The organism is Paraglaciecola sp. L3A3 (genome assembly GCF_009796765.1).
Classification (GTDB): Bacteria; Pseudomonadota; Gammaproteobacteria; order Enterobacterales; family Alteromonadaceae; genus Paraglaciecola.
The window spans coordinates 4,591,074-4,821,759 of record NZ_CP047023.1 but is presented as its reverse complement, the minus strand read 5'-3'; the positions used below and the strand labels follow the sequence as shown (position 1 = coordinate 4,821,759).

The window sequence follows — 230,686 nt, the reverse complement described above, 5'->3', positions numbered from 1 at the left end:
TGGCAGAATCAATCCGTATGCATCCTGAACAAGAAGTGCTTAAAGGGATGATGGAAGCGGTTGGTTTCGAACAAACAACCTATACCAATTTAACGGGTGGTATAGTGGCGTTACATCGTGGTTTTAAATTCTAATATGCCTTTCCCGCAATTAGTGACATCAGGTCTAGAACTGGCAATGAATAAATTGCTCAAGCTAGATCCCGATAGCCAAGCACGGTTACAAAAATTAGCTGGGCGATCTTTACAGGTCACTATTGATGAACTTCCGTGGCCATTATTGTTCCGTTTTTCAGAGCAAATTGACTTAGGTGTAGTCATGCCTAAGTCTGCAGACGAGCCGCAAGCATCAGCGCCAGATTGTTTAATTGAATTAAATTTAGAAACTCTGCCTAAGTTGCAAGATACCAGTCAACTAACCCAATTGATTCAGCAAAAAAAATTGAACCTAATAGGCGATATTTATGTGGCACAAACCTTCAGCAGCTTGATAAAAGACTTAGATATAGATTGGGAAGAACAACTATCCAAATATACTGGAGATGTAGTTGCTCACCAAACCTTTGCTAGTTTTAAAAGTGTGTTTGAAAAGGCCAAAATCAATCTTAATCAAAGTGCTGAAAAAATGACAGCCAGATTAACCAAAGATGATTCAATTGCGGTTAGTCAAAATGAGGTCATTTTATTCAGTGATGAAGTGAGTGAATTACGTAGTAGCACTGAACGATTAGCCGCAAAAATTGCCCTCTTAGAACGGGCGAGTGCCGAACGGGAAAATGCCGAGCAAGCTGCGGCAAAAAAATCTAACTCTAATCCAAATAAGGAAAATCCAAACCTGTGAGAGTTTTTCGCCTATATCATATTAATAAAGTGATGCTAGAACATGGCTTAGATGAAATGGTCCCTAATAAATGGCTACCTTGGTATGCAAAATTAGGTAGAGGGTTATTTTTTTGGCTGGCGAATAAACACAAGGATAAATCTGAAGGTGCCCGTATTCGCTTAGCGTTGCAGACCTTAGGCCCAGTATTTATAAAGTTTGGTCAAATGTTGTCGACACGCAAAGATTTGTTGCCTGCAGATATCGCTAAAGAGTTAAGTATTTTACAAGATCAAGTGGAGCCCTTTGACAGCGAACAAGCACAGCAAATTATTCGTCATGCATTAGGCCTAGAATCAATTGAGCAATTATTCAGTGAGTTTGACACTAAACCTTTGGCTTCAGCATCTATAGCGCAAGTACATTCGGCCAAATTAAAAAGTAATAATGCAGATGTGGTGGTTAAGGTTATTCGACCTAACATCAAACAAACCATTCAATCTGATATTGAACTGATGCGCACTTTAGCCAGTGTGTTACAAAAGGTATTACCTGACGGTAAACGTCTGCGACCAGTGGAAGTTGTGGAAGAATACGAACGCACCATAATCGATGAGTTAGATTTAACGCATGAAGCGGCCAATGGTATTCAGTTCAAACAAAACTTTGAAAATTCTCCGGCCTTATACGTGCCTAAAATCTATAGCGATTATTGCCATAAGAACGTTATGGTGATGGAACGTATTTATGGCACACCTATATCAGACATAGAGCAACTTACAGCGCGCAATACCAATTTAAAAAGATTAGCTGAGCGTGGTGTAGAAGTTTTTTTCACCCAAGTGTTCCGTGATAGTTTTTTTCACGCGGATATGCACCCTGGTAATATTTTTGTCGCGTACGAAAACCCACAAGATCCTCAATACATCACTATAGATTTTGGCATAGTAGGTACTTTAACTCGTGAAGATAAGCGGTATTTAGCTGAAAACTTTATTGCCTTTTTTAATAGTAATTACCGCAAAGTAGCAGAGTTACACGTGGATTCTGGATGGGTACCTTCAGACACAGACATAGATGATTTTGAAGCGTCTATTCGTAAGGTGTGTGAGCCCATATTTAAAAAACCTCTGGCAGAAATTGAATTTAGTAATGTGTTATTACAACTGTTTAATACCGCTAGACGATTCAATATGGTGATCCAACCACAGCTAGTGTTATTGCAAAAAACCTTACTATATATTGAGGGCTTGGGCCGCCAGTTGTACCCACAACTTGATTTATGGCAAACGGCTAAGCCTTTTTTAGAAAATTGGTTAAAAGAACAAATTGGTTTTAAAGCCATGTATAACAAGGTTTCAGCAAACTTACCTTATTGGTCTGAAAAACTACCCGAGATCCCAGATTTAATTTATGACTCTTTAAAACAGGTGAAAACCTTACCTGAACAACAAAGATTGCAGTTTGAGAAACAACAACTACAACTTAAACAACAACACAGAAGTAGCCAATTGGTGATGGTAGGCTGCAGTTTAATTATAGTAGCCAGTATTTTACCTATCTATCAAAATTTATGGTGGCCGAGTATGACCTGTGCAGGTGTTGGGATTTTGAGTTGGCTTGTGGCATGGAATATAAAGAAAATTTAGCTTGTAAAATAAGGTTAGGCTTTATTTCTTGCTAAAGTGGCCTTCGAGTCTTAGCCCTATACCATATGATGCTGAAAACCCTTCATCTCTTCGCCACATTACGAAGGGTTCTAATTCATAAAATAACCATTCTCGAAGGGCGTTTTTACGCCAACGTACACTTACTAAGTATTCATCTAGGCGAAAGTTGGGTTGGCTGGTTCCTTCAAAATATATCCCAGAAATTAATGCGTTCTTGTGATCAATTTGATTCAAGTGCTGAAAGCTATGTTGCCACAACCAGTCATTTTCTTTATCACGATAATAGTAGTGATTATTTTGTCTAATGATTGACTTGTCATTTTGTTGATAACTGAAACGCCACGATAGGTCTGTACCCAAACCATCTCGAGAATAATAGTAAGCAGATGTTTCCCAGCTTAATGTGGTTTTTGTGGACAAAAAGTGCGCATGGCGGTAGCGGCTTTTGACAAATGGCTGTAATCTTCGGCCTATACCAATGCGCTGGGAAAAACCACTATCGGGTTTACTTTTCCAACGTAGAGCGAGACTAAAACGGTTGCGCTCTGGAGTTTCTTGGTTACCTAATGTACTTAATGGATTCTCGTTGTCTTGATCATCTTCATCTGAAAAAATAAGGTCTGCTCTGTTTTTTAAGTTAGGTAATTTAAAACTCACTTTAAAGCGGGTTTTAAATTTAGTTAAATCTCTACTTCTTGGTTCCCATGCCAGTAAAATACGGGCTTCACCATCTGCTTTTTGCATAGAATTAAAGCCTTTTAAAGCAAAAAAATCATCAAACCATAATGCTGTTGAATTAACCGAATTAGCGACACTTCCATGCATTTCGTCTAACCAAGGGTAGTCTGGTAAGGGTTCTTCTGCTTGTACTGAACAAGCACTAAGTAGGCACAAGCTTAAAAAAATATTTTTCTGCAAACAGCCTCCTCTTAAATCTTGCCCTTTGCTCGATAAGCTGAGCAAAAATGTGATATAAAATGCTTTTTTATCCAGTATAAATCAAGCAAGTTGAAAAGATACAATATCAGCTTTCTAGCAAACTATATTTTCATTCTGGATATAAGCGGTTTTTCTATTTGATTTTTGCTAGTTAAGTCATCAAACTCAGTGACCTTTCGGTGAAGAACCGTATAATGACATCAATTATGTATTTTGGAGTATTTTATGTTTGGCATTAGTCCTATGCAGCTTTTAATTATATTAGCGATTGTGGTGTTGTTGTTTGGCACTAAAAAATTACGTGGCATTGGTGGGGACTTAGGTGGCGCTTTGAAAGGTTTCAAAAAAGCCATGAGTGAAGAAGATAAAGATGCTGATTTTAAAAAAACTGATGAAAAAGTTGAAGATAAGTCATCTGAAGCTGCTGAAAATAAAATTAAAGAAACTAAGAGCGAACAGAAAGAGTCTAATTAATGTTTGATATTGGCTTTTTTGAACTGCTGATTATAGCAGGGTTAGCATTAGTGGTATTAGGGCCTGAAAGATTGCCTGGTGCTGTGCGTTCTACGATGAAAACTATCCGCAATATTAAAGGTATGGCGAATGGTTTTAAGCAAGAAGTCGAGCAGCAATTTAAAATTCATGAATTGCACGAAAACTTAAAAAAAGCAGAACAACAAAATTTAGAAAATTTGTCTCCTGAATTACAAGAATCTGTTGATGAACTTCGTAATGCAGCTAAATCCGTACAAAAACCCTATTCTAAAGAGTAATCAAGGATGGCTGAAGCAAATAGCTTAGTTGCACATTTAATTGAGCTTAGAAGTCGCGTAATCAAAGCATTTTTAAGTGTCTTAGTTGTTTTTATCTGTTTGGCTTATTTTGCCCAAGATCTGTATCACTGGTTGGCAACACCATTATTAGATACTCTTCCTGAACATGCAGAAATGATAGCAACTGATGTTGCTTCACCTTTTTTTGCACCATTTAAATTAACTATGGTGCTATCATTTTTTATTGCTATCCCTATGGTTTTTTATCAAATTTGGGGGTTTGTGGCTCCTGGGTTATACAAAAATGAAAAACGCCTAGTCGCTCCATTGTTATTTTCTAGTACCCTATTATTTTATTTAGGGATGGCTTTTGCCTATTATGTGGTTTTTCCTCTAGCCTTTGCTTTTTTTACTAGTGTCGCCCCCGAAGGAGTGGTGATTAATACTGATATCAGTAGTTACCTTAATTTTGTATTAAAAATATTTTTTGCCTTTGGGTTATCATTTGAAATTCCTGTCGCCATAGTACTGATGTGTTGGACTGGCATGACAACTCCAGCAGCGTTAAGAGCTAAGCGTCCCTATGTGATTGTTGGTGTATTTGTGGTGGGCATGTTGTTAACGCCTCCAGATATTATCTCGCAAACCTTACTTGCTATACCTATGTGGATTTTGTACGAGTTTGGTATTGTGGTTGGTGGAATTTATTCTCGTAAAAAAGTTGAAATTGATGAGCAGGAAGAAAATTCATAGTTGAGTGTATGTTCATGCAACTCTGTATTTACTGATAGTTAAGGCCTTCATGAAGGGAAGTTAAGTGATGTATTGGTGTGATATTGGTGTCAACTTTACAGATAATAGACTTGCAGTTGAACCTGTATTGGCTAGAGCTGTTGATGCCAAGGTTCAGCAAATCATAATCACAGGTACTTCGGAAGCATTAAGTTGTGAAGCATTAGATCTCACTCGGTCTCATCCCACTCATTTATTTGCTACTGCCGGTGTTCATCCCCATCATAGTAAAGAATTCAACAGCAAAACCTTAGATACCTTACGCCAACTAGCTAGTTCGCCACAAGTGGTGGCAATTGGCGAATGTGGCTTAGATTTTAATCGCAATTTTTCATCTCCAGAACAACAACTACATGCTTTTGAACAGCAACTAAAATTAGCCTGTGAACTTCAGTTACCAGTCTTTTTACATGAAAGAGACGCTTTCGAACAACAAATTAAATTACTCGAAAAATACCAAACTGAGTTAGTAGGAGGCGTAGCTCACTGCTTTACCGGTAATCGTCAGCAAATGTCTAAATACCTCGATTTGGGATTCTATATAGGTATAACCGGTTGGGTATGTGATCCCAAAAGAGGTGAGTCATTAAGGCATGCAATACAAGAGTTGCCCATTCAGCGTTTGTTATTAGAAACAGACGCCCCTTATCTACGTCCCAAAGGGTTAGCAAATAATAGGAAACTAGATAAAGGCAATAATGAACCTGCCTATTTACCTTACGTTGCTGAACAAGTGGCGACAATAATGAACGTTGACATCAATACCCTTAATCAAGCTTGCATAACTAATACTCAGTCACTTTTTGGCTTGCCGAAAGTAGAGAGCCAAGATGACTACTGAGTTTTTTAAGTTCGGCTTTAATAGACAATCTGTAATTGCAGTCAGCTGTAGTGGCATATTTTTATTGGTATTTTTTAGCATATTAGGTACTCAAGAAGCAGATTTTGTATTGGGATTATTATTTGGTTTATTGAGCGCGATGGGTTTACTCAATTTTTTTGTCTATTTATATAGTCAATTATACCGGTTTATTATTTACAGCTTGTTAGTGTTAACTTGGGGCTTAGCGCTAGCTATTTTTTATGGTATTGATGAACGATTTATTTGGCCAGATAACTTATGGCTACAGCAGCATGGATTAAATATTTTTGTCAACTTGAGCCTTTTTTTCTCGGTTATTTTTAGTTATTTTTTCTTAAACTTTTCGTTTCATAATAAAGTGGTCAGCTTGATCATTAAAGCTGTTGTTAGTTTGTTGTTATTGAACTTTGTAATAGGTTTTTTCCTGTCTCAGCAGCAGTTACTTATTGATTTAACTATTTGTCTATCTGTTAGTACCTTGTTAATTCTGAGCATAGGAACTTGGTTGTGGAAGAAAAATATTTTCATGGCTAAAAGTTACACCTTAGCTTGGAGTGTATTTCTAATTTGTGCCGGGTTGTCTACTTTAGATTATTTGCAAATAATGTCAGTTCCTCAATATACCTTATTGCTTGGTGCTGTGATTAAAACCTGCTGGTTAACCTTGACTATGGTTTTAGGGCATTACCAGCATAAACAAGAATTGCTGAATAAAAAGATCGTTTCTTTAGAAAATGATAGTGAATTTTTTCAAACTGAAATTGAGTCTTTAAATGCTAAAGAGCAGTCGACTGAAAATCTAGAATATTCCATGCAAGAACGAACCTTAGAGCTAGAGGTGGCATTACGTGAGTTATCAGAAAAAAATCGTGAATTAGAGGAAAAAAATACTCTAGATGCATTAACCGGTATTCGTAACCGCAGTTTCTTTGATAAAAAATATCAAGCTGAAGTTCGGCGTAGTCGCCGAGAACAGACACAGTTATCTATTGTGATGATAGATATCGATCACTTTAAAAAAGTAAACGATAACTATGGGCATTTAGTGGGCGATGAATGTATTAAAATAGTTGCCAATACTATTCAATCATCGTTAAAAAGGCCAAGCGATGATGTCTGCCGTTATGGTGGTGAAGAGTTTTCACTTATTTTACCTAATACTGAATTGTCAGGCGCCGTCGCTTTAGTTGAGAAAATCCGTGTTAAAATTGAGGAAACAGTTATTCAGTTAGATAAGGTTTCGGTCAAAATTACAGTCAGTGCTGGAATAGGCAGCGGGATCGCAGATCTCTCACAAGCAGAAGAATCCATTTTAGCGCTAGCAGATCAGCAATTATATAAAGCCAAACACGCAGGTAGAAACCAAGTGATGGCGAGTAATACACTAGAACAAGTTTCACAGGAATAATAATGCACGAACAATTTCCCCTAAGTCGTATGCGCAGATTGCGTAAACAAGATTTCACTCGTCGATTAATGGCTGAAAACTCATTGTCAGTAAATGATTTAATTTACCCTATGTTTGTTCTTGAAGGTGACAATCAAAAAGAACTTGTACCTTCTATGCCTGGTGTAGAGCGACTGTCTATCGACTTATTAGTCAAAGAGGCCCATGAGTTAGCTGAGTTAGGGATCCCTGCGATTGCAATTTTCCCTGTTACCCCAGCTGATGTTAAATCGTTATGTGCTAGTGAAGCTTTCAATCCTCAAGGCTTAGCTCAACGAGCCGTTCGGGCCATAAAAGCCGCTGTACCTCAGTTAGGCGTGATAACCGATGTTGCCCTAGACCCTTTTACCTCTCATGGTCAAGATGGCCTAATTGACGAGTCTGGTTACGTATTAAATGATGAAACGATTGAGGTGTTAATTAAACAAGCCTTGTCTCATGCAGAAGCCGGGGCTGATATTGTTGCGCCCTCCGATATGATGGATGGCCGAATTGGTGCCATACGTCAAGCATTGGAAGAAAATGGTTATATAAATACTTGTATCATGGCTTATTCGGCTAAATATGCATCAAGTTATTATGGACCTTTTAGAGATGCGGTCGGCTCTTCTGGTAACATTAAAGGCGGTGATAAGAAGAGTTATCAAATGGATCCTGCCAACTCAGATGAAGCACTTCGAGAGATTGCTCTAGATCTACAAGAAGGGGCTGATATGGTGATGGTAAAACCCGGTATGCCATATTTAGATATTGTTAGACGTTGTAAAGACGAATTCAAAGTGCCCACTTTTGCTTATCAAGTGAGTGGTGAATACGCTATGCATAAGGCCGCTTTTATCAACGGCTGGTTAAACGAAGAGCAAGTTATTTTAGAATCCTTGTTAGCTTTCAAACGGGCTGGTGCAGATGGTATTTTGACTTATTTTGCTAAACAAGCTGCTCAGTTATTAGCCGATTAGTTATAATCGCTATAACCAATCACAATAAAAGAGAGTGTAAAAATGCTTTCACAGGCATCGGCTTGTGAAAGTAATATCCTTGGTAGGCATTAAACCCTTGAGTTGCTAAATAATCGAATTCAGTTTGAGTTTCTACGCCTTCAGCAATACATTCCAGTTGTGAGTAGCGACATATTTCTTGCACTGCATGAATTATAACTTGATGGTATTCAGAACTATCAATATTACTGACAAAACTGCGGTCAATTTTGATGGTTTTTAAAGGCAGTTTATTCAAATAAGATAAGGATGAATAACCACTACCAAAATCATCTAACATACATTCAATACCAAACTCTCTAAGTGCTCGGATTTTATGTATAGCAAGTTCGATATTATCCATCGCTACACCTTCAGTGATTTCAATTCTGATGTGCTGACCTTGAATATTAAATTTTTCTAATATATTGATTACATCTTGTACAAAACTAGCTTGATTAAATTGCCTTGGACTGACATTAACACTGATATATTTGAATTTAGTGTCTGGGTTTTCGGCATGTAATTGATTGTGTAGTTTGCATGCTTCTACCAATACCCATTTACCAATTTCGATAATTAAACCAGACTCTTCTGCAACTGGAATGAATTGTACTGGACTGACTTGGCCGAGTATTTTGTTATTCCACCTTAATAAAGCTTCTGCGCCAAATATTTGGCCGGTTTTGTCTACTAATGGTTGGTAATTAACTTCAAGTTCGTGACGTTCAATGGCCAATTTTAGGTGTTTCTCTACTTGAGTGTGTTGTTCAGAAAGAGATTGCAGGTTTTTATTGAAAAAATTAAAGCCATTACGATTTGCGTGCTTAATGCTATACATGGCTATATCAGCATTACGTATAATTAAGTTTACTTGCTGCTCAATGGATTGTACCTGCGGATTTTCTAAGGGGATAAGGCTTATTCCTGTACTTATTGACACGCTAAGAGTGTTTTCACCAATATAAATAGGTTTGGCTATTTGTGTTGATAGTTTTTCAGCTATGGCCGTAGCCTTAGCTTTAGCAATATCTTTGTCATTAGATAAATTGTTAGCGAGCAGCACAAATTCATCCCCACCCATTCTTGCTATGGTGTTGTTGTCATCAGCAAACTTTAAGAATCGCTGGCCGACAAACTTTAAAACTTGATCACCAATATTATGTCCTAAGCTGTCATTGATCACTTTAAAGCGGTCTAAATCAATAAAAAAAACTGCACCAAATTTTCCATTGTTTAATGTATTAGTAATGGTTTCGGTGAGTTTTATAATAAACATTTTTCTATTTGCTAAGCCCGTCAGTGGATCTAACAAAGATTGCTGAATAAGTTGTTGTTCAGCTTGTTTTCTGGCTTCAATTTCTGTTTTTAAATTTTGGTGTTCAATACAGGCTTGGCAACTGATCGACAATTTAGTGAGTAGGGGCTGTAAGGCATGCAAAATCATCAGATCTATAGCTTGGTGTTTACGCTCTAATACCAACACCCCAAACTCAGGAATAATAAAAAAATAGTAATAGTATGAATCTGTTTTTATTTCAGTAAAGTTTGTTGGATGTTGTTCAAAGAGCGTCTGAGCCTTTGTTAACAACCAATTTTTTTGCACATTTTTTTTATTTGGAAACGATAGATATGCTGAACTGTGATTTGCTGACTTGTCTAGGTCGTAAATGACATTAATTGAATAAAGACTTAATCTTCGTTGAGCTCTTTGCATAAAATGGTCGAGCATTTTATCTAACTGTAAGCCTAAGCCAATATTCATAGATAATTCATGCTGAATGGAAATGACCTGTAAAGTACGGTTTATCGTATTCATTTATTGGTCATCTTTAGTCATAGCAATAACCGCAGTTTTATTATGAAAATGTATGCCGCCACATTGCCCTGAAGCAATTTCGCCTAATACTAAGGCACCAAAAAGTTTATTTTTACTATTAAGTGAAGAAGTGATTTGTTCAAGTTCAGAGTCAAACTCATCAGCTAAGAATAATTTTCGGCCAGCGCAATCAAATAACATAGCTTGGGAAATAGTTGATTTTTTAGCATGTATTTCTACCGCGTTAGCTGCAGCATTAATCAGTTGTTGTGGTTGCCCACCTAAAATATATAACATGACATTTTCAGGTACTCTACCTACACAAACTAGGCTAGTTTCTTCAAATGTAAGGGACTCCCGTACTAGCAAATCGTCATCTAATCGTTCAATCCCAAATGGGTAAGTTTTGGCTAAGTCGAAAAATTCGTGGTCGCTGAACTTCTTCCCACTATGTTCTTCTACTACTTGTTGGTATACCTCTAGTGCAGGTTGAAAATTAAGCTGCACAATATGGTTGTCGTCTACTTGATTGGCTAAATAGGGGCCAGCTAAAGGTTGCCAACCATGACCGATGGCTAAACTCACTTTCAGCTGCATAGCAACCATTACAATTGTATTATCAAACACGCCCTGATTAGTAAAGATACAAGGTTTTTGTTGAAAGCTTAAAGATCCAGCTCCACCACCAAATACCGCAATATCGGAGTCGGTTTGTAGAAAAATTTGATTTAAAGCATCTTCGATATTACGAGAAAGCCCGTCGACTAAGACTATTAGTGATTGGTATTCTGCTAGGTTAAAAGAAAGTTCAAAGGCCTTAGCTTGGTCTAAGTCGTGAAAAACTCTGATATCTAAAGGCATGTGCATAGCCACAAAAATAATGCCTTGTTCTTGTGCTTGTTGATCATACAAAACCGAAGGAAAAGCACCGCCAAATACTGGAATAGGTATCGACTGTAAAAATGACTCAAAAGAATTTAACTGATTTAGACTTTGCTCACAACATAAAATAAATAACCCTGTAGGCTTTTGTGATAAAGCTTTTTCAAGCATGGCCTGTAAGGTATATTCATTTACCTCGGATGAATATTTCACGGAACCAAAGAGTTGATTCATATTATTTAAAGATTCTCGAAAAGAATGAGATATTTTGGCTCGTCAAAAATATAACCTTAACTAAATAACCTGAGCTCGGGATAAGCCGAACCTCTCAATAACGCTTTTTTTGCGCCCAGCCCCGTTGGATCTTCTAACAATAACCTGTTATTGCGTACGAAAATCCACCTTGCTTTCTACCATACTCAACTGTCTAATAAATGTCCATTTTGTCTGTGTTATTCAACTAAATGATTCTTTACCGGGGGTAATGCCTAAATACACTCTAATTTCCACCCGACTTTATGTTGCTGCCATTTTTCATTAGCTAGTTCAGCATCAATTAAAGGATGAGATTTCAACCAATTTTCAGGGAATTGCAATAGCCATTTTTCGTTTTCGATAATGAAACTAAACTCAGCGAGTAGATGATCTTTACGACGGATAGATAAGATACAAGCCAAGCGTATGATGCGTGTTAATATTTGTAAGGCATTTCGCACATCAGGATGAAATGACTCAAACAAATCAAGCTGAATGTCTTGTCTATGACTTTGCACTAAGGTTTTAATGCCCATGCGTTGTTGCTCTGTATAACCGACCATAGGCAAGTACTTTAAAATGTATGCGCCATGCATATGATGTTGTTTATACTCTATGTGCATGCCTAATTCACATAACATAGCGCCTGCAATTAACATGGGTTCACAATCCACCTTGCCCAAATCTACTTGCTTCTGAACCAGTTTAAATAAACTTAAAGATAAGTTTTTTACTCTATTAGCGTGAGTTGACTCAATATGAAACCTTTCAATGGTTTGTTCTAACGTTTGGGTACGTCTATCATTTTGCTGCATGTTATCTAACATGCCATAGATTAAACCTTCTCGCAGCGCGCCACCTGAAATCTGCATTTCTTGAATGTTTAATTGTTCAAATAAGGCAATTAAGATCGCCAAACCACTGGGGAATATTATTTTTCTGGCTTCAGTTAAACCATCAATTTGTAATGAATCTAAAGTGCCACAGTCTATACATTGCTGTTTTAAATTATGTAAATAGTCTAAACGAATAGAGTCACTTATTCCTTGCGTGACCAAAATTTCGGTTATGGCTTGAGGAGTACCCGATGCGCCTAAACATTGTTGCCAATTAAAGCTTAAGAAGTCATCTATTACTGGTTCTAGTAATATCTTTGCTTGCTCTATGGCTTGATTAAATGCCGCTTGTGAAATTGTACCATCGGTAAAAAATCGCTCTTTGTAGGTGACACAGCCCATATTTAGACTAACCAAATGAATGGGGGTCATGTCGTTACCGACTATCACCTCAGTACTGGCTCCACCTATGTCGATAACTAAGGAGTTACCTTGATTGGCAGAAGTGTAAGCTACGCCTAGATATATCTGTCGGGCTTCTTCTAAACCATCAATTACGTTTAGTTTGTGATGTAAAATCTCTTCCGCACGTTTGATAAATACATCAGCATTTGTGGCTAAGCGTAAGGTGGCAGTGCCAACAATTTTAATATTAGATAAAGGAATATCTTGTAAGCGTTCGGCAAACACTTTTAAACAGTCCCAGCCACGTTCAAGGCTATCTTGGTCAAGGTACATATTTTCATCTAACCCAGCGGCTAAACGAACTTTTTGTTTTACTTTACCAATTATTTGTACACTACCCGCAGAGACCCTAACAACTACCATATGGAAGCTATTAGAGCCTAAATCTACTGCGGCATATAACTGCTCAGGTTGAGCAAAAGAAGAAACAGTTGGGATATTATTCATTTTCTATGTGGACGGGGTCCTGTATGACGTCTTTGTTGACTTTTGCCATTGGGTACACGTTTTTTAAATCTAGGCTTAGGTGGTTCAACATCTCTGATTAAATCAGCTGGATTATATTCTGAAACAGGGATGGAGTGTTGCACATATTCTTCAATGGCAGGTAAATTAAGTGAATATTTTTCACAGGCAAAACTAATAGAGCTGCCACTTTGTCCAGCCCGGCCTGTTCTACCTATACGGTGAACATAATCTTCAGCATCGTCAGGTAAATCATAATTGAATACATGGCTAACTGAAGCGATATGTAATCCGCGTGCTGCGACATCAGTGGCTACTAGTATATCAACATTACCAGAAGTGAAGTCTTCGAGAATTTTTAAACGTTTATTTTGCGGTACATCACCACTCAACAAACCTACTCTATGATTATCTGCTTGCAACCAATCGGTCACCCTTTCACAGCTGTGCTTAGTGTTGGCAAAAACAATGGCTTTTTCAGGCCACTCTTCTTCCATCAAAGTTAATAGTAAATAAGGCTTATCTTCGTCAGACGGATAGAATAACTCTTCTTTCACGCGCTCAGCGGTTTTACGCTCGGGTTCTATTTGCACATGGGTAGGATTATCCATATGTTCGTATGCTAATTCTTGCACGCGATAAGATAATGTAGCCGAGAATAACATGCTCAAACGTTCAGTTGGTTTGGGCATTCTGCGGAATAAATAGCGTATATCTTTAATGAAGCCTAAATCAAACATTCTGTCGGCTTCATCCAACACAGCTACTTGTATACCCTCTAATGAAAATATGTTTTGTTTGTAGTAGTCGATAATACGACCTGTGGTGCCGATAATAATATCTACACCTTCTTGTAACTTTTCACGTTGACTTTGGTAACCTTCGCCCCCATAAATCAAGCCAAGGGATAAACCCGTATGTTTACTAAGCAATTCTGCATCGTTAAAAATTTGCACTGCTAGTTCACGAGTCGGAGCCATAATAATAGCCCTAGGTTGACGTTTTGAGTCTTGTGGGTTAGACAACAAATAGTGGAAAGTCGCAACTAAAAAAGCGATAGTTTTGCCTGTTCCTGTTTGTGCCTGGCCCGCGATGTCATTACCTTCCAGTAATGGCGGTAAACTCAAAGCCTGAATAGGGGTGCAGTGATTAAAGTTGGCGGCAGACAATGCCTCAATAACCTGCTTATTTATGGCTAAATCTGAAAAATGTGTATCGGTTAAGTGTGTAGTTTGCATAGCTTATAGCTTATCATTGCTTGCATTAAAAACCAGTTTCTATATAACAATCATAACCGCGCTGAAATATTTACAGCAACAGAAAAAATTACGGAGAAAAAAATGAGCGACAAAATTATCACCTTGTCTGACGATAGTTTCGAGGCCGATGTTATCAATGCTGCTGGTCCTGTGTTAGTTGACTTTTGGGCCGAATGGTGTGGCCCCTGTAAAATGATCGCGCCAATTTTGCATGAAATTGCTGACGAATTTGAAGGCAAGTTAACAGTTGGCAAGCTGAATGTCGACGAAAATAACGAAACACCACCAAAGTATGGCATCAGAGGTATCCCCACTTTGTTATTATTCAAAGATGGAAATGTTGCTGCAACTAAAGTGGGCGCATTATCTAAAGCGCAATTAGTTGAGTTCTTGAACGAAAATATTTAGTTCCAGTATAGTGCTTGAATAATAAAAAACTCAGTTACAACTTGAAACTGAGTTTTTTATTTTTATCTAAATTTATAGCAATAAGCCTGTAATTAGTTGTATTAAGATACAAAAAATTAACTGAGTTGATTACATAGCAAACAATTTTCTAGACTAAGTTGATTTTTGATGCTAAGTTTTATCATGTTCTTACCTGAACAGACCTTGTATTTTAGTTTTGCTCAACTCAAAAATAGTAAATAAGTAAATACCATTGAATCATTCAATCAAACTTGGCTGTAAAGCCAAGCTTTTAGCAAAAAAGACCCACCAATTATGAACCTAACGGAACTCAAGAATAAACCGATCAGCGAACTCGTAAGTCTAGCCGAAGAAATGAAGCTAGAAAATATGGCTCGTGCACGTAAACAAGACATCATCTTTTCCATTTTAAAATCTCACGCCAAAAGCGGTGAAGATATATTTGGCAACGGTGTATTGGAAATTCTTCAAGACGGCTTTGGCTTCTTGCGTTCCAATGATTCATCTTATTTAGCTGGGCCTGATGATATCTATGTATCGCCAAGTCAAATTAGACGTTTTAACTTACGTACTGGCGACACCATAGCTGGGAAAATTCGCCCACCAAAAGACAGCGAACGTTACTTTGCCCTGTTAAAAATAGCCGAAGTAAACTACGACCGCCCAGAAAATTCTCGTAATAAAATTTTATTCGAAAACTTAACTCCCTTACATGCCAACGAACGTTTAACTATGGAACGTGGCAATGGTAGTAGTGAAGATATCACCGCACGAGTTTTAGATTTAGCTTCTCCTATTGGCCGTGGCCAACGTGGTTTGATAGTGGCACCGCCAAAAGCGGGTAAAACTTTATTATTACAAAATATTGCTCAATCAATAGCGGCCAACCATCCAGAATGTTTGTTAATGGTATTATTAATTGACGAACGTCCAGAAGAAGTAACTGAAATGCAACGCCTTGTTCGCGGCGAAGTCATTGCCTCTACTTTTGATGAGCCAGCTAGTCGCCATGTGCAAGTAGCTGAAATGGTAATCGAAAAAGCCAAGCGTTTAGTTGAACATAAAAAAGACGTGGTGATTTTATTAGACTCAATCACCCGTTTAGCTAGAGCATATAACACTGTTATTCCTTCATCAGGTAAAGTGCTAACAGGTGGTGTTGATGCCAATGCATTACACAAACCCAAGCGTTTCTTTGGCGCTGCTCGTAATATTGAAGAAGGTGGTAGTTTAACCATTATCGCTACTGCACTGATAGATACAGGTTCTAAAATGGACGAAGTTATCTACGAAGAATTTAAAGGTACAGGTAATATGGAATTACACCTGAATCGTAAAATTGCAGAAAAACGTGTATTCCCAGCTATTGATTACAATCGCTCAGGTACTCGTCGTGAAGAATTACTGACTACCCAAGATGAATTACAGAAAATGTGGATTTTACGTAAAATCGTACATGAAATGTCTGAAATTGATGCAATGGAATTTTTGATTGGTAAATTGTCAATGACAAAAACCAATGATGAGTTTTTCACTGCCATGCGTAGACAAAAAAGTTAAACATATTTAACGTTTACAATCCGCCCGCGGGAAACCTTGGGCGGATTTTTTATTTTAAAGCGACTGCTATTTATAAAGCTTGTAAGACCATTCGTATTTTACAGACCCACTGGTTTTGTTAATTGTCACGATACGGCTTAAGGTTTCTTAGCGAATAGCAATGGGCTACAATAGCCAGCTTCAAATTTTAGGGACATAGCAGATTTTATAAATCTATGTCCACTCAACTTAGAATTAATTTAAGCGAGAAAAGTTATGCCTAAAGTGGCAATAGTGATGGGTTCAAAATCAGATTGGCCAACCATGCAGCAAGCTGCTCTTATGTTAGAAAAGCTTGGCGTTGATTACGAAGCCAAAGTTGTTTCAGCTCACCGTACACCTCAGCTTTTAACCGAGTTCGCTGAACAAGCCGCTGATTTAGGCTTTCAAGTGATCATTGGTGGTGCGGGTGGTGCCGCACATTTACCTGGCATGATAGCTGCTCATACCCATTTGCCTGTATTTGGTGTGCCAGTGCGTTCAAGTCAACTTAATGGTATTGATTCTTTGTTATCTATTGTGCAGATGCCAAAAGGCGTGGCAGTTGGGACCTTAGCTATAGGTGAAGCGGGTGCGGCGAATGCTGGTTTATTAGCTGCACAAATTATAGCTTTGCAAGACACTAAAGTATCAGCAGCCATTAAGACATTCCGAGCTGAACAAACCGCCACAGTTTTAGCCCAACCCGCTTTAGAATTGCCGTGAGTCGTGTGATATGAGTATTTTAGTATTAGGTTCTGGACAACTAGCAAGAATGATGGCTTTAGCGGGTCATCCTCTGGGGTTAACAGTACAGGCTGTGGATGTCGCTGATAATAAAATAGTTGATCCTATCAGTAAAAATGTTGTCAATTGTTCTTTAGATACAGCTATAGAAGAAGCGAATGTTGTCACAGTTGAATTTGAACATATACCTGAAGCGTTACTTGAAACAGTACACGCTAGCAATAAATTAAAACCTAGTGCCGAAGCCATATTAACTGGTGCTGATAGAGTACGTGAAAAAAAGTTATTGGAAAAACTAGGTATCGCTAATTGTCCCTTTTCTATTGTCACTGAAGTAGATCAACTTGATGCAGCAATTGATAAGTTGGGTGAAAAACTCATTATCAAAGCCAGTCGTGATGGTTATGATGGTTATGGCCAATGGCGCTTAAAAGACAAGTCACAGTTGCCTGATTTAAAAAGACATTTGGCAAAATTAGATCTAAATGAAGTGCCCTTAATTGTAGAAAAAATGCTGTCTTTTGAACGGGAAGTCTCGTTAGTTGCTGTGCGTAATCAAGCTGGCGATATCGCATTTTACCCTTTAGCGGAAAACCTACATTACGAAGGCCAATTGCATGTCTCTATCGCCCCAGCAACTAATATCGATGAAGATCTAAATCTGCAAGCCCAAGAAATTTTCACTAAGTTAGCCGAATCTCTAGATTACGTGGGTGTATTGGCGGTTGAATTTTTCCAAATGGGTCAGCAGTTGTTGGTGAATGAAATCGCCCCTAGGGTGCATAATTCTGGGCATTGGACCATGCAAGGTGCAGAGACCTGTCAATTCGAAAACCATTTACGTGCGGTCAGAGGACTACCTTTAGGTTCGACTAAAGTCACACGTACTACAGCGATGATTAATATTATTGGCTGTAAAGACTTCAACAGAGATATGTTGAGTATCCCTGGTTGCCACCTTCATTGGTATGGTAAAACGCCAAGAGTTAAGCGTAAGATGGGGCATTTCAATCTTTGCGCAGATAACTACAAAGAGTTATCGAAAAGCATACAAGCATTGGTTGAATATTTGCCTGAAGAATTTTTCCCCATGCTCAAAGACGAAGCCGCAAGATTGGCGCAGTTTTAAGCAGTTGAAAACTAATTGCGTTATTTGTTTGACAAAATTTTATTTGTGAATAGAATAGCGCTCGCTTTCGGGGCTAACCGCCTAATAAGGTAGTTTACCAACAACCTGAAAGTAGCGTCACTTGAAGTAAAAAACAGTGCCGACTTAGCTCAGTTGGTAGAGCAACTGACTTGTAATCAGTAGGTCACCAGTTCGACTCCGGTAGTCGGCACCATTTTTTCTTCAGATCATCTCAAACTGACTTGTAATCAGTAGCTAAGCCTCATAGCAGTTCGACTCCGGTAGTCGGCACCATTTTTATTTTTAAAAGCATTCGCTTTGCTCACAAAGATTATTCACTTCGTTCACTTATGTGCTTTGCACACTATACGCTTCGCGAACTAAGCATGCGCTGCGCTTACTATACGCTTCGCGTACGGCATCCATGCCTTTTTTCAAGCCGCATCCCTGCGACCCGATTTACTTCTTTTCAACAGCAAAAAGAAGTAATACCAATCACGATAATTAATTTCCCACCTGTGCCCAATTTCTGGCGCACAATTTGATAACCTTTTCTTTATCGCTGATAAAGTTATTCCATGCCCGACTGCATTGTATGACAATATCCTCATAGCTATCAAAGCATTGATTGGCCAACTCATTTTGCCTAAGCCATTGCCATACCTGCTCGATTGGGTTTAGCTCTGGAGAATAGGGCGGAAGCTTGATGATACTCACCTTATACCATTTTCACTAAGTTTGTGATCTAATTGAGTTATGTATTCTTATCTTAATTCTTCTCATGCATAGCTTAAAAAATATCGATTTTTCGACACTCATAGCGAAGGAAAAAAATGCTCGGATGCGAGTCAGATTAATGGCCCTTTCACATATTCAACAAGGCGTTAATCGCACGCAAGCGGCTCGGTATCTGCACGTCAGCCGTAGAATGGTGAATGAGTGGGTGAAGCGCTTCAACCAAGATGGTTTGGACGGATTAAAGGAAAAGCCGCGCTCTGGTCGGCCTTGTGCTTTATCAGCTGAGCAACTGCAGACGTTGAAAATTTACATTGAGTCTCATGCCATAAAACCTGATGGTGGAAGGCTCAAAGGCACACTCATCATTGACTATGTGAAGCAAGAATTTGATATTACCTATGGCCTGACTAACATATATCGTCTACTGCATCAGCTAGGGTTTTCTTGGATAACCAGTCGCTCTAAGCACCCTAAGCAGTCCCAAGAAGCTCAAGACGAGTTTAAAAAAACTGCAGATTGAAACGATCAAATTGATCCCAGGCCATGTCACACTGGATAAAGTCGATATTTGGTTTCAAGATGAGGCTAGAATAGGTCAACAGAACACCACTACACGTTTATGGGCGAACAAAGGTAGTCGCCCTAGAGCGGTCAAGCAACAACAGTTTGAGTATGCGCATTTATTTGGGGCTGTATGCCCAGCGACAGGTGAAACAGAAGCCTTGATAACCCCTGTGGTGAACAAAGACATTATGAGACAACATTTACAATTAATATCAAATCGCACACAACTGGATCGCTATGCAGTAGTGATTATGGATGGTGCGGGTTGGCATACAGACGATATTGCGCATGACCTAGATAACGTGAGTATCATCAAGCTTCCGCCCTATTCTCCAGAGCTAAACCCAATCGAGCAGGTATGGCAATGGCTTAGGCAAAATGAGTTGGCCAATCAATGCTTTGATAGCTATGAGGATATTGTCATACAATGCAGTCGGGCATGGAATAACTTTATCAGCGATAAAGAAAAGGTTATCAAATTGTGCGCCAGAAATTGGGCACAGGTGGGAAATTAATTATCGTGATTGGTATTATCTAGGTCATGCGCAATATCGTCTGTATGCCAACCCGCACCGTCCATTATCACCAGTGCATGGCGGCCAGGCTGAGTACGCTTGGATATCAACTCTAAATGCTGTCTCATAATGTCTTTGTTCACCACAGGGGTTATCAAGGCTTCCGTTTCACCTGTCGCTGGGCATACAGCCCCAAATAAATGCGCATACTCAAACTGTTGTTGCTTGACCGCTCTAGGGCGACTACCTTTGTTCGCCCATAAACGTGTAGTGGTGTTCTGTTGACCTATTCTAGCCTCATCTTGAAACCAAATATCGACTTTATCCAGTGTGACATGGCCTGGGATCAATTTGATCGTTTCAATCTGCAGTTTTTTTAAACTCGTCTTGAGCTTCTTGGGACTGCTTAGGGTGCTTAGAGCGACTGGTTATCCAAGAAAACCCTAGCTGATGCAGTAGACGATATATGTTAGTCAGGCCATAGGTAATACCAAATTCTTGCTTCACATAGTCAATGATGAGTGTGCCTTTGAGCCTTCCACCATCAGGTTTTATGGCATGAGACTCAATGTAAATTTTCAACGTCTGCAGTTGCTCAGCTGATAAAGCACAAGGCCGACCAGAGCGCGGCTTTTCCTTTAATCCGTCCAAACCATCTTGGTTGAAGCGCTTCACCCACTCATTCACCATTCTACGGCTGACGTGCAGATACCGAGCCGCTTGCGTGCGATTAACGCCTTGTTGAATATGTGAAAGGGCCATTAATCTGACTCGCATCCGAGCATTTTTTTCCTTCGCTATGAGTGTCGAAAAATCGATATTTTTTAAGCTATGCATGAGAAGAATTAAGATAAGAATACATAACTCAATTAGATCACAAACTTAGTGAAAATGGTATAAACAAGAAATGCCGGCCTCCAAACAAATTTACTTCGGGCTATCCATGCCCCTACGTGAACCAGCTAAAGCTGTTCAAAAGTTTTCCAGAAACTTTTGTCTAATCCATAAAATACTTGGCTTTAATGTCGAAACGGCAATAAGTCGCGTCCTGCTATAAAAGATTGCCTTGCCCGAATGTCCCTATTCGGGCATTCGACAAGCCAATCATTTGATGGGGAATTTGTAGGCGCGGGTAAAGCAACAGCATCGGCTTCGCCGACAAAGATAAAAACAGCATTCACTTCGTTCTCAAAGCATGCGCAGCGCTTACCGCAATCCATTGCGGGTTTGATACGGCATCCCTGCCGCACCAGTTACTCTTTTTATGAAATACATCCGTGTATTTCACCCTTCGGGCCGCACTAAAGTGCGTTCAAAATTTATCCGGTAAATTTAGACAACAGCAAAAAAGAGTAACCAGAAAATGCCGGCCTCCACCAATTTTTAATCCATATTGAAAATAGACTTCAATGCCAGAGCGGCGAAAGGTAACATCCATGTAAAGCAATTCGCCTTGCTCAGACGTCCCTGTCTGAACATCTGGCAAGTCTATTTGAAATATGGAGTCGCGACAAAATCAAAAGCATCGGCTTCGCCGACAGCTAATCTGAGGCAGGGGGGACTGCCTACACAAAACATGGCGTGCCACTTAAAAATATAGAACATGCTTCGCCGTTAAACACAATGAAACACTCAAAGTGCCGTCATTCCTGCATGCTTTTAGCAGGAATCCATTTTGTTGTAATAACTACATAGACTTCAGTTGAAATACACTAAATCGCTTCCGTCTTATCAGACTCTAATTCTTAATAAAAAGCTGTAATTTAAATTCGTGCAAGTATATGGTTTTTGTCTTACTCTTTTCGGCGAAGCCGCATCAGTTATTCGCTGTGCTACTCAGTGACACGCTTTAATCTTTATGGTTTGTCACTAGTTAGTAAACTAGTGCATTCAAGCCTTTATGAGCTACCAAGTCTAATAGTTTTAAAGAAGTGCCTCGTGGCTTTTTAACGCCTTGTTCCCATTGCCTAACAGTCGATGCGCTAGTATTTAAATAGGCTGCAAAAACACGCTGGCTTACTTTAGCTTCTTCTCTTATCGCCTTTATATGGGATGCTTCATATTGTTCAATTTCAGGTAAACATAATGCGTCAAAATCACGCATAGTTTGTACATCCATGACACCTGAATTATGAAGGTCTTTTGCTGTTTCGTGAACGGCATTTAGAATACTTTCGTTCATATTATTTCACCTTTTTTATTGCGCTAGTTTTAATTGCATCTAGTAATTTCTTATCGCTATAACCAAGCAATTCTTTTGCTAATTTTTTCAATGCTTTTAGTTCGCTAGCATTGATGTTGCCACGATCATTTTTCGAGAACCCATACATAAAAAATGCTTTATTCTTAACTTTAAAAGCAAGTAACGTCCTAAGTCCGCTACTTTTTCCTTTTCCCTCTATTGGAACTCGCTTTTTATAAACACTACCACCTAGATCCGCGTCGATTAGCCCGTCTTCCATTTCTTCGATAGCGTTTATTAAGGCTTTATCTGTCAGCCCTTCCTTACTCGCCCATTTATCGAATAGCTTTGTTTTGAATAGATGCATTTATGCCTCTTAGTATAGTGAATGGTATCACTAAGTGTGATACATATAAACCAATCCTAAATCATATGGGCAGTTATTATAGTTACTAGTCACTGTTTTTACTGTTTTACTTTGCTCCATTCTACTCACTCTGCTTTTATGTTTTCCTCTGTGTAGCGCAGCCTCTGTGGTAATGGTTTTTGTCTTGGTCTTTTCGGCGAAGCCGCATTTGTTATTCTCTGTGCTACTATGTGATACGCTTTAATCTTTAGGTTTTATTCTTGAATGGATTCCAGCTAACAATATGGGGGAGAAATGACGAACGTTATGATCTGATCTAGCCCGAAAAAACTATTTACTAGCTCCTATTCACTAACCACTGCTTTCACTGCTTCACTCTGCTTAGTCTGTTTCATGCTGCTGTATCCTTCGCTCAGGATGCGCACCACTATTTTTGAAAGTCCGGTATTTGTTCTAGGAAATGATACTTTTCATATAATTTTCGAAGTTCATCATTTTGTATCAATTTATCTATGCCATTATCATAAATATCTTTTAAACGTTGCCCACGGGCATTATCGGTAAAAATCATATACAGATCTAATTGGCTAATGTCTTCCATTTGAAAGTCATAGTTCTTCATTGTTTCTGAGGGGCTCGTTGCTTTTTTTTCTAACCAAGCTAAATGTAAAGCCTTGGTATCTAGAAAATAATCTGCTCGGCCAGAAACCAATAATTTATAAGCGGTTTCGCGGTCTTGAACTGAAAACCCATTAAAAAGAGCTTTGTTCAAGCCAAAGAAAAATTCATTTTTATAAGGGCTGGGCCAGACACCGTTATAGTTAGTTAACGACGTTATATCTTTATAACTGATTTTATTGCTATTAAGCAAAACACTGATGGGGGCAGCTAAGATAGGATGTTGGGAGGTAATATAACCGCTGACAAAGCTCGTAGCTCCAGTTATATCGGCAGTGCCATTCTTGACTTCAAGGAGTGTTCTTTTCCAAGGCATATAAGTGACTTCAAGCTGATGATCAGCAAAAACGCTACGTAAAATGTCATTGTATAAGCCGCTACCGTCTTTATTCGTATAATTTTGCCATGATTCAGTCACCCAACGAATTGTCTCAGCATTAGCGATGCTGGTACTTAGCATCAGCAAAGTTATATATACAGCGAGCAGATAGGGCTTCATCAAATCATTACCATTATTATTATAATTATAATTTTAGATTACCCTTTATTGTGTGATTTTCAATAGTGAATCACGGTCTAAATAATCCTGATTTATTTACAGTTATCAATAGAATGCTCCTATCATTTTCTATCTATATGGCTATTACTGTATTCAAGCATAACTTTACTAGCTTATTTTTTATATGAGTGTTGCAATACACGCTAATAAATACTCATTAGTAGCAGTAAACTCCTATCGATCTTATAAATTCAATCCATCATCTATTCTGGCAAGCACCCTGGGCGCAATCTCTGGGCTTAGTGGCGTTAATCATTGGTGTGAGTGCCTTTTTTCAAAAAGACGATCAACACCTTAGATATTATCTTACTGTGTTTACCTTATGTATGGCAGTGCATTTCTTTATGCTAGAGCAATATACTAGTACTTGTTTAGCACTACTTGGCAGTGTAAGAAATTTCGTATCGAGTCGAACTAAAAATGTTTGGGCTATGAGCCTATTTATATTTATAGCGGTATCCATTTCAATTTCCAATATCGATTCGCTAGTCCATATCTTGCCATCTGTTGCTATTATTGCTGGCTCTTGGGGGTTATTCCGCGAGAAAGGAATAGCAATGCGAGTCTACATGTCTTGCGGTACAGTATGTTGGTTAAGTCATAATCTGATTGTAGGCTCGATGGGGGGGATCCTAATTGAAAGCATATTTTTAATCGCTAATTTTAAAACTATGTACTCTCTCTATCGTGAAAGCCATGTGTAATTTCAAACTATTTTTTCTTCTTAAAATCGTCTTCTGAGGCCCCTGACCACACTTTACTCAACAAGTGCATAGCCGTAGCTACGCGGTTGATGGGTTTGATTAAATCTGTGGTATCTGATTGTTGTAAATCGAGTTTTATGGCTTCTAGAGATTGAGCCATTTGACCTAGTTGTTGTACCGCTTGAGTGGTGGGATCGCCTTCTACTTTTAGGCTTTGCTTGCTACTAAAGGCACTGCATATATGTTCCCAACGTGCCGTTTTTTCTTCATCCATGACCCCTCGTAATATGGCTAATTTGAGTAAGTTTTCTTCAGCGCCAGATGTCAGAGTTTGTGCTTCACCTGTGTAGTGATCGCCAATCAGTTGCATAAGTTCATCATGGTTCATCACGGCTGAAATTTTTTCGGCCATTTTGTTCATGTTGCGGTAACTGCCTTGTAGTTTAAATGGCGGCTCTTGGCGATAATCTTCGGCGCTAGCCGCAGATTTTATATATTCTAAGTTGACCTTGAGGATGACTTCTTGGATTGCGCTCAGGTGTTTTAATACACTGATAATTTCGTTAACTTCAGCACCACTATATTGATGGCTTAGGTCGCTGCTGCTAGCTTGACCAGTTTGTGCCATAGCGATCAGTTTATACACATCTTGCATATCTCTTAATGCTAAGGGGGCGAGTACTGGATTGGAGGTTAGGGCGTTTTCGATATAGCTCAGGGCAAATTGTTGCTCTTTGCCGCCCAGTACATCACCTAAGTTATAAATGTCAGCACGGTTAGCCAACATGTCAGGTACCTTAAACACATCACCAGACTCAGTGTAGGGGTTTCCAGCCATCACCACGCAGAACTTTTTGCCACGCATGTCGTAGGTTTTAGCTTGGCCTTTCCAGACACCCTCGATTCGCCTTGTGCCATCACACAATGAAATGAATTTTTGTAAAAATTCTGGATGGGTATGTTGAATGTCATCTAGATAAAGCATGACATTACTACCCATTTCTAGACCTAAATTGAGTTTTTCTAGTTCTTGGCGGGCAGTGGCATTAGGCGCATTCTCTGGATCGATAGAGGTCACATCATGTCCAAGTGACGGACAGTTTATTTTCATAAACACTAAACCAAGGCGGTCTGCTACATATTCCATCAAGGTGGTTTTACCATAGCCGGGTGGTGAAATAAGTAATAATAAGCCCATTAGGTCGGTACGTTTGTTGTCACCAACTGTACCCATTTGTTTCGCTAGGTTGTCACCAATAATAGGCAGATAAACCTCATTGATTAAGCGGTTACGTACAAATGAACTTAATGGTTTGGCTTTATACGCGTCAAGTTGTAGTTCACGTTTACTATTGTGCATCTCTTGTTGACGTAACTGATGGTAGCGATGAAAGTTGGTTACGTGTTGATTATGATAGTTATTCAGTCGTTCGCTGTATTCATCTAAAGAAAGAATCAGCTGACTTTCAACAATATTTTTATGGTCGCTGAGTAAGTCGTTAACTGTCACGTTTAAATCCACTTTACTGGCACGTAAACTGATTTTTCCTTGGCAAATAATTAAGGCTGCGGCTTCAGTTAAATAGTGACTTAATTGTGTCCTATCTTTGTCAGCTAAGGTTGCTGTTAACCAAGCGTTGATAAGAGTCCATTGTTCTTCTAATCCGCCTACTTGAGGCTGTTTATGTTCAGCTTGTTCAATCATTTGATTAAACTGTGCCATAGCTGCTTGAAATTCGTGGGCATGGCCAAGAGTATCGAGTTGTTTGTTAAAACCTTCGGCTAACAGTTTGGCTGGCCGGCTACTGATAAATGCCAATTTGGGCAAAGCTAACTCGGCAGTTAAATATTCGGTACTTTGCTGAATGATATTATCGTCAAACTGCAGAGCAAAGCGCTGGCAAAACTGGCAGATTTTTTCAAATAATGTGTCTTGTAGTTGCACAAAACCATTGCGGCTATTAAATGATTTTGCCAATAGTTCGGCGCTAAATGCATGGCTTTGCCAGATTTTTTGCTGATTTTTCTCGCGATGCGAAAACGTCCAAAATAACATGGCTAAGGCCCGTGATGTTGGCGCATAACGTAATAAGTCGGCTTTTTCATGTACAGGTAAAATGGCTAGTAACAGTTTGACTGTATCGGCGTCATGTACACCTTTTTGGTAACCCTCTTGATAACGATCAGCCATATATTGTCGCACTAAAACTAGCAGTGCTTTTGGGTCATTCACTAATTGGTATAAAGCGTGAATAGAATGACCATTTTGCTGTAACTCTGCATCACGAATAATTAGTGAGGCTAAATATTCGATTCGGCTGACATCTTTGTTTTCAGATACTAAGGCTTGTTGCCAGTATGGTTTAAGATCATTTAGTTGTTGATTATCTAATTGCTCAAAATAGTCAGTACCCACTAAGTGACGATATAAACCATCCTCACGGGGCAATAAGGTTAAATCAAGATTTTGTGAATTAACGCTAAATTTATGTCGGCCCAATTTAATAATAGCGCCGCCATCTTCAAAAATATCCTGTTTATCTCGTAGACTGCGAATACCTTGTTCTTTAGCCGCTTTTAATTGCGCTTCTAAGTCATCGGCTTTAACTGGGTCGTTTAACTCTCGTAACTGTGCAACTAAATCAGCTATCTTCATCACCATAGGATCAGAAGCAAAATAGGTATTCAGTTGGTCGGCATCGTTAAAAGAATTAGCTCGCCTGCTGACTCCTTTTAAAATTCTCTCTGCGGCAGAAAATAAATTTTGTGAACGGCGTTGTTGGTCTTCAAGCAAGCTTTGTTTGCGGCTTTCAAATACGCTGTGTAATTCTTCCCGCTTATCCATGATATCGCTAAGGAACTGGTCATATTCACTAAATTTTGACTCTAGTTCTTCTAATTGAATCATCAGCCTCGATAGCTGTTCATCAGCTTTATCGGGCGTATCGACCATAGCAATTGCACTATTTATACTTTGCGAAAATAATCTAAATTGAGCGGCAAATTCAGCAGAAGATTCTCCTGAGCCTAACTCTTTACGGCGCTTTTTACCTTGCGCTTTAACTTGGTTGAGTTTGCCGTAAATTTCTGAAATATCGTCAAGTATTTTAGTTCTGACGGTAGCGTCATCAACCTTCAAACCATTGAGTATTTCAGTTAATAAATCTAAACCTAACGACAGTCCATCTAATTCTTCAATTAATGGTTTGATGTCGACCACTAAAGTCACTTGCGCCAAGCCATTTTCTAAAGTGATAATTTTGTCATGATAAGGTTGTAAGGCTTGGTCTGCCGCTAAAAAATTAACAGTGGCGCTACTAACTATTTCAAACTGTTCGGTTACTTGATGATCTAACTCGGCAATACGTTCTTTGTTGATATAACGCTGATCTTTAAGGGTGATCAAGTGCCCTCTTTGTTGGCGCAAGGCTGTTAAACATTGAACAAATTGTTCTGGTGATTGCCAATCGCTTATTTTAACTGTGGCTAATACGTCCGTTTGTTTTTGCTCTGCTTGGGCTAAAGCTTTATCTGCTTGTAAGCGAATTTGTTCAACTTTAATAAATTCATCGATTACCAACTCAGAAGTAGCAGTGATTTGTTTAACGACGTCTCCTAGACCGTCGACCTCTGGCTCGCCCAACCAATAATAACTATCGAACATAGTACGACAGGTTTTAATCAGATCTTCGTATAAATTACGACTCGGATTAGGATTGCTGACACTGCGATTAATGGCAATCAGGTCAGAAATGCCACGGACCAGTTCTTTATTGCCTATACGACTAAAAAAACTGTCGGAGCTTGGTTGTTTAGCTGCATGCTCTGAACTGAAATAGGGCGTTTCCCACACTTGCATAGGATGTACACGGGTGGCTTCGTCCTCGGCTACAAACACCACCATAGTGCCATCTTCAAACACACTATAACCATGTGCATAAATAGGATTTTGTAATTCTTTACGAATTAAATTATAGGAATATAAACCAACCAAACCTGATTCTGGTTCATAAAAAACATACAATACGTCTTCGCCATTGGGTGAACGAATACTGCGCTTAAACCTAAGGCCTTCGATTTCATCCGGAAAAGATTTTGTGTCACCGTTTTGTAGATAATATCCGCCGGGGAAGATGATCCCATGATCTTCAGGCAAAGACACACAAGCTAAACCAATAGCATCAATACGATTGACTTGGGTAGTACGAGTGTTGAACACTAAAAAGCGATACTGTTTCTCTCGGTATGGTTGGATTTTAAGTAGTATCAAGGTGCCAATTTGTGCATATTGAATGTCTGCATCAGCTAAGCTTTGAGTTTGATCTTCTACTGGTTCGTTATAAATACCTAAACCGTCTTCGGTATTATTTTCGACCTTGATAGTAAGCTTGCCACCTATGGTTTCGACGAATACTTGATCGAGAATATTTATATGAGGATGTTGACCGGTTTCGTGTTGTTCTCTGCCGGCTTTTTGCCATTCAAAGTCGTGTGAAGGTACGTTTTTAAGTGCGCGTTCACCTCGGTTATCAATGTAAGTTGGGTCGCCATCTTTATTGATACGCCATTGAAAAACTCGAGTGTCTTCTATTTTTCGGCCAATTTGGAATACCGCAAAAAGTGTCTGAGCTTGAACTTTAAGCTGAATTAAACGGGCTTCTTTGTAATAAACATATAATTCGTTAAATTCTTTGGTGAAGTTGGCGTCAGCTAAAAAACTGTCGGCTAAGTCTTGAGGTTCAAGTTCGTAGACACTGTTATTTTGTTTTAGCTTGAATAAGCCAAATACATCGCTAACTGAGGTTTCTTTTTTCAGACCAATAAAGACATTGTAACCAAATAAAATATTGTCCCCTACAGGTACAATATCTCGGGCCACACAGTTGTTTTCAGTGCGTACCCGAACACGGCTTAATACTTCTAATTTGGCTTGACCAAACTCTGCAATACGGGCTTGGTTAAGTTTATCGACTTTTTGTTTCAGGTGAGAGGCTTGTTCGGTTAAACGTGCGCGAATAACTTCATAAGCTCCGCCCTCGGCGACCGCTTGATCGACCTGATTTTGCCCCGTATTGGTGTGCTCGGTCGTAGTGTGATCTGTCATAGCAATTGCTCCCAGCTAATTAAAACGGGTAGTGGTTCACTACCCACGGAGTATTTATTAGCTTGCAGTGCTGTTGTTCTTTTTACTTAGAGCATTGGCAACCATTTCCATTACTTGCGGGTTGTCCCCGCCTTCCTTAAGAAATTTAGCCACTAACGCCGTAATGGCTGTATCTTTTGCATTACCACTAGCGCCACCAAAGCCAGCAATCAGTTCTTTGGCGTCTTCGACAAAACTGGCGTCGCCATTAAAGTGATCGGCGAAAGCAGTTTGTAAGGTTTCACTTTTGCCAATCGTGCCGTCTATGGCTTTACCTACCGAAAGGGATTTCACAAAACTATCAAGGTAACTAGTATCACCACCCACAATATCAATATTTGCTTCTTTAAGTGCTTCGGATAACACTAGAGCCTGTTGCTTGGCAATCTCAACATTGGTGGTGATTGATTCCATATTTTGCTCATGATGTTTGTCTAAGCGCATTCTAAATTCTTCATGTGAACGTTGTTGTTCAGACATAGTGGCCATGGCTTCAAATTTCTTAGTCATGCCTTCTGCTTCAGCCGCGGCTTTTTTCGCCATCACTTCAGCTTCAGCTACACCGGTTTTTTCAACTGCGTCAGCCATAGCTTCTTGTACTCGCACATCCGCCATGCCTTCTTGTTCTTTAGCAATAGCTTTCGCTTCCATCACTTTAGCCTCTGCAAGACCTGTAGCGGCAGCTAACGCTTCATTACCTTCTGCTTCTTTACGTTGTGATAAGGCTAATTTTTCTGCTACTTCTAAATCGGCAGCAGCAATAGTGATTTTCTCTTTGGCAATATATTCACTTGATTTCTCTGCTGCTTCTGCGGCTTTGATATCTTTAACTAATGCCTCTTCTGCATCAGCTTCCGCAGCTATTACTTTAGATTTTCTTAAACGTTCTGCTTCTGATATTACTCGTACGTCGTTGATTTCTTCTTCTTTTTCAGCAACGGTTTTATCTACTTCTACACGGCTGCGAATAACATCTGCAATTTCACGCTTTTCGTGTTCAAGTAACTTTTCGTTGGCAATACGTTGCAATGATGCTTCTTTTTCTCGCTCAATTTGTTCTAGTTCACGGGCCTTAATGACTCGTTCTTCTTCAATCGCTACAGCACGTAATCTGTTGTTTTCGGCAACTTCAACTTCTCGTTGTTTATTTTGCTCTTGGACTTCAATTTCTTGTGCTGCTTGCACCCTTGCTTGTTCTGATTTGAGTTTTTCTTCATGTTGAACTCGCTCTGTTTCGGCGGTTTCTCTGGCAATAACCGTTTCAACTTCGCGTTTTTGCTTGGCTTCAGCATCCGCTTGTTGACGTTCAAGTTCTAAAATAGCTTCGCGAGTTTCGACGTCTTTACGTTTAATTTTCATCTCTTCATCACGCTGAAAGACATTGGTTTGAATATGTTGTTCTGCGGTTAGTTGAGTAATTTTACGAATACCTTGCGAGTCCAAAATATTATTAGGATCTAACTTTTCAAGAGGAGTTTGTTCAAGATAATCAATGGCCACATCTTCTAATACATAACCGTTAAGGTCGGTACCAATATTATCGATAATCATGTCGCGGAACTTGTCACGCTTAGCATATAGGTCTTCGAATTCCAGTGACTTACCTACGGTTTTTAACGCTTCAGAGAATTTAGCACTAAATAAATCTTCTAAAGTAGCAATGTTGGAAGCGCGTTCACAGCCTATCGCTTGGGCGACTTTCATTACGTCATCACGGTTTTTATTTACTTTTACAAAAAATCCTACCTTGATGTCAGCGCGAATATTGTCATTACAAATCAAGCCATCAGAGCCACTTCTATCTACTTCAATGGTTTTTAGCGATATATCCATTATTTCCATTTTATGAAAAACAGGCAGTACAACACCTCCAGTAAAAGTCACTGTGGGTTCGTTACCCATTTTGTTGATGATCATGGCGCGACCTTGCTCAACTTTTTTGTACAGACGAGCTAACATTAAAATCATGCCAATTACTAAAACAAATATCCCAACAGCTAGGGAAATCCAGAAAATCACATCACTTTGGGTATTCATTTATTTACTCCATTAACTATCATTGAATTGGCAATAAGGGGGTTAAATACTAGTAGATGACATAGCCATCACGTCAGCTTCACTGGCAACAGAATAGGTATCTGTTTTTTGGCAAAACTCTAATAAAACTATTCGACTTCCTTTACACAGGTCATTCGGAATTTGCGCTCTTACACTGTAAATCATGCCATCATCTGCGGTCGCTTGACCAAAAGTGTCGGTCACGGTTTGTGTTGTCACAGTGCAAATGATCCCATTTAAGTCTCTTTTTGATATGGCTTGATGTGTGTGAAAAAACTTGCGTAAAGGTTTACAACAAAGTGCCGCAAGAGGAATGGCGATCACTATGGCAAAAATAGCTACAATAAAACCGATGGCTGTGGCGGTTAACACCCCATCTAATAAAGGCATTAAATATTTACGCGCTAAATAAGTAAAAGCAAAAGCATAGATATCGACTAGGGTTAAAGCTACGGTAAGAGGGACGCCACTTAAGCCTAAGCTTTGTAACCACCCCCCGCCAGATACTTCGGCATCAGAATCTGTATCAATATCAAATATTTCGATATCAACCAAACCTGCAAATGCTAATAGCCAAAAAAGCATTAGAATAATCAGAGGTATAGTGAATATTATGGTAGGGAAGCTAAATATTCCATTTAGAAAAAGTTCCATTTCTAACTGCTCCGTTACAACGATTAAAAATCAGGTTAACTAAAAAACGCGGTCATCAAATTACTGTGAGTAAGCAGCATTGTCAAATATTAACGGGAGAGAATAATGACCATTAATAGCTTTTTGCTGTGTAATAAATATGCACTGCACTCGCTAAACTTTGAGTTTCAATCTGCAATGGCCTGTAAAAGTTACAGCTAATACCAATTGCAGAGTCTTCTACCTAACCTTAATTACTTTTGGATCTTGTGCATAATACCATTTTCGCTGAACGATCAATTATTTAGCTAGATTGGTGTAAATTAAGACATCTGTTTTTTTGGGGTAGAATTTATCAGCTTGTTGAATGTAGTTTAATTTATTTTCTAGCCATTTTTGTTGGACATTTTTACTGTAGTTCAAATATAGTTTACCTTCATATATATCCCAAGCATCAGCATCTATTCGAACTGTATTACCTTCATCAGCCATGGCGTAGGCGCACCAACCGCCGTACTGTGGTGCGTATTTTTCTGGATTTGCTTTGAATAACTCTAAATTGTTTTCGCTGGAAAACCGCCAATTGGCATTTCGCCAATTAAACGTAAATTTTTTATTACCTTCTACAGGTTTAGATTCAGTGAAATAAGCCACAGTGTCGTAACCATCGATAGCTGTATCGTTAAAAAAACCTGTATTGACTGCATCGTCCAAGGCAAAAGCGGGAAGGGTAAAAATAGTAAAGGTTAACGCCCAAGCATATTTGATGAAATTCGACATTGGTAAATTCTTTTAGAGATTCGATGTATCTATATAACCGTGCTTAGCCTTTAAAAATTTCTTTTAATTATTGTTTGTGAGTAATTTTCTGATATTCAATATTGTGAAAATATTATTTGGCCCATAAAAAAAGGCCACCGAAGTGACCTTTCTTGAATCATTTAATGTCTATGACAATTAAAGGATTTTAGCTACAACGCCAGCACCAACAGTACGGCCACGTGATTTCGGGCATCCTGCCCTCCACCCCTTCGGGGCCATGCTTCGCATGTTCTATTTTGTTCCAGACAAAATAGTCACGGAGTATCCGCTTGGCGGCGTACTGTTTATGCTGACGTAATAAAAAGGCTACCCTAAGGCAGCCTTTCAATGACACGAAATGAGTGTCTTATAGGATTTTAGCTACTACGCCAGCACCAACAGTACGGCCACCTTCACGGATTGCGAAGCGTAAACCTTCGTCCATCGCGATTGGGTTGATTAGTTCAACTTTAAATTTCAAGTTGTCACCAGGCATCACCATTTCTACGCCTTCAGGAAGCTCTACAGCACCTGTTACGTCAGTTGTACGGAAGTAGAACTGTGGACGGTAACCTTTGAAGAATGGAGTATGACGGCCACCTTCATCTTTAGACAATACATAAACTTCTGCTTCGAAGCTTGTGTGTGGGTTGATAGAACCAGGCTTAGCTAGTACTTGACCACGTTCTACGTCTTCACGCTTAGTACCACGTAAAAGTGCACCAACGTTCTCACCAGCACGACCTTCGTCTAGAAGCTTACGGAACATTTCAACACCAGTACAAGTAGATTTAGTTGTATCTTTGATACCAACGATTTCTACTTCATCACCTGTGCGTAAAATACCACGCTCAACACGACCCGTTACAACCGTACCACGACCAGAGATTGAGAAAACATCTTCAATAGGAAGTAGGAAAGGCTTATCAACATCACGCTCTGGCTCTGGGATATATGTATCTAGCGCTTCAGCTAGTTCAATGATTTTCGCTTCCCATTCTGCTTCGCCTTCAAGAGCTTTAAGAGCAGAACCTTGGATAACAGGAAGGTCGTCACCAGGGAATTCGTATTCAGAAAGTAATTCACGTACTTCCATTTCTACCAATTCTAGTAATTCTTCGTCGTCAACCATGTCACATTTGTTCATGAAAACAACCATGTAGGGAACGCCAACCTGACGACCTAACAAGATGTGCTCACGAGTTTGTGGCATAGGACCATCTGTAGCAGCAACAACCAAAATCGCGCCATCCATTTGAGCAGCACCAGTGATCATGTTTTTAACATAATCGGCGTGACCAGGACAATCTACGTGTGCGTAGTGACGAGTAGGGGTGTCATATTCAACGTGAGACGTTGAAATAGTAATACCACGCTCGCGTTCTTCAGGAGCATTATCGATTTGATCGAAAGCTGATGCATCACCACCGTAAGTTTTTGCCAATACAGTTGTGATAGCTGCTGTTAATGTTGTTTTACCGTGGTCAACGTGGCCGATAGTACCGACGTTTACATGCGGTTTAGTACGTTCAAATTTTGCTTTTGCCATTGTCTATTCCCCAGCAAAGTACATTAAAAAAAAGTTTTTATATTGAGATGGGGAGAGAAATGTGTGGTGCTGATAGGCAGATTCGAACTGCCGACCTCACCCTTACCAAGGGTGCGCTCTACCAACTGAGCCATATCAGCATTTCACAAAAATGGAGCGGACGGCGAGAATCGAACTCGCAGCATTAGCTTGGAAGGCTAAGGTATTACCACTATACGACGTCCGCACTATTGCTCTCATACCATATCAAGCAAAAAGTGGTGGAGGGGGCTGGATTCGAACCAGCGAAGGCGGAGCCGTCAGATTTACAGTCTGATCCCTTTAGCCACTCGGGAACCCCTCCAAGATTGATGGTGCCGACTACCGGAGTCGAACTGGTGACCTACTGATTACAAGTCAGTTGCTCTACCAACTGAGCTAAGTCGGCACGTCATCAAGTGGGTGCGGATATTAGAGTAAGAATTGGGGTGGCGCAAGTAGGAATTTAAAAAAAATTCAATTTTTTATACTGACTGGCTAAAATTGCAGCAAACTGGTTGGTTTTATAACAAATTTTTCTATATTGTTATGATCCTTAGCTTATAAATGATGGTTGTCGAGTATATTTATAAATGCGTTAATAAATTTAATTTCTGATATTTTTTGCAAAAAAGTGAAATTATTTTTTAAGTAGTATCTTTTTTGAACAAAACAATGTGAATGATAATGTTACTTACCATTCAAAATTTTCATATGGGAGGATTTGATGGGGCAAAATATCGATGAAAAAACATACTTAATTGAAAAAACAGCAAGAGAAAGTGCTGAAAAAATACTTGCAGAAAAATCTCTAGAGCTAAATTTAAAGAATATAGAATTAGAATCATTAAAGAATAATTTTGAAAACTTAGTCGAACTTAAAACTAAAGAAGCAGTAAAGGCTTCTGAGTTAGCTAATCAAGCGAATCAAGCTAAGTCTCAATTTTTGGCAAATATGAGCCACGAAATAAGAACACCACTCACCGCTATTATTGGTTATGCCGAAATACTTCGTCGTGAAAACCCAGAACAAGTATTAATGGATAAGTATTTAGACACTATTATTAATAATGGTTGTCACCTTACCGATTTACTTGGGGAGATATTAGATCTTTCTAAAATCGAAACACAAAACCTTAGACTAGAAAAAAAGAGATTTAATCTAGTTAATTTAATTACAGAATTAAAAGACATTCATAGTGTGACCGCACAATCTAAATCACTCACTCTCTCCTTTGATATAGATGAAGGCATACCTGAATGGATAGTGACAGATCCAACTAGGCTTAAGCAGGTGCTACATAACTTATTGTCTAATGCCATTAAATTTACAGCTAAAGGTAAAGTTAGCTTTAAGGCTTCTACTAACTGGAAGGATAATACTTTAGTATTTATCGTTACCGATACAGGTGAAGGGATATCACTTGAACAACAGCAACATATTTTTGACAGCTTTAAACAAGCTGATGCCAGTATTACTCGAAAATATGGCGGCACTGGGTTAGGCCTAAGTATTGCTAAATCGATAGTGGGTTTAATGGGAGGACAGTTAAGCGTTGAATCTGAAGTGAATAAAGGCAGTCAATTCACAGCAAGTATAAAAAGTGAAGGAATTGCCGGAAAAACAACAGTGTTGCCTGCATCACATTCACAGATGTCTACCTCTGAACCACTTTTTGTCCCACAATTACAAGGTAATGTTTTATTAGTAGAAGACATTTTTATTAATCAACAATTAATCACTCATCACCTAGAACTTGCGGGTGCGACTGTGACTATTGCTGAAAATGGTATGCAAGCTATTGAAAAAGCGATGGCAGAAGAGTTCTGTTTAGTACTAATGGATATTCAAATGCCAGTATTAGACGGTAAAGAAGCACTTAAAGGTCTATTACAATTAGGTTATAGCAAACCTGTTTATTCTCTTACCGCTAATATGATGCATGATGACATCGAAGAATATAAACGTTTAGGATTTACCGGCACATTGGCTAAACCCTTAGAAGTAGCCAAATTATATGAGGTGCTTAGCAAGTATTTAAAATCCGTGGCAAAAAAAGAAATGCCAGAAGATATGTTAACTGTAGATTCAAGTAATACAATTAATGATATTATCAAGCCTAAATTTTTACTTGCTTTAGCAGGACAATATGAGCAACTAAATGATTTTTATGAACAAAATGAATATGCAAAAATCGGTAACATTTTACATATTATAAAAGGCAGCGCCGGTAGCTTTGGCTATAACAGGTTAACAGAAGTGGCTAATCAAGTATTAGTGTTAATCAGAACTGATAAAATAAGTGAAGCTTCTAAACAAATGAAAAACGTTATGATCCAAATTGAGAAAATACTATTTAGTGAGAAAAAGCGTGGCTGAAGGCATAAATATATTACTGGTTGATGATGTTGATTACAGCCGAGAGTTATTACGTAGTGCAATCATATCTTGTATAGATGACAATAAACTGCCGTTAGCACCCAAGTTTTTTCAAACAGGTGATGGTAAATTAGTATTAGAAATTATCCAACATAGAAATATTAATCTTATCTATCTCGATATTAATCTAGCTGAGCCTAGCGGCTTAGCAGGCTCTTGCGGTTTAGAAATTTTGCAAGAAATTAGAAAAATTTATAAAGAGTTAACTGTTGTCATGTGCTCCAGCGAGAGTTCATCCAAGAATGTTATGAAAGCGATTGAAAACAAAGCGAATGGTTTTATTGTTAAACCTTTTAACTCTGCTCGCATAAGTGAAACATTAAAAAAGTATCTGAGTAAAAGTTAAGTCTCTTTTATTTCGCTGTAAGCCAACATCCCTACTAGTACTAGGTTGTCAAACAACTCATTTTTTCCATGCATATATTGACTAAGTAGGTGGCGGTTACCGCCACCAATAAATATTCTGTAGTCTACAAACTCTGTCTGCATGTATTTTTCGATTGAAAGTAAAAAGCCCTGCATCGAGGCTAAAAGCCCCATATTGATACATATTTCGGTATCTTGACCTAAAGACAATTCAGTGGATAAACTTTGTTCAACAGTTAAGTTTTGAGTCTGTTGTAATAAAGCAACTTGCATTGTATTGAAGCCAGGAGCGATCCAGCCACCAAGATGTTGACCATTAATATTTACCACATCACAGGTCATGGCAGTGCCAAAATCCAATACAGCAAAGTTTCCATTGAATTTTTTTCGACAAGCTAACATGGCTAGCCATCTGTCTACACCTAGGCGATTTGGATTTTTGTAAGCGCATGTCAGACCATCAAATTTAGCTCTAGTTTTTATTTGGTAGACGTCTATCTGTCTGTTTTCTAATAAACTCTGAATTGTCTCGACTTTGTTTTTTTGTCCAACAGCGGATATATAACAAGTATGTACTTGAGTGATTAAAGGTAGTAAGTCTTGAACTTGAGCGATGGAGCCAGATGTATTAATGACAGCGTTTGTACTTAAAGCATATTTAATACAAGTATTACCCACATCGAGTAATAAGGTGTTATTTAGCACGGACACTGATTTCTCCACCATGAAAAGTTTGTAAGCCAGAAGAGGTTTCTAATATTAAAGCTCCAGTGTCATCAATACCTCGGCCTATGCCTTCAATTATCTTCTTGCCAATAATTAACTTTATCGCTTGATTGGCGAAGACATCGAGTTCTTTCCAAGTCTGCACAAAAGGTTTTAATCCTTCTTGTTCAAAAACTAATAATGATGCGTGTAATTCATTAATCAAAATAGCAGCGAGTTGATTACGGTTGATGGGATGACTACTAATCTGGGCCAAATCAATCCAGGGTTGATCAATCTCTTTTACATTGTCTGGTAAAGCAGCATTAAGCCCTATACCGATCACACAATCACAGCCAGAACCAATTTGTCCTTCCACTTCGATTAATACACCAGCTAATTTCTTGCCTTGGGCATAAATATCATTAGGCCATTTTAATTTGGTGTCATTTATTCCACATAGTTTCAGGGTATTGGCTACTGCTACCCCAATAGCTAAACTTAAACCGGCTAAAACAGCATAACCACCAGAAAAATGCCAATGCATTGACAGATACAGACTAGCTCCATAAGGAGAAACCCACTGCCTACCGTGACGACCTCGGCCTGCTGTTTGCGCTTCAGCCAGACAAACATAGCCGTTATTTAAGACTATGGTTTTATCTTTAATATATTGGTTAGTTGAATCGATAACGTTAAGTACTTCAACATTTCTCATATCGGTATTTTGCAGGTATTGGCTTATCTCTTGTGTATTTAACATGGTTAATGGCTGAGCTAAACGATAACCTTTACCTGTGACACTATAGATATCTAGGCCTAGCTCAGATAATGTTTTAACATGATTAGAAATAGCAGCGCGGCTGATACCTAAATATTCACCTAAAGCTTCCCCTGAGTGAAATTTTCCATCAGCTAGTGTCGCCAATAAAGAGGTGCGAATTTGTCCTAGATTATTTTTCATAGAGTGCTCTTTCATAAAAGAATCGCGCCATTTTTATCTATTAATCTCACTTCATTTTCTAAAGTAATAGAAAACACCTGTTGCACCTTAGTACGGATCTCTCTGGCCAGTAACAATAATTCTTGCCCAGTACCGGAGCCATCATTGGTTAATACTAAAGGCTGGCTATGATGACAAGTAATACCACCCACTTTTTTACCTTTAAAACCTAAACTATCAATTAACCAAGCCGCAGGCACTTTCACCTGACTTGTATCAACAGGATAACTAGGTATGGCAGGCCAATTTTGTTGTAACTTTGCAAACAAGCCTGTGGAAATAATTGGATTTTTGAAAAAACTACCTGCATTACCAAGTTTTTGAGGATCGGGAAGTTTGTTTTTTCGTACTTCAACTACTTTATCGAATATATCCTTAGCCGTTGGTTGCACTAATGTTTTGAGTTCACCATAGTGGGCAACACTCTGCCAATCTTTAGCTAGTTTCAGAGTGACTTGGGTGATCACTGCTGAGTGTAGTAATTGGTTTTTAAAAATACTCTCACGGTAGGCAAATTGACAGGCTTGTCGCGATAAATTTTTAAGTTGGCCAGTAGGCAAATCAAAATATTCAACCTGATGAATAAAACGTTCTAACTCCACTCCATAAGCCCCAATATTTTGGATCGGAGCGGCACCTACCGTACCAGGAATTAGCGCCAAGTTTTCTAATCCGTATATTTGCTTTTGTAAACACCAGAGTACCAGTTGATGCCAGTTTTCACCTGCCTGAGCGGTCACATAAAAATCATTTTCGCTTTGTTCGAATGTTATACCTTTGCTCGATATTTTCAGAACGGTTCCTTGATAATCCTCCAAAAATACCGTATTACTTCCTTCGCCCAATATTATGTAAGGAGATGATTTTAAATTAGCGAGAGTTGATACTAATTCACTGCTAGAAACGACTTCAATGAGGGCGTTGGCAGAAGAATTTAAGCTGAAGGTATGAAAGGGAACAAGTGTTTGCAAAGCAGAAACCTAAAGGAACTTTTCGCTATTTTAATAAAGATCGTCATGAATACTAGTGCAAACCCTAGTTAATTGTTCATCTTGTCACTAATTACTATGATTTTTGCTGAGATGAGTAGTGTATGAATGACAATAAAACCAACAGTTAAACGCCCCACTTTGTGAGGCTTAACTTATATTTACAGACCTAAACTATAGTGGGTCTTTAAATCTCAGGCATAACATTCTTGCATGGGTTTAAAACTTTCACTGATAGGGTCATAACAAATAACTTCACCAGTTTCTATGTTGTACACCCAGCCATGAATTTTTACCTCTTTATTAGCTAAACGTCCGGTAATACTAGGGTGGGTTTTAAGGTGTTGAATTTGTAGTAATACATTCTCTTTGGTGACTTCTTCTAAATGTTCACTACCGACAGAACCATGTTTATGTCTAACCACCTCAGTGGCTCCTCGACAATGACCTAGCCATTCTTTTACGTGAGGTAGTTCATTTAGGGCTTCTGGATCAAGTGCGCCTTTCATCGCACCACAATCTGTATGCCCACAAATAACAATATCTGAAATACCCAAAGCGGCAACCGCGAATTCGATGGATGCTGTCATACCACCAGTTTGATTGCTGTGAGGTGGCACAACGTTACCCGCGTTACGACAGATAAATAAGTCTCCGGGTCCTGTTTGAGTAACTAAATTGGGATCAATCCGTGAATCTGCGCAAGTGATAAATAATACTTCTGGATTTTGACGGGTAGCTAGTTTTTGAAATATTTCTTTGTTTTTTGGAAAAACATCACGTTGAAATTTTGCCACACCTGAGATCACATGATCCATTACATACTCCTAAAATACAAAACGAGAAACTAAACTAATATTTTTAAGCCTGCTAGGCACACTTTGACTAAGACTTATTGGCTTAAAGATAGTTTAGTAAGGTTATTTGACGGTTAGGTGGATGGTACAATGTTGTTTGCTTAGGATCGAGAATTACTGCATTGATAATATTTTAGCTTTTAAGGGCTTTATAATTATATCTATATTTAGCACACTAGCTGAAAAGAAAATGTAAATTTAACAGTATGATCAAGGTCTAGTGACATATCTGAATAAAACTCATAAAATATTGGAATTAAACTATGCAATATAGTGTGTTAGGTAGTAGTGGTGAGTCTGTGTCTAGAGTCTGTTTAGGCAGTATGACTTGGGGCTTACAAAATAATCAACAAGATGCCGATCAACAAATAGATTATGGACTTGCGCAAGGAGTTAACTTTATTGATACCGCAGAAATGTATGCGGTGCCGCCCTCTGCAGAAACCTATGGTGCCACTGAAACTATTATTGGTGATTGGTTAAGTCGTCACCAGCAACAAAGAAAAGACATTATCTTAGCCAGCAAAATTGCTGGTGGTGGTTTGCCTTATATTCGTGGTGGTAGTCCCATTACGGGCGAATCTATTATTCAAGCTGTGGATGATTCATTGAAGCGTCTACAAACCGATTATCTCGACTTATATCAATTACATTGGCCGAATCGCACCTCGCCACATTTTGCTAAACATTGGCCAAATCAGATTGCTTTCACTGCAGCCGATGGTCAAGCAGAAGAACAAAGCATGTTAGAAATTTTGCAGGCATTAGATACGTGCGTGAAAGCGGGAAAAATTCGCTATTGTGGTTTGTCTGATGACACCCCTTGGGGCATAAATACTTACTTAAAGCTCAGTGAAAAGTACGCCTTACCTAAAATGACATCCATTCAAAATGAGTTTAGTTTATTGCACGCAAAAGACTGGCCTTATTTGATTGAAAATTGTGTGCACGAGAATGTGGCTTATCTGCCTTGGTCACCATTGGCGACAGGCTTACTCAGTGGAAAGTATGCAGGGGGGAAAAGGCCCGCAGGTAGTCGCTGGACATTAGTACAAAGAAACGGTTTGTTTAGAGATACGCCAGCCGCACATGCTGCAACGGCAAAGTATGCAGAGATAGCCATGGCGTGGGGTATCTCTCCTTCTCAATTGGCCTTAGCTTGGTGTAACCAAGTAGATGGAGTGACTTCAACTATTATTGGTGCCACCAATATGGAGCAACTAAAAGAGAATATAGATGCTTTTGAACTTAATTTAAGTGAGCAAGCATTAGCTGATATTACGACGGTATTTAAACAGTATCCTATGGTTTTTTAACGTATTGGTTACAAATTGATGCAGTGCTGAGGAACTAAACATTATAAACTGCTGTCCGTTAATACCATTACCCATTTTCTTTTGCTCTGCTTGTGCAGACCCCAACCTAGATAGATAAAATTTATGCTTAAACTTAATAAAACAACTAAAATTACCAGTGCGTTAATATTGATGGCCAGTGCCTTTTTCTCCCAAGCGACTGTGGTGGAAGTGCGTACCTCATTGGGTAATATACAAATAAACTTATTTGATGAAACTACGCCTAAGACAGTGGAAAACTTTCTACTTTATGTGAGCTCTGGGGCTTATGAGAATACTGTGGTACATCGTTCGATTCCTGGTTTTATTGTTCAAACAGGAAGCTCTACTTACACAGGACCTATAAATGCCGACAATCGATTAGATAGTATTCCCACCGGCACTCCTGCTGAAAATGAACCTAAGTTTTCTAATTTACGTGGTACTGTTGCAATGGCTAAATTAGAAAATCTACCAAATAGTGCTACTTCTGGCTGGTTTTTTAATTTAGCCAATAACAGTGCTAATTTAGACGTTCAAAATGGTGGTTTTTCCGTTTTTGGCCAAGTAATAGGTGATGGCATGGATATTGTTGATGCTATTGCTGCTTTACCTCGTGAAGGTGAATATCCTCTTCTCAAAGCTATTGAGGACGATGTAGATATCACCGATGAACACTTGGTAGTTATTTCGGATATAGTCGTAATTGACCCAGCTGTAGTCACCAATCCAGATCTTACTCCTACAGAAAACACATTAATCAATGCTCCTACTACGGGTGGCGGTTCGACCGACTCTGGTTCTGGTGGCGGATCATTTGGTTGGATGTTGCTAATTGCTACTTTTGGTTTAACCCGCTACTTCAAGGCGTCAAAATAAAGTTAATTGAAAATGTGATACTTCTGTGAGGATTTAATCACATTATGCACGCATACTCATTCTGAATAGGTTGTTTATTAGGAATATTTGTATGCGTGCGAATTTAATAATTAAAGTTATAACTATGGCTTTGTTTGTCACTCTGACAGGATGTGGCGGCGGAGGTACAGAAGCCCTCACTACTGTGACATCACCGGAGACACAAACGCCAACCCCAAATCCTACACCGACTCCAACTCCAACCCCTGAAGTGTTAACCGGTACTTTTGTTGATTCTGCTGTTGCAGGTCTTAAGTTTGAAACTGCGACCCAAATGGGCACCACAGATGCGCGTGGCTATTTCTCTTATGTAGCAGGAGAAGATGTGACATTTTCTATTGGTGGCATTACATTTCCGGCAGTACCTGCCAAAGAAACATTGTCGCCCCTTGATATCTTCGGCACCACAGAGACTAGTGATGTACGGGTGATAAATATGGCAAGGCTTTTACAAACCTTAGATCAAGATGGTATGCCTGGCAACGGCATTACTATTACAGATAATGCCCATAATCAAGCGACAGGTGTGACTGTGGATTTTTCTGCGGCTAACTTTGCTGAGCAGGTGCAAGACGTTATCGCTAATTCAGGTGCTGTGATCACTACCTTGATTAATAGTACTGACGCGATTAATCACCTGAACATAACTTTGGGTAATATGGAGGCCATGTCTAGTAGCTGCAGTGAGAACAATTTAAAAGCGGGGTACACTGGTACTTTTAGCACTTTAGCCTATGAAGTGGCGGGTAAAGTGACAGTGCTTGATAACTGCACCCTAGAAATCACTATGTTCAATTATGTAGATGGCGGGGCTCCGGCAGTACAAATATATGCAGGTGTAGCGGGTGTGTTTACTGGAGCTGATGCTTTTGGTTTTGGACCACGATTTGAAGGGCGCACTCTAAGAAATGAAACCTTAATTATCAATTTACCGGCTGGCAAAACGGTCGCTGATTTTGATAGCTTAAGCGTGTGGTGTTTTGACTTTGATGCTGATTTTGGCAGTCTGAGACTTGAAGCGCCTTAATCTTAGATGTGTTAGTTGACTTTCAGTGACGAATTTAAGCCAATAAAAAACCGCTAGAGGTTGTCCTCTAGCGGCTTTTTTATTAAGTTAAAACTTATTTAATTTCTAATAATTCAACTTCAAATACTAGTGTTGCATCAGGACCAATTTTAGGGGCGCTGCCTCTTTTACCGTAAGCAAGCTCAGAAGGGATTGTTAGTTCGAATTTATCGCCAACATTCATGAGTTGTAATGCTTCTGTCCAGCCTTTAATTACACCTGTTAATGGGAATTCAGCTGGTTGTCCGCGCTCGTAAGAACTATCAAATACTGTGCCGTCGATTAATGAACCTTTGTAATGAACTTTTACCGTTGCGTCTTCAGTTGGTTTTTCACCGTCACCGGCAACAAGTTCTTTGTATTGTAGGCCACTTTCAGTAACGGTTACGCCGTCTTTTTTAGCGTTTGCTTCAAGGTAAGCAGTACCTTCAGCAACATTTTTAGCGCTAGCTTCAGCCTGAGCTTCTTGTTGTTTAGCTTGGGCTTGTTGTTGCATAGTTTGAATCGCAGTTTGAATTTCTTCAGGACTTAATCGAGATGCAGTGTCTGTTTTAATATCTTCAATTGCCATAGTGAATGCATTGATATCAAGAGCAATCCCATCTCTTTTAAATTGTCCGGCTAAGTTTGTACCAACAATATAACTTAATTTTTGCTCTAAAGACGCAAGTGCTGGATCAGCTGTGCTGTCTGCTGCAGCTGCAGTAGTCTCGGCTGTTTTGTCTGCACTAGTTTCAGTTGTATTAGATTTGTCGCTACCACAAGCAGCAATAAATAAAGTAGATGCCGTCAATAAGGCAATGGATTTTAATTTCATTGAATTTCCTAAAATTTTTGAGGAAGGTTTAGTAGGTATATCTAAATTGGCCATGTTTTAAGGTTGATAAAGATAAGATTAAATAACATTAGGTACACAATGTGGTTACATGCTTCATTATTCAAGTGTTGAAACCAGATTAGATCAAAAAAGCCCTATTAATTTTCATTAATAGGGCTTTTTATAAAACCTAAGCGTTAACTAAAAGGTTTATTTTTTAGCTGCATTACGTTCTTTGGTTTCTGCAATTACTTTCTCAGACACATTTTGTGGACAAGGACTGTAATGAGAGAATTCCATAGAGAACTGACCACGACCAGAAGTCATAGTACGTAAGCTTCCAATATAACCGAACATTTCAGAAAGAGGAATGTCAGCTTTAACTCGAACACCAGTTGCACTAGGCTCTTGATCTTTGATCATGCCACGACGACGGTTTAAGTCACCAATAACGTCACCAACGTGATCGTCAGGCGTAAACACGTCAACTTTCATGATAGGTTCAATTAACTGAGGTCCAGCCTTAGGAATTGATTGACGGAATGCACCTTTAGCAGCAATTTCAAACGCAACTGCTGATGAATCAACTGCGTGGAATCCACCGTCGAATAATTCAACTTCAACGTCTAGCACTGGGAAGCCAGCTAGAACACCAGTATCCATCATGCCTTTAAAGCCTTTCTCGATAGCTGGGAAGAATTCTTTAGGAACGTTACCGCCCACAACTACAGATTTAAATGTGAAACCTGAGTTAGGTTCACCTGGTTTGATACGATAATCGATCTTACCGAATTGACCAGAACCACCTGATTGTTTCTTATGGGTATAAGAATCTTCAATTTCTTGAGTGATAGTTTCACGGTAAGCAACCTGAGGTTCACCTACTGTTAATTCAACACCATATGTACGCTTAAGAATATCTACTTTGATATCTAAGTGAAGCTCACCCATACCAGATAGGATTGTTTCACCTGAATCTTGGTCGGTTTCAACACGGAAAGTAGGATCTTCTGCAACCATTTTACCGATAGCAATACCCATTTTCTCAGTTGACCCTTTATCTTTTGGTGTAACAGAGATAGAGATTACTGGCTCAGGGAATACCATTGCTTCTAGGATGATAGGGTGTTTAGGATCACATAATGTGTGACCAGTTTGTACGTTACCTTTCATACCAACAATCGCGATGATATCACCGGCTTGAGCAGAACTAAGCTCTTTACGGTCATCGGCTTGCATTTCACACATACGACCTACACGCTCAGTTTTACCTGTAGCAGCGTTCATTATGGTGTCACCTTTATTAAGAACACCAGAATAGATACGCACGAAAGTCAATGAACCAAAACGGTCATCAGTAATTTTGAAAGCTAATGCTTTAAATGTTTCTTTTGCATCAACAATTGCGTATTCGCCATTCGGCTCGCCTTCTTCATCTGTAAGAGGCTGAGGATCAACTTCAGTTGGGCTAGGTAAATAGTCAACTACGGCATCAAGGATTAATTGCATACCTTTGTTTTTGAAAGCAGAACCACAATAAGTAGGGAAGAAGTCCATAGTACGTGTACCTTTACGGATACAACGTTTAATGTCTTCAATAGAAGGCTCTTCACCTTCCATATAAGCCATCATTAGGTCATCGTCTTGCTCTACAGCACTTTCGATTAACATTTCACGGTATTCTTCAACTTTATCAACCATGTCCGCAGGAACATCTTTGATTTCGTAGTTTTCTGGAAGACCAGTGTCATCCCAAACGTATGCTTTACGAGTTAAAAGGTCAACCACACCAATAAAGTCATCTTCGATACCAATAGGTAAAACCATGATTAATGGATTAGCAGCCAGTACTTTTTTAGTCTGATCGACTACTCGGTAAAAATCAGCGCCCATACGGTCTAATTTATTGACGAAGATTATACGTGCTACTTCTGAGTCATTCGCATAACGCCAGTTAGTTTCTGACTGAGGTTCAACCCCGCCAGAACCACAGAAAACACCGATACCGCCGTCTAATACTTTAAGTGAACGATATACTTCAACTGTGAAGTCAACGTGCCCAGGAGTATCGATAACGTTGAAACGGTGATCTTTCCAGAAACAGCTTACTGCTGCAGATTGGATAGTAATACCGCGCTCAGCTTCTTGTTCCATGAAATCGGTAGTCGATTCGCCGTCATGCACTTCCCCAGTCTTATGGATTTGACCAGTAAGTTTAAGGATTCTTTCTGTGGTGGTTGTTTTACCCGCGTCAACGTGGGCAAAAATACCGATATTTCTGTACTTTGCTAAATCTGTCATTATATCAACTTCAGTGTGAGTAAAAATTGCGCGGGATTATACAAGAAAAATTAATGAAAAGAACCCTATTTCTATTGCGACATTGGCATAACTCGGTTTCTGCCCAATCGCTTTGCCTCATAAAGCTGTTTATCTGCCGCTTCTATTAGGGCGAGTGGGCTCATAACTGCCTGTAACTCGGCGACGCCAAAAGATGCAGATATATCTCCTAACACTTCTCCAGAACGTTTGTCCTTTACGCCTATTTTTTCAATTCCATTGCGCATGGACTCGGCAATACTCCGTGCTTTAGAAAAATTAGAGTTAGGGACTATGATGGCAAATTCTTCACCGCCAAATCTGAATGCCTGAGCGCCGTCTCTACAAGTAGCCTGTAATTTTTTGGCTGTGGCTTTTAACACTAAGTCTCCCATCACATGGCCATAGTTGTCGTTAATTTTTTTGAAATGGTCGAGGTCGACTAATATTAAGCAAAGATTAGGCTGTAAAGATAGGCTGGCCAGTTCTTCATCAAAGTAACGTCTATTACATAAACCTGTAAGTGCATCATATAGAGCCTCCTTTTGACTTTGTTCTAATTGTCCTCGAAGTGTTTGTATTTCTCGTTGAGCGTCGGTTAAGGCTGAATTAAAACTTATAGTTCTTCGACGAATATTTTGTGTTTCTTTCACTAAGTTACGTACTAGTGCCATGACTTCTTCAATAGATAACCCTTCTTTTTCGACTTTAGCCAAGTCATCAACACATAAATCCATCGTTTGTTTAAATTGGGTCGTTTCTGCGCGAGTATCTTTTAGCGATTGTGTCAATTCGATCAACATTGCTTCAACAGTTTGACGTAATCCCCATGCAGTCACTTCTTCTTTTTCAGCGATAAAACTACGATACAATTCTTTCGTTTTCACCTCTGATAATTGGACTTTGTTTTCTAATGCATAATTAATATTGGCGTTCAACTCAGCTGATTCGTTGCTGACATAGGTATACCAAAGCGCATAGTTTGTGGGCACCGCAGGTATTTTATGTTTTAGCATTAGAGGAATAGTTTGCTTTAAGGTGGCAAACGACTTTTCTAATTTATTGTTGGACATAAAATTTCCCTCTATATGTTGAGTTTGTCAGTGTATATGACTGAATCTAGGTTTGTGCATTTTATTCCTATGGGTAGATATAATATTACCTCATCTCTAATTGAATAATCATTTATTCTTGTTTGGATTTTTTGTGTCTATGGATTGATGTAATATCTTCATAATATTCAATGACAATCTGACGGCGATAAAAGACAAAATGGGCAAAAGAACAAAAATGTTACGCAGTGTTTGGTTATTAATTTTCTGTTTCTTTATGAGTAGTGTTATTGCAGATGAAAAAGTTGCGGTAGATAAAATGGAAACTTTAGCCCCTTTGCCCACTCATTGGCAACAATCCCACATGAAAGAACCCATTTTTGGGGGCTTAGTACATGTAATTGAAACCGGAAATCGCCATAAACAAACAATTATTTTAGTCCATGGCTTAGGTTACAGCGGTTTAAGAGATTGGCTTGATGTAATCCCAAGTCTGGAATCTGAATATCATATTGTTGCCTTAGATTTGCCCGGTTTTGGCGAGTCTGATAGTACTTCATTACAGCTAGCACCGCAGCGTTATGCAGAGTTACTAAAATGGTTGATCCCGCAGTTTTCAAAGCAAAAAGTAATCATTATTGGCCATTCTATGGGCGGCGCTATTAGTTTGCGTTTTACTTCTTCTTTTCCTGAGATGGTAGACAAGCTGATTATGGTGGATACAGCAGGGGTGTTACATCGTACAGCGTTTGTCAGGCACATGACACAAATGCCTGATCGCTATGCATTTTTAGCAAAATACCAAGAGCATTTTAATTTTGTCGATTCGGCGGTGAACAAATTTAATCGTTTTGTTAATCGAGTAAGTGGTTCAGTGCTAAGGAAACTAGATAAAATGCCTGATCCAACTTTGGTATTAATGAACAATCCATTAGCACAAAAGTATGCTTATAAAGACAGGCCTACTTTAAATGCCGCCATTGGCTTAATTAATGAAGACTTTTCAACCGCGCTTCACCAATTTTTGACCCCAACACATATTATCTGGGGGGAATATGATCGAGTTGCGCCGCTGAGGACTGGAGAATTATTACAATATCATTTAGACAATGCTCAACTTCATGTAGTTAAAAATGCTGGACATGTACCAATGAAAGATAAAACCGAAGATTTTTTACAAAAGTTAAGCATTGCACTGCGACATACACCGAAAAAAGCAAAAAAATATGTAACTGAATATAACGGTCAAACTGCTGATTTACATTGTAATAAACAAGAGGATATCGTTTATAGTGGGGTATATAGCAGTGTTTATATCAATAACTGTCGATACGTAACTTTAAATAAACTATCGGCTCGAAACTTGATTATTGAAAATTCGGAGGTAACTTTGGATGAAGTGAATATCACTTCAGATGTGGTGGCAATGGATATTAAAAATTCGTTTGTCACTATGACTAATGTTAGTTTAAGTGGCACTACAGCCTTGCGAGTAGAGGCTAGTACTGTAGATATAGCGGGAGCTAAGTTAGTGAGTTCTAACGATACAATTGAAGCGAAAGCCGATTCAATTATTTATCTGTCAGTCAGTGAAAAAGTACAAAATGGTTATCAACAATTTTTGCATGGTATATCTAAAGGTAATCATTTTTATTTACAGTGATGATTTGTATTTTTCACATAGTAGTGAGAGCTTGCTTTTGGGCAAACTGCACAATACTATTCTGTTGTGCAAGTAGCTGTAAGAAACTAATTTGAGTGTTTGCACTTTACGGCCTATTTATATTTAATATCAAAAAGGATTACAAATGAAAAAGATTGCAGCTGCTGCTTTAAGTAGTGTTTTATTATTATCGGCATTCTCTGCGAGTGCTGCCCCCGCAAAATCTGAGAAACAAGCAGCTCAAGCTGTGGAGTTTCGTCAGTCAATTTTTACTTTAATTAAGAGTAACGTTGGTGCATTAGGGGCAATGAATAAAGGGGCAATACCTTTTGATGCCGAAACCTTAAAAACCAATGGTATGCGACTCGAGCAGTTATCGCTAATGATTGAAGATTATTTAGAAACTGATACTTCAAACTTCAAAGTTAAAACTCATGCTGTAGATAAAATTTGGCAAAATAAAGCTGATTTTAGTAGCAAAATTAGTGATTTAACTGAAGCAGCGGTAAACCTTCAAGCGGTCGCTAAAAGTGGTGACGAAAGCCAGTATAAAAGTGCTATCGGTGGCGTATTCAAAACCTGTAAAGGTTGCCATGATAAGTATAAAGAAGATTAGTTTTTATTCTTGATTTAAAAAAGGCAGCTTATAAGCTGCCTTTTTTGTTTAAGCTGATTGGGTTAGTAGTAGTAATCCATTTCAGGAATGGGTGGATTGATTTCAACTAACCAATAGACAAACACAGCCACAACTATCATCACAATGATCGCTTTAAGTAATTGTGAATTAGCAATAGCTTGCTGCTCAGTGACCATTTTTTTGCCATGTAACATGGGACGAATTAAGTCATGTTTCAGAGCAAATTTATACCAACAAATTACTAATATATGTACCGCAATAAAGATCCACAAAAAGCTGAAAGTTTGGTGATGTAACCATTGCATAATACTTTGCAGCGAATCACTGACCGTTCCATAATAGGGACCTGAGTGGACAACGTCATCGGAAGTAAATAAGCCAGTAGTAGCTTGTATTCCAACTAATAACAAGACCAAAGGTAACATTAAGCCGCCAACAGGATTATGGCCAATAGTGGACGTGTCTTGTTTATTCATTAACGCTTTAATATAAGCAAACATGGCTTTGGGGCCAGCAATAAAACTACTAAATTTGGCGTATTTGGTACCAATAAACCCCCAGATTAATCTAAATATTATTAATCCTAAAATGAAATAACCTAGATAAAAATGGAAATCCATCGCATCCTCAATCACTTCAGCTGTGAACCACTGAGTGACTAAACATATAGCTAATATCCAATGGAATAAACGTACGGGTAAATCCCAGACAAGTCGTTTTTGCATGATTTTGTTGACCTATATAAATGTTATCTTATAAAGCAGTTTTATTATGCCATGATTGAGTGGCAGTTATATTACGCGGAACCGCTAATAATTTGTACCTGTGGAATGTCAGTATCGCCTTTTAAAACTTTTAATATGCCATCTTGGGTTAGGGTACGCATACCATCATTCATTGCTTGCGCTTTCATCGCGTGTACGGAAGCTTCTTTATATACAAGAGTTCTTAATTCTCCGGTCATAGACAATAACTCGTGAACACCTGTTCTGCCTCTATAACCGGTATCACCACATTCTTCACATCCTTTGCCTCTAAATAACATTATTTGTTCAGGTAAATTAAGCTCCGGTAGATATTCTTCACCATATTGACGTTTGATAAAGGCAACTTCTGCATCTGTAGCAGGATATTTTTCTTTGCAATTAGAGCAGATGGTTCGAATCAGGCGTTGAGCTAATATACCCACACAAGCATCGGAAAAGTTAACAGGATCTAATCCTAGGTCTAATAAACGGGTGATGGTTTCTGGGGCCGAGTTAGTATGTAAAGTAGAAAATACTAAGTGACCGGTTAGAGAGGCTTCAATACCTGCATGTGCGGTTTCTTTATCGCGCATTTCTCCGATCAAAATAATATCGGGATCAGCTCGTAAAAACGCCCGTAAGGCATTAGCAAAAGTAAAACCAATCTTAGGGCTAACTTGTACTTGCTGTAATCCTGGTTGGGTGATTTCAACTGGATCTTCAGCAGTCCAAATCTTTTTCTCGGGAGTGTTAATATGACCTAGTACGGCATGTAGGGTAGTGGTTTTACCTGAACCTGTTGGCCCAACGACTAACATAATGCCGTGGGGTTTTTGCACCAATTCTAGGATCTTGTCATGGTTTCTTGGTGATAAATTTAGTTTACTCATTGGCATGGCACCGCCCGCAGCCAAAATCCGCATGACTACGCCTTCACCGGCAACAGTGGGAATAGTGGCGACCCGCACTTCAATTAGTTGTCCTGACATGCGAAACGATAACTTACCATCTTGTGGTACTCGTTTTTCAGCAATGTTCAAATTGGACATAATTTTAATCCGTGCAATCACAGCATTATGGTGGGAAGCAGGTACTTGCGTGATATCTCGGCAAACTCCATCGATGCGCATTCTAACCCTTGTCGGTGCATTCTTTTCAGGATCGACATGAATGTCAGACGCATTCAAACGTTTAGCATCATGTAATACGCGGCTGACAAGTCTGACAACCGCCGGAGCGTCATCAGACATTTCATCACTAAGTTCGTCGGTTTCTTCGGCACTGGTGCCTATTTCGTCAAGGATTTCATCCATTGCGCCTGGGCCAGCTCCACCGCCAGCTGCTTCGCCCAAATATTGCAATACTATATTAGGCAGAGAGACGTAGATTTCGTAACTATCTATGCCTAAGGCGCTTTCAATCTCCATTAATAACGTCGCATTGTTCGGTTCAGCCATTAAGACAATGGGGTTTTCTGCGACGTCAGCGATGACTGCGACTAAGTTACGTTTTAAATAAGATAAATTTAACTTACTTTCACTTTGATATAAGTGATATTTGTCAGGTAAGTAGGATAAATAGGGCACCTGATAGTGCACAGATAAGGCCATACCTAAGTCATCGTCAGGCACTCGGTATTCAGAGGCTAAACGTTGTACGAGTTGTTTGTTGTCGTTGCTAGATTGTTTTATCTTGCTGAGTTGACTGTCTGTGATTAAATTTCTATGTACTAAATAATCAAAAGGTTCACTAGTGCCACCTAACTCATACCGGAATTTTTTACCTATTATTTCGGATACTTTATTGGCTAGGTCTAAGTCTGAATTGCTAAATGCTCCCTGTTTTTTATTGATAACCTGCATTACTCCCATTAATACCCCTGCATCCAAAATTGGGATACAAATGATATTACGGGTAATAAAGGTAGAGCTTTTATCAAATTTATCAGCAAAATTAAGCCGCTTATGAATATTGGCTAACTCTTCTTTATCATAAGGGTCATTAATTAATAGAGGTAGTTGGCTAAGCGCGACATATCCAGCAATCGACATTGGGCTGATAGGTACTTTAATTTCTTTGGTTTCTTTACCCGTTTTAAAGCGGGCGACAAGATCTTGATGTTGACGACGACGCATAAAAATACTCATGCGTTCAGCACCAAACCACTCGAGAACATAAGGTTCTAATTTATGATAAGCATCCAGCAGAGATGGATAAGTGGTTAACAGTTGATTGATATGATCAAACTTGTTTTGATGTGCGTCAGTATCTGTCATTTATTTTATTTAAGTTGCGTTATTTTTATTTGTTTTGCAAACCTTACTATACCCGACACAGACCAGACAGCAAATAGCTTAATTTGAATAGTGTTTTGCCGAGCACAGACAATAGAAAGTTGCTTTGTAAATGAATAAGATTGAATACCTAACACAGTTTTTTAAATAAAGACTTGTCAGGGGGTGGATTATCTGTATAATTCGCCGCCTCATTGTCTTAGCGGATAATGTAATTGGTCAGGGCTAAAGTATAACTTTGCTTGCAAAGCACGTTAGTTCACAAAATACCAATAGAAAAAAACAGGGCCCCAATTGTGGGCTAATAGTTTACACGCATCCTCCTATCAATATTAATTTGATGGTGTGGATGATTTTTTTTGTTCTTTCGATTGGAGCTAAATCGATGCCAAATCAAAGAATTCGCATTCGTTTGAAAGCGTTTGATCATAAGTTGATCGATCAGTCTACGGCTGAAATCGTTGAAACTGCGAAGCGTACAGGTGCTCAGGTTAGCGGTCCTATTCCACTACCTACACGTAAAGAGCGCTATACAATTCTTACTTCACCGCATGTTAATAAAGATGCACGTGACCAGTATGAGATTCGTACACATAAGCGTTTGGTAGATATCATTGAGCCTACTGATAAAACAGTAGACGCGTTAATGAGATTGGACTTGGCTGCTGGTGTTGATGTTCAAATCAGCCTGGGCTAACAAGAGAGGGTTTTAACATGGCGATTGGTCTTATCGGTCGTAAAGTAGGAATGACACGTATCTTCACTGAAGATGGTGTTTCAATTCCTGTGACTGTTATTGAAGCCACCCCGAACCGTGTTACTCAGTTACGTACTGAAGAAACCGACGGGTATAAGGCGCTTCAAGTAACCGCTGGCGACAAAAAAGCAAACCGCGTTAATAAAGCTGCAGCAGGTCATTTTGCTAAAGCTGGCGTGGAAGCTGGTCGCGGATTATGGGAGTTCCGCTTGGACGACAACGAAGGTGAAGGCATAGAAGTAGGCAGTGAAATTACTGTTGAAATTTTTGCTGACACTAAAATGGTTGACGTTGCAGGTACTTCTAAAGGTAAAGGTTTCCAAGGTGCTATTAAGCGCTGGAACTTTAGCCACCAACGTAACACACATGGTAACTCATTGTCGCATCGTGCCCCTGGTTCGATTGGTCAAAACCAATCACCTGGTAAAGTTTTCAAAGGTAAGAAAATGGCCGGTCAGATGGGTAACAAGCGTGCAACAGTGCAGTCTTTAGATGTAGTACGAGTTGATGCAGAGAACAATCTTTTATTAGTAAAAGGTACAGTTCCTGGAGCAACTGGTGGCGATGTCATTATCAAAGCTGCAGTTAAAGCGTAACGTCTGGGGAGTTAAGTGATGGAATTAGTATTGAAAGATGCGCAAAGCGCTCTTGAAGTATCCGAAGCAACCTTTGGACGTGATTTTAACGAAGCACTAGTACATCAAGTAGTAGTTGCATTCGGTGCAGGAGCTCGTCAGGGTTCTAAAGCACAAAAAACACGCTCTGAAGTACGCGGTGGTGGTGCCAAACCTTGGCGTCAAAAAGGAACAGGTCGTGCCCGTGCTGGTACAATCCGTAGTCCTATCTGGCGTTCTGGTGGTGTAACATTCGCAGCGAAGCCTCAGGATCACAGCCAAAAGGTTAACAAAAAGATGTACCGTGGTGCGATTCAAAGCATCCTTTCAGAATTGGTACGTCAAGAACGTTTAATCGTGGTTGAAAAATTTGAAGTTGAAGGCCCTAAGACTAAAGCATTACAGTCTAAATTAGCGGCTCTTGAACTTAAAGATGTGCTTATTGTTACATCAGAAGTTGATGAGAACTTGTTCTTGTCTGCACGCAACTTGTATAAAGTTGATGTGCGTGATGTACAGGGTATTGACCCAGTAAGTCTTATTGCATTCGAAAAAGTATTGATGACTGCTGATGCAGTTAAGCAATTAGAGGAGTCGCTAGCATGATAAATGAAGAGCGTCTACTTAAGGTGTTATTAGCACCACATGTTTCTGAAAAAGCAACGCTATCTGCTGAAAAAAACAACACTGTTGTTTTGAAAGTAGTCAAAGATGCGAACAAAGAAGAAATCAAAGCTGCAGTTGAAAAATTGTTTGAAGTTGAAGTTAATTCTGTTCGTACCCTAAACGTTAAGGGTAAAACCAAACGTCACGGTGCATCTTTCGGCAAGCGTAAAGACTGGAAAAAAGCTTACGTTGTGCTTAAAGAAGGTCAAGACATCGACTTTGCTGGCAGCGAAGGCTAAGAAGGGGATTAGATATGCCATTATTGAAAGCTAAGCCGACTTCTGCTGGTCGTCGTCACGTAGTTCAGGTTATTAACCCTGATCTACACAAAGGCGCACCTTATGCTCCTTTGCTTGAAAAAAACAGCAAATCTGGTGGTCGTAACAACAATGGACGCATTACCGTGCGTCACATTGGTGGTGGCCATAAGCATCATTATCGTGTAATCGATTTTAAACGTAACAAAGATGGCATTCCTGCTAAAATTGAACGTTTAGAATATGATCCTAACCGATCTGCAAACATCTGTTTGGTGTTATATGCAGATGGTGAACGTCGTTATATTTTAGCTCCTAAAGGCGCTAAAGCTGGTGATGCGATCCAATCAGGTTCTGATGCACCAATTAAAGCTGGTAATACTTTACCAATGCGTAACATTCCAGTAGGTACTACGGTACACGCTATTGAAATGAAGCCTGGTAAAGGTGCTCAAATTGCTCGTTCCGCAGGTGCTTACGCACAGATCCTAGCTCGTGCCGAAGGTTATGTAACTCTTCGTTTACGTTCTGGTGAAGTTCGTCGAGTATTGGCAGATTGTCGTGCCACCATTGGTGAAATCGGCAATGCAGAACACATGCTACGTTCACTTGGTAAAGCCGGTGCGAACAGATGGCGCGGTATCCGCCCAACTGTACGTGGTGTTGCCATGAACCCTGTAGATCACCCACACGGTGGTGGTGAAGGTCGTACTTCTGGTGGCCGTCATCCGGTATCACCATGGGGCGTACCTACTAAGGGTAAGAAAACACGTAGTAACAAGCGTACTGATAAATTAATCGTACGTCGTCGTAATAAGTAACAGCGAGGATTCACCATGCCACGTTCTCTCAAGAAGGGTCCATTTATAGACCTACACTTGCTGAAGAAGGTCGAGGCTGCAGTGGAGAAAGGCGAGAAAAAACCAATCAAGACTTGGTCTCGCCGCTCTATGATCATCCCAGATATGATTGGGTTGACCATTGCAGTCCATAACGGTCGCCAACACGTTCCTGTATTTGTCAGTGACGAAATGGTCGGCCACAAATTGGGCGAATTTGCTCCAACGCGTACTTACCGTGGCCATGTCGCGGATAAGAAAGCCAAGAGATAGGAAATAGATTATGGAAGCTTTTGCTAAACATCGTCATGCTCGTACCTCTGCTCAAAAGGCACGCTTGGTAGCAGATCAAATTCGTGGTTTACACGTTGAAAAAGCACTTGAAGTTTTGGCTTATAGCCCGAAGAAAGGTGCGGATCTAGTTAAGAAAGTACTAGAATCAGCGATTGCGAACGCCGAACACAACGAAGGTGCAGATATTGACGAATTGACAGTATCTCAAATCTTTGTTGACGAAGGTCCAACTATGAAGCGTATCAAGACTCGAGCGAAAGGTCGTGCTGATCGTATATTTAAGCGTAGCAGTCACATCACTGTTGTTGTGTCTGATAACTAGGAGAAGATAATGGGACAGAAGGTACATCCTACGGGCATACGCCTGGGTATCAGCAAACCATGGACATCTACCTGGTACGCTAATACTGCAGATTATGCGAATAACCTGTTTAATGACCATCAGGTACGTCAGTATCTGACTAAGGCACTTAAAAGTGCTTCACTTTCGAAATTGATTATCGAACGTCCAGCGAAGAGCATACGTGTAACTATACACACTGCTCGTCCGGGTGTTGTTATCGGTAAAAAAGGTGAAGACGTTGAGAAGCTACGTAAGCATGTATCTAAGCTAGCCGGTGTGCCAGCTCAGATCAACATTGCTGAAGTACGCAAGCCAGAGTTAGATGGTCAACTAGTTGCGGATAGCATTGCTAGCCAACTAGAACGTCGTGTTATGTTCCGTCGTGCTATGAAGCGTGCGGTACAAAACGCAATGAGAATTGGTGCTAAGGGTATCAAAGTTGAAGTTAGTGGTCGTTTAGGCGGCGCTGAAATTGCTCGTTCAGAGTGGTATCGTGAAGGTCGTGTTCCATTACACACATTCCGCGCAGATATCGACTATGCAACATCTGAAGCAGCAACTCAATACGGTATCATTGGCGTAAAAGTATGGATCTTCAAAGGTGAAGTATTAGGTGGTTTACCACTTACTCACGAGCAGCCAGCTGCCGCACCTAAGAAGAAAGGCCGTGCTCCTAAGCGTGAGGGCTAATTATGTTACAACCTAAACGTATGAAGTTCCGTAAAATGCACAAAGGTCGTAACCGTGGCTTTGCCGCTGGTAGCGACGTTAGTTTTGGTACTTACGGGTTGAAAGCGGTTGGACGTGGTCGTATGACTGCTCGCCAAATCGAAGCAGCTCGTCGTGCAATGACTCGTGCAGTTAAACGTCAAGGCAAAATTTGGATTAGGGTTTTCCCTGATAAGCCGATTACTGAGAAGCCTCTAGAAGTGCGTCAAGGTAAAGGTAAAGGTAACGTTGAATATTGGGTTTGCCAAATTCAGCCAGGTCGTGTGCTATATGAAATGGAAGGTGTTCCAGAAGAATTAGCTCGCGAAGCCTTTGAATTGGCAGCATCTAAATTGCCATTTAAAACCACTTTTGTAACTCGGACGGTGATGTAATGAATGCCACAGAACTGAAAGAAAAAAGCGTAGAAGAATTGAACGCAGAGCTATTAAACTTGCTTCGTGAACAATTTAACTTGCGTATGCAAGCGAGCACAGGTCAGCTTGAAAAAACTGACGGTCTTCGTAAAGTGCGTCGCAGTATCGCGCGTGTTAAAACCATTCTGACTGAAAAGGCTGCTGCGCCTTCTGTAGGAGCATAATATGACTGAACAAACAGTTCGTACAGTACAAGGTCGTGTGGTTAGCAACAAAATGGAGAAATCTATTACTGTTGCAGTAGAACGTAAAGTGAAACACCCTATTTATGGTAAGTTCATTAAGCGCACTACTAAGCTACATGCACATGACGAAACTAACCAGTGTAACGAAGGCGACGTAGTAACAATACGTGAATGTCGTCCTTTGTCTAAGTCAAAAAACTGGACTTTAGTAGACGTTATTACTAAAGCTTAATTGCTGAAGTAAAAGTAATATAAAAGGCGCTTATCGTAAGGTAAGCGCCTTTTTTGTTTGTATTAGCTTGCGAAATAGCATTTATCAATCTGACACGGTAGAATTAGGCAAATAATAAGAACATAAAATTTAAGTGTATTGTTTTTTACACTTTTAGTGATTTTCAGGAATACCTAACGTAAATGGAATCGACTTTTTACCACATCCATTCTGCAGAAATACATTTTGTCGGTGAGCAACATACATCCCAGAAATGGGCTGCTATGGTCGCTAATTATATGCAATTATTTACTCACCATACTGGCAAAAGCTGGTTGTTATATGAGCCAGATAGTTATGTTTTCTCAGCGTTATTTTACGCACTGCTTGCCTCTGGTAAATCAATTGTTCTGCCGCAAAATGCGCAACCAGAACATATAAAACAGGTCAAAACATCGGTCGATGCAAGTGTCGGAGACAGCAGTATCGAACCTACTATTGAATCTAGTCTTGATTGTCAGTTTCATTCACATATTAGTTTATCTATTCCACAAAATGCCGACATTTTCTTTTACACATCAGGTTCAACTGGTGTACCTAAAATAGTGAAAAAGCAATATAAGTTGTTACAACTAGAAGTCGATGTTTTAGAGAAAGAATTTGCAGCTAGAGTCACTGGTAGTACTTTTTTATCTACCGTACCTCATCAACATATTTATGGTTTATTGTTCAAGATGTTATGGCCTATCACTAAAGGCCATGCTCTTGTGTGTCAAGCCTTTGAATACCCAGAGCAACTTGCGAATAAAGTATTAGCTGAAGATATATCCCAGGTGACTATTGTTTCTAGCCCTGCTCAGTTACATAGGATGGCTTTAGATAACCCATTGCTACCCATAAGCGATAAAGTGAAAAGCATATTCTCTTCAGGCGGGCCTTTGGATGCCAATAAAAACTTAATTCTACAACAAACTTTAACCTGCGATATCGTAGAGGTATTTGGCAGCACCGAAACCGGTGGTATTGGTTGGCGTAAAAAAAATACACTGCATGACAATGATTGGCTGGCATTTAACAACATTAAGCTAGCCTATCAACCGAATAGTGACTTGTTGGCTATTTCTTCGCCCTATATTCAGCAAGATGAGTATTATGCTGATGATAGAGTTGAGATCCTTCAGGCTGGCCGCTTCCGTGTTTTAGGACGTGCCGACAGCGTGGTTAAAATTGAAGAAAAAAGAGTATCACTTGATGAAGTGCAAGAAAGACTGAAACAGCATGAATATATTGATGATGTATTTGTGGTGGTAATAGGTTCACCCCGCCGAAAGTTGGCTGCATTAATTGTACTCAATAGTGTAGGTTTAAAAGCCACTGAAAAATTGAAGAAAATCGAGCTAAATCGGCTATTCAAAGACTATTTATCTAATTGGTACGAAGCCATTTTGCTACCAAAAAAATATAGATATCCAACTGAATTACCCTATAATGCCAGAGGAAAATTGAGTAGGCTGGAAGCGGAGTCGTATTTTGACTAAAGATGTTTATCATGGGAATGTTTTAGCAACGAATGTTGCAGAGAATAGTGTGACTATTCAGCTCGAAATTCCTGAAAATCTCTATTATTTTGCTGGGCATTTTCCTGCAGCCCCTGTGTTACCCGGAGTGGTAATGACTCATTGGGTAATGGAATATTTAACCGAATATTATGCTGTCGACGCATCTAACTTTATTGGTTTAAGTGCCCTTAAATTCCAGATTATTATCCGCCCTAAATATCAATTAACTCTAGTGTTAAAAAAACTCAATGATAAAAAATACTCGTTTAGTTATAGCTCGGACCACGGGCAGCATGCATCGGGTAAGGTTTTGTTTGAGTGACTTCGCAGTATTGTTTCGTTATACCTAATTATAACCATGCCGATGTGATTGAAAGTACTATAACTAGCCTTCAATCCTTTCAAATGCAGATTATCCTGGTGGATGATGGTAGTAATTTAGCCACTCAAACTGTTTTGTCTGCAATTGATCGTGAGTTCGATAATGTGGTGTTAATACGCAGAGAACAAAATGGTGGCAAAGGTGCTGCAGTCGACACCGGCTTAAAAAAAGCCCATGAGTTAGGTATGACTCATGCTTTGCAAGTTGATGCTGATGGTCAACATGATTTATCTGATGTTGAAACCTTATTGGCTGAATCTCGTGCTTTTCCTAATTGTTTGATCAGCGGTAGACCCATTTATGATGACAGTATTTCAAAAGGGCGATATTACGGTCGTTTTATCACACATTTTTGGGTGTGGGTTGAAACATTATCATTGCAGATTAAAGATTCAATGTGTGGATTTAGGGTGTATCCCTTAGATGCCTATGCTCAATTGGCTGATAAGGTTAGTTTGGGCAAACGAATGGATTACGACATAGAAGTCATGGTCAGATTATATTGGCAAGGTCTAAATGTCAGGTTTATTGCTACTAAGGTGCATTATCCTGAAGGTGGAATTTCACACTTCAATGCTTGGAATGACAATTGGTTAATTTCCAAAATGCATAGCAAGCTATTTTTTGGCATGTTACTACGCAGTCCAAGCTTATTATTACGACATTTTAATAGGTAATCATGCAACAAAATCAACATTGGTCCAGTCTTAAAGAGCGTGGCAATATATTCGGTATTCAATGCCTAGTTTTTGTCTATAAAGTATTTGGAAAATGGCTTTTTCAAATATGCCTGTTTCCTGTGATGCTGTATTTTTATCTCACAGGACGGATTGCTCGACATGCGGCAAAGGATTATTGGTGTCAAATAGAAAAAACTCAAAATATTGAGTGCTCAAAAGGCATAAGATTGCACCGCCATGCATTTAAAATATTTATTACTTTTGGCTTAGCCATAGTCGATAAATTTGATGCTTGGTTAGGTAAAATACATATTGATGACATTGAAATTATGAACCCAGATGTCTACAGCAAGTTAACTTCCGGTCAAGGGGCTGTGATATTAAGCGCTCATCTTGGCAACATGGAAATATGCCGAGCTATTTTTAGTTCAGGTGAAAATAAGAAAAAGTTAAACGTCATTACTTATAATGAACATGCTCCTTCTTTTAATAACTTTCTTAAACGTATCAATCCAGACGCAGCGATTAATTTTATTCATGTAAATAACTTTGGGCCAGACGACACTATCATGCTTAAACAAAAAATTGATGATGGTGAAGCAGTGGTGATATTTGCCGATCGAACTTCGGTGAATAATCCTGAGAGTGTTAACTTTGTGCCATTTTTATCTAAGCCCGCGCCGATTGCGATCGGCCCTTTTGCCTTAGCCACAATTATGGAGTGCCCAGTGTATTTTATGACTTGTTTAAAAAACTCTGAAAGTGGACGGTATCAAACTTATATTGAAGATTTTGCCCAACCCACCAAAGTAAAACGTAAAGAACGAAAGCAGTATTTTCAAAGTTTAATGGAAAAATATACCCAGAGATTAGGTCATTATTGTTTAAAAGAACCTTATCAATGGAATAATTTTTTCGACTTTTGGCGGGCAAATGAAACAAATAATTCAAATCAATCAGAGAAAAATAAAGATAAAGCGGGAGTTAGCTAAATGGAGTCAGGCTTGAATAAGTTATGTTTCGGTGCAAAAAAACTCTCTATACAAGATGTGGTGAGAGTTGCTAAAACGGGTCAACAAGTTGAGTTGTCTACAGACAAAAGTTTTACCGATAAAATAGATCAAGGTGTGCGTTTTCTTGATCAATTATTGGAAGAAGATGGGCATATTTATGGCGTGACTACGGGTTACGGTGACTCTTGTACCGTAGAAGTGCCTCTATCTTTAGTGGATGAGCTACCTATTCATTTAACTCGCTTTCATGGCTGTGGTTTAGGTGACTTTTTCAGTATAGAAGAAGGTCGTGCGATTCTTGCGACACGTTTAGCTTCATTATCTCAAGGTTACTCGGGAGTTAGCTGGGACTTATTGAATTTATTAGTGGCTATGCTCAATCAGAACATTATTCCTGTTATTCCCCAGGAAGGATCAGTTGGTGCAAGTGGCGATTTAACACCATTATCTTATATTGCAGGTGCTTTGATTGGCGAAAGAGATGTGTATTTCCAAGATACCATCATGCAAAGTTCTGAAGCATTCAAATTGGCCGGTCTTAAACCCATTAAGCTAAGACCAAAAGAAGGCTTGGCAATAATGAATGGTACGGCTGTGATGACAGCTTTGGCTTGCTTAGCTTTTGAACGAGCTACCTATTTAGCTAAACTAATGGCCAGAATTACCGCGCTTTCTAGTTTGGCATTAAAAGGTAACAGTAACCACTTTGATGATATTTTATTTAGTGTGAAGCCTCATCCTGGTCAAAACCAAATTGCCTCTTGGATCCAGAACGATCTTAATCATCACACTCATCCACGTAATTCCCAACGACTACAAGATCGTTATTCTATTCGATGTGCGCCACACATAATTGGGGTGTTGCAAGATAGTTTACCTTGGTTTGAAAGCATGATTACCAATGAGCTAAACAGTGCTAACGATAACCCAATCATAGATGGTATTGGTCAGCATGTTTTACATGGTGGGCATTTTTATGGTGGTCATATCGCTATGGCGATGGATTCATTAAAAAACTGTGTAGCCAATTTGGCTGACTTAGCTGACAGACAAATTGCCACTATGGTAGATGTCAAAATGAATCATGGTTTGCCTTCTAATTTGTCTGGCGCTAAAGGCGACAGGCGTTTTATCAACCATGGTTTTAAAGCGATTCAAATTGGTTGCTCTGCATGGACCGCAGAAGCGCTGAAACTAACTATGCCAGCCAGTGTGTTTTCTCGCTCTACTGAATGTCACAATCAAGATAAAGTGAGTATGGGGACTATTGCTGCTAGAGATTGTTTACGAGTCTTACAGTTAACTGAACAGGTGGTTGCGGCTACTTTGTTGGCATCAGTGCAAGGGGTATGGTTACGTATCCAGAGTAATGAATTAGATAAACAATCTTTGACAACTGAAATGGCCACTATGTTAGATGATATTGGGGAGTTCTTTCAGTTGATAGAGGAAGATAGACCTACAGATAAGTTATTGCGCCAAACCGTAAATTATGTGCAGCAACAAAAATGGTCTTTATATGAAAGCTAAATCCATAGTCAGTCATTCGACTGAAATGGAAGTGCAATTTTTTGATGTAGATTCTATGCGTGTGGTATGGCATGGCAACTATGTTAAATATTTAGAAGTTGCCCGTTGTGAATTACTTAAATTGTTCGATTATAACTATCTAGCTATGGAAGCTTCTGGTTATGTGTGGCCGATTGTTGATATGCGTCTGAAATATGTCGCTTCGGCTAAATTGAGTGATTGTATAGTGGTTGAAGCTAGTTTGGTTGAATATCAAACCAGAATGAAAATTGAATATATTATTAAAGATAAAGCCACGGGTAAGGTCTTAAATAAGGCCTATACCATACAAGTGGCTGTAGATATGGCGGATGGTGAAATGCTGTTTGAAACACCACAATGTCTAATCGATAAATTAACACCCTATATTGGTAAACATTAAATTCATTCCAGAATTAACAACTGATGTCTTGGATGTATTTTTACCCTTTAGTTAACATGCGTTTGTATTTATGGAGCAAATAAAAATGAGTAACACAGAAGTTTGTGATGTAGTGATTATAGGAGCGGGGCCTTCTGGAGCGATTGCCGCTGCTATGCTAGCTAAAAAAGGCTGGAATATCATGGTTATCGAACGAGAAGTGTTTCCTCGTTTTTCTATCGGTGAGAGTTTATTGCCCCACTGTATGGAATTTGTTGAACAAGCGGGCATGTTAGACGCTCTGCATGAGCATGCAGAGGAACTTGGATTTCAATATAAAAATGGCGCCGCTTTTTATCGTAATGGCGAACGTTCAGACTTTGATTTTGAACAAAAATTTTCGCAGGGCCCAGGTACTACATACCAAGTGAAGCGTGCAGTCTTTGATAAATTATTGGCAGATGAAGCCGAAAAAGCTGGAGCCAATTTTAGGTATCAACAAACTGTATTATCTGTTGAAACTGACGAGCAAGGCGCATGCCTTGAAATTGGTAGTGAGCAAGGTAATTATCAATTAACGGCTAAGTTTGTGTTAGATGCTAGTGGATTTGGTCGAGTGCTGCCTCGTTTACTGGATTTAGAAACGCCCAGTAATTTAACTAACCGCAAAGCAGTGTTTACGCATTTCAAAGATAATATGCCTGCTAATGCTAATTTCGATCGTCAAAAAATATTGATTACTGTGCATCCAACTATTGCTGATGTATGGTATTGGTTGATCCCTTTTTCTGATGGTACATCCAGTATTGGTGTGGTCACTCGACCAGAGTTTTTAGATGACTCGCAAACACCTGAAGAGCAACTTCTAAAGTTCATACACGAGGATGATAATTTATCAGTTTTATTGGCTGATGCAGAAATGTTACAACCTGCTCGTGTGATTGGTGGTTATTCTGCCAGTGTCAAATCGTTACATGGACCGAGTTATGCGTTATTGGGTAATGCAGGTGAGTTCCTTGATCCTGTGTTTTCTTCTGGGGTGACCATTGCTATGCGCTCAGCCGCTTCTGCTGCAACTTTACTTGATCGCCAGTTGTCAGGGGAAACCATAGATTGGCAAGTTGACTATGATGAACCTCTACGTAAGGGGATAGAGGTATTTAAGACCTTTGTTATGTCTTGGTATGATACCGGTTTTCAAAATGTAATTTTCTTCCAAAGCGAAGAATCTGAAGTTAAGCCTATGATTACTTCTATACTTGCTGGATATGCATGGGATGAAACCAATCCATTTGTAAAAAGTTCGACTCGGGGTTTAAGAATGTTAACTAAGTTATGTGAGGCTGATTAGTTTGTTTCACCTTAAACCTATTTATATTAATGGTTTGGGTTTGTGTAACCCACTAGGAACCAGTGCTGAAGAAGTGGCCAAAAACTTGTTTGCTGGTTCGCAAGCGGGCATGGTTGAGCGCACAGATTTACTCAACCATGGCAATATCTATGTTGGTCAAGTATCCGCTACATTGCCTGACTTAAGTCATTTTCCTAAACATTTTCAAAGCCGTAATAATCAATTGGCTCTAATGGCTTATCAACAAATCGAAAGTATAGTAGATGATCTTAAAGCAGAATATTCTGCGCACAGAATCGGGGTGATTTTAGGTAGTAGCACCTCAGGTATTGCTCAAGGCGAAGAGGCTATGTTGTACCGAGTTGAGCAAGGAAACTTTCCCGATAGTTATGATTATCAAGTGCAAGAATTGTCTAATCCAGCGGAGTTCATTAGTGAATACGCAGGAATCCAAGGTTATGTTTCAGTCATTTCTACTGCATGTTCATCTAGTGCTAAAACCTTTATTACCGCCGCAGAAATGATTCACGCTGGGTTATTGGACGCTGTAATTGTGGGAGGTGTTGACTCATTATGTGGCATGACTGTAAATGGTTTTAGTGCTTTAGAATCTACTTCATCTGCAATTTGTAACCCTTCAAGTGTTAATCGTGATGGCATTAACATCGGTGAAGCTGCGGCTTTAGCTGTGGTTAGCGGTAAAAAGTCCGCTATTAAATTATGTGGTGGAGGAGAGTCGAGTGACGCTCACCATATGTCGGCGCCTCATCCTGAAGGCCAAGGCGCAATGGTGGCCATGCAGCAAGCTATTAATAACGCAGGGCTAAGCGCAGACAATATCGATTACATAAATTTACATGGTACAGCCACGCCTAAGAATGATGAAATGGAAGCGATTGCAGTATCCAGCATTTTTACCGATAAGCCTTATGTTAGTTCAACTAAGGGTTATACGGGCCATACATTGGGCGCTGCTGGCGCAACAGAAATCGCATTTTGTTATCTCGCTTTGCAACAGCAAAAAATGCCGGAACATTTATGGGATGGAGCAGAAGATCCCGCTATGCCTACTTTAAATTGGGTTTCAAAAAGATCTAATTTAACTAAGCGTTTACGCTACTGTTTAAGTAATTCTTTCGCCTTTGGTGGAAATAATGTCAGTTTAGTTATAGGCCTAAGCGATGAATAAATATGCGATAGAACAAATTGTACCCCATGACCATCCTATGATTTTAGTGGATGAATTAGTTAGTTATTCTGCTTCTTCTGCTTGTTGTTCGGTTAAAATTCACCCTGAAAGCAATTTTTATAATAGTGAAAAAAAATCAGTACCTGCGTATGTGGGATTAGAGTACTTAGCGCAAACTATTGCCGCTTATGCCAATGCACTTAATATCGATGATGGGGGAGAAGTGGCCCTAGGATTTTTAGTCAGTGCGCGAAATTACGTAGCTAACGTTAGTGAGTTTAAATTGGGTACGACTTTGACCACTTCTGTGACTAAGCTGTTTAAAGAAGACAATGGCTTAAGTGTATTTGATTGTACAATCTTGCATAACGATGAGGTAATTGTTGAAGCGAAGATTAATGTTTATGAACCAGAAGATCCCAGTCTATATTTGACGGAGCAAGCAGAAAAATGACAAAAAGAGTATTAGTAACCGGCTCCAGTAAAGGTATTGGTAAAGCTGTAGCATTGCGATTAGCTAAAGATGGTTTTGATGTAACCGTGCATTGTCGAGGTGATCTTGCCAGTGCAAATGAAGTGGTTGAACAAATTAAAGCCCTTGGCAGAGAAAGTTATTGTTTGCAGTTTGATGTAGCCAATCGTAGTCAAACTAAAGGTATCTTAGAGCAAGATCTTACTGATAAGGGCGCTTATTATGGAGTTGTCTGTAACGCTGGCATTACTCGAGATACGGCGTTTCCTGCAATGACTGAAAACGAATGGGATGATGTGGTACATACTAACCTAGATGCCATATATAACGTACTACATCCATTAGTTATGCCTATGGTCAGGTCGAGAAAAGGTGGACGTATAGTTACAATGGCGTCTGTGTCAGGTTTGATAGGTAATCGTGGGCAAGTCAATTACAGCGCTTCAAAAGCTGGCGTGATTGGTGCCACTAAAGCTTTAGCTTTAGAACTGGCTAAACGTAAAATTACCGTCAACTGTGTTGCCCCTGGATTAATTGATACAGGTATGACAGATGAATTACCTATGGATGAAATCATGAAAATGATCCCACTAAGAAGAGCAGGGCAGGCCCAAGAAGTTGCAGGCTCTGTGGCATTTTTAATGTCTGACGATGCAGCATATATCACTCGTCAGGTACTTTCGGTTAATGGCGGTATGGCGTAATGAAACGTGTTGTAGTAACAGGAATGGCTTCAATTACCGCCTTGGGTGATAACTGGCAGACTTTCGAAGCTGGCTTAAGAAAGAAAAAAAACGCAGTCATTCGGATGGCTGAATGGCAGGACGTTAAAGGATTAAACACTGATTTAGCCGCGCCTATTTTAGATTTTAAAAAACCAGAACATTACACCCGCAAACAAACACGCTCCATGGGACGTTTGTCGGTTATGGCGACCCGCAGTGCCGAGCTCGCTCTTGAACAAAGTCAATTATTGAATAGCGAAGTATTAACTAATGGTGATACAGGTGTGGCATATGGATCTTCCATAGGCTCAACCCCTCCTTTAATTGGTTTTGGTGACTTACTTAAACACCATGATATGTCAGGTATGACTGCTACTAGTTATATTAAAATGATGAACCATACCTCAGCTGTGAATATTGGCGTATTTTTTGGCATTAAAGGGCGTATTCATACTACTAGTTCTGCCTGTACCTCTGGTTCTCAAGGTATTGGTTATGCTTATGAAGCAATAAAATATGGTAAACAAAAGGTAATGGTTGCGGGAGGCGGTGAAGAGCTCTGCCTTTCAGAAGTCGCTGTGTTTGATACTTTGTTTGCCACTAGTACTAAAATGGAACACCCCGAATTAACTCCTCGACCATTTGATGTAGAAAGAGATGGCTTAGTCATAGGTGAAGGAGCCAGTACCCTTATTCTTGAAGAAAGAGAGCATGCTATTGCGCGTGGTGTGCCTATTTTGGCTGAGATAGTCGGTTTTGGTACCAACTCTGATGGACTACATGTTACTCAGCCCAATAAAGATACTATGGCCATTTCAATGGAACTAGCTCTGCAAGACGCGGGACTGTCAGCGGCTGAAATTGGTTATGTATGTGCCCACGGCACTGCTACTGTTAAAGGTGATATTGCCGAAACTCAAGCTACCGAACAAGTTTTAGGTAAGAATAAACCGGTTAGCTCGTTAAAAAGTTACTTGGGTCATACTCTGGGAGCTTGCGGTGCAATCGAAGCTTGGGCTTGTATCGAGATGATGAACCGAAATTGGTTTGCGCCAACAATTCAGTTGGATAATATCGACCCTTTGTGTGGTGAGTTAGAATATATTGTAGGTGATGGTGCAACCATTGATACCAACTATGTGATGACTAATAACTTTGCGTTTGGTGGTATTAATACATCGTTAATTTTTAAACGAATGATATAAAATTATAACTCACCGAATATAAAAACGGCCTCATTTGAGGCCGTTTTTTTGATACTGAGTAACGATTATAAACGTACTTCTTTTACTTTGCCGTTGTTATCAAAATCAATCGCTTGTTTTTTAAATTTATTAAGCCAGTACATCCAGGTTGAACCATCTAAGGATGGGTTAGCATGAATTGGTGGGCGCCCCATGGCAAATAAAATCCCTTCTTTAGTCATACCAACACTAGGTTTGCCAGATTGAATTCCAGCCTGATCTTTTGCACTTAAGGAAGATACTTTATTTTTGTCACACTTAGGGCCAATAAAGTTGGAGATATTCTGCATCAAAGACTCTCCAGCATTTCTAGTATGTTTATCCCAAAGGTATGTATAAGTCATGCCGTTATAATTAAACTCTATTTCTTTGCTGCCTATATCTTCAATTTTCACCTCAGCACACATAGGGATCATCCCACCGGCTAGTTGATAATTTACCGCATAAAGTATTTTTCGTTTAGGGTCTGGGTGCATATTAACAAGTGTCACCATAGTGGCGCCTTCTTGGAATCCAGGGATACTTACTGCTGCACTTGAGCTGTCACTTGTTGAAGAGCAGCCCATAGTGACTGTGCTAATAACTGCTACTAGCGTTAATAGTGATTTAGCTTTGGTTGATAACATCTTTTTAATCCTTTTAAAGTTAAGTTAGCGTATCTCTAATATTTCAATATGAAAAATAACGGCTAGAGTGACATTATTTAAATACAGATAGAGATAATAATCTAGTCTGTAATTGTTTTTCCATTTGACCACATTCACGTAAAGTGTCTGCAATATCGCCTAATGAGATTTGTTTTCTATTCTTACAAAATAATACAGCTTGCATCGCAAATGCTCGCCATTTATCACCTATTTCTGTGGTTAGCTTTGATAGTTCATACAACTCTGTATCGCCTGTTAAGGTAGCTGCCTCATCTAAAAAACTAGCATACATAAATCTAAATCCAGCACCACCTGTGCCAATTTCTTCTTGCATTCTAACAATATTACCTAGGTACAAACGTTTATATTTCATTGGTTTGTTTTCTAAGCTTTCGATTTGTTTGGCAAGGTAAATTATGCCCTTTATGCCAAAAAATGGAATACCTGGGATAGGTAAACCATTCATCATCTTAGCGGTTTTTTTGATACTTTTATAAATCAAACTATTCATATCAAAATCTAAATTTTTATCGTGTAACACATACATTAGCCCTTTTGGAGCCAGTGCACCTTTGGCAAACCTTGCACGTTTAAGGCTATCGGCATTACATGTCACTACATCTTCAAATACAGGGTCGCTAATTAGGTAATCGCCCTCAGCGTTTTTTCCGTAAACAATCAGATTATGGGCATTGAAATGAAAGCGCATATCCTCAGGAAAGTAAGGCAACCAATAAACTGAGGTTTGTAAACCTACACAGTGTCCCTTTGCCAACTCATCATCTAAAGCTTGCATGCCTTTATCTGGGTCAGAAAATTTTTGACTATCCACTGTCATATTTAGTTTTTTCGCCACGCCTTTAATAATACTTTTAGGAGGCATGCGATAAGCAATTAGGGGTAAACCATTAATTTTTACAAAAGGTAGATAGGCAAACGTCAGTGCCGAAGCTAGGCCAAATGCCATGGGTTCACTCATACTAATACGCCCTTGATTGGTGAGCATATTGGCCACCACTCCCGTTTCACAATGAGAGGATTGACGGTGAGTAAAGGCATTTTCTATTTGATTCATTATTTGTCTGTTATCTTGGTGAGCTGTGCTGGTGAGAGGGCAAATACGTTGCAATAAATGTCAATTTTACGCTGACTTAGTTTGTTGAATATCTCCGGTCTTAGATGGCGTTTAATCTGCCACTGAAAAAAACCACTGACCTGCGCTAAATTAGGGATATCGAAACGGTTTTTATACATATGGTAGGCTAAAGGGGATAATGTACCGGCTTTTACTGCCGCTTTCGCTTCGTTGGCTAGTTGATGTAAATCTTCAACGGCCATAGAAGTGGCAAAACTCTCAACTTCCCAGCCACTTGATTGCACACCTGTATAATGTCCTTCTTTATCTGTGGCATACACCAGTTTTTTATGACCATCATAACTAGGGCTATTATCTTGCGGTACATTATCTTCGCGCATCTTATACGACCGTTAGCTGAATAAAAGCACTAGAAAAACGGCCACTTTCAGGTATGTAACATAAAAGTTTTTGACCCGCTTGTAGTTGCTGTGAATTAAACAGCTCTTCAAGCATAATAAATATTGAGGCTGAACCAGTATTCCCTTTGTTAGGCAAGTTGGTAAACCATTTTTCATAGGGTAATTCAAAGTCTATGTTGACTAAACTTTGGTAAACTTTTTCGCGAAAATAATTGGAAGAGTAATGCGGCACAAAATAGTCATAGTCAGCTGTATTAAGTTTACGTTTAGCGATAATTCGTTTTAACGTTTCTTCTACTGTGATCCTAACGATGTTGTCATTTAATAAACGTACATCTTGTTTCACAGACATAATGGATTGCTGTTCTCTTTGCTCACCACTGTAAGTTGTCCAGCCTTTAAGTTTGCCATCAATTTTTTCAGCGCCGGCATACATGCAGGCTTCAAGTTCATTGGCAAAAGAAAAACTGTCAATCCAGTCTATGCGTAAAGATCGTCCAGCTGTATTAGCTTGGTCACTTAATAATGCTGCCCCGGCGCCGTCAGATAACATCCAACGTAAGAAGTCTTTTTCAAAGGCCATTTCTGGATGTTCATCTAAGGTTTCAACTTTATGCTGGTGTTCCGAGTCAAAATTACGAGCATGCATGATTGATGAAGCGACTTCGCTTGCCACCACTACACTTTGCTTACTTTCATCAGCTTTGATATTTAAATAAGCATACTTAAGAGCTGTAACACCACATAAACACACACCAGATGTAGAAACTATTTCACAAGGTGGGCTTTTTAACTCTCCGTGTACCATAGCTGCGTGATTTGGCATCACTTGATCAGGCATAGATGAAGAGGCCACTAATGTATCAAATTCTGATAAATCTGAGTCGTTAGCAAACAAACCACGCACCGCTTCAGCTGCTAAAGCTGCGTTGGTGTAATTTTGTTCTCCAGTCTCGGGGTCAATGGCGTAATAACGCTGTTTGATACCGTTACTTCTTAAAATAACCCCACGTGCTCGGGATTTTTTATCGCCTACTAAACCAAGGCGTGTTTCCATTTCATTATTGTTAACAGCTGTATTAGGTAAAGCGGCTGATAACTTATTGATAAATACATGTTTTCCCATGTTGTACTACTCTCCTGATGGCTCCGCATAGTATTTTTTCTGTGCAATTATTTTGTTTCTAGTTAGCGGCGAAATAAGCTTTTTAAGCAATGCGCTGATGGGGACCACTGTCAGGATCAACAATATCAAAAAGGTCACATAAACCAATAGCCCTAGGGCTCTACGTTTACTTTGTTGAGGACCTAATTTGCGTAATATCTTCGACCAGATACCAAAGCTGTGGTTAGCCATTTTTTCACTAGCGATTAATTTTTCATTAATTTTGACGGCTGACAAATTACTCAGCATGCTTTGTTGTATTGGTTCTGGGTTTGTTTCAAGTCTATGGCATATAGCTTCGCCAAAACGTTTTGCATCAATTATGTCTTGCTCACCTACTCCTGCAGCGGGTACCCAAGATAAAGGTTTTTTATTGCCTGATAACATCCACAATGGAGTGGCTAAAAAACTGAAGAAAGCACCACAATCGTCACTTAACACTACATTGTCGACTAATTTAGCGTTTAAATTTTTTTAATAAGGTTTTGACTTTTTCTTGAGCCATTAACCACATCCCCCGACAACCTATGATGGTGACAACAGGCGTGTCTTTAAATAACTTTTTAGCTGGCTCAGATTGTAAAAATGAAGCGATAGGAATTGATGGTGATAAAAACCACACTTGATAAGTTAATATAATCAAATCATTGTTCATATTCAGTAGTGATGGGTTTTAAGTCAACGGGCTGCATAGCCACTGTTTCTGGAAATATACGAAAAAATTGCAGAAAAGGCCAAGGAAAAGGAAAATGTTTTTCGGGCTCAATAACAAGGGTTTCTACTGATATTCGATCTGATTCTTCTAAAGCTCCGCAAACAGATTTTTTTATCGCCGCCAATTGGCCTGTCTGGGTGTAACAAATAGTGAGTACTTTACGCATGAGTAACCTGATTGTCCCTTTCTCAGTAAAGGCTTATTATACTTAACATTAGTTTAAAGTGAACCAATACTTATGATACCTAAGTCCTATATTTACTGTCGATTTGTGGCTGTTTTATGCACATTTTTTTTAATTAGCCGGTACAGTTTTGCGGCTAATTTACAATTGGAATTTACTAGCCAGTATCCTAGAGAAGGACAGCTTTATATTGAGCTATATAAGCTTGAAGAGCCGGTAGACGGGGAGTATCTGTGGGAAAATATCAAGTCATTATCGAGTCATACTTTTCAATTTGAAATATCAGATAAGATTAATTCTTACACTTTGAATGACCTGCAAGCCGGACCTCTATGTGTGCGAGCATTTTTAGATATGAATAATAATGAAAAATTAGATCGCAGCACCATGGGACTACCCAAAGAGCCAGTAGGATTTGCTAATAATCCGGCGCTCATGTTTGGTGAACCTGAACCAGATGCTGGATGTTTTGTCTTAGCTGAAACAAATAACTTACAGCAGATTAAATTACGAGAGAAAAAGCCTAAAAAGCAGTGAAACAGTGCGAAAGCAGTAGATAGGAGCTAGGGAATAGTTAAAAAGCAAAAGCAAAAGCAAAAGCAAAAAAATTCACCACAGAGGTCACAGAGTACACAGAGGAAAAGCAGTCGATAAAAGGTAGTGAAAGTAAAACTCCGATTCAAGCCCTGTCATTCCTGCATGTTGTTAGCAGGAATCCATTCTTGAAAGCAGTAGGCCGTATATAGTGGCTGGTGGATAGAAAAGGCAAAAGATCAAAGCAATTCACCACAGAGGGCACAGAGTACACAGAGAAAAAGATTAAAAAGTTTGGTTCAACCTAACCCAATCTGCCATACAGCTTTGTGCCAATTTCGATCATCCGACGCTTTTGGATAGACACTTCGGCTTAACGCCCATAGCGGACCAAACAACTTATTAGGTCGAACGGCAATATAACAAGAATTTAATCATCATTTCCAAATGATAGTTTTTGCAATTAGCGTTATCTTTTTTAAAATTTCACTGCTATGTGAATATCCTTTAAAAACTACCATAGGATCGAGTTGCACAAAATTTGGAGCGTCTTTCATGTCTGTTAAGTGTAAATATATTGTCGACAAAGCGCATTTAAAGCGTGTTAAAGAGTGCTCAGATGCCCTGAGTTTGATAGCATTTTTCTCAACTAGTGATTGTAGTTCGACATGCAATATCGCAGCAATTTTTACTAGTCGTGCTCTCTCTTTGTTTAAATGCGGTAGATTGAAATTTTGGCTATTCTTTTTAGAAATGACGTTTAAGTATTCGTTACCATATGTAATGTAACTATCAACTGTCAGTTCTTTATAGTCAGGGAAAGGCGGTATCTTTGCTTCATCGTCTAAGTCCACTGGCTTGATATTTTTATAGTCATCACTTTCGGGATAAATAAAGTTTCTAGTTATGCCAATATGAGGGCATTCAAAATACAAGTTTTCTTTTTGGTAAAAACGAAAGTTTTGATTAACCATCAAACTGTTTAGACTTGGCGATGGCATTTCAACAAAGAATCCTTTTTGATTGTTAATTCGTGGGACATTGAGTGAGTCGACTATTATTAAAGAACCGGTGCAAACCTTAAATAAGGTTTCAAGCTCACCTAAAACAGACAATAAGATAGCATCAACGACACCCACGTGACCAGCTTCTGATCTATCTGTGGCAAAGAATAGTGCCACCCATATGGAACGAGTTAGATCAATTAATGGGGAAGGAGTGCCGTAATGCTGGGCAATAGCCATACAGATTTGAGGTGTGGATTTTAATCCATGACTAATTAAGTGATCTTCAACCCCTTTCATCATCGCAGCTAGTTGCTTAGCTCTTTTTTGTTTTAACCCTGTAGGAACCTCATCGACTCCTTGCGGTAGCCTTTGAATTGACGGTCTTAATGTATACTCACTATTTCGCGTTCCTCTGAAAGCATACCCCTTTACTGATTCACCTGGTTTTAAAGCTGGTTGATCTGTCATTAAAGGGAAAAATGCGAGGTATATTGCTAACGCATAGACATCGTCATGAACACCACTGCCCGTGTTATTAAAAGCATTTTCATATGCAATTATATCGTTAGAAAATTTTTTGAGGAATTGTAATTCCTTTTCTGACGGCTGCTTAAATTGCTTATTTAAGCGATGGAGCTCTAATTTTTTTTCTTTGTAAACAGCATCTCTTGAAGGGTCAGCTAAATTTTCAATAATAGATGACCAACTATTATCATTATGTTGATTGCGAAGACATTGGTATTGCTCCCAATGTTTTTTCCATTTCGACATGACTTTCTCCCTAACTTATATATCTGATCTTCCCCCAATTTCGTAGAAACTCAACTTGCCATTGAATACAATTTTTTATACTCGCTAATTTTCGTTCGATTGGGTAACGTGTTTCGTCCGCTTTGGGTCGAAAACCGACCTTAATCCAGATTATCAAACAATTTCCAATATGTCTGCAATTTGCTCGACGCGGCTAGTTGGTATTCTTATCTGGACTACCACCGTAATATATATAGCTACACAGCTGCATTTCGGTGTGGCGTAACTATGTTTGGTGTGCGAAGCGCATGCTTTTTCTATCTCCTATTTACTAGCGACCGCTTTTATCTTTTACTCTGTGGAGCGTAGCGCTCTGTGTTCTCTGTGGTGAAATGCTTTTTCTTGGCTTTGTTATCGGAACTCGAGCCTCACTACTGCTATTATTCGCTATTTGATATAAATCATCTACTTCTAGAACAAAAGGTGTGGAGATTTTGCCTGCTATTAAATCTTCTGCGGTGACAGTTTGGGCGGTTTCATCTTGCTTGGCTGTTTGTAATAACATGGCATGGCAAGTTCTTTGGTCTTGAGTTTCTTGCCAAACTAATGCGATAACTTGTTGCTGTGGGGTGGTTGTTAATTCTAGGGCGCTGATTAACAATGTCTTTTCTATGGCTTGCTGGTCGGCACCTAAAAATAAATTACTGCCGTGTATGGCGAACTCTTTGGCAACATAAAAGTTGGCGGCATTGCCTACTGTGGCCACAAAATCCAAGGGCCTGATAGATTTACCTGCATCTACATCTAAAATTAATTGTTGTAATAACTCTACTGAAAAATATTGAGCGCAGCTAACCAGTGAAAAGTCATCTGGATTAGAGAATTCAATGCCTAGTTTGGCCACAGCGGCTAAACCGGTCAAGGTAAAGTTATCCATTCTGCGTACTGCAACGGCAAACTCATCTTTTACTTGGCGTCTTAAATCTTTGTTTTCTACATCGCGAGCGTGACAAAAGCTTGCCTGTTTGGCTACCGTTAATTTCATGTGTTTGTTGCCTTTAAAACAAGTGCCGCATTATTGCCACCAAAACCACAATGATTGATTAAGATATGTTGATAGTTACGTAAAGGTATTTCTTGGCTGGCAAAAGGCAACATTTTGTCTGTTGCAGTGCCATCTGCAAAAGGCAAACTATTTTGCTGCAGTAGATTGTCTAACAGGGCTATTTCGATTGCTCCACATGCACCAAGTGTATGTCCAATAAAAGGTTTTAAAGCAAGGACAGGGGGGGGCGTAGAAAAATATTGCTGTAATGCATGGTATTCAGAAATATCGTTATTATAGGTAGCAGTGCCATGTACTTTTACCAAATTGATGTCGACCGGCGATAAATTGGAATTTTCGACTGCTTTATCTAACACCTTACTAATGTGGCTGCCATCTTCTGCCGTCATAGTTAAACTAGAAATATCGCAGGCTGAGTGGCCACCCAGCACAGTGAAGTAATGCTCTCGATCTGGTTTGTCTTTGGATAATAATAAAGCACCTATGCCTTCACCTAAAACTAGCCCATCTCGTTCGAGTTCAAAAGGACTGAGGCGTCCTTGACTGATTAAATCTAAAGAATGAAAACCGTCTATAGTCAAGTGGTTATAAAATTCGCAGCCAATGACTATCAGGTGTTTAAATTGACTGTTTTCAAGTAACTTCTTGCCGTATAGCAAGGCATTAATACTGGCGGTACAAGCTGTATTAAATACAAGATGACAAGGGCTTAAGCCTAATGTTTGTTGTAAATGTTGGCTTAATCTATCAATTTTAGGCACCCAAATATTGGCCCCAGGATTAGGCACAATAGTCCCTATGTCTAAAGATGTTGAGCCTAACATGAGTGCAGTATTTTCTAATTCAGCTTGAGTTAAACCACTGCTGTCTATTAGTTGTTTGGTGACATGGGTTAGGGAGTTGAATACTCTTTGTTCACTGGTATCAATATCGATTCCGTGCAAAGCATAAAAAGGCACTTTGGTTTGATCGGCAACCAGTAAGTTTGCATTTGCAATGTTTTGGTAACTTAACTGGTTAGTGCTGCTATTACCACAAGCTGTATGGGACACACTGGAATGGATATAAACACTCATATTTATTGGCTTTTTACTGCTTGTATATATTCGACAATACTATTTTGATTGAGTGCAAATGTTTACGGGATTCTTTTGACCCTTCCACTTTAATCCCAAAGTGTTCCTTCAAATACTAAGGCTAGTTGTAATGCATCTAGTGAATCTAAGCCCACATTGGATTTTTTGCCAAATAGTGGTTCGTCGTCTTCTATTTCTTGCCATGACAACTCATCTTCTTTATCACATTCAACTATGATCAGCTGTTTTAGTTGTTTTTTTATTGCTTCTAATTCCATAGTAATTCCCTTATTTTACGACTAAATAATAATGACGATACAGCCAAACTTACCAAGCTAAAGATACAAAGTTTAATAATATTGAGCCCTGAATCTGCCAATGGTGAGTCTACCATGTTCAGTTTAATCAATTCTGCGGACCAATACATAGGTGAAAATTGCGCGATACTCTGCAAACTTGGCGGCATCACATCCAGGGGTACCATAAAACCACTGAGTGCCGCTAAGATTATATTAATACCGCCACCCACCACTATGGCTTGTTCAAAGCTTTTTACCATAGCTGCAAATATTGCAGCAAAACAAACTGCGCTTAAACATATAAACAAGCCCATAGGCAGTAAACTTAATATTTGGCTAAAGGCAATAGGTTCTGCGTTGACGATCAAGGGAATTAGCCGTAAGCCAATTATGGCTAAAAGTATAAACTGCATAAAGCTAATAAAGAAAAATGCGCCTAATTTACTGAAAAAATAGCCATACATACTAATAGGAAAGGTTTTAAGTCTGATTAATGTGCCGCTATGTTTTTCATTTATGAGGGTAATGGATATGGGTAACACAATAAAATAGATACCAAAAACCAGCCATGAAGGAATGCTAGCTCCTATGCTGGGTAGTAGTTTATTGGCTTGTTCCGCAGCAAATAAATCAGAGGTGTCAGATTGTTTAATAATCTGCTGCATCTGTTGTTCTAATGGCATAGAGCTATCTAGTTCTTCAGTATCTAACATATATAAATGCAGTTTGACTCTGGCGAATGTTAGCTGTAAATGTTGGTTGATCAAAGCTTGTACTGGCAGCGAGGTACGGGATTGATATGTCACAGCTAATAAGTGTTTGGCTTTATTCGATAAAATATTTTGATTAAAAGTTTTATCGAAGGTTAAGGTGGCACTGGAATCATCAATGTCCTTTGTAAAACGATAGCCTAAATGTTCTAAATATTTGATGTATAAAGTTTCGTGTTGTTCTGGAGTGGCGGGTTCTATGTATAAGCTCACTGAGTCTAAAATATCGGTTTGCCGACCACTCATAGCAAAAGTCATGATCAGCATAAAAGTAAGGGGCATAATAAATAACACAGCTAAACTGTGTAAGTCGCTAAATACAATTAATAACTCTTTTTTAATGCTCTGCAATATCATCTTCGGCCATTAATGTTAAGTAATGTTCGGTCAGTGAATGTTGACCATATTGCATGGATTCAATTTCTAGGGCGTGTTCTTCAATTAACCCCATAATTTCCCATATGAGATTTTCTGAGCTGATAGTACATTTTAGAATCTTATTTTGTTCAATGGTTATGCCAGCCATTAACTCAACTTTAAATGCAGTTTGCAGAGGTTGGCTAAAGATGATCTGCAACGATTTATGCTCTTCTGTTTGTGCAAAATTTATCGCTCGTCCTTTTTTTAGAATAAATATCTCATCACAATGAGACTGAATTTCACTCAACATATGAGAGGTAAATATGATGGTTTTACCTTGTTTTTTTAGTAAGCCAATTAATTCTAGAATGGCATTTCTTGATACGGGATCAACACCCACTGTGGGTTCATCTAGGTATAAAATTTGCGGATCTTTAAGCAGGGCAATGGCTAAGTTTAGCCTTCTTTTGTAACCACCAGAAAGCGCAGAGGCTTTTTGTTTTAGTACATCTTGTAATTGACACTGGCCGATGACTTTATCTATTGTTGCTGGCTTTTGTGTGGTCTTTAGTCCACATAAACTGATAAAGTACTGTAGGTTTTGTAACACACTAAGTTGGTTATAAAAGGCATACTCTTGAGGGACTAAAGCAATTTGTTGTTTGATAAATTGTTGTTTAGATAAATCACTTTTTTGTTGTTTTAAAAAGGTGATTATCCCTGCACTGGGCTCTAACAAACCAGATAAAATTGACAATAGTGTTGATTTACCTGCGCCATTTGGACCAATCAGTCCTAAACAACTACCAGATTTTATATTGAGATCGATTGAGTTCAGTGCTAACTCTTGGCTTCCTTTATAGCGGTAACTCACATCTTCAACTTTTATTTCAAGCATAACTAGTGGTTATGTCCCTTAGTACACGGTTAAGTGTCTTTTATTTATGATTAGTTGATGGGGTTAACGCTATATTAATCAATTATTAGCACAGATTATAAAAGCAGGTTAATAGGTATTCTGCCAATCACTGCAGAATACCTATTCACTATGGAAGTTTGACTAATGTGCCTTTTAAAGCAACACCACTAACAAAAGTACCAGAACCACATTCAAACTGACTGCTGCTGACAAATTCATTGTGTTTATAATTTGATTTAATATCGACTACCGCATTCATGCCGTTTTTAAGGGCACTTTCTTGTAACACTTTTAAAGCTGAAAGTAATACCCACTCACAAGCTTCTTGTTCTGATTTACCAAAAGCGTTGGTTTTTCTGCTAGTGGATGTTTCACCCCAGGTTTTTGTCGGGGCTGGGTGTGACTGACCGGCAAAATAAACAGGCACATCTAATAATGCTTGTTTGGCTTTCTCTGAACTTAATAATGGTTCAATTGCAAACTTAAGACGATCATCTTTAGCTGACGCATTGACAGAAAAAAACAGGCAAGCCATTATACAAGTTAACACTACTCTCATTAGTTCATCCTCATTGATATGATTAAAAGTCGACGCATTATAATACCAACATTTATTGTAACTTGATTCAATATTTAATCGATATTTTCAACGGTGATTTGATACTTATCTCTATAGTGAATCATTAAGCTTTGCTGATTATTTTGCTGCACAGTAAAAATTAATTGCTGGCCAATTAGAAATTCTCGGCTGTTATTTTTATCATTGTTTTTCAACTGTATGCCTTGCAAGCCTTTTTTGACCTTAGCCACAGGCCAGTTTGATAGTTGATAATAAGCTAATAATTGTTCCGCTGGGATATCAGGTAGCATGATATTAGTCGATAATTCTAGTGCGCCACCTTGTTGCCAAGATAGCTGAAATAATTGCAGCCCAGATTGACTAAATCCCACCATATTAATTTGTTGGTTTTGTAGTTCAGTTTGTACTAACAATTGATGTGTCTCGTCTTCTCTAGTGACAGTTAATTTTTGCAAACTAATAAGGCCATTAAACTCACTAGGCACGGCTTGCAACTGATAAAAAACGTTTTCTCCCAGAGCAACGCGAGCCGAACTGATATTGAGTAGTTGGCAGGCATTTAAAAGTAAGGTTAAGCAAAACAAGCAGAGTGTCGACCAAGATACTTTTGTGATGGGGTGGCATTGTATATTCAAGCTTTATCTTTCTTCTGTTGTAATACTGAAAGAGGCAACATTAAGCATAATAACCAAGCTATAGAGACCCCAATTAAAATAGTTAAACCAAATTGTAAGATTGCGGGTGTGCTACTAAAAACAAACATACCAAATGCTAGACCAGAGGTAGCAGCGGATAAACTAATGGCTTTTAACACATGTGTTAGCCTGCCATGCTCTCGTAAAAACACCGCATAATCGACACTTAAGGCGATAATTAATATACAGCCTAATAAATTAAAAATAGTCACATAGCCTAAAAATATATGACTGATGGCCAGTGAACTAACGGCTGTAATAATCGGTAATGTCACTAACTTTAAGCCGTTTAATAAACCATATCTAAAGGTCATTAAAAGTAGTAACGCTACCACAGCTACGGCTAGAAAATACAATACATAAGTACGAAGTTTAGTCAGTGCCGAGGTGAATTTTGCCGGCTGATCAAAATACTGCAACGGAAAATCTAACTGTGCTTGTATGTCAGCCAAAAAAACCGCATCTATGGGGCCCATGTAACTTAATATGCCAATCAACTGACCGTTTCTAGTGGTAATGTCGGGAAATAATCCTGCAATTTCTGCTGGGACTTGTTCTAGTGTCATAAATTGATTGATAGTAGCGCTAAGCTTATCTAATGTTTCATCCGTCATATAGCTGATGATAGGCGAGAGATCTTGGTTATTGATACCAGCTTGTAACCATTGAGTATTAGCTTGTTGGGTGTTAATTGAAGGTAACCATTGATCTATGCCGTGTAATGCAAACGGTTCATCTGTCGCCTTGTTGATAACACTGCGTATTTGTTCAAATCTTTGTAAAAGTTGCTCAGAGTTGTCTGCATAAGTGTAGATAAACCTAGGGTATTGTTGGTTACCTATAATTTTGCTGACCATTTTTTCACTTTCAAGCAAATGTTTAGGGCTGCTATTAAATACGTTAATATCATCTTGAAAAAACCAGTTAGGCAAAGTTGCCAGACTACAGATGATTAACAAGCCAGTGACTAGTTTAAAACCTTGGATTGGAGCGTGACTTTGGGCAGAAGCTAAATTTTCGGCTGATTCACTTTTGCCTTGCCATGGCCAATGAGTAATGATGCCTAGGCCAGTTAAAATAGTGAAAGCTAGGCCTGCCGCTACAAATACCGCGACTTGTTGTAACAGAGGAATGGGCAAAAATAATAATAATAAATAACTGACTAATGTGGTTCCGCCGCTTACTAAGATAGCCGTGGCTATATACTGAGTAAGTTTGTGGTTTCTGAAGCCTGTGTGTTTAGCGGTTAATAAAATATGGTAACCATAATCTACCGCTATGCCAATTAAACTGACGGCAAACACTAATGACAGTAGATGAATTGTGTCAAATATTAAGGTAAGCGCCACCATACCGGCTAACATAGCACTGGCAATTAACAAACTAATGCAAAGTAATGGCTGAATATTTCTAAAGCTGATAAATGTCAGTAGCAACACGCCTAATAATGATAAACCACCAAATAATTGCATTTCATAGCTAGCTTGTTCGGTAATGGCAGCCGAATGAAAAATATAACCACTAGTATAAATCGACAAATCTGCGGCACGATTTTCTGTTAAAACTTGATTCACTGCTGAGATGCTTGCTACCACTTTGTCCATTTTAGTGGCATCGGGGTTAAATTCTAAAAATAATGGATAATACCTAAGCCCTGCGTATTCAGCATATATAAACGGCCCATCTTGTTGCCAAGCATTTTGACTTAATTTGTCGTTAAACCAATCAGCCAAATTAAGTAGCGGAGCTTGGTTAATAGTCAGTGACACTAAAGGGTTAGAGGGGCCACTAAGTAATTGCATGTAATTATTGATGATATAAGAATAATTATTGGCAATTCGAGCTGAGCTTGCTTTGTCACTTAAAAAAGCTAATGGATAGTTGGTGTAGGTGTGGATTAACGCTTGAATATCTAATTGACGACTTGGGTCGTTAGTCGCTTGTTCGATTAAATCTAGGGCTAATAATTGTTGGCTAATGTTTTTTAAACTTAACTGGCTAGTATGTGGTTCGGGAGCTTGCAGTAACAATAGGGCTTTGCTCGAATAGGGAGCTGCAGCGGCTTTGGTTAAGTCGTCTATTTCTGCACCTAAATCCAATACATTCATTATATTTGCATCAAAGTTAATGCTGTTATTCAGTAGCTTGTAACTGAGTGTGCCAAGCATGGCACTGGCAAATAAAAACCAGATAACAATTAAAGATACATTTTTAGGATCTTGTTGCACCTGGCCGTTAATCCGTAGTTGATGAGTTAGTTTTGGCAGTTAAGAATATGCTAGTCAGGGTGCCATTTTGTTCGTATAAATCTATTTGTTGTAGCTCATTGGCAGAAACTTTTAACGCTATACTTTTGATGAATTTTTGTATTTTTGGATTGCTGGGGGCTAATAATAAGCCCTCAATGCTTTCTGTTATATCGAACTGTTTTTTTAATGCAGCCAAGTCAGCACTAAAAATAGGTAACAATAACTGGCTGATACTGGTGTCTGCTGTCAGTACTTTAAAACTACCGTCAGTTTGTAATTCGGCTATACCATCTTGGTTTATCTGTAGTTGGTTATTGACAGGTTGTTGTGTATGCCAATTGAGCCCAGTTTCAGGTATGTAAGTATATTGACCTTTAGTGATAAAAGGTCGACTTAAGGCTTTTAGGTGTTTTTCTTGAGTGAAACTGCCTTGTTGTTTACTAGTTGTTAACCAAGGTAATTCAACACCATGTAATGAAAATATAGGCAACAACAATATAAATAAAATAGATAAATAGCGCTTCATTATTTTCCTTGAGATTTTATTGTTATTGGAAATTACGAGTTTAATGTTTGTGTTTGATTGTTTGTCTAATCAACCACTCTGATGCACCTAGTATGCCCATTAATATATATGAAATTAGACCATTATATAGCGTCCAAGTTTCCATGTCGCTAAACAAGCAAGTGTAAAAAGATATAGCGCCATTTAAAATGAAGAATATACACCATGCGTAAGTGACTTTACGTGTGTATTGCACCCCCGCGGGAGAAAACGAACTTTTGGTTAAACGGGCTAAACGTTCAATCACTGTTGGTGGAAAAACGATTGAATAAGCAAACACACAGAAAAATATTAAGCTAACAGCAACGGGATAAAAGCGAATACCGAATTCAGAACCAGTGAAAAGCGAAAAACTGAGTAAAATAATCACAGCCAAAAAAAGGAATTTTACGTGATTTGCTTGAGGCGCTTTAGGCTTGCTCAGTACAAACCTTACAATTAAAAGCACCATCAGTAATCCTGCGACAATACTGGGGCTGGTATATTGCAGGCCAAAATAAGCCAGCACTGGATAGAGTGCGGTTAATACAGTTAATAATATTGGCAAATCAAGATTCCATATATTGAGTTTTTATTGTTGTGCTTAAGTGTAAACTCAACTGCTGTGATTCTGGTAAAGGGACGAAAAGTTTGCGGTATCTTTTTGATATAACAATTCAATGTCTCGGGTTAATTGACGTACAGATTTACTGGCTGTATTAGCATCGTAACTGCTCACATCAAACTCTTCTAACGCGACTAACTGCATATGTATTTTTCTTTTTGGCACTTTATACCAAGGCCAACCTTTTGTTAATGCCGGTGGTGTGACCTGAATCAGTACGCGTTGAAAGTTAGTGGCACTGCGTAACGCAATATTGGCCGCACCTCTTCTAAATTTCAGCTCTGTGTCAGGTTTAGTTCGGGTACCTTCAGGAAAAATTATTAGCGTGCTACCTTGTTGTAGTGAGGCTTTGCAGTCTTTGATTAACTCTTCTGGATCGGCGTTACTGATATAACCTGTGTTTCTGATTACGCCGCGGGTAAATACGTTTTCTAATAAGTTTTGTTTAACGATACAGTCGGCATTACGCACGATTGAAATAAGTACCACTACATCAATCAGCGACGGATGATTGGCAATTAAGATTTTGCCTTGTAGGGTTTTTAACTTGTTTAAGCCTTTGGCATCTACTTTAGTGACCCCCACTATATACATTAACCAAACAAAACTTTTGAACGTTAAATGTACTGCATAACGACAAGATTTTTTACGTTTGGCTTCGTTGTTTTTATATTTTATGCCGTAAAAAGGCAGCCAAGTAGCGGCAATAATCACACCACCAATCCCAAAAACGGCAAAACAAAATCCTGTTGCAAATAAGCGCCATAGTCTATCGATATATTTCATTAAATTTTACTCAGCGTTTTAAACGTTATTGGGTTAATCATGGTGTACACAGGCACGGTTAAAAGAGTGATGCGTGAAAAAGAATGATACATAAAATATTTATACTCTTGAAGCTAGCTCAACAGCTTGTTGGATAGCTAACATAGCATCTAATTTTTTCACTTGTTTGGCTCCACCTATGTGATGAAACGGCACGGTTAATTGTGCTTGGTTAATGCTAGTATTGCTGACTTGTCCTGCACAAACCACCACTGAATCAACAGCTAAGGAAAGCTGTTTACCGCGATTTTCTATGTCTATGCCAGCAGTGGTAATTTTTTGGTAGTTCACTTTTGAGATAGTTTTAATATTTTGCCGTTTTAGTTCTGCTCGGTGGATCCAAACCGTTGTTTGACCTAGCCCTGCGCCTGGTTTGCGCACTGATCGTTGCAACATAGTAATGCCAGATAGTTCACTGCTGTGCTCGCTTGCTGCTAATAAACCACCATGGCTTTTATTACTTAGATCGATCCCCCAATGTTTGGCAAATCCATCCGTTTGTTGCTCTAATGATAAACCCTCGGTAGATGCAGTGGTTAATTTGGCCACCACATCAAAGGCTATTCCGCCTGTACCTATGATGGCAACTTTGTCGCCCGTCAGTACCTCGTCTTTGATTACATCAATATAGTTAAACACTTTTGCACTCGCTTCTATAGGAATGTCTAAGGTTTTAGGTTCAGTCCCAGTGGCGATAACCATCAGATCAAAATTATTTAGCTGAGTTTCACTTGGTGCACATTCTAGTTGCAAATTTATCTCTGAGTTTTTAATGCTTGTGGTTAAATAACGAATAAATTCTTTAAATTCGCTTTTGCCGGGGATTTTTGCGGCTAAGGCTAATTGGCCACCTATCTGCGCCGACTGTTCGTACAAGGTGATATTATGCCCTCTTTGCGCAGCATGAATGGCGAACATAGCGCCAGCTGGGCCAGCTCCCACCACAGCAATATTTTTGGCTTGATTGGTTTTTGGAAAAAGTAATAGGGTTTCAAAAGCGGCTCTTGGGTTAACTAAGCAACTAGCTACTTTGCCTTCAAAAATATGGTCAAGGCAGGCCTGATTACAGGCAATACAGGTGTTGATGGTATCTGCGGCATTGGCTTGAGCTTTATTGACAAATTGGCTATCCGCTAAAAACGGCCGAGCCATAGAAATTAAATCAGCATCACCTTTTTGTAATATATCTTCAGCTACATCAGGAGTATTGATGCGGTTGCAAGCGACGATTGGCACAGAAATATGTTTTTTTATTTCGGCGGTAACACGCCTAAAGGCGGCTCTTGGGACACTGCTTGCTATACTAGGGATCCGAGCTTCGTGCCAACCAATACCGCTATTTAATATATCTACGCCAGCTTCTTCTAGGGCAATGGCTAAAGCGATGACTTCATCAACATTATTACCATTAGTGACCAGTTCGATTATCGATAATCTGAAAATAATAATAAAATCTGTACCAAGAGTACTGCGTATTCGGTGAACAATTTCTAAGGCGAAACGGCACCTATTTTCGAAGCTGCCGCCCCATTTATCAGTGCGAACATTAGTCCGTGGGCTAGTAAATTGGTTGATTAAGTAACCTTCCGAACCCATGATTTCAACACCATCATAACCAGCAAGTTTGGCTAATTTTGCACAATTCACAAAATCTGAAATTTGTTGTTCTACTTCAGAATCGCTCAATGCATGAGGTATAAAAGGCACTATGGGGGCTTGTATCGCACTTGGAGCCACTAACTGGCTATGATAGCCGTATCTGCCAGCGTGTAATATCTGTAAACAAATTTTAGTGGGGTACTGGTGCACAGCTTTAGTGACTAATTGATGCTGACTAATATCTTGTTCTGTTTGTAAGATAGCTCTATTTGATGCGAGTACTCCAGATGCGTTAGGGGAAACGCCACCTGTGATAATGAGTCCCACTCCACCGGCTGCCCTTTCTGCATAAAAAGCAGCTAAGCGATTAAATCCGTCTGCTTGTTCTTCTAAATTTGTATGCATTGAACCCATAATGATTCTATTGCTGAGCACAGTGAAACCTAAACTTAGCGGTGTTAACATTTTGGGGTAGGGCATATAGGTTCTAGGATTGAGACTGTAAAGGCTGTAGTTTAACATGGATTTTCAATTTTATAAGTTGCAATAAAGAACTGCTAATTTAGTTGTTTAACAAATAAGTGTTTGATTGCTAGGCGGTAAAGGTTAATGCATTTTGTCTCAGGACTAATTATCATAGTTAGGTATCACTTCACTATGGATTTAAAACAATACTGTGCTAGCCAATAATAGCGATAACCTTTACCTGTATTATTGTGATTTACGCCTTGCTAATTTTGATGTTAATTCTCTAGCCAGTTTGTTGAACAAAACCGATTCACAACGATTTTTAGCTTATAAAAATCAATTAAAAAAACGGCAATTTGTTGTTGCTCGTTATTTAATTAAGCACGCATTGCATAAGCTGTTTGCAGTGCCCATAGAACATCAATATCAATTGGTTAACTATCAAAACTGGTTCGTTAAACAAGCGAATAGACAATTTACTGTATCTATTAGCCATAGTCAGGATATGGTTGTGATCGCAGTGAGTGCCAAACATATGTGCTTAGGGGTTGACGTAGAGCAACATAAAGCGCGAGACTTTATTGAATTAGCCAAGCTGTTTACAACCGCCACAGAATTAGAGCTACTCCAAAGAAGTAACAATAAGAAGTATACCTTTTATCGTCTATGGACGGCCAAAGAAGCATATTTTAAGGCCCAAAAATCATCTGACATTGAACTGTCGCAAATGGATTTGTCACTCAGTTTATGTAATGACACAACTCATTTAGCGGAACATTATTATTACCAACAAGCACTGGGGCAAAATGAGTACAGCTTGTGTTTGCTGAGCAAGGTGCCTATTAAGGGACAAGCGCAAAGTGTCACAATTGACAAATATTGTTTGCATGACAAATAAAGTTTATATAAATATAGCCTGAACGAAGGATAAGTAAGTTTTGAGAGAAGAAAATATGGGGTTAACATTTAATATTGCAAAATGTGTCGCTTGGGCGCCAGGAGTTGTAACAGAACAAGATTGGCAATTGTGGGCAGAAGGTCATCATTCATTTACCGATGAGAGTGATTTACCTGCATTAAAAACGATTCCAGCTATGCAAAGACGCCGATTAAGCCCTTTTGCGAAAATTAATTTACATTGCGCCCTTGAAGCAACAGAACATCAACAAGGTGATTTAGCTTGTGTGTTTTCTTCTCGACATGGCGACCTAAACCGCACTACAGCTTTAATTGAAAATGTCGCTAAAAAAGAAGACTTATCGCCCACCCAATTTGGTTTGTCGGTGCACAATGCGGTTTCTGGTTTATATAGTATTTATACAAAAAATCACGCGCCTATTTCAGCGGTGGCTGCTGGCAAAGCAAGCTTTATGGTTGGTTTATTGGATGCGGTGGCCAAATTACATGTCAATCAACTCGATAAAATTTTATATGTATATGCCGACTGGGCTGTACCAGAGTGTTATACCTCTTATGTCGATAATGAACAGACAGTTGCTATAGGGCTGTTATTAGAAAGAACCGCGCAGGATAAGAGTGGCAACATAAGCATTAACGATAATGGCTTGGCTGAAGGTATATTAGCCACAAATCAAGCTGTTGATTTTTTGGCTTTTTATTATGGTAAACAAAACAGCTGGGCGACTCAGGTAAACCAGCAATATTGGAACATGAAGAAAGCTCTCTAAACCTCTAATTAATTTTTGTCTGCTCGGATTAGCTTATTGCCTACTATTGCTAATAGTGTATTGATTGGTATCATTAGCCGCATTTATTTATGTACGAATTTATGGGTAAATAATCCTAATTTTTATTGGGTAAAAATTTAGACCAGATTCTTGAAATTAGTTATAAAAAGGAAGTTTTATGAGTGCTCTTATCTTAGAGATTAAAACATTAATCATTGATGCATTGGATTTGGAAGATGTTACTCCAGAAGATATAGAAGATGAAGCGCCGTTATTTGTTGATGGCCTTGGTTTAGATTCGATAGACGCCTTAGAATTAGGTGTGGCTATTAAAAAAGCCTATAACGTTAAAATTGATGGTAATACTGACGAAAGTAAAAAATATTTTTATTCAGTAAAAAGCCTGCATGATTTCGTTTTAGCATCAAGATCTGCGGGATAAAAACATGAATTCAGAACAAATATTAGATATGGTGAAAACCATCTTAGTGGAAGAGTTTGAAACTGAAGAAGCAGATATAGTGCCTGAAGCAAACATTTATGAAGATTTAGACATAGACAGTATTGATGTTGTTGATTTGGTGGTTAGACTAAGAACTGAAACTGGTAAAGTGATTCAACCTGAGAATTTCAAGCAAGTACGAACCATTAAAGACCTAACTGATGCATTAGAGGATATGATGCAAAAATAGGGGGTATACTTGAATACTTATTAAGCATTAAGGAAGATTATGTTCAGAGCATGTAAATTATTTACATTAAGCATTTATCTTTTTTTATGTGCATTCAGCCTGCCCATTTTATCGATTGAATCTATTCCTAGTATCGATGTGCAAACTAAGTTTCAAAATGGCAATGCAGGGTTAGCTGGAGAGTGGGGATTGGTATGGGGAGAATGGCCAGAACTATCCGATATTTATACCTCTAATATCAAATTTAAGCCGGTTCAGTTACCTAATTTTATTTCTTCTTTAGTTGATGAAGAACGATTAAATGAACGTAGATACGGCACATATTTACTGCATATTGATAACCTAAATCAAGTATTTAAAGAGCCTGCAATTCATATGAGCCCTATCAATGATGCTTGGCAAGCTTGGTGGATTGACGAGTTAGGGCAAACTCAATTTTTAGGCGAATCAGGAAAAATCTCGCAAACACTTGATGCGCAGAAAATGCGCTTCAAAACTCACATATTACTTTTACCTAAACATGCTCAATCTGGCACCCTAGTTATTTATCTTTCCGACCATGTTTATAAACGAGCGGGAATATATGGTGAATTAGAAATACAAGAATTACAGTCTGTTAATAAAGGGATCCATACTGATTTAGCGTCTCGTGTTGCGTTAATTTCTATTGGGCTCTTGGTAGTATTTCAAAACCTTATTTTTTATCTATTGAGACCTAAAGAAAAAGTGTTACTGCTATTGGCTGTGCTCGCTTTTGCTGTTTTATTTAGAGCTGCTATATCAACCGATTATGTCTATTACTTTTTAGGCAATCCTGATAATTTTAATTGGATTATTAAACTAGAATACATCACTATCGTCTGGCCTCCACTGGCGTCAGTGCATTTCTTTGCTCATTTGTTTCCTACTAGACATTGCTCATTTGTCATTAAAGTTGGTTATATTATATTGGCTGCTTGTATCGCAATCACTATTTTATTGCCAATTGTTCAGGTAATAAATTCTTTAATTTATTACCAACTAGTTTTAGTTATATTTAGCCTATATGCGCTGTGGTTGATTCTGCGATCTATGTTCATAAAATCTCTGCGTTCTTTACTGGTTATTATAAGCGCCTTTGTTTTATTTTTAGGCGTAGTTAATGATATTTACGCCGCTCAATCTAGTTGGTATAACTTCTATATTGCAGAATATACAATGTTTGTCTTCTTGTTTGTCCAGACCCAATATCACTCTTTAAGATTTGTTGCTGCTTTAGATATTGCCGAACATCTAACAGATAACCTGCAAAAAGAAGTGGCTGATAAAACTCAAGAATTGTCTATTCGTAATCAAGAACTCGAAGAAAAAGCTGAAAATTTAAAAATTCAACACGATAAGATAAAGATCTTGTCGGAAACCGATCATCTGACTGGTTTATATAACCGCCAAACATTCGATGATAAGTTAGAAGCAAGGTTTGCTCATGCCTGCAAAAATTCTGAACATTTGACTTTAATTATTCTCGATTTAGATAATTTCAAAAGCATCAATGATAATTATGGCCATTTAGTCGGTGATGAATGTTTGAAAATGGCGGCCAAATACCTTAGTCAAATTAACTTAGGGGCTGAAGATTTTGTGGCCCGATATGGCGGCGAAGAAATAGTGATTATATTGGCTAATACCGATATAGAAAGTGCTAGAGATCTGAGCCAAAAAATTTGTGAAGGTTTTAGAAAACTAAAATTAGAAACTGATTTTGGTGATATTAAGATTACCGCCAGTTTTGGTCTAGCAGAGCGTATATACAATAAAATTGAAAACGTAGAGCACCTTATTAAGTGGGCTGATGATGCGCTTTATCAAGCAAAAGCCACAGGTAAAAATAAAGTGGCTGTGGCTAATGCTTAAACGTGAGGCGGTTACTAAGTTAAAATATAACAGCTATTTAGGGGCTGTTGATAAGGCTTTTATTCCTGAGCTAGTTAGCTGAGTAGCAATCAAAGACAATACACAATAAGCGGTGAAATAATAAAATCCTTCTCCCGCCGCAGATAAGGTTTGTGTACTAATATCCAAAGCAATTTTAAAACCAAAGACATTAAAGTTTTCTGTACTGGCTGTATCGGCATGGTTAGTCGACATAATGGCTAAAAATATCGCTATTACAAAAACATCAGCCATCGACCACTTACCAATCAAACTGACAAAGTTGAGAAGCTTCTCTGCGATATGTTGTTTTTTGATGAAATAGGCGATACACATGAATAAGGTTTTCAGCAGTGGAATACACACTGAAAAAGCAAAAATTAAGCCTGCAACCATTAAACGTTGATCGTCCCACAACTCTTTGACAGTGGCGATAATTGATAATTCTTTATTTACCAAGGTTGAGGTTAATGAAGAGCCACTTAACAGCGCTTTCATTTCCATATTAAAACTAAACATATTGAGTAAAATTCCGGGGAAAAATAATCCTAATGCGACGATATTTAAAGCGAACCCTAGATGTTTGCGGATCATGTTTAGCCTTGCTTGCTAGTTAGTTGAAAAAAGAGGGTATTATAATTTGTTTATGATGGCAGGCATAGAAATGTTACAGATGATAAATATTCATAAATATAATAACTTGTTAGCTGTTATACAGTTTGTGTATGTTAAGGCTAATTATAAGTTATGGACGAAGAAATGAATTTACGTAAATTAGGTAAAACAGGTTTTGATGTATCAGAAATAGGTTTAGGTTGTTGGCAGTTAGGTGGCGATTTTGGTCCCCTGAGCGAATCACAGGCTCAAGATATTTTAACCGAAGCTAACAGCAATAAAATCAACTTTTGGGATACTGCAGACGTTTATGGGGCTGGCAGAAGCGAGTCCATGATTGCCCAGTGGCGAAAACAACATACTGAAGCAGAAAACTTAGTTGTGGCGACTAAAGTAGGGCGTTCAGGAGAACTTTTCCCTGATAAGTATACAAAAGAAAAAGTTAAACAAAGTATACAATTGAGTGCCAAGCATCTTGAGCTTGATTGTATTGATTTGATCCAATTGCATTGTGTTCCACCACAAGTATTACAAGATGGCGAGATTTTTACTTGGTTACAAGATTTTAAACAAGAGGGACTAATTAAACACTACGGAGCCAGTGTTGAAACTATAGAAGAGGGCTTGTTATGTTTGCAAGATCCCGAACTTGCTAGCTTACAAATTATCTTTAATATTTTCCGACAAGATGCTATTGCTGAATTACTGCCCCTTGCTGAAGTCAATAATGTGGGAGTGATTGTTAGATTACCTTTAGCCAGTGGCTTGTTATCAGGTAAATTTAAAAAGAATCAAACGTTTGATGCAACCGATCACCGCAATTATAATAAAGATGGTGATGCTTTCAGTGTGGGAGAAACTTTCTCTGGTATCCCGATGAATAAAGGCATTGAACTAGTGGAAGAATTAGCCAGCTTAGTTCCCAATGATTTTACTATGGCACAATTTGCTTTACGTTGGTTATTAGATCAAAAAGCAGTAAGTTCAGTGATTGCTGGAGTCAGTAAAAAACAGCAAATAGCGCTGAACACCTCGGCCGCCAATTTAGCTAAATTACCAGATGAGTTGCATAAAAAATTAGAACAGTTTTACTTTCAAAGTGTTAAGCAACATGTAAGAGGGAATATTTAACCTGAATACTGGATAAGCTGAACCTCTCGATAACGCTCTTTTTGTGCCTAGCGGCGGTGGGGTGCTTAGTCGTGTTAGGAGAGTCTCTAGCAATAACACGTTATTACCTACGACAATCCGCCTTGCTATACACGAAAAATTTCGTCACCGAGTGAGCATTCAGGTGAGGTGATTTGGACGAACGTTATTAAGTTATTGAATTGTAATAATAAATTAAGATTGGACAATACTTCTTATCCAGAACTCAGGTTATTTAGCTTTATTCTTTTTTAAGTTATTGAGTTGAGCGTTTACCTTTAAGGTAAACGCTCATTTTATGATGAGGTTAAGCGAATACAACGGTTTTATGATGGTGAATTATCACACGGTCTTCAAGGTGATAACGTACGCCATTGGCTAAAGCAGTTTTTTCACAGTTTTTACCTTTACGTACCATATCTGCAGCGCTGTCATTATGGCTGATACGCATGACTTCTTGCTCAATAATAGGCCCTTCATCTAAGTCGCTGGTCACATAATGACAAGTGGCTCCAATTAACTTTACGCCACGCTCGTATGCTTGTTGATAGGGTTTAGCCCCAGCAAATGAAGGTAAAAAACTGTGATGGATATTAATCGCTTTACCGGCTAATTTTTTACATAAGTGATCGGGTACTATCTGCATAAAGCGCGCAAGTACGGTTAGGTCACCTTGATAAGCTTTGATTAATTTTTCTATTTCGGCAAAGGCCTTCTCTTTAGGTTGGTCTTTAAAATCAACCCAATGGAATGGAATATTGTACCAATCTGCATATTGTTTCATTTGCGGATGATTAGCAATGATACAAGGGATCTCGCAGGGTAATTCACCCGTGTGCCATCTATGTAATAAATCCATTAGACAATGTGATTCATGACTAGCAAGTAACACCACTTTTTGTTTTTGTAACGAGTCGCTGATTTTCCAATTCATTTCAAAAGTGTTGGCTATAGGTGTAAACGCCTGTTTCACCTTTTCAATACTCATGTTAATAGAGTCTGCGCGAATTTCATGGCGCATGAAAAATCGACCGGTTTGTAAATCAGTGTGATGGTTTGCTTCTACAATAGTGGCATTTTGTTCTGCTAAAAACTTGCTCACAGCCGCCACAAGCCCAACTTGGTCAGGACAATCAATAACTAATCTAAATGTTTGTTGCATGATAAAAATGGATCTTCCTGTTTGCTAATCCCCCTATTGTGACCTGCCATAGGGTCTAGGGTAAAGAACAAAAGAGGATAATTCAGAATTTGTCTTGCTGCAATGCTTGAATAAGTTTGCAACGCAGGGTGTAATTATCATGTGATTTAGCCTCTAACCTGTGTAGATATATAAAATGTTGAAAAAAACCTTCATTAGTTTGCTTGTTTTGTTGCTGTTATTGTTTGTCGGTTTACGCATGTTGAGCATATCACCCCTGGCTTTAGGCGATGCGTTGGATATCTCTACTAGTATGGGCGCGAAAATAGCCTGTTCTGGTAAATATGTGTCGGGTTTATCTGAACAACAAATAAAAGCAGATTTAGCGGCTTATTCTCAGGCTAATAACTTGTTAGACATAAGCTACCAGAACAATTCTGTGAGCACTGATTTCTGGGGTTTATCACAGGCCAAGGCAACTTTTCGCCAAGGCTTAGGTTGTACCCTAGTTTATGCTGAGTCTGAGTTAGATTTGGATAGCCTGACTGTGCCTAGTGTGAGTGAGTCGTCTGCATTATGGCCAGCCGGTGAAAGTATTAATTCGATTCAGCCTATGGCACAAAAATTATTAGATCAAATCTTGCTAGAGGATAATCAACAAGGATTAGATACCCGAGCATTAGTGGTGGTGAAAAATGGCAATATAGTGGCTGAATCTTATGCTGCTGGATTTACGCAAAGCACGCCATTATTAGGTTGGTCTATGGGTAAAAGTTTGACCTCTATATTATTCGGGAATTTAGTACTGAATAACAAAATATCTGTTGCTGATGACCATTTATTCAGCCAGTGGAATGACCAAGCAAGACAAGCCATCACCCTCGAAAGTTTATTACACATGTCTTCAGGGTTAGCCTTTGATGAAAATTACATGCCTGGAACCGATGCCACCCGTATGTTATTTCTTGAGCCCAGCGCCTCGAGAATCCCTCTTAGCCAACCAGTTGAGCACCCAGTTGGGGCACATTTTTCATACTCATCTGGCAGCAGTAATATCTTGATGAGATTAGCTGCCAACACCTTAGGTGGGCCACAAGCATTAATTGATTACTTTTATCAACAAATCGCTCAACCTTTAGGTTTAGCTAACACCATTTTTGAAGTAGATCCTGGGGGCGTGTTTGTAGGTAGTTCTTATATTTTGGCTTCTGCACGAGATTGGGCGCGAATGGGTTTATTGATGGTGAAAGATGGTCAAATCAACCAGCAAACAGTGTTAAGTCCAGAATGGGTAGCAGCCGCGCAACAAGCAAATGTGAGTGATAATGACCCTAGATATGGTTATCAATTCTGGTTAAACAGCGGCTCAGACACATTACGTTGGCCTGAATTACCCACAGATACCTACGCCATGTTGGGCAGTAAAAAACAACGAGTGATGATGATACCGTCACACAATACTGTCATTGTGCGCCTTGGTTGGAGTGGTAGTTACCCTGATGATAAAAACTTTTCCAGAGTGCTCGCGGCGCTAGCAAATTAAGCTTTGGCTATTATCGATTAAAACTAAACGCCATCTTTAACGGCCAAGACAGCCTAATATGGTATGCCACACCATGGGGACTAGAAACAGATTCAAATAAATGAAACTCTTTTGCTTGCCAACTAAAGTCAGGCTCAATCAAGGGCGCAGGTGGATTTAGTGTGCATTTTCTCGCTAGGGTTAGATGGGGCACATAATCTTGTTTAGGTATGATTAAACCACTGGTTTTAGCTATTTTGTTTAGTTGTGAGGCCAGTTGTAAATGGGCTTGATGGGTATTATCACAACCCAACCAACAAGCTTTAGGTTTAGCCCAATAACCCATATGATTTAGACTTACGGAAAACTCGCTGACCTCAGGCATAGTGGCGATTTGGCTGGTTAGCGCATCTAGATTTTTGGCTGTGACTTGGCCTAAAAAAGCCAAGGTAACATGAAAATTTACTGCTGGCACAGGGGTATTAAAATTAGGCAATGCCTTATTTCGCCATGCTTCTATGGCCAATTTTGTTTTGCCGTCTAGTGATAAACCTAAAAATGCTCGCATCACTCCACCCTATAAGTTTGATATGATCAGATTACCTAAGTACTAATTTACCGCAAAGAGAGTTTGCTTGCTGCCAGTTCAACACATTTTATCTGATTTACATGCACAACTTGCAGTGGGAGACAGCATAGTGGTGGCCCCTCCAGGTGCTGGCAAGTCTACTTGCTTACCCTTGTCTCTATTAAATCTAGATATTTTTGCCAACAAAAAAATTATCTTGTTACAGCCAAGGCGTATCGCGGCTCGAAACATAGCGACTTATTTGGCGCAACAAGTTAACGAACCTGTAGGACAAACCATAGGTTATCGCATTCGTGGTGAACATAAAGTAAGTGCTAACACACGCCTAGAGATAGTCACCGAAGGTGTGTTGACTCGAATGTTGCAAAATGAGCCCGAGTTGCCAGATGTGGCTTTAGTTATTTTTGATGAATTTCATGAACGCAGTATTCATGCCGATTTTTCTCTGGCTTTGTGTATAGAAGTGCAACAAGCTTTGCGCGACGATTTACGCCTATTGGTGATGTCGGCCACCTTAGATGTGGCAGCGATCAGCCAATTATTACCTGAGGCTAAAGTATTTGAGTCTTTAGGTAGAAGTTATCCTGTAGATATAGTGTACCGACCGACTCATTCAAGCGCTGCGTTTGCAAATACCTCCATTGCTGAAAGTGTTAGTCGGCTGATTATTGATATTTTTGCTAAGCATCAAAAAGATGGCTTAGTGTTTTTACCTGGAGCGGCCGAAATCAATAAAGCCGCCCAATGGTTAGAGCAGTATTTTTTGACTCAAGCTACAGAGACTCACGCAACAGAAAAACCTGTGATCCATCGTTTGTATTCAGATCAGGCTAAAAACTTACAAGACGCCGCCCTGTTGCCCGATCCCGATGGTAAACGAAAAATTGTATTAGCCACGAATATCGCCGAAACCAGTTTGACCATAGACGGGATTGAATGGGTAGTGGACAGCGGTATAGAAAAAACTGCGATTTATCATCTTAATCGGGGGGTCACACATTTACAAAATAGAAAAATCTCTCAAGCCTCGGCTGTGCAAAGAGCCGGTCGTGCTGGCCGTTTAGCCCCTGGCACGTGTTATCGATTATGGAGCAAAGAACAACAAGACCGACTGGCGCCACAATCGACAGCAGAAATTTTACAAAGTGACATGAGTAGTTTTATTTTAGAATCTGCAGTGTGGGGTGCTGAAGTAAAAGAATTAAACCTGATTGATTATCCCAGTGATGCCCAATTAGCCCAAGGCCAACACTTTTTAAATCAACTGGACTTGTTTGACAGTAAACAAAACTTAACCTCTTTAGGTAGGCAAGTGCATGCTTTAGGCTGTAATGCATCTATTGCCGTTATGTTGCTAAAAAGTGAGGCGATAGGCGTGAATCATTTGAGCTTAGCTTGTGCATTGGCAGCCTTATTTGAAAATAAAGATCCTATACCGCGTAATATTAGCCAGACTGTTGGCGCAGAAATCTCAGTACGTTTACATTATTTATTAAAACAAAAAAATCATGCCATTTGGCAATCGATTCGCCAATGGCATAGAAAGTTTGCTATTCAGTTAACAGATTGGCCCTTTACCGATGTGGCTATTTTGGTGGGGTTTGCTTATCCTCAGTGGTTGGCGAAACAAAGAAGCGGTGAATCTTACCAGCTGGCTAATGGTGCAGGGGCGACATTGCGTCGAGAAGATGCTTTACTCGAACAAAAATGGTTAGCCATTGGGTTAATGCAGACCAGTGACAAACAACAAGGTAATGCACAAATCCGCTTTGCTGAATCTATTTCGTTAGCGCAAATCGAACAACACTTTTCATCGCTAATGTCAGAAACGCAAGTATTAGAATGGGATGACACACAACAAAAAATTACCGCTCATAAACGTAAAGTGTTAGGCAAAATAGTGGTATACAGACAGCCTATGGCCAAACCATCTGCTGAGCAAATTGAGAATATGTGGCAACAGGTGATAACTAAAAAAGGTATCAGTGCTTTGCCTTTTGATGAAGATACTTGGCAACTGATTTATCGAGTTAGGTTGGCAACCAAACTCAACCCAGAGCTTAAACTGGCTGATTTTTCTGAGCAAGGCTTACTAAATTCTATCGAACAATGGTTGTTACCTTATTTATCAACTAAAACCAGTTGGCAACAATTAACCCAGTGTCAATTTAGTCAACAGCTAAAAAGCCAACTTGATTACCAGCAACAACAAACGTTAGATAAATTTTTACCAGAAAAAATATCCTTACCTAGCGGTCGCAGTGGTCGGTTAATTTATACTGAACATGATAAAATAGTATTATCAGTTCGGATCCAAGAAATGTATGGCATGTTAGAACATCCTGTTGTTTGTCAGGGACGGATAGCGATTACTATTGAGTTGTTGTCACCGGCGCAAAGGCCTATCCAAACTACCCAAGATTTACCGGGTTTTTGGCTAGGCAGTTACAAACAAGTACAAAAAGAAATGAAGGGTCGTTATCCTCGTCACTTCTGGCCAGATAGTCCAGCCACATCACCAGCGACTACCACTACCAAAAAAAGAATGAATTTTAAATAATGAGTAAACCCGCAGTTAACAAATCTAAAACCGCTAAAGCTAAATCTACAGACTCAGTTAAACCTTCACTGTGGCGCAGGCTTAATCCTTTTCGTTGGTTGTTTCGCAATTGGTTTAAGTTGGCTTTGATTTTTGCGATAGTGCTTGGCAGTTATTGTGTTTATTTAGATGCACAAATCAGTAAAAAGTTTGCCGGCAACAAATGGCAAGTGCCGGCACAAATTTTTGCTCGTCCTATGTTTTTAAAGCTCAAACAAGAAATTACCATTGAAGAAATTGAAGAAGAGCTAAGACTACTCGGATATAGACGTGTAACCCGTGCTGACAGCTCAGGCGAATATCAAATATTGGGTGATCGTATTCGCATTCAAAGGCGTAAGTTTGATTTCCCCCATGGCCGCGAACCACTGCGTAATATTGAAATTAGTATTAATCAGCAAAGAATTACGCAAATTCTTGAATTAGATACTCGGCAAAAAATAGATAACATTTACCTAGAGCCTTGGTTAGTCACTCGCCTCCAAAGCAGTGAGCGTGAAGACCGCATGTTAGTCAATATTGCCGACGTGCCACCTGTGTTAACTCAAGCCTTAGTGGCAGTTGAAGACGATGACTTTTATCAACATTTTGGTATTGCCCCTTTGTCTATAATGCGTGCGCTAATTGCGAATATATCTGCTGGACGAACAGTACAAGGTGGCAGCACCTTGACTCAACAATTAGTTAAAAACCTATTTTTAACCAGAGAAAAATCCATTACTCGTAAAGCCAAAGAAGCTTTGATGGCTTTAATTATTGAAGTTAGATATAGCAAAGAGGTGATTTTACAAGCCTATTTAAACGAAGTGTTTTTAGGGCAGAATGGCAACACAGGTGTGTATGGTTTTGGTTTAGCCAGTTATTTTTATTTTGCTCGTCCGTTAAATGAACTCACTATAGATGAAATGGCCATGTTAGTGGGGATCATTAAAGGACCTTCTTACTATAACCCCAAACGTCATCCAGAACGTGTAGTAACCAGACGGAACTTAGTCTTGCGCATGATGTTTGAAAGTCATCAACTCACCGCCAACGAATACGAAGCTTTAGTGAAAAAACCATTAAAGTTATCTATTGGTAAAAGTTTACAAAAAGATAAACATCCCGCTTTTATGGACATGGTTAGACGAGAATTAAAACAAGTATTAGATAATCCAGATATTCTTGAATCTGGGGTGAAAGTGTTTACCACCTTAGATTCCAATGCCCAATTAAAAGCGGAACGAGCCGTAGCGCAGGGGGTCATCAAACAAGAAAAACGTATTGGTAAAACAGGTTTTGAAGCCGCTATGGTAGTGACCGATATCGACACCGGTGAGGTACGTTCAATTGTAGGTGGCCGCGAAGCTAATTACGCAGGATTTAACCGCGCTCTCGACGCCAAGCGGGCGATTGGTTCTTTAGTGAAACCGGCTATTTATTTAACGGCATTAGAACAAGCGTCTGATTACAACTTGGCCACCTTGTTAATGGATGAACCGATTAAATTGAAGAGTAGCGAAGGCAAACTTTGGCAACCACAAAACTCAGACAAGAAGTTTCGTGGTCAAGTACCATTACTCACAGCGTTAACTAAGTCATTGAATGTACCTACAGTTACCTTAGGCATGAACTTAGGTTTAGGGACTATTGCCGATACAATCTGGCGCTTAGGGGTAGAAGAAGAAATTCAGCTGTATCCTGCCATGACCTTAGGCGCAGTGAATTTTTCACCATTACAAGTGAATCAGATGTATCAAACCATAGCCAATAATGGCCGCTACATTCCACTGCATTCTATTACCGCCATAGTCTCACCCGACAATTATGTATTGTGGAACTTCCAGGCCAGAGCCGAGCAAAGAGTCGACGAACAAGCCACTTACTTATTGAATTACGCTTTACATAAAGTGACCTTAGAAGGCACCGCAAAAGCCCTTAAAACAAAATTTCCAGATATTAATATGGCGGGTAAAACGGGTACCACAGATGATTATCGCGATAGCTGGTTTAGTGGGTTTGATAAAAATATATTGATCACTAGTTGGATAGGTAAAGACAACAATCAACCTGTTAATTTAAGTGGTGCCAGTGGCGCTATGCAGTTGTTTATAGGGTATCAGCAGCAACAAGCACCTAAGTCTTTGGTCAGGCGGTTTCCGGCTGGTTTAGCTATTAGTCATTTTGACATCACTACCGGTCAACTAAGTAAAGCGGGCTGCGTCGATACTTATAGTGTGCCAGCTATTACCGACGCCTTACCACCAGTACCCAAACAGTGTTTTGGTGAATCCAGAGTACCTGAAAAACCTAAAAGCTGGTGGCAGAAAATTTTTGATTAAGAGCAGAATAAAGCAGTGTAAGAGCAGTAGATAGGAGATAGTTGAGCTTAGGGACAAGACTATCGACCGACCTTAAAGTCCGTCATTCCTACACATCGACGCCTTGTTCAAAAACCGCTGAATGCATTTCGTTCATCAATGGTATCTCTAACTTGGATGATCTGGAATCTGCTGTTTTTTATGTATTAAGGCTGCCGACCCAAGTTGAACATTATGTCTGTTAGTCTACTGAACCTGAGCTCTAGATAAGCGGAGCCTCTCGATAACGCTCTTTTTGTGCCTAGATGCGTTGGATTGTCTAGCAATAACACGTTATTACGTACGACAATCCGCCTTGCTATCCACCAAAAATTTCGTCAGCGAGCCATTCTCGAAATAAAATAACTAGGGGGCTAACGAGTAATGTATTAAATTTTAGGTATAAATTCGATATTTCCGACACTTCTTATCCAGAGTTCAGGTTACTGAATCTTTTTGGCATCTAGATGCCAGATGTTTTCAACAATATTCAGATTACCTTTCACAGCGTCCTGTACTTTATCTTCAGCTAATAAATTGAGCAGATAATTATCAGCGTAATGAGCTTTTAGTTCTTCTTTGCTTATAGAAAATGGAGGACCTTGCATAGTTGTTTGGTGGTACTCAAAGGTAATTAGCAATTGAGGTGCAAACTGACTTAAGGTTTGTATATGTTTAGCATAACTAACACGAGTCACTTCAGGTAAAGCTACAAGCGCGGCTCTATCGTAAACTGCGTCTATTTGGCCAACTAGATGTTGAGTTAAATTCAATATATCGCCAACATATATATCAATATCCTGTGCACAATAATGTTTCCCATCTGGTAGTTCATTAACTGTTGGTATCAACTCCAGTTCGTTAAATAATTGAATAATTGCAGATTCGATTATTTCGGCCCCAACCACCTTAAATCCCTGTGATAACAACCAAGCAATGTCCAAGGTTTTTCCACATAAAGGGATAAATATTCGGTTGCTGGGTGACAAATTTAAATGGCCTATATTTTTAATCAGTAAAGGATTCGCAGTCGGTTGATGAAATCCAATTTCATTGCTGTTCCATTTGTTTTGCCAAAATTGTTTTTGCATAAATTTCTCTGCTCAGTTTTTTTATTTAAAATCACAACTACAGGGGGAGAAAGTAGCCGATTCTGATGTGAATATTTGCTCTTTTTCACATTTCACATAATTAGTATTAATTTCATCAGGTGTATCGGTTACTGTCATAAGCTCAATATGCTGGTTATTTTGGTTGAATTGCAATGAAATTAAAGAGGATGTATCAACCGAAACTGCATCACCAGAGCTATAAATGATCACTTTAGCTAGTTTTGTCATTGGATGTTGGCATACGCCTTTATATTCAAATTTAGCATTTTTTTCTAGCACAGCAGCACCATATTTGATGTCGTCTATAAACAACTGCGCCTGTAATTGCATATCATCAAGGCCTGTTTCTGTTAAGTGTAACTGTTGTTTTTGAGTGATTTCTGCTATGAAGTTTGCATCAATAATAATTGTTCGGTTAATAGCTGGGTAATCTGGTGTGCTGGAATCGATGACGTTAACTTTATAGTTTGACGGTTCTTTTGCCCAAGTATTGAGAGCCAGTAGGCTAAGTAGAAAGACAACAAAAAGAGGGCTCACCTTTATATTTTGAGGCTTAGTTGTTGAGTTTATCTGTTGCAAACTTATGTCCTGTAAACTTGTTGTTTATTGTCGAGGGGTAATTCGGCTTTTGATATTTTTCGCCTGCAACACTTCTTGGTTAATATGCTTTATTTATGAACAACGTCCTTGTTATCCATTTGTTTGCAGCAAATTAAAGCGGGTTGTGTTTAATCTTGATAAACCTTGTCACTGTGTTTGTTTTTTTAGCGATATTGAACAGTCGTAGGCTTACCCCCGCGGTTTTTAAATAACCCGTTATGCTATAAGAGATTTCACATGAGCGATAATATCTTGGTCTTGCCCATGTTCGAATAAACAAGCTTGGAAACGTTCACCTGATACCGCGGTTTTAACCAACTCTTGATCTATGCCTTTAAGCGATTCTAAAAAGTTACCTTTCATAACTGACGCTTTTACTTCAGATAAAATGTTGGCATTTTTAACCTGAGGCTCTCTGCGTTCAACTGGATAGCCTTCGCCGCGTTCGCCTGTTAAGGCTTTCTCAAAAATATAACGTGCGTTTAGTTCAGCTCCCCAGCCAAAACCTTTGGCAAATGCTAATGCAAGGGCATTACCGTTATTTACTTGGTTAAACAAGAATGCATCTGATGGGTCGATACAGTAACCACAAAATACGCCCTGATGAACATTAAGCGCCATCATTGCGCCTTGTCCTGTGCCACAACCGGCAATGACAAAATCGATAGCTTTTGCATTAATTAATATGCCTGCCATTATGCCTAAATGGATGTAAGTTAAATGATGGTCGTTTTCACTATTCATTCCTACGTTGAATACTTGGTGATCTAAGGGGCCTGCAACCGTTTCTAATTCATTTAAAATAATCGGATTTTTAGCCGCTTGGCTATTTTCCATCATCAATGCAACTTTCATTTAATTGTTCCTAATAAGAGTAAATAGTTTAAAACGAGTTGATTATAACATTTGCTGCAGCCGAATGACCTCATCAGCTAATTTTTTCTGTTGTGGGTTAATGTGCTTGAAGTGCCTTTGTGATACTGCTTAAGTTGCTGCTTAATCTTGGATCACCAACGACTGTGGGTGTTTACTTAGCGGTTGTTGATACTTCGAGTCTAGATGGGTTTCTTTGTTGATACGTTTGTTAATGAAACCGTTAATATCAGGTTTACTAGTACAATCTATTTTTCCGCCCATAAAACCTAATAGCACGGCCGTGGTTTTTCTGGCAAGGCCGTCACAGTTTGCTCTTATCTTGATCTTATCAATCAGTTTTTGTTCTTCGCTGACAAATTGGTTTGGCTTAGAAGAATGGAGAGTGGGGGAGTTTTTTTGTTGCTGATAATCGCGCCGAGCTTGTTCTGCCATTTGTTCATCTTGTTGCACATTAAATGCTTGTAAGTGTTTTCCCGCAGTACCAGTAAACTGACTGTTGATTTGAGTATTAGCTGCTTGTTTAGTTGCTAGGTTAGTCAGTGGTATGTCTTTTACTGCTTGTGGTTTTTTCTCTACTATCGACTTTATCTGTTTGACTGGCTGAACTGCAGAGGGAATCGTTTTAGGTTGTTGTTGATTAGATTCAGTTTTAACTGGAATTGGCGGGTTGGGTTCAGGTTCAATTTGCGGCTCTGTATCTGGGGTGGCTATTTCTGCTGGTTTGGGTAATTCGAATACGAGTTTAGCCTGAATCAGTTTTTGCACTTGTGGTTTCGCTATATTTTTCGACGGATGAGTTACTGAATGGTGTAAAAATAGTAATATGAACAAATGAAAAATCAATGATAGGACAAGGGTGGTGAACAAACTTTTATTTTTACTAAACACTCAGGGCCAAATACTTAATAAAAGATAAGTGAACATAAATTAATAGAGTCTTGTCTGGGTATTAAGTTCAAAACATGTTGAGGGTTAAAGCCCGAGTTGCAGTATTTTTAGCGCCTCTCTTTTGTCATTAGTGACATCTACTCTAGAGTCTGAATCTGCAAAGATCATACTGCTGATTTTCTCAATTTCAGTATTTTGTGTATCCTCAACCACTACTGCTATGTGTGTAGGTCCTAATGTAGACAAGGTTTTTTTACCTAACATGGTAATACCAATAATATCTTCTTCAGTTAAATTTGAGCCATCGATATCTGAGTAATCAATCAGTAGCTTTCTATTAAGTTTAATTGCCTGTTGGTATTCAGGACTTTGGATCATAAAAATCATATCTAGGGCGTTAAGTTCTCCTTGAAAAGTAATACACGAAATATCGTCTAATGTAGTTACAATAAAATGCATGTTTATTCCTTATTTTAGAGTTGTATAACGACCTTAATTTAAGATAGTACAGCTTGTCCAAAAATCATTTCTTTTTATCCCTAACAAACATTCATTCTCAATGTTCTGTTTTGGTGCAATTGTACAATTATGCACCTGCAAAGTGCTTGTGTAGATTGATATTACCCACAAATAAAGCTTAACTGTATGATTTATATGAAAATATATTGTTGGCACAAGACTTGTTTTATCAATTGCAGAATTAGCTATTTATATAAATAAAAACAACTGGGAGCAACAATATGAAATTAGTAACTGCGATCATTAAGCCTTTCAAGCTTGACGATGTGCGCGAAGCAATTTCCGAAATTGGAATCGATGGTTTGACTGTAACTGAAGTTAAAGGTTTTGGTCGCCAAAAAGGACATACCGAATTGTATCGTGGCGCTGAATATCAAGTAGATTTTTTACCAAAAGTTAAACTTGAAGTTGGCGTTAAAGATGAACATGTGGAGCGTTTAGTTGAAGCCATTGTTGGTGCCGCTAAGACTGGAAAAATTGGTGACGGGAAAGTGTTCGTCTATGACTTAGAACATGCCGTTCGTATCCGTACTGGCGAAACCGATGGCGAAGCCATCTAGATATTGAGGAGATAGACATGGAAATTACTTTTGAATTGGGCTATGCCCTAGATACCTTTTACTTTTTGATCTGTGGCGCATTGGTTATGTGGATGGCCGCTGGTTTTACTATGCTCGAAGCGGGTTTAGTTCGTGCTAAAAACACTACAGAAATTTTGACCAAAAACGTTTCCTTGTATGCGATTGCCTGCATCATGTATATGATTTGTGGTTACGACATCATGTATGGTGGCGGTATATTCCTTGATGGTCTTATGGCTGATGGTGCAACTGGTGTTACTGAAGACCCAGCTACATATGCTCCTTCTGCAGATTTCTTCTTCCAGGTAGTATTCGTAGCGACTGCTATGTCTATTGTTTCTGGTGCGGTTGCTGAGCGTATGAAGCTTTGGGCTTTCTTAGCCTTTGCTGTTGTTCTTACAGGTTTCATCTATCCTATGGAAGGTGCTTGGACTTGGAATGGCGACGACGTATTTGGTATGTATAACCTAGGCGACAATGGTTTCTCTGACTTTGCTGGTTCTGGTATTGTACACATGGCTGGTGCCGCTGCTGCTTTAGCTGGTGTATTACTGCTTGGTGCTCGTAAAGGTAAGTACACTGCTGATGGCCGTGTACACGCAATCCCTGGCTCTAACCTACCTCTTGCGACTTTAGGTACATTCATTTTATGGATGGGCTGGTTTGGTTTCAACGGTGGTTCTGTATTAGCTACTGCTACTGTAGAAAGTGCTAACTCTGTTGCTATTGTATTCTTAAATACTAACGCAGCTGCTGCTGGTGGTTTGGTTGCTGCTTTACTTCTAGCTCATATCTTGTTTAAGAAAGCTGATTTAACTATGGCATTAAATGGTGCGCTAGCTGGTCTAGTGGCTATTACTGCTGAACCTTCAACTCCTACTCCTTTACAAGCTACATTGTTTGGTGCGCTAGGTGGTATCTTAGTAGTGTTAAGTATTATTAGCTTAGATAAACTTAAGATTGATGATCCAGTTGGCGCTATCTCTGTTCACGGCGTTGTTGGTCTATTAGGTTTGTTATTAGTACCATTTACTAATGACGGCTCTACTTTCAGTGGTCAATTATTAGGTGCTGCTACTATCTTTGTATGGGTATTTGTAACTAGCTTCATTGTATGGTCAATCATCAAAGCAGTTATGGGTATTCGTGTTAGCGAAGAAGAAGAGTTTGAAGGTGTGGATATCAGTGAGTGTGGTTTAGAAGCCTACCCTGACTTCACAACTAAAAAATCTTAATATAGGTTGGTTTGATGGAGAGGTAGTCTCTCCTCAAACAGAATAAATGCCCTGTATTTATGGCAAACTAGATAACACCGAACGTGAAAACGTCCGGTGTTTTCTTTTTTCTGGCGAGTTTTAATTGCGCTTATTTTGCGTTGCTAAAACACAAATGAGCACTTTGATTATGTGCTTTTAAATTCTCGCTGAGTGTACATTTATTTATTGGAGTTGGTATTAAGCAAACATAATTAAATTCGATAGGTAAATGATGAGTGGATTCTGATTTTTATAGCCTGTGACTTGCGCTAGTTAAATCATTTATTAGCCGCTCTGAAATGGGTTTATTGGTTTGTTTTTGTAAGTTTAGCTTCGGATTTTCGTTTATAACTGGTTACAATCTGTAATCGGCATTCAAGAAAAGCTGTGATAACCTTCACCGATAATATTTTTTAAGAGATCTAAATATAATGAAAAAAATCCTACTGGCAATCTTGGTCACCTTAATTCTTCCTTTGCAGGCATGCGCTCAGGAGCAGTGGAAAGAGGGTGAGCACTATGAAGTGATTAACGATAAAGCTACTGAAAAGCGTGAAATTGTGGAGTTCTTTTCGTTTTGGTGTCCTCATTGTTTTAACTTTGAACCCATTGTTAAAAATGTCAAAACTAAGCTAGATAAAGATGTGTCATTCACTAAAGTTCACGTTAACTTTATGGGCTTTACCAGTGCTCAAATTCAAGATGATGCAACCACAGCCATGTTAATTGGACGTGCGTTAAAAAAAGAAGACGCGATGAATCAAGCAATATTTAAATATATTCATGTACAAAAATCTTCGATTACTGGTTTAAAAGATCTACAAAATATCTTTATAGTAAATGGTGTTGAACCTGCAGATTTTGACAAAATGGCGAAAAGTTTTGGTGTTAAGAGTATGGTCAATAAAAACAATAAAACTATTGCAGAATATCGTAGACATGTAAGTAGCGTTCCTTCGTTTATTGTAAACGGTAAATTTAAAGCTACCTTTACTCGCGATATGACAGCTGACGATATGGCTGATTTATTAGCTTGGTTAACCAGACAAAAATAGCTTCAGCGTCGATATTGGTAAATTAACCTGAACTCGGGATAATGAGTGTCATTTAAATCTGAGTTTACATGCGATTCAAACATTTAGAAATATACACCCAGTTACGTTTGAGTTAAGGCTTACTCGATGACGGAATTCTTGTGAATAGAAAGGAGGGTTTTCTAGTAATACTGGCTATTACTAGAAAACCTAACACAGATAGGCGTAAAAAGAGCGTTATTGAGAGGCTCGGCTTATCCCGACTCATGTTACTTTACCGGGATTTAGTGTGCTGATTATGGTTGATAATAAATGTTCTTTTTCAAACGGTTTGGCGATATAGGCATTAAAACCTACCTCTTTATAAAGTTTTATGTCTTGTTCAAATGCATTCGCCGTTATTGCTACAATTGGTAAACTTGGTTGTTCCGTTTTGATTAATTTACAAGCTTCAACACCACCCATTATTGGCATTTGAATGTCCATTAAAATAATATCGACCGAAGTAGTTTCAACAAAATCTACCGCTAACTGGCCGTTATCAACCATATAAAGAGTCAAATCAAGATCACCTAACATTGAGCTAAGTACCAATTGGTTTATTTCGTTATCTTCGGCAATGAGTACTGTTTTACCAATTAACAAGTCTGTAGATAACACATCAGAACTTGCCGTTTCTTCCATCGAGTTCACAGCCTCCAGCGGTAAAAATATTTGGACTTTTGTGCCTACATTTTCTTTACTGAATACTTCGATTCGCCCTCCCATCATATTGACTAATGAGTGAGTAATAGACATTCCTAAGCCGGTACCACCATAACGTCTAGTAATAGATTTATCAGCTTGTTCAAAACGTTCAAATAATAGTAATTGGGCCTCTTCACTCATGCCAATACCTGAGTCTTTGATTATAATTAAAACACCACCAGTATCATGATGTTTTATCGTCAAGCTGACTTGTCCTCTCTGAGTAAACTTAATGGCGTTAGATAATACATTAAGCAATATTTGTTTAAGTCTGAGTTCATCAACTTTCCAAATAGAGTGGGTTAAATCAAGATTAATAATGAGTTTTAAGCCTTTCTGCTGCAGGTTAGCTATTAATTCAGCCTCAATAACCGCAGTTAATTCTGATAAGTTAACCGCCGTATACTCCAAAGTAAGTTTACCGGCCTCAAGTTTAGACAAATCTAAAATATCATTGACTAACTTGTTAAGTGTCGTAGTCGATATAGTCGCAAGCTTGAGTAGTTCAGATTTTTTATGGAAATCAGTTTCTTGCTGCAATAACTGCAAGGTGCCGAATATTCCATTTAATGGCGTACGAATTTCATGACTCATATTGGCTAAAAATTCTGACTTAGCAATATTGGCTTTTTCTGCTATTTCTTTAGCCTCGGCTAAAGCTTGTTCTTTTTCAATTTGCTCAGTCAAGTCGTAAGCAATACCAATATAACCTGTTATATCGCCATGTTCATTTTTTAGGGCACTCAAATTAAGCATTACCGGAATATGTCGTCCATCTTTTGCAACATAGGTCCAATGCCAATGATCTGCTATTTTTTTATTGGATTTAGTCGAAAACACCTCAAAACCGGGCTTAATTTTATAACCCAGCTCTTCGGTTAATTCTTGTGCCCGTTCTACTATTTCAGACAATAAATGAAATTTTGCCGGCGTTTCTTTTAACAACAACTCATCGGCCGAATAACCTAATAGTTTTTCTGCTGCAGGATTAAATAATGTAATCAACCCAGATGTATCTGTTGCTATGATCGGGTAATTAGCATTCTTTAATATTCCAGTTTTTAATGCTGTGGCATTACTCATTTCTTGAGTACGTTTTTTAACTAAAAACTCTAGTTGTTCATTCGTCTCTTCTAACATTGTATCCCGAGCAATTAACAGTTGCTGTTGGTGATTTCGTAATTCCTCTTTACGAATATATGCTAGGGTAAGACTCAAGACCATAAGTGCTAACACTACAGTTAATATCATGTACTGATAAAAAGTAGTGTAACTTTGTATGTTTTTGGTTTTTTCAATGTAACTATTTTCAGCAACCGCGGTAAACTCCCAAAGTCTACCAAATACAGTGATTTTTTCAGAATAAATAACCGAGCTATTAGCAGAACTAATTAACTGGGGTTGGTAAAAAACGGTGCGTTTATTATTTGAGATGTCAGCAATAGTTAGGTCAATGCCCTCTAGAGATTCATAATTGGCACTCAAAACTTCATCAATCAATATTGGTGCATAAGTCCAACCAAGTGTATGACTGAGTTTACCAGCAGGATCTGCTGGTATTTTGCTTGAGTCATATAGAGGCAATAGAATTAAAAATCCATGTCTAACTTTTTTATCTGCCTGCACCAAAGTAATGGGCGAGGTAATTTGAATTTGATTATTGATTGCCGAACTTATTGCCGCATTTCTGCGCATATCTTCAGAGCCAATATCAAGACCGACAGCACTTTTATTCAGTTCTTCAGGCTCGATATATCGTATGATAAATAAACTGTTATTATGACTGTTTAGTTGTCGTAAATTAAAGCTATTATCAGGTCTCATTTGTTTTTGTTGTTGCAAAAACTCGGCTAGGTCATGCTGCTCAACTTTCTGGATAAATCCTATGCCTCTAACACCAGGAAATTCTTGTTGAAAGTTCCTATTTTGAGAGTAGGTATGCATGGTTTGATAATCAAAGTTTTCTAGGGATACAGTAGAAATGAGGCCATGTAATCCCTTCAATCCATATGAATAAAAAGTAATACGTTCTTCAAAATCAGACTTTATTTTGAATAAATCATTCTGCAAAGTTTGGATGACTAAATTATCTTGTTCTTTTTGTTTGTTGTTTTCGGCTTGAAACGAAATATAAGCCCCAGCAATTAAAATGATCACTGGAAAAAATAATGATTTGATGACTGTTTTTTTGAAGAAAAGTTGAGACAGTTTAGAATGCTTCATGCATAACCTTATTAATTACTATTACTTCAATCAATTTTTAGCTTTAGCTTCGTCTAGTTTTACTCTTATTACCAATTTAATTCCGGCTCTTTATAATATTCAATATTTAGACTATCAAGTAGAGGCCTTAATAAATCTAGACGAGTGAGAAATTGTTGATAGTTACGATTTTTTTCTTGGCTCCAACCTAATTCGGCTGTTACCAATAAACGTGGCCATAGTCGATTATCAGCAGTGGAGTCAGTATGAACTAATTCTGACCACATTGCAGATTCAACCCCCTTAACCTGTTTATATTTTTGTGGATTCAGTTGGTAAGCTCTTGCCAGAGGAACCCCCTCTTTACGACACCAGTCATAAGTGTTTGGTTGGCCAGCAAAGTTGCCATGATCAAAATAACTATAGGTGCACGGCGATAAAATGATCTGATGACCACGGTCCAGAGCCGGTTGAATATCATACTTATCGTTCCATAATTGTAATAGAACATCTGTTTTATTATCGGCAACTGACCCTTCTTCCCAAGCAATTGCGGTTCGTCCTAAGTCTTCCACTATACGTGTAGCGCGAGCTATAAATTGAGGGTACAAAGGATCTTTAATTTCATCGCCTCCGATATGGATATATTCCGATGGAAACAGACTTACAATTTGACTCAATATATCTTTTACAAAGGGATAAGTTATGTCGGGCTTGGTTAAGCAAAGCTTACTAAAACCCACTTTTACGCCGCTATAGGGAGATAAATTAGTCACATCATCACAAGCTAATTTATTATAAGCGGCAATGGCCGCCTGGGTGTGACCGGGTAAATCTACTTCTGGAACAAGGGTCACATGACGAGCTTGTGCATAACTGACAAGTTCGCGTATTTCTGCTTGGCTATAAAAGCCATTACGTCCACCTTCAACTGCGCTTGCACCACCCACTTCGGTTAATTTTGGATAACCTTCAATTTCAATACGCCAGCCTTGGTCATCTGTTAAATGTAAATGTAAGCGGTTAAGCTTAAAACGCGCCATTCGGTCAATATGAGCTTTAATATATTCCACAGGTAAAAAGCTACGGGCTACATCTAACATGTTGCCACGCCAACTAAAAGTGGGGCTGTCAATGATACTAACTTTGGGTAACGTATAACTGCCTTGTGTTTGGCTAGGTAACAATTGACTTAAGGTTTGTACTGCATAAAACAATCCTGTATCGGTATTCGCCTTCAAAACAATTTGATTTTGAATATCAATTCGATAACCTTCAGAACCTAATTCAGGTAGATCTGTAATACTTAATATTATTTGACTAGAAGCACTATTACTTTGAATGACTTCTAGTGTTTGCAATAAATTATTGAGAGCTAACAGTGATGTATTAATACCTTCTGCTGCGTCAACTTTGACATCTTTTAACTGCAAATTACCCGAGTGAAATTTTACAGTTTGTGGATAAGGTATGATTGATAACAATTCTGAGTGGAGTAATTCTTGTTTATCTAACTGAGGGGACTGGGACGTCTTATCACCACAACTTATTAATAAACAAGTAAATAACAGGGTAATTAGTATTTTCATAACAACACTCCGATTTTGTTATGCCTCACTTTAGCAAATATTAACAGGCGAAATACACTTATACCATTATTTAACTAGATTGATATAACTCAGAATAATAAAGAAAACTGTGCACCATAAAATAGCTGATGTTTACTTTGCCAATAATTCCCATCAATTTTCCTAGCTTTTACAAAACCTTCTATTTTAATTTTTTTTAAATCAACTCCTGCACCAAGTGCGGCATAGCCATCTATACCATTACCATTTTCTACGTCTTCAAAATAATAATCGTCATCTTTATTTATATCACCGTTAATCATTTCTAGTAGATCTAGTCCCCCTTCAACATATACAAAAACATCATTGTAATAACCCAATCGCATCCCTACATCCCAAGAGATATAATTTTGCACCTGGTCATTTTCATCTAATACTTCAGCATAATTAAGCGAGGAAATAGCCTCACCTCTAAAATCAGAATAATGATTCTCTTGAGTCAAAAAACTAACACCGATACCTGTAATTTTATCGTCAGCATTAAGTTCATGCTTAACGAATATTGTTGATTGTTCTTTTGCATTTACAATGTTTGATAACAACAAACTACCCAATATTAAATTTTTTATTACGCTATCCCTAACTTGCATCGTTTAAACCACATTCTTTATCGAAAATAACAAATATTAACATAGCAAAAAACTTACCACATATGTGTTTTGCGACTCAAATTAATATCTATCAATAGGCCGATACTCTTTTCATTGCTATGTTTTACAAATTGAATGCTTGAAAAGCATAAAAAGCATATAAAAAGGGGCGTTGTATTACCTCAGAACAGAAGTCGCTGCCATGAATATGGGAATTTTTTAGCTATATTGAAGGGAGTTTCAATCCACAACAATTGGCTGGTTTTTGTCGAAAATTGTCCAATAAGGCAATATCAAGTTATTCCTATAATCCCTATGATTAACATTAATGAGAAAGTGACAATTACACAGAAAACAAATTAACTATTAAGGATACGTAATGCGAGATAATGAATTATTTGCAGCAATAAACACTTATTTTGATGCTCTTTATTTTTGTGATGTCACACTTCTGGATAAAGTTTTTCATAAATCATCAAGTTTGTTTGATGTGGACCAAGGCCAAGTATTTGTCGACCCTATAGCAAGTTTTAGACAAGATGTAGCGACACGGCCATCCCCAGCTAGTGTAAATCAAGTTCGTCAGCAAGAAATTATACTTGTGGATTGGTTATCAACAGATTGCGCCACAGTAAAAGTACGTTTAAGGGCTCATCAAAATATCTTTGTTGACCACTTATGTTTTGTTAAAGATAGCGATGGCTGGTGTATTGTTTCTAAAGTGTGGCATTTAGAAAGCACAATATAACTGCATTATCAGTAGTCTTAATAATAATTTTAATTAGACTACTGATAATTTATAACAACTTAATTTTGATCTGGTTTTTGCCATACTCTGACATATTCAATTTCGAAATCGACTACGCCGTCATCTTTTTCACCTTCAGGGCTGTTTAACTCCAAATCTTCTTTACTGTCTGGGATCCCATGCCAAGGAAAGGTTTCTTGATCTAACCAAATACTGATTGGTTTTGTCGCTACATATCCATCGTAATCTTGAGGTACTTTACGATTTTCTTTTGCCCATGCAGTCACCTCTTCTGAGCTCACAGCGGAAAGCAACTTACCATCCACATAGTACTTAATGCCTGTTTCATCCCATTCAAAACCGTATACATGAAAATCATCTGCGACACGAAAGCCCAAATCTCTATGTTCTGTATAAACAGGTTTTCCGGTTTCCTCTACTTTAGGGTTCCAATCACGTATTGACCACCATAATTCTTTATCTAGTTCCTGCTTAGCAGGATCTCGGTGGTCACCAAACTGTTCAAAGAAATCAATTTCCAATTGTTTACCCATAGCCCAAAAGGCGCTGGTGATCTCTGCATCTGCCGCTTTGCTTTTTATTTCTATATAACCGTATTTAAACAATTTGCGAGAAATAAAACATGCGGTGGTAATATTTTCATGGGGTAATGCATCACCAAATACAGGTACACGTATTTCATCAGTAAAAGGAAAATCAGGTTCCCAACGTGTTTCTAAAATCAATTTGCCGTCCTCCAGCCTATAGTTTCGGCCTGAAAACTGTGATGGAGCACGACCTTTCCATACTTTTTTATTAGGTAAATCAGGATGTTTGTAAACAGGTTTACCATTTTCGAACTTACCAACTATATACCACCGGTCTTCATCTATAGTGTCTGCTTCAAATTCATCACTGACTTCTGAATTTAAAACCCAGCCTGCCACATTATTAGGATCCGAAAAAGGCATAACACCTAATGCTTTGCTCTGGCTGTAAGTCATATCATTGCTACAACTAGTCAAAATAAAAACTAAACTCAATCCAGTAATTATTTTTATAGTTTTGTTACTCAAATTCATAAATTCACCATACATATAATGTTTGCATTAATAATATATCATAAGTAAGTGTATGTTTAACATTTAATCACTGACTAACCAAAGATTGGCATTAAGTACGACTTTGGTATTACCAATAAAAATACTCCGACACATAAGTTGCTAATTAAATAACACAAAATCAATATAAAACAGATAGATAGCGTTAATATTTCTAAAACATAAACTTTACATTACAAAACTTTACAATAACATTTCATTGACATCATCTTTATAAATTGGTTATATCTATATCAATGCCAAGCCCTACAATAAAAACATAATTGGTATTACCAATAAGACAAACCAAAATGAGGTAAGAATCACATGAACACCCAACTAAATAAAATTACTAGTGCTATGAAAAGCCCTAGGGTAAACAATAGAAATAAAGCAGCACTCTTAAGTTCAGCTATGCTTGCAATGTTAGCGGCTCCTACATTATCAGCCCAAGAAGCTCCAGCCGATGAAAGCGTAGAAGTCATAGAAGTATCTGGTATACGTGCGTCTCTTACTACAGCGCTTTTAGAAAAACGTGAAACCGTCAACTTAGTTGAAATCATTCAAGCTGAAGATATTGGTAAGTTACCTGATCAAAACTTGGCCGAAGTATTAGAAAACATAACAGGCATCCAAATTACTAGGACAGCTGGTGTTGGTACCGGTGTGCAAATTCGTGGTTCAAACTCAAACAATGTTTTAATCAACGGTGTTGAAACTGTTGGTGCTGGCACTGGCCGAGGCGGAATTAGCTTTGAAGATATATCAGCGTCAATTATTGCTGGAGTCGAAGTAGCTAAAGCGTCTGACGCAAAAACAATCGAAGGTTCAGTGGGTGGTACTGTTAATTTACGTACTATTCGCCCTTTAGAGCTTTCTGAACAGTTAATTAATGTTCGTGTACAAGGCGAAGACAGCAGCTTAACGACTGATGGTATTCAGCCACGTGTTTCTGCAGTTTATGGAAATAACTGGGATACTGATAGCGGTAAGTTCGGTTTTGTGATGAGTGGCAGTTTAACCAAGCAAGAATCTTCTTCTTTCCGTCCACGTGTTGACCGTGATGGTGGTTTAGTTGAAAACTGTGATGCCTCAGTAGTACGCGATGGTGGTGCTCCTCAAGATTTAGCTAAGCGCCCTGCTTGTCAAGAGTTTGATTTCTTAGGTATTGGATTCTTAAACCAAGAATACGAAAACTTCGAATATGAGACAACAAACATTTCAACCACATTTGAATACGCACCTAATGACAACACTAAGTTTTTCTTAGATGTTGTTTTGACTGACCAAGAACGTCGTCAAGATAGTACTCGTGTACAAGGATCAGGTGTAACCTCAGTACTTGACTATACTGTACCGACAGAATTTGAAACTGTAAACTATGGTTCTTTAGACGGTGTTGAACTTGGTAGTATCCAAGTAGCCCTGCGCGGAACAATCGAGCCTATGCTTGGTGTTGATGACGATGATCCTAACTTACGTTTTAGTAGTGATAACGGTGCTCGCTTAACTGATACACAACTTTTCCGTTTAGGTGGAGAGTGGCAAGGTGATAAATTGTTTGCAAGCTTTGAAATATCATCAGCTAGTTCTGATACCACTAATCCAAACCTAAGCACAACATTAAACTTCATCAACCCGAACACGAACACCCCTTTAGATGGTTTAGATGGTGACGGTAATATTACTGCAAGCACAAGTAATGATAACTCCGTTCCTTTTATCTACGACCTAACAGGTGGCGATTTAACATTTGGTATCAACTTTGCTTCACCCTACGCTCCTACTGTTGATCAATTGCTTGATCCTGCAAACGTTGTATTAGACCAAGTTCAAATAGGTCGCAATGAAACCAACAACTCATTAGACGCCATACGCGCAGACTTCACTTATTACTTAGAAGATTCTCCTGTTACTTCGGTTGATTTCGGTATGCGCCTTAGCAAACGTGAAAGTACCTTTAATGATATAAGTGATAATATTGGTGGTTTCAGCAAGATGGTTGATAGCCCAAGTGGTTCATTGTTCTCTGATCTGATAGTACAAGGACCTAGTAACTTTGGTGATGCTGATGGTCGTGAGTTGGCAATGCGTAACTTTATTATCATCGATCCAGATCGTGCATTTAATGACCCTGACGGTGTTTTAAGTATATTGGAAAGCGCCCAGTTAACTCATCGTGCTAACATGGAAGCACAAGGGATAACATTCGATTACCCTGTAGATTTATCAAATTTAACGCCTTCATCTTCAGCTTTCTTTAGTATTTCCGAAGAAACTCAAGCGTTATACGCACAAGCTAACTTTGAATTTGATTATGTAGTTGGTAATGTTGGTGTAAGACACATTAAAACAACGGTTGATTCAACAGGTAACACAATTACAGAAAGTGGTTCATCGTTAACGACTATTTCTGGCGATTATAACTTCACCTTACCTAAACTTAACCTAGTAGTTACACCTCATGATGATGTTGTGTTGCGTTTAGGTTGGGGGCAAGATATTCGTCGTCCAGATTTCTCAGATTTAAATACATCGGTATCTTATGATCCGAATATCAACCAATCAGTATCTATTGGTAACCCTGGATTAGAACCACAAGAAATCACCACTTTCGATTTATCAGCTGAATGGTATTTTGCTGAAGCGGCCGTAGTCAGTATTGGGTACTTTGATAAAGAGATTAGTAACTTATTTGTATCTACATTAGATTCGGCAGCAAGAGATGCAAATGGTTTCTTTACTACCAATGACCCTTCATGTGCTAGCGGCGGTATCTTTAACCCAATTGCAGCAGGAGATGATTTCTTAGCTCCTTTAGGTGTTACCGGTGCATGTGTTGATAAAGCGACTCAAGTTAACGATTCAGCTAAAACCACGCAAACTGGTATCGAGATGGCTGTTCAGTATGATCTATCTAGCTTTGAATCTGATTTAGGTTGGGCATCAGGTTTTGGTGTTATAGCTAACTACACGATCCAAGAATATAAGGGCGGCTCAGTCGTTAACTCTTCTGCTGGTCGTGGTACTGATATCTTCAATGCAATTAATGGCATTTATGATGACGCAGATTTTGTATCAGTAACTGCAGTACAAGGGCTTCTAGACTTCTCTGAAAATGCTTATAACATTACAGGCTATTATGAGAAGTTTGGCTTATCAGCACGTCTTCGTTACACATGGCGTGAAGCGTTCCGTACCGATGATACCGCTGGTGGTGCATCACGTAACTCTACATTAGGTTTCCCTGTCTATACCCATGACCGTGGTCAGCTAAATGCAAGTGTTAGCTATGATGTTAACGAGCAACTTAATCTTGGTATTGAAGCTGTTAACCTAAATAAAGCTGGTGTGACTCAATCTTGTGTAAATGAAGGTGCAATCCTTTGCTTCCAAGGCCTAGCAGACCGTCGTATTACGTTTGGCGCAAGCTACCGCTGGTAAATAGTTAGCGCAATTGTGCTAACTATGGATATTTAAAATAGTACTAAACTAACCCCAGCTATCGGCTGGGGTTAGCATTTGATTGAAGTGAAAAAATTGGAGAAATTGCGATGAGCAAAATTAAAATCACTGCCTTGTTATTATTGGCAGCGACAATAAACATACCCCTGACAGTACAGTCGCAAGAACATCCAAACTTAATCATGACCAAACCTGGTGTAGAAAAGGTTAGGAAAAATTTAGGTCAAGTCCCCTTATTCGACGCTTCTGTCGAAAGCGTAAAAAAACAAGTGGATGCTGAAATTTCGCTAGGCATTGATACCCCTATCCCAAAAGACTTTTCAGGTGGATATACCCATCAGAGACACAAACAAAATTTCATCATTGCACAAAAATCTGGGGCCTTATATCAAATATTAGAAGATGAAAAGTATGCCAAATATATTAAAGATATGTTGTTTCAGTATGAAGGCATGTACAAAGACTTACCGGCCCATCCTCAAAAACGTTCTTATGCCCGCGGTAAACTATTCTGGCAGTGTCTGAATGATAGCAATTGGTTGGTTTACATGAGCCAAGCCTATGATGCCATATATGAAACTCTTAGCGAGCAAGAACGTGACAAATTAGAAAACAACTTATTTCGTCCTTTTGCTGACTACATTTCAATTGAAAACCCACAGTTTTATAACCGAGTGCATAACCATAGCACTTGGGGCAACGCAGCTGTCGGCATGATAGCGCTTGTAATGGATGACAAAGAGTTATTGGATAGAGCCTTATACGGTATTGAAGACGATGGTTTAGAAATAGGTGGTTTAGACAATGATGGCGGCTTTATAAAGGTTGAAGGTCAAAAAGCTGGTTTTTTGGCTAATTTAGAAGACCCATTTTCACCTGATGGTTATTACACTGAAGGACCCTATTATCAACGCTATGCTATGTATCCATTTTTGATATTTGGACTAGCAATGAAAAATGTAAAACCTGAGATGAAAGTCTTTGAACACAAAGACAATGTGTTACTTAAAGGTGTCAATGCATTATTAAATTTGTCAGATGCTGACGGCGAATTCTTTCCATTAAATGATGGTCAAAAAGGTATGTCTTACTACACAGCGTCATTAGTCACCGCTGTTGATATCGCCTATCAATATGGCAATAAAAATCCACAATTATTGAGCATTGCTGAAAAACAAAATCAAGTGTTGCTTAACGAAGCTGGTTTAGCCGTAGCTATGGGGGTGCGAGATGGTAAAGCCCAAGCTTTTGCCAAAAAATCTATCAATTTATCCGATGGACCGGATGGTAAACAAGGTGGTGTGGCAGTACTTAGACACGGTAATGAAGATTTAACCTTAGTCTTTAAATATGCAGCGCAAGGCTTAAGTCATGGTCATTACGACAAACTGTCTTTTTCTTTATATGAAAAAGGCGATGAAGTTTTACAAGATTATGGACTGGCTCGTTTTGTCAATATTGGTCAAAAAGGTGGCGGTAACTATCTAGAAGAGAACAAAACTTGGGCGAAAACTACTATTGCACACAACACTCTTTCACAGAATGAAAGTATGCATTTTGCTGGAAAATATGCGATTGGGAGTCAACACCATTCAGATTTATATGTTTATGATCACTCAAACAAAGACGTTCAAGTTGTCAGCGCGACAGAGTCCAATGCCTATCCAGGTACCAAAATGCACAGAACTATGGCAGTGATTAAAAACAAAAGTTTTGATAAGCCATTTTTATTGGACATAATGAAAATAAACGCTGAGCAAAAAAATCAATATGACATGCCCTTCTATTATTTAGGACAAGTGCTGAGTAAAAACTTTTCTTATGATTCGCCTAACGTTTTAAAGCCACTTGGTCAAAACAATGGTTATCAACATTTGTATTTAGAAGGTATAGGTAAGCCGTCTACCAGCAGTACACAATTTGCTTGGTTGGGGAACGGTAAGTACTACACATTAACTTCGGCTACCGAAGGTTCTGACGAGTTATTACTAACTCGAATGGGCGCCAATGATCCAGAGTTTAATATCCGCAGAGAAGCGGCTTTGATGATCCGGAGGAAAGATAGCGACAATACAGTTTTTGCGTCTGTGATTGAACCCCATGGCAGTTATAGTCCTGTTTCAGAATTGTCGGTAAACTCTAATAGTAATATTGCAGAGCTGAAGGTTGTGCACGACGACGTTAAGTATACCGCGGTGACCATTAAAGATGTAAAAGGGCAGACAAGTCTATTCCTTTTATCTAATCTAGATGCATCGCCGTCAACACAACATAAGTTGGAAGTAGTTGGTAAGAAGTACAGCTGGACTGGTGCTTTTCATTATATAGAGTAGTCTCTCCTGCATACTCGTTTTTGTTAAATCTGATTGTCGGTCCTCGGCAATCAGTTATTTGAGAACTAGCTAAACTTATTGCCTAGAACACTACCAACTTCTTATGTATAGATGCTTATAGCGGTAAAAAAAGATGGTTTGAGTCATTTTTTAGAGGAGGTATGGCAAAGGTTCAGAAAAGGTACAGAAAAAGTACAGAAAGAGGTCTTTGAGTATTCAAAGTGAACTTGGAATACTCAATGTAAATGTCACACTTTGGTTGCTACGGACATGGTAGTAACGGGTAACACATCTAATACCAATCCGTAGCTTATTAAAGGCTAAGGTGAAATTTAGCCAAGACTAAGACTAGAGCCGATCAACTATTCCCCGGATAACATTCTAGGATAGACATAGCCGAGTCTGTTTCGTATATGAACTTTTCAACGCCGGCCGGGCAGAAAAATCGATCCCAACGATTAAGCTGAGTGACTTCATCTCCGATTCGAAGCGTCCCCGAACCATGAGTTACAATTCCATAGAAAAAAGCATCTTCATTACGTTTAAAGTGACCATTAACTGATGCGCGCTTAACCGTAAAGCAAGAAGTGTTTTTAGCTCCTATAAGCTCTTCAAGGCAATTATTATGCTCATCTGTCATCAATACACTAGGTTGACAACGAAACTCCTTATCCACTTCATTAGGGGGAACCGGTTCATAATTAAAAACGTCCAAAGCGGTTTCAATACCCTTGCCCATAAACCTTGCTTGTTCTGGGATCTCATATCCACAGCGCTCAAATTCAAACCTTACAGCTAAGTCTGAAGGCTCCATGATTTCAAGCATTAATATACCTTCGCCTAAAGCATGTGGCCGTCCCCCCGGCAGTAAGAACACATCTCCAGGTTTGACAGGAATAGGGTCAAAACAACTTTCTATGGACTTAATATCTTGCGTTTCAATCCATTCTTTTAACTGCGCACGACTAGGTGAGCGTTGAAAGCCGGCATAAATGTAGGGTTCACTGATATCTTCACGAGTTTCAAGGATCACGTAAGCTTCGGTTTTACCACGAGGCAAACTTAACCTCTGTTGGGCAAATTCACGGGTAGGATGGGCCTGAAAATGCAAACGAGTTGAGCTGTCTAAATATTTAACCAAAGGAATATCATCCATTGACCGCAAAGTGTCGCCGCTTTTCCCCAAAAAGTATTCTTGCTGATCCTGTAATAAATCGCGAAAAGCTACAGACTGTCCATCATCGGCTGTTACCAGAGCTAAACCTTCTGAAATATGCTCGCGACCAACATTACGGGCTTCAACAGTAGAACCTATCCAATCTTCGGGAAAGCTTGAATCTATAGGGTTTACTTTGCCTTCTATCGTATCAAGTAGCTTGCCGCCTTGATAAGTACGCCAAACACGGTTGGACGAGAATTTAATAATTTTATTCATAAAGGCTTCTTTTTTGTAAAATAATGATGAAAATATACAAAAGCATGATATTGACTACAATGCCTGTAAGGTAGAGAGAATACCGCTATAGCTCATATAACTCATGACCAAGGCAAAAATGAATATCATGGATAATATGGCGTTAGTCACAGTTGAAAATTTATGTTCACCCATTAACTCTTTTTTATTGCCGATATAAAAAATGCAACCAACTGTAGCAGGTAATACTAAGGCACCAAAAGCCTGTGAACTGACCATAACTGCAATAGGTTTAGCATTAAATACTGGCACAATTAAACCTAAACAAGAGATAACCAGCGCCATAATTCTATAACTAGGTCGTTTAAGATTAGTTTTTCGCTGATGGAAGTCGTCTAATAACCAAGGCAATAACGCTACATTTGGAAACTGCGACGATACCCCCGCTGCGATCAAACCTATAGTAAAAATAGCCACAGCTGAAGCACCTGCAAGTGGTTCCAATAAATTTATCATTTGCGTTACGTTAACTAGCGTAATGCCTTGAATAAACAAAGATCCGGCGGCGGCAGCCATAATTGAAGTACTGACAATAAACATCAAAAATGCGGCAAAAAGAGCATCTCTATTTTGCACTTTTAAATCAGCCATGGTCCAACCCGCCTCTTTAACAAGTATGGTACGTAGTATAAATAAGCCAGAGAACACAGTGGTTCCGACCATTGAAGCTATAACCAAGAATGAACTTTTATTGGGGCCTGTATCTGGCACATTCGGCACCATACCCTTTAATATTTCTATCGCAGGGGGCATCAAAATAAAGAAGTTGATCAAAAAACATACCGCCATAACGGCGACAAAAATAGCTAATACTTTTTCAAAAACTTCAGTTTTACCGATCAGAAAAATAATATATACGAAGGCTATAAAAAATATAGCGAAGTACAAAGGTGAGATACCGCCATCCACAAAGTTCTTCGACCACTCATAGCAAACGTCAGCTAATATCCCCATGACACCAATGACACTTCCACATATCTGTGTTGTTAGCGCTACAATAAAAAAGATACTAACGGCTGGGTGAATATGCTTTCTAAAAGACTGCAGTGCGGTCAGCCCTGTGACTAAGGTGAATTTACCGAATAGCGAAATTAAAAAGTAGGTTATGGCACATGAAATAAAAATAGTCCAAAGTAAGGACATGCCGTAATCAGCCCCCGCTTTTGCCATAGCTGTCACACTACCTGTCCCGACAGTAAAGCCAAACAAAAATATGCCAGGCAAGAGGGATTTAAAAAACGTTTTGATGTTACTCATATTAGTGGGCACCAGAGGTAGTGATATTGAGAAATAGCAATGAAAAACACACCTTTTTAAGAATGTATACCAATTTCAATACCAATTTATAATTTTGGTTAACCAAATGTAACAATTTGGTTAAGTCGGGTCAAGGGCTGACTGTTTTAAAATCATAAATTCGAGTAAAAGGTAAAGAATAAGAAGTAAGCACATAGCAAAAAGCCAACGTATTTAATACATTGGCTTTTGTAAATTTATTCTGTTTGTAGTTGAGTAAGTTAACTCAAATTAGAAAGAGTAGTTATATTGGGCTGCAAAAATAGCGGCGTTACCTTCACTAGCAAATCCCCATTCACCACCAAGGTTATCTGTTTCGGTAAAACTTCGGTTTTCACCACGTAAAATACTTAACCCTAAATCAATAGTTGAAGCATCACTTAAGGTATATTCAGCCCCAGCACTTAACCATAAACGGTTAGTATCGGGAATAGAGATTGATTGATGATTTGGATCGCTAGGCGATTTGTCATAAGCGATACCTGCACGTAATTTTGTCTCATTATTTAACTGATAATCGGCACCAATTGCATAGCGGAAGCTATCACTAAAGTTTTCGTCTTTTGCAAATACCGGCTCTTCACTGACTGGAACATACGCTTCTAACCTGTCAAAACTACTCCACTCAGTCCACATGACACTATAGTGTAGTCCCCATTTATCATCTAATTGATGGCTACCAGAAAATTCAGCAATGCTTGGTAGTTCAATAGCCAATTTACCGTCTAACGAAGTACCACCTAAACCACCTATCGCAGCAGGAAGTTGATTACTATATTCACCTTCAAAATCTAATTCTACAGAACTACGGTATGCGAAACCTAAACGAGATGTTGCAGAAATATCCCAAGCAAAACCTACATTCCAACCAAAGGCAGCATCATCACCATCCATTTTTGCGGCTTCAGTGCTATTGGTAACGCCTAAAGTTGAGCCATAATTGCCTTGTAAGAAAGCCGGTAGTCCAGGACCAGCATGACGTACTAACTCTGCTTCTGCGTATACATAGTTCAAACCCGCAGCTAATGAAAACTGCTCACTTACTTTATAAGAAACGCTAGTGTTTAAGTTAACAGTTAAGATTTCTGTTGAGCCAGCTAATTGTCCAGCTGCATAATCTTCGGGAAAATCAGTAGCTAAACCAAAATTGGAAAACAAACCTAAGCCAACAGCCCACTTGTCATTAATAGGCATTACTAAATAGCTTGCAGGAACAAAAGCGCCTGGCGCAATACTATCGTTATTTAAGGCTTCAGCACTTGAATAAGCAGGTGCACTTTCACCATCGAGGCTAACGTCTGGCTTAACATAAGTGCCGACAACAGATAACTGATTCTCTGTAAATTGAGACATCAAGGCTGGATTACGAGCTACGACAGAAGCATTTTCTGCTATAGCAGCATCACCCGCGAATGCACGACCTAAACCAGAAGCGCTATGCTCTGCAAGCTGAAAGGCGGCACCAAAGGTATTTAATGATAAAAGGGCTAAGCTTGAGCCTAATAGTATTTTGTTTAATTTCATAATTATCTCCTAATTCTGCAATGCATAACTGATTGAAATCTAATCGGCTGAGCAGACCAGTTAAAACAGAATAGGGATAATATAGACAAGATCGACAAATTGTTAGTATTTATTTAATTTATTTAACATAAATACTCATAAATTCGTAACAGTTTGTTTACACCTTGTGTTTGCTTGCGAAAATCGACTTATTAAAATTGTCTTGTTTATAGGTAAATATAACTCAGCAATATTTTTTAACTCCATTGTTTTTAATAAAAGAGCGGCAAGTTATATCGCAGCGAAAGTGTATTTTTCTGCCAAGATAAAATGTCTAATATCTTCACCCATTTGAACAAATTTATGCGGGATCTAAAAACTGGGGTATATTAGGTCTTTATAGAGTCTAATCGCCGGATTTTAAAGGACTGGGGTAATAATGAGTCAAGCTCAAAAAGGCATTTGTGCAGAGCCTAATTTACATGCACTGTATTTAACTTTCACTGTAGTCGACGATGAAGTGCAGGCGATGCGCGCCAAGTTGGCCCATGTATTAGATTTATTCAATCATTTTGATGAAGAATACTATGAAGCCATGGTTTCTGGGGTGATTGCTATAGGTACTGAATATTGGTATGAGTTATACCCTAGACTCATTCCGCAAGAAATGGCGCCTTTCCCTAGTATGCAGTGCGAAGATCGTGGCGCACCAATCACACCGGGTGATTTGTTTATTCAAATAAAAGCCGACCGAACTGATATTTGCCATGCAATCGGCACAGAGGTGATCCAATTACTTAAACCTCATGTTGATTTATATGAAGAAATTTCTGGTTTTCGTTATTTAGACGGCAGAGATTTAACTGGTTTTGTGGATGGTACTGAAAACCCTAAAGGCATGCGTAAGTTTGCCGTGGCGATTGTGGGGGATCAAGATCAAGAGTTTGCTGGTGGAAGTTATATTCATGTTCAGCGTTATCGCCATCTGATGACTAAATGGCAATTGTTAGCAGTGCATAATCAAGAAGAAATTTTTGGTCGTAGCAAAGCGGATAATATTGAATTTGATAGCGATAAAAAAGCACAGTTTGCACATACTAAACGTACCAACTTAAAAGATGCTGATGGTAAAAGTGTCGAAATACTTAGACAAAGTATGCCTTATGGCAATATGACAGTGCAGGGTTTATATTTTATTTCTTGCGCCAGCAGCCCTAAACCATTTACCGATATGTTACGCAGTATGATATTTGGTGATGAGCAAGGAGAGTACGATAAGTTATTAGATTATACGGTAGCTGAAACAGGCTGTGCTTATTTCGCTCCTTCAATTAACTTTATTAAGCAACAAGCGAAAGAGTAACTTTATATACACAGAGGTAGGTTAAGGCCTCATTAAAATAGAACCATCCCAATCTGAGGGTAATGCAGTATCTTGTAAGGTTTTACATTGCTGAATATGGTGGATGGCCACTTTGTCATTGGGTAAAAACGTTAATACTTGCTGAAAACAATCCTCAGCTTGTTGCCAGTTTCGCTGCTTTCGAAAGTCTATTCCTTGTTCTATCAAGTCAGTGCTGGCAAGTTTTGCTTTTTTTAAGTCTTCTGCTTGGTGATCTAAAATTTCATAAACTTCGATAGGTGTATTACGGCCTTTTACTCGCACCCAATCAAGTAAACGGTAACTGAAATGTTGTTTGGCATTTGCTTGAGTGAGTATTTGCTCACTTACTACTATGTCTGCATCATAAATAGGCGCTAAAGCTTCTAATCTAAATGCCACGTTAACGCTATCACCAATAACTGTGGTGTCCATTCGGTCGTTAGATCCCACTGTTCCAATAATTACAGGGCCAAAATGAATACCTATGCCAACATTAATTGGTGGGTAATTGCTGTTAGCTCTATGCTGGTTGTATAGGTTAATGGCATAACGTAAATCTAAGGCTGCACGAATTGCATCTTGTGCTTTGTCTACGTTGCTACCAGTGGGCCGGTCAAATAAAGCCATTACCGCATCACCAATAAACTTATCGATAAATCCATTATTTTGATGGATAGGATCATTCATTCGTAAAAAATACGAATTTAGAAAGTTCATTAATTCTTGCGGGCTCATGTGTTCTGAAAGCCCTGTAAAGCCTCTTATATCACTGAATAAAATGGCTAATTCATCTTCGTCTGCACGGCCTAACTCTAGGCTTTCTGAGCCATGTTTAGCCAAATGATCGACAAATTGTTTAGGCACAAATTTACGAAATGTTTGATTTAACAGCATGGCCTGTTCTGCCGCACTCTCAAATTTTTGCTGGTCAGATTTTACTCTTGCTTGTTTAATGGGACTAACAGTAGGAGTCTCAGCAGTTTTACCTTTGGGCTTTTTTTTTGATAACAAAAATAGCAATATAAGTGTATATATCGCTATGATAAATAACAAAAATAAAGGAACTGGCTGTAAAATCTGCTGTAACATTGTTAGTTCATTAATCCTACTGCTTTAGCAAAATAACGCTATTTGTAACTTAGTGTTATTTAGACGCTTGTGCCACAGTTGCCAATACTTTATCGGCAATCTCTAACGTTTGTTGGATTACTTCATCCGTATGTGCCGCTGACATAAAACCTGCTTCATATGAGGCTGGAGCCAGATATACACCATGTTCTAACATACCATGATAAAACAAGTTGAACTGTTCGGTATTACAATTAATTGCTTGCTGATAGTTAGTGACTTTTTCTACCTCGGTAAAAAATAAACCAAACATGCTACCGGCATAATTAACAGACATGGGAATGCCATGTTTGAGGGCAAGTGTTTTAAAACCTTCTGCTAGAGTTTCTGTATTTTTTGTCAGTTTTTGGTACAAGCCATCTTGTTGAATTTGCTCTAATGAGGCTAGACCTGCGGCCATAGCAACTGGGTTACCTGATAAGGTGCCTGCTTGATATACTGGCCCTAATGGCGCTAACATCTCCATTATCTCGATTCTGCCACCAAAAGCACCTACAGGCATACCGCCGCCTATTACTTTTCCTAAACAAGTTAAATCAGGTTTGATAGCATATTTTTGTTGCGCTCCACCAAGAGCGACACGAAAACCAGTCATGACTTCATCAAAAATAAGCACCGCGCCATACTGATCACATAAGTCCCGTAAACCTTGCAAAAAACCATCTACAGGAGGAATACAGTTCATGTTACCAGCCACGGGTTCTACTATAATGCAGGCGATATCTTCGGGATACTCAGCAAATGCTTGGGCGACAGAGTTTAGATTATTGTATTCCATTGTTAAGGTGTGTTTGGCAAAATCTGCTGGAATTCCTGGAGAGCTAGGTACACCAAAAGTCAGTGCACCTGAACCGGCTTTAACCAGTAAGGCATCGGCATGACCATGATAACAACCTTCGAACTTAAGAATTTTATCGCGGTTTGTGAAGCCCCTAGCTAATCGAATGGCACTCATGGTCGCTTCGGTCCCCGAGTTAACCATGCGTAACATTTCCATAGAAGGAACTAGCTCACTGACTTTTTCTGCCATTAGCACTTCTAATTCGGTTGGTGCACCAAAACTTAAGCCATTTTCTGCAGCATCAATAACCGCTTGACGAATTTTCGGATGATTATGGCCTAACACCATAGGTCCCCATGATTGCACGTAGTCAATATAACGTTTGTTGTCGGCATCAAAAATGTAAGGACCATCAGCTTTGGTAATAAATGGAGGGGTTCCCCCCACAGCTTTAAAAGCTCGAACTGGTGAATTTACGCCACCTGGAATATGTTGTTTGGCGCGAGTAAAAAGTGTTTCAGATGTTTGCATAGTGATTTCTTTTAAGTAATTTAGGGTGAACTAGCTGTTTACGTGCCAGTGTACTTTTTGATCAAATTGACTAACGATAGTGTCAACACCCAGAGTGAGGGCAAATAATGCCATACGAACTAATACACCGTTATCGGTTTGTCGAAAAATAGCCAAATTAGGATTGAGGTTTAGATCGTTATCTAGCTCGTTAGCTTCAGCTCTAGAGTCTCGAGGTAATGGATGCATGATTACGGTTTTTGATTGAAAATGTTTAGTATAAATTTGTTGGTTTAAACGAAATTTTCCACGATATTGATTAGCTTCTGCTTGTGACGGAAATCGTTCTTCTTGGATACGTGTTTGATAACAAATATCAGCGTCTAAACTGCCTTCTAGTTGCTCGGTAATTGTGTATTGATGACCAGCATTTTCAATAGTGTCTATGATTGAGGTGGGCATGGCCAATTCATTAGGAGAAATTAAAGTAAATCGTATGTTTTTAAACAAACATAAAAGTTTAGATAATGAATGTACAGTTCGGCCATGTTTTAAATCACCTATCATGGCGATGTGCATGCCATCAATATTGTTATTGTGGGCGAGTAGCTCTTTTTGAATGGTATATAAGTCTAACAAAGCTTGTGTGGGGTGTTCGTTAGCTCCATCACCACCATTGATGACAGGAATACGACTGCCTTCAGCAAATTCTGCAACTGAGCCTGCATCAGGGTGTCGCATAGCAATTATGTCAGAGTAACCGCTTAATACTCTAGCTGTGTCGTATAAAGACTCACCTTTTGCTAAAGCTGAGTTACTTAATCCTGTGGTTTCTCTTACTTCTCCGCCCAATAAATTAAAGGCAGTACCAAAACTGACTCGTGTACGGGTACTGGGTTCAAAAAATAAGTTTCCTAAAATTGCGCCGTCCAGCACATTGGTACGTTTCTGACGTTTGGCATAAGGCAACATTTGGTGGGCAACATTAAATACATGCTCTATTGCTTCACGATCAAACTGGTTGACGGAAAGGATATGGCTACCTTTAAAGTTCATATTGGGTCTATCTTTTACAAGGTCTTAATAAGCTGTATTTTATCAAGTTTTAGACAACTGTGCTGAACCTTATGCTGGCAAAGCACAATTTATTTTTAACGTTTATCTCGATGATTTCTCTCAGACTTAGATCTTACGGGTCTGGATTTATTTGTTTTCTGACCTGAGGTTCTATTTTGTATCTTTGAATGCGTCGGTGTAGATCTCGAACTCACTTGTTTAGGCGAATTTTCAGTCGACCGTGTTCTGCTTTGTTTTTGCCATTTGCCTGAATTCAGCTGTCTAGTTTCTCTAGGTTTTATGATCTTATGGGCAGTGTCGCGGTTTAATCTCAGTTGCTTAGTTTTGTGCGCTTTATTAATATTCGACGTTTGATTATAAGTTGTTAGTTTTCTTTTTATTTGCGTGTGGCTCGAAGGTCTATTAATAGGATAATTGTGTAAATTGAGCACCCTTTGTTTGTCAATTTGTTGCGTCTTTTTGCTAAATGGCGAATTATTCGTAGAAATATAGCGATTGGGATTTTCGCTATTTCTGATAATACGTTTACCATTTTGAGTGTAATGCACACCACGTCTATGAGTTTGATCATGTGTCCAACGTGGGAACTCTGTGACTCTGATCTTTTGTTTACGAGTATGTGAGTGAGACCAATGTTGATTATCTCTGTGTGTTCGATATGAGTAGTTAGTCACTACATGACGATTTGACCACTTAAAACCACTGTAATAAAAACTAGGGCGAATAAAAAATCTTGAACTCCAGTAAACACCGGCATTCCAAATATAATGACTTGGACTGTGCCAATAGTGAGGAGGATGATCATTCCACCACCAATTTCCATACACACTACGGGTGTCGTAATAGGGGATATAAACCACTTCTTTTTCAACAGTTTGTATAATTATTTCATTCTGATTTTTTTCTACTTCCATGTATTGATTATCACTTAAGTTTCCTTGCGCATAGGCTTTTTGTCTTAAGCTTTGTAAACTTGCCAGTACAGTTTCTTCATCAAACAAAAATGCGTCGCCTAAAGATTGTAACCAGTCTAGATCGTCAGTTAATGTTTGTAATAAGTCATTAAAAGGGCTGAGTGCTTTAATACTGGGATCCCAGTCTTTTTCTTCAGCAGCATCCAGTGTTTGTTGTTCATTTAATGTTTTATGATTTTTGCGCCAGCGGGCAGCTTGCACTAATTCTAGTGGGTAGGTAGAAGCCACTAAGATATGCGACAGCAAAGTGTCGGGATAAAGAGCAATAGGCGCTAAGACTTGCTCAAGTTTTGCTTCGGTTAGTTTGTTCTGTGAAATATCGGCTGCAGATGAATTTGTATTTTCAGCTTGAGCTAAATTAACAACGCCGCCAATCAAAATACATAAAACAAATAAGTATATAAACAGGTACTTGGTTTGATTTCGCATAACCCTTTCCTTCAATGATAACTGTTGGCAACACTGCCATATTTCAGTTATACACAAGGAAATCTTAACCAAGACTGAATGGCGTCTATTTTTTTAGTAGGTGTTCAGCAAATTGATGGCCTAATTTGTCAGTTTTGGTACGAATATAATGGCGATTGTCATCTGTTATGCCATGGTCAATGGGGGTACGTTCGACTACGTTAATTCCCATCTCTGTAAGCGCTTTTTGTTTTTTAGGATTATTTGTCATTAAGTTCACGTTTTTGACGTTTAATTTTTCTAATATTAACTGGCAAATACCGTAATCACGAATATCAGCATCAAAACCTAGATGTACGTTGGCTTCTACTGTGTCCATGCCTTCATCTTGTAATTTATAGGCTTGAATCTTATTTAACAAACCAATGCCTCGGCCTTCTTGGCGTAAGTAGAGCAAGACTCCTTTACCTTGTTGAGCAATAGTTTGTAAGGCTTTTTCTAACTGGGCACCACAATCACATCTAGTACTAAATAAAGCATCGCCAGTTAAACATTCAGAATGAATACGAATAGGGATTGTCTCTGACGATTGCCATTCACCATAGGTCAAAGCGACATGTTCTTGCCCTGACTCAAGTTCTACAAACCCATGAATAAGAAACTTACCTAGTTTAGTGGGTAATTTTGCAGAACTAACATACTGGTATTTTGTCGATTGATTTGTCATGGAAAATAAATTGCACTCAAGTAAAGGGTATTGTTGGTGAAAACGTTAGCCGTATTGAAAACTATTGCAGGCTATATGGGGGTATTATCCGTTAAATGATAGGGGCTATTCAATAATAATCCTGAACTTGCGGTCTTTTATTTGATTAAAGCGCAGTAAATTTGGCTAATGAGCAGGGTTTTGCGACACCATACCCTTGAGCATAATCTATACCCATTTTGCCTAATTGCACCATAACATCGACTGATTCTACAAATTCAGCTGTAGTTTCCATGTCCATGGCTTTTGCTACATCTTTAATCGAATTAACCATAGCCATGTCTATTGGTTCTATCAAAATATTTTTGACAAAACTACCGTCTATTTTTAGTTGGTTAACGGGTAAACGTTTTAAGTAGCCATATGAAGAAAAGCCGCTGCCAAAATCATCTAAAGCAAATTTGCAGCCTAATTTATTGAAGGTATTGATAAATTCTAGCGCTTCATCCATTTTTAAAATAGCCATACTTTCGGTGATTTCAAAACAGACTTTGTTATGGGGGATCTGGTACTTTTCGAAGGCATTCAATACATATAACTTAAGTTCTTTATCTACCAGTGAGTGACCATTTAAATTAATGTTCACTTTAGCTAATGCCGTCATATGTTGTGGATTGTTGCTTAACCAGTTGAAGTAGTTTTCTATTACCCAACGGTCAATTTTAGCGGTTAAGTTGAAACGTTCAGCAGAAGGCAGAAAAACCCCTGGAGCAACAAGTTGTCCATCTGGCTCTTTTAAGCGTAATAATATTTCGTAGTGATGGCCAGAGTTAGCTTTATTTAATGCTAAGTAGTGTTGGTAAAAAAGCTCAAACTGATTGTGTTCTATTGCTTGATTAATTTTATTCAGCCAAAACAATTCTGATTCATATTTTCGCAAACCTTTATCTTCTTGGGAGTAAGTATGAATCTGATTTCTACCACGCTCTTTTGCCATGTAACAAGCCGAATCAGCCATACTTAATAATTGTTCAGGAGTCGTAATATCAGGTTGCCAAGAGACTTGCCCGATACTAATGCCTAAAGTGAAAATGCTGTTTTCCCAAATAAAGCGAAACTCAGCCACAACATTCAGTATTCTGTTGGCTAATAGATAAGCCATTTGTGCATTAGCGTCTTCTAATAATACTGCAAACTCATCGCCACCTAACCTGGCTAGTATGCCTTTTCCAGTTACCACTTGGTCTATTTTATGGGATAACTGACTAATCAAAAGGTCACCTGCTTTATGCCCACAGGTGTCGTTTATCAGTTTAAATTGGTCTAGATCCATATATAACAAGGCTAAATCGTGATGAGCTTGGGGCGCTTTTTTTAGAGCCGCAGAAAGTAGTTTCTCAAATTCTCGGCGGTTATATACGCCAGTTAAAGGGTCATGAGAAGCCATGTGCTCTAAACTAATGACAGATTGTTTGCGTTCTGTAATATCAAAGATACTACCAAACACGTAACGCTGATCTTGTTCTTCTTTAATTTGCCCTGAAATCGAAAACCAAAATTCACTGCCGTCTTTTTTAAGGCCTTTAATTTCTTTGCCCATCACTTTACCGTTTTGGTGAATTTCTCCGAGTAATAAGTCTCTGTCTTGTGGATCAGCGTAGAACTGACTGGCGTTATTGATTTCTTCTAACATTTGTTTGTCGTTGTCGTAACCAAATAAACTACTCATCGCTGGATTAATAGAGACAAGTTGGCCATCTAACGTTGAGGTGTATAAACCTTCTGCTGAATTTTGAAAAAGGTTGTAGAAGTGCTGTAAATTGCTAGTGGTTAGTTGTTGTTTCACAGAATGCCCATTGTTAAGCATTTTTTCGTGAGCTTCTATAGCGATAGCCATAAGAATTATGCCAAACATGATTAAGCTGGCGAATAATAATGATTGATTTTGTGCTAATGCAATATGGCTGAAGAATAATGCAATTTGACTGAAGCCACTGAACACGATAAATATCAGGCCAAGTAAGCTAACAATATTGACAAATTTGTTATCTGCTTTGTGATAAAAAATGGCTAATATCGCAATCAGTAATATTGCACTTATGCATAATCCTAAAGTGAAGCTTATTTGCTCTGAATGGGGAACCACAACGGCAACAGCAAACATGGAACTACCAATACAATAAAACACATAACGCCATATAGGAGGCACACCTTGGAGCAAAGAAAAGGCAACCTTTGACGAAGTCAAAATAAGAATACCTATCAGCACCAGAGATGTTTGGGTGATATAGGCTGTGATACCGGTAATTTGACTTAATATGCCACTAGTATTTAAAAATAATAAAACAAAACTGGCACTAGACAAGGCAAACCAAAACCTAATTGGGCTGCGTACTATTATGTAGGAAATTAAAAAGTAACAAGCTAATAATGCTAAGCCACCACTGATACAGCCTATTGCTGCTAATAAAATTTGTTCTTCTTGTAATATGTATGATTGTTTACTGGCATGTATGGAAAAAACCAATGGGCCTTGGTCTTTTATTTTTAGAAATATAGTTATACTTTGCTGGTGAGTATCTATGGGAGTAATAAACAGCCTATGATTAAAAGGGCGTTGCGATAAGTTTCGTTTAGCTCCCATTAAACTTGAGCTAAGAATACGATTTTTGTCGTCAAGAAAATATATATCGACTAAATCTAAAGCGGGATTACCAATGCTTAAAAAATAGGGTTGGTTTATCTCATCTGCAAAGTTTAAGGTGATCCTACCCCAAAGATTTTGGTGCTCTAGAAGTGGCTCTACAATAGTATTTTCTTGCCATCCTGTTAAGTTTTGCACCCCTGATAACTGAATATAATCTTCTGCTACTATCCATTGTATATGCTTGGCTAAGTTAATTTTTGTATCGTCAGTTTTGATATCTATGCTGTTAGGTGCAGCATTGGCTGCAAATTGCCACAAACTAAGAAGTAGGCAAAACCTTAAACAAAATAAAAATATAAAATTCATAGATACCCTTTTAATTAATACCACTAGCCATTCTATAAAATAACTTAATCTAGAATACACAGATTAGCTGCTGCAAGATATTTCTAATTTTTTACCCCAGTTAGGCGGAGGCAATGAAAATTTGTCATATTCCTTTTTGTCTGCATAAGGATCCTCTAGTGCCTTAATAAATTCATTGAGCAATGAAAAATTGCCATCTTCAGCTTGATCAATAACTTGCTGGGCCAAATAATTACGTAAAATAACTTTTGGATTACTCCGCTTCATAGCGGCTTGCCTATCTTGCTGAGTGATGGTTTGCTTTAACAAAGTCGTTGAGTATAATTTTGCCCAGTTATCAAATTTATCTCTGTCTATAAATTGGTCGCGAAAAGTTTGGTTTTCTCCCTTTGCATCAAATTCACATAATTGTCGGAAACTAATGGTGAAGTCTTTTTTTTCTGTGGCTAATATATCCAGCCAACCATTTACTATTTCAACATTATTTGAATTAGGCGATTTGTCGACAACCAGACCACACTTTTTCAACATTAATTGTGAGTATTCGTTCATTAAAGCTGATTCGTATTGACCTAATACTTGTTTAATTTGCTCAACATCTAAGTGTTGAGTAAAAGCTTGGGCGAGGGAGTTTAAGTTCCATAAACCAATACTAGGCTGACTGTCGAAAGAGTATCGTCCCTGAGGGTCTGAATGATTACAAATAAAGTTTGGTTCAAAGTCGTCTAAAAATGCGTAAGGGCCATAATCAAAAGTAATACCATGAATTGACATATTATCTGTATTCATTACGCCATGATTAAAACCAAATGCTTGCCATTTGGCTATCAACTTAGCCGTGTCTTGGGTGATCTTTTCTAATAATGCCCGATAAGGATTGTCTGCAGCTAGACAATCGATAAAATGATACTTGAAACAATAGTCGAATAACTGCTGTAGTTTTTCTGTTTGCCCACTATGAAAAAAATATTCAAAGTGACCAAATCGAATATGACTTTGACAGGTTCGTAATAACATAGCCCCTGGTTCTTGTTTTTCTCGATAAACGGGCTCTTCACTTGAGATCAAAGCTAAAGCTCGAGAGCTTGGAATACCAAGATGATGTAGGGCTTCGCTCGCAAGATATTCTCTAATGGTTGAACGTAACACAGCCCTACCATCAGCTCCTCTTGAATAGGGTGTAGGCCCTGCTCCTTTTAGGTGAATATCCCAACGTTGTTTTTGCGGATCAATAACTTCGGCTAATAATAATCCTCGGCCATCACCTAATTGAGGATTCCAATGACCAAATTGATGACCTCCGTATTTTTGCGCAACCGAGTGGCGATTCAATTTCCCTTGCTCAGAAAATAATTCGACAAATAATGAATGTTCTTCTTGCCAATTTTTCGGTAAATTGAGCTCATCAAATAATTTATAGTTGATTATCTGCAAATTTGAATGATTCAGCTTAATAGACTTGACAGGAGTGGTCAGTCCAGTTAATTCTGTAGCGAAGGAGTATTCTAATAGCATATTAAACCTTAATTTTAATTTACACCCAGTTGGTGATTACAAAGGACACATTATGAAAAAAATCAAAATTTCTGCCATTGCATTAATTCTAACAGCTACAGGTTTGGCGTCTACTTCAGCATTGGCTGCTGATGCCGAAGCGGGTAAAGCTAAATCCACCACATGTGTGGCATGTCATGGTATGAAAGGGGTCTCTATGATACCTATGTACCCTAACTTAGCTGGCCAAAAAGAACAGTATTTGGCTCTGCAATTAAAAGCGTTTCGTGATGGCGAACGTAAAAATATGATCATGGCCCCTATGGCTGCAAGTTTGAGTGATGACGATATTGCAAACCTAGCGGCTTATTATTCTAAATTAGACCCTTCTGGAAAATAAGTACTCTCTACTTTAACGCAGTAACCTTCTGTTACTGCGTCTTAGCAAAATTTTATTAACTGAGTAATCTATGGTTGAGCATTATCAAGCGATCACTCGTTTCATTATGGAACTTGAAAAGCTAAAAAATATTGAAAGACGAATTAAACCTTTAGGTTTAAATCGATACGAAAACAGTGCTGAACATAGCTGGCAAGTGGCTCTTATGGCTGTAGCGTTGATCCCATACGCAGAACAAAAAGTGGATGTGTTGAAAGTGGTGACTATGCTGCTTTTACACGACATTGTGGAAATAGATACAGGCGATAAGTTTGCCTATGATGCTGCACATGATGATTATGAGAACGAATTATTATCGGCCAAAAGGTTATTTGCTATTTTGCCGGCGGAGCAAGGTGAAAATTTTTTGAATTTGTGGATAGAGTTTGAGCAAGCTAAGTCAGCTGAGGCCATCTATGCTAAAGGTATCGATAGAATGATGCCGGTATTGCAAAATCTAAATAACGGTTGTCAAAGTTGGTTAGATCACGATGTATCTATTGCACAAATCTTGAAGAAAAACAGTGTTATCAGTCAATCACATCCCAAGTTATGGGACTGGATTAGCCAACAAGTGATTGAAACAGGAAAACGTTTAGGAATTCGACAAAGTTAAATAAGAATAAAGCTCGGCTTGAGCTTTATTCTTCGTTTTCGTCCATTTCTACTTCTAATCCCATTTCTTGCATTAGTTTTCTAGCTTCACGGGGGATGCGTTGTGTATTGTCTTTTTCGAGATCGTCATCGTCAGGTAAAGGTTGCCCGGTAAATGCATGCAAAAAAGCTTCGCATAATAATTCTGAATTAGTTGCATGACGTAAGTTATTCACTTGACGTCTAGTTCTTTCGTCGGTTAGTACTTTAAGTACTTTGAGTGGAATTGAAACCGTGACTTTTTTAACTAATTCACTTTTTTTACCATGCTCTGCGTATGGGTGAATATACTCGCCGTTCCATTTTGTTAAATTTGCCATTTTAAAGTTCTTTATATTCTTATGCAGGGAAATTCTAAACATTACACAGAAAATATCAATAATAGACTGCTAAACATCTTGACGGCTTTACGTTTAGTCTTTGGCTAAAGTAGTTTTAGGCTAGTAATAACAAGCTCTAGGCGTTAAAAAATAAAATCAATTTCAGACAAAATATACTTTGATGTTTGCCATCTGTTAGACGTTAGAGCAGACTATAGGTAGAAATTATATAGATTAGGGCTTTAGCTGAATGCAAGCTTATCAAGAATGGTTCGCTAAAGGTCAAGAAATAGCGAGCAACGTAAAAAGTTTTTCTGTTTTATTTATTACTCATTGTAAAAATGATCACATTACTGTTTCTGCGGGGCATTTAGCCTATGTTTCTTTGTTATCTTTAGTGCCTTTTATTATGGTCTTTTTCACCATATTGTCAGCTTTTCCTGCATTTGTAGAGGTAAGGGGGGAATTAGAAGCTTTAGTATTTGACAGTTTTTTACCCTCAACAAGTGGGCAGGTACAAACCTATATTGCAGAGTTTGTAGACAATGCTTCAGGTATGGGAAGTGTTGGCATTTTGTCCCTTGTTATAGTGGCTTTATTGCTTATTTCAAATATAGATAAAACTCTTAACCGGATCTGGTGTTCACAAAGTGTTAGACCTATTACCTTTACTTTTGCTGTTTATTGGATGGTACTTACTTTAGGTCCTTTGTTGATGGGCGCTAGTGTTATTGCCAGCTCTTATTTAATGGGCTTGGCCAATTTCGCAGAAGAGTACACTCCAGGTTTAACCACTTTTCTACTTACATTTGTACCTTTCCTTACTTCTATTAGTGCTTTTTTTATCCTTTATATGTTGGTTCCAACCAAAAAAATTGAGGCTAAGCACGCATTAGCTGGAGCCTTTGTTGCGGCTACTTTGTTTGAGTTAAGTAAAAAAGGTTTTGCTTTTTATGTGACTAACTTTCCTTCGTACCAAATGATTTATGGTGCCTTAGCAGTCATTCCTATTCTTTTTGTGTGGATTTACTTATCTTGGATTGTGGTGTTAGTGGGTGCTGAATTTACTCGGGCATTAGAAATATTTACCAGTGAAGAATCTGAAGATCTTTTTATTGAAACAGATGACGGTGATTGACACCGTCATCATTTATTTACAAAGCTAAATAGTTCCTAGTCGCCTTTCATATTCGATATGAATTTATTTGATTCAGAAATGGCTTTATTCATTTCTGCAACTAATTGATTTATATCTTTTTTAACGCCATTAAATTCATTTTTAAGAGCACCAATTGCGCTAGCATTTAGGTTATGTTTTAAATAAAGTACGTTGTCGCGTAAGGTAGATAAAACGGGTTCCATCTTTTTTTCTGCTTTGCGCATAGCCGTTAGCAGGGATTTATACCGACGCTGAGTGTCTTTTAATTTAGCTAAACTGTCCCGTTTCAAGGTTTCGTTGCTATAAGTGTCTAGCTCTTCTTGCCACTCATCAAATAATGCTTCAGCGACGCTTTCAACTTTATCAATCCGGCTAGTGACTGATGCTGCTGACTCTTCACTTGCTTCGTATTGGTCTTTCAGTTGTTCATATACGTCTTGTAATTCACCACCGTTAAAGTTTATCAGCTGACTAAATTCGTCAAGTGCAGAATTAAACTGTTCCTGAGCATCTTCTTGGGACTCTTTTGCGTCTTCTACTCTATCTACCAGAATGTCACGCTTTTCAACGCCAACCTTTTCCCAGGCTGCATAGTAAGCATTTTGACAAGAAACTAGTAAGGTCACTAAAGCAATCACTATTATTTTTTTCATAGTTATCCTTTAAATTAAAAAACTATTTACTGATCTAGTGCCGATTTAATTTTTTGATCAGTTTTATATTGGCTTAAAGCATACACAGACCATATGGCCGCAGGTACCCATCCTATAACGGTTATTTGTAAAAGTAGGCAAATGATACCGGCAAAAGGGCGACCAATAGTAAAAAATTGGATCCATGGCAGTAAAAGGGCAAGTAGTAATCTCATATCAATCTCTCATAGTAATGTTAAATAGTATTTATTCGAATATTATCGACTTTCTTTGCTGTCAAGTCGACAAACAAAGCCATCTGAACGTGATCAGCGCGTTTTATTTAAGTCACTTTTGCTTTAATGACTCTATAAATGCGAGTTAAAAGTAGAATATATGGCATAAACTAAACCATAATAAATGAATTAACAAATAAGAAATGAAAAAGCACATGAATCAACTATTTCCAGCAATTAAACCTTTTCACACTGAGATGTTTGAAGTGACGGATGGGCATACTTTATATGTGGAACAATCAGGTACACCCGAAGGCATTCCTGTACTCTTTTTACATGGTGGCCCAGGGGCTGGAATTGGCGAAGATTATCGGCGTTTTTTTGACCCAGATAAGTATTGGGTAATAGGGTTCGATCAAAGAGGGTGCGGTAAATCACAACCTTTTGGCGAACTTGAGTATAACAATAGCCAAGCATTAGTTGATGATGCGTTAGCTATTCAAACGCACTTGAAGATCAACAAATGGCTTCTGTTCGGCGGGTCATGGGGCTCAACTCTGGCTTTATTAATTGCGATACGTCAGCCTGAAAGTGTTATCGGCTTGATTTTACGTGGAATATTTTTGGCCAGAGAGCAAGACTATGATTGGTATTTGCAACCTGACGGTGGGGCTGCTCAATTATTCCCTGAATATTATCAAGACTTTCTTGCTCCAGTACGTACCATGTTAGAGGAATATTCAATAGTCGACGCTTATTCACAGATATTCACCCATGGTAACGAAGTGAAGAAAATGGCTGCTATAAAAGCGTGGAGTCTGTGGGAAACTCGTATTAGTCGCCTACATTACCAAGTCGATGAAGACAAATTAGTGCCGAATGTGCACGCAGCTATTAGTTTGGCCTTACTTGAATGTCATTATATTAAGTATAAATGTTTCATTACAGAAAATGCTATTTTACAGCAAATCGATAAAATCAAACATCTTCCTGGCACTATCATTCATGGTCGTTATGATAGTGTATGCAAAATAGAAGCGGCTTACTCTTTGTCTCAAGTTTGGGATAATAGCCAATTACAAATCATTCCTGAAGCAGGACACAGTGCATGGGAACCTGCAACCGCGAACGCTTTATGTTATGCAACACAAGCTATGGTGAAATTTTTTAAGGAGCAAGAGTGATAGGCTTAATCCAAAGGGTAAAACACGCAAAAGTAGAAGTAGATAAACAAATTGTGGGTGAAATCGAAAATGGCATATTGTTATTTTTAGGTGTAGAGAAAGATGATAACCATGAAAAAGCAGATAAACTCTGCAAAAAAGTGATGAATTATCGAATCTTTGCTGATGAAGCCGGAAAGATGAATCTCAATTTACAACAAGTGAATGGTCAGTTGTTGGTGGTGTCTCAATTTACCTTAGTGGCAGATACACAAAGTGGTAATCGCCCTAGTTTTTCCAGAGGTGGCTCGCCAGCTTTAGGTGAAGAGTTGTATAAGTATTTTGTTGAGGCATGTCGAAAAAACAATATTCAATGTGAAACAGGAAAATTTGCTGCAGATATGCAAGTTTCATTGCTTAATGATGGCCCTGTTACTTTCCAGTTGAAAGTATAATTTGCTGATAAATAATATATGGGTTTTAATGTCAAACGATTTTTTAATCGTATTTTGGTCGAGAGACAATACAGGATTAAGTTTATAGATGTTTAAAATCGATATACCTACTACAGAACAAGACTTTGCCGATTATTTTACCTTTCGTTGGAAGCTGTTGCGTGAGCCTTGGAAGTACCCATTGGGTTCCGAAAAAGACGAATACGAACAAGTCAGCCAGCATAGAATGATCCGTGACAGCAATGGCAATATCGTGGCCGTTGGAAGAGTGCACATGAATTCTGCTGAAGAAGCTCAAGTCAGGCACATTGCTGTAGATAAAGAATTTCGAGGCAAAGGTCTTGCGAAGATGATTATTTCTTCCTTAGAATCTGTTGCTAGAACCGAAGGGGCTGTGCGAATAGTAACTAACAGTACTAAGTTAGCCATTCCGTTTTTTCAAAGCGCAGGTTTTGAAGTGGATGATCGAATTAACAATGAGATGGGGGAACAGAAACGCTTACAAATGGTTAAAAAGTTAACTGATCCTAGTGTCATTATGCTACATCCCAAATGGTGTGCGTTATTACAAAAAACCTGGCGTGACACTATTCCCATTAGTGAACAAATGGGCATTAAATTACATCAATATACAGGTCGCACACTAGAAACTAGGGCTTCACTAAATAAAAACATTAACCTACACGGTACTATGTTTGCGGGCAGTATATTTTCACTTGCCACATTAACCGGTTGGGGCATGATCTTTTTACAGTTGAAAGAGAAAGGCTTAAAAGGAGAAATAGTATTGGGGGATGGCAATATTCATTATCACAAACCTATTACTAGGCAGCCTAAGGCATTATGTAATATAGAATCACTGAATGGAAAATTTGAACCGTTAACTAAAAACAAAAAATGCAGCTTTAAGTTAAATGTTGCCATTTTAGATGATGATACGGCGGTCGCTGAATTTTCTGGCGTATTTTGGGTGTTGCCTGAAGTCGACCAAGAATAATTGAGGATGGGCGGACATAAAAAAGCGCATATTAAATGCGCTTTTTTGTGTCTTAAATATATGCTGGCTTGTTTAAGCTGCCATTGCACCTTGTAGTTTTTTCATTGCGTTCTTTTCAATCTGACGAACTCGCTCTGCAGAAACCTGATATTTATCAGCTAGATCCTGAAGGGTGGTTTTGTCATCAGATAACCAACGCGTTTGGATTATATGTTGGCTGCGTTCATCAAGAGTTTTGATTGCTGCATAAAGTCTGCCTGAAGCGTTAGAATCCCAGTCTGCATTGACGACATCTGACTCCACATCAGCCGTTTTGTCTTCAAGGTACTGTACTGGAGCAAAACTACCGCTTTCGTCATCGTCTGCTGATAAATCAAAAGCTTGGTCTTGGCTACTCATACGAGCTTCCATTTGCAACACTTCTTTAGTGCTTACACCTAAAGTTTCAGCGACATTTTGCACTTCTTCATGGGTAAACCAACCTAAACGTTTTTTGTTTTTACGTAGATTAAAGAATAATTTACGTTGTGCTTTAGTAGTGGCTACTTTTACGATACGCCAGTTACGTAACACAAATTCGTGTATTTCTGCTTTAATCCAATGTACCGCAAAAGATACCAATCTAACCCCAACAGTAGGATCGAATCGTTTCACGGCTTTCATTAAACCTATGTTACCTTCTTGCACTAAATCAGCTTGAGGTAATCCATAACCAGAATAAGATTTTGCTATATGCACAACAAAACGTAGATGTGACATGATTAACTTTCTGGCTGCTTCTAAATCATCGTCTTGTTGTAAACGTTCTGCTAGACCACGTTCTTCTTCAGCGGTAAGCATATTAATACCACTTACTGCTTGAATGTAAGTCTCAATGCTACCTGTTTGAGGTACTGTTAATGTTAACGTGCGTAAGTCTTTACTCATTGATATCTCCTATTACGCTATATGCCTCGATACTAACAAAATAAATTTTGAACCGCGACCCTTAAATAACCTTAATTCTAGTTATAAAAGACCGTAATTCTTGAGAAAAGTTTCATTGGATCAAAAATGTTGAGATTTATTGATAATTTTCAACTGTTTGGCTTAAATTGTTTGAGAATTTATTGAATTCAAAGTGTTAATAATATGTTCATTAACACCTCATTAGGTTTTGTAAAATTTTATTTCTTGGTATATAAATCTACCTTTGTGTTTGTTTGGAATAATCTGCATTCGGAAATTAAGTAGAAAATTCACTCAATTTAAAAGTGACCATATTATTATGTATTTTATTAATGGTATGATTAATGCGCAAAAAGTAATAAATTAACAATAATAATATTTTTAATCGTTTGTGACATTTTACAGGAATAATATGTTTGCTTTTATCGCCCGCCAACCGATCTTAGATATTGATAAAGACGTTTTTGCTTATGAACTGCTTTTTAGGGACGGAATAAATAACTGTTACCCCTCATTTGAGAGAGACGAAGCTACAAATAATTTGATTGCTCAAAAATATACAACTTTAGAGCTAGATGATATTTCTTGTAGCAAAAAATCTTTTATTAACTTTCAGCCTGAAACCTTGATGGAGAGATTAAACGCTTCTTTAAATCCAGAAACAGTGGTGGTTGAATTAGCGGCAGAAGGTGATGCCGTGACGAATTTATTAGACACCTGTAAACAAGTTAAAGAAATGGGTTATAAATTAGCTATTGATAATTGCCGCATTGAAAGTAAGTGGAATAAAATTCTTCCTTACGTCGATATGGTAAAAGTGAATACTTCTAAAAGTAATTTGAATGATATTTCTGAAAATCTTAAACAATTTGTCGATGCAAACGTTAAGTTGATTGCAGATAACGTTAATACACACGATGATTTCAATATGTGTCGAGATGTTGGCTTTGATTATTTTCAAGGCTACTTTTTTTCAAAACCCGAATCAGTTACTCATAACAATTTACCGACATCAAAATTAACATTAGTTGAATTGATGGGGGCCAGCTCGAGCGTGACTTTTGATGTGGAAAGCATTAACAGCATCATAGAACATGATGTTGGTCTGTCTTATATGTTACTTAGGTTTATTAATAATCCGACGATTAATAAACGTTATAAAATCACCTCATTGCGCCATGCTCTCAATTATATGGGCGAAGTCGAAATTAAAAAATTCATCGCTCTGTTAGCGTTGACAAATTTGTCAGATGATAAGCCTTTAGAGTTGATCCACTTGTCTTTGGTACGAGCTAAGTTTTGTGATCTTATTGGGATTGAAAAAAATCTGGGCAGTAACCCTCCGACGGCATTTTTAGTTGGTTTGTTTTCTATGTTGGATGCTTTACTTGACCAAGATATGAAGATCTTATTGGATAAATTGCCTTTAGTAGAAGAAGTCAAAGTCGCTTTATGCGGCGGTCAAAATGAATTATCGATATATTTGATGTTGGCACAAGCTTTTGAGAGTGGCAACTGGTTAAAAGTAATACGTTTAGCCAAGCTATTAGAACTCGACCAAAAATTACTGCATAGCCTATTTAATGAGGCTATTTTATGGGGAAATGGAGTTAAAAAGTCTATATCAAAGCATTTCCCAGCAGCTAAAAATTAATCTGCAGAGCAATATGTGCCTAATATGGCACTTCTGCTGGCACCTGTTACGCTTGGAATGCTGCCATGAATTTTATTTTTATGGGCATAAGCAAGCCAAGCAAATGCCATGGCTTCAACTGAGTTAGCTGCGACTCCTAATTCTTCAGTGGTAAAGAGTTCGCATTCGTGCAACTCTGATTCAAGCACCTCAAGTAAAAACTCATTTAATGCTCCTCCTCCGCAGATGTATACCTCTTCAACGTCTTTAAATTGTCGAATATGGCTAACGATAGTAGCTGCCGTAAACATCACAAGTGTTGCTTGTACGGTTTTAGCTTCAAGTTTTTTATGTAAGGCGGCAATATGTTTTTGTAACCAACTAAGGTTAAATAATTCACGACCTGTACTTTTAGGTGCCGGGGCTGAAAAATAAGGGTGAGAGCATAAATTCCTGAATAACTCGGGATCTGAGCAACTTTGCGCCGCCCATTTACCCTTATCATCAAACTCTTGACCTGTATGTAATTTACACCAAGCGTCTAGTAAAGTGTTGCCTGGCCCAGTGTCAAAACCGATTATGCTGTTTGCTGGATTTTTCGGTAAATAAGTTAAGTTGGAGATACCACCGATATTGACTACCACTCGAGATTTTTCGGAGCTGGCAAAGACTGCATTGTGAAATGCAGGCACTAAAGGTGCGCCTTGTCCGCCAAGCGCTATATCTTTGCGCCTGAAATCGGCGATTACATCAATTCCAGTTATTGTGGCAATAGTATTAGGGTCACCAATTTGTAAACTAAAGTGATTATTGCCAGTGGGTTGATGACGTATTGTTTGACCATGAGAGCCTATGGCCTGAACTTGATCGGGTCGAATATAATTATCTTCAAGTAACTTTAACGAAGCAGTCGCAAACACTTTGGCAACCGCTCTATCTGCTTGACCCATTAACTCTATTTCGTTATCACTTTGTGAGCAAAGTAAATGCAAGTCGCTGAGTAATTCTGGGGGGTAAGGGTAAGTTTGACAGTCTAATAATCTAGGATGGAGGCCTGATAAATCAACTAAAGCTGCATCAACTCCATCCATGCTAGTGCCAGACATTAACCCTAGGTATAACTGGGGCATGATTACTCCATTAATTCATTGCTAACATTATACGTTTACTATTATTTAGTTGTTCTAACCTTTGCTCAGCCACTAATGCAAAATTGGCTTGTTCTTTTTTATCAATAGGTTGAGCTTTAGGTAAACTCACAGTACGAGGATTACGGTGAACCCCATCAACTAAAAATTCATAATGTAAATGAGGTCCCGAAGCTAAGCCTGTAGAACCCACTGTACCAATGATTTGGCCTTGTTTGACTGTTTGTCCTACCTTCACTTTACGATTGGTAAAATGTAGGTATTTAGTCACGTACTTTTCGCCATGCTGAATAAATACATGATTACCATTATATTGGTCGTAGGCTGATTTAATGACTCGGCCATCACCGGCTGCCATGACGGGGGTGCCCCGATTCGCAGCATAATCAACACCTCTATGTGCTTTCCAGCGTTTTTGTACGGGATGGAATCGTTTAGGTTTAAAGTTTGAACTAATATATTTGAAGTTTACTGGCGCCCGTAAAAAGCTCTTGCGCATACTTCTACCTTCGGGTGTGTAGAAGTTACCATCTGAATAACGAATTGCCGTGTAAGTTTCACCTTGGTTGATAAATTGGGCTGCCATAATATCGCCAGCTCCAATAAATTCACCATCAATAAAACGTTCTTCAAACATCACATAAAAACTATCACCCTCTCTCAACTCTAAAGCAAAATCTATATCCCAGCCAAAAATGCCCGCTAAACTCATTATTTGATTATCGGTTAAATTCGCTTTTCTGCCTGCATTCCATAAACTATTGGTGATGCTGCCTTGGGCATAATTAACTCGGGTATCAACTGGTTTAGTTTGAATTGAACTGACAAACTCGGATTTTTCATTTTGTGTGATAGCTAGCGTTTCAGTTGCCGAGTATGAATAAAATAAATTAACTAATTGTCCATCTTGATTAATGTCTAATTCGATTGAGTCGCCAGGTAACATTTTTAAAAGTTTTTTTGCTTCAGTACCTGCTTGACTAACCTTATAGGTTTCTTGTGGTGAAAGCCCTGCACGTTTGAATATTATTGCTAAGTTGTCACCACTTTTTACTTTGAAGGATTGTCTATTTTCGATTTCTTCAATTTCTGCTGTTTCTTCTGCCACAATATTTTGCGTTTTAATATCAAGACTATAACGTTTACCTATTTCTAAAGTAGACGAGGTGTTTTTATAAGCACTTGCTTGTTCTGAAGGCAATAAAAATAAAACAAACAAAAAGCCTGCAACAGCTGTAATCAGCCATTTATGGGGAGTAGGGAGATTTTTCATAGATTTTTTTAACACAAGTACAACACTAAATATAGAACCTAGCAGCAGAATATATGTATTAGCTGGTGTTTTCCAGCCCTAGGGCGTTTTTTGAACAGTTTGTTTGATATTATTTTGCTTCGAGAAAAAAACGTCTTGCCCTTTCATTGCTAGGGTTAGACAAGTAAAATGCTTGGTATTAATGAAATATCAAAATTTATTGTAGGTTTACTCAATGTCTAATTGGCAAAGTGCGATGGCTGAGATACAGCGCGGAGCAGAAGAAATATTAATAGAAGAAGAACTGGTTGCTAAATTAAAAGAAGGTAAGCCCTTAAAAATTAAAGCTGGGTTTGATCCTACTGCACCAGATTTACATCTTGGGCATACAGTGTTAATTAATAAGTTGAGAACCTTTCAACAATTAGGCCATGAGGTTATTTTCTTAATTGGTGATTTTACTGGAATGATAGGTGATCCTACCGGTAAAAATGTTACAAGAAAACCGCTGACTAAAGAAGATGTGCTAGCTAATGCTGAAACTTATAAAGAACAAGTATTCAAAATATTAGATCCGGCTAAAACTACTATCCGTTTTAATTCTGAATGGATGGAAAAGTTAGGCGCAGCTGGCATGATAAAATTAGCCGCTAATCAAACGGTTGCTCGTATGTTAGAACGAGATGATTTCAAGAAACGTTATGCAAGCGGACAGCCTATTGCGATTCATGAATTTATTTATCCTTTGGTCCAAGGTTGGGATTCTGTCGCACTAGAATCCGATGTTGAGCTAGGAGGAACCGATCAACGTTTTAATTTATTGATGGGCCGTGAATTGCAAAAATCAGAAGGTCAAAGACAACAAACTGTATTGATGATGCCTTTACTTGAAGGTTTAGACGGCGTGCAAAAAATGTCGAAATCTTTAGGTAATTATATCGGCATTACTGACGCACCTAATGATATGTTTGGTAAAATAATGTCTATATCTGATGATTTGATGTGGCGTTATTATGAGTTGTTAAGTTTTAAAGCTAAAGCTGACATAGATGCAATTAAGCAACAAGTTGCCGATGGCTTGAATCCTCGTGATACTAAGATTGATTTAGCCAAAGAATTAATTGCACGTTTCCACTCTGCAGAAGCTGCAGAAGCTGCGCATAATGATTTTATTCAACGCTTTCAAAAAAATGTTATTCCAGATGAAATGCCTGAATTTGATTTTGATTTACCTGCGGACGGCATGTTAATCGCTAATGTGTTAAAAGAATCTGGATTAACCAATTCGACTTCTGATGCTATGCGCATGATCAAACAAGGCGCGGTAAAGTTAGATGGTGAAAAGGTTGAGAATACTAAACATGTATTCGATCAAGCTCAGTTAGTGGTTTTACAAGTGGGTAAAAGAAAGTTCGCCCGAGTGAACTTTAAGTAAATCCAGAAATAGGAATTCATCTTGAGTATCTAAAGCCAGCATACTATGCTGGCTTTTTTATTACTTATTTTTCGACGTCTAGTCCTGATTTATTCCAACCAAGCATGTCACCTTCTAAATGTAATAACTTGCTGTAGCCTCCATTTAGTAATAAATCGGCTGCCTTTCCAGCGCGATATCCCGAACGACAATAAAGAACTACTGTTTTATCTTTGCCTAGATTAAGTTGATCAGTACCGGTTTGTATCGTGCTTAAAGGTATATTGATTGCGCCAGGTACATGGCCTTCGGCAAATTCTTCTTTGGTCCGTACATCAACAATAATGTGTTGCTCAGGATCAATATTGAGTAGTGTTGTTTGGCTAATTTCTTCTATATCTGCGGCGTGAGTAGACAAGCTTAGACAAGCGAATAATCCTAAAAGTATTTTATGCAACATGATGCTCCAGCCTCTGGATAGTTAATTGATGTTAATGAATATAAATGTATAGCCTAAAAAACACAATGTCAGCCATAAATAGGTGCTGAGATTTAAAATGTTTTTAGTACGCAAAATATCCGCTAAAGTAACTTGTCGAATACCTCCACACTTTTCCGTACGAGTTTTTTTATTTTCATAAAATGCAGGCCCGCCTAACTCAATATTTAAAACGGTGCCTGCAATATTTAACAGATAAAAGCGTTGCTCAAAATAACTTCTTTTAGTTTTTAATACTTTTAAACTAGCAAAATTAGCAGAGACTATTATCAAACTTAACCCGACTAAAAAGTTGGGTGTCCATTGTAAAAGCCGAAGTAATTTATTCACTATTAAGCCAAAGTGCTTAAAACGCTTCAGCTTTATGTTCCAACATTGTGAACTCTCATATAAAGCCCGGTAAATAATGGCACCCACGCCGCCAGTTAATAGAAACCAAAAAATGACTGCACAATATTGATAACTGAACCTTAATACTATGGTTTCGCAGTTTGCTTTAGCAAGGCCCATTGGCGATAACTTGTCCGTTTCTCTTAAGATAATAGGTTGCAAAGTATGTCTTGCTAAGATCTTTTTATCTGCGGATAAATAGTTGGCAATCTTAGTGCTGATGTTTAAAACATATTGAAAACGTAGAGCGATCAATAACAAAAAACCTTGAAAGAACATTGGGTATTCAGACAGATAAATAAATATTGCTATGATTACAATCAAGGGCAATAACAAAACCATAGCTGCTAAAGCCCCTGATATTTTTTGTTGCTGCGTTGAGTAATCTGCAGATGGCAGAACCTTCTTTGCCATTCGTATTGCAAATAATTTGTATAAACTTAGCGGGTGATATTTTTCTGGCCACGAAAGATTTTTTTCCACTACAACTATGATTAGTAAAGTCCAATAAGATAACCAAAATTGACTAGTTAATACTTCAATTAGTGCCTGCATCTGTCGGGCTTAGTTAAGCAACATTGGCAGATTGAGACATTTTTTCGATAGTTTGTATCACTAACTTGGCTGAGTTTTTAGCTGCCTGTTCTAAATACGTTTGGAATGAGACTGTCGATGTTTTACCTGCTATGTCAGACAAAGAACGAATCACTAGAAATGGCGTGTTTAGTAAATAACAAGCTTGTGCAATCGCCACGCCTTCCATTTCAACTGCGCACACCTTCGGAAAGTTTTGACGTATAACTGCAGCTGCTTCATCACTGCCAATAAAAGAGTCGCCAGTACAAATTAGGCCGTTTTCGATTTGTAAACCTTTTAGTTCTTTGGCTGCTAAAGATGCACATTCAGCTAATTTTGTATCACAAGTAAATTGCGCTGGCATGCCAGCATTTTGCCCTAACTCATAACCAAAGTGTGTTAAATCAGCATCGTGGTGGCGTAGTTCGTTGGCAATGACAATATCACCAATATTTAGATGTGCGGCAAACCCGCCTGCAGAGCCGGTATTAATTACGTAATCTGGATTGAAGTGATTGATAACTGAAACGGTGGAAACTGCAGCTGCTACTTTACCTATACCACATTTTATCAGAGTGATTTCTACATTACCTAAAAGGCCAACATAGGCGGTTAAATGATTGTACTGAATTTCTTGGCAATCTTTTAATGATTGGCGGATCAGTGTTATTTCTTCGTCCATGGCACCTAAAATGGCAACTTTCATAATTTGTCTTTTGTTATTGAGTCTGGCTTAAGTTTATTACGTCTGCGCTGTAGATAAAATAGTTAACCTGAAATCGATGTAAAAAGTACTTATTTAAAAGCGAAAGGGTTGAACGGCTTGGTTTATGAGATGAAAATTCTATCCATTGTTTTATCTATGTTAATATCTCTTTGTTAATCAAATGTTAAATATCCTAGAGTTTTCTGTGAAGTGAACTAGATTTAAGGATAGCTAACTGAGGTAGGATATTAATTATGAAAACTGCTCTAACAAGGTTATTAATCTTAACCACTAGCTTTATATTGTTTGTTTCTTGCCAATCAAACATCAATAAAACAGTCTCTATCGATGCTCCACAATTTTATGATCAAGGGTTTGCTGAAGCCAAACATTTTAAAGTGGAATCAGAACAAGATATTTTTTATCTAGATGATGAAGCAAAAATGTTTGTACATAATTTACTCGAACCAATTGAAGAGCCAACTGAACAAATGGCAACCTTGGTACATGCTATTTTTGATCGTTCTGAAATGAATTTATTGTATCGTGGTGATGCAAATACATTAGCAAGTGAGACATTTCACAATCGTGCCGCTAACTGTTTGTCTATGTCAATTATGATGTATTCGTTAGCCAAAGAAGCTGGATTTCATGTTGATTTCCAAGAAGTAATGGTTCCTGAATCTTGGTCTAGACGAAATGGTTATAGTTTAGTGAATGGGCATATTAATTTGCGTCTAAGCACCAGTGCACCTAAAAAAGTGTTGGCTCTTTACAACCCAAGTTATCAAGTAGACTTTGACCCACAAGTATCAAGAGTTTCATTACCAAAAAAGATTGTTAATAAAGACAGTGTTATCGCTATGTTTTATAACAATAAGGGCGCTGATGCTTTAATAAATAACCATTTTCATAAAGCTTATAACTACTTTCGAGAAGCTCTGACGTTGAATCCGGAATTTCAACCTGCGTGGATTAATATGGCAATTTTATATCGCCATATGGAATATTTCGAGCAAGCCGAAAGTGCTTATGAATATGCGCTAAATATTGATCCTAACAATTTGACTGTTTTAGAAAACTTAGCTTATTTGTATAGTGTTACTGATAGAAAAGAGCAGGCTAACGACATTCTTCTGCGTGTTGAACAGAAGCGTAAGAGAAACCCTGATTATCATTTAAATTTAGGTGAAGAACAGATAGAAAGAAAAAATTGGAATGAAGCCTTGGCCCATTTCAGAAAAGCATTAACTTTAGATCGTAGTAGGCATGAAATTTATTATGGTTTGGCAAAAGTATATTTGCAAATTGGCGAGGTACAACAAGTTGAACGTTACTTGAAACTAGCCAGAAATAACGCAAGTACCATGCAAGAGAAAGATGTTTATCAAGCTAAATTAGTGCAATTAAGTTCATTGTAATAAACAATTAAAGATTAAGCCCCTGCTCGAATAAAGTAATTTATTTTCCACTTTATCGAGCAGGTTTTTTATTGGTTAAACGCCTAATTCTCTTAAACGCTCTTGCAAATAACTTTTAGCTGTATATCTATCCGACAAAACAACTTCTGGATTAGGATGCAAAAATAGCGGTAAAGAAATCCGTGATTTAGTTTGATCACTTCCTTGTGGATTAATTACTCTGTGTGTAGTGGAAGGGAAATAGCCACCTGATGCTTCTTGCAGCATATCGCCTATATTGACTATAAGATTGCCAAAATCACAGGGCACGTCTATCCAAGAATCGCCAGTGCCTTTTACTTGCAAACCAGGTTCATTTGCTGAGGGTAAGATAGTTAAAAGATTAATATCTTCATGAGCAGCTGCGCGGATTGCATCAGGCTCTTCAGAACCGTCTAGTGGCGGATAATGAAGAATGCGTAGTAAAGTTTGTTCACTATTTGTCACCATGCTAGATAACATTTGTGAATATTTAGCTGAAACTTCTGCAGGGGAATACTTTTCAACCCAAGCTAATAGTTCTGATGCTAAAGTATTCGTGTCGCGATAATAATCAGATATTTCCTGTTTTAATGCCTCAGGACAACGACCCCAAGGGTAATAGTGGAAATATTCTTTAATATCTTTCTTTTTAAAGCCCTTAGCTGTTTCTGATACTTGAGTAGAAAAGAATCCGTCATGGTTTTTTTTATCGTAGGCATAATCATTCTTTTCGTTACTATTAAAGAAATCTTGCCAGTGTTGATAAATACTCGACACTCTTTGTTGGCTGATAGGGTGATTTTTTAATACCCCAAAACCAGTTTTGTGGAGTGATTCAACAAATAATTTGTCTGCATCAGGGGCATTGTAGTCAACTGCAATGAGTTCCATATTAAACCTTTAAATATTCAATTTGTTATTACAAGCTAAGGTAAAAACCTGCGAGAGCCGCACTCATTAGGTTTGCTAATGTTGCAGCTAATACAGTTTTTAAACCTAACTGAGCTATCTCTTGGCGTCTATTGGGTGCTAAAGCACCTATTCCGCCCATTAAAATTGCGATAGATGAGAAGTTGGCAAAACCACATAAAGAAAAAATAATGATCGCCTGACTATGAGGTGATAAATCTTCTTGGTACTTAAGAAAATCTAAATAAGCCACAAACTCATTTACTACCATTTTTTGGCCAATGAAGCTGCCTGCTAAGTTAGCTTCTTCCCATGGTATACCTAAGGTCCACGCAATTGGTTGGAATAAGTAACCAAGTATAACCTGGAAACTGAGTTCTTCAGCTCCAAATAAGCCGCCGGCCCAACCAATTAAGCCATTTAATAATGCTATTAACCCGATAAAAGCTAATAACATTGCACCTACATTTACTGCTAGTTTGAGTCCAGATGCTGCACCACTTGCGGCTGCATCAAACACATTGGCATATTCGTTTTCTTTGCTAGCTTCTTCTGTTAACTCGTTTTTATATTCTTCGGTTTCAGGAATAATAATTTTGGCCATTAATAATCCACCTGGTGCCGCCATAAAACTTGCGGCAAGAAGGTATTTTATTTCGACACCCATACCGGCATACCCAGCCATTACAGAACCTGCTATGGAGGCTAAGCCTCCTACCATAACCGCAAATAATTCAGAGCGAGTTAAATTTGGGATGTAAGGTTTAATGACTAGAGGTGCTTCAGTTTGACCCACAAAAATATTTGCCGCAGCAGACATAGATTCTGGACGGCTAGTTTTTAATAGCTTCTGTAGAGCACCACCGATACCAGTAATAATAATATTCATTATTTTAAGGTGGTATAAAACGGTAATCAAAGATGAGAAAAATATAATAACGGGCAAGACATTAAAGGCAAAAATAAAACCAATGGATTTGTTGCCTAAATCACCAAAAATGAAATTTATACCATCTTGGCTGTAGCCGATGATATTTTCTACATACCCTGTTAACGCCAATAAAAATTGTATCCCAGGAGGGAAATATAATACTAACGCACCTACAGAGGCCTGAATGGCAAATGCGCCGCCAACCGTTCTCCAATTAATCGATTTTCTATGGACTGATGCTGCATATGCAATTAACAACATGAGCGCCACGCCAATTAAACTAACCATATTATTTCCTTTATTTTTATTCTTATTTTTTGTTAATTAACTATGCAAATTACAACAAAGTTTGTTGTATGTGAGATTTAATGACATCTAAAGCAATTTTGTTTTCGCCACCTTGAGTGACAATTACATCCGCTGTGAACCGACTAGGAGCAATAAACTGGTGGTACATAGGTTTAACTGTAGATTCATATTGATTGGCAACCGAGTCTAGAGTTCGTCCTCTTTCTGCTATGTCTCGTTTCATTCTTCGTAACAGGCAAATATCTAAAGGGGTATCAACAAATATTTTAATATCAAACATATGTTGTAGAGCATCATTGGCTAACAACATTATACCTTCGATAATAATGACAGGCGCAGAGATTAATGTTTCTGTTTGGTCAAGTCTAGTGTGGGTTTTGTAACAGTAGTGAGGATATTCAATTGATTGCCATTTTTTTAAAGCGGCTAAATGTTTGACCAGTAGTTCATGTTCAAAAGCTTTAGGGTGATCATAATTGGTTTTTTCACGGTCAGACATAGCTAAGTTATCTTGAGCGCGATAATAATGATCTTCTCGTAAAATCTGTACCGATTTACCTTCTTCAGAAAACTCTTTTAATAGATTTTCAGTAAATAAAGATTTACCAGAGCCTGATGCACCTGAAATTGCAATTATTAACGGGGTCGACATAACAGTCCAAATGAAAAGTAGATAATCAGAAGATACCAGTGAACTTGATAAAAGTCAGTTAGGAAAAGAAACTTTTTTTGATAGACCACCTGGTCAGTTTTGTTAGCTTATTGTTAAAGTATGTTGTTAACTTGTGTGATTTCGCAATAGAAATGCGACAGTTTGATGAATTTTGCACAACACACTTGTGGCTGTAATAAAAGTGTCATAATCTATCTGTTACACTCAGGCCGTTTTAATTAGAAGTCGTATTAACAACGACCATTAAAAGCCTCGCTAAATCTGTAAGGATTATTAGGCAAATGGAAATTTTTTTTAAGAATACAATGTTGTTAAAGAACACACTATAAATAGGAATGAACACATGTTAAGAAATAATAAGTTTAATCGTATCGCGATTGCTGTAGCTATGTCGGTAGGACTATCGTCTGCTGCAATGGCTCAGGATACTGCATCTTCAGTTCGTGGTTCTTTGGTTTCAGAAACTGGTAATGCTGTGACTGACGCTAAAATTACTATTACTCACGAACCTTCAGGAACCACTAAAGTTTTATCTACAAACGATTCTGGTAGCTTCTTTGCACAGGGCTTACGTGTAGGTGGACCATATACCATCACAATCGATTCCGATGTTTATCAAGATAAGACATTACAAAATGTGTTTATCACTTTGGGCGAAGTATTTCGTATATCAGAAGTTTTAGAAAATGGTGATATTGAGCGTATTTCTGTCACAGGCTCTGCACAAATAGTTGATTATGCTGCTGGTTCTAATAGTGTGTTTTCCGGTGATACGTTGTCAGATACATCTTCGTTTAACAGAGATTTAAAAGATATAGTTAGATTAAATCCTTTAGCGGTTGTAGGAAACGATGGAGTTTCTTTATATCTAGGTGGTAGTAACCCTAGATATAACAGTCTTAAAGTTGATGGTGTTAACTTAAATGATGACTTTGGTCTTGCAGGTAATGGTTATCCAACTGAACGTTCACCAATTGCTTTTGACTCAGTTGAGCAAATTAGTGTTGCAATCGCTCCATTTAGTGCCAAAGAAGGTGGTTTTTCTGGTGGACAAATAAGCGTAGTAACTAAGTCAGGAACTAATGAGTTTCATGGTAGTGCTTTCTTCGAACAAGCTAAAGATTCGTGGGCAGGAACTCCAGAAAATCCTTTTACAGGAAGAGATGTTGAGTTGAGTTTCAAAGAAGAAAGTTATGGCGCAACGCTTGGCGGAGCTATAGTTGAAGATACATTGTTTTTCTTTGCTTCTTATGAAACTTTTGAAGCGCCAAGTTCTGTGAGTAAAGGTGTTTTAGGTTCTGGTGCAGCAAATGAAACAAGTAATATAAGCCAAGACGATGTTGATCGTGTTGTAACCGCTGCTCAAAATCTATTTGATTATGATGCTGGTGATTGGAATGCTTCAATACCTTTAGAAGATGAAAAATATTCACTTAAATTAGATTGGAATATCAATGATGACCACAGAGCATCATTTGCCTATTCTCATGCATTTAGTAACAGTGCAGGTAACGTTGGTTCTGGAGCTAGCGATGAACTTTACCTTTCTTCTCACTGGTATAACCGCTCAAATGAAATAGATTCTTATGTGGCTCAAGTTTTCTCTTATTGGACTGATGAGTTCTCTACTGAATTTAAAATGTCATATAAAGAGAGTGTAAATGGTCAGGTTCCTTTAGGTGGTCTTGAATTTGGAGAAGTAAAAGTTACGCATAACAATGGTCTAATTAACTTTGGACCAGATGACAGTCGTCATGCAAACCAGCTAACAAACGAAACATTACAATTACGCGCCAGTGGTGAGTATTTACTAAATGATCATGCTATATCATTTGGTTGGGAATATGAGTCTGTTGATGTTTACAATATTTTTATGCAACATTATTTAGGTTCTTGGTATTTTAATAGTATTGAAGATTTAGAAGCTGCTAACGCCAATTTCTTTGAATATCAAAATAACCCAAGTTTGAATCGTGATGAAGCGGCAGCTAGTTTCTCTTTAGCTAATCATGCTTTTTATGTAGAAGATAGCTGGGATATCTCAGATTCTCTGAATATTGTTTATGGTTTACGTTATGAAGTAATTTCTAATGAAGACGTGCCAAATGAGAATGCATTATTTGTTGAACGTCATAATTTTACAAATACTGAAAATATGGATGGGAAAGACTTAATTTTACCTCGTTTTGGTTTTACATGGCTTGCTTCGGATGATTTAACAGTACGAGGTGGTTTTGGTTTATTTAGTGGTGGTAAACCTAACGTATGGATTTCTAACTCATTTACTAATGATGGTTCAAGAATTGCACTATTTAGATCTAGTAGCGATGACGCCTTCTTAGACAATGCAGATCCAAACTCTATTCCACAAGCAGCCTTAGATGCTATCTCTAACGCTTCGTTAGACGGTGCTTTTTCTAACATAGATGCAACGGATCCAAATTTTGAAATTCCATCCGTATGGCAATATAGTTTAGCCGCAGATTATATGGCTGACTTAAGTTCTATAGGTTTAGGTGCTGATTGGTTTGTAAGTGCTGAAGTGCTTTATAAAGACCATAAGAATGATCCACTTTGGACTGATATCACAAGACAGATAGATGTTTCTCGAGGAAATAATGGATATACGGTCGATGGACGTCCAATCTATACCTTCGCATTTGATAGCAATAATGAAGCATATGACCCAACATCGGGAGAAAGTGCGAGAGAAAGTCGTGATGTATTATTAACTAATATCGATGGCGGTACTTCGATTATTTCTACTTTCACATTGGCCAAGTACTGGGACAATGGTGTGAATATGAACTTTTCCTATGCTAATCAAAATATTGAAGATAGATTTTCTGCATCGGGTACCTCAACTGATACATCGTATCAGTTCCATCCAACTATAGATCCGCAAAATCCAGAAATAGGTACATCTTCTTATGAAACTGAACATAAGTTGTCTCTTAATTTGTCATATAAAACTCAGTATTTTGACGGATACGACACAACCTTCAGTGCTTTCTGGCAAAGAAAGTCTGCTAGACCCTACAGCTGGCAGTTAAGCCAAAATCGCAGTGATACAGGATTCTCTGGAGCTCTTGATTTGAATGCCGCTTATTTACCATATGTCCCTACAGGTGCAGACGATGCTGCAGTTGATTTTACTAATGGTATGAGCTACAACGAAATCGTAGAGCAACTTGAAGCCGTCGGGATTTCTACTGAAGGTGGAATTGTTTCTAAGAACCAATTTAGAGGGCCGTGGAATTCAACATTGGATCTTAAAATTCAACAACAAATTCCTGGTTTGTTTGATGGGCATAAAGGTATATTTTATGTCGACCTGAAAAATGCCTTAGCTATAATTGACAAAGATTCTGGTGTTGTTTTCAATAATCCATTTGGAAACTCTTCTAGTAACTTGTTTAGTTATTCAATTAACGACGCAGGTCAATATGTTTATTCTTCTAATGACGTTTCTGCTGGTGACTCACCAATACGCTTCAGAGATAGAGACTCAACTTGGTCTGTAAAAGTAGGTGTTAAATACACTTTCTAATATTAGATTAATTTACTTTAAAAAAGCCGGTCTTTATGATCGGCTTTTTTGTTTCTGTTACTTTAAGATTGTATATTGACTGGAGTGATAAACTTTATGAATAGTTTAATATGCGTAACTGTACATTAATGGATTGACCAAAATGATTTTAAGAACAATATTTTTAATGGTGGTGGCTATGTCGCAACTCGCTCAAGCAGAACAAATACGTGTGGCAACGTTTAACGTCAGTATGGATGCTACCAATTATGTTGAAGACGTAAACAAAATTACTGGTAATGAGCTTTTTGAGCTTTTGGCTAGCGGTGAGCATCAGCAGATTAAAAACATTGCTGAAATCATTCAACATATTCGCCCAGACATAATATTGCTGAATGAATTTGATTACATCAGTGATGACAAAAAAGGTGTATTAGCTTTTACTGAAAACTATTTAGCAAAATCACAAAGTGGTAATGAGCCAATAGAATACCTTTATTATTACACTGCGCCAGTCAATACTGGTGTAGATAGTGGCCATGACTTAAACAAAGACGGTGTGGCTTCTGGTACAAAGGACGACGCTTTTGGCTTTGGTTTTTATCCTGGGCAATATGGCATGGTGTTATTGAGTCGTTTTCCAATTGATACAGACTCAATACGCACTTTTCAATTGTTTAAATGGCAAGACATGCCGAATAACCAGCTGGTGGGTATAGTCGATGAAAATGACAAGCCTTGGTATTCAATTGCTGCACAGCAAGATTTACGTTTGTCTTCGAAATCTCATTGGGATATACCGGTAAATGTGAATGGTAAAACCTTGCACATTTTAGCTAGTCACCCAACCCCTCCAGTATTTGATGGCCCTGAAAACCGCAATGGTAAACGTAATCATGATGAAGTGCGTTTTTGGGTGGATTACATTAGTGGTAAGCAGCAAGGATCATACATTTATGACGACAAAGGTCACACAGGTGGCTTTATGGGTCAACGCTTTGTGGTGATGGGAGATTTGAATTCGTCAATGACGGAAGGGGACTCTCATAAGCAAGCAATTGTGGATTTGCTGACTCACTCCAAGGTTAATGGAGATTATATTCCTAAAAGTGAAGGTGGCAAAATACACACGCCAAACAATCCCTTATCGGCTACCCATACTGCCGGTTGGAGAATGAGGGCCGATTATGTGCTGCCCTCAAAATCAGGGATATCAATTCAGGGCGGTGAGGTGTTTTGGCCACGCCAAAAAGAACCTTTATACCGATTAATTAAAAATCGTAGTAGCTCATCAGATCATCGCTTGGTTTGGCTTGATATGGCTATTAGGAAATAGGAAGTGTATGTAGGTCGTGGCTTTAGCCCGACGAGTTAATATATAGCAATAAGTTGTTGCCATAAATGACGACCTACAAAATATTAGACATTTTCAAATAACGCTTCTACTTTGTCTCTGGTATCAGCAATTGTGCTGATATCGACGGGGGCGATAAAAATAGTATCGTCTCCGGCTATTGTGCCTAACACGCCATCATTTTCGCCTAAAGAGTCTAATAATCTAGCGATCAGCTGAGCTGCTCCTGGGCTGGTGCGTATGATAATCATCACATTATTATGCACAACATCTAATACTAGCTGTTTAAGCGGGCTTTTAGCGGTAGGCATACCTAATTCTGGTGGTAAGCAGTAGACCATCTCCCCTCGGGCATTACGGGTTCTGACAGCGCCATACTTGCTTAACATACGAGAAACTTTTGATTGGCTAATGTTGTCAAAGCTTTGCACTTTTAAAGCATTGACTATATCCCCTTGAGAGCCGAAACTTTCTGTTTTTAAAATGTCTTTAAATGCTTTGATGAGTGTTTCTTGCTTAATGTTGGCCATAGGTCCCTCGTAATTTCTTGGCGCTATTTTGCCCCATTGCTTGGGTTTAAGCAATTTGCCCACATATTGACTGAGTTATTAAGTATAATGACATGATTCTTAAAAGCTGAAATTGCATTTAAGTTTAAAACACATAAAGTTATCGTTAGAATTAGCGTGTTATTCTGTCATTAAAAAAAGAACAACACCCCTACACACATAGCATTCACAGGAGATAATTATGAAAGTAGCTGTATTAGGTGCAGCCGGTGGTATCGGCCAAGCGTTATCACTATTATTAAAAACTCAACTTCCAGCAGGTACAGAGCTGTCTTTATATGACGTAGCTCCAGTAGTTCCAGGTGTCGCAGTTGACTTAAGCCATATCCCTACCGATGTTAAAGTACAAGGTTTCGGCAAAGACGATTTAGCTGATGCATTGACTGGTTGTGACATTGTTTTGATCCCAGCTGGCGTACCACGTAAGCCAGGTATGGATCGTTCTGATTTGTTTAATATTAATGCTGGCATTGTTAGAAACTTAGTTGATGCAATTGCTGATAACTGTCCTAACGCATGTACTTGTATTATTACTAATCCAGTGAATACTACTGTTGCTATTGCTGCAGAAGCCTTAAAAGCTAAAGGTGTTTACAACAAAAATAAATTATTCGGTGTCACTACACTGGATATCATTCGTGCAGAAACGTTTGTTGGTGAGCTGAAAGGCCTTAACCCTGCAAATGTACATGTACCTGTTATCGGTGGTCACTCTGGTACAACTATTCTACCTTTATTGTCGCAAGTTGAAGGTGTTGAGTTTACTGACGAAGAAGTGGCAAGTTTGACTACACGTATCCAAAATGCTGGTACTGAAGTAGTAGAAGCTAAAGCTGGTGGCGGATCTGCAACACTTTCTATGGGTCAAGCAGCAGCTAGATTCTGTTTATCACTGGTTGCAGCAATGCGTGGTGAAAACGTAGTAGAATATACTTATGTTGAAGTGAATAGCGACGATGCTGCTTTCTTCTCTCACCCTGTTCGTTTAGGTAAAAACGGCGTAGAAGAAATTCTACCTTACGGTGAATTAAGTGCGTTTGAAGAAAGTGCTAAAGCTTCGATGATTGAAGGTTTACGTGGCGATATCGCACTAGGTGTTGATTTCGTTAACGGCTAGACGATTGATTGAAGAATAAAAAAACCAGCTAATAAGCTGGTTTTTTATTGCCTGAGAAAAATATTAAGCCGCAACAGATCGTGTTGTCACTGTTTTATTGGTTTTGATTGGACGTGTCGGTCTTGCTTGGTTAGCAAATTCTTTAGCTAGTTTTGCCGTACCTTGCATTACAGGTACACTTATCTGTTTTGATTTGGGCAATTTAGCTTGAATACATTCTTGAATATCTTTAACTGTATAACCAGCACGTACTTTTATGCGTATATGCGGTATATGCGCTGCATCTAATGCGCCACTAACAAAATAATCACGTTGATTTTTATAGCCATCTTTTCCTTTAGAGTGAACTAAGTCGATAGCTAACACTGGCATCATGCTGTCTTTCGAGCACAAGACAAAATCAAATTGTTTACTACCCGCTCTAGAAAGAGCATTTTTAACTGTCTTTTTATCTGCGGACTTACGTACGGCTAACACATCACTCATCTTCACTCGGCATAGTATACGAAAGTCTTTGCCTACCGCATTTTCGATTAAATCAATAAATGAGCGTTCTACAGGCGTAAAAAGGTTGGTTTTCTTTTGGAATGGAAAAGCCAACGCAGGTTCATGTAATTTCATAGCGCCAACTGCGACTAAGATTAATAACATCATCAAAATTATTGCAAGTTCCATGGTCTCTCCAAAGCTAGTGTCAAAAAATCGACAAGGTGTTAGTTTTGGTATGAGTAAAGCAATAAAAATGCCAAATGTTGCAAGAGTCGAGTTGATTTAGGAGGCGCTGAAATTTGCTGGTTGAGCTTAAGATTTAATCAAAATGTCTATTTGGCTGCCTTGACCGTCAGTGGAAATGATGACAATTTTATTGCCATCCTCATATTGCAGTACAATTCTACCTTTTAGGATTTGTTCTTTCTCGGCAGGGCCGAAATTTTTCAAATAAAATGTTTTAGTGGTTTGTTGATCATCTGCCGCAAAATAAGACATGCTAGCGGGGGGCGTAGTTGAAAACTGCTGGCAAAACTTCGCTGAATCCAGCAGTGGCAGTGAATAAAATGTTTCAGGGCATATTTGTATAGACTGTTTATTTTTTGTCTCTGCTTCTGTGGTATCTGCATAGGCATTATTACTCAACAGCCAAATAACACACACTTTGATGATTAATTTAAACAAACACGTATCCCCTAGGTTGCACTTTTGATTACTATAGAAGTTCATTAATGTAGCAGCAAGGTGAATCACCTTAATTAAGGTATTGCTGAGTTGTCATGAGTATATAAAATGAAATTTATTACTGATTACCTGCGCTTGATTATTTTTTGTAGTGGTTTATTGATGGGGATCCAAATTCCCGCTGTGGTCGATCAATATCAAAAACGAGTCGATGCTCATTTAACTGAAGCGGTTGAACTGTTAGCTGGATTTCAACAAACGGCTGATAGATATTTTAATGGCAGTATGTCTGCCTTGATTAGTCATTACGAAAACAGTAGTGATGCTATTTTTCGTGATGATGCGGTCAATATTCGGTTTATGTCTGACCGAGTGGTAGAACTACAAAATGAAATGTCTGCATTACAAGCTTCAGCAGTATTTCGCACCAGTCATGTATTATTTTTTGCCAACAAAAAACTACTTTCAGAAACCATGCAGCAATACAGTTACATGATCTTACTAGATCCTGCCGCTTTGATTTGGGGGGTGGTGATTGCACTTTTTCTGGCTGGTATAATAGATATCTTGCTGGCCGGTTTACTATATTGGGTAAAACGTAACCAACAAGCTGATAATAATACTTGAAAATATGAGGCCCGTTATGTCTAAAAGAATATTCAAATGTGTGCTGCGAATGGCTGTTTTTTTGTTTGTATTACTCTCGACTAGTTCCGCCAATGCCAATAATGAAGAGGTTGCTTGGGATAAACTACAGGGATTGGGGCAAGTAGAAAGTTTTGCTATTACTAATCCGAGTAAAACTAAAAATACATTCCCTTATCATATTTTTGTGCGCCTTCCTGAAGAATATAAAAAATCAGATAAACAAACTTTTCCTGTCCTGTATTTATTAGATGGTGGAACCAACTTTCCGCTGATGGTAGGCATGTATACCCATCTCAGGTGGATGAAAGATATTCCGCCCATGATAATAGTGGGTATTAGTTATGGAACTCACGATTGGCGTCAAGGTAACGACCGCAGTCATGATTTTACTGCGCCATCTAAAGAACGAGAACACTGGGGCGGTGCTGCGGTGTTTGAAGAATTTGTTGAGCATAGATTAATGCCTATTATTCAGCAAAAATACCTAGTAGATAAAGATAAGCAGGTATTATTTGGCCAGTCTTTAGCAGGTCAATTTGCTTTATATTCCAGTATGTATGGTAAGGCGCCTTTTTATGGAGTGATTGCTAGCAATCCGGCGTTATATCGTAATTTAGACTATTTTAAACGGCCGTTAAGTGCCCGCACTCATCGACCTAAGGTGTTTGTTTCTATTGCCGAATTTGATGACCAAAAATATAAAATTCCGTCCACTGAATGGGTTGGTTTTTGGCAGAAACAACAGCCAGACTGGCAAGCTAATTTTGTCACTTTAGCTGGTCAAAATCATTTGTCTGCGACTCCAGATACTATTAGAAATGGTTTAATTTGGTTATTTAAAGAATGAAACTTAATTGAGCCAAAGCAGGTCTGTTGTTTCTATAGATTAAATATAAGGTAAATTATGAGCACGCAATTAACAATCGATATAGTTTCAGATGTATCTTGTCCATGGTGCATTATTGGCTATAAGGCTCTTGAACAAGCTTTGCAAAATATAGCGCCACAAGTGCAAGCAAATATCACTTGGCAACCTTTTGAGCTCAATCCGCAGATGCCACAAGAAGGGCAAGAAATCACAGAGCATATTACCCAGAAGTATGGCATCAGTGAACAACAGGCAGAACAAAACCGAGAAACCATCAAACAGAGAGGTTTAGCTGTAGGTTACGAATTTGGCGTCAGAGGGGGAGGTCGAATTTATAATACCTTTGACGCACATAGGTTATTACATTGGGCTGAAGAGCAAGGTAAGCAGACAGAATTAAAGCTTGCTCTATTTGATTTATATTTTAAGCAAGAAGGTAATCCTAGTGATCATCAACAGCTTTTATCTGTAGTCGAATTAGTAGGACTGGATGTTGAGCAAGCTAAAGCTATTTTGAACTCAGATAAATTCACTACTGAAGTGAGAAAACAACAGCAACATTATCAATCTGCCGGGATAAGTTCAGTTCCCGCAGTGATTGTGAATAACAAACACCTTATTAGTGGCGGCCAACCCACTGAAGTGTTTGAACAGGCTTTAAAACAAATTGCCCAAGAAGTTGAGAGTGTATAATACCGATCGAGCTAAATAATTGAGTGACTACTAATTTCGCTAGAATGGCACAAGCCAATTATTACAAACAGCTAATCACTCGTTAAAAACTAATATATCCACACGGCTAATTTGTCTTAGTCGTGTGGTTTTTGACATAGAAAAATAAGTCGCTATCACCTCTACTCATCCGCACTGGTTTTTAATCTTTGACTGCCTGAGATTACTCATTAACCTCAATTAAATGCTCACTCGATGACGAAATTTCCGTGTAAAGCAAGGCGGATTGTCGTATGTAATAACCTGTTATTGCTAGACAATTCAACGCCGCTAGACACAAAAAGAGGGGGCTTCAGAGGTTTGGCTTATCCAGTATTCAGGTTCATTACTGTAATCATTAGAATTAATTTATCAATACCACTGCCTGTGAGATTGCTCAGAGTAGGCTAGTTTACATAACCAGTATGCTCAAGGCGACTAGCAGAGAAAATTGAAGTTATAGACCATCAAATGTCTATTTAAGGCTATATATACTGTCAATGCGTTTTGCGGTTTTACTCAGCTCTAAGCTTTTTGGCTGACTTGTTTTTCGGTTTACTAATGTGACATTATGGCAATGCATAATAATGAATTTTCACTTAGGGGCATCATGCTCAACCAATTAAAGGAAAAATATCAACTTTCTATACTGTCGATTCTCGGTATTGTTTCAGTATTAGGTGTTTCTCCATTCGCGGTCATACGTTACCTTGAAGGTAATAACACTGCGGCATTTATTAATATGCTTATTGTGTTGGGCATTACGATCATAGTGATTTATGCGCTTTACACAAAAAAAGTTCAAACAGCCAATGGAGTCGCCGCAGTATTTATTAATGTTGGTGTTGTACTGATCACCATTACCAATGGAATAGACAGCTTATTGTGGGTTTATCCCGTATTCGCCAGTACTTTTTTTCTGGTTAAGCCGAATGCCGCCCTCAAAATCAATGCTATCGCTGGACTTGCTCTAGTAACCTTATTTGACGTTTTTACTTTGGTTTCTATGACTTCTTTTATTGTCACCATCTTGATGCTGTCATTAAGCGGCTTTATTCATGCAAGCCATAGCGCAAAACAATTTAGTTTACTAGAAACCTTGAATACGATAGATGCTTTGACCGGGGCGCTGAATCGTCGAGCATTAACTACAGATCTTGAAGCCGCCGTGTCTCTTTCTGAACGAAATAATGTTCAGCAGTTACTAGTAATAATGGATATTGATTATTTTAAGATGGTCAATGATAAATATGGCCATGATGGTGGTGACCAAGTTTTGAAAAACATGGTCACAATTATCAATGGACATATTCGTAAACACGACCGCCTTTATCGGTATGGCGGAGAAGAGTTTGTGTTGTTGATTTCTGAACTCGATCATCTCCAACAGCATAGTTTTATCGACAATCTCAGAGCCCATATTAAAAAGGATTTAAAAACCCCAGATGGAGAAGTTGTAACAGTGTCTTTTGGCGTGGCAGCTTGGCAACCAGGAACAAGCATATTAGCTTGGTTGAAAAGTGCCGATAAAGCACTTTATCAAGCTAAAGCTCAAGGCCGTGACTGTGTAGTCTTTAGCGATAAGTAAATTATCTTTAAAACTAGCCGTTATATTTTTGGTGAATATTTTAACATATCAAAAAGCAACCAGAGTTAGTCGGTTGCTTTAAGCCAGTCTTATTATGGTTCTCTAGCTGATTCTGGAGTATTGAGGTCTAACGCCACAGATTTGGCGACGTTATTACTTTCGTTGCCATCGCGAAATAACACAAACCTATCAATAGCATGGTAGTCAGAGCGATTTGCTATTTCTACTGCATATTCACCTGTATCATCGAACTCAGCAAAAACCGTATGACCGTCGCTATCACTGGTATTGCTGGACCAATTCCATACATCAATAGGTGATCCTGAACGCCAGATTTTAAAGTAACCAAGTGCGGCTTCTCCAGCTAAACTTCGGCCGGCTGGGACACATTGATTTTCAGGCTCTAATACTTTCGGGCAAACAATATTTTCACCTTTTTGGCCGTAAAAATTATCGGCATATATTTTTAAGTAACTATCATTATGTTCAGTAGAGGGCACCCCAGGTTTAGTGATCAAATTACGCCATGCGAATTGATAGCGACCTGGATTTTCAATTTTAATTCTAACCTTGATGACTTCTTTAATATTTGCAGGTTTCCATGCTGCTTGAGGGGCTAACATGTTCAAATAACCAGGGCCTGTTGCATCTCTGCCTGTTTCGAATTTCCAGCCGTCTGTATGATCAGTTGACTCCATTTCGACTACTAATAGCCCATCTTTTTCTAAAAATATGCCGCCATTAATTTTGACTGGAGCTTCACCTGGGTCTGGAGGTAAAGCACAACCATCCTCATCTATTTCTACACTTTCAGCTGTACCCAAACATTTATCATCAAAATTGACTATTCCATCAGAGTCTTCGTCTTGCCAAGCATTTAGAAGGCGTTGAATCGAATATGCATTAATTTTTGCATCGCCAATTACTCCTTCAAGCGCAATGTTTAGCTCACCATCTTCTACCAATAATTCATTATTCTTAATGGTATAGGCCGTTAAAAAACCCACTTCAGCAAATACATCTAAGTCATCTGCGACTAACTCGTCTTCAATTTTCACATCAAATACTCTAGCGTCACGGCCCGCTCTAGTTGTACCGTTAAACCAAACTTCTGCGAAATGTAACTCAACAATGTAATTGCCGTTAGAAACTTGATGGGCTAAATGAATACTGTCGCCCGCTAATTCTCGAGTATATAAAGTATCTGCATCTGTGCCTTCAACTTCTGCATCACCGGCAATATCTATCCAGCCACCTTCCTTGGCTGTAAAAGGGATCCCAGCAATCTCAGTGATTGAGTCTACCGGGTAAGGACTATTTTCATAAACATAGTTAACCGCAGCGTAAGTAGCTAAGTATTCCCCGTCCTTTTTAAAAGCAAAACTTATGCTTTGTTCTTTGCCATCTACCGTCCCTTTTACCTCTATCTCATGACGCCCAATGGGCAACTCAGCTAATTCAGCTAGGCTTGACGCGGAAAACTGAAAAGGTGCGCTGTTAATACTAGATATTTCTTTCCCATTCAGGATTAACACTGTATTGGTTAAATTGGCTGACTTTGCAGTAATGATTAAACTTTCATTCGCAGCAATTAACTCATCTTGGCTTATGCCTGTGACACTCATAGGTTCAACTGTTGGTGCAGGCTCCACCGGTTTTGTTGTGGGATCTGCAGGATCCGAGCTACCGCCACAGGCACTGAATAACATGCTGGTGGTTAATAAAAATGCAGTTGAATATTTTTTTAGATCTAGGTGCGGGGTGGATAATTGAAGGTAAGTTTTACAATGCTTAAATTTGTGAAAGCTCATGATAACGTCCGTTTATTTAGTGTTAATTTAATGGCGAAGGTTAAAGGGACTAATGCAGGTGTAATTAATTAACCTTCAGTTAACAAGTTTGGAACAATATCAGACTTCATTTTTATTGCAAATATAACTTTAAGTTTTTATATATGATCAATGTTGATTGTTAACTTTATTTTTTGCAAAAAAAAAGGTGTCGCTGTTTAGGCGACACCCTTTAGTCATTTATATAGTTTAGCGACTAAACTCGAAGATAATCCAAAATACCTTCAGCTGCTACACGACCTTCATCAATGGCGGTTACCACTAAGTCAGAACCACGCACCATGTCACCACCTGAAAATATTTTAGGATTAGACGTTTGGAAAGCGTATTTACCGTTTCTTGGGGCACGAACACGGCCTTTTTCATCTAAGATGATACCGTAATCAGCAAACCAAGGAGCGGGACTAGGTTGGAAACCAAAAGCAATGATTACCGCATCTGCTTCAAGTACATGTTCTGAACCTTCAATCACAACCGGACGACGACGACCTTCAGCATCTGGTTGACCCATTTCAGTCTTAACCATAGTTACCCCAATCGTTTCACCCTTGTCATTAACAGCAATGTCTAATGGCATTAGGTTAAAACTAAAGTTAACCCCTTCTTCACGAGCATTGACTACTTCACGACGAGATCCAGGCATGCTGGCTTCATCACGACGATAAGCACAAGTTACTTCAGTAGCACCTTGACGTATGGCTGTTCTAACACAGTCCATAGTGGTATCTCCACCACCTAGTACTACAACTTTTTTGCCTTTCATATCAACAAAATCAGTAGCAGACTTTTCTAAACCTAATTGACGATTAACATTGGCAATTAGGTAAGGAAGTGCTTCGTATACACCCGGTGCTTTTTCGTTATCGAATCCACCTTGCATAGGTTTATAAGTACCCATACCAAGGAATACGGCATCGTATCCGTCTAATAAATCTTGGAAAGGCACGTCTTTACCAATTTCGGTATTAAGTACAAACTCAATGCCCATTTCAGTAAAAATTTCGTGACGTAATGACATCACACTTTTTTCTAATTTGAACGAAGGAATTCCAAAGGTTAACAAACCACCAATTTTTTCGTATTTATCGAAAACAACTGGAGTCACACCATTTCTTACCAAAATATCGGCACAACCTAAACCTGCAGGTCCGGCTCCGATAATGGCGACTTTCTTGTCTGTTTTAACAACTTTTGACATATCTGGACGCCAACCTTGTTTAAAGGCTGTATCGGTAATGTACTTTTCAATACTACCAATTGTCACTGCACCAAATTCATCGTTTAGAGTACAAGCTCCTTCACACAAACGATCTTGTGGACAAACACGTCCACATACCTCTGGCAAAGTGTTGGTCTTACTAGATAATTCTGCGGCTTCAAAAATACGTCCTTCATTGGCTAAACTTAACCATTGAGGAATGAAGTTATGAACAGGGCATTTCCACTCGCAATAAGGGTTACCACAATCTAAGCAGCGGTCAGCTTGACCGGCTACTTGGGTTTCACTCATTGACTGATAAATTTCAGCAAACTCTTCACGTCTAACGATCGAGGGCTTCTTAGGCGGGTCAATACGTTCTACATCAACGAACTGGTATATATTCTTAGACATAATGCCCCCTTATTGCACTTGAACACGAAGTTCGGCAGTAGACCGACTTATGTGACCAAGTAAATTTTTAACATCACTGGTTTTAGGTTTAACCAGTCTAAACTTAGGTAAGAACGTGGCAAAATTACTTAAAATATTATGCGCATGTTCACTGCCTGTTTCTTCGTAATGCTGATTAATCAGACCACGTAGGTGTTCAGTCAATATTGATTTATCTTCGATAGATAACATTTCTACTAAATCGCCATTCACACGCTGCTCAATATCATCTGACTCATCAAGGATATAGGCAAAACCACCTGTCATACCGGCACCAAAGTTAACGCCAGTGCGACCAAGTACAGCTACGATACCACCAGTCATATATTCGCAACCGTTGTCACCTATACCTTCAACTACAGCGATTGCGCCAGAGTTACGTACTGCAAATCGTTCTCCAGCTAAACCAGCTGCAAATAATTTACCGCCTGTGGCACCATATAAACAGGTGTTACCCGCAATGACACTTTCGTTAGATTTAAAGCTTACGCCTCTAGGCGGATGAATGACTAATTTACCGCCAGCCATACCTTTACCTACATAATCGTTGGCATCACCAGAAATTGTCATTTCTAGACCGCCAGCGTTCCAAACACCAAAGCTTTGCCCGGCTGTACCGGTAAAGTTTAGTTTAATTGGATGCTCGTCCATCCCTTTATTGCCATAATTTTTAGCAATTAAACCAGAAATAATGGCACCTACAGAACGGTCAGTATTACGGATGTTATAATTGAATACACCACCAGCTTTGGTTTCGACACTTGTCTGTAAGTCAGTTAATAACTGTTTATTTAAGTCGCCTTTATCCGCTGGAGCATTAGCGCCTTCACTGCAGAACAGTTTAGTGTGATCGCCAGCTTCAGGTTTAGCTAAAATAGGCTGTAGATCTAATTTGTTTTGTTTAGCTGTAACGCCGTCCAATACTTTCAATAAATCTGTACGACCAATTAAGTCATCTAATTTACTGACACCTAAAGAAGCCATGATTTCACGTACTTCTTGGGCAACAAACCTAAAGTAGTTCATTACCATTTCGGGTAAACCAATAAAGTGGTTATCCCTTAAGTTTTCGTCTTGTGTTGCAATACCTGTCGCACAATTGTTCAAGTGACAAATACGTAGATATTTACATCCTAAGGCAACCATAGGTCCAGTACCAAAACCGAAACTTTCAGCTCCTAAAATGGCACCTTTAACTACGTCTAATCCAGTTTTTAAGCCGCCGTCTGTTTGCACTCGTACTTTATGACGTAAACCATTGCTTACTAACGCTTGCTGAGTTTCGGCTAAACCTAACTCCCAAGGGCTACCTGCATATTTAACTGATGTTAACGGGCTTGCACCTGTTCCACCGTCATAACCAGAGATAGTGATTAAGTCTGCATAAGCTTTAGCAACACCACATGCTATGGTGCCTACACCTGGTTCAGATACTAATTTCACCGAGATTAAGGCTTCAGGGTTAACTTGTTTTAAGTCAAAAATTAACTGAGCCAAATCTTCGATTGAATAAATATCGTGATGTGGTGGAGGTGAAATCAAGGTGACACCTGGCACAGAGTGACGTAGTTCAGCAATATAGGCATTCACTTTATCACCTGGTAACTGACCACCTTCACCAGGCTTAGCGCCCTGTGCGACTTTAATTTGTAATATTTTAGCGTTAACTAAATAATGAGGTGTTACACCAAAACGACCAGAAGCTATTTGTTTGATATTAGAGTTTTTCTCGTTACCAAAACGTTTTACGTCTTCGCCACCCTCACCTGAGTTTGAATTACCACCTAAACGGTTCATCGCTATAGCTAAAGCTTCATGAGCTTCAGGGCTCAATGCGCCAATAGACATAGCTGCAGTATCAAAACGTTTAAATAAGTTTTCGGCAGGTTCAACATCATCAATTGATATAGGATCTGCTTCTGGCGATAACTGAAGTAAGTCGCGTAAACAAGCGATAGGGCGCTCGTTAACTAAGGCGCTATAGACTTGATAATCTGCATAGTTACCGCTGACTACTGCTTTTTGTAGTGAGGTGACAACATCAGGGTTATAAGTATGGTATTCGCCACCGTGTACATATTTTAATAAACCACCATGATCTTGTGATTTACGTTTAAGCCATGCAACACGATTTAAGTTAATTTGATCTTGTTCGAAATCATCAAAATCTGCACCTTGAATTCGGCTAGGCACACCCTTAAAACAAGTGGCCATAACAGAATCATTAATACCCACTGCTTCAAATAACTTAGAACAACGGTAACTAGCGATGGTGGAGATACCCATCTTCGACATGATCTTGTATAGCCCTTTGTTAATACCTTTACGGTAGTTAACTATGCCTTCTAATGGTGTTAGTTCTAGTTCATTGTTTTCACACATTTGCTCAATTATTTCATAAGCAAGGAAAGGATAGATAGCGGTAGCACCTAAGCCTAATAAAACTGCGTAGTGATGAGGGTCACGAACAGATGCTGTTTCAACCACTATGTTGGCGTCACAACGTAAACCTTTTTCAACTAAACGTTTTTGCACTGCACCCACTGCCATAGCTGCAGGAATAGGGATCAGCGATTGTTTGATTTTTCTATCTGATAAAATAACAAAGGCTGCACGTTTGTGACTCACTATGTGTTCTACTTCATCACATACACGTGTAAGGGCTTTCTTTAGACCTTCAGTTGGCTTGTAGTTAAGTTCAACAAATTCAGCATAATAATGCTCAGGATCATATTCACGTAATTGTTTTAAGTCTGAGTAAGTCATGATAGGTGAGTTAAACAATACACGATCGGCATAACCAGACGTTTCAGTAAATACAGATTTTTCGCGGCCAATACAGGTTGCCAAAGACATAACGTGATTTTCACGTAATGGATCGATAGGTGGATTGGTTACTTGGGCAAATTGTTGACGGAAAAAGTCATAGATAGTACGACTTTTTCCTGATAATACAGCCATAGGTGTATCGTCACCCATCGAACCTGTCGCTTCTTGACCATCTTTTGCCAGTACTTTAATGACTTGATCCATTTCTTCATAGCTAATATTAAATTGCTTGAAGTAGGTATTCATAGTGTCGTTATCAAACAGACGTTTGCCAACTTCTGGTGTTTCGCACTTTTCAATAGGCGTTAAATGACGAATACTTTTATCTAACCATTCCTTATAGGGATGGCGATTTTTTAAGTCATCATCTATTTCATTTGAGCGCCAGATTTTACCGGTTTCTGTATCAATAGCTAACATTTCACCAGGTGCTACACGACCTTTTTCTACGACATCTTTTTCATCGTAGTCCCAGATACCCACTTCAGATGCTAATGTAATTAAACCATCTTTAGTGATCACATAACGTGCTGGGCGAAGACCATTTCGGTCAAGGTTACAAGCGGCATGACGACCATTCGTCAATACTATGCCAGCAGGCCCATCCCATGGTTCCATGTGCATGGAGTTAAATTCGTAGAAGGCTTTTAAGTCTTCATCCATGGTTTTATTGTTTTGATATGCGGGCGGAACTAATAAACGCATAGCACGGAATAAATCCATACCACCGGCTAAGAATAATTCCAGCATATTGTCTAGTGAAGATGAGTCAGAGCCCACTTCATTTACAAATGGTGCGGCATCAGCTAAGTCAGGTAGTAATGGAGTTTTGAATTTACCAGAACGAGCTTGTGCCCAATCACGGTTACCGCGGATAGTATTTATTTCACCATTGTGCGCCAAAAAGCGGAATGGTTGAGCTAATGGCCAGCGAGGTAAGGTGTTGGTTGAAAAACGTTGGTGAAATACACAGATAGACGATTGCATATCTTCATCTGCTAAGTCTAAATAAAACTTAGGCAAGTCACCAGCCATGACAAGTCCTTTATAGACAGTCACAGTATTAGATAAACTGGCTATATAAAACTCAGAGTCATCTTCTAATCGTTTTTCAGTACGACGGCGAGCCATAAACAAACGACGGCCTAGATCTTCTGTTCGCCAACCTGGAGGAGCATTGACATAAATTTGTTCAATTTGTGGTACGCAGCTTACAGCTAAGTCACCCAAAATTGAATTGTCGGTAGGCACTACACGCCAACCCACTACTGAAAGAGTTTCTTTCTCTAGCTCTTCAGCTAGGATGTCTCGAGCTACTTGGGCTAAGGCCTCGTCTGGGTTTAGGAAAATCATTCCCACCCCATATTTCTGGCTTAACTTCCAATTATTTTCTGCTGCAACTTTTTGAAAAAATGCATCAGGCTTTTGTAACAGTAAACCACAGCCATCGCCCGTGATGCCATCAGACGCTATTCCGCCCCTATGTTGCATACGGTCAAGACCTTCAATTGCGGTACTGACTAATTTGTGACTTGGTTCGCCTTGAGTATTGGCGATTAATCCAAATCCACAATTATCCTTTGAATCGTTAGGATGATATAAACTCATTTAATGTAAACTCCTTCAACCATCGACTGGGCGAGTGTTAATATGTTTATGTGCTGCTAATAATACACCAAAGAACCATATAAAAACCTGATTTAGCTTCGCGCCTTACCTAATGCTTTTTCTTCGTAATGATTATTGAGGATGCCTGTCGACTATCGAATATTTATACTAAGCAGGTTGTGTAAAATACCGAGTATCAAAATATAAATCAAATTTCATGTACAGGTGAATTGAAAATAATTTTAACCTGAAACTGAAATTCAGCATAAACTCAATATAAATCAGCTTCTTATGTTGAATGTGGGGCTTGGTTATAAGCTATAAAAAAAAGCTTATTTTTAATGAATAATGTTATATAAAGGTTAAATTTTGTGGTATTTTGTGTTATTGGGTTTGCGTTGTTTAGAATAAGTATTCACTTTTAGGGCATAAATAGTCTTTTTCGCTGTGTGTTATATTGTTTAATACTAGCCTAAGTTTTGATCCTAGAGACATTCTTGGTAGCATGTCGCCGGTTAAATTACATTAGCATTTAATTATTTGCACAAACGGCTAATATTGCTTAGCCGAATAGACCTAATCAGAGACCCTAATTATGCCAAATAGTTCAACAGTAGTAGATCCTTGGGTGATACGTTTTGCAAAATTTATCATTCGTTTTGGTGCTGTTAAAGCCAGTATATTTTTTGTCATCCTTACCTTAATTTTTACCTTTCTTGGTACATACTTCTTGCGAACTTTGCTAGATGGTAGCGTACAAGCTGAAGATTTTATTGGTGCCATACTCTTATCATTATTGAGTGCTCCTTGGGTCTTATGGTTTTTTAGTGAGTTAGTTAAACAACTAGAACAATCAAGGGTGAGTCTAAAAGAGGTAGTTTCTCAGCTAGAAAAACTACTTGAAGAAGATGAATTACTTAATCGCACTTTACAAAATAATATCAAACAGCTTAACCACGAAATTGAGCAAAGAAAAAATGCTCAATTAGAGCGTGAAGATATGTTTACTGATTTAGAACGAGAAATCGAAGATAAATCAGAAAAAGAACAACAAGCTATTAGATTGTCCACTTTATTGCGTTCAATTATCGATGCCTCTCCAGATCTAATTTATTATCGAAATCCAGAAGGACAGTTTGCTGGCTGTAATAAAATCGCTGAGCAAATGACAGGTAAAACAGAAAAAGACATAATTGGTTTGACGCCGCATGAAGTGTTCGATGAAGAATTGGCCAATCAAGTCGTCACAAGTGACCATTACGTATTAGAAAATAACGTGAGTGTAAAAGAAGAGATTTGGTTACGTTTTGCTGATGGCAAACGCCGATATTTCGAAATGTGTCGAGTACCATTTTATAACGCAGATAATACGTTGCTAGGTTTATTGGCTTTTGGCCGTGACATTACTGAACGTAAACAAGCTGAAGAAGCGGTTGCTAAGGCAAGTAAAGACAAAACTAAGTTTATCGCTACTATCAGTCATGAATTAAGAACGCCGCTTAACGGAATCGTAGGTCTAAGTAGAATGCTTAGAGATACTAAATTGACTGATGAGCAATTTTCTTGGGTAAGTACTATTTACGCCAGTGGTATTACCTTGGGTAATATTTTTAATGATATTATTGATTTAGATCGTCTTGATCGAGATAGATTAGAGTTATCTTTAAAAACAGTGTCGATTCAAGACTTCACCAATGAGTTAGGCAGCATTATTGACTTGCTGGCTAAAGATAAAGATTTGGCATTTGAGGCGCAGGTGGTAAAGCCAATTCCTGCCTTGGTAGAAGTTGACGGAACACGTTTAAGGCAAATTCTCTGGAATTTGTTGTTTAATGCAGTGAAGTTTACGCAAAAGGGTAAAGTTTCATTACAAGTCTCGTCAGAAGTTATTGATAATCAAAATAGCATGGTTATCTTCAAAGTCTGTGATACAGGTGTGGGTATACCTGAAGATGATTTAAAGAAAATATTTGCTATGTATTATCAGGTTAATTTACCCGAACATCAAAGCGCTACTGGAACAGGTATTGGATTAGCTATTTGTCAAGAAATGGTGTCTCTGATGCATGGCGACATATCGGTCAGCAGTGTTAAAGGGCAGGGAACCTGTTTCACAGTTAAGTTACCTTTAGCCATTAGTCAAAAACCCATCCAAGTTGAAGCATTAAAAGTTACGGGTTTACAGATATTATTGGTTGAAGATATAGAACTGAACGTTATGGTGGCTAAAGCCTTACTTGAGAAATTAGGCCAGAATGTTGATGTTGCTATGACAGGTACTGAAGCAATAGAAAAAGCTAGAGATAAACAGTACGACTTAGTCCTTTTGGATATTCAATTACCAGACATGACTGGTTTTGATGTGGCTAATGTGATGCATGAAGAAAGTTTAGTCGAACAAACTAGTATCGTGGCTTTAACTGCAAATGTGATTAAAACTCGTCAAGAATACCTAGATAACGGTATGGATGATGTTATTGCAAAACCAGTGAAAAAGAGTCGGATTATAGAAGTGTTTAATAGTTTGTTCTGTGAGCAGCCTGCTGAACCACATAATCCTGGTGATATTCCGAAGGTCGGGCAATTTGATACCATTCTAGATATCGATTTATTACAAATGCTGGTTGATACCATAGGCCATGAAATGGTCAGGAACAGTGTAAAAGTATTCCAGGATAATATGCCTGAATATTTGGAAATATTGCAGCTGAGTTTAAGTGCCGATGAAAAAGATGAGGTGTGTTCTCAAGCACATAAAATCAAAGGTGCAGCCAGTTCTGTAGGTTTAGCTAGAGTACAAAAAATAGCGAATGAAATTCAGCAAGGAGATCATCCAGCATGGTGGGAAAATGTTCACGACTGGGTAGAGCAACTTAATGAAGCCGCAGAAAAGGATATACAAAAATTAGTAAATTGGTTAGGTCAACAAAACGTTGACGATTAATTTCATTTTGAAAATGCAGTTTTAACCTTTACAGGTTAAAATTACTGATAGTTTTTTTTAATTTATAATATATTTAGGTTGTTTAGATAATGTCTACATTTGACCCGATTGATCATTCACACCGTCGCCGTAATCCTTTAACTGGGGATTGGGTGTTAGTTTCACCACATAGAGCCAAAAGACCTTGGCAGGGGCAAGTAGAAAAGCCTCAAGTAACAGACAGTGTCGCTCATGATCCTAATTGTTATTTATGTTCAGGTAATACTCGTATCAACGGTGAAATCAATCCAAAATACGACGGAACTTTCGTATTCACTAATGACTTTGCTGCATTAATGAAAGATACCCCCGCCTCTGAACAATCGAATGATGATTTGTTTACTCTAGAAGCGGCAAGAGGCACTAGCCGTGTAATTTGTTTTTCTCCAGAGCATAATAAAACTTTGCCTGAACTTACCCTTCCCGCATTAGAAGGAGTGATTCAAACTTGGCAGGAACAAGTTGCTGATTTATCAAAAGAATATGTTTGGGTACAAGTATTTGAAAATAAAGGTGCCGCTATGGGCTGTTCAAATCCGCATCCCCATGGACAGGTTTGGGCCAACGATTTTGTGCCAAACGAAGTGGCGAAAGCTGAAAAAAGTCAAAAAGCCTATTTCGATAAACATAACAGTTCTTTACTGTTAGATTATGCTAACAAAGAATCGGCTGATGGCTCACGTACTGTAGTAGAAACCGAACATTGGATAGCAGTGGTTCCATATTGGGCTGCTTGGCCATTTGAAACTCTATTAATGCCTAAATTTACTTGCCCCAGATTGACAGATGTCAATCCTGAGCAGAGAGCCGATTTAGCTGTTGCGTTAAAAAAATTGACTAGCCGTTATGATAATTTATTCCAATGCTCTTTCCCTTACTCTATGGGCTGGCATGGAGCGCCAAATAATTTAGATAATACTGATCATTGGCAGGTACATGCTCACTTCTATCCTCCATTATTACGTTCAGCAACCGTGCGTAAATTTATGGTGGGTTATGAAATGATGGCAGAACCACAAAGAGATCTAACAGCAGAACAAGCGGCTGCACGTTTACAAGAGTTAAGCGATGTTCACTATAATGAGTCAGCAGGAGAATAATTAAAAATGGCTAATATTTCACAAACAATGCTGACAAAATTGGATGCAGTTTATACCGATACTTTTGGTGTAGCACCAGCTCGACATTTTCAAGCTCCAGGCAGAGTTAATTTAATCGGCGAACATACTGATTATAATGATGGTTTTGTTTTACCTTGCGCAATTGATTACCAAACTCTGGTAGCTGTTACACCTAGAGAAGATCAAATCGTACGTGTGGTAGCAGTTGATTATGGCAACGAAAAAGACGAATTTGCTCTAGATACCAAAATTGAAAGTCATCCTACTCAATTATGGAGTAATTATGTTCGAGGTGTAATCAAACATTTACAACTTAGAGGACATCAATTAAAAGGCGCAGATATTGCAATTACTGGTAACGTGCCGCAGGGCGCAGGTTTAAGTTCTTCTGCTTCATTAGAAGTTGCTATCGGTGAAACTTTCCGCCAGCTATATAACTTATCCTTAAGTAAAGCGGATGTGGCTGTAAATGGGCAAGAAGCTGAAAACCAATTTGTTGGTTGTAACTGTGGGATCATGGATCAAATGGTTAGCTCTTGTGGCTCTGAATTGAATGCATTGTTACTCGATTGTCGTTCTTTAGAAACTCAGTTAATTTCTATGCCGAAAGAATTATCAGTGATGATCATTAACTCAAATGTTAAACGTGGTTTAGTCGACAGTGAATATAATACGCGTCGTGAGCAGTGTGAAGAAGCTGCTAGTGTTCTTGGCCTTAAAGCGTTGCGTGATATTAGTCTAGCTGATCTACAAGCAAATAAAGATAAGTTGTCTGAAGTGGTATATAAACGTGCTCACCATGTTGTTTCTGAAAACGAACGCACTTTATTAGCCGCTGATGCCTTACGTGCTGGAGATGCCGCTAAATTATCTGCATTAATGGCTGAATCGCATTTTTCTATGCGTGATGATTTTGAAATTACCGTTGCCCCTATCGACTTTGTTGTGAAAACACTACATGACTACTTAGGCGATAAAGGTGGTGCACGTATGACTGGAGGTGGTTTTGGCGGGTGTATGGTCGCACTAATGCCTCACGATATGGTTGATGGTGCTAAGCAGTTAATTGAAGATAAATACCAAGCTGAGACTGGTTATAAAGAAACCATTTATATCTGTAGTGCTAGTGACGGTGCTGGTGAAGTTCTTTAATCCCGTTCTGAATTAAATCCTAAATAAAAAAGCCCAGATAATATCTGGGCCAAAAATATACTAGGAAAACACACATAAAACTAAACACACTAATTCAGACTGGCTGTTTTGTATTTAGTTCAATTATTCAAAAATAAAATCCTATAAATTTAACTATCTGCTCATTGTAATGCCGAATGTTAGGCAAAAAAAAGCCCAGATAATATCTGGGCTAAAAATATACTAGGAAAACACACATAAAACTAAACACACACAAAGTCAGACTGGCTGTTTTGTATTTAGTTCAATTATTCAAAAATAAAATCCTATAAATTTAACTATCTGCTCATTGTAATGCCGAATGTTAGGCAAAAAAAAAGCCCAGATAATATCTGGGCTAAAAACATACTAGGAAAACACACTAAATATGACTTGTGCTGTTCTATTTAGTTCAATAAATAATACAAATAAATTCGGGCTAATAGTCAAAAACGCTTAATTTTTTTGTAGAGGGTTCTAACAATAAGACTCAACTGTGTTGTAAACGGGTATAAAGAGCGAGCAAAAAAAAGCCCAGTTAATATCTGGGCTAAAACATACTAGGAAAACACACATAAATAGGACTAGCAGTTTTGTATTTAGTTCAACTATTCAAAAATAAAATATGATTTAATTCTAGTTCATGATTTGTTGGTACCTATTGGACAGTTTACGCACTCTCCATCTAAAACAACTTTCTTTTCTTTAAGCAAAAAAAAGCCCAGATAATATCCGGGCTAAAAACATACTAGGAAAACACACATAAAACTAAACACACACAAAATCAGACTGGCTGTTGTGTGTTTAGTTCAATTATTCAAAAATAAAATCCTAATAATTCAACTATCTGCTCATTGTAATGCCGAATGTTAGGCAAAAAAAAGCCCAGATAATATCTGGGCTAAAAACATACTAGGAAAACACACATAAAACTAAACACACTAAATATGACTTGTGCTGTTCTATTTAGTTCAATAAATAATACAAATAAATTCGGGCTAATAGTCAATACAGTTTTTTGTTGTTTGTAGAATGCTCAAACTCCAATACTTTACTGGTTTGAGAGCTGAGATAAGTTACGGGTAAAAAAAAGCCCAGATAATATCTGGGCTAAAAACATACTAGGAAAACACACACAAAACTAAACACACCAAATATGACTTGTGCTGCTCTATTTAGTTCAATAAATAATACAAATAAATTCGGGCAAATAGTCAAAAACGCTTAATTTTTTTGTAGAGGGTTCTAACAATAAGACTCAACTGTGTTGTAAAAAGGTATAAATAGCGAGCAAAAAAAAGCCCAGATAATATCTGGGCTAAAAACATACTAGGAAAACACACACAAAACTAAACACACCAAATATGACTTGTGCTGCTCTATTTAGTTCAATGAATAATACAAATAATTGTGGTTTATTTGATAAGCCTTTGCATTGCCAGTAAATATGCATTCTGTAGCTTGATTAAATCGTCAGAAAAAGTGAAGCCCAATGTTTAAATACTTTTAGCTAAGCTAGCCAAGCTCTGTTTTGATAGGCTTTATACCAATCTAGCTAAAAAACTGATCTCTGAGTGTACATTTATTAGAGTTGGTATTAACACTCATAGAGCTGCATTATGTTTTGCGCATCAAGCCATTAGTAAAATTAATGAGAGATATAAAACCTTATTCATATTTCTTCCTTTTAATTGAAGGGGTAAAACATATGAAGCAGCTGAAAAACAAATAGAACAATTTTATTAAGATAACTAGCAGTGTCTGCTCAGATATTTTGTTAATCTGAAAATTATTAGATTAAAAAGTTAAGCATCTATGAAAAAGAATATCATGACATTACTGGTTTGTATGATTTTATGTTCTTGTATTATACGCCCCAATGTAACTGAGAGAAGTGATTCCGTCGCCATAAAGCAAGGGCTCTACATGGGAAACCAACAAGATTTACATGTGTACTTATTGATTGGTCAATCTAATATGGCAGGTCGAGCTCCTTTGTTAGCTGAGCAATATAATGTGCTTGAAAATACTTTATTACTAGATGCTAAAGGGCAGTGGCAATTAGCAACAAATCCATTAAATCGATATTCTAGTATTCGTAAAAATTTAGTGATGCAGAAATTAGGTGTGGGTTACTCTTTCGCAAATACCCTGTTACAAGATTTATCTAAGCGTCAACCGCAAGTTAAAATTGGCCTAGTAGTGAATGCTAAAGGCGGTTCTAGTATTAGCGAATGGCAGCCAGATAAACATTTTTATCAACAAGCACTTCAACGAGTCAGACAAGCTCAACAAACAGGTACCTTAAAAGGAATATTATGGCATCAAGGAGAGACGGACTTTGAAGACACTGACTACCTTAATAAGTTAGTCAGCTTAGTGAATAATTTAAGAGCCGATTTGAATCTACCCGAATTACCTTTTGTTGCAGGGCAAATTAATCAAACAGAGTTAATTAATCAACAAATTGCACAGCTTCCAAAGCAATTAAAGTTTACTGATTTTGTCAGTGCAAAAAACCTTACAGCCATGGACAGGTGGCATTTTGATAATGATAGTATGCTCTTATTAGGTGAAGGTTACGCTAAAAAAATGATGAAAATTCAATGATTACTGCTTTTTAGGGGGATTAGTGCGAGTTAACAATACTATGCAGATTCCACCTAAAATTAACCCACTAGATAGGGTTAAATGCCAGCCTATGGCTTCATTAACAAATAATACGCCACCCAGTGCAGCCCAAATGGGAACAGATAGTTGACTAACTGCTGCAACACTGGGTTTTAGGCTTGGTAATACATGATACCAAAGACTATAACCTAGGCCCGAAGCTAAAATACCTGAGCCTAAAGTGTAAGTTAAACCAAGCCAGCTGATAGTTGAATCATTAAATATATAGACAGCGATTAAACACAATATTGAAATAGGCAGCAAACGTACAAAGTTGCCTAATGTGTCTTTAAGAGGTTCAGTGGATTTAGCTCCGATCAAACTGTAAAACCCCCAAGCAATACCTGCTGCAATCATCAATAAACAGCCAATGATGCTAGGTTTTTCTAACTCAGGATAAACAAAATAAATAAAGCCGATTAACGATAATAATATGCCAGTTAATTCGTAGCGGTTTAATTTATGTCCGGCCAACCAGCCTTTAAACAACATAGTAAATTGAACGCTGGCAAATAAAGCTAAGGCCCCTGTTGCTGTGCTGACTGTTAGATAAGCAAAAGAAAATCCAGCTGCGTAAATGAGCAAATAAAATGCTCCAGCACGGCTTCCATAGTGCCTGATTGAATTAAATTGACTAGGTGTTTTGGCGACCACTATAAAAAATAAAATCGCAGCCGCAGAGATCAATCTAATGGCAGTAAAGCTGATGGGATCGACTTCTTCAACGGCTAGAGCTAAACGGCACAAGACCGAATTCGCAGCAAAAGCAAATAGGGCAATTAAGCTATAACTAAAAGTATCTAGAGAGCGCAAAATTACAATAACAACCAGGTTGCTGTACCTAAAAAGGCAAATATGCCAACCACGTCAGTAATAGTGGTTAAGATAACACTTCCTGCTAGTGCTGGGTCAATGTTTAACTTACGCATGATCATGGGTAAACTTGCCCCTGCTAAACCTGCAGCCACCATATTAATCATCATGGCGAAAGCAATGACAGCACCTAACATAAAATCTTGTTTCCATAAGGCAATTACAGTGGCAATTAACACCGACCAAATGATGCCATTTAAGATACCAATGGCTAATTCTTTACTAATTAACCATCTCGCATTACGAGCCGTTACATGACCTAAAGCCATACCGCGTATCACTAAAGTGAGGGTCTGATTACCGGCGGCACCGCCCATACTAGGTACGATTGTATTAAGGATTGCTAATACTGCTAATTCACTTAGTGTTGTTTCAAATAAATCGCTGACTGCTGCAGCCATTAGTGCAGTAAATAAGTTGACGCCTAACCATAAACTACGTCGCTGAGTACTTTTAACTACGGGGGCAAAGGTGTCTTCTTCGTCATCTAAACCGGCCATACTCATCATGGAGTGTTCGGCGTCTTCACGGATAATATCAACCACATCATCTATGGTGATCCGGCCTAACAAGTGATTATTTTTGTCGACTACTGGTGCTGATAACCAATTATATCGTTCAAATAAATTGGCTACTTCACCATCTTCCATGTCTACGGGAATTGAAATCGAGTCTTTAATTAAAGATTCAACGGGGGTGTCAGGAGCGGCCGTGATTAATCTAGTAATGGCCACACCACCCATTAATTTATCTTCACTGTCTACTACATACAAAGTATCTGTATGTTCAGGCATATCACCTTTTAGCCGTAGATAACGCAGAATTACGTCAACATTAATTTTATGACGAAGGGTAATGGTATCTGTATTCATGATGAAACCAGCGGTTTCCTCACCATAAGATAAGCCTAATTCGGCTCTTTGCCTGTCCTGTTCGTCCATGGTTGCCAGTAAATCCTGAGAAACTGATTCGGGTAGAGTGCTGAGTGTTTCCACCAAATCATCAGTGTCCATCTCTTCGAGGGCGTCTGTGATTTTCTCCGGCAACATTGTATCTATGATGCCATTACGGACATCTTCAGATAATTCTTCTAATACATCACTATATAAATCAGGTTCAATTAGTGGCCATAAAATTAAACGACTACGGCTACGACTTGATTCCAAAAGCAAAGCAATGTCACAAGGCTGCAGTTGTTGCAGCATGTCTTTTACTAGCCCTGTATTATCATCTGCTAGTGCATCATCGATAGCATGAAGTTGGCTTTTTGTGCTTTTAGTTTTGAAGGTCTCTGGCATGAATTACAAATATTTACCCAATTAATAGAAAGATGAAATGATGATAGCGCATTGGATACACGCCCATAGTTTAATCGATAGTCGGCTGTAGGTCAGTACAAATTTTCTGAAGTTTTTGTTAAAAAGCAAAAGTATGCGCAGCTTATAAGTGACGAAGTCATGCTTGGTGTGCGAAGCACATTAAAGATTCTTATTCTTCCTCATTAAACTTATCAACAATCAGGCTTTCTACCGCGTCCAAGGCTGCTTGGGCATCTTTGCCTTCACTGACGACTTTAACTTCTTCACCTTGGTGGCTTTCTAACATCATTAGGCCTAACACACTATTGGCAGAGGCTTGTTTATCGCCTTGATATAAGGTGATTTCAGCATCAAATTGAGTGGTTAATTTTACTAATTGTGTTGCTGCTCGGGCGTGCAACCCTAGCTTATTGACAATAAGCAGTGTTTTTTCAATCCTTGGCATAGTTTACCTATTTAGTTCGCGGTGGCGAATTTGTACATCTGGATGTGAGTCACTAAACGTTTTAGCTAGGATTTCGGTGACATAGACAGATCTATGTTGGCCGCCTGTACAGCCTATTGCTATGGTCACGTAACTACGATTGTTTCTTTCTAAGTGGGGTAACCAAGTAGAAATTAAATTTTGAATTTGCCAAATAAATTTAGTCACTATAGGTTGTGAACCTAAGAATATTTGTACAGGACTGTCGAGACCTGTTAATTGTTTGAGATCTGGCTCCCAGTGCGGGTTAGGTAAAAAGCGGGCGTCAAATACGTAATCTGCGTCTTTGGGAATGCCATATTTAAAACCAAATGATTCAAACACTAATACTAATCTAGAACTTTTTTTACCCAAAATCCTTTCACGTACTATTTCAGCTAATTGGTGAACTGATAACTGATCGGTATCTAAATAAAGGTCAGCCCGTTCGGCAATAGGGGCTAATAATTTACTTTCAGCTTGGATCGCATCAGACAACGATTTATTTTGTTTAGACAGTGGGTGTAAACGTCTAGTTTCACTAAAACGTTTAATCAAAATATCATCACTGGCATCTAGATAAAGTATGGTTAGATTCCATGTAGAAGGTAAATAATCGAGAATTTCCACTAGCTCGTTAGTGTCTTTCGGTAAGTTTCTTACGTCGATACTTACTGCCACTTGATCGTATTCATCTACCACTGTGTGGGTCAGAGTGGGCAACAAGTTAACTGGGATATTGTCTACACAATAGTAACCGAGATCTTCCAATGCTCGTAATACTACAGATTTACCTGAGCCTGATCGTCCGCTGATAATGATGAGTTTCATTTAGCTCATAACCTCAAATAGTTCTTGATTAGTTTTTGCACTGCGAATTCTATGTAATGTATCTTTGTTCGTTAATTTTTGGGCAATCGCAGATAAAGTACCTAAGTGTTCGGATGCTTTTTCTTCTGGCACTAAAATAGCAATAAAAATATCTACAGGTTGATTGTCAATAGCATCATAGGGAATAGGTGTTTCACTGGTGACCACTATGGCTAAGACATTTTCTAGATCTTTTAATCTACCATGGGGGAGGGCGATACCATTGCCAATCCCAGTGCTACCCATTTTTTCTCTGCCGGTTAAACTGGCCAGTATGGTTGCTTGATCTATGTTGCTAATCACTTGAGACGCCGTTTGGCTAATGAGTTCAAGTACTCTTTTTTTACTAGTGCCCTGAACTGCACATAAAGTGCAGTCAGGGTGAAGAATGTCTTTAATTTCCATTATGGGATTCTATAGTTAATGGCGTTTGACTTTTTCCTTATGCCTAATCACTTGTCTATCAAGTTTATCGATTAAGCCATCTATTGCTGCATACATATCTGCATGCTCAGATGTTGCGAACACCTCCGTTCCACTGAGGTGTAATGTAGCTTCGGCTTTTTGACTAAGCTTTTCTACATTTAAAATTACGTGCACATTGTTGATATGATCAAAATGTCGTTCTAACTTGGTGAATTTAGTGTCGACATAGTCTCTCAAAGAATCTGTAATATCTACATGATGACCAGTAAGGTTAATTTGCATATCGCCTCTTCCTTCTAAAATTCGCCTATAATAGGCTCTTACGTTGGTTAGACGGGGGTATCAATAATGATTCCCGGTATTTTGCTATTGTTCGCCTGGCCACTTGTATACCTTGGTCGGCCAACAATTGTGCAATTTTGCTGTCGCTTAAAGGTTTACTTGGCTTTTCAGCTGCGACCAGCTTTTTGATCAACGCTCTAATGGCTGTTGATGAACATTCTCCGCCCGCATCTGTTGCTACATGGCTTGAGAAAAAATATTTAAGTTCAAAAATACCTCTAGGTGTATGCATATACTTTTGCGTGGTTACTCGTGAAATAGTCGATTCGTGCATGTCCACCATTTCTGCCACATCATTTAACACCATAGGTTTCATCATTTCGGGACCGTGTTCAAAAAATCCCATTTGTTGTTGTACTATACAATTAGATACTTTTAATAAGGTTTCGTTCCGACTCTCAACACTTTTAATAAACCATTTGGCTTCTTGTAAATGAGAACGAATAAATTGGCTATCAGAACTGTTTTTGACACTTTTACTCATGGCTGCATATTGCTGATTTACGTTCAGCTTTGGCAAACTGTCTGGGTTAAGTTCAACGGCCCAGCGACCATTTTTTTTGCTTACCGATACATCTGGAATAACGTATTCTGGTTCTCCAGTAACGATAGCCGTACCCGGACGAGGGTTGAGCGTTTGTAGTAAACGCATGGCTTCTCGTAACTCTTCTTCTTTTAGACGAGTTTTACGCATTAAGGTACGATAATCTTTACTACCAATCAGATCACAATAGTCGGTAATTAACATTTTGGCTTCTGCTAGCCATGGAGTTTCAGCTGCAAACTGTTTTAATTGAATCAGTAGGCATTCTTGTGCGCTTCTGGCGCCAGAGCCGATTGGATCGAGCATTTGAATACGTTTAAGTACCACTTCTACTTCATCTAACTCAATTTCTTCATCGTCCATGCTGGCCAATACTTCTTCTGTGCTGATGGTTAAATAACCACCTTCATCAATAGAATCAATAATGGCGATAGCTATGGCTTGATCGTTATCGCTGAAATGGGTCAGGCGCACTTGCCAAAGTAAATGGTCTTGAATATTGTCAGTGGTCTCACCTTGGAAAATTTGGTCGTCATCATGTGACGGGCCAGAACTGCTAACAGGTGAAGGCGCTGGGGCAGATGAAGCACTTAAATATTCATCCCAAGTGCTATCTAATGGTAAGTCTTCTGGAATATCGTTGTTTTGTAAAGCATCGCCTGAGTCAATATTGTCGACATTGACCTCTGAAGCGTCATTTGCGCCATTGGCATCATGATTGGTTTCTAAAGCTTTATCACCAGCACTATCAAATTGCTCGTCTACTTCCAATAGAGGGTTTGAATCAAGTGCCTCTTGGATCTCTGTTTGTAAGTCAAGTGTAGACAGTTGCAGGAGCTTAATCGCTTGCTGCAACTGAGGTGTCATTGTGAGTTGTTGGCTAAATTTTAACTGTAAAGAGGGTTTCATTTACTTCTTATGTTTAATTTATGTTTAATTCGTTGTTGATATCAGCCGAGTCAATTTATGGCTAACTATAGCCTGAATTGCTCACCAAGGTATACATCTCTTACACGTTGATCACTTAAAACTTCTTCTGAGGTACCAGATGCAATGAGTTCACCGTGACTTACTATATAAGCTTTTTCGCATACATCTAAGGTTTCACGTACGTTATGGTCAGTAATTAATACACCTATCCCTCGGTCTCGTAAATGTTGAATTATTTTTTTTATATCATTTACTGAAATAGGGTCGACCCCTGCAAATGGTTCGTCAAGTAGAATAAACTCAGGATCTGCTGCCAGTGCCCGAGCAATTTCTACACGGCGGCGTTCTCCACCAGAAAGGCTCATGCCTAAGCTGTTGCGAATATGGTTAATGTTAAACTCATCCAATAATGAGTCAGCCTGTTGTTCTCTTTGTTCTTTGGATAGCTCTTTGCGAGTTTGCAATATAGCCATTAAATTCTGATAAACAGTGAGCTTTCTAAAAATAGAGGCTTCTTGTGGTAAATAACCGATACCTTGTCGGGCTCGGACATGCATGGGTTGTAAAGTTAAAGCTTGTTGATCAATATATATTTCACCCTTATCAAGGGGGACTAAGCCAACAATCATATAAAAGGTTGTGGTTTTTCCGGCACCATTTGGCCCTAACAAGCCAACAATTTGTCCTGTGGATACCTCTAAGCTGACATCTCTAACAACTTGTCGTGATTTATAAGACTTGGCTAAATGAGAGGCTTTTAATACGGCCATTAAGGTTTTGATCCCTGTTGTTTGACGCTGTTAACTTTGTTTTTAGATTCGGGTTGGAAAATTGTAATAACCCGACCACTTTCTTGATTATTGCCTTGAGCAATGATTTGTTCAAGCTCCATGTTGAACATAATCGAATTACCTTTCACACTGCTGGAGTTTTGTTCGATTTGTGCATCACCTTTAAGTGATAAAGAGCGAGTATCTCTTCTGTACATGATTTCTTTAGCTTTGGCGGTAACTTTACTACCATCTTCCTGCTGCTGAGAATATTCTGCTGGATTGCCTGTGGCAATGAATATTTCATTTCCCTCACCTTGGCTGGCATCTACTTTGACTTCATCGGCGGTCACGACAAGGCTGCCTTGGCTAATTTGAACATTACCACGATATATAGCTTGCTTATTAATGCCATCACCTTCTTGATAATTAGAGGCAACTTTGATGGTTTGAGTAAAGTCTTCCTTGCCGGCAAATGCTGATGTCGACACTAAAATTGCAAGAACTAACTTAGTCTTGAGAAGATGGCTGGTAAACGGTTTTAACATGATCTAGTAACTCGTATTTTTGGGTTTCAAGGCTAACGGTAAAGCCGTTGCTGTTAATGACATAGTTTGGACCGATAATTTCTACAGCCTGATCTGAGGTCATGGTTTTGTCAATTAAATTTATTTCTACAAAACTGGTACGTATGGTTTGAACATAACCATCTTTATTTAAGCTCTTGATTTCGACATCGTTCTCGAATTGTAAACGTTGGTCTTCGTATAAGGTGCCTTCTTGTGCATTGACTTGCCAAGGATGTTCGGTTTGAGAAAATAGCAAATATTCAGGCTGCTTAAAGAGGGTAAATCCTAATAAATCATAGTTTTCCATATATTCTGCAAAAACTTGATGATTGATTTTACCGGTTTTATCGTAAAGAGTGCTACGCATTTTTTTGGCTTGATAATTTGGGATCCAAGCTTCTTCTGTTTGTGAAATGGGGATTATTTCTTCTTTTTGTAACCAGCCGGGTAGGCTTAAAGCTAATGCGAGAATAAACAATAAGCCGATACAGACAGTGACTCTATTCATACACTAGAGCCGTGAATTAATTGCAGCTGGTTATTGGCCAGTAAAATTAAATCGCACAATTCTCGTACAGCGCCAAATCCACCTTTTGTCCGGGTAACATAATGGGCACTATTGGCTACAACTGGATGTCCATCTTGTACACACACATTTAATGCGGAAAGTTGGAACATTCCTATATCGGGCATATCATCACCAATCGCAGCCGTTGAGTTAGTATTTAGACCAAGCTCGGCTTGTAGTTTTTCGAGGGCTGGGCGTTTGTTTTCACAGCCTTGTAAAATATGTTTTACCCCTAGAGAAGTCATTCTTGTTTCGACCATATTCGAACTGCGTCCGGTAATAATCGCTACTTCTATACCCATTTTTTGTATGGCTTTTATTCCGTAGCCATCTTTTGTGTGAAAGGCTTTTAGTTCTTCTCCATCTTGACCCATGTATATTCTGCCGTCAGAAAAAACACCGTCAACATCACAGGCCAGTAATTTAATTTTTTTTAATCTTTGCAATAAAGCACTGTTGATTGGGCCATATGGAGTATCAATTGAAGTCATTAAATAATTCCTGCTTGAAGTAATATTTGCATATTGATTGCGCCAATAGGTTTGTTAGCCGCATCCGTGACGAATAAAGAATTAATTTTATGCTGTTGCATCAATTTTAATACCTCAGCCGCGAGCATTTCAGGGGAGGCGGTTATACTATTTTGGGTCATTATTTGTTTGATTGTTGTGTGGTGTACGTCAATTTTGTCATCCAATACTCGACGTAAATCACCATCGGTAAATATACCGACTAATTGACCTGATTGCTCGACAATTCCAGTCATACCAAGCGCTTTATGAGATATTTCGACTAATGCCTGACGTAAAGTGTGTTCAGGAGTGACTAAGGGTAAAGCTTCTCCTTTAACCATGATATCAGCAAGGGATAATAGTAATTTTTTACCTAAAGACCCACCAGGATGTGACAGAGCAAAGTCTTCTGAGGTAAAACCTCTTTCATCTAGTAAGGCAACAGCTAAGGCATCACCCATCACTAGTGTGGCAGTGGTACTTGAAGTGGGGGCTAATCCTAATGAACAGGCTTCTTTGTCCACTTTTATACATAAATTTATATTGGCATATTGACCTAATGTGGATTTGGCATTTGAGGTCATGGCAATAATAGGTACACCTAAACGTTTAACTACAGGAATGAGTGCTAATAACTCAGCTGTTTCACCAGAATTGGAAATGGCTAATAAAATGTCTTGTTCGGTCAACATTCCTAAATCACCATGATTAGCTTCCGCTGGGTGCATGAAAAATGCTGGTGTGCCAGTACTGGCTAATGTGGCCGATATTTTATGACCAATATGCCCAGACTTACCCATGCCACAAACTATGACTTTTCCTTTGCAGGATAAAATAAGCTGGCAGGCTTGTTCGAAAGAATGATCGATATATTGAGTTAACTTCTCAATCGCCTGCTGTTCTATGGTTAATACTCTTAAGGCTGATTTAATAAATTCGCTCATAGTGATCAACTAAATAATAAATATTGATAACCGAAGAAACAGGCGATGAGACAACCACCTTCCACGCGATTAATTCGTCTACTGCCCCTTATGTTAAAGCTAAATACAAGGAGCAATACAGTGAGGCCTATCATCACATAACTATCTCGAGTGGCGGCGTTAGCATCAATAACGCCGGGGGCAATCAATCCAGGCATAGCAAGTACGGCCAAAATGTTGAATATATTGGAGCCAATAATGTTACCTAAGGCGAGGTCGTCTTCGCCTTTTAATACACCTGCCACACAGGCTGCGAGTTCGGGTAGACTGGTACCTATAGCGATTATAGTAAGGCCAATGACAAGTTCGCTTAGTCCAAAGTGGCGAGCAATGATCTCTGCGGATTGGACCATGAAATAAGCACTTAATGGTAGTAAAATCATACCGATAATTAACCAGCTCACAGCTTTTGAAGTAGATACACCTGAGGGTATTTCACTTTCGGCTTCAGGTTGCAAAGGATCGCCTTTCTCCACATGAATCGACATCCAAGCTAAAGCACCAATAACTACAAAGAATAAAACGATTAATATTATGCCTTCTAAACGTATCAGTTCATAATCAGCAAGAAAATAAACTGCTAATAAAGAGACGGCTAAAAGCAAAGGCATTTCTTTTTTTAAGGTACTTGAAGCAATGGAAAGAGGTTTTAGTAAAGCTGTAATTCCAAGTACAAGAGCAATGTTTGTGATATTTGAGCCAATTGCGTTGCCGACAGCGGTATCTGTGCCACCATTAAATGAAGCTGTGGCAGCAACCATTATTTCTGGGGCAGAAGATCCCATTGCGACTATAGTTAGACCTATTATCATAGGTGAAACCCCTATGTTTTTAGCCAGTACTGATGCGCCAAATACAAATCGGTCAGCAGCCAAACTTAATACTACTAACCAGACAAGAAAATAACATGCTTCTAAAATCACAAACGTTCACTTCTTTTAATCATAAGAGCCTAGTGCTAATTGTCGCAAAAAGTTAGCTGGTTTCATATGAATAAAGAATAAAAAAAAACGTCACTATAGGTTTGAGGCTTTTTATGCAGAAAACTAACTCAATTAACGCTTGGGCTAAGTTGAAATAGATATTTGACGGATATTATGCTGAATAATATTGAGTAAAATGGAAAAGGCTTGGAACTTAATGTTCATAAATCGCACAAACACAGTTAAGGTGCAGTGGTTAAGTTTATGTTCAGCAAAATTAATTATACTTTGTTACTTATTCTTTTTGTCCTTTTAGCAGGAAAACGAATACAATACACGGCTGATGAAGGGTTTTTTTTTGACCCATGTGTTTAACTAATTTGGAATTCCCATCTTTTAATGGAAAATTTGATTGAAATAGACAATCTAACGTTTAGCCGCAACGGCCGTATTATCTATGATGATATTTCTTTGCGTATTCAAAAAGGTAAAACAACCGCCATAATGGGGCCAAGTGGCATAGGTAAAACCACTATGTTACGACTTATGGGAGGGCAGCTTACCCCTGATAAAGGAGACATTCGTTTTAAAGATGAGTCTATTCCTGGCATGAGCCGAAATAGATTATTTGAAGTTCGCCGACAAATGAGTATGTTGTTTCAAAGTGGTGCGCTTTTTACCGACATGTCTGTATTTGATAATGTAGCGTTTCCTTTGCGTGAGCATACTAAATTATCTGAAACTCTTATTCACACAGTGGTGATGTTAAAATTACAGGCTGTGGGACTGAGAGGAGCAGCTCAACTTATGCCTGCTGAGTTATCTGGTGGTATGGCTAGACGGGCAGCACTTGCCAGAGCGATAGCGTTAGATCCGGAACTTATCATGTATGACGAACCTTTCGCAGGGCAAGACCCAATTTCAATGGGTGTTTTGGTTAAGTTAATTAAAGCCTTAAATGATGCTCTAAAGTTAACCAGTGTTGTTGTGACTCATGATGTGACTGAAGTATTAACGATTGCTGACTATATCTATATCCTTGCCGAGCGCAAAGTGATTGGTAGTGGTACCCCTGAAGAAATTAGAAATAGCGACTCACCTTTAGTTCAACAGTTTTTGCTGGGACAAGCTGATGGTCCAGTGCCATTTCATTACCCAGCTTCTAATATTACGCAAGCTTTCATAGGAGGAGAACTATGAATTGGCTAGCTAACTTTGGGGCGTCTGCCATTGATAAAATATCTACCTTTGGCCGAGCTTCATTTATGCTGTGGGGAGCGGTTGTTGCTAAACCACAGCCAGCAAAATTAATTCCACTGACAATTAAACAGCTTCATGTTGTTGGTGTGCAGTCTTTGTTAATTATTGTTGTTTCTGGTTTATTTATCGGCATGGTAATGGCCTTACAAGGTTATACCATACTTGTGGGATATGGAGCTGAAGGCAGTTTAGGGCCTATGGTGGCTTTGTCATTATTGCGAGAACTTGGGCCTGTGGTGACTGCATTGTTGTTTGCTGGGCGCGCTGGTTCAGCATTGACTGCTGAAATTGGTTTAATGAAAGCCACAGAGCAACTAAGTAGTTTAGAAATGATGGCTGTTGATCCCTTACGAAGAGTGATAGCTCCTCGTTTATGGGCCGGTATTATTTCAATGCCAATGTTGGCGCTAATATTTAGTGCTGTAGGCATAATTGGTGGCCACTTAGTTGGGGTTGATTGGTTAGGAGTTGATGAAGGTAGTTATTGGTCGATAATGCAATCAACCGTTGATTGGAATAAAGACGTAATGAATGGTGTGATTAAAAGCTTTGTTTTTGCTTTTGTTATCACTTGGATCGCCACTTTCAAAGGGTATGACTCTATACCCACGTCTGAAGGTATTAGTAAAGCAACGACTGAAACAGTGGTGTTCTCATCGTTAGCTGTTTTAGGGTTAGATTTCATTCTAACTGCATTAATGTTCGGAATTGAGTAAAGGAAATGGGAATGAAATCCAGAAAAGCAGAATTGTTGGTAGGTTTTTTTGTTGTGTTGACTATTGCTGCTGGGCTATTACTAGCTTTAAAAGTGGCTAACCAAAGTATGACTAACTCGGGTGATAGTTATATCTTACATGCCAAATTTGATAATATTGGCGGTCTAAAAGAAAGGTCTGCTGTAAAAGTTGGTGGGGTAACCGTTGGTCGGGTGGATCGTATTGCACTGGATCATGATGATTTTACACCCATAGTGACTATGAGTATTTCCTCAGAATTTAAAACATTTCCAGAAACTAGTTCGGTGTCTATATTAACTTCGGGTTTGTTGGGTGAACAATATATTGGTTTTCAACCGGGTTTCGCTATAGACGGCATTGAAAATTTAGCTGATGGTGACTACATAGAAGACACTAAATCAGCATTGGTGTTAGAAGACCTTATCGGTCAATTTTTGTTTGGCAATAACGATTAAGGTATAAAGGAGAGTTTATAGTGTTAAAACGATTGACCCAATTAGTAGTGGGCGGGTGTTTCTTATTTACGTCTGGAATGATTCAAGCAGACGAGTTGAACCCTTACGAAATGATCCAAGTAGTGGCCAATAAAACTTTTGATCGAATTAAAAGTGAACAGCCTGAAATTGAAAAGAACCCAGAATTATTGCGTACCATTATGGAAGAGGAGCTATTACCTCATATTGATTACAATTTCTCTGCTTTAAAAGTGCTAGGTAATAACTTCAAAAAAGTGCCTAAAGATAAAATACCTGAATATATTAGTGTGTTCCGCTCATACTTAATTACCACTTATTCTATTGCTTTATCTTATTATAAAAATCAACAAGTAGAGTTTCAGCCAACTAGAGAAATCGATGATGAAACGGCTGTGACGGTTCGGGCTATTATTAAAGATCCAAACCGCCCTGATATTAATATTTCCTTCAAATTGCGGAAAAACAAACGCACTAATGAGTGGAAAACTTATGACATGGTTGCTGAAGGCATCAGTATGTTATCAAGTAAACAAAGTGAGTTTGAAGCCATCCTACGTAAAGACGGAATTCAAGCGGTCATTGACTTGATGAAAGGTGCGATTGCTAAACCCTTAGTTCTTGAATCTAACAAAAAGGATAGTTAGGTGAAAGCACTTACTGTTGTTGAACAAGGTAGCGGTTATTTTGCCCTGCAAGGTGATTTAAATCGTAATACCGTACCTGCGTTTCAGCAATCTTTACAGGAGCTTGTTCTGTTTAGCCAAGCTTCGCCAAAAGAAATCGCCACATTAGATATGTCTGGAATTGAGCATACTGATACCGCTGGCCTCGCATGGTTAATCAATTTATTAAAAGACTGTAACCAGAAAAACATTAAGTTTGTGATAAAAGATATTCCTGAAACTTTGGTTAATTTAGCAAAAATTAGCGACGTTGATAGCTTTTTGTCGGTACAATAGGCAGTTATTCACCATATTTCGGATCGACAATGGACAATCAACAAATAGAAACATTATTAAAAGAAACTCTTGGACTAGCTGAGGTTCACGTTAGTGGTGAGGGGTCTCACTTTCAAGTTATTGCGGTCAGCGATAAATTTGCAGAGATGAGTCGAGTTAAAAAACAGCAATTTGTATATGCGCCTCTAGCAGAGAAAATTGCCGAAGGTGTGATGCATGCAGTGTCTATTAAAACCTTTACCGAAACACAGTGGAAAAGAGAAAAGTTATTTAATCTTCCTCAATAGTTATCAGCCTGTACTTTCTTCCCCCAGTTATTATCTAAATAGAGTATTGTCATGGACAAATTAATTATAGAGGCTTGCCCGCCTTTACAAGGCACGGTGACTATTTCCGGTGCTAAAAATGCCGCCCTTCCCATTCTTATGTCTGCCATACTTGCTGACTCTATTTGTTATTTTGATAATGTTCCTGAGCTGAGGGATATTCATACTAGTTTATCTTTACTCAGTGAATTAGGGGCTAAGGCTGAACGCATTGATGGTCAATCTGTACAAATTGACCCGAGCCATATTAATAATTTTAATGCCTCTTATGAATTAGTTAAAACCATGCGTGCCTCGATTTTAGTATTAGGTCCATTACTTGCTAAGTTTGGTGAAGCGACAGTATCTTTACCCGGTGGTTGTGCAATAGGTGCTAGACCTGTGAATTTGCATCTGCAAGGTCTGGAACAAATGGGCGCAATTATTGATGTAGATAGTGGTTATATTCAAGCTAAGGTAAATGGAAAGCTACAAGGAGCACATATCTTTATGGATGTGGTCAGTGTAGGTGCCACTGAAAACTTAATGATGGCTGCCTGTTTAGCTGAAGGTGAAACCATACTTGAGAATGCGGCACGCGAACCTGAAATTGTTGACCTTGCCAATTGCTTAAATGCGATGGGGGCAAAAGTGGCAAATGCGGGTAGTGACAAGATCACTATCCAGGGTGTCAATTCTCTGGCTGGGTGCCGTTATAAAGTACTACCTGATCGCATTGAAACTGGTACCTTTCTTATTGCTGGTGCAGTAACTGGCGGTAAAATTCGTTGTGAAAATGCTGCACCACATACTTTGGATGCGGTATTAGATAAATTAGCTAAAGCTGGGGCTAAATTAGAAGTGGGTGAAGATTGGATTGAATTAGATATGACAGGCCGATCCTTAAAAAGTGTCGACATCAAAACTGCTCCCCATCCAGGATTCCCGACTGATATGCAGGCACAATTTGTGGCACTAAATTGTCTTGCTGAAGGGACAGGGGTTATAACGGAGAATATTTTTGAGAACCGCTTCATGCATGTGCCTGAGTTACAACGTATGGGGGCTGCAATTACCTTACAAGGAAACAGTGCTGTCTGTGACGGTAAATCGAAATTAAAAGGTGCGCAAGTGATGGCCACTGATTTACGAGCGTCCGCAAGTTTAGTGATTGCGGGGTTAGTGGCTGAAGGACAAACTAAAGTAGATAGAATCTATCATCTAGATCGTGGTTACGAACATATTGAACGTAAATTAAATGGTCTAGGCGCAAATATACAAAGAGTCAGTGAGTAACAGACTATTTAAGTAGCCGATTACTGCTCTAATTCGGCTACTGTCATTTCTAAGTTTAATTTATTACCATCACGAATTATTTGAAAGCTCACTTTTGAGCCTGGAACTAGGTTAGTAATATAATCTAAGGTACTACGAATACTAGTGGTAGATTTACCGTCCACAGCAATAACCAGATCTTTAATTTGTAAGCCTCCTAAATCAGCTGCGCCGTTTGGACTGACTGAAGTGACATAAATTCCACCTGAGGTAGAGGGTTGCTGTTCAACAGCGGTAAACCCAAGAGCACCACGGATCACTTTGCCATTGGTAATAATATCTTCCATTACCTTTTTGGCTAAAGAATAAGGGATGGCAAAAGACACTCCATCAGCAGCTTCTATGCGATTTCTGCTAACCCGAGTTTTGAAATTCGCATTGGTTATACCAAGTAAGTTACCTTCACTATCTACTAGTGCGCCACCAGAATTCCCTTCACTTAATACCGCGTCTGTTTGAATATAATCAAAATACATATTCAGGCCATTGTTACTGATCCGGCTGATAATACCTTGGGTAACTGTCTGTCCCAAGTTGTATGGGTTACCTATGGCTAGTACTACGTCGCCTACTGCATTAATGTTTTCATTTTGTTGAGGTACAACAGTTAGATTTTCTTCTGAGATGCTTAACACAGCTAGATCAGTGATAGGATCAAAACCAATAATTTGTGCTTCAGCGAGTCGACCATCTTGTAATCCAACAACAATAATATTGTCTTTAGCGGTGACGGCATTTTCAATAACATGCAAACAAGTCAATATGTATCCATCGGCATTCATGATGACGCCTGAACCTAAATTGGTACGTTGTACCGGTTGTCTACGATAATAGCTTGATGCATCTAAACTTTCGCTATAGACATTAACTACCGCGGGACCAGCTGAATTGACAGCTGGGCTGAAGCTTAATTTTTTAGTTTTTTTATCTTTTTGAGAAAAAAAGTCTAGAGGTAATCCGCTACCTTGACGTAAGTCGGGTACAAGAAGCAGGATGATCGAAGAAATGATCACACCTATTACGATAGATTTTAAAATGGATATGAGCAGTCTTGGCACGAGCGGTTGAATCATTGCAGGGCAGATACTCAGAATAATAACACTGAAAACAGCAAGTTGATAGCGGCTTGCATTGCTAAAATACAAGCCGCGTAACTGGTTAAATTAACGAATAACTAAATATATGGAAGCAAGTCCACGTTTAATGTTGAGTGCGATAACGCCTTTTGATTCGTCCAATTCATTGCGTAATTTCATTACTGTATCAACAGGTTTACGGTTAACACCAATAATCACATCACCATCTTGTAGGCCTATTCTGGCAGCGGGAGAGCGATTTTCGAGTTCTGAAATCACCACACCATTATCACCTTGTTTGGTTTTACCATTGGTTAAAACCGCACCTTCAAGAGCTGGATGAATTTCTTTAGCCGCAACAACTGCTTGGGTTGCATCACCAAGTACTACATCAATCACTTTGCGCTTTCCTTTACGTAAAATGGTTAACTCAAGTTTGCTTCCTGCCCCTTTACTGGCAATTTTAGCTCGTAGTTCTTGAAAGCTAACAATCGTTTTACCGTTAATTTCGGTAATGATGTCGCCAGCTTGGATGCCGCCTTTTTCAGCTGCAGAGTCGGGCGTTACTTCACTAACAAATGCACCTTTATTAACATCTAAGTTCATCGCTTCAGCCAATCCTGAGTCAATATCTTGGCCTGTGATACCTAAAAGTCCACGACGTACTTCGCCAAATTCAATGATTTGATCGACTAAACTTTTCATCATGTTTGATGGTATTGAGAAACCAATACCCACGTTACCGCCGTTAGGTCCAAAAATAGCAGTGTTAATGCCAACTAATTCGCCTCGCAAACTGACTAAGGCCCCACCTGAATTACCACGGTTAATTGCTGCATCTGTTTGAATAAAATCTTCATAACCGCCAATATTTAAGCCTGAACGGCCTAATGCACTGACAATCCCTGAGGTCACTGTTTGCCCTATACCAAAAGGGTTACCAATCGCTACTACAAAATCACCAACACGCAAATCATCTGAGTCGGCTAAAGGAACAGCAGTTAAATTTTCTGGCTCTATTTTTAAAAGCGCGATATCACTTTGTGCATCAGCCCCTAATTTTCTAGCTTTGAATTCGCGGCCATCAGTTAATTTAACGGTAATTTCATCAGCGTTATCGACAACATGATTATTGGTTACAACATAACCTTTTTTGGCATCGATAATGACACCCGATCCTAAACCTTTAAATGGACGCTCTTGTACTTGCTCATTTGGCCCACCAAAAAAGTGTTTAAACATCTCTGGTACTTTTTGAGTGGAAACTTGAGTGCCTTCTACAGAAATACTAACTATTGCTGGAGTGGTTTTATCCAACATCGGAGCTAGGCTAGGTATTTCATCTTTATCCGTTGAAAAAAAAGGCAAAGCTGCCTGCGATGACCAACTTATAGCTACAACACAACATGCGACAGCTAAACGATTGACTACTTTATTCATCGATTAATATCTCCATAAACTAAATTAATTAAACAACACAAAGACTGTTTAGGTGTGTAGAAAGTTCCTTACTTAATTTCCTTCACCTGTGAATCTGTTGAACCTGAAAAAAGTCCAGAACTCTCAGAAGAAAAATCTAGTGGTTGTACATTGGCACTATCTTTTTCACGACTGGGGTTCTCACTTTTGTTGCGTAAATAAGTGGTGGCGTGTTCGCCAAAATAATTTAATTTTGCGTCTTCCCCTCCCGATTTTTGGGCGATAACGGCTTGTTCGTAATTAGCTAACTGTTGAGCTAATGCTTCTGATTGTTGACTAATTTGCTGGGCTATATGTTTACTATCTTGTATATGTTGAATAGCTTGTTGGGCCATTATTTCTTGAATAGTTTGTTCATTTTTTGTGTCTTCTTGGCGTTTTTTGTCTGCATCATTGAAATATTTTGCAACAAAGTAACCAATAATACCGCCTAAAATTAATAACAATAATCCTATAAACCAATCCATAACATCTCCTAATCTTAATTACTTTCGCTAACTTGATATAAGTGTACAAGCGCAATGTTTACCTAATATTGTTATTATACCCTTAGCATTTTTAATGCGGTCATTTTATTTGTATTCAAGTGTGATTTTACACAATAGATGGTGGGAAATTTTCAACCTATGATAGAACAAACACCTTGGCAGAAGTATCAAACGGACTTACTTGATGCTGATTTTCAATATGATTCGGCTCAAGAAAATGCGGTTAAAGAGCTGCAACGCTTATTTGAAGAATTAACTCAGCCCGAAAAAAAATTAACTTGGCGGATAAAATTGCAGTCTGCTTTTGGCAAAGGTATGACTAAACCTTCAATCCAAGGGATATATTTTTGGGGTGGGGTAGGTCGAGGTAAAACCTATTTAGTTGATACCTTTTATGAATGTTTGCCCTTTGAAAATAAAATGCGCATACATTTTCATCGTTTTATGCACAGAGTCCATCAAGAGTTAAAAAAATTGGCTGGTCACTCTGATCCGCTCAAAAGCATAGCGCAAATTTTTGCCGATGAAACTAAGGTCATTTGTTTTGATGAATTTTTTGTTTCTGATATTACCGACGCTATGATCTTGGGTACCTTAATGGAAGAGTTGTTTGCTCATGGTATTGTGCTTGTTGCAACTTCTAACATAGTACCCGATGACTTGTATAAAAATGGGTTACAGCGTGCTAGATTTTTACCTGCGATTGAATTGATTAATCAAAATACTCGCATAATTAATGTCGACAGCGGCGTGGATTATCGTTTACGAACTTTAGAGCAGGCTGAAATTTTTCATTATCCTTTAGATGAGCAAGCTAGTAAAAACTTGTATCAGTATTTTAGTCAATTGGCGCCTGAGTTGATGACAGAAAAACAAAATATTGAAATTGAAGGGCGCTTTATTCCTTCATTGCATAACGCAGATGGTGTGGTGATGTTCGAATTTAGAGCCCTTTGTGATGGGCCACGAAGCCAAACTGATTATATGGAAATAAGTCGCTTGTATCATTCTGTATTAATTAGCAATGTTGAACAAATGGGGCAAACCACTGACGATATTGCTCGAAGGTTTATTGCCATGGTGGATGAATTTTATGAACGTAAAGTCAAAGTGATTATGTCAGCAGCAGTGGCAATGGAAGATTTATATACTCAAGGCCAGCTTAATTTTGAATTTAAACGCTGTTTAAGCCGCCTTAAAGAAATGCAATCTCATGATTATCTAGCATCGGAGCACATCCCGTAAATAAGGTAGAAGATTTTTGCTTTTGTACTCTGCCGTGAATATCGGTAAAATCCTCGGCACTAAGCCTAATTGCTAATTAGAAGAGAATAGATAAATGGGAAGAAAGTTTGAAGTTCGTAAAGTTTCTATGGCTAAAACAGCCGGAGCAAAAACGAAAGTATATTCTAAATATGGTAAGGAAATTTATGTTGTCGCTAAAAATGGCGGTGCTGACCCTCAAGCCAATTTATCGTTACGTCGCTTAATTGAAAAAGCTAAAAAAGATCAAGTTCCTAGTCATGTTATTGATAAAGCCATCGATAAAGCAGTAGGTGGCGCTGGTGAAGACTATGTACCTGCTCGTTACGAAGGTTTTGGTCCTGGTGGTTGTATGGTGATTGTTGATTGTTTAACCGATAATAATAATAGAACCATCACAGATGTACGTAACTGTTTTACTAAAACCGCCTCTAAATTAGGCGTAGAAGGTACAGTGGGTCATATGTTTGACCATCAAGCTGTATTTGCATTTGCCGGTGATGATGAAGATGCTGTGTTAGAAATCTTGATGGAAGCTGATGTTGATGTCACTGAAGTGGAATGTGAAGACGGCGTGATTACCGTGTATGCACCCCATACCGAGTTTAATAATACTCGCACAGCATTAACTGACCATAATCCAGATATTCAATTTGACGCTGAAGAAATTACCTTTATCCCACAAACTGAAGCCGATGTGAGTGGTGATGATGTAGAAACGTTTGACAAATTTATGGACATGTTAGAAGACTGTGATGACGTACAACACGTTTATCATAATGCGGTAGTTAACCGAGATTAGTGTTAACTCGCGAGTATCGTTTATATAGCAAAAGCCTTCATTATTGAGGGCTTTTTTGTAATAGCTACTGTATTAAGGAAGAGTCTGATTAGCGTTATAGTCAATCCGCAAAACCTTATACATTTTAGTATAAGTGTTTTGTGTCATTACGATGACTCCTTCTTTTTCGTAAAACCATGACTGTCGACGTTTGTCATTTAACCATCGCCCTGAAAACGGGATCCAGTTTTTACCTGTACTATAGCTAGTTCTTCTATCTGGTGTACCTATAGTATCTATTACAGTATCATCAGACATGCCTACTGAAACTTTAGCAAAAATACTATCAGATGGGATGGAAGTACTTACATTTTGGGCTTCTGCTTCGGCCTCCACTTTATCTTCTTCTATCGCTTTAGCTTTTTTTTCTGCTTCAGTATATTGGTTGGTAGTACTTGTTTGTGAATCTGAATCACTACCCGTCATGTCATTAATCTGTGCACAACCAGATATTGCAAGTATTAGGGTTAGAAATAATGTTGTGAATAGAGGTGTCTTTTCCATGTGTTCAATCCTTTTTATTTGATATAGCGAAATGTCTTTTTCGCCAAATCACTTTCACACAAAGCTATAAAAATTGAAAGTTATACTTTTAGTGTTATTTAATGGCAGTCTTTAATTAAAGTTAGCATAAGCTTAATCAACCCAAGGAATAAATGTCTATGTCATTTGACTCATTAGGTTTGTGTACCGAGTTACTTAAAGTAGTGGCTGAACAAGGTTACAACAAACCATCGCCGATTCAGATTGAAGCGATTCCAGCTGTGCTGAGCGGCCGTGATGTGATGGCTGTAGGACAAACCGGTACGGGCAAAACGGCTGCTTTTACGTTACCTATTTTGCAGCTATTAGCGGCAGGTTCTCCACTGCAGGCACTCAGTGTGCGTGCGTTAATTATTACTCCAACCCGTGAGTTGGCTGCTCAAATAGCTGCCAGTGTAAAAAAATACAAGGGTCATAGTAATATTTGTTCTGCAGCTGTATTTGGTGGAGTAAGAATTGAGCCTCAGATAATACAATTAGAAACTGGTATAGATATATTAGTTGCAACCCCTGGTCGCTTGATTGATTTATATAATCAACAGGCCATTAACTTTGAGCAGCTTGAGGTGGTGGTGTTTGATGAGGCTGATCGTATGCTCGATTTAGGTTTTATTGACGAAATTAGTCACATTCAAAGTTTACTGCCAAACAAACGGCAAAGTTTAATGTTTTCAGCCACTTTTTCTCAACAAATTAAGTCTCTGGCTAAAGGTATGTTGAACAACCCTTTGTTGATTGAAGTGACAGCCGCCAATAGTGTTGTTGAGAGTATTCAGCAGAAATTACATCCAGTAGACAAATCACGTAAAAGTGAGCTATTGATCTACCTAATTAAAAAGCACAAATGGCCTCAAGTCTTGGTGTTTAGCCGAACGAAGCATGGCGCTAATGATTTAGTTAGCCAGCTGAAAAATTTTGGGATTAATGCTGATTCTATTCATGCTAACCGGACCCAGCATGCCAGGACAATAGCTTTAGATGGCTTCAAAAATGCTAATATTCAGGTGTTAGTTGCCACTGATATAGCCTCTCGAGGCATAGACGTTAACCAATTAGCTTGTGTAGTGAATTTTGATTTACCTTATGTGCCAGAAGATTATGTACATCGTATTGGACGTACTGGCCGTGTAGGCTCCTTGGGCTTAGCTGTATCATTTTACAGCGAGGATGAAAGTAAACAATTACAAGCTATTGAGCGTTTAATTGGGCACAAACTGGCACGAGAAAATATTTCGTCTTTTATGCCTACCAAGAAGAAAGCGCCTGTGGCTTCAGTCAAAGAAGATGACGATGATCTGTATGGTAATTTTGAAGCAGCTCCCAAACCCAGTGATAAGTCTAAAGGTCGAGGGAATAATGGTGCTAATTCATCTAAGCGAAAACGTCGTAATAATTAGATTGGTCTAAATAGTTAACCTGAGTTCTGGATAAGAAGTATCGGCTTATCCGGTATTCAGGTTAGTTAGAGTCTAAGTCTTCATATGCGCGGGGGCGAATTGTATAGGAAATCAGCGGAGTAAAAATCCGCTGATTCTTTTCTGCGTTCTTATTTACCTATGAGGCGTAAAAATTCATTCCGTGTCACATCTGAAGTGCGCAATGAACCTAACATAACAGAGGTGATCATAGACGAGCTTTGTTTTTGCACTCCGCGCATCATCATACACATATGTTTACCTTCCATGATGACACCTACACCAGCAGCGCCTGTTACTTCTTGTACTGCATCAGCAATTTGTTTGGTTAGGCCTTCTTGAATTTGTAGTCTTCTAGCATACATGTCGACTATTCTGGCAAACTTGGATAAGCCCAGAACTTTTCCTTGGGGTAAATAAGCAATATGACATCGACCAATAAATGGCAACATATGATGTTCACAAAGTGAGTAGTACTCAATGTCTTGTACTATGACCATTTCATCGGTATCTGCTTCGAATATGGCGCCATTCACTACTTCTTCTACTGTTTTGTGATAACCATCGGTTAAAAACTCCATGGCCTTTGCAGCTCGTTTAGGTGTGTCGATTAGACCGTTACGATTGACGTCCTCTCCTAAAATTGAAAGGATTTCTGAGTAGTGTCCGGTTAATTTTTCTGACATGTAATTGAGCTCTTTGGTGGGTAAAAAAGGTTGAAGTTATTTATTTAATGGGGGGATTGCAAATACTCCCATCACTCGATCAGCAGATAGTAACATTTTCTGCTTAGATGGTTAAAGTCTGCAAAGTAATGAATGTCATTTTTCTGCAACAATTTATATAACTTTTAAAAGCTCCGGTGGGAAATAGACTTACGGACCTCAGCTAAATAGTGATCTAACTCATTTTTTGCTTGTTCATAAGCTTCAGCATAACTGTCAGAACTAGGATGCAGTTTGTATTCTTCAAAGGTTCTGTCAGTTTTTCGTAATAAAGATTTTAATTGTTTCTGGTCAATGTCCATATTGATCTCTTTTCCGTTGGTAATTTTAAATGTTAACTACAAATATTTAACCACAGCTAAACTGACTATCGCCAATAACACTAATACAGGCGCTTCGTTTAAAAAACGATAAAATAAGGGGGAATGTTTGTTTTCATCTCTAGCAAACTGTTTAACCAGTTTATATAAATAAAAATGATATATATAAAGAGCGAATACTAATAGTAATTTAATGTGTAACCATTTAGCTGCAGCAAACCAATCTGCGCCATATAAGACTATTAACCATATACCAAAAATAAAGGTTAATAGAGCAAAAGGCGTAACAAAAAACCACAAACGTTTTTCCATTATTTTAAACTGATCTTTGACTACTTTTTCTTTTGTTGTTGCGTGGTAGACAAATAATCTGGGTAAGTAAAAAATTCCGGCCATCCATGCAATCATAAAAAAAAGATGTAAAGCTTTAATCCAAAGTAGAGTCATTAATAATCAATTCCTGCAAGTTAGTATCTCGCTTTGTGTAAGTAGTTTCTTAAGGTTTCCCAAGTCACTATACCTATGATGTTGTCTATTGTATCAGCATAAATATAAACGGCTCCAGTTCGTTTATTTTCAAGCAATTTGTATACTTCGGCCAAGGTGCTTTGAAACTTAACCCCTTGAACTGGAGTTAATATCAAGCGGGCTGCTTCGTCATCGATTCCTCTATCATATTCTAATAATGAAAATGGGTGGCTGTCATCTTCAGTTTTTTGTAATAGTTTAATGCTTTCATCATTTTTGAATTCGGATATGGGCTGGGTATCTTCAGAAGATACTAATTTGAAGTTTTTATGCATTACCGCTAACACACCTGTTTTTTCTAATGATTCAGTTATAGGGGAGGTGGTGTAAGGTAATTTTTGGAAATCTAATTGCCTGATAAATATTGAACGGTTACCTAAAAATTGAGTTGAAGTGATGTAAGCAGGAACAACAACTAAAATTGCCGGCAATATTAACTCAGGACTATACGAAAGTTCCATAACAGCTGAAAGTGCCGCTAACGGGGCATGCACTACAGCTGTCATAAGACCTGCCATACCTAATAAAGAGAAACTGCCTGTTAGGTTACTTGTATCATCAACAAATAAACCCAAAGGTGTACATAATAATGCGCCACTCAACATGCCAATTACAAATACTGGGCCCATGATGCCTCCTGGCACACCTAAACCAATGGCTGCAATTGTCAGAATAAATTTTGCACACAACACAGCAATCACTAAATATATATTCATGTTTTGGTCAAATAGCTGGTGGGCAGAATGGAAGTGGGCACCTAGGGCCTCAGGTAATATAAAACCAATTACGCCGGTTAAAACTCCAGCTAATAACAATCGGTAAACCATGCTTATTTGACTAAATTTTTGCATGACGTGCATTAGACTGTGGTTAAATAAACTAGCGATACAGCCTAAACTAATGCCGAAAATAACCAGATAAAGATAAATCCAGCGACTAAATTCATTAAACTGAATGAACGACAATTCTTGTGTTTCGCCAAAAACAATGCGAGTTAACACGCTACCACAGGCTGCTGCTAACATGACCGGAATAAAAATATGAATTTTATATTCTCGGAACACTACTTCCATGACAAATATAACTGCTGCGAAGGGGGTGTTAAAAGAGGCCGAAATACCGGCCGCGATGCCGCAGCCTGATAAAATGCGGATGCTATTTTCAGGTAATTTAAACCATTTCCCAAAAAATGTACTGCCTGCCGCCCCTAAATGTACAGATGGACCCTCTCGACCGACAGAAAATCCAGATGCTAAAGCAATGGCTCCGCCAAAAAATTGATTAATGGATGTTGGGATAGGGATGTCACCAAAAAAATGTTTAACTCTGTGAATAACAAATGGAATGCCCATTCTGTAATATTTAAACCCAGTTAAATAAGCGATGACTAAAATTAATAAAGCCCCAACTATAGGCATGAAAAAGCGGAAATTAGGACTCAGGTCACCAAATTCATTACTTTCTAATAAGAAAAAAGATTGCATCCAATCAATCGTTAGGCGAAATAGAATGATTAATAAAGCCGCACAAACACCACTTATAATTCCCACCACACACAATTGTAATGATGTCCGAGGTGTGGCAAGTTCTTGTCTGAATGAGTCTAGTTTCACTGGATCCTGAGCATAAAGTGATGAACTTTTTTAGCTTATCATAGGTCATTATAATTTAAAGGCACGATACGTCGAAAGCGGTGTTAGAATTATCAGCTATGGGTTGTGTTAAGAGAGTCGATATTGAAAATATCTGAGTTAAAACAAAAGGTTGGTGCCTTTCAAGTATATTTGCTGGCGCTTATTTTAATAGGCCTATGTTTATACAGCGGTTTTCATTTAGGAAATGTTTACTATGAGCAGCAAGAAAAAGCCTTAGCTGTTCAAGAGCAGAGTATTACTAACTTAAAATTAGAGAACAATAAGTTTATTAAGAACTTAAATATTTTAGGTGTTGAACTAGAGGTGGCTAAGTTAGCGCAAAAGAAAGCGTTTATAGAACTTGAGCAAGGTATTGAGCGAGAAAAAGACTTACGAAAAAAAATTGGCTTTTACCAACAAGTTATGGCGCCAGAATTAACCGCAGAAGGATTATTAATAGATGGTTTTAATGTACAGCCAGCATTAAGCGATAATTCTTTTCGCTTCGAGTTAGTATTAATTCAACAGAATAAAGTTAAGACTTCGTTAAATGGAATATTAAATATTTCACTTATTGGCAGTGAAAATGGCCAAGCAAAAAAGTATTCCTTAGAGTCGTTATTAGTTAATGTGACTCAAGAAAAACTCAAATTTGGCTTTAAATACTTTCAGTTAGTGGAAGGCGAGATAACCTTACCCGAAGGCTTTGAACCAGAGCAAGTATCGGTTCAGGCCGATGTTTATCACTATAAAACTAAAAAGGGAGAGGTCTCCTCAACTTTCGATTGGCTTATTTCAGAAAGTTAATGCTAGTAATGGTTCGAGGCATATTCAATTCAATCTATTCTGGATGAATTGGTATATAGAGAATACTTGACCATATTAGTCAAGTACTGGATAATCAGATACTGTGTTTTCAGTTTTAATTTTGAGTTGAGGTTTTAGTTATGACGGTGCAAACCGCTTTGCCCATTGAATTTTCCGATGCTGCTGCAAAAAAAGTAAGAACATTGGTGGAAGAAGAAGAAAATCCAAATTTAAAATTGAGAGTTTATGTGACCGGTGGTGGATGTTCGGGATTTCAGTATGGTTTCACTTTCGATGAAAAAGTCAATGAAGGCGATACCACAATAGATAAAAATGAAGTGACTTTAGTGGTCGATCCTATGAGCTTACAATATTTAGTAGGTGGTGAAGTGGATTACACCGAAGGTCTAGAAGGTTCACGCTTTTTAGTTAACAACCCAAATGCAACGACAACTTGTGGCTGTGGTTCTTCTTTTACTGTCTAAACTCTTTTCTTTGTGACCCGTGCAATAAAGCGACCAATTGTCTGCTCTGTTGCACGAGTTATTATATCTTTGTGACTCGAATTTTTAGCTTTTCACCACTTTAGCGACAGCATGTTCAAAACGAACTAATCCTTGTTGTATATCTTCGTCTGAAATTACTAAAGAAGGTGCAAAACGTATAACGTTAGCGCCAGCGATTAAACACATCAGTTGTTCATCTGCGGCAGCAACTAAAAAGTCTCGAGCACGTCCTGCATATTTGTCATTTAACACGGCGCCAAGTAATAAACCTTTACCTCGTATCTCAGAAAAACATGTATATTTTTGGTTTATAGTTTCTAGACCCTGACGAAATAATTGTTCTTTTTGTTTTACTCCATCTAATACTTCCTGAGTATTGACTATATCAAGAACGGTTTCGGCTACTGCGCAAGCTAGCGGATTACCACCGTAAGTACTGCCATGAGAACCTACTTTTAAATGTTCAGCGATAGCCGTTGTGGTTAACATTGCACTAATTGGAAAGCCACCACCTAAAGATTTAGCTGTGGTTAGAATATCAGGTATTACACCTAATCCCATGTAAGCAAATAAATCGCCGGTACGGCCAACACCAGTTTGTACTTCATCAAAAATAAGCAAGGCATTGTGTTTATCACATAACTCCCTAACACCTTGTACAAACTTTGTAGAAGGGCTAACAATGCCACCTTCACCTTGTAAAGGTTCCATGATGACAGCACAGGTCTTGTCTGATATTAAGGTTTCAAGTGCTGCTAGATCGTTATATTCAATATGGTCAATATTGCCCGGCTTAGGCCCAAATCCATCAGAATAAGCAGCTTGCCCGCCTACAGTGACGGTGAAAAATGTGCGACCATGAAAGCCCTGTTTAAAAGCAATGATTTGGTTTTTGTCTTCACTAAATCTATCCAGAGCATAACGTCTTGCTAATTTTAATGCTGCCTCATTTGCTTCAGCACCAGAATTACCAAAATAGACTTTTTCTGCGAACGTTGCGTCTACTAACTTTTTAGCTAGACGTATGGCAGGTTCATTGGTCAAAACGTTACTCAAATGCCATAAAGTTTCGCCCTGTTTTTTCAATGTGTTGACTAATGCTGGGTGACAATGTCCCAGCACATTTACCGCAATACCACCGGCAAAATCTATATATTCGATGCCGGCCTGATCCCATAATCGAGCGCCTAATCCTTTCACTGGGATCATGGCTGCGGGGCTGTAATTGGGGACCATTACGTCATCAAATAAATCGCGGGTAATATTCATGTTGTGGCCTTATTGACTAGAGCTTAAATCGACTTTATTTGCTCGAAAAAAGAATTTTATTATGTCAGATGTTTATAACAATACCCATCATTATGCCGAAATCTTTTAATTGTTTGAAGTGGTTAATTGTAAAGTACGTATATCAGTGGTTTTTAATAATTCTAACGCACCCTTTGGGAGTTTCATCGAGCGTACAAACTCTTTTGCCTGCGGAAGGTCGATCAGTTTATGTTGTTTTAAAATCCGATACTTAGCATATGCACTGCCTTGTTTAAGAACTAATGCCATGGGAGATAACTCAGAATCAGGCAAATTTTGTTGTAACTCTTGCATAGGTTGGCTAATGAATACTCGTTTCATATCCATTTTGACTATCAGCTTAGTACTAATATTAAATGCATGTTTTTCGATTAAAATATTTAAAAATTCGCCATTCGGGCGGGTAGTACGCAGTGCTTTATGTTCTTCATGTTTGCCATACGTTTCTGTTTCAATTAAAGCTTCTCTTTGTACTTCTTCAAATATGCGAAAATATTTTCGAGTAATAACTATCTTGCCACATAGTTGCAACATGCCAATACAAAAGGCATGGTTTGGGTCAACTTTACTAATAGTCGCAATTTGTTTGCAGCACAGGGCAGTGGCAAGTGCTTCTTCCCATATTCTTACTTTTATTTTGGGATAAGGGTCTGTGATCTGTGGTAACCAACGTCTAAAGGATAAAGAGGTGACAATTTGGATTAAATTATCGAGACCAAAAAAACTAAGCCCAGCTCGTAAACTATCCACCAAAATGACTTTGCCTTTACTATCAACACGTTTATATTTAGGTTGGTTTACTAATCGCATTAAATCGTTATAAAACCATGACATTTCACCAGCTAGCGGTTCTATTTTGGAAATAGTTGCCGCTCTAACACCAATAGCATCGAGCAATGTAGGCATAACTTCGTCTATGCCTAGTACTTTATTGTAGAGATGATCGATGTCTTGTATATCTTCTAGTAAACGTCTTTCAACTTCAGCATCTAGTTGGCTATTCACTGACAGTTGAAGATTTAATTCAGCTTTATTGTTCAAGTCTTTTTCAAGAAGAGCTTGTTTTTCAACAGATAATAGTTGGCGAGAAGTCTTATTCTGTTCTGCATCAACCACATTCACTTGCGGTTTACCTTCATCTAGTATGTTTTTTTGCGCCACCCTAACGTCTAAAAACAGATCGTTGAAGCGTGTTTTGAGGATGTTTTCCATACTTATCGTAAACTCATCAAATTTTTTTATATATTTTAAAGTAAAGCCAATAATATACCAATATGGCTAATGCTCTTAATTATTCGTGGGTTTTCTCAGTAGATTGAGTACTTTTTAGGAAGTTTTTTAATATTTCATGGCCAAACTCGGTCAGTAATGACTCTGGATGAAACTGTACGCCATAAATAGCTAATGTTTTGTGCTCTATACCCATAATTTCTCTACAGCAATTTTCTGCAACGTTTTCACACCAAGCAGTCATCATAAAATCATCAGGTAGAGTATTGAGGTCTAAAATTAGTGAATGATATCGTGTGGCCTTAAACGGGTTAGAGACCATCTGGAATAATTGACTGTTGTCATGGTATACCTCAGATGTTTTACCATGAATAGCTTTATTGGCTCGTATCACTGTTGCGCCGAATACTTGGCCAATTGCTTGATGCCCTAGGCATACGCCTAAGATTGGAATTTTTCCAGCAAACTGTTTAATCGCTTCTAGTGTGATGCCTGCCTGTGTTGGCGTGCAAGGACCAGGTGAAAATACCAAAAATTCAGGTGCTAAATTTTCAATATCTTGACAAGAAATTTCATCATTTCGTTTTACATTTACCTCTTGACCCAGCTCTTCAAAGTAGCGGGCCAAGTTGTGCGTAAAAGAATCGTAGTTATCGATCAATAACAGCATTGTTTGTCGAAAGCTTAAAGAGGTTTTGGGATGAAGCCCACTGCTTTATATACTTTATCTAATGTTTGCTGAGCTCTTTCTGAGGCTTTTTCTGCTCCATTACGCATAATATCATCTAACGCTGCTCGGTCGTTTCTAAGGGTGGCAAACTTAGCTTGAATGGGTTCTAGCAAAGCAACCACTGCATCGGCCACATCACCTTTAAGGTGGCCATACATTTTATCTTCGTATTCAGGCAATAGTTCAGCAATAGATTTGCCTGTAGCACAAGACAATAAACTTAATAAGTTAGATACCCCAGGTTTTTCAGCTGTATCAAAATAAATACGAGCCTGTTCATCAGAGTCTGTGACCGCACGTTTAATTTTTTTAGCGATTTTTTTAGGATCTTCTAATAAGCCAACAAAGTTATTCACATTGTCATCTGACTTAGACATTTTTTTCGTGGGATCCTGCAAGCTCATGACTCTTGCCCCTACTTTAGGAATAAAAGGCTCTGGAATAGTAAATGTTGGCTCATATAAATTATTAAAACGTGTGGCGATATCGCGAGTGAGTTCTAAATGCTGTTTTTGATCATCGCCAACAGGCACTTGATTAGCTTGATATATCAATATATCAGCTGCCATTAATGTAGGGTAGGTGTATAAGCCTGAGTTAATATTAGACACATTTTTAGCGGACTTATCTTTGAACTGAGTCATTCTGTTCAGTTCACCCATTTGCGCGTAACAGTTCATGATCCAGCCTAGTTGAGTATGCTGAGGCACATGAGACTGCATAAACACGGTACTCTTTTCAGGATCAATGCCACAGGCAATATATAAAGCTAAGCCGTCTAAACAGGCGTTATATAAAGCCTGAGGATCTTGACGGACGGTAATGGCGTGCAGATCAACTAGCATGTACAAGCAATCATGGGTATCTTGCATGTTTACCCATTGGCGAAGTGCACCAATATAGTTGCCAATAGTAAGTTGTCCAGATGGCTGACAGCCGCTTAATACGATAGGTTTGCTCATAATGTTTGTGATCTATTTTGTAGTTTAAAAGGTTAGCGCTTAACTTTGGCTAATTCATCACGCATTTGTTTGATAACTTGCGTGTAATCCGGTTGATTAAAAATAGCAGAACCTGCGACAAACATATCGGCCCCTGCTTCTGCAATGGCGCGAATATTATCGACTTTTACGCCACCGTCAATTTCTAATCTGATATCAAAGCCAGAATCATCAATACGTGAACGAATTTTCTTTAATTTTTCTAAGCTATGAGGAATAAAACTTTGCCCACCAAAACCAGGGTTCACAGACATTAACAATATGTGATGTAACTTATGCATAACATCATCGAGATAATGTAAAGGAGTCGCAGGGTTAAAAACTAAGCCTGGTTTACATCCAGCATCGATAATAAGTTGTAGACTACGGTCTAAATGTTGAGAAGCTTCAGGATGAAAACTAATATACGTTGCTCCAGCATCTGCGAATTGGCTAATCAGATCATCTACAGGTTGCACCATTAAGTGTACGTCTATATCTGCTGTCACCCCATGTTTACGCAAGGCTTCACATACCATAGGTCCAATGGTTAAATTGGGTACGTAATGATTATCCATTACGTCAAAATGCACTATATCAGCACCAGCAGCTAAAACGGCGTCTACATCTTCACCTAACTTGGCAAAATTTGCTGACAAAATAGATGGAGCTATTAGGTATGGATTCATAAAAAGCCTAATTATAAAAAGGTGCTACTTTACAGAAAAATAGAAATAGACAAAAGTACTATAAGGTTAATCAGTAAAATTAGTTTCTAGTTAATTATACGTATTGACATGTTCTTTGTTATATATGCACTCCGATGGGGTTTTTGCACTAACTTGGTGCTAAGCGCCTCGTCTTTAAATTTTCCATGCAATTATCTGTTTGCTTTTTTTATAAATAAAAATCAATGATAACAATGATTTAAATTTTTTTTGGGGGTCTTTTAAAGGTTTTAATTTTTCGGCATTAGATTTGCGTTAAGGGTATCAGGAAAATTATTAATAACGTGACTAGTTCATGATTATTTAATTGCATTAACTAAAAATATAATTGGAGTACACACATGAAATTATTAAAAATCACCTCTATCGCTGCTGTTGTTTTAGCTGCAACAAGTTTTAGCCAAGTAGCTTCTGCTGAAGTCACTGCTAATGTTAGTGTAACAAACAACTATTTATGGCGTGGTATGGAGCAAACTGGCGGTGCTGCTGCAGTTTCTGGTGGTATTGATTATGCCTCTGATTCTGGTTTTTATGCCGGTACATGGGCATCAAACGCTTCATGGGGTGACATGAAAACTGAATTAGATGTCTATTTCGGTTTTGGTGGTGATATTAGCGAAAATGTTTCTTATGATGTTGGTTACGTTTATTTTGCTTACCCAGATTCTGTAGCTAATGAAAATGATTTTTCTGAAATCTACGCAAGCATTTCTGCCAGTGGTTTTACATTCGGTTTAGCTGTATTAGCTGATTCAGAAGCTGGCGGCGACGGTGGAGAATTTGGTGATTCTATATACGCTAACCTTGATTACGGCATTGCTCTAGACAGTGGCGCAGAAATCGGTTTACACATTGGTGATTACAGTGGTGATTTCTCATCTGATTCTACAGATATTGGTGTTTCAATCAGTAAAGATAGTTTTACTTTTGGTGTGTCAAAAACTGATTTAGACGACGGCGCTGATAGTGATGATTTGAAATTCTACGTTTCTTATGCAGTAGACTTCACTTTATAATTTAGTTATTTAAACAAGTTACTGTTTATTAGGGCGTAATATATTACGCCCTTTTTTATTACTCTTTTTCCCCTATATACCTAGTTAAGTTAAGACTAAACGATGAATTGCCCAACTGCTGAGGTAAAAGGGTGTTGTTGATGTTTCAATGACCAGTATAATGTTACATATTATTTCACTATAGATAACATTATGAACAGGAAATTCGCAACTGTATGTTCTTTGAGCGGACTTGGCCTAATTGCCATTTTGACGTTCAGTAGTGCTTCATCGGATGAAGGTCAATTATTCTGTAGCTGTGCTCCTGATATTGCTTTCGATCATACCTTACCTTTGAGTCATACAGTGAATCGATGTGCTTCAATGCAATCCGATGCTGTAAGTTGGTCATCTTGGTTTAAAGGAAGTTCTGGATCTAACCAATTTCATTTTATTGATTTGTTAGAGCTGTTATCTAGAACTAAAGATTACACCACTGAAGATTATACTGACCGTAAATAATTTATTCCTTTAATCTTTCTTTCTAATTTGCACTGTATAGTGCAAATAGCTCTGCTACTTTTTTTCTATTTTTACCATTCTGACTAATAAAACGGCTTACTTGCAGTTCGCTTATTTTTGCATCTTGATAAATATCCCGTGTGAACTCTGTGTCATGGTTACTGATTAATACAGGGATCTTTCTATGACAGAATGTGCGGTTCGCGATGGCGGCAAGTTTGACTTGGCTATCTAAAGTGAAGCCACCTTTAGCGTAACTGTTAAACATAGCCGTTTTACTAATCGGGGCATAAGGAGGATCGCAATAAATAACCGTGCCTTTTCTGGCTTTAGAAAACGTTTTTTCAAAAGGTTCGCAAGTAAAGGTGGCTTTTTGTGACTTTTCAGCAAAAAAGTGTAGTTCTTTTTCTGGAAAATAGGGTGCTTTGTAGCGACCAAATGGTACGTTAAATCCGCCGCTATTGTTATATCTACATAATCCGTTATATCCGTGTCTATTTAAATACAAAAAAAACACTGCTCTTTCGTATATATCTGTACTGGCGTTGAATTGTTTTCTAATGTCGTAGTATCTTTGCTCTTGATTATTTTCAGCTTGAAATAGTGTGGCACTATCTTGGATATACTGAGCGGAACGTTTTTTTACGATATTGTATAAATTAATTAAGTCAGGATTAATGTCGTTCAGTAAATATTTAGGATAGTCAGTGTTAAGAAACACTGAACCAGCACCGACAAAAGGCTCAATTAATTTTTTACCTTGAGGGAGTTGCGCAGTTATTGCTTCTATCAGATTGTATTTTCCGCCGGCCCACTTAAGAAAGGCTCTTGTTTTTTTATCTTTCATTGTTCGCTTTTAAACTGCCTAGTGACTACAAATAATTACCGGAAACATATTAGGTAAGACAGAGAGTGAGCTCTAAATTACAGTATTAGCGAATTGTAACCAGCTAAGCAGCAAACAACAATTAGCTTATGGCTTTGAATTTGTTATTTCTTGCTGAACTTGACGTAATGATTTGGCAAATGGCACATTTTCCAGCAGAGTGCTGGATAATTGTTCGATTTTTTTTCTAGCTTGTTGCAGTGTGGCAAAATGTTCAGAGTATAATAAAACATGCCAGTCACCACCGTATCTTTGGGTGGTATATAACCATACAGAACTTTTAAGGTTTTTATCTGCTGCGTATTCTTGCAGTAAATTATAGTTACTCATTGCCGTGAGTTGAATAACAAAACGATTATTAGGTAAAGATGCTAAAAATACCGATGAATCTGTAATAACCGATGAATCTGTAATATAAGCGGGGTCTACAGCTGTTTCGACTGCAGTATTTATTGGCGTTTCTAAGTCAACTTCGAGGTTAGTTTCTATCACTGCAATGTCTTGGACTGGATGATCTATCGACTGTTCTACAGTTAATGGCTGAGGGTTTTGCAGGTTACCTATTGGTTGTCTTTCGAGCTTAATGCCTGCAGCTGATTCTACCTCTGGCAAAGTTGTTTTAGCTATGTGATTAAGCTTTTTACTCGCAGATTGCCAATCAGTCACTAGCTTTTCATTGCCTACTTTCACTGCTGCAATTTGTAAACTTTTTTCAGCCTCTTGTTGTACTGGCTCGATAGCTGTTTCTTCAGGGAGTATCAAGCTCGGATCTTCTGCAACTTCAGCCTTAGAATTGATTGCAGCCTTTGTAATGGCAGCCGCACCCACAATGGGTGTGTGCTCTATGTTCTGTTTTGTTACTACTTGTGTTTGTTCTGCGGTTATTGTTGCTTTTGTTATAGACATAGAAAATAAATTATTTATATCTTTGGCATAAAGCCAATAAAGCATGCCAGAAAAAGTAGTAAAAAAGATCACACAACTAAGGGTAATAAACCACCATTTTTTGTATATGGGAGTGTCGCCACTTGGATTTCTGCTGCTGTTTTTTTCGTTTAATTTTTGCTGCCGAGCAGATATTTTTTGAGGTCTATTAACCTTGTTTTCAGGTTCGCTATTGGCTTCATGGTTGGCGTCGTTAATCAGAATTGGTTTTTCTTTAGAGTTAGCGGCAATGGCATTTTTGGTCTGTTCTGCCCAAGCCGAATGACCCATCAATAATACGTTTAAGTGTTGCTTGTTATTCGCAAACCGGCTTTGTAGTAATAATTCCCAAATTTCTTTAACCAGTTTAGTCGGGAGCTTTTCTGCCTGGAAAATACTGATCAAGACAGGACCTTCATGTCTATTTAAGTCAGCCAATACTTGATTTAGAGGTAGGGTGTAATTAGTACTTTGTTCTTTACTAATAAGTTGATGAAAAAGTTTTTCTCGGTAGATTGCTAAGGGGGTTAATTCGTTGGCAGTCAGTAAGGCCAGATCAGTTTGTTCATCTTGTTGACTTATAAAGCTCTCAACAAACTGTGATTGTTGTTTAATCTTGTCGGTGCAAACAAAAACAAGTTGCGAAGAAAAACTAGTTAAATAGTCTAATCTATCGCTAAGTTCTGACAATGCCATTCTGATGCTTTCCTTTAACTAATAGGCTCATTATGAAATACAATGAGCCTTTACTTTATTAGCTAAGCAAGAATGGTTCGTAGCACCTCTTCACTTACATCTTTTGTTATTACCGATTTGCCAATACCTTGGGGAATAACAAAAACAAGATTACCTGCTGATACTTTTTTGTCATGACGCATATGTTTAATAAATTCTTCAAAATGCATTTCTGACGGCGCTTTAGTAGGTAACTCAAATGCTTGTAACAATGATTCAATGCGACTAAATTCTGACGCTTCGAGCCAATTCATCTTAGTTGCTACTGCAGAAGCAAGAACAATGCCTGTTGAGACAGCTTCACCATGTAACCAATTGCCATAACCCTGTTCTGCTTCAATCGCGTGACCAAAAGTATGACCTAAATTAAGAATTGCTCTGAGGCCAGATTCTCTTTCGTCAATGGCAACTACTTCAGCTTTTATCTCACAGCAGCGAGCAATCATGTATTGTAGCGCTGCTTGATCTTGTTGTTTTATCGCTTGCAGATTGTTCTCTAACCAAACAAAAAAGTCATAATCGTAAATGATGCCATATTTAATTACTTCAGCCATACCTGCTGCAAATTCACGACTAGGTAATGATGACAAGCTATTGGTATCTATGATCACGGCTTTAGGTTGATAAAACGCACCTATCATATTTTTACCAAGAGGATGGTTAACTGCGGTTTTTCCGCCAACAGAAGAGTCGACTTGTGACAATAAAGTGGTAGGAATTTGGATAAAAGGAATGCCTCGTTGAAAACTAGCGGCAACAAAACCTGTTAGATCTCCAATTACCCCGCCGCCTAACGCGATTAAAGTGGTATCTCGACCTGCAGACATGGCAAGAAGTTGGGAGATGACAGATTCAAAGCTCTGCAAGTTTTTATGTTGTTCACCGTCAGGAATAACTATTTTACTGACTTCATATCCAGTTAATGCTTTGGCAACTAATGGATAAAAAAGTGCATCGACTACATCATTTGTCACTACCACTACTTTTTTAGTGGTTAGGTGTGCAGTGAGTACTTCAGTTTGATTTAATTGATTTGCTTGAATTGAGATAGGGTAGCTACGCTCCCCCAACTCTACTTTAAGTGTTGTCATAAGATGCGTAGCCCTATTGGAGCAGTTAAATTAAAATTAAAGGCCTATTTTTTCAATAATTTGATTCGCCACAGCCCGTGCACTTTGATCGTCGGTATCAACGATATAATCTGCTGCATCTTCATACAATGGATTACGCTCTTCAGCTAAATTACGCAAAACTACTTCAGGATCATCTTTTTGTAGCAGCGGACGACGTTTATCACGTTGGGTTCTGGCTACTTGTTTATCTATAGTTGTTTGTAAATATACAACTATGCCACGTGCCGATAATCTGTTGCGCACATTTTTACTGACCACTGAACCGCCGCCAGTCGCTAGTACTATGCCTTGTTTGTCGGTTAGATCATTGATGACATTTTCTTCCCGAACACGGAAACCTTCTTCACCTTCAAGATCAAATATCCAGGCAATATCAGCGCCTGAACGCTTTTCTATTTCATGATCTGAGTCAAAGAATTCTAAATGAAGTTCATCTGCAAGGTGCCTACCAATTGTGCTTTTACCAGCACCCATGGGGCCTATAAGGAATATATTACGTTTTTCAGCCATTTTTGCTTATTTCACAACTATGTTTATTTAAGGGGTAGAAAGATTGTTCGGCTACCCTTTTATGGATTAACCAGACCTCGTCGAAAATTTCGAGGCGGGGATTATCTCAGCTTTACCCTGAATTTTGCAAGCTTTGTAGATTTAAACATCGATGATTATCGAAAAAAAGCGCTAAATCATCAGAATTTAACTGTTTTTTTACGATTTGTGCCTTCATTTAGGTATTTGTAACTGGTCAGTTAAGATTTTTGGCGTAACAAAAATCAATAATTCTCTCTTTTCTATTCTTTCTGAAGTGTTTTTAAATAGATTTCCCACTAATGGTAAATCGCCTAACAAAGGAACTTTGGAAGTATCGTCGGTAGAGGCTTGCTGAAAAATCCCCCCCAAAACGATAGTTTCTCCGTTTTCAACTAACACTTGTGTGCTGATTTCTTGAGTGTCGATGGCAACTGCGGGCCCTGTTGAGGTTGAAACAGTGTCACCTCGGGTGTCTTGAGTTACCACTAAATCGAGAATAATGCGGTTATCAGGTGTGATGTGTGGGATGACTCTCATACTAAGTACGGCTTTTTTAAATTCTACCGAAGTGGCACCACTTGAGGTCGATTGTACATAAGGAATTTCAGTGCCTTGTTCTATGTATGCCTCGTGCTGGTTAGCTACTGTAATCCGTGGACTGGCGATTATCTCACCTTTGTTTTCTGATTCTAGGGCTGATAGTTCTAAATCTATAATGGTGCCATCAAGTAAGCGGGCGATTTGTACACCAATTCGTCCCGCTGGACTGGTAACAGGCAATGCTACATTTAATCTATCGGTAATAGCAGGAACAGAGCCACTTGAGATTGAATCAGCCCCTGCAATTGAACCAGATATCCCGCCATTATTCATACTGCTGCTGATCCCCCATTGTACACCTAGTGATTCACTTGCATTATCTCTGACTGTGACCATACGTGATTCAATCAGGACCTGTTTAATTGGAATGTCTAGGGCTTTAACTAGAAGCATGGCTTCATCAATGGAGGTTTGAGTATCTCTTAACAGTAGGGTGTTAGTACGGTCATCTACGGTTACGCTGCCCCTAGGGGTTAAAATGCTATTTTCTGTACTTTTTAGAATGTTTGCTAGCTCTGTAGCTTTGGCATAATTAATTTGAAAGTTGGTCGAGACCAAAGGCGCCAATTCAGCAACTTGTTGTTTAGACTGTAATTGTTGGGTTTCTCTTGCTGTTAACTCTTCAGTAGGGGCAATAAGCAAAATATTACCTTCTAACCTTTTATCTAAACCCTTGATTTTTAATATCATATCTAGAGCTTGATCCCAAGGTACACCGGATAAACTTATAGTCACATTACCCGTTACTGTATCTGTGGTCACTAAATTGAATTTATTAACTTGGGCGATAATTTGTAATACTTGGCGTACTGGTACATCTTGGAAATCTAAAGAAATAGGTTCGCCGCTAAAGTTTTTTTCTGACTCTTCAAGCTGAGTATCAGCCGATTTTTTAGCTATATTGATTACTAACCTATTTGATTCTTTTTGATGATGAAAGCTGACTTTGTCTAGTAACGAAAAAACGATTCTTGATTGTTTGTCATCTTGGAAAGTTTCAATGGAGCTAACTGGGGTAGCAAAATCTATCACATCTAGAGTGAATAATTGCTCATCTGCTAATTTCACCCCCGGTAAGGTAAGGAGTAAGGTATCTGCATTTTGGCTTAGCTGCATTTGAAAGTTGTCAGTGCTGAAGCTTAGTATGGCTTGGCCACCACCACTGGCAAGACGTTTAAATTGTACATTTTCTAATTCTGAGAAAAATTGTTTTTGGATTTTGGGTTGAGGGTCAATTAACACAGCTGATGGTTCTTGGCTAAAAGCGCCAAATGTCATAAAGCCTAACAGACCAGCGAATACCCAACACAATTTTGTATAATTGTGATTGAGTTTATTATGCAACATATAACGCTTAGACATTATCTTCTCCTGCCTTTGAATGCATGGTGAGTGTGGCTTGTTTCTTTTGCCAACAGCCAGCACCATCGGGCAACATTTCAGTAAATGAAACTGTACCATTTTCAATTGAATCGATTCGTCCAAAAAATAATCCTAGATAATCGCCTACCGTTGCTTTAAATAAATCACCAGAATTAACTTTGATTAAAGCCCATTTTTTTCCATTTGAATAAAATTCACCAGTGACAGATAGAGCATCTATACCAAATTTCTCTAATGCTTGTTTTGTCCGATTGAAGTTAGGTTGCGCGCAATTAGGTTGAGAAGCCACTTTTTTTATTTCTACACCAGTATTTCTCGGGTGTTGAAATGGGCTGCGTAAATTAGCTGCACTATATTCAAAGGTAGGTTTACTTTCAAATTCTGGGTACGGTTCAATATTAACCGCAGTGGTTTGTTTCACTTCAGCTATAAATACTTGTAAATCGTCAGTTTTGGCTTCACAGCCTAATAATAAGCTAATAATAAGTAGGGAAAATACATATTTCATGATTATTGCCCTTTATCTTTATTAATCGTCATAGCATTTTGTTCGTTCATCGACGTGCGGTAGGTTTTGGCTTGTACTTTTAAGGTTAAAGTCTTGGCTGTCTGAGTGACTTCAAAATCATGTACTGTAACAATACGTGGTAAACCGGCTATCTCGGAAGCAAATTGGCCAAAATTATGATAACCGCCAGTGACTTCCATTTCGATGGGTAATTCAGAATAAAACTCTTTAGGGATTTCTCTTTGCCAATTTAGTAGTTTAAATGTCAGTCCTGCAGAGGTACCAACTAAGGTTATATCATCTAATAAACCTGGCGTTTCATTACTAGTAGGTAACGATTTTAGCATGGATGAAAAGTCTTCCCGCAATTTTGCTAGTTGCCCTTCATAAGCCTCTAAGTTAACCGCAATTCTATATTTCGCCTGGTAGTTTTGTTTCAACTCAACTTCTTTATTTTGTGCAGATTCTAAAATAGGTAGCTTAGCTTGCACTAAGCCGTAATAACCGCCGATTAAACTAATGACTGCGACAAAAGCGACCACTACCGTTTTAACTTCAAATGGCCAAACTGCGATTTGTTCGAAGTCTAAGTCATTAATTTCTTTTAATTTATTAAAATCAAATTTCATTATTTTGACTCCTCATCTGTGGCTGAGAAGTCTGGTGCGACACTTGGATTTATAGTGAAAGTTAATTTAAAATCACTGACGGCTTCTAGTGCAGAAGTATCGGCGACAATTGAGGATAAAGTTCCGCTACTAAATACGGTAGAGTTTTCAAGTTGACGCATAAAATCAGCTAAGCGGTTATTAGATTCACTGACACCTAATATTTCTATACGGTTATCTTGCCGTGAAAAACTTCTAAAAGACAATCCAGGGGGGACAAGTTTAACCAGTTCATCTAGTACTATAGGTACTGCATTTCGACTAGCTTCGAGTTGCTCTATCAGTGCCATTCTTTGTTCGATAGCTTGTTTATCTTTTTTGATATTTTTGATTGTTTCAATTTGTTCATCTAATAAGGAAATTTGTTGCTGAATAAATTGATTACGAATATTTTGATTTTTAGTTAGTTGTTCAATGATATTGCCAATACCGAACATAAGACCGACACATAACAGTGCGATTACTGCCAATAAGGAGATATAATTTTTTTTCTGCTCTGCTCTACGGCTTTCACGCCATGGCAGCAAATTTATATGTGCCATGCTTGAAAACTCCTATTGGCCAATCCTGCCGCTATGACCATTTGTGGTGAAACTCTGGCTAATTCAACTGCAGATATTTTGTCGCTAATTTCCATATTTTGAAAAGGATTAAAGTTAATCACTTCGATGCCAAGATCACTGGTTAGATCTTCAGCCAAGAAGCTTAAGTGTCCTCCTCCTCCGGATATTAAAAGGGAGCTTGGGCGACCCGAGCCTGTGGCGCTGATATATAGTTGAATCGCTCGATTAATATGTTGCTGTAAGTTGGCTAAAAACATGGGGTAAGAGTCTTGTTTCCATGTTTCTGGTAAGGTGCCTTCATTTAACTGTTCTTCGATTTGAGTTCTGTCTTGGCTATACAAGTTAGTTAAATCTTGAATTAGTGAGTCCATACCAAAAGTATGGTCTTTGGTATAAATCACTTGATTATCTTTTAAAGCACAAAGTTGTAATTGGGTTGCACCTATATTGATACAGCACACATTTTCTTCACTATTATTTGGATAAAAAGCAGTGACTGCTGATCCTAATGCGTAACTTTCTAGATCGACAATTTTAGTTTCGTAGCCCACTTCTCCTAATACAGTGGTTCTGCGGTCAACAATATCTTTATGGACTGCGCTTAATAAAACTTTGACTTTATTTGTTTTGGTTTTACTTAGACCTATTTCTTCAAAGTCGATATACACTTCATTAAGTGGGTAAGGAATTAAACTGTCTGCTTCTAGTTCTATTTGGCTTTCAAGTTCATGGTCGCTTTGTCCTGGCTCCATATATACTGTTTTATTTAGCACGGTTGAGCCAGATACTGCGATAGCGACTAATTTGTTTTTACTTTTTAGGGTCAGTTTTATTTTTTTCAGTGCATGGCTGACTGCTTCAAAATCTTTTATTTCACGTTCTGCAAAAGCATTGCCAGAGATCGGTTCGCAAGCAAACCCTTGTAAACTAAATTTGTCACCAGATTTTTCTAAAACAACAGCTTTAATAAAGCGTGTGCCTATGTCTAGGCCAATCATCTGCTGTGTTTTAGAGCCAAATAAGTTCATTAATTGTTCTGCTTTTAGTTAAGTAAAATAAATCCACAACGCCATTATTCACTATATTTTTGTATTTTATGGTTCTAATAAGCGTACATAGGTATAAAATGTAGATCATTTATTCAAAGTTGCCTTGGTATTATTTGTCTGTGAAGTATCTTAAACCCGCTTTAATCGGCTTAATCGCTCTGTTTTTATTAAGTATAGTTGTCATTTTAGGTACTTATTTTTATATCAAATCTGATTTGCCGAGTGTCGATGTCCTCAAGGATGTGCGATTACAAACCCCTATGCGCATTTATTCGCAAGATGGCAAGCTCATTTCTCAATATGGTGTAAAAAGGCGTATTCCTTTAACACTCGAACAAATCCCAGATGCTTTAGAGCATGCAGTTATCGCTACCGAAGACAGTCGGTTTTATTCTCATCCAGGTGTTGATCCTATCGGCATGTTGCGGGCTTTTGTTAGTTTAGTGACTACGGGTGAGAAAGCTCAAGGTGGTAGTACATTAACCATGCAATTGGCGAGAGGTTTTTTTCTGACTCGAGAAAAGAAATTTATTCGAAAGATCCGAGAAATCATTATTGCTTGGCATATGGAACAGTTGTTAACTAAAGAAGAGATCTTAGAGTTATATTTAAATAAAGTTGAACTTGGTCATAGAGCTTTTGGTTTTGGTGCGGCAGCTCGCGTTTATTACGGTAAAGATTTAAACGAATTGACCTTAGCACAAATTGCTACTATCGCTGGTTTACCTCAAGCTCCTTCAGTATTAAACCCTATAAGTCGACCAGAACGTTCTATTGAGAGAAGAAGAATTGTTTTATTAAGAATGTTAGATGAAGGGTATATCAACCAGCAACAATTTGAACAAGCTGCAAATGCCCCTGTGAGCGCAGTAAAACATGGCGCAGAAATAGACCTTGATGCACCGTATTTAGCAGATATTATTTATAATCAAATGATTGATTTGTATGGGAAAGAAGAAGCTGAAACGGGAGGTTACCAAGTCTATGCAACTGTTAGTTCTGATATGCAGCGAGCGGCTCAAGCGGCGGTGCGTAGAAACCTTCATGATTATGATGAAAGACATGGATATCATGGTCCAGAGCGGCAGTTATGGGAAAAGGCGAGCGGCAGTGATAGTGCATTAGATGAACCATTAGCAGCAGAACAAACACCGCCTATGTCAGAGCAAGAAATGTTGGAAGTGTTACAAAATCATCCAACGTTTGAACCTTTAATACCGGCAATAGTGGTTAAAGTGAATGAAAAAGATATCTTAACTTTCAATCGAGACGGTCAATACAGAATTATTGACTGGGAAGGGTTAGATTGGGCCAGACCCTTTATCAATGACTCAAAACAAGGGGCTGCGCCGAAAGTTGCCGCTGATATTTTACAAGAAGGGGCGCTTATTCTTCTGCGACAACGCCCTGAAGATGGGCATTGGCAGCTCAGTCAATTTCCCCAAGCGAGTAGTGCATTTGTTGCTTTGAATCCTAAAAATGGTGCAGTAGATGCTGTGATTGGCGGTTATAGTTTTTATCAAAGCCAATTTAACCGAGCCACTCAAGCGAAAAGACAAGTGGGTTCAAATATTAAACCTTTTATTTATTCTTCCGCTTTGGCCAACGGTTATAACTTAGCCAGTATAATTAATGATGCACCTATTACTCAATGGCAAGCTGGCTCGGGCACAGCTTGGCGACCTGAAAACTCACCGGCAGAGTATGATGGGCCAATAAGAATGCGGGTGGCTTTGAGTAAATCTAAAAACGTCGTCTCTGTTAGATTATTACGAGCGGTTGGTCTAGACAATGTGACCGAATATTTGTCTCGTTTTGGTTTTGATAAAGATGATATTCCTAAAGATGAAACGGTATCTCTAGGTTCAGGATCACATACACCGCTAGAAGTGGCTACTGCTATGGCAGTGATTGCTAATGGCGGGTTTTTAATTAACCCGCATTTTATTCAGAGAATTGAAGACGAATATGGCCAATCTTTATGGCAAGCTGATCCGGTGCAGGCTTGTGACCCTTGTCAAGTTGCAGACAAACCAGTTAAGCCAATCGATCCAGATGATATTGAGGCTTTATTAGCGGCAGAGTTTAATTCGCAACCTGAAAAAGCGCAGTCTACTATACGGCAAGCTCCGAGAGTTATTACTGCAGAAAATGCATTTCTAGTGGCTGAAATGATGCGCTCTGCAGTACAAATTAATGGTCATTGGAATAACCGTGGAACAGGTTGGAGAACCGCATTATTACTTAAAAGAAACGATGTGGCGGGTAAAACCGGTACCACTAATGATGTGCGAGATACTTGGTTTAGTGGGTTTACCCCAGATTTAGTGGCGACAGCTTGGGTTGGGTTTGATGATAACAATCGTAAATTGGGACGCACCACACCCAATCAAAACTTGGTAAATAAAAATCCAACTAAGTTCAATTATATTGGTAATGCCATGATTGGTAGTGAAGCAGGTGCTATTGCTGCCCAGCCTGCTTGGATAAGGTTTATGCAATTTGCTCTTGCAGGTGAACCTAATCATGAATTGCCCATGCCTACTAATATTATTACCTTACGTATCGATAAAAACACAGGTAAGTTAACCAATAGAACAGACAGTACTTCTATGTTTGAATATTTTAGTGAAAATTCACAACCGTCACTTTACGTAGCTGAAGATGAAATTATTGAAACAAGCGATGAAGGTGAACTAAATAATCAGCAATTGGAAGATATTTTCTAAGATCCTCTGGTCTTAGTCACAACAAATATATTACATAAAGGATAGAGTTTACATGAGTAACCCCTTAGTAAAAAATGCGTTATATATTCCCCACTCAGGGCCGTCTTTATTAGAAACGCCTTTACTAAATAAGGGCAGCGCATTTAGTGCAAAAGAGCGTGTTGCGTTTAACTTAACAGGTTTGATCCCGCCTCGTTATGAGACGATTGAAGAACAAGTGGAACGAGCTTATATGCAATATTCCAGCTTTGATGAGCCGATGAATAAGCATATATATCTACGAGCCATTCAAGATAATAACGAAACCTTATTTTATCGTCTGATTCATGCCCATATAAATGAAATGATGCCTATTATATACACCCCGACAGTAGGGGATGCCTGTGAACAGTTTTCTGATATTTATCGAAGTTCACGAGGTTTATTTATTAGCTATTCTGAGCGTCATCATATGGATGATATTTTACGCAACGCAACCAAACGAAAAGTGAAGGTAATTGTTGTTACTGATGGCGAGCGAATTTTAGGTTTAGGAGACCAAGGTATAGGTGGAATGGGGATCCCAATCGGTAAACTTTCTTTATACACTGCTTGTGGCGGAATTAGTCCTGCTTACACACTTCCGGTGATGTTAGATGTGGGCACTAATAATGAAAAATTATTAGCCGATCCTATTTATATGGGAGCTAGACATAAACGTATTGGCCAAGCGGAGTACGATGAATTTGTAGATATGTTTATTCAAGCCATTTGTCGCCGTTGGCCTGAAGTTATGTTGCAGTTTGAAGATTTTGCACAACCTAATGCAATACCTTTACTAGAAAGGTACCGCAATAAAATTTGTTGTTTTAATGATGACGTTCAAGGTACTGCCGCTGTGGCTGTGGGTACTATTTTGGCTGCATGTAAAAGTAAGCAAGTTAAATTATCATCACAAAAAGTGGTGTTTGTTGGTGCCGGTTCGGCAGGGTGTGGAATAGCAGAACAAATCATTAAACAAATGTGTAATGAGGGAATTTCTGACCAGCAAGCTCGCAGCCAAGTTTTTATGGTAGATCGTTACGGTTTGTTAACTGAAGGCTTACAGGGGTTGCGAGACTTTCAACAACGTTTAGTGAAACCCTTAGATGCACTTGAAAACTGGTCAATCAATGGTGAGTATGCGTCCTTATTAGAAGTGGTGAATCAGACTAAACCGGATATTTTGATTGGTGTTTCGGGTCAATCAGGACTCTTCACCGAACAGGTTATTCGTGCCATGAAATCGCATAATGAATTACCCATTATTTTTCCTTTGAGCAATCCATCTCGACAAGTTGAAGCTACGCCTGAGCAAGTGATTGAGTGGACCGATGGGAAAGTCATTATTGCCACAGGTAGCCCATTCAAGCCTGTTGAATACAAAGGTCAG

At 38.5% G+C, this 230,686-nt stretch carries 216 protein-coding genes, 5 tRNA genes and 1 pseudogene (2 of these 222 only partly in view); 98 read left to right on the top strand and 124 right to left on the bottom strand.

Going from position 1 to position 230,686, the window contains the following annotated elements:
• The 3 genes in view from ubiE to ubiB are tightly spaced (each overlapping or abutting the next) and all read left to right on the top strand, a layout consistent with a single transcriptional unit that may run on beyond the window.
• A protein-coding gene (gene ubiE / locus GQR87_RS20000) for a bifunctional demethylmenaquinone methyltransferase/2-methoxy-6-polyprenyl-1,4-benzoquinol methylase UbiE (protein WP_158972452.1) crosses the window boundary here: on the top strand, positions 1-134 show its 3' portion. Its footprint begins 643 nt before the window's first position; 134 of the gene's 777 nt are visible here — the last part of the coding sequence; the start codon falls outside the window, past its left edge; it ends in the stop codon at positions 132-134.
• Positions 118-840 (top strand): SCP2 domain-containing protein, encoded by a 723-nt coding sequence (locus GQR87_RS19995; RefSeq protein ID WP_233267332.1) that lies wholly within the window; start codon positions 118-120, stop codon positions 838-840. Before ubiE ends, GQR87_RS19995 begins: the two co-directional genes overlap by 17 nt.
• A complete protein-coding gene (gene ubiB / locus GQR87_RS19990) occupies positions 837-2,468 on the top strand; it encodes a ubiquinone biosynthesis regulatory protein kinase UbiB (protein WP_158972451.1) in 1,632 nt (543 codons plus the stop codon). The genes GQR87_RS19995 and ubiB overlap by 4 nt, the downstream gene beginning before the upstream one ends.
• Positions 2,469-2,489: 21 nt before the next feature.
• Here ubiB and GQR87_RS19985 read toward each other — a convergent pair whose 3' ends face one another.
• Positions 2,490-3,407, bottom strand: a complete 918-nt coding sequence (locus GQR87_RS19985; protein ID WP_233267331.1) for a hypothetical protein — start codon at positions 3,405-3,407, stop codon at positions 2,490-2,492.
• Positions 3,408-3,653: 246 nt separating this feature from the next.
• Here GQR87_RS19985 and tatA point away from each other — a divergent pair, with 246 nt between their 5' ends.
• The 6 genes from tatA to hemB all read left to right on the top strand — a co-directional run bounded on the left by tatA (position 3,654) and on the right by hemB (position 8,261).
• Positions 3,654-3,902 (top strand): twin-arginine translocase TatA/TatE family subunit, encoded by a 249-nt coding sequence (gene tatA, locus GQR87_RS19980; RefSeq protein WP_158972450.1) that lies wholly within the window; start codon positions 3,654-3,656, stop codon positions 3,900-3,902.
• On the top strand, positions 3,902-4,201 hold the full coding sequence (gene tatB / locus GQR87_RS19975) for a Sec-independent protein translocase protein TatB (RefSeq protein ID WP_158972449.1): 300 nt from the start codon (positions 3,902-3,904) through the stop codon (positions 4,199-4,201). Before tatA ends, tatB begins: the two co-directional genes overlap by 1 nt.
• Positions 4,202-4,207: 6 nt before the next feature.
• Positions 4,208-4,954 (top strand): twin-arginine translocase subunit TatC, encoded by a 747-nt coding sequence (gene tatC, locus GQR87_RS19970; protein WP_158972448.1) that lies wholly within the window; start codon positions 4,208-4,210, stop codon positions 4,952-4,954.
• Between the two features lie 67 nt (positions 4,955-5,021).
• Positions 5,022-5,834 carry a TatD family hydrolase gene (locus GQR87_RS19965; protein WP_158973102.1) on the top strand — a complete coding sequence of 271 codons (813 nt, stop codon included), beginning with the start codon at positions 5,022-5,024 and terminating at the stop codon, positions 5,832-5,834.
• Entirely contained in the window at positions 5,824-7,263 is a 1,440-nt protein-coding gene (locus GQR87_RS19960; protein WP_158972447.1) for a diguanylate cyclase, read from the top strand. Before GQR87_RS19965 ends, GQR87_RS19960 begins: the two co-directional genes overlap by 11 nt.
• Before the next feature lie 2 nt (positions 7,264-7,265).
• On the top strand, positions 7,266-8,261 hold the full coding sequence (gene hemB, locus GQR87_RS19955) for a porphobilinogen synthase (protein WP_158972446.1): 996 nt from the start codon (positions 7,266-7,268) through the stop codon (positions 8,259-8,261).
• Between the two features lie 19 nt (positions 8,262-8,280).
• Here the strand turns inward: hemB and GQR87_RS19950 are convergent, their stop codons facing one another.
• The 4 genes from GQR87_RS19950 to rhlB form a co-directional block, all read right to left on the bottom strand.
• Positions 8,281-10,098 carry a bifunctional diguanylate cyclase/phosphodiesterase gene (locus GQR87_RS19950; protein ID WP_158972445.1) on the bottom strand — a complete coding sequence of 606 codons (1,818 nt, stop codon included), beginning with the start codon at positions 10,096-10,098 and terminating at the stop codon, positions 8,281-8,283.
• Positions 10,099-11,214 (bottom strand): FIST signal transduction protein, encoded by a 1,116-nt coding sequence (locus GQR87_RS19945; RefSeq protein WP_158972444.1) that lies wholly within the window; start codon positions 11,212-11,214, stop codon positions 10,099-10,101. It lies immediately after the preceding gene.
• Between the two features lie 254 nt (positions 11,215-11,468).
• Positions 11,469-12,983: a guanosine-5'-triphosphate,3'-diphosphate pyrophosphatase gene (locus tag GQR87_RS19940; protein WP_158972443.1), complete on the bottom strand. Its 1,515-nt coding sequence runs from the start codon at positions 12,981-12,983 to the stop codon at positions 11,469-11,471.
• Positions 12,980-14,239 carry an ATP-dependent RNA helicase RhlB gene (rhlB, locus tag GQR87_RS19935; protein ID WP_158972442.1) on the bottom strand — a complete coding sequence of 420 codons (1,260 nt, stop codon included), beginning with the start codon at positions 14,237-14,239 and terminating at the stop codon, positions 12,980-12,982. The genes GQR87_RS19940 and rhlB overlap by 4 nt, the downstream gene beginning before the upstream one ends.
• 102 nt (positions 14,240-14,341) lie before the next feature.
• On the opposite strand from rhlB, the gene trxA reads away from it, so the two are divergent.
• From trxA to GQR87_RS19910, 5 genes are all read left to right on the top strand, one after another.
• Positions 14,342-14,668, top strand: coding sequence for a thioredoxin TrxA (gene trxA, locus GQR87_RS19930; RefSeq protein ID WP_158972440.1), 327 nt, complete (start codon positions 14,342-14,344; stop codon positions 14,666-14,668).
• Between the two features lie 315 nt (positions 14,669-14,983).
• A complete protein-coding gene (gene rho, locus GQR87_RS19925) occupies positions 14,984-16,249 on the top strand; it encodes a transcription termination factor Rho (protein WP_158972438.1) in 1,266 nt (421 codons plus the stop codon).
• A 255-nt stretch (positions 16,250-16,504) separates the two neighbouring features.
• A complete protein-coding gene (gene purE / locus GQR87_RS19920) occupies positions 16,505-16,993 on the top strand; it encodes a 5-(carboxyamino)imidazole ribonucleotide mutase (RefSeq protein WP_158972436.1) in 489 nt (162 codons plus the stop codon).
• Between the two features lie 10 nt (positions 16,994-17,003).
• Positions 17,004-18,143 carry a 5-(carboxyamino)imidazole ribonucleotide synthase gene (locus GQR87_RS19915; RefSeq protein WP_158972434.1) on the top strand — a complete coding sequence of 380 codons (1,140 nt, stop codon included), beginning with the start codon at positions 17,004-17,006 and terminating at the stop codon, positions 18,141-18,143.
• 138 nt (positions 18,144-18,281) lie between these two features.
• Positions 18,282-18,357, top strand: a tRNA-Thr gene (locus GQR87_RS19910).
• A 290-nt stretch (positions 18,358-18,647) separates the two neighbouring features.
• Here the strand turns inward: GQR87_RS19910 and GQR87_RS19905 are convergent.
• Positions 18,648-18,860: pseudogene (locus GQR87_RS19905) on the bottom strand (transposase); the annotation flags it as partial.
• Positions 18,861-18,924: 64 nt separating this feature from the next.
• On the opposite strand from GQR87_RS19905, the gene GQR87_RS19900 reads away from it, so the two are divergent.
• Positions 18,925-19,960 (top strand): IS630 family transposase gene (locus GQR87_RS19900; protein ID WP_158970245.1). Its coding sequence is split into 2 segments (ribosomal slippage): positions 18,925-19,383 and positions 19,385-19,960, totalling 1,035 coding nucleotides; the frame shifts between segments, so codons are not numbered across the junction.
• Here GQR87_RS19900 and GQR87_RS19895 read toward each other — a convergent pair.
• The 5 genes from GQR87_RS19895 to GQR87_RS19875 form a co-directional block, all read right to left on the bottom strand.
• A complete protein-coding gene (locus GQR87_RS19895) occupies positions 19,957-20,310 on the bottom strand; it encodes a transposase (RefSeq protein WP_158972432.1) in 354 nt (117 codons plus the stop codon). The genes GQR87_RS19900 and GQR87_RS19895 overlap by 4 nt on opposite strands.
• Before the next feature lie 10 nt (positions 20,311-20,320).
• Positions 20,321-20,797 (bottom strand): IS630 family transposase, encoded by a 477-nt coding sequence (locus tag GQR87_RS19890; RefSeq protein WP_199271653.1) that lies wholly within the window; start codon positions 20,795-20,797, stop codon positions 20,321-20,323.
• Between the two features lie 1,036 nt (positions 20,798-21,833).
• Positions 21,834-22,142, bottom strand: coding sequence for a DNA-binding transcriptional regulator (locus GQR87_RS19885; RefSeq protein WP_158972430.1), 309 nt, complete (start codon positions 22,140-22,142; stop codon positions 21,834-21,836).
• A gap of 1 nt (position 22,143) precedes the next feature.
• Positions 22,144-22,509 (bottom strand): type II toxin-antitoxin system RelE/ParE family toxin, encoded by a 366-nt coding sequence (locus GQR87_RS19880; RefSeq protein WP_158972428.1) that lies wholly within the window; start codon positions 22,507-22,509, stop codon positions 22,144-22,146.
• 427 nt (positions 22,510-22,936) lie between these two features.
• Positions 22,937-23,686 (bottom strand): ABC transporter substrate-binding protein, encoded by a 750-nt coding sequence (locus GQR87_RS19875; RefSeq protein ID WP_158972426.1) that lies wholly within the window; start codon positions 23,684-23,686, stop codon positions 22,937-22,939.
• 236 nt (positions 23,687-23,922) lie between these two features.
• On the opposite strand from GQR87_RS19875, the gene GQR87_RS19870 reads away from it, so the two are divergent.
• Positions 23,923-24,450: a YgjV family protein gene (locus GQR87_RS19870; protein WP_370459646.1), complete on the top strand. Its 528-nt coding sequence runs from the start codon at positions 23,923-23,925 to the stop codon at positions 24,448-24,450.
• Positions 24,451-24,457: 7 nt separating this feature from the next.
• Here the strand turns inward: GQR87_RS19870 and GQR87_RS19865 are convergent, their stop codons facing one another.
• The 9 genes from GQR87_RS19865 to GQR87_RS19825 all read right to left on the bottom strand — a co-directional run bounded on the left by GQR87_RS19865 (position 24,458) and on the right by GQR87_RS19825 (position 35,061).
• On the bottom strand, positions 24,458-29,554 hold the full coding sequence (locus tag GQR87_RS19865; RefSeq protein WP_158972422.1) for a DNA repair ATPase: 5,097 nt from the start codon (positions 29,552-29,554) through the stop codon (positions 24,458-24,460).
• 57 nt (positions 29,555-29,611) lie between these two features.
• Positions 29,612-31,630, bottom strand: coding sequence for a flotillin family protein (locus GQR87_RS19860; RefSeq protein ID WP_158972420.1), 2,019 nt, complete (start codon positions 31,628-31,630; stop codon positions 29,612-29,614).
• A gap of 42 nt (positions 31,631-31,672) precedes the next feature.
• On the bottom strand, positions 31,673-32,305 hold the full coding sequence (locus tag GQR87_RS19855) for a hypothetical protein (RefSeq protein ID WP_158972419.1): 633 nt from the start codon (positions 32,303-32,305) through the stop codon (positions 31,673-31,675).
• 279 nt (positions 32,306-32,584) lie between these two features.
• A complete protein-coding gene (locus GQR87_RS19850; protein ID WP_158972417.1) occupies positions 32,585-33,064 on the bottom strand; it encodes a YHS domain-containing (seleno)protein in 480 nt (159 codons plus the stop codon).
• Between the two features lie 388 nt (positions 33,065-33,452).
• On the bottom strand, positions 33,453-34,634 hold the full coding sequence (gene tuf, locus GQR87_RS19845; protein ID WP_158966609.1) for an elongation factor Tu: 1,182 nt from the start codon (positions 34,632-34,634) through the stop codon (positions 33,453-33,455).
• Positions 34,635-34,698: 64 nt separating this feature from the next.
• Positions 34,699-34,774 (bottom strand) — tRNA-Thr (locus GQR87_RS19840).
• A 12-nt stretch (positions 34,775-34,786) separates the two neighbouring features.
• Positions 34,787-34,860: transfer RNA gene (locus tag GQR87_RS19835), tRNA-Gly, on the bottom strand.
• A gap of 32 nt (positions 34,861-34,892) precedes the next feature.
• Positions 34,893-34,977 (bottom strand) — tRNA-Tyr (locus tag GQR87_RS19830).
• 8 nt (positions 34,978-34,985) lie between these two features.
• Positions 34,986-35,061 (bottom strand) — tRNA-Thr (locus tag GQR87_RS19825).
• Between the two features lie 318 nt (positions 35,062-35,379).
• Here GQR87_RS19825 and GQR87_RS19820 point away from each other — a divergent pair.
• Positions 35,380-37,032, top strand: a complete 1,653-nt coding sequence (locus tag GQR87_RS19820; RefSeq protein WP_158972415.1) for an ATP-binding protein — start codon at positions 35,380-35,382, stop codon at positions 37,030-37,032.
• A complete protein-coding gene (locus tag GQR87_RS19815; RefSeq protein ID WP_158972413.1) occupies positions 37,025-37,438 on the top strand; it encodes a response regulator in 414 nt (137 codons plus the stop codon). Before GQR87_RS19820 ends, GQR87_RS19815 begins: the two co-directional genes overlap by 8 nt.
• Here GQR87_RS19815 and GQR87_RS19810 read toward each other — a convergent pair.
• From GQR87_RS19810 to GQR87_RS19795, 4 genes are all read right to left on the bottom strand, one after another.
• Positions 37,435-38,169 carry a type III pantothenate kinase gene (locus GQR87_RS19810; RefSeq protein ID WP_158972411.1) on the bottom strand — a complete coding sequence of 245 codons (735 nt, stop codon included), beginning with the start codon at positions 38,167-38,169 and terminating at the stop codon, positions 37,435-37,437. The genes GQR87_RS19815 and GQR87_RS19810 overlap by 4 nt on opposite strands.
• On the bottom strand, positions 38,153-39,127 hold the full coding sequence (gene birA / locus GQR87_RS19805) for a bifunctional biotin--[acetyl-CoA-carboxylase] ligase/biotin operon repressor BirA (RefSeq protein WP_233267330.1): 975 nt from the start codon (positions 39,125-39,127) through the stop codon (positions 38,153-38,155). Before birA ends, GQR87_RS19810 begins: the two co-directional genes overlap by 17 nt.
• Before the next feature lie 11 nt (positions 39,128-39,138).
• Entirely contained in the window at positions 39,139-40,137 is a 999-nt protein-coding gene (murB, locus tag GQR87_RS19800) for a UDP-N-acetylmuramate dehydrogenase (RefSeq protein WP_158972407.1), read from the bottom strand.
• A gap of 212 nt (positions 40,138-40,349) precedes the next feature.
• The gene (locus tag GQR87_RS19795) at positions 40,350-40,973 is read right to left on the bottom strand and encodes a carbonic anhydrase (RefSeq protein WP_158972405.1); all 624 of its coding nucleotides are present in this window, start codon (positions 40,971-40,973) and stop codon (positions 40,350-40,352) included.
• 302 nt (positions 40,974-41,275) lie between these two features.
• Between GQR87_RS19795 and GQR87_RS19790 the strand changes: the two genes are divergently transcribed.
• From GQR87_RS19790 to GQR87_RS19780, 3 genes are all read left to right on the top strand, one after another.
• A complete protein-coding gene (locus GQR87_RS19790) occupies positions 41,276-42,328 on the top strand; it encodes an aldo/keto reductase (RefSeq protein ID WP_158972403.1) in 1,053 nt (350 codons plus the stop codon).
• Positions 42,329-42,451: 123 nt separating this feature from the next.
• A complete protein-coding gene (locus GQR87_RS19785) occupies positions 42,452-43,225 on the top strand; it encodes a peptidylprolyl isomerase (RefSeq protein WP_158972401.1) in 774 nt (257 codons plus the stop codon).
• Positions 43,226-43,316: 91 nt separating this feature from the next.
• A complete protein-coding gene (locus GQR87_RS19780) occupies positions 43,317-44,291 on the top strand; it encodes a DM13 domain-containing protein (RefSeq protein WP_158972399.1) in 975 nt (324 codons plus the stop codon).
• A gap of 94 nt (positions 44,292-44,385) precedes the next feature.
• On the opposite strand, the gene GQR87_RS19775 is transcribed toward GQR87_RS19780, so the two are convergent.
• The 3 genes from GQR87_RS19775 to GQR87_RS19765 form a co-directional block, all read right to left on the bottom strand.
• Positions 44,386-45,147 carry an FKBP-type peptidyl-prolyl cis-trans isomerase gene (locus GQR87_RS19775; RefSeq protein ID WP_158972397.1) on the bottom strand — a complete coding sequence of 254 codons (762 nt, stop codon included), beginning with the start codon at positions 45,145-45,147 and terminating at the stop codon, positions 44,386-44,388.
• 210 nt (positions 45,148-45,357) lie between these two features.
• Positions 45,358-47,448 (bottom strand): elongation factor G, encoded by a 2,091-nt coding sequence (gene fusA, locus GQR87_RS19770; protein WP_158972395.1) that lies wholly within the window; start codon positions 47,446-47,448, stop codon positions 45,358-45,360.
• Between the two features lie 71 nt (positions 47,449-47,519).
• The gene (locus tag GQR87_RS19765; protein WP_158972393.1) at positions 47,520-48,539 is read right to left on the bottom strand and encodes a GGDEF domain-containing protein; all 1,020 of its coding nucleotides are present in this window, start codon (positions 48,537-48,539) and stop codon (positions 47,520-47,522) included.
• Positions 48,540-48,738: 199 nt separating this feature from the next.
• On the opposite strand from GQR87_RS19765, the gene GQR87_RS19760 reads away from it, so the two are divergent.
• Together GQR87_RS19760 and GQR87_RS19755 are read left to right on the top strand one after the other, a co-directional pair.
• Entirely contained in the window at positions 48,739-50,181 is a 1,443-nt protein-coding gene (locus GQR87_RS19760; protein WP_158972391.1) for an alpha/beta fold hydrolase, read from the top strand.
• Positions 50,182-50,326: 145 nt separating this feature from the next.
• Positions 50,327-50,797: a cytochrome c gene (locus GQR87_RS19755; protein WP_158972389.1), complete on the top strand. Its 471-nt coding sequence runs from the start codon at positions 50,327-50,329 to the stop codon at positions 50,795-50,797.
• Between the two features lie 62 nt (positions 50,798-50,859).
• Here GQR87_RS19755 and GQR87_RS19750 read toward each other — a convergent pair whose 3' ends face one another.
• Positions 50,860-51,543 carry a cytochrome b/b6 domain-containing protein gene (locus GQR87_RS19750; protein ID WP_158972387.1) on the bottom strand — a complete coding sequence of 228 codons (684 nt, stop codon included), beginning with the start codon at positions 51,541-51,543 and terminating at the stop codon, positions 50,860-50,862.
• 71 nt (positions 51,544-51,614) lie between these two features.
• Positions 51,615-53,840, bottom strand: coding sequence for an ATPase, T2SS/T4P/T4SS family (locus GQR87_RS19745; RefSeq protein WP_158972385.1), 2,226 nt, complete (start codon positions 53,838-53,840; stop codon positions 51,615-51,617).
• Positions 53,841-54,243: 403 nt separating this feature from the next.
• Here GQR87_RS19745 and rpsJ point away from each other — a divergent pair, with 403 nt between their 5' ends.
• The 22 genes from rpsJ (at position 54,244) to GQR87_RS19635 (ending at position 69,675) form a co-directional block, all read left to right on the top strand.
• A complete protein-coding gene (gene rpsJ, locus GQR87_RS19740; RefSeq protein ID WP_006992667.1) occupies positions 54,244-54,555 on the top strand; it encodes a 30S ribosomal protein S10 in 312 nt (103 codons plus the stop codon).
• A 17-nt stretch (positions 54,556-54,572) separates the two neighbouring features.
• Positions 54,573-55,211 (top strand): 50S ribosomal protein L3, encoded by a 639-nt coding sequence (gene rplC / locus GQR87_RS19735; RefSeq protein WP_158972383.1) that lies wholly within the window; start codon positions 54,573-54,575, stop codon positions 55,209-55,211.
• Between the two features lie 18 nt (positions 55,212-55,229).
• On the top strand, positions 55,230-55,835 hold the full coding sequence (rplD, locus tag GQR87_RS19730; RefSeq protein ID WP_158972381.1) for a 50S ribosomal protein L4: 606 nt from the start codon (positions 55,230-55,232) through the stop codon (positions 55,833-55,835).
• On the top strand, positions 55,832-56,134 hold the full coding sequence (gene rplW, locus GQR87_RS19725; protein WP_158972379.1) for a 50S ribosomal protein L23: 303 nt from the start codon (positions 55,832-55,834) through the stop codon (positions 56,132-56,134). The genes rplD and rplW overlap by 4 nt, the downstream gene beginning before the upstream one ends.
• A 14-nt stretch (positions 56,135-56,148) precedes the next feature.
• Positions 56,149-56,973 carry a 50S ribosomal protein L2 gene (gene rplB, locus GQR87_RS19720; RefSeq protein ID WP_158972377.1) on the top strand — a complete coding sequence of 275 codons (825 nt, stop codon included), beginning with the start codon at positions 56,149-56,151 and terminating at the stop codon, positions 56,971-56,973.
• 15 nt (positions 56,974-56,988) lie between these two features.
• A complete protein-coding gene (gene rpsS, locus GQR87_RS19715) occupies positions 56,989-57,264 on the top strand; it encodes a 30S ribosomal protein S19 (protein WP_014107406.1) in 276 nt (91 codons plus the stop codon).
• Between the two features lie 10 nt (positions 57,265-57,274).
• Complete coding sequence (rplV, locus tag GQR87_RS19710; protein ID WP_158972375.1) at positions 57,275-57,607, top strand: 50S ribosomal protein L22; 333 nt, start codon at positions 57,275-57,277, stop codon at positions 57,605-57,607.
• A 9-nt stretch (positions 57,608-57,616) separates the two neighbouring features.
• The gene (rpsC, locus tag GQR87_RS19705; RefSeq protein WP_158972374.1) at positions 57,617-58,318 is read left to right on the top strand and encodes a 30S ribosomal protein S3; all 702 of its coding nucleotides are present in this window, start codon (positions 57,617-57,619) and stop codon (positions 58,316-58,318) included.
• Positions 58,319-58,320: 2 nt separating this feature from the next.
• Positions 58,321-58,731, top strand: coding sequence for a 50S ribosomal protein L16 (rplP, locus tag GQR87_RS19700; protein WP_158972372.1), 411 nt, complete (start codon positions 58,321-58,323; stop codon positions 58,729-58,731).
• Entirely contained in the window at positions 58,731-58,937 is a 207-nt protein-coding gene (rpmC, locus tag GQR87_RS19695) for a 50S ribosomal protein L29 (RefSeq protein WP_158972370.1), read from the top strand. The genes rplP and rpmC overlap by 1 nt, the downstream gene beginning before the upstream one ends.
• Before the next feature lies 1 nt (position 58,938).
• A complete protein-coding gene (gene rpsQ / locus GQR87_RS19690; protein ID WP_158972368.1) occupies positions 58,939-59,190 on the top strand; it encodes a 30S ribosomal protein S17 in 252 nt (83 codons plus the stop codon).
• A gap of 182 nt (positions 59,191-59,372) precedes the next feature.
• A complete protein-coding gene (locus GQR87_RS19685) occupies positions 59,373-60,707 on the top strand; it encodes an AMP-binding protein (RefSeq protein WP_158972366.1) in 1,335 nt (444 codons plus the stop codon).
• Positions 60,700-61,050 carry an acyl-CoA synthetase gene (locus GQR87_RS19680; RefSeq protein ID WP_158972364.1) on the top strand — a complete coding sequence of 117 codons (351 nt, stop codon included), beginning with the start codon at positions 60,700-60,702 and terminating at the stop codon, positions 61,048-61,050. The genes GQR87_RS19685 and GQR87_RS19680 overlap by 8 nt, the downstream gene beginning before the upstream one ends.
• A complete protein-coding gene (locus GQR87_RS19675) occupies positions 61,047-61,787 on the top strand; it encodes a glycosyltransferase family 2 protein (RefSeq protein ID WP_158972362.1) in 741 nt (246 codons plus the stop codon). The genes GQR87_RS19680 and GQR87_RS19675 overlap by 4 nt, the downstream gene beginning before the upstream one ends.
• A 2-nt stretch (positions 61,788-61,789) precedes the next feature.
• The gene (locus GQR87_RS19670) at positions 61,790-62,782 is read left to right on the top strand and encodes a family 2 glycosyl transferase (RefSeq protein WP_158972360.1); all 993 of its coding nucleotides are present in this window, start codon (positions 61,790-61,792) and stop codon (positions 62,780-62,782) included.
• The gene (hutH, locus tag GQR87_RS19665; RefSeq protein WP_158972358.1) at positions 62,783-64,333 is read left to right on the top strand and encodes a histidine ammonia-lyase; all 1,551 of its coding nucleotides are present in this window, start codon (positions 62,783-62,785) and stop codon (positions 64,331-64,333) included.
• Complete coding sequence (locus tag GQR87_RS19660; protein WP_158972356.1) at positions 64,323-64,754, top strand: thioesterase family protein; 432 nt, start codon at positions 64,323-64,325, stop codon at positions 64,752-64,754. Before hutH ends, GQR87_RS19660 begins: the two co-directional genes overlap by 11 nt.
• Positions 64,755-64,839: 85 nt before the next feature.
• Positions 64,840-66,084, top strand: a complete 1,245-nt coding sequence (locus tag GQR87_RS19655) for an NAD(P)/FAD-dependent oxidoreductase (RefSeq protein WP_158972354.1) — start codon at positions 64,840-64,842, stop codon at positions 66,082-66,084.
• A gap of 1 nt (position 66,085) precedes the next feature.
• Positions 66,086-67,273: a beta-ketoacyl-[acyl-carrier-protein] synthase family protein gene (locus tag GQR87_RS19650; protein WP_233267329.1), complete on the top strand. Its 1,188-nt coding sequence runs from the start codon at positions 66,086-66,088 to the stop codon at positions 67,271-67,273.
• Positions 67,266-67,727 carry a 3-hydroxylacyl-ACP dehydratase gene (locus tag GQR87_RS19645; RefSeq protein ID WP_158972350.1) on the top strand — a complete coding sequence of 154 codons (462 nt, stop codon included), beginning with the start codon at positions 67,266-67,268 and terminating at the stop codon, positions 67,725-67,727. Before GQR87_RS19650 ends, GQR87_RS19645 begins: the two co-directional genes overlap by 8 nt.
• Complete coding sequence (fabG, locus tag GQR87_RS19640) at positions 67,724-68,449, top strand: 3-oxoacyl-ACP reductase FabG (RefSeq protein WP_158972348.1); 726 nt, start codon at positions 67,724-67,726, stop codon at positions 68,447-68,449. Before GQR87_RS19645 ends, fabG begins: the two co-directional genes overlap by 4 nt.
• On the top strand, positions 68,449-69,675 hold the full coding sequence (locus GQR87_RS19635) for a beta-ketoacyl-ACP synthase (RefSeq protein ID WP_158972346.1): 1,227 nt from the start codon (positions 68,449-68,451) through the stop codon (positions 69,673-69,675). The genes fabG and GQR87_RS19635 overlap by 1 nt, the downstream gene beginning before the upstream one ends.
• 65 nt (positions 69,676-69,740) lie before the next feature.
• Here GQR87_RS19635 and bamE read toward each other — a convergent pair whose 3' ends face one another.
• The 7 genes from bamE to GQR87_RS22470 form a co-directional block, all read right to left on the bottom strand.
• Positions 69,741-70,340 carry an outer membrane protein assembly factor BamE gene (gene bamE / locus GQR87_RS19630; RefSeq protein WP_158972344.1) on the bottom strand — a complete coding sequence of 200 codons (600 nt, stop codon included), beginning with the start codon at positions 70,338-70,340 and terminating at the stop codon, positions 69,741-69,743.
• Between the two features lie 73 nt (positions 70,341-70,413).
• Positions 70,414-71,436 (bottom strand): BtrH N-terminal domain-containing protein, encoded by a 1,023-nt coding sequence (locus tag GQR87_RS19625; protein WP_158972342.1) that lies wholly within the window; start codon positions 71,434-71,436, stop codon positions 70,414-70,416.
• Positions 71,436-71,837 (bottom strand): hypothetical protein, encoded by a 402-nt coding sequence (locus GQR87_RS19620; RefSeq protein ID WP_158972340.1) that lies wholly within the window; start codon positions 71,835-71,837, stop codon positions 71,436-71,438. Before GQR87_RS19620 ends, GQR87_RS19625 begins: the two co-directional genes overlap by 1 nt.
• A gap of 1 nt (position 71,838) precedes the next feature.
• Positions 71,839-72,984, bottom strand: a complete 1,146-nt coding sequence (locus GQR87_RS19615; RefSeq protein WP_158972338.1) for a beta-ketoacyl-ACP synthase III — start codon at positions 72,982-72,984, stop codon at positions 71,839-71,841.
• Between the two features lie 6 nt (positions 72,985-72,990).
• The gene (locus tag GQR87_RS22480; protein WP_233267328.1) at positions 72,991-73,464 is read right to left on the bottom strand and encodes a hypothetical protein; all 474 of its coding nucleotides are present in this window, start codon (positions 73,462-73,464) and stop codon (positions 72,991-72,993) included.
• A gap of 16 nt (positions 73,465-73,480) precedes the next feature.
• Entirely contained in the window at positions 73,481-73,666 is a 186-nt protein-coding gene (locus GQR87_RS22475; RefSeq protein ID WP_233267327.1) for a hypothetical protein, read from the bottom strand.
• Position 73,667: 1 nt separating this feature from the next.
• A complete protein-coding gene (locus GQR87_RS22470) occupies positions 73,668-73,904 on the bottom strand; it encodes a hypothetical protein (RefSeq protein WP_233267326.1) in 237 nt (78 codons plus the stop codon).
• Between the two features lie 165 nt (positions 73,905-74,069).
• Between GQR87_RS22470 and GQR87_RS19605 the strand changes: the two genes are divergently transcribed.
• Positions 74,070-74,459 (top strand): DUF2141 domain-containing protein, encoded by a 390-nt coding sequence (locus GQR87_RS19605; RefSeq protein WP_158972336.1) that lies wholly within the window; start codon positions 74,070-74,072, stop codon positions 74,457-74,459.
• Positions 74,460-74,893: 434 nt separating this feature from the next.
• On the opposite strand, the gene GQR87_RS19600 is transcribed toward GQR87_RS19605, so the two are convergent.
• The 13 genes from GQR87_RS19600 to GQR87_RS19540 form a co-directional block, all read right to left on the bottom strand.
• The gene (locus GQR87_RS19600; protein ID WP_158972334.1) at positions 74,894-76,234 is read right to left on the bottom strand and encodes an FRG domain-containing protein; all 1,341 of its coding nucleotides are present in this window, start codon (positions 76,232-76,234) and stop codon (positions 74,894-74,896) included.
• Positions 76,235-76,544: 310 nt separating this feature from the next.
• Positions 76,545-77,258: a hypothetical protein gene (locus GQR87_RS19595; protein WP_158972332.1), complete on the bottom strand. Its 714-nt coding sequence runs from the start codon at positions 77,256-77,258 to the stop codon at positions 76,545-76,547.
• On the bottom strand, positions 77,255-78,355 hold the full coding sequence (locus GQR87_RS19590; RefSeq protein ID WP_158972330.1) for a beta-ketoacyl synthase N-terminal-like domain-containing protein: 1,101 nt from the start codon (positions 78,353-78,355) through the stop codon (positions 77,255-77,257). Before GQR87_RS19590 ends, GQR87_RS19595 begins: the two co-directional genes overlap by 4 nt.
• An 89-nt stretch (positions 78,356-78,444) precedes the next feature.
• Complete coding sequence (locus tag GQR87_RS19585) at positions 78,445-78,633, bottom strand: hypothetical protein (RefSeq protein ID WP_233267325.1); 189 nt, start codon at positions 78,631-78,633, stop codon at positions 78,445-78,447.
• Positions 78,624-79,775, bottom strand: coding sequence for an ABC transporter permease (locus GQR87_RS19580; RefSeq protein ID WP_158972328.1), 1,152 nt, complete (start codon positions 79,773-79,775; stop codon positions 78,624-78,626). The genes GQR87_RS19585 and GQR87_RS19580 overlap by 10 nt, the downstream gene beginning before the upstream one ends.
• Entirely contained in the window at positions 79,762-80,682 is a 921-nt protein-coding gene (locus GQR87_RS19575) for an ABC transporter ATP-binding protein (RefSeq protein ID WP_158972326.1), read from the bottom strand. The genes GQR87_RS19580 and GQR87_RS19575 overlap by 14 nt, the downstream gene beginning before the upstream one ends.
• 148 nt (positions 80,683-80,830) lie before the next feature.
• A complete protein-coding gene (locus GQR87_RS19570; protein ID WP_158972324.1) occupies positions 80,831-81,262 on the bottom strand; it encodes an excinuclease ABC subunit A in 432 nt (143 codons plus the stop codon).
• A 74-nt stretch (positions 81,263-81,336) separates the two neighbouring features.
• A complete protein-coding gene (locus GQR87_RS19565; protein WP_158972322.1) occupies positions 81,337-81,918 on the bottom strand; it encodes a DUF3261 domain-containing protein in 582 nt (193 codons plus the stop codon).
• Positions 81,915-84,206, bottom strand: coding sequence for an MMPL family transporter (locus tag GQR87_RS19560; protein WP_158972320.1), 2,292 nt, complete (start codon positions 84,204-84,206; stop codon positions 81,915-81,917). The genes GQR87_RS19565 and GQR87_RS19560 overlap by 4 nt, the downstream gene beginning before the upstream one ends.
• Before the next feature lie 7 nt (positions 84,207-84,213).
• The gene (locus GQR87_RS19555; protein ID WP_158972318.1) at positions 84,214-84,753 is read right to left on the bottom strand and encodes an outer-membrane lipoprotein carrier protein LolA; all 540 of its coding nucleotides are present in this window, start codon (positions 84,751-84,753) and stop codon (positions 84,214-84,216) included.
• Positions 84,754-84,793: 40 nt separating this feature from the next.
• Positions 84,794-85,339: a hypothetical protein gene (locus tag GQR87_RS19550; RefSeq protein ID WP_199271652.1), complete on the bottom strand. Its 546-nt coding sequence runs from the start codon at positions 85,337-85,339 to the stop codon at positions 84,794-84,796.
• Positions 85,340-85,387: 48 nt separating this feature from the next.
• Positions 85,388-86,182: a 1-acyl-sn-glycerol-3-phosphate acyltransferase gene (locus GQR87_RS19545; protein WP_158972316.1), complete on the bottom strand. Its 795-nt coding sequence runs from the start codon at positions 86,180-86,182 to the stop codon at positions 85,388-85,390.
• A gap of 99 nt (positions 86,183-86,281) precedes the next feature.
• A complete protein-coding gene (locus tag GQR87_RS19540; RefSeq protein WP_158972314.1) occupies positions 86,282-88,300 on the bottom strand; it encodes an NADPH-dependent 2,4-dienoyl-CoA reductase in 2,019 nt (672 codons plus the stop codon).
• A gap of 196 nt (positions 88,301-88,496) precedes the next feature.
• On the opposite strand from GQR87_RS19540, the gene GQR87_RS19535 reads away from it, so the two are divergent.
• From GQR87_RS19535 to GQR87_RS19515, 5 genes are all read left to right on the top strand, one after another.
• Positions 88,497-89,186, top strand: coding sequence for a 4'-phosphopantetheinyl transferase superfamily protein (locus GQR87_RS19535; RefSeq protein ID WP_158972312.1), 690 nt, complete (start codon positions 88,497-88,499; stop codon positions 89,184-89,186).
• A gap of 55 nt (positions 89,187-89,241) precedes the next feature.
• Positions 89,242-89,976 carry a beta-ketoacyl synthase chain length factor gene (locus tag GQR87_RS19530; protein ID WP_158972310.1) on the top strand — a complete coding sequence of 245 codons (735 nt, stop codon included), beginning with the start codon at positions 89,242-89,244 and terminating at the stop codon, positions 89,974-89,976.
• Positions 89,977-90,154: 178 nt separating this feature from the next.
• Positions 90,155-90,418: a phosphopantetheine-binding protein gene (locus tag GQR87_RS19525; RefSeq protein ID WP_158972308.1), complete on the top strand. Its 264-nt coding sequence runs from the start codon at positions 90,155-90,157 to the stop codon at positions 90,416-90,418.
• A gap of 4 nt (positions 90,419-90,422) precedes the next feature.
• Complete coding sequence (locus GQR87_RS19520) at positions 90,423-90,668, top strand: acyl carrier protein (RefSeq protein ID WP_158972306.1); 246 nt, start codon at positions 90,423-90,425, stop codon at positions 90,666-90,668.
• Between the two features lie 39 nt (positions 90,669-90,707).
• The gene (locus tag GQR87_RS19515) at positions 90,708-92,561 is read left to right on the top strand and encodes a diguanylate cyclase (protein WP_158972304.1); all 1,854 of its coding nucleotides are present in this window, start codon (positions 90,708-90,710) and stop codon (positions 92,559-92,561) included.
• A 33-nt stretch (positions 92,562-92,594) separates the two neighbouring features.
• Here GQR87_RS19515 and GQR87_RS19510 read toward each other — a convergent pair whose 3' ends face one another.
• Positions 92,595-93,173 (bottom strand): paraquat-inducible protein A, encoded by a 579-nt coding sequence (locus GQR87_RS19510; RefSeq protein ID WP_158972302.1) that lies wholly within the window; start codon positions 93,171-93,173, stop codon positions 92,595-92,597.
• A 165-nt stretch (positions 93,174-93,338) separates the two neighbouring features.
• Here GQR87_RS19510 and GQR87_RS19505 point away from each other — a divergent pair, with 165 nt between their 5' ends.
• The gene (locus GQR87_RS19505) at positions 93,339-94,325 is read left to right on the top strand and encodes an aldo/keto reductase (RefSeq protein ID WP_158972299.1); all 987 of its coding nucleotides are present in this window, start codon (positions 93,339-93,341) and stop codon (positions 94,323-94,325) included.
• Positions 94,326-94,650: 325 nt separating this feature from the next.
• On the opposite strand, the gene purU is transcribed toward GQR87_RS19505, so the two are convergent.
• Positions 94,651-95,505, bottom strand: coding sequence for a formyltetrahydrofolate deformylase (purU, locus tag GQR87_RS19500; protein ID WP_158972297.1), 855 nt, complete (start codon positions 95,503-95,505; stop codon positions 94,651-94,653).
• Between the two features lie 175 nt (positions 95,506-95,680).
• Between purU and GQR87_RS19495 the strand changes: the two genes are divergently transcribed.
• A complete protein-coding gene (locus tag GQR87_RS19495; protein ID WP_199271651.1) occupies positions 95,681-97,027 on the top strand; it encodes a serine hydrolase in 1,347 nt (448 codons plus the stop codon).
• A gap of 10 nt (positions 97,028-97,037) precedes the next feature.
• On the opposite strand, the gene thpR is transcribed toward GQR87_RS19495, so the two are convergent.
• Positions 97,038-97,574 (bottom strand): RNA 2',3'-cyclic phosphodiesterase, encoded by a 537-nt coding sequence (gene thpR / locus GQR87_RS19490; protein ID WP_158972295.1) that lies wholly within the window; start codon positions 97,572-97,574, stop codon positions 97,038-97,040.
• 67 nt (positions 97,575-97,641) lie between these two features.
• Between thpR and hrpB the strand changes: the two genes are divergently transcribed.
• Both hrpB and mrcB read left to right on the top strand, forming a co-directional pair.
• Positions 97,642-100,155 (top strand): ATP-dependent helicase HrpB, encoded by a 2,514-nt coding sequence (hrpB, locus tag GQR87_RS19485; protein WP_158972293.1) that lies wholly within the window; start codon positions 97,642-97,644, stop codon positions 100,153-100,155.
• Positions 100,155-102,515 carry a penicillin-binding protein 1B gene (mrcB, locus tag GQR87_RS19480; RefSeq protein ID WP_158972291.1) on the top strand — a complete coding sequence of 787 codons (2,361 nt, stop codon included), beginning with the start codon at positions 100,155-100,157 and terminating at the stop codon, positions 102,513-102,515. The genes hrpB and mrcB overlap by 1 nt, the downstream gene beginning before the upstream one ends.
• A 461-nt stretch (positions 102,516-102,976) precedes the next feature.
• Here the strand turns inward: mrcB and tmpT are convergent, their stop codons facing one another.
• From tmpT to GQR87_RS19455, 5 genes are all read right to left on the bottom strand, one after another.
• Positions 102,977-103,624 (bottom strand): thiopurine S-methyltransferase, encoded by a 648-nt coding sequence (gene tmpT, locus GQR87_RS19475; protein ID WP_158972289.1) that lies wholly within the window; start codon positions 103,622-103,624, stop codon positions 102,977-102,979.
• 21 nt (positions 103,625-103,645) lie between these two features.
• Positions 103,646-104,224, bottom strand: a complete 579-nt coding sequence (locus GQR87_RS19470; protein WP_158972288.1) for a hypothetical protein — start codon at positions 104,222-104,224, stop codon at positions 103,646-103,648.
• Between the two features lie 237 nt (positions 104,225-104,461).
• Positions 104,462-105,100, bottom strand: a complete 639-nt coding sequence (locus GQR87_RS19465) for an RpiB/LacA/LacB family sugar-phosphate isomerase (protein ID WP_158972287.1) — start codon at positions 105,098-105,100, stop codon at positions 104,462-104,464.
• Between the two features lie 141 nt (positions 105,101-105,241).
• Positions 105,242-105,886: a hypothetical protein gene (locus GQR87_RS19460; RefSeq protein WP_158972286.1), complete on the bottom strand. Its 645-nt coding sequence runs from the start codon at positions 105,884-105,886 to the stop codon at positions 105,242-105,244.
• A gap of 207 nt (positions 105,887-106,093) precedes the next feature.
• The gene (locus GQR87_RS19455) at positions 106,094-106,468 is read right to left on the bottom strand and encodes a hypothetical protein (protein WP_158972285.1); all 375 of its coding nucleotides are present in this window, start codon (positions 106,466-106,468) and stop codon (positions 106,094-106,096) included.
• 281 nt (positions 106,469-106,749) lie between these two features.
• On the opposite strand from GQR87_RS19455, the gene GQR87_RS19450 reads away from it, so the two are divergent.
• The 3 genes from GQR87_RS19450 (at position 106,750) to GQR87_RS19440 (ending at position 109,420) form a co-directional block, all read left to right on the top strand.
• Positions 106,750-107,088: a P-II family nitrogen regulator gene (locus GQR87_RS19450; protein WP_158972284.1), complete on the top strand. Its 339-nt coding sequence runs from the start codon at positions 106,750-106,752 to the stop codon at positions 107,086-107,088.
• A gap of 17 nt (positions 107,089-107,105) precedes the next feature.
• The gene (locus GQR87_RS19445; RefSeq protein WP_158972283.1) at positions 107,106-108,344 is read left to right on the top strand and encodes an ammonium transporter; all 1,239 of its coding nucleotides are present in this window, start codon (positions 107,106-107,108) and stop codon (positions 108,342-108,344) included.
• Positions 108,345-108,796: 452 nt separating this feature from the next.
• Positions 108,797-109,420, top strand: a complete 624-nt coding sequence (locus GQR87_RS19440) for a thiol:disulfide interchange protein DsbA/DsbL (protein ID WP_158972282.1) — start codon at positions 108,797-108,799, stop codon at positions 109,418-109,420.
• A 243-nt stretch (positions 109,421-109,663) separates the two neighbouring features.
• Here GQR87_RS19440 and GQR87_RS19435 read toward each other — a convergent pair whose 3' ends face one another.
• From GQR87_RS19435 to GQR87_RS19425, 3 genes are all read right to left on the bottom strand, one after another.
• Positions 109,664-112,369, bottom strand: a complete 2,706-nt coding sequence (locus tag GQR87_RS19435; RefSeq protein ID WP_158972280.1) for a CHASE domain-containing protein — start codon at positions 112,367-112,369, stop codon at positions 109,664-109,666.
• Between the two features lie 68 nt (positions 112,370-112,437).
• Positions 112,438-113,937, bottom strand: a complete 1,500-nt coding sequence (locus GQR87_RS19430; protein ID WP_158972278.1) for a beta-N-acetylhexosaminidase — start codon at positions 113,935-113,937, stop codon at positions 112,438-112,440.
• Between the two features lie 89 nt (positions 113,938-114,026).
• A complete protein-coding gene (locus GQR87_RS19425) occupies positions 114,027-114,566 on the bottom strand; it encodes a hypothetical protein (RefSeq protein ID WP_233267324.1) in 540 nt (179 codons plus the stop codon).
• Positions 114,567-114,945: 379 nt separating this feature from the next.
• Between GQR87_RS19425 and GQR87_RS19420 the strand changes: the two genes are divergently transcribed.
• Positions 114,946-115,314 (top strand): nuclear transport factor 2 family protein, encoded by a 369-nt coding sequence (locus GQR87_RS19420; protein ID WP_158972276.1) that lies wholly within the window; start codon positions 114,946-114,948, stop codon positions 115,312-115,314.
• 59 nt (positions 115,315-115,373) lie between these two features.
• Here GQR87_RS19420 and GQR87_RS19415 read toward each other — a convergent pair whose 3' ends face one another.
• Entirely contained in the window at positions 115,374-116,396 is a 1,023-nt protein-coding gene (locus tag GQR87_RS19415; protein WP_158972274.1) for a family 16 glycosylhydrolase, read from the bottom strand.
• Positions 116,397-116,774: 378 nt separating this feature from the next.
• Here GQR87_RS19415 and GQR87_RS19410 point away from each other — a divergent pair, with 378 nt between their 5' ends.
• Both GQR87_RS19410 and GQR87_RS19405 read left to right on the top strand, forming a co-directional pair.
• Positions 116,775-119,858: a TonB-dependent receptor gene (locus tag GQR87_RS19410; RefSeq protein ID WP_233267507.1), complete on the top strand. Its 3,084-nt coding sequence runs from the start codon at positions 116,775-116,777 to the stop codon at positions 119,856-119,858.
• 110 nt (positions 119,859-119,968) lie between these two features.
• Positions 119,969-122,212, top strand: coding sequence for an alginate lyase family protein (locus GQR87_RS19405; protein WP_158972270.1), 2,244 nt, complete (start codon positions 119,969-119,971; stop codon positions 122,210-122,212).
• Between the two features lie 358 nt (positions 122,213-122,570).
• Here GQR87_RS19405 and GQR87_RS19400 read toward each other — a convergent pair whose 3' ends face one another.
• The 3 genes from GQR87_RS19400 to GQR87_RS19390 all read right to left on the bottom strand — a co-directional run bounded on the left by GQR87_RS19400 (position 122,571) and on the right by GQR87_RS19390 (position 126,506).
• Positions 122,571-123,647 (bottom strand): class I mannose-6-phosphate isomerase, encoded by a 1,077-nt coding sequence (locus GQR87_RS19400; protein WP_158972268.1) that lies wholly within the window; start codon positions 123,645-123,647, stop codon positions 122,571-122,573.
• Between the two features lie 54 nt (positions 123,648-123,701).
• Positions 123,702-124,943, bottom strand: coding sequence for an Nramp family divalent metal transporter (locus GQR87_RS19395; RefSeq protein WP_158972266.1), 1,242 nt, complete (start codon positions 124,941-124,943; stop codon positions 123,702-123,704).
• A 270-nt stretch (positions 124,944-125,213) separates the two neighbouring features.
• Positions 125,214-126,506 (bottom strand): outer membrane protein transport protein, encoded by a 1,293-nt coding sequence (locus GQR87_RS19390; protein WP_158972264.1) that lies wholly within the window; start codon positions 126,504-126,506, stop codon positions 125,214-125,216.
• 418 nt (positions 126,507-126,924) lie between these two features.
• On the opposite strand from GQR87_RS19390, the gene GQR87_RS19385 reads away from it, so the two are divergent.
• Positions 126,925-127,848, top strand: a complete 924-nt coding sequence (locus GQR87_RS19385; protein WP_158972262.1) for a Dyp-type peroxidase — start codon at positions 126,925-126,927, stop codon at positions 127,846-127,848.
• A 21-nt stretch (positions 127,849-127,869) separates the two neighbouring features.
• On the opposite strand, the gene GQR87_RS19380 is transcribed toward GQR87_RS19385, so the two are convergent.
• From GQR87_RS19380 to GQR87_RS19350, 7 genes are all read right to left on the bottom strand, one after another.
• Positions 127,870-128,958, bottom strand: a complete 1,089-nt coding sequence (locus GQR87_RS19380) for an adenylate/guanylate cyclase domain-containing protein (RefSeq protein ID WP_158972260.1) — start codon at positions 128,956-128,958, stop codon at positions 127,870-127,872.
• Between the two features lie 55 nt (positions 128,959-129,013).
• Entirely contained in the window at positions 129,014-130,309 is a 1,296-nt protein-coding gene (gene hemL / locus GQR87_RS19375) for a glutamate-1-semialdehyde 2,1-aminomutase (protein ID WP_158972258.1), read from the bottom strand.
• 30 nt (positions 130,310-130,339) lie between these two features.
• Positions 130,340-131,344, bottom strand: a complete 1,005-nt coding sequence (locus GQR87_RS19370) for an aspartate carbamoyltransferase (protein WP_158972256.1) — start codon at positions 131,342-131,344, stop codon at positions 130,340-130,342.
• 95 nt (positions 131,345-131,439) lie between these two features.
• Entirely contained in the window at positions 131,440-132,768 is a 1,329-nt protein-coding gene (locus GQR87_RS19365; protein WP_158972254.1) for a DUF3300 domain-containing protein, read from the bottom strand.
• Between the two features lie 85 nt (positions 132,769-132,853).
• Positions 132,854-133,474: a GTP cyclohydrolase II gene (gene ribA / locus GQR87_RS19360; RefSeq protein WP_158972252.1), complete on the bottom strand. Its 621-nt coding sequence runs from the start codon at positions 133,472-133,474 to the stop codon at positions 132,854-132,856.
• A 145-nt stretch (positions 133,475-133,619) separates the two neighbouring features.
• Positions 133,620-136,466: an EAL domain-containing protein gene (locus GQR87_RS19355; RefSeq protein WP_158972250.1), complete on the bottom strand. Its 2,847-nt coding sequence runs from the start codon at positions 136,464-136,466 to the stop codon at positions 133,620-133,622.
• A gap of 63 nt (positions 136,467-136,529) precedes the next feature.
• Entirely contained in the window at positions 136,530-137,981 is a 1,452-nt protein-coding gene (locus GQR87_RS19350; RefSeq protein ID WP_158972248.1) for a YdiU family protein, read from the bottom strand.
• A 52-nt stretch (positions 137,982-138,033) separates the two neighbouring features.
• On the opposite strand from GQR87_RS19350, the gene GQR87_RS19345 reads away from it, so the two are divergent.
• Together GQR87_RS19345 and GQR87_RS19340 are read left to right on the top strand one after the other, a co-directional pair.
• Entirely contained in the window at positions 138,034-138,360 is a 327-nt protein-coding gene (locus GQR87_RS19345) for a cytochrome c (protein ID WP_158972246.1), read from the top strand.
• Positions 138,361-138,430: 70 nt separating this feature from the next.
• The gene (locus GQR87_RS19340) at positions 138,431-139,015 is read left to right on the top strand and encodes an HD family hydrolase (RefSeq protein WP_158972244.1); all 585 of its coding nucleotides are present in this window, start codon (positions 138,431-138,433) and stop codon (positions 139,013-139,015) included.
• A gap of 25 nt (positions 139,016-139,040) precedes the next feature.
• Here the strand turns inward: GQR87_RS19340 and metJ are convergent, their stop codons facing one another.
• Positions 139,041-139,373 (bottom strand): met regulon transcriptional regulator MetJ, encoded by a 333-nt coding sequence (gene metJ / locus GQR87_RS19335; protein WP_158972242.1) that lies wholly within the window; start codon positions 139,371-139,373, stop codon positions 139,041-139,043.
• 250 nt (positions 139,374-139,623) lie between these two features.
• Between metJ and GQR87_RS19330 the strand changes: the two genes are divergently transcribed.
• On the top strand, positions 139,624-140,511 hold the full coding sequence (locus tag GQR87_RS19330; RefSeq protein ID WP_158972240.1) for a virulence factor BrkB family protein: 888 nt from the start codon (positions 139,624-139,626) through the stop codon (positions 140,509-140,511).
• 35 nt (positions 140,512-140,546) lie between these two features.
• Here the strand turns inward: GQR87_RS19330 and GQR87_RS19325 are convergent, their stop codons facing one another.
• Together GQR87_RS19325 and GQR87_RS19320 are read right to left on the bottom strand one after the other, a co-directional pair.
• Positions 140,547-141,185, bottom strand: a complete 639-nt coding sequence (locus tag GQR87_RS19325; protein WP_158972238.1) for a DUF2959 domain-containing protein — start codon at positions 141,183-141,185, stop codon at positions 140,547-140,549.
• Between the two features lie 26 nt (positions 141,186-141,211).
• Positions 141,212-141,400: a YqaE/Pmp3 family membrane protein gene (locus GQR87_RS19320; RefSeq protein ID WP_158972236.1), complete on the bottom strand. Its 189-nt coding sequence runs from the start codon at positions 141,398-141,400 to the stop codon at positions 141,212-141,214.
• A 215-nt stretch (positions 141,401-141,615) separates the two neighbouring features.
• Between GQR87_RS19320 and pip the strand changes: the two genes are divergently transcribed.
• The 3 genes from pip to GQR87_RS19305 all read left to right on the top strand — a co-directional run bounded on the left by pip (position 141,616) and on the right by GQR87_RS19305 (position 144,015).
• A complete protein-coding gene (pip, locus tag GQR87_RS19315; protein WP_158972234.1) occupies positions 141,616-142,584 on the top strand; it encodes a prolyl aminopeptidase in 969 nt (322 codons plus the stop codon).
• The gene (gene dtd / locus GQR87_RS19310) at positions 142,581-143,018 is read left to right on the top strand and encodes a D-aminoacyl-tRNA deacylase (protein ID WP_158972232.1); all 438 of its coding nucleotides are present in this window, start codon (positions 142,581-142,583) and stop codon (positions 143,016-143,018) included. The genes pip and dtd overlap by 4 nt, the downstream gene beginning before the upstream one ends.
• Before the next feature lie 88 nt (positions 143,019-143,106).
• Positions 143,107-144,015, top strand: a complete 909-nt coding sequence (locus GQR87_RS19305; RefSeq protein WP_158972230.1) for a bifunctional GNAT family N-acetyltransferase/hotdog fold thioesterase — start codon at positions 143,107-143,109, stop codon at positions 144,013-144,015.
• A 72-nt stretch (positions 144,016-144,087) separates the two neighbouring features.
• Here GQR87_RS19305 and rpoH read toward each other — a convergent pair whose 3' ends face one another.
• The gene (gene rpoH, locus GQR87_RS19300) at positions 144,088-144,942 is read right to left on the bottom strand and encodes an RNA polymerase sigma factor RpoH (RefSeq protein WP_158972228.1); all 855 of its coding nucleotides are present in this window, start codon (positions 144,940-144,942) and stop codon (positions 144,088-144,090) included.
• Between the two features lie 433 nt (positions 144,943-145,375).
• Here rpoH and GQR87_RS19295 point away from each other — a divergent pair, with 433 nt between their 5' ends.
• Positions 145,376-146,617 carry an EAL and HDOD domain-containing protein gene (locus tag GQR87_RS19295; protein ID WP_158972226.1) on the top strand — a complete coding sequence of 414 codons (1,242 nt, stop codon included), beginning with the start codon at positions 145,376-145,378 and terminating at the stop codon, positions 146,615-146,617.
• Here GQR87_RS19295 and GQR87_RS19290 read toward each other — a convergent pair.
• Complete coding sequence (locus tag GQR87_RS19290; protein ID WP_158972224.1) at positions 146,614-147,726, bottom strand: anhydro-N-acetylmuramic acid kinase; 1,113 nt, start codon at positions 147,724-147,726, stop codon at positions 146,614-146,616. The genes GQR87_RS19295 and GQR87_RS19290 overlap by 4 nt on opposite strands.
• Before the next feature lie 10 nt (positions 147,727-147,736).
• The gene (locus tag GQR87_RS19285; protein ID WP_158972222.1) at positions 147,737-149,032 is read right to left on the bottom strand and encodes a peptidoglycan DD-metalloendopeptidase family protein; all 1,296 of its coding nucleotides are present in this window, start codon (positions 149,030-149,032) and stop codon (positions 147,737-147,739) included.
• A gap of 199 nt (positions 149,033-149,231) precedes the next feature.
• Between GQR87_RS19285 and tyrS the strand changes: the two genes are divergently transcribed.
• Positions 149,232-150,431 carry a tyrosine--tRNA ligase gene (tyrS, locus tag GQR87_RS19280; protein WP_158972220.1) on the top strand — a complete coding sequence of 400 codons (1,200 nt, stop codon included), beginning with the start codon at positions 149,232-149,234 and terminating at the stop codon, positions 150,429-150,431.
• A 64-nt stretch (positions 150,432-150,495) separates the two neighbouring features.
• Here tyrS and GQR87_RS19275 read toward each other — a convergent pair whose 3' ends face one another.
• From GQR87_RS19275 to GQR87_RS19265, 3 genes are read right to left on the bottom strand one after another with little or no spacing between them, the layout of a single operon-like run.
• Positions 150,496-150,870, bottom strand: coding sequence for a rhodanese-like domain-containing protein (locus GQR87_RS19275; RefSeq protein ID WP_158972218.1), 375 nt, complete (start codon positions 150,868-150,870; stop codon positions 150,496-150,498).
• Positions 150,871-150,891: 21 nt separating this feature from the next.
• Positions 150,892-151,854 carry a cobalamin biosynthesis protein gene (locus GQR87_RS19270; RefSeq protein ID WP_158972216.1) on the bottom strand — a complete coding sequence of 321 codons (963 nt, stop codon included), beginning with the start codon at positions 151,852-151,854 and terminating at the stop codon, positions 150,892-150,894.
• 13 nt (positions 151,855-151,867) lie between these two features.
• Positions 151,868-152,581: a 5'-methylthioadenosine/adenosylhomocysteine nucleosidase gene (locus GQR87_RS19265; protein ID WP_158972214.1), complete on the bottom strand. Its 714-nt coding sequence runs from the start codon at positions 152,579-152,581 to the stop codon at positions 151,868-151,870.
• 254 nt (positions 152,582-152,835) lie between these two features.
• On the opposite strand from GQR87_RS19265, the gene GQR87_RS19260 reads away from it, so the two are divergent.
• Complete coding sequence (locus GQR87_RS19260) at positions 152,836-154,002, top strand: tetratricopeptide repeat protein (protein ID WP_158972212.1); 1,167 nt, start codon at positions 152,836-152,838, stop codon at positions 154,000-154,002.
• A gap of 75 nt (positions 154,003-154,077) precedes the next feature.
• Here GQR87_RS19260 and GQR87_RS19255 read toward each other — a convergent pair whose 3' ends face one another.
• From GQR87_RS19255 to udk, 3 genes are read right to left on the bottom strand one after another with little or no spacing between them, the layout of a single operon-like run.
• Positions 154,078-154,914, bottom strand: coding sequence for a 2OG-Fe(II) oxygenase family protein (locus GQR87_RS19255; protein ID WP_158972210.1), 837 nt, complete (start codon positions 154,912-154,914; stop codon positions 154,078-154,080).
• A 28-nt stretch (positions 154,915-154,942) separates the two neighbouring features.
• Positions 154,943-156,151 carry a NupC/NupG family nucleoside CNT transporter gene (locus GQR87_RS19250; protein ID WP_158972208.1) on the bottom strand — a complete coding sequence of 403 codons (1,209 nt, stop codon included), beginning with the start codon at positions 156,149-156,151 and terminating at the stop codon, positions 154,943-154,945.
• A 49-nt stretch (positions 156,152-156,200) separates the two neighbouring features.
• Positions 156,201-156,824, bottom strand: coding sequence for a uridine kinase (udk, locus tag GQR87_RS19245; RefSeq protein ID WP_158972206.1), 624 nt, complete (start codon positions 156,822-156,824; stop codon positions 156,201-156,203).
• Positions 156,825-157,188: 364 nt separating this feature from the next.
• Here udk and GQR87_RS19240 point away from each other — a divergent pair, with 364 nt between their 5' ends.
• On the top strand, positions 157,189-160,395 hold the full coding sequence (locus GQR87_RS19240; protein ID WP_158972204.1) for a TonB-dependent receptor: 3,207 nt from the start codon (positions 157,189-157,191) through the stop codon (positions 160,393-160,395).
• A gap of 142 nt (positions 160,396-160,537) precedes the next feature.
• Positions 160,538-161,710, top strand: a complete 1,173-nt coding sequence (locus GQR87_RS19235; RefSeq protein WP_199271649.1) for an endonuclease/exonuclease/phosphatase family protein — start codon at positions 160,538-160,540, stop codon at positions 161,708-161,710.
• 83 nt (positions 161,711-161,793) lie between these two features.
• Here the strand turns inward: GQR87_RS19235 and argR are convergent, their stop codons facing one another.
• The gene (gene argR / locus GQR87_RS19230) at positions 161,794-162,258 is read right to left on the bottom strand and encodes a transcriptional regulator ArgR (RefSeq protein WP_158973096.1); all 465 of its coding nucleotides are present in this window, start codon (positions 162,256-162,258) and stop codon (positions 161,794-161,796) included.
• Positions 162,259-162,478: 220 nt separating this feature from the next.
• On the opposite strand from argR, the gene mdh reads away from it, so the two are divergent.
• Entirely contained in the window at positions 162,479-163,414 is a 936-nt protein-coding gene (mdh, locus tag GQR87_RS19225) for a malate dehydrogenase (RefSeq protein ID WP_158972200.1), read from the top strand.
• Between the two features lie 63 nt (positions 163,415-163,477).
• Here mdh and GQR87_RS19220 read toward each other — a convergent pair whose 3' ends face one another.
• Together GQR87_RS19220 and GQR87_RS19215 are read right to left on the bottom strand one after the other, a co-directional pair.
• A complete protein-coding gene (locus GQR87_RS19220; RefSeq protein WP_158972198.1) occupies positions 163,478-164,089 on the bottom strand; it encodes a DUF2726 domain-containing protein in 612 nt (203 codons plus the stop codon).
• A gap of 126 nt (positions 164,090-164,215) precedes the next feature.
• Entirely contained in the window at positions 164,216-164,587 is a 372-nt protein-coding gene (locus tag GQR87_RS19215) for a hypothetical protein (RefSeq protein ID WP_158972196.1), read from the bottom strand.
• Positions 164,588-164,695: 108 nt separating this feature from the next.
• Here GQR87_RS19215 and GQR87_RS19210 point away from each other — a divergent pair, with 108 nt between their 5' ends.
• From GQR87_RS19210 to GQR87_RS19195, 4 genes are all read left to right on the top strand, one after another.
• Positions 164,696-165,214, top strand: coding sequence for a DUF2937 family protein (locus GQR87_RS19210; RefSeq protein WP_158972194.1), 519 nt, complete (start codon positions 164,696-164,698; stop codon positions 165,212-165,214).
• Between the two features lie 16 nt (positions 165,215-165,230).
• Positions 165,231-166,082 (top strand): alpha/beta hydrolase, encoded by an 852-nt coding sequence (locus tag GQR87_RS19205; protein WP_158972192.1) that lies wholly within the window; start codon positions 165,231-165,233, stop codon positions 166,080-166,082.
• 57 nt (positions 166,083-166,139) lie between these two features.
• Positions 166,140-166,796 (top strand): DsbA family oxidoreductase, encoded by a 657-nt coding sequence (locus GQR87_RS19200; protein WP_158972190.1) that lies wholly within the window; start codon positions 166,140-166,142, stop codon positions 166,794-166,796.
• A 589-nt stretch (positions 166,797-167,385) separates the two neighbouring features.
• Positions 167,386-168,402: a GGDEF domain-containing protein gene (locus GQR87_RS19195; protein ID WP_233267322.1), complete on the top strand. Its 1,017-nt coding sequence runs from the start codon at positions 167,386-167,388 to the stop codon at positions 168,400-168,402.
• 92 nt (positions 168,403-168,494) lie between these two features.
• Here the strand turns inward: GQR87_RS19195 and GQR87_RS19190 are convergent, their stop codons facing one another.
• The 3 genes from GQR87_RS19190 to gltB all read right to left on the bottom strand — a co-directional run bounded on the left by GQR87_RS19190 (position 168,495) and on the right by gltB (position 176,340).
• Complete coding sequence (locus tag GQR87_RS19190) at positions 168,495-170,213, bottom strand: malectin domain-containing carbohydrate-binding protein (RefSeq protein WP_158972188.1); 1,719 nt, start codon at positions 170,211-170,213, stop codon at positions 168,495-168,497.
• Between the two features lie 235 nt (positions 170,214-170,448).
• Positions 170,449-171,864: an FAD-dependent oxidoreductase gene (locus tag GQR87_RS19185; RefSeq protein WP_158972186.1), complete on the bottom strand. Its 1,416-nt coding sequence runs from the start codon at positions 171,862-171,864 to the stop codon at positions 170,449-170,451.
• Between the two features lie 9 nt (positions 171,865-171,873).
• Positions 171,874-176,340, bottom strand: coding sequence for a glutamate synthase large subunit (gene gltB, locus GQR87_RS19180; protein ID WP_158972184.1), 4,467 nt, complete (start codon positions 176,338-176,340; stop codon positions 171,874-171,876).
• 595 nt (positions 176,341-176,935) lie between these two features.
• Between gltB and arcB the strand changes: the two genes are divergently transcribed.
• The 4 genes from arcB (at position 176,936) to GQR87_RS19160 (ending at position 184,224) form a co-directional block, all read left to right on the top strand.
• Entirely contained in the window at positions 176,936-179,284 is a 2,349-nt protein-coding gene (arcB, locus tag GQR87_RS19175) for an aerobic respiration two-component sensor histidine kinase ArcB (RefSeq protein WP_158972182.1), read from the top strand.
• A gap of 89 nt (positions 179,285-179,373) precedes the next feature.
• The gene (gene galT, locus GQR87_RS19170; RefSeq protein ID WP_158972180.1) at positions 179,374-180,423 is read left to right on the top strand and encodes a galactose-1-phosphate uridylyltransferase; all 1,050 of its coding nucleotides are present in this window, start codon (positions 179,374-179,376) and stop codon (positions 180,421-180,423) included.
• A gap of 6 nt (positions 180,424-180,429) precedes the next feature.
• Positions 180,430-181,596 carry a galactokinase gene (galK, locus tag GQR87_RS19165; protein ID WP_158972178.1) on the top strand — a complete coding sequence of 389 codons (1,167 nt, stop codon included), beginning with the start codon at positions 180,430-180,432 and terminating at the stop codon, positions 181,594-181,596.
• A 1,833-nt stretch (positions 181,597-183,429) separates the two neighbouring features.
• Complete coding sequence (locus tag GQR87_RS19160; RefSeq protein ID WP_158972176.1) at positions 183,430-184,224, top strand: sialate O-acetylesterase; 795 nt, start codon at positions 183,430-183,432, stop codon at positions 184,222-184,224.
• On the opposite strand, the gene GQR87_RS19155 is transcribed toward GQR87_RS19160, so the two are convergent.
• The 13 genes from GQR87_RS19155 to GQR87_RS19095 form a co-directional block, all read right to left on the bottom strand.
• Complete coding sequence (locus GQR87_RS19155; RefSeq protein WP_199271648.1) at positions 184,225-185,097, bottom strand: DMT family transporter; 873 nt, start codon at positions 185,095-185,097, stop codon at positions 184,225-184,227. It abuts the gene before it with no gap.
• A gap of 2 nt (positions 185,098-185,099) precedes the next feature.
• Positions 185,100-186,455: a magnesium transporter gene (gene mgtE / locus GQR87_RS19150; RefSeq protein ID WP_158972174.1), complete on the bottom strand. Its 1,356-nt coding sequence runs from the start codon at positions 186,453-186,455 to the stop codon at positions 185,100-185,102.
• Between the two features lie 190 nt (positions 186,456-186,645).
• Positions 186,646-186,921 (bottom strand): HPr family phosphocarrier protein, encoded by a 276-nt coding sequence (locus GQR87_RS19145; RefSeq protein ID WP_158972172.1) that lies wholly within the window; start codon positions 186,919-186,921, stop codon positions 186,646-186,648.
• Positions 186,922-186,924: 3 nt separating this feature from the next.
• A complete protein-coding gene (gene rapZ, locus GQR87_RS19140) occupies positions 186,925-187,770 on the bottom strand; it encodes an RNase adapter RapZ (RefSeq protein ID WP_158972170.1) in 846 nt (281 codons plus the stop codon).
• A complete protein-coding gene (ptsN, locus tag GQR87_RS19135; protein WP_158972168.1) occupies positions 187,771-188,214 on the bottom strand; it encodes a PTS IIA-like nitrogen regulatory protein PtsN in 444 nt (147 codons plus the stop codon).
• 15 nt (positions 188,215-188,229) lie between these two features.
• Positions 188,230-188,517 (bottom strand): ribosome hibernation promoting factor, encoded by a 288-nt coding sequence (gene hpf, locus GQR87_RS19130; RefSeq protein ID WP_158972166.1) that lies wholly within the window; start codon positions 188,515-188,517, stop codon positions 188,230-188,232.
• A 25-nt stretch (positions 188,518-188,542) separates the two neighbouring features.
• Entirely contained in the window at positions 188,543-190,030 is a 1,488-nt protein-coding gene (locus GQR87_RS19125; protein WP_158972164.1) for an RNA polymerase factor sigma-54, read from the bottom strand.
• A gap of 65 nt (positions 190,031-190,095) precedes the next feature.
• A complete protein-coding gene (gene lptB, locus GQR87_RS19120) occupies positions 190,096-190,821 on the bottom strand; it encodes an LPS export ABC transporter ATP-binding protein (protein WP_158972162.1) in 726 nt (241 codons plus the stop codon).
• Positions 190,821-191,369, bottom strand: coding sequence for a lipopolysaccharide transport periplasmic protein LptA (gene lptA / locus GQR87_RS19115; protein ID WP_158972160.1), 549 nt, complete (start codon positions 191,367-191,369; stop codon positions 190,821-190,823). Before lptA ends, lptB begins: the two co-directional genes overlap by 1 nt.
• Positions 191,332-191,898 (bottom strand): LPS export ABC transporter periplasmic protein LptC, encoded by a 567-nt coding sequence (lptC, locus tag GQR87_RS19110; RefSeq protein ID WP_158972158.1) that lies wholly within the window; start codon positions 191,896-191,898, stop codon positions 191,332-191,334. The genes lptA and lptC overlap by 38 nt, the downstream gene beginning before the upstream one ends.
• Complete coding sequence (gene kdsC, locus GQR87_RS19105; protein ID WP_158972156.1) at positions 191,895-192,449, bottom strand: 3-deoxy-manno-octulosonate-8-phosphatase KdsC; 555 nt, start codon at positions 192,447-192,449, stop codon at positions 191,895-191,897. The genes lptC and kdsC overlap by 4 nt, the downstream gene beginning before the upstream one ends.
• Positions 192,449-193,414 carry a KpsF/GutQ family sugar-phosphate isomerase gene (locus GQR87_RS19100; protein WP_158972154.1) on the bottom strand — a complete coding sequence of 322 codons (966 nt, stop codon included), beginning with the start codon at positions 193,412-193,414 and terminating at the stop codon, positions 192,449-192,451. Before GQR87_RS19100 ends, kdsC begins: the two co-directional genes overlap by 1 nt.
• A gap of 5 nt (positions 193,415-193,419) precedes the next feature.
• Positions 193,420-194,376 carry a calcium/sodium antiporter gene (locus GQR87_RS19095; RefSeq protein WP_158972152.1) on the bottom strand — a complete coding sequence of 319 codons (957 nt, stop codon included), beginning with the start codon at positions 194,374-194,376 and terminating at the stop codon, positions 193,420-193,422.
• Positions 194,377-194,775: 399 nt separating this feature from the next.
• On the opposite strand from GQR87_RS19095, the gene GQR87_RS19090 reads away from it, so the two are divergent.
• From GQR87_RS19090 to murA, 7 genes are all read left to right on the top strand, one after another.
• Complete coding sequence (locus tag GQR87_RS19090; RefSeq protein WP_158972150.1) at positions 194,776-195,576, top strand: ATP-binding cassette domain-containing protein; 801 nt, start codon at positions 194,776-194,778, stop codon at positions 195,574-195,576.
• Positions 195,573-196,352 (top strand): lipid asymmetry maintenance ABC transporter permease subunit MlaE, encoded by a 780-nt coding sequence (gene mlaE / locus GQR87_RS19085; RefSeq protein WP_158972148.1) that lies wholly within the window; start codon positions 195,573-195,575, stop codon positions 196,350-196,352. The genes GQR87_RS19090 and mlaE overlap by 4 nt, the downstream gene beginning before the upstream one ends.
• Before the next feature lie 11 nt (positions 196,353-196,363).
• Complete coding sequence (gene mlaD / locus GQR87_RS19080; protein ID WP_158972146.1) at positions 196,364-196,828, top strand: outer membrane lipid asymmetry maintenance protein MlaD; 465 nt, start codon at positions 196,364-196,366, stop codon at positions 196,826-196,828.
• A 77-nt stretch (positions 196,829-196,905) separates the two neighbouring features.
• A complete protein-coding gene (locus tag GQR87_RS19075) occupies positions 196,906-197,493 on the top strand; it encodes a phospholipid-binding protein MlaC (protein WP_158973093.1) in 588 nt (195 codons plus the stop codon).
• Positions 197,494-197,808, top strand: coding sequence for a lipid asymmetry maintenance protein MlaB (locus GQR87_RS19070; protein WP_158972144.1), 315 nt, complete (start codon positions 197,494-197,496; stop codon positions 197,806-197,808).
• 29 nt (positions 197,809-197,837) lie between these two features.
• A complete protein-coding gene (locus tag GQR87_RS19065; RefSeq protein ID WP_158972141.1) occupies positions 197,838-198,095 on the top strand; it encodes a BolA family protein in 258 nt (85 codons plus the stop codon).
• 51 nt (positions 198,096-198,146) lie between these two features.
• Positions 198,147-199,409: a UDP-N-acetylglucosamine 1-carboxyvinyltransferase gene (gene murA / locus GQR87_RS19060; RefSeq protein WP_158972136.1), complete on the top strand. Its 1,263-nt coding sequence runs from the start codon at positions 198,147-198,149 to the stop codon at positions 199,407-199,409.
• A gap of 20 nt (positions 199,410-199,429) precedes the next feature.
• Here murA and GQR87_RS19055 read toward each other — a convergent pair whose 3' ends face one another.
• The 3 genes from GQR87_RS19055 to GQR87_RS19045 form a co-directional block, all read right to left on the bottom strand.
• Positions 199,430-200,521: a trypsin-like peptidase domain-containing protein gene (locus GQR87_RS19055; RefSeq protein WP_158972134.1), complete on the bottom strand. Its 1,092-nt coding sequence runs from the start codon at positions 200,519-200,521 to the stop codon at positions 199,430-199,432.
• 90 nt (positions 200,522-200,611) lie between these two features.
• On the bottom strand, positions 200,612-201,964 hold the full coding sequence (locus GQR87_RS19050; protein WP_158972132.1) for a Do family serine endopeptidase: 1,353 nt from the start codon (positions 201,962-201,964) through the stop codon (positions 200,612-200,614).
• A 68-nt stretch (positions 201,965-202,032) separates the two neighbouring features.
• Positions 202,033-202,470 (bottom strand): ZapG family protein, encoded by a 438-nt coding sequence (locus tag GQR87_RS19045; RefSeq protein ID WP_158972130.1) that lies wholly within the window; start codon positions 202,468-202,470, stop codon positions 202,033-202,035.
• 159 nt (positions 202,471-202,629) lie between these two features.
• Here GQR87_RS19045 and zapE point away from each other — a divergent pair, with 159 nt between their 5' ends.
• Entirely contained in the window at positions 202,630-203,736 is a 1,107-nt protein-coding gene (gene zapE, locus GQR87_RS19040; RefSeq protein WP_158972128.1) for a cell division protein ZapE, read from the top strand.
• A 94-nt stretch (positions 203,737-203,830) separates the two neighbouring features.
• Positions 203,831-204,556, top strand: a complete 726-nt coding sequence (locus tag GQR87_RS19035; RefSeq protein WP_158972125.1) for a YebC/PmpR family DNA-binding transcriptional regulator — start codon at positions 203,831-203,833, stop codon at positions 204,554-204,556.
• Positions 204,557-204,628: 72 nt separating this feature from the next.
• Here GQR87_RS19035 and GQR87_RS19030 read toward each other — a convergent pair whose 3' ends face one another.
• Positions 204,629-205,099, bottom strand: a complete 471-nt coding sequence (locus tag GQR87_RS19030; protein WP_158972123.1) for a hypothetical protein — start codon at positions 205,097-205,099, stop codon at positions 204,629-204,631.
• Between the two features lie 158 nt (positions 205,100-205,257).
• Between GQR87_RS19030 and GQR87_RS19025 the strand changes: the two genes are divergently transcribed.
• Positions 205,258-206,535 carry a DEAD/DEAH box helicase gene (locus GQR87_RS19025; protein ID WP_158972121.1) on the top strand — a complete coding sequence of 426 codons (1,278 nt, stop codon included), beginning with the start codon at positions 205,258-205,260 and terminating at the stop codon, positions 206,533-206,535.
• Between the two features lie 149 nt (positions 206,536-206,684).
• Here the strand turns inward: GQR87_RS19025 and folE are convergent, their stop codons facing one another.
• The 4 genes from folE to GQR87_RS19010 all read right to left on the bottom strand — a co-directional run bounded on the left by folE (position 206,685) and on the right by GQR87_RS19010 (position 209,739).
• Positions 206,685-207,239 carry a GTP cyclohydrolase I FolE gene (gene folE, locus GQR87_RS19020; RefSeq protein WP_158972119.1) on the bottom strand — a complete coding sequence of 185 codons (555 nt, stop codon included), beginning with the start codon at positions 207,237-207,239 and terminating at the stop codon, positions 206,685-206,687.
• A 164-nt stretch (positions 207,240-207,403) separates the two neighbouring features.
• Positions 207,404-207,580: a hypothetical protein gene (locus tag GQR87_RS22225; protein ID WP_199271647.1), complete on the bottom strand. Its 177-nt coding sequence runs from the start codon at positions 207,578-207,580 to the stop codon at positions 207,404-207,406.
• Positions 207,581-207,616: 36 nt separating this feature from the next.
• Entirely contained in the window at positions 207,617-208,045 is a 429-nt protein-coding gene (locus tag GQR87_RS19015; RefSeq protein ID WP_158972117.1) for a CopD family protein, read from the bottom strand.
• Between the two features lie 20 nt (positions 208,046-208,065).
• Entirely contained in the window at positions 208,066-209,739 is a 1,674-nt protein-coding gene (locus GQR87_RS19010; protein ID WP_158972115.1) for a chloride channel protein, read from the bottom strand.
• A gap of 123 nt (positions 209,740-209,862) precedes the next feature.
• Between GQR87_RS19010 and GQR87_RS19005 the strand changes: the two genes are divergently transcribed.
• Both GQR87_RS19005 and erpA read left to right on the top strand, forming a co-directional pair.
• Complete coding sequence (locus GQR87_RS19005; protein ID WP_199271646.1) at positions 209,863-210,567, top strand: DUF6776 family protein; 705 nt, start codon at positions 209,863-209,865, stop codon at positions 210,565-210,567.
• Positions 210,568-210,707: 140 nt separating this feature from the next.
• Positions 210,708-211,052 carry an iron-sulfur cluster insertion protein ErpA gene (gene erpA / locus GQR87_RS19000; RefSeq protein ID WP_158972111.1) on the top strand — a complete coding sequence of 115 codons (345 nt, stop codon included), beginning with the start codon at positions 210,708-210,710 and terminating at the stop codon, positions 211,050-211,052.
• Positions 211,053-211,136: 84 nt separating this feature from the next.
• On the opposite strand, the gene GQR87_RS18995 is transcribed toward erpA, so the two are convergent.
• From GQR87_RS18995 to rpe, 5 genes are all read right to left on the bottom strand, one after another.
• Entirely contained in the window at positions 211,137-212,342 is a 1,206-nt protein-coding gene (locus GQR87_RS18995) for an aspartate aminotransferase family protein (RefSeq protein ID WP_158972109.1), read from the bottom strand.
• 105 nt (positions 212,343-212,447) lie between these two features.
• Positions 212,448-213,593: an HDOD domain-containing protein gene (locus GQR87_RS18990; RefSeq protein ID WP_158972107.1), complete on the bottom strand. Its 1,146-nt coding sequence runs from the start codon at positions 213,591-213,593 to the stop codon at positions 212,448-212,450.
• Positions 213,594-213,672: 79 nt separating this feature from the next.
• The gene (locus GQR87_RS18985) at positions 213,673-214,281 is read right to left on the bottom strand and encodes an aminodeoxychorismate/anthranilate synthase component II (protein WP_158972105.1); all 609 of its coding nucleotides are present in this window, start codon (positions 214,279-214,281) and stop codon (positions 213,673-213,675) included.
• 14 nt (positions 214,282-214,295) lie between these two features.
• Positions 214,296-215,303 carry a tryptophan--tRNA ligase gene (trpS, locus tag GQR87_RS18980; protein WP_158972103.1) on the bottom strand — a complete coding sequence of 336 codons (1,008 nt, stop codon included), beginning with the start codon at positions 215,301-215,303 and terminating at the stop codon, positions 214,296-214,298.
• Between the two features lie 32 nt (positions 215,304-215,335).
• Entirely contained in the window at positions 215,336-216,010 is a 675-nt protein-coding gene (rpe, locus tag GQR87_RS18975) for a ribulose-phosphate 3-epimerase (RefSeq protein WP_158972101.1), read from the bottom strand.
• A 380-nt stretch (positions 216,011-216,390) separates the two neighbouring features.
• On the opposite strand from rpe, the gene GQR87_RS18970 reads away from it, so the two are divergent.
• Both GQR87_RS18970 and GQR87_RS18965 read left to right on the top strand, forming a co-directional pair.
• A complete protein-coding gene (locus GQR87_RS18970; protein ID WP_158972099.1) occupies positions 216,391-217,065 on the top strand; it encodes a TorF family putative porin in 675 nt (224 codons plus the stop codon).
• A gap of 192 nt (positions 217,066-217,257) precedes the next feature.
• Positions 217,258-217,566 (top strand): hypothetical protein, encoded by a 309-nt coding sequence (locus GQR87_RS18965; protein ID WP_158972097.1) that lies wholly within the window; start codon positions 217,258-217,260, stop codon positions 217,564-217,566.
• Between the two features lie 22 nt (positions 217,567-217,588).
• On the opposite strand, the gene GQR87_RS18960 is transcribed toward GQR87_RS18965, so the two are convergent.
• From GQR87_RS18960 to pilM, 9 genes are all read right to left on the bottom strand, one after another.
• Positions 217,589-218,413: a Dam family site-specific DNA-(adenine-N6)-methyltransferase gene (locus GQR87_RS18960; protein WP_158972095.1), complete on the bottom strand. Its 825-nt coding sequence runs from the start codon at positions 218,411-218,413 to the stop codon at positions 217,589-217,591.
• A 126-nt stretch (positions 218,414-218,539) separates the two neighbouring features.
• Positions 218,540-220,072 carry an SPOR domain-containing protein gene (locus GQR87_RS18955; RefSeq protein ID WP_158972093.1) on the bottom strand — a complete coding sequence of 511 codons (1,533 nt, stop codon included), beginning with the start codon at positions 220,070-220,072 and terminating at the stop codon, positions 218,540-218,542.
• Between the two features lie 62 nt (positions 220,073-220,134).
• Positions 220,135-221,202, bottom strand: a complete 1,068-nt coding sequence (gene aroB, locus GQR87_RS18950; RefSeq protein ID WP_158972091.1) for a 3-dehydroquinate synthase — start codon at positions 221,200-221,202, stop codon at positions 220,135-220,137.
• Between the two features lie 36 nt (positions 221,203-221,238).
• The gene (gene aroK, locus GQR87_RS18945) at positions 221,239-221,754 is read right to left on the bottom strand and encodes a shikimate kinase AroK (protein ID WP_158972089.1); all 516 of its coding nucleotides are present in this window, start codon (positions 221,752-221,754) and stop codon (positions 221,239-221,241) included.
• 213 nt (positions 221,755-221,967) lie between these two features.
• A complete protein-coding gene (locus GQR87_RS18940) occupies positions 221,968-223,737 on the bottom strand; it encodes a type IV pilus secretin PilQ (RefSeq protein ID WP_158972087.1) in 1,770 nt (589 codons plus the stop codon).
• On the bottom strand, positions 223,730-224,266 hold the full coding sequence (locus GQR87_RS18935; protein ID WP_158972085.1) for a pilus assembly protein PilP: 537 nt from the start codon (positions 224,264-224,266) through the stop codon (positions 223,730-223,732). Before GQR87_RS18935 ends, GQR87_RS18940 begins: the two co-directional genes overlap by 8 nt.
• Positions 224,267-224,268: 2 nt before the next feature.
• Positions 224,269-224,895, bottom strand: a complete 627-nt coding sequence (locus GQR87_RS18930; RefSeq protein ID WP_158972083.1) for a type 4a pilus biogenesis protein PilO — start codon at positions 224,893-224,895, stop codon at positions 224,269-224,271.
• A complete protein-coding gene (locus tag GQR87_RS18925) occupies positions 224,895-225,476 on the bottom strand; it encodes a PilN domain-containing protein (protein WP_158972081.1) in 582 nt (193 codons plus the stop codon). Before GQR87_RS18925 ends, GQR87_RS18930 begins: the two co-directional genes overlap by 1 nt.
• Positions 225,464-226,525 (bottom strand): type IV pilus biogenesis protein PilM, encoded by a 1,062-nt coding sequence (pilM, locus tag GQR87_RS18920; RefSeq protein ID WP_158972079.1) that lies wholly within the window; start codon positions 226,523-226,525, stop codon positions 225,464-225,466. Before pilM ends, GQR87_RS18925 begins: the two co-directional genes overlap by 13 nt.
• A 140-nt stretch (positions 226,526-226,665) precedes the next feature.
• Here pilM and GQR87_RS18915 point away from each other — a divergent pair, with 140 nt between their 5' ends.
• Positions 226,666-229,275, top strand: a complete 2,610-nt coding sequence (locus tag GQR87_RS18915) for a penicillin-binding protein 1A (protein WP_158972077.1) — start codon at positions 226,666-226,668, stop codon at positions 229,273-229,275.
• 52 nt (positions 229,276-229,327) lie between these two features.
• On the top strand, positions 229,328-230,686 hold the 5' portion of the coding sequence (locus GQR87_RS18910) for an NAD-dependent malic enzyme (protein WP_158972075.1). The gene runs 336 nt beyond the window's last position; 1,359 of the gene's 1,695 nt are visible here — the first part of the coding sequence; it begins with the start codon at positions 229,328-229,330; its stop codon lies beyond the right edge, outside the window.

Excerpts from the sequence above, each read along its gene's own strand:
- tatA (WP_158972450.1), top strand. The coding sequence starts at position 3,654 with ATGTTTGGCATTAGTCCTATGCAGCTTTTAATTATATTAGCGATTGTG.
- tatB (WP_158972449.1), top strand. The coding sequence starts at position 3,902 with ATGTTTGATATTGGCTTTTTTGAACTGCTGATTATAGCAGGGTTAGCA.
- tatC (WP_158972448.1), top strand. The coding sequence starts at position 4,208 with ATGGCTGAAGCAAATAGCTTAGTTGCACATTTAATTGAGCTTAGAAGT.
- GQR87_RS19965 (WP_158973102.1), top strand. The coding sequence starts at position 5,022 with ATGTATTGGTGTGATATTGGTGTCAACTTTACAGATAATAGACTTGCA.
- GQR87_RS19960 (WP_158972447.1), top strand. The coding sequence starts at position 5,824 with ATGACTACTGAGTTTTTTAAGTTCGGCTTTAATAGACAATCTGTAATT.
- hemB (WP_158972446.1), top strand. The coding sequence starts at position 7,266 with ATGCACGAACAATTTCCCCTAAGTCGTATGCGCAGATTGCGTAAACAA.
- GQR87_RS19950 (WP_158972445.1), bottom strand. The coding sequence starts at position 10,098 with ATGAATACGATAAACCGTACTTTACAGGTCATTTCCATTCAGCATGAA.
- GQR87_RS19945 (WP_158972444.1), bottom strand. The coding sequence starts at position 11,214 with ATGAATCAACTCTTTGGTTCCGTGAAATATTCATCCGAGGTAAATGAA.
- GQR87_RS19940 (WP_158972443.1), bottom strand. The coding sequence starts at position 12,983 with ATGAATAATATCCCAACTGTTTCTTCTTTTGCTCAACCTGAGCAGTTA.
- rhlB (WP_158972442.1), bottom strand. The coding sequence starts at position 14,239 with ATGCAAACTACACACTTAACCGATACACATTTTTCAGATTTAGCCATA.
- trxA (WP_158972440.1), top strand. The coding sequence starts at position 14,342 with ATGAGCGACAAAATTATCACCTTGTCTGACGATAGTTTCGAGGCCGAT.
- rho (WP_158972438.1), top strand. The coding sequence starts at position 14,984 with ATGAACCTAACGGAACTCAAGAATAAACCGATCAGCGAACTCGTAAGT.
- purE (WP_158972436.1), top strand. The coding sequence starts at position 16,505 with ATGCCTAAAGTGGCAATAGTGATGGGTTCAAAATCAGATTGGCCAACC.
- GQR87_RS19915 (WP_158972434.1), top strand. The coding sequence starts at position 17,004 with ATGAGTATTTTAGTATTAGGTTCTGGACAACTAGCAAGAATGATGGCT.
- GQR87_RS19890 (WP_199271653.1), bottom strand. The coding sequence starts at position 20,797 with ATGCATAGCTTAAAAAATATCGATTTTTCGACACTCATAGCGAAGGAA.
- GQR87_RS19885 (WP_158972430.1), bottom strand. The coding sequence starts at position 22,142 with ATGAACGAAAGTATTCTAAATGCCGTTCACGAAACAGCAAAAGACCTT.
- GQR87_RS19880 (WP_158972428.1), bottom strand. The coding sequence starts at position 22,509 with ATGCATCTATTCAAAACAAAGCTATTCGATAAATGGGCGAGTAAGGAA.
- GQR87_RS19875 (WP_158972426.1), bottom strand. The coding sequence starts at position 23,686 with ATGAAGCCCTATCTGCTCGCTGTATATATAACTTTGCTGATGCTAAGT.
- GQR87_RS19865 (WP_158972422.1), bottom strand. The coding sequence starts at position 29,554 with ATGACAGATCACACTACGACCGAGCACACCAATACGGGGCAAAATCAG.
- GQR87_RS19860 (WP_158972420.1), bottom strand. The coding sequence starts at position 31,630 with ATGAATACCCAAAGTGATGTGATTTTCTGGATTTCCCTAGCTGTTGGG.
- GQR87_RS19855 (WP_158972419.1), bottom strand. The coding sequence starts at position 32,305 with ATGGAACTTTTTCTAAATGGAATATTTAGCTTCCCTACCATAATATTC.
- GQR87_RS19850 (WP_158972417.1), bottom strand. The coding sequence starts at position 33,064 with ATGTCGAATTTCATCAAATATGCTTGGGCGTTAACCTTTACTATTTTT.
- tuf (WP_158966609.1), bottom strand. The coding sequence starts at position 34,634 with ATGGCAAAAGCAAAATTTGAACGTACTAAACCGCATGTAAACGTCGGT.
- GQR87_RS19820 (WP_158972415.1), top strand. The coding sequence starts at position 35,380 with ATGGGGCAAAATATCGATGAAAAAACATACTTAATTGAAAAAACAGCA.
- birA (WP_233267330.1), bottom strand. The coding sequence starts at position 39,127 with ATGAAAAATAATCTAGGACAAATTCGCACCTCTTTATTGGCGACACTA.
- GQR87_RS19795 (WP_158972405.1), bottom strand. The coding sequence starts at position 40,973 with ATGGATCATGTGATCTCAGGTGTGGCAAAATTTCAACGTGATGTTTTT.
- GQR87_RS19790 (WP_158972403.1), top strand. The coding sequence starts at position 41,276 with ATGCAATATAGTGTGTTAGGTAGTAGTGGTGAGTCTGTGTCTAGAGTC.
- GQR87_RS19785 (WP_158972401.1), top strand. The coding sequence starts at position 42,452 with ATGCTTAAACTTAATAAAACAACTAAAATTACCAGTGCGTTAATATTG.
- GQR87_RS19780 (WP_158972399.1), top strand. The coding sequence starts at position 43,317 with ATGCGTGCGAATTTAATAATTAAAGTTATAACTATGGCTTTGTTTGTC.
- GQR87_RS19775 (WP_158972397.1), bottom strand. The coding sequence starts at position 45,147 with ATGAAATTAAAATCCATTGCCTTATTGACGGCATCTACTTTATTTATT.
- fusA (WP_158972395.1), bottom strand. The coding sequence starts at position 47,448 with ATGACAGATTTAGCAAAGTACAGAAATATCGGTATTTTTGCCCACGTT.
- GQR87_RS19765 (WP_158972393.1), bottom strand. The coding sequence starts at position 48,539 with ATGTCCAACAATAAATTAGAAAAGTCGTTTGCCACCTTAAAGCAAACT.
- GQR87_RS19760 (WP_158972391.1), top strand. The coding sequence starts at position 48,739 with ATGGGCAAAAGAACAAAAATGTTACGCAGTGTTTGGTTATTAATTTTC.
- GQR87_RS19755 (WP_158972389.1), top strand. The coding sequence starts at position 50,327 with ATGAAAAAGATTGCAGCTGCTGCTTTAAGTAGTGTTTTATTATTATCG.
- GQR87_RS19750 (WP_158972387.1), bottom strand. The coding sequence starts at position 51,543 with ATGCAAAAACGACTTGTCTGGGATTTACCCGTACGTTTATTCCATTGG.
- GQR87_RS19745 (WP_158972385.1), bottom strand. The coding sequence starts at position 53,840 with ATGACAGATACTGACGCACATCAAAACAAGTTTGATCATATCAATCAA.
- rpsJ (WP_006992667.1), top strand. The coding sequence starts at position 54,244 with ATGCCAAATCAAAGAATTCGCATTCGTTTGAAAGCGTTTGATCATAAG.
- rplC (WP_158972383.1), top strand. The coding sequence starts at position 54,573 with ATGGCGATTGGTCTTATCGGTCGTAAAGTAGGAATGACACGTATCTTC.
- rplD (WP_158972381.1), top strand. The coding sequence starts at position 55,230 with ATGGAATTAGTATTGAAAGATGCGCAAAGCGCTCTTGAAGTATCCGAA.
- rplW (WP_158972379.1), top strand. The coding sequence starts at position 55,832 with ATGATAAATGAAGAGCGTCTACTTAAGGTGTTATTAGCACCACATGTT.
- rplB (WP_158972377.1), top strand. The coding sequence starts at position 56,149 with ATGCCATTATTGAAAGCTAAGCCGACTTCTGCTGGTCGTCGTCACGTA.
- rpsS (WP_014107406.1), top strand. The coding sequence starts at position 56,989 with ATGCCACGTTCTCTCAAGAAGGGTCCATTTATAGACCTACACTTGCTG.
- rplV (WP_158972375.1), top strand. The coding sequence starts at position 57,275 with ATGGAAGCTTTTGCTAAACATCGTCATGCTCGTACCTCTGCTCAAAAG.
- rpsC (WP_158972374.1), top strand. The coding sequence starts at position 57,617 with ATGGGACAGAAGGTACATCCTACGGGCATACGCCTGGGTATCAGCAAA.
- rplP (WP_158972372.1), top strand. The coding sequence starts at position 58,321 with ATGTTACAACCTAAACGTATGAAGTTCCGTAAAATGCACAAAGGTCGT.
- rpmC (WP_158972370.1), top strand. The coding sequence starts at position 58,731 with ATGAATGCCACAGAACTGAAAGAAAAAAGCGTAGAAGAATTGAACGCA.
- rpsQ (WP_158972368.1), top strand. The coding sequence starts at position 58,939 with ATGACTGAACAAACAGTTCGTACAGTACAAGGTCGTGTGGTTAGCAAC.
- GQR87_RS19685 (WP_158972366.1), top strand. The coding sequence starts at position 59,373 with ATGGAATCGACTTTTTACCACATCCATTCTGCAGAAATACATTTTGTC.
- GQR87_RS19670 (WP_158972360.1), top strand. The coding sequence starts at position 61,790 with ATGCAACAAAATCAACATTGGTCCAGTCTTAAAGAGCGTGGCAATATA.
- hutH (WP_158972358.1), top strand. The coding sequence starts at position 62,783 with ATGGAGTCAGGCTTGAATAAGTTATGTTTCGGTGCAAAAAAACTCTCT.
- GQR87_RS19660 (WP_158972356.1), top strand. The coding sequence starts at position 64,323 with ATGAAAGCTAAATCCATAGTCAGTCATTCGACTGAAATGGAAGTGCAA.
- GQR87_RS19655 (WP_158972354.1), top strand. The coding sequence starts at position 64,840 with ATGAGTAACACAGAAGTTTGTGATGTAGTGATTATAGGAGCGGGGCCT.
- GQR87_RS19645 (WP_158972350.1), top strand. The coding sequence starts at position 67,266 with ATGAATAAATATGCGATAGAACAAATTGTACCCCATGACCATCCTATG.
- fabG (WP_158972348.1), top strand. The coding sequence starts at position 67,724 with ATGACAAAAAGAGTATTAGTAACCGGCTCCAGTAAAGGTATTGGTAAA.
- GQR87_RS19635 (WP_158972346.1), top strand. The coding sequence starts at position 68,449 with ATGAAACGTGTTGTAGTAACAGGAATGGCTTCAATTACCGCCTTGGGT.
- bamE (WP_158972344.1), bottom strand. The coding sequence starts at position 70,340 with ATGTTATCAACCAAAGCTAAATCACTATTAACGCTAGTAGCAGTTATT.
- GQR87_RS19625 (WP_158972342.1), bottom strand. The coding sequence starts at position 71,436 with ATGAATCAAATAGAAAATGCCTTTACTCACCGTCAATCCTCTCATTGT.
- GQR87_RS19620 (WP_158972340.1), bottom strand. The coding sequence starts at position 71,837 with ATGCGCGAAGATAATGTACCGCAAGATAATAGCCCTAGTTATGATGGT.
- GQR87_RS19615 (WP_158972338.1), bottom strand. The coding sequence starts at position 72,984 with ATGGGAAAACATGTATTTATCAATAAGTTATCAGCCGCTTTACCTAAT.
- GQR87_RS22470 (WP_233267326.1), bottom strand. The coding sequence starts at position 73,904 with ATGCGTAAAGTACTCACTATTTGTTACACCCAGACAGGCCAATTGGCG.
- GQR87_RS19600 (WP_158972334.1), bottom strand. The coding sequence starts at position 76,234 with ATGTCGAAATGGAAAAAACATTGGGAGCAATACCAATGTCTTCGCAAT.
- GQR87_RS19595 (WP_158972332.1), bottom strand. The coding sequence starts at position 77,258 with ATGAAATTAACGGTAGCCAAACAGGCAAGCTTTTGTCACGCTCGCGAT.
- GQR87_RS19590 (WP_158972330.1), bottom strand. The coding sequence starts at position 78,355 with ATGAGTGTTTATATCCATTCCAGTGTGTCCCATACAGCTTGTGGTAAT.
- GQR87_RS19585 (WP_233267325.1), bottom strand. The coding sequence starts at position 78,633 with ATGGAATTAGAAGCAATAAAAAAACAACTAAAACAGCTGATCATAGTT.
- GQR87_RS19575 (WP_158972326.1), bottom strand. The coding sequence starts at position 80,682 with ATGCTTGAAATAAAAGTTGAAGATGTGAGTTACCGCTATAAAGGAAGC.
- GQR87_RS19570 (WP_158972324.1), bottom strand. The coding sequence starts at position 81,262 with ATGAGAGTAGTGTTAACTTGTATAATGGCTTGCCTGTTTTTTTCTGTC.
- GQR87_RS19555 (WP_158972318.1), bottom strand. The coding sequence starts at position 84,753 with ATGAAGCGCTATTTATCTATTTTATTTATATTGTTGTTGCCTATATTT.
- GQR87_RS19545 (WP_158972316.1), bottom strand. The coding sequence starts at position 86,182 with ATGAAATATATCGATAGACTATGGCGCTTATTTGCAACAGGATTTTGT.
- GQR87_RS19540 (WP_158972314.1), bottom strand. The coding sequence starts at position 88,300 with ATGCCCTACCCCAAAATGTTAACACCGCTAAGTTTAGGTTTCACTGTG.
- GQR87_RS19530 (WP_158972310.1), top strand. The coding sequence starts at position 89,242 with ATGGGGTTAACATTTAATATTGCAAAATGTGTCGCTTGGGCGCCAGGA.
- GQR87_RS19525 (WP_158972308.1), top strand. The coding sequence starts at position 90,155 with ATGAGTGCTCTTATCTTAGAGATTAAAACATTAATCATTGATGCATTG.
- GQR87_RS19520 (WP_158972306.1), top strand. The coding sequence starts at position 90,423 with ATGAATTCAGAACAAATATTAGATATGGTGAAAACCATCTTAGTGGAA.
- GQR87_RS19515 (WP_158972304.1), top strand. The coding sequence starts at position 90,708 with ATGTTCAGAGCATGTAAATTATTTACATTAAGCATTTATCTTTTTTTA.
- GQR87_RS19510 (WP_158972302.1), bottom strand. The coding sequence starts at position 93,173 with ATGATCCGCAAACATCTAGGGTTCGCTTTAAATATCGTCGCATTAGGA.
- GQR87_RS19505 (WP_158972299.1), top strand. The coding sequence starts at position 93,339 with ATGAATTTACGTAAATTAGGTAAAACAGGTTTTGATGTATCAGAAATA.
- purU (WP_158972297.1), bottom strand. The coding sequence starts at position 95,505 with ATGCAACAAACATTTAGATTAGTTATTGATTGTCCTGACCAAGTTGGG.
- GQR87_RS19495 (WP_199271651.1), top strand. The coding sequence starts at position 95,681 with ATGTTGAAAAAAACCTTCATTAGTTTGCTTGTTTTGTTGCTGTTATTG.
- thpR (WP_158972295.1), bottom strand. The coding sequence starts at position 97,574 with ATGCGAGCATTTTTAGGTTTATCACTAGACGGCAAAACAAAATTGGCC.
- mrcB (WP_158972291.1), top strand. The coding sequence starts at position 100,155 with ATGAGTAAACCCGCAGTTAACAAATCTAAAACCGCTAAAGCTAAATCT.
- tmpT (WP_158972289.1), bottom strand. The coding sequence starts at position 103,624 with ATGCAAAAACAATTTTGGCAAAACAAATGGAACAGCAATGAAATTGGA.
- GQR87_RS19465 (WP_158972287.1), bottom strand. The coding sequence starts at position 105,100 with ATGAAAGTTGCATTGATGATGGAAAATAGCCAAGCGGCTAAAAATCCG.
- GQR87_RS19455 (WP_158972285.1), bottom strand. The coding sequence starts at position 106,468 with ATGCATTTTATTGTAACTACATTAGACGATATTTCGTGTATTACTTTT.
- GQR87_RS19450 (WP_158972284.1), top strand. The coding sequence starts at position 106,750 with ATGAAATTAGTAACTGCGATCATTAAGCCTTTCAAGCTTGACGATGTG.
- GQR87_RS19445 (WP_158972283.1), top strand. The coding sequence starts at position 107,106 with ATGGAAATTACTTTTGAATTGGGCTATGCCCTAGATACCTTTTACTTT.
- GQR87_RS19440 (WP_158972282.1), top strand. The coding sequence starts at position 108,797 with ATGAAAAAAATCCTACTGGCAATCTTGGTCACCTTAATTCTTCCTTTG.
- GQR87_RS19435 (WP_158972280.1), bottom strand. The coding sequence starts at position 112,369 with ATGAAGCATTCTAAACTGTCTCAACTTTTCTTCAAAAAAACAGTCATC.
- GQR87_RS19430 (WP_158972278.1), bottom strand. The coding sequence starts at position 113,937 with ATGAAAATACTAATTACCCTGTTATTTACTTGTTTATTAATAAGTTGT.
- GQR87_RS19425 (WP_233267324.1), bottom strand. The coding sequence starts at position 114,566 with ATGCAAGTTAGGGATAGCGTAATAAAAAATTTAATATTGGGTAGTTTG.
- GQR87_RS19420 (WP_158972276.1), top strand. The coding sequence starts at position 114,946 with ATGCGAGATAATGAATTATTTGCAGCAATAAACACTTATTTTGATGCT.
- GQR87_RS19415 (WP_158972274.1), bottom strand. The coding sequence starts at position 116,396 with ATGAATTTGAGTAACAAAACTATAAAAATAATTACTGGATTGAGTTTA.
- GQR87_RS19410 (WP_233267507.1), top strand. The coding sequence starts at position 116,775 with ATGAAAAGCCCTAGGGTAAACAATAGAAATAAAGCAGCACTCTTAAGT.
- GQR87_RS19405 (WP_158972270.1), top strand. The coding sequence starts at position 119,969 with ATGAGCAAAATTAAAATCACTGCCTTGTTATTATTGGCAGCGACAATA.
- GQR87_RS19400 (WP_158972268.1), bottom strand. The coding sequence starts at position 123,647 with ATGAATAAAATTATTAAATTCTCGTCCAACCGTGTTTGGCGTACTTAT.
- GQR87_RS19395 (WP_158972266.1), bottom strand. The coding sequence starts at position 124,943 with ATGAGTAACATCAAAACGTTTTTTAAATCCCTCTTGCCTGGCATATTT.
- GQR87_RS19390 (WP_158972264.1), bottom strand. The coding sequence starts at position 126,506 with ATGAAATTAAACAAAATACTATTAGGCTCAAGCTTAGCCCTTTTATCA.
- GQR87_RS19385 (WP_158972262.1), top strand. The coding sequence starts at position 126,925 with ATGAGTCAAGCTCAAAAAGGCATTTGTGCAGAGCCTAATTTACATGCA.
- GQR87_RS19380 (WP_158972260.1), bottom strand. The coding sequence starts at position 128,958 with ATGTTACAGCAGATTTTACAGCCAGTTCCTTTATTTTTGTTATTTATC.
- hemL (WP_158972258.1), bottom strand. The coding sequence starts at position 130,309 with ATGCAAACATCTGAAACACTTTTTACTCGCGCCAAACAACATATTCCA.
- GQR87_RS19370 (WP_158972256.1), bottom strand. The coding sequence starts at position 131,344 with ATGAACTTTAAAGGTAGCCATATCCTTTCCGTCAACCAGTTTGATCGT.
- GQR87_RS19365 (WP_158972254.1), bottom strand. The coding sequence starts at position 132,768 with ATGCGAAATCAAACCAAGTACCTGTTTATATACTTATTTGTTTTATGT.
- ribA (WP_158972252.1), bottom strand. The coding sequence starts at position 133,474 with ATGACAAATCAATCGACAAAATACCAGTATGTTAGTTCTGCAAAATTA.
- GQR87_RS19355 (WP_158972250.1), bottom strand. The coding sequence starts at position 136,466 with ATGAATTTTATATTTTTATTTTGTTTAAGGTTTTGCCTACTTCTTAGT.
- GQR87_RS19350 (WP_158972248.1), bottom strand. The coding sequence starts at position 137,981 with ATGCTATTAGAATACTCCTTCGCTACAGAATTAACTGGACTGACCACT.
- GQR87_RS19345 (WP_158972246.1), top strand. The coding sequence starts at position 138,034 with ATGAAAAAAATCAAAATTTCTGCCATTGCATTAATTCTAACAGCTACA.
- GQR87_RS19340 (WP_158972244.1), top strand. The coding sequence starts at position 138,431 with ATGGTTGAGCATTATCAAGCGATCACTCGTTTCATTATGGAACTTGAA.
- metJ (WP_158972242.1), bottom strand. The coding sequence starts at position 139,373 with ATGGCAAATTTAACAAAATGGAACGGCGAGTATATTCACCCATACGCA.
- GQR87_RS19330 (WP_158972240.1), top strand. The coding sequence starts at position 139,624 with ATGCAAGCTTATCAAGAATGGTTCGCTAAAGGTCAAGAAATAGCGAGC.
- GQR87_RS19325 (WP_158972238.1), bottom strand. The coding sequence starts at position 141,185 with ATGAAAAAAATAATAGTGATTGCTTTAGTGACCTTACTAGTTTCTTGT.
- GQR87_RS19320 (WP_158972236.1), bottom strand. The coding sequence starts at position 141,400 with ATGAGATTACTACTTGCCCTTTTACTGCCATGGATCCAATTTTTTACT.
- pip (WP_158972234.1), top strand. The coding sequence starts at position 141,616 with ATGAATCAACTATTTCCAGCAATTAAACCTTTTCACACTGAGATGTTT.
- GQR87_RS19305 (WP_158972230.1), top strand. The coding sequence starts at position 143,107 with ATGTTTAAAATCGATATACCTACTACAGAACAAGACTTTGCCGATTAT.
- rpoH (WP_158972228.1), bottom strand. The coding sequence starts at position 144,942 with ATGAGTAAAGACTTACGCACGTTAACATTAACAGTACCTCAAACAGGT.
- GQR87_RS19295 (WP_158972226.1), top strand. The coding sequence starts at position 145,376 with ATGTTTGCTTTTATCGCCCGCCAACCGATCTTAGATATTGATAAAGAC.
- GQR87_RS19290 (WP_158972224.1), bottom strand. The coding sequence starts at position 147,726 with ATGCCCCAGTTATACCTAGGGTTAATGTCTGGCACTAGCATGGATGGA.
- tyrS (WP_158972220.1), top strand. The coding sequence starts at position 149,232 with ATGTCTAATTGGCAAAGTGCGATGGCTGAGATACAGCGCGGAGCAGAA.
- GQR87_RS19275 (WP_158972218.1), bottom strand. The coding sequence starts at position 150,870 with ATGTTGCATAAAATACTTTTAGGATTATTCGCTTGTCTAAGCTTGTCT.
- GQR87_RS19270 (WP_158972216.1), bottom strand. The coding sequence starts at position 151,854 with ATGCAGGCACTAATTGAAGTATTAACTAGTCAATTTTGGTTATCTTAT.
- GQR87_RS19265 (WP_158972214.1), bottom strand. The coding sequence starts at position 152,581 with ATGAAAGTTGCCATTTTAGGTGCCATGGACGAAGAAATAACACTGATC.
- GQR87_RS19260 (WP_158972212.1), top strand. The coding sequence starts at position 152,836 with ATGAAAACTGCTCTAACAAGGTTATTAATCTTAACCACTAGCTTTATA.
- GQR87_RS19255 (WP_158972210.1), bottom strand. The coding sequence starts at position 154,914 with ATGGAACTCATTGCAGTTGACTACAATGCCCCTGATGCAGACAAATTA.
- GQR87_RS19250 (WP_158972208.1), bottom strand. The coding sequence starts at position 156,151 with ATGGTTAGTTTAATTGGCGTGGCGCTCATGTTGTTAATTGCATATGCA.
- udk (WP_158972206.1), bottom strand. The coding sequence starts at position 156,824 with ATGTCGACCCCGTTAATAATTGCAATTTCAGGTGCATCAGGCTCTGGT.
- GQR87_RS19240 (WP_158972204.1), top strand. The coding sequence starts at position 157,189 with ATGTTAAGAAATAATAAGTTTAATCGTATCGCGATTGCTGTAGCTATG.
- GQR87_RS19235 (WP_199271649.1), top strand. The coding sequence starts at position 160,538 with ATGATTTTAAGAACAATATTTTTAATGGTGGTGGCTATGTCGCAACTC.
- argR (WP_158973096.1), bottom strand. The coding sequence starts at position 162,258 with ATGGCCAACATTAAGCAAGAAACACTCATCAAAGCATTTAAAGACATT.
- mdh (WP_158972200.1), top strand. The coding sequence starts at position 162,479 with ATGAAAGTAGCTGTATTAGGTGCAGCCGGTGGTATCGGCCAAGCGTTA.
- GQR87_RS19220 (WP_158972198.1), bottom strand. The coding sequence starts at position 164,089 with ATGGAACTTGCAATAATTTTGATGATGTTATTAATCTTAGTCGCAGTT.
- GQR87_RS19210 (WP_158972194.1), top strand. The coding sequence starts at position 164,696 with ATGAAATTTATTACTGATTACCTGCGCTTGATTATTTTTTGTAGTGGT.
- GQR87_RS19205 (WP_158972192.1), top strand. The coding sequence starts at position 165,231 with ATGTCTAAAAGAATATTCAAATGTGTGCTGCGAATGGCTGTTTTTTTG.
- GQR87_RS19200 (WP_158972190.1), top strand. The coding sequence starts at position 166,140 with ATGAGCACGCAATTAACAATCGATATAGTTTCAGATGTATCTTGTCCA.
- GQR87_RS19195 (WP_233267322.1), top strand. The coding sequence starts at position 167,386 with ATGGCAATGCATAATAATGAATTTTCACTTAGGGGCATCATGCTCAAC.
- GQR87_RS19190 (WP_158972188.1), bottom strand. The coding sequence starts at position 170,213 with ATGAGCTTTCACAAATTTAAGCATTGTAAAACTTACCTTCAATTATCC.
- GQR87_RS19185 (WP_158972186.1), bottom strand. The coding sequence starts at position 171,864 with ATGTCTAAGAATATATACCAGTTCGTTGATGTAGAACGTATTGACCCG.
- gltB (WP_158972184.1), bottom strand. The coding sequence starts at position 176,340 with ATGAGTTTATATCATCCTAACGATTCAAAGGATAATTGTGGATTTGGA.
- arcB (WP_158972182.1), top strand. The coding sequence starts at position 176,936 with ATGCCAAATAGTTCAACAGTAGTAGATCCTTGGGTGATACGTTTTGCA.
- galT (WP_158972180.1), top strand. The coding sequence starts at position 179,374 with ATGTCTACATTTGACCCGATTGATCATTCACACCGTCGCCGTAATCCT.
- galK (WP_158972178.1), top strand. The coding sequence starts at position 180,430 with ATGGCTAATATTTCACAAACAATGCTGACAAAATTGGATGCAGTTTAT.
- GQR87_RS19160 (WP_158972176.1), top strand. The coding sequence starts at position 183,430 with ATGAAAAAGAATATCATGACATTACTGGTTTGTATGATTTTATGTTCT.
- mgtE (WP_158972174.1), bottom strand. The coding sequence starts at position 186,455 with ATGCCAGAGACCTTCAAAACTAAAAGCACAAAAAGCCAACTTCATGCT.
- GQR87_RS19145 (WP_158972172.1), bottom strand. The coding sequence starts at position 186,921 with ATGCCAAGGATTGAAAAAACACTGCTTATTGTCAATAAGCTAGGGTTG.
- rapZ (WP_158972170.1), bottom strand. The coding sequence starts at position 187,770 with ATGAAACTCATCATTATCAGCGGACGATCAGGCTCAGGTAAATCTGTA.
- ptsN (WP_158972168.1), bottom strand. The coding sequence starts at position 188,214 with ATGGAAATTAAAGACATTCTTCACCCTGACTGCACTTTATGTGCAGTT.
- hpf (WP_158972166.1), bottom strand. The coding sequence starts at position 188,517 with ATGCAAATTAACCTTACTGGTCATCATGTAGATATTACAGATTCTTTG.
- GQR87_RS19125 (WP_158972164.1), bottom strand. The coding sequence starts at position 190,030 with ATGAAACCCTCTTTACAGTTAAAATTTAGCCAACAACTCACAATGACA.
- lptB (WP_158972162.1), bottom strand. The coding sequence starts at position 190,821 with ATGGCCGTATTAAAAGCCTCTCATTTAGCCAAGTCTTATAAATCACGA.
- lptA (WP_158972160.1), bottom strand. The coding sequence starts at position 191,369 with ATGTTAAAACCGTTTACCAGCCATCTTCTCAAGACTAAGTTAGTTCTT.
- lptC (WP_158972158.1), bottom strand. The coding sequence starts at position 191,898 with ATGAATAGAGTCACTGTCTGTATCGGCTTATTGTTTATTCTCGCATTA.
- kdsC (WP_158972156.1), bottom strand. The coding sequence starts at position 192,449 with ATGACTTCAATTGATACTCCATATGGCCCAATCAACAGTGCTTTATTG.
- GQR87_RS19100 (WP_158972154.1), bottom strand. The coding sequence starts at position 193,414 with ATGAGCGAATTTATTAAATCAGCCTTAAGAGTATTAACCATAGAACAG.
- GQR87_RS19090 (WP_158972150.1), top strand. The coding sequence starts at position 194,776 with ATGGAAAATTTGATTGAAATAGACAATCTAACGTTTAGCCGCAACGGC.
- mlaE (WP_158972148.1), top strand. The coding sequence starts at position 195,573 with ATGAATTGGCTAGCTAACTTTGGGGCGTCTGCCATTGATAAAATATCT.
- mlaD (WP_158972146.1), top strand. The coding sequence starts at position 196,364 with ATGAAATCCAGAAAAGCAGAATTGTTGGTAGGTTTTTTTGTTGTGTTG.
- GQR87_RS19075 (WP_158973093.1), top strand. The coding sequence starts at position 196,906 with ATGATTCAAGCAGACGAGTTGAACCCTTACGAAATGATCCAAGTAGTG.
- GQR87_RS19065 (WP_158972141.1), top strand. The coding sequence starts at position 197,838 with ATGGACAATCAACAAATAGAAACATTATTAAAAGAAACTCTTGGACTA.
- murA (WP_158972136.1), top strand. The coding sequence starts at position 198,147 with ATGGACAAATTAATTATAGAGGCTTGCCCGCCTTTACAAGGCACGGTG.
- GQR87_RS19055 (WP_158972134.1), bottom strand. The coding sequence starts at position 200,521 with ATGATTCAACCGCTCGTGCCAAGACTGCTCATATCCATTTTAAAATCT.
- GQR87_RS19050 (WP_158972132.1), bottom strand. The coding sequence starts at position 201,964 with ATGAATAAAGTAGTCAATCGTTTAGCTGTCGCATGTTGTGTTGTAGCT.
- GQR87_RS19045 (WP_158972130.1), bottom strand. The coding sequence starts at position 202,470 with ATGGATTGGTTTATAGGATTATTGTTATTAATTTTAGGCGGTATTATT.
- zapE (WP_158972128.1), top strand. The coding sequence starts at position 202,630 with ATGATAGAACAAACACCTTGGCAGAAGTATCAAACGGACTTACTTGAT.
- GQR87_RS19035 (WP_158972125.1), top strand. The coding sequence starts at position 203,831 with ATGGGAAGAAAGTTTGAAGTTCGTAAAGTTTCTATGGCTAAAACAGCC.
- GQR87_RS19030 (WP_158972123.1), bottom strand. The coding sequence starts at position 205,099 with ATGGAAAAGACACCTCTATTCACAACATTATTTCTAACCCTAATACTT.
- GQR87_RS19025 (WP_158972121.1), top strand. The coding sequence starts at position 205,258 with ATGTCATTTGACTCATTAGGTTTGTGTACCGAGTTACTTAAAGTAGTG.
- folE (WP_158972119.1), bottom strand. The coding sequence starts at position 207,239 with ATGTCAGAAAAATTAACCGGACACTACTCAGAAATCCTTTCAATTTTA.
- GQR87_RS22225 (WP_199271647.1), bottom strand. The coding sequence starts at position 207,580 with ATGGACATTGACCAGAAACAATTAAAATCTTTATTACGAAAAACTGAC.
- GQR87_RS19015 (WP_158972117.1), bottom strand. The coding sequence starts at position 208,045 with ATGACTCTACTTTGGATTAAAGCTTTACATCTTTTTTTTATGATTGCA.
- erpA (WP_158972111.1), top strand. The coding sequence starts at position 210,708 with ATGACGGTGCAAACCGCTTTGCCCATTGAATTTTCCGATGCTGCTGCA.
- GQR87_RS18995 (WP_158972109.1), bottom strand. The coding sequence starts at position 212,342 with ATGAATATTACCCGCGATTTATTTGATGACGTAATGGTCCCCAATTAC.
- GQR87_RS18990 (WP_158972107.1), bottom strand. The coding sequence starts at position 213,593 with ATGGAAAACATCCTCAAAACACGCTTCAACGATCTGTTTTTAGACGTT.
- GQR87_RS18985 (WP_158972105.1), bottom strand. The coding sequence starts at position 214,281 with ATGCTGTTATTGATCGATAACTACGATTCTTTTACGCACAACTTGGCC.
- trpS (WP_158972103.1), bottom strand. The coding sequence starts at position 215,303 with ATGAGCAAACCTATCGTATTAAGCGGCTGTCAGCCATCTGGACAACTT.
- rpe (WP_158972101.1), bottom strand. The coding sequence starts at position 216,010 with ATGAATCCATACCTAATAGCTCCATCTATTTTGTCAGCAAATTTTGCC.
- GQR87_RS18970 (WP_158972099.1), top strand. The coding sequence starts at position 216,391 with ATGAAATTATTAAAAATCACCTCTATCGCTGCTGTTGTTTTAGCTGCA.
- GQR87_RS18965 (WP_158972097.1), top strand. The coding sequence starts at position 217,258 with ATGAACAGGAAATTCGCAACTGTATGTTCTTTGAGCGGACTTGGCCTA.
- GQR87_RS18960 (WP_158972095.1), bottom strand. The coding sequence starts at position 218,413 with ATGAAAGATAAAAAAACAAGAGCCTTTCTTAAGTGGGCCGGCGGAAAA.
- GQR87_RS18955 (WP_158972093.1), bottom strand. The coding sequence starts at position 220,072 with ATGGCATTGTCAGAACTTAGCGATAGATTAGACTATTTAACTAGTTTT.
- aroB (WP_158972091.1), bottom strand. The coding sequence starts at position 221,202 with ATGACAACACTTAAAGTAGAGTTGGGGGAGCGTAGCTACCCTATCTCA.
- aroK (WP_158972089.1), bottom strand. The coding sequence starts at position 221,754 with ATGGCTGAAAAACGTAATATATTCCTTATAGGCCCCATGGGTGCTGGT.
- GQR87_RS18940 (WP_158972087.1), bottom strand. The coding sequence starts at position 223,737 with ATGTCTAAGCGTTATATGTTGCATAATAAACTCAATCACAATTATACA.
- GQR87_RS18935 (WP_158972085.1), bottom strand. The coding sequence starts at position 224,266 with ATGAAATATGTATTTTCCCTACTTATTATTAGCTTATTATTAGGCTGT.
- GQR87_RS18930 (WP_158972083.1), bottom strand. The coding sequence starts at position 224,895 with ATGAAATTTGATTTTAATAAATTAAAAGAAATTAATGACTTAGACTTC.
- GQR87_RS18925 (WP_158972081.1), bottom strand. The coding sequence starts at position 225,476 with ATGGCACATATAAATTTGCTGCCATGGCGTGAAAGCCGTAGAGCAGAG.
- pilM (WP_158972079.1), bottom strand. The coding sequence starts at position 226,525 with ATGAACTTATTTGGCTCTAAAACACAGCAGATGATTGGCCTAGACATA.